The sequence below is a fragment of the Corynebacterium auris genome (assembly GCF_030408575.1).
Taxonomy (GTDB): domain Bacteria; phylum Actinomycetota; class Actinomycetes; order Mycobacteriales; family Mycobacteriaceae; genus Corynebacterium; species Corynebacterium auris.
In genome coordinates this window covers 1,645,471-1,869,761 of sequence record NZ_CP047047.1, presented here as the reverse complement: position 1 = coordinate 1,869,761, position 224,291 = coordinate 1,645,471, and the positions used below count along the sequence as shown (strand labels likewise).

The 224,291-nt window shown below is 67.7% G+C and carries 213 protein-coding genes, 9 tRNA genes, 1 other RNA gene, 4 pseudogenes and 2 other annotated features (1 of these 229 running past the window's edge); of the genes and pseudogenes, 141 read left to right on the top strand and 86 right to left on the bottom strand.

Translation table 11 applies throughout. The annotated features are described in order from the left end of the window. The 6 genes in view from CAURIS_RS08955 to rdgB are tightly spaced (at most 52 nt apart) and all read left to right on the top strand, a layout consistent with a single transcriptional unit that may run on beyond the window. On the top strand, positions 1 to 66 hold the 3' end of the coding sequence (locus tag CAURIS_RS08955; RefSeq protein WP_290341716.1) for a P1 family peptidase. It extends 906 nt beyond the left edge of the window; only the last 66 of its 972 coding nucleotides appear in the window; the start codon falls outside the window, past its left edge; it ends in the stop codon at positions 64 to 66. A 46-nt stretch (positions 67 to 112) separates the two neighbouring features. Further along, the gene (locus CAURIS_RS08950; protein WP_435384045.1) at positions 113 to 757 is read left to right on the top strand and encodes a rhomboid family intramembrane serine protease; all 645 of its coding nucleotides are present in this window, start codon (positions 113 to 115) and stop codon (positions 755 to 757) included. Positions 758 to 787: 30 nt separating this feature from the next. Then, positions 788 to 1,636, top strand: a complete 849-nt coding sequence (gene murI, locus CAURIS_RS08945) for a glutamate racemase (protein WP_435383999.1) — start codon at positions 788 to 790, stop codon at positions 1,634 to 1,636. 52 nt (positions 1,637 to 1,688) lie between these two features. Further along, the gene (locus tag CAURIS_RS08940; RefSeq protein ID WP_290341715.1) at positions 1,689 to 2,468 is read left to right on the top strand and encodes an MBL fold metallo-hydrolase; all 780 of its coding nucleotides are present in this window, start codon (positions 1,689 to 1,691) and stop codon (positions 2,466 to 2,468) included. Positions 2,469 to 2,483: 15 nt separating this feature from the next. Next, positions 2,484 to 3,218 (top strand): ribonuclease PH, encoded by a 735-nt coding sequence (gene rph, locus CAURIS_RS08935; RefSeq protein ID WP_290341714.1) that lies wholly within the window; start codon positions 2,484 to 2,486, stop codon positions 3,216 to 3,218. Further along, the gene (gene rdgB / locus CAURIS_RS08930; protein WP_290341713.1) at positions 3,212 to 3,808 is read left to right on the top strand and encodes an RdgB/HAM1 family non-canonical purine NTP pyrophosphatase; all 597 of its coding nucleotides are present in this window, start codon (positions 3,212 to 3,214) and stop codon (positions 3,806 to 3,808) included. The genes rph and rdgB overlap by 7 nt, the downstream gene beginning before the upstream one ends. Positions 3,809 to 3,845: 37 nt before the next feature. Here rdgB and CAURIS_RS08925 read toward each other — a convergent pair whose 3' ends face one another. Together CAURIS_RS08925 and CAURIS_RS08920 are read right to left on the bottom strand one after the other, a co-directional pair. Then, on the bottom strand, positions 3,846 to 4,208 hold the full coding sequence (locus CAURIS_RS08925; protein ID WP_290341712.1) for a DUF3817 domain-containing protein: 363 nt from the start codon (positions 4,206 to 4,208) through the stop codon (positions 3,846 to 3,848). Continuing rightward, entirely contained in the window at positions 4,205 to 4,675 is a 471-nt protein-coding gene (locus CAURIS_RS08920) for a hypothetical protein (protein ID WP_353959231.1), read from the bottom strand. Before CAURIS_RS08920 ends, CAURIS_RS08925 begins: the two co-directional genes overlap by 4 nt. 99 nt (positions 4,676 to 4,774) lie before the next feature. Between CAURIS_RS08920 and CAURIS_RS08915 the strand changes: the two genes are divergently transcribed. Then, a tRNA-Leu gene (locus tag CAURIS_RS08915) sits at positions 4,775 to 4,856 on the top strand. Positions 4,857 to 4,879: 23 nt separating this feature from the next. Here the strand turns inward: CAURIS_RS08915 and bcp are convergent. Further along, positions 4,880 to 5,356 (bottom strand): thioredoxin-dependent thiol peroxidase, encoded by a 477-nt coding sequence (gene bcp, locus CAURIS_RS08910; protein WP_290341710.1) that lies wholly within the window; start codon positions 5,354 to 5,356, stop codon positions 4,880 to 4,882. A 68-nt stretch (positions 5,357 to 5,424) separates the two neighbouring features. On the opposite strand from bcp, the gene CAURIS_RS08905 reads away from it, so the two are divergent. Then, positions 5,425 to 5,700, top strand: coding sequence for a DUF3618 domain-containing protein (locus CAURIS_RS08905; RefSeq protein ID WP_290341709.1), 276 nt, complete (start codon positions 5,425 to 5,427; stop codon positions 5,698 to 5,700). 50 nt (positions 5,701 to 5,750) lie between these two features. Here CAURIS_RS08905 and CAURIS_RS08900 read toward each other — a convergent pair whose 3' ends face one another. Together CAURIS_RS08900 and CAURIS_RS08895 are read right to left on the bottom strand one after the other, a co-directional pair. Beyond that, positions 5,751 to 6,314, bottom strand: coding sequence for a nicotinamidase (locus CAURIS_RS08900; RefSeq protein WP_290341708.1), 564 nt, complete (start codon positions 6,312 to 6,314; stop codon positions 5,751 to 5,753). Positions 6,315 to 6,395: 81 nt separating this feature from the next. After that, a tRNA-Lys gene (locus tag CAURIS_RS08895) sits at positions 6,396 to 6,468 on the bottom strand. 175 nt (positions 6,469 to 6,643) lie between these two features. Between CAURIS_RS08895 and CAURIS_RS08890 the strand changes: the two genes are divergently transcribed. The 6 genes from CAURIS_RS08890 to CAURIS_RS08865 all read left to right on the top strand — a co-directional run bounded on the left by CAURIS_RS08890 (position 6,644) and on the right by CAURIS_RS08865 (position 12,109). Next, the gene (locus CAURIS_RS08890) at positions 6,644 to 7,870 is read left to right on the top strand and encodes a L,D-transpeptidase (RefSeq protein WP_435383998.1); all 1,227 of its coding nucleotides are present in this window, start codon (positions 6,644 to 6,646) and stop codon (positions 7,868 to 7,870) included. A 149-nt stretch (positions 7,871 to 8,019) separates the two neighbouring features. Continuing rightward, the gene (locus CAURIS_RS08885; RefSeq protein WP_290341706.1) at positions 8,020 to 9,153 is read left to right on the top strand and encodes a metal ABC transporter substrate-binding protein; all 1,134 of its coding nucleotides are present in this window, start codon (positions 8,020 to 8,022) and stop codon (positions 9,151 to 9,153) included. 2 nt (positions 9,154 to 9,155) lie between these two features. Further along, positions 9,156 to 9,779: a metal ABC transporter ATP-binding protein gene (locus tag CAURIS_RS08880; RefSeq protein ID WP_290341705.1), complete on the top strand. Its 624-nt coding sequence runs from the start codon at positions 9,156 to 9,158 to the stop codon at positions 9,777 to 9,779. A gap of 5 nt (positions 9,780 to 9,784) precedes the next feature. Next, on the top strand, positions 9,785 to 10,615 hold the full coding sequence (locus CAURIS_RS08875) for a metal ABC transporter permease (protein ID WP_290343363.1): 831 nt from the start codon (positions 9,785 to 9,787) through the stop codon (positions 10,613 to 10,615). Further along, positions 10,588 to 11,430: a metal ABC transporter permease gene (locus CAURIS_RS08870; protein WP_290341704.1), complete on the top strand. Its 843-nt coding sequence runs from the start codon at positions 10,588 to 10,590 to the stop codon at positions 11,428 to 11,430. Before CAURIS_RS08875 ends, CAURIS_RS08870 begins: the two co-directional genes overlap by 28 nt. Positions 11,431 to 11,440: 10 nt before the next feature. After that, positions 11,441 to 12,109, top strand: a complete 669-nt coding sequence (locus tag CAURIS_RS08865; protein WP_290341703.1) for a metal-dependent transcriptional regulator — start codon at positions 11,441 to 11,443, stop codon at positions 12,107 to 12,109. A 256-nt stretch (positions 12,110 to 12,365) separates the two neighbouring features. On the opposite strand, the gene CAURIS_RS08860 is transcribed toward CAURIS_RS08865, so the two are convergent. The 10 genes from CAURIS_RS08860 to CAURIS_RS08815 form a co-directional block, all read right to left on the bottom strand. Further along, a tRNA-His gene (locus CAURIS_RS08860) sits at positions 12,366 to 12,438 on the bottom strand. A 49-nt stretch (positions 12,439 to 12,487) separates the two neighbouring features. Then, on the bottom strand, positions 12,488 to 13,117 hold the full coding sequence (gene orn / locus CAURIS_RS08855) for an oligoribonuclease (RefSeq protein WP_290341702.1): 630 nt from the start codon (positions 13,115 to 13,117) through the stop codon (positions 12,488 to 12,490). Next, positions 13,118 to 13,924, bottom strand: a complete 807-nt coding sequence (cmrA, locus tag CAURIS_RS08850; RefSeq protein ID WP_290341701.1) for a mycolate reductase — start codon at positions 13,922 to 13,924, stop codon at positions 13,118 to 13,120. 25 nt (positions 13,925 to 13,949) lie between these two features. Then, positions 13,950 to 15,011, bottom strand: coding sequence for an alcohol dehydrogenase catalytic domain-containing protein (locus CAURIS_RS08845; RefSeq protein WP_290341700.1), 1,062 nt, complete (start codon positions 15,009 to 15,011; stop codon positions 13,950 to 13,952). A gap of 385 nt (positions 15,012 to 15,396) precedes the next feature. Beyond that, on the bottom strand, positions 15,397 to 15,705 hold the full coding sequence (locus CAURIS_RS08840; RefSeq protein WP_290341699.1) for a transcriptional regulator: 309 nt from the start codon (positions 15,703 to 15,705) through the stop codon (positions 15,397 to 15,399). Between the two features lie 2 nt (positions 15,706 to 15,707). Then, positions 15,708 to 16,109 (bottom strand): hypothetical protein, encoded by a 402-nt coding sequence (locus CAURIS_RS08835; RefSeq protein WP_290341698.1) that lies wholly within the window; start codon positions 16,107 to 16,109, stop codon positions 15,708 to 15,710. Between the two features lie 20 nt (positions 16,110 to 16,129). Further along, entirely contained in the window at positions 16,130 to 17,491 is a 1,362-nt protein-coding gene (locus tag CAURIS_RS08830) for an MFS transporter (RefSeq protein ID WP_290341697.1), read from the bottom strand. 141 nt (positions 17,492 to 17,632) lie between these two features. Beyond that, complete coding sequence (locus CAURIS_RS08825) at positions 17,633 to 17,767, bottom strand: hypothetical protein (RefSeq protein WP_290341696.1); 135 nt, start codon at positions 17,765 to 17,767, stop codon at positions 17,633 to 17,635. Positions 17,768 to 17,769: 2 nt separating this feature from the next. Continuing rightward, positions 17,770 to 17,898, bottom strand: coding sequence for a hypothetical protein (locus CAURIS_RS08820; protein ID WP_290341695.1), 129 nt, complete (start codon positions 17,896 to 17,898; stop codon positions 17,770 to 17,772). A gap of 113 nt (positions 17,899 to 18,011) precedes the next feature. Next, a tRNA-Arg gene (locus CAURIS_RS08815) sits at positions 18,012 to 18,085 on the bottom strand. A gap of 113 nt (positions 18,086 to 18,198) precedes the next feature. Between CAURIS_RS08815 and CAURIS_RS08810 the strand changes: the two genes are divergently transcribed. The 5 genes from CAURIS_RS08810 to CAURIS_RS08790 all read left to right on the top strand — a co-directional run bounded on the left by CAURIS_RS08810 (position 18,199) and on the right by CAURIS_RS08790 (position 23,766). Beyond that, a complete protein-coding gene (locus CAURIS_RS08810; protein ID WP_290341694.1) occupies positions 18,199 to 20,208 on the top strand; it encodes a bifunctional copper resistance protein CopD/cytochrome c oxidase assembly protein in 2,010 nt (669 codons plus the stop codon). A 165-nt stretch (positions 20,209 to 20,373) separates the two neighbouring features. Continuing rightward, positions 20,374 to 20,946 carry a single-stranded DNA-binding protein gene (locus CAURIS_RS08805; RefSeq protein ID WP_290341693.1) on the top strand — a complete coding sequence of 191 codons (573 nt, stop codon included), beginning with the start codon at positions 20,374 to 20,376 and terminating at the stop codon, positions 20,944 to 20,946. A 66-nt stretch (positions 20,947 to 21,012) separates the two neighbouring features. Next, entirely contained in the window at positions 21,013 to 22,683 is a 1,671-nt protein-coding gene (gene ettA, locus CAURIS_RS08800) for an energy-dependent translational throttle protein EttA (RefSeq protein ID WP_290341692.1), read from the top strand. Positions 22,684 to 22,705: 22 nt separating this feature from the next. Next, positions 22,706 to 23,137, top strand: coding sequence for an acyl-CoA thioesterase (locus CAURIS_RS08795; protein ID WP_290341691.1), 432 nt, complete (start codon positions 22,706 to 22,708; stop codon positions 23,135 to 23,137). After that, on the top strand, positions 23,134 to 23,766 hold the full coding sequence (locus CAURIS_RS08790) for a DUF8185 domain-containing protein (RefSeq protein WP_290341690.1): 633 nt from the start codon (positions 23,134 to 23,136) through the stop codon (positions 23,764 to 23,766). The genes CAURIS_RS08795 and CAURIS_RS08790 overlap by 4 nt, the downstream gene beginning before the upstream one ends. Here CAURIS_RS08790 and CAURIS_RS08785 read toward each other — a convergent pair. From CAURIS_RS08785 to pepN, 4 genes are all read right to left on the bottom strand, one after another. Then, positions 23,763 to 25,070 carry a D-arabinono-1,4-lactone oxidase gene (locus CAURIS_RS08785; protein WP_290341689.1) on the bottom strand — a complete coding sequence of 436 codons (1,308 nt, stop codon included), beginning with the start codon at positions 25,068 to 25,070 and terminating at the stop codon, positions 23,763 to 23,765. The genes CAURIS_RS08790 and CAURIS_RS08785 overlap by 4 nt on opposite strands. Further along, positions 25,067 to 26,275 (bottom strand): alanine racemase, encoded by a 1,209-nt coding sequence (locus tag CAURIS_RS08780; protein ID WP_290341688.1) that lies wholly within the window; start codon positions 26,273 to 26,275, stop codon positions 25,067 to 25,069. Before CAURIS_RS08780 ends, CAURIS_RS08785 begins: the two co-directional genes overlap by 4 nt. Before the next feature lie 76 nt (positions 26,276 to 26,351). Beyond that, complete coding sequence (locus CAURIS_RS08775; RefSeq protein ID WP_290341686.1) at positions 26,352 to 26,735, bottom strand: globin; 384 nt, start codon at positions 26,733 to 26,735, stop codon at positions 26,352 to 26,354. Further along, positions 26,732 to 29,122: an aminopeptidase N gene (gene pepN, locus CAURIS_RS08770; RefSeq protein WP_290341685.1), complete on the bottom strand. Its 2,391-nt coding sequence runs from the start codon at positions 29,120 to 29,122 to the stop codon at positions 26,732 to 26,734. The genes CAURIS_RS08775 and pepN overlap by 4 nt, the downstream gene beginning before the upstream one ends. A gap of 53 nt (positions 29,123 to 29,175) precedes the next feature. Here pepN and CAURIS_RS08765 point away from each other — a divergent pair, with 53 nt between their 5' ends. After that, the gene (locus tag CAURIS_RS08765) at positions 29,176 to 29,790 is read left to right on the top strand and encodes a DsbA family protein (RefSeq protein ID WP_290341684.1); all 615 of its coding nucleotides are present in this window, start codon (positions 29,176 to 29,178) and stop codon (positions 29,788 to 29,790) included. Positions 29,791 to 29,824: 34 nt separating this feature from the next. Further along, a complete protein-coding gene (locus CAURIS_RS08760) occupies positions 29,825 to 30,298 on the top strand; it encodes a ribose-5-phosphate isomerase (protein ID WP_290341683.1) in 474 nt (157 codons plus the stop codon). Here the strand turns inward: CAURIS_RS08760 and CAURIS_RS08755 are convergent, their stop codons facing one another. From CAURIS_RS08755 to CAURIS_RS08745, 3 genes are read right to left on the bottom strand one after another with little or no spacing between them, the layout of a single operon-like run. Beyond that, on the bottom strand, positions 30,299 to 31,420 hold the full coding sequence (locus tag CAURIS_RS08755) for a glycosyltransferase (protein WP_290341682.1): 1,122 nt from the start codon (positions 31,418 to 31,420) through the stop codon (positions 30,299 to 30,301). It abuts the gene before it with no gap. Then, positions 31,384 to 32,262 carry a glycosyltransferase family protein gene (locus CAURIS_RS08750; protein WP_290341681.1) on the bottom strand — a complete coding sequence of 293 codons (879 nt, stop codon included), beginning with the start codon at positions 32,260 to 32,262 and terminating at the stop codon, positions 31,384 to 31,386. Before CAURIS_RS08750 ends, CAURIS_RS08755 begins: the two co-directional genes overlap by 37 nt. Next, positions 32,259 to 33,092 carry a WcbI family polysaccharide biosynthesis putative acetyltransferase gene (locus CAURIS_RS08745; RefSeq protein WP_290341680.1) on the bottom strand — a complete coding sequence of 278 codons (834 nt, stop codon included), beginning with the start codon at positions 33,090 to 33,092 and terminating at the stop codon, positions 32,259 to 32,261. Before CAURIS_RS08745 ends, CAURIS_RS08750 begins: the two co-directional genes overlap by 4 nt. A 67-nt stretch (positions 33,093 to 33,159) precedes the next feature. Between CAURIS_RS08745 and CAURIS_RS08740 the strand changes: the two genes are divergently transcribed. The 3 genes from CAURIS_RS08740 to CAURIS_RS08730 are packed head-to-tail and all read left to right on the top strand — an operon-like array spanning position 33,160 to position 37,000. Beyond that, entirely contained in the window at positions 33,160 to 34,134 is a 975-nt protein-coding gene (locus tag CAURIS_RS08740) for a glycosyltransferase (protein WP_290341679.1), read from the top strand. Then, positions 34,131 to 35,234 carry a glycosyltransferase gene (locus CAURIS_RS08735; RefSeq protein WP_290341678.1) on the top strand — a complete coding sequence of 368 codons (1,104 nt, stop codon included), beginning with the start codon at positions 34,131 to 34,133 and terminating at the stop codon, positions 35,232 to 35,234. Before CAURIS_RS08740 ends, CAURIS_RS08735 begins: the two co-directional genes overlap by 4 nt. Continuing rightward, positions 35,231 to 37,000 carry a glycosyltransferase gene (locus CAURIS_RS08730; RefSeq protein WP_290341677.1) on the top strand — a complete coding sequence of 590 codons (1,770 nt, stop codon included), beginning with the start codon at positions 35,231 to 35,233 and terminating at the stop codon, positions 36,998 to 37,000. The genes CAURIS_RS08735 and CAURIS_RS08730 overlap by 4 nt, the downstream gene beginning before the upstream one ends. Here CAURIS_RS08730 and CAURIS_RS08725 read toward each other — a convergent pair. The 7 genes from CAURIS_RS08725 to CAURIS_RS08695 all read right to left on the bottom strand — a co-directional run bounded on the left by CAURIS_RS08725 (position 36,985) and on the right by CAURIS_RS08695 (position 43,784). After that, positions 36,985 to 37,815 carry an aldo/keto reductase gene (locus tag CAURIS_RS08725; protein ID WP_290341676.1) on the bottom strand — a complete coding sequence of 277 codons (831 nt, stop codon included), beginning with the start codon at positions 37,813 to 37,815 and terminating at the stop codon, positions 36,985 to 36,987. The genes CAURIS_RS08730 and CAURIS_RS08725 overlap by 16 nt on opposite strands. Before the next feature lie 9 nt (positions 37,816 to 37,824). Beyond that, positions 37,825 to 39,186: a cytochrome b/b6 domain-containing protein gene (locus tag CAURIS_RS08720; protein WP_290341675.1), complete on the bottom strand. Its 1,362-nt coding sequence runs from the start codon at positions 39,184 to 39,186 to the stop codon at positions 37,825 to 37,827. Positions 39,187 to 39,208: 22 nt separating this feature from the next. Next, a complete protein-coding gene (locus tag CAURIS_RS08715; protein WP_290341674.1) occupies positions 39,209 to 40,159 on the bottom strand; it encodes an electron transfer flavoprotein subunit alpha/FixB family protein in 951 nt (316 codons plus the stop codon). 13 nt (positions 40,160 to 40,172) lie between these two features. After that, a complete protein-coding gene (locus CAURIS_RS08710; protein WP_290341673.1) occupies positions 40,173 to 40,946 on the bottom strand; it encodes an electron transfer flavoprotein subunit beta/FixA family protein in 774 nt (257 codons plus the stop codon). Between the two features lie 65 nt (positions 40,947 to 41,011). After that, a complete protein-coding gene (locus CAURIS_RS08705; RefSeq protein WP_290341672.1) occupies positions 41,012 to 41,812 on the bottom strand; it encodes an enoyl-CoA hydratase-related protein in 801 nt (266 codons plus the stop codon). A 2-nt stretch (positions 41,813 to 41,814) separates the two neighbouring features. Then, on the bottom strand, positions 41,815 to 42,765 hold the full coding sequence (locus CAURIS_RS08700; protein WP_290343362.1) for an NAD(P)H-dependent flavin oxidoreductase: 951 nt from the start codon (positions 42,763 to 42,765) through the stop codon (positions 41,815 to 41,817). A 245-nt stretch (positions 42,766 to 43,010) separates the two neighbouring features. Further along, the gene (locus CAURIS_RS08695; RefSeq protein WP_290341671.1) at positions 43,011 to 43,784 is read right to left on the bottom strand and encodes a DUF1542 domain-containing protein; all 774 of its coding nucleotides are present in this window, start codon (positions 43,782 to 43,784) and stop codon (positions 43,011 to 43,013) included. A gap of 143 nt (positions 43,785 to 43,927) precedes the next feature. Between CAURIS_RS08695 and CAURIS_RS08690 the strand changes: the two genes are divergently transcribed. The 7 genes from CAURIS_RS08690 (at position 43,928) to CAURIS_RS08660 (ending at position 49,742) form a co-directional block, all read left to right on the top strand. After that, positions 43,928 to 44,002: transfer RNA gene (locus tag CAURIS_RS08690), tRNA-Gly, on the top strand. A 189-nt stretch (positions 44,003 to 44,191) separates the two neighbouring features. Further along, a tRNA-Pro gene (locus CAURIS_RS08685) sits at positions 44,192 to 44,265 on the top strand. A 77-nt stretch (positions 44,266 to 44,342) separates the two neighbouring features. Next, on the top strand, positions 44,343 to 45,743 hold the full coding sequence (gene tig, locus CAURIS_RS08680; RefSeq protein ID WP_290341670.1) for a trigger factor: 1,401 nt from the start codon (positions 44,343 to 44,345) through the stop codon (positions 45,741 to 45,743). A 181-nt stretch (positions 45,744 to 45,924) separates the two neighbouring features. After that, the gene (locus CAURIS_RS08675; RefSeq protein WP_290341669.1) at positions 45,925 to 46,509 is read left to right on the top strand and encodes an ATP-dependent Clp protease proteolytic subunit; all 585 of its coding nucleotides are present in this window, start codon (positions 45,925 to 45,927) and stop codon (positions 46,507 to 46,509) included. 27 nt (positions 46,510 to 46,536) lie between these two features. Then, entirely contained in the window at positions 46,537 to 47,157 is a 621-nt protein-coding gene (locus tag CAURIS_RS08670) for an ATP-dependent Clp protease proteolytic subunit (RefSeq protein ID WP_290341668.1), read from the top strand. 69 nt (positions 47,158 to 47,226) lie between these two features. Further along, complete coding sequence (locus CAURIS_RS08665) at positions 47,227 to 48,450, top strand: YibE/F family protein (RefSeq protein WP_290341667.1); 1,224 nt, start codon at positions 47,227 to 47,229, stop codon at positions 48,448 to 48,450. 5 nt (positions 48,451 to 48,455) lie between these two features. Next, complete coding sequence (locus CAURIS_RS08660; RefSeq protein WP_290341666.1) at positions 48,456 to 49,742, top strand: hypothetical protein; 1,287 nt, start codon at positions 48,456 to 48,458, stop codon at positions 49,740 to 49,742. On the opposite strand, the gene CAURIS_RS08655 is transcribed toward CAURIS_RS08660, so the two are convergent. Together CAURIS_RS08655 and CAURIS_RS08650 are read right to left on the bottom strand one after the other, a co-directional pair. Continuing rightward, positions 49,699 to 50,049: a hypothetical protein gene (locus CAURIS_RS08655; protein ID WP_290341665.1), complete on the bottom strand. Its 351-nt coding sequence runs from the start codon at positions 50,047 to 50,049 to the stop codon at positions 49,699 to 49,701. The two genes, CAURIS_RS08660 and CAURIS_RS08655, sit on opposite strands and share 44 nt — an antisense overlap. 101 nt (positions 50,050 to 50,150) lie before the next feature. Beyond that, the gene (locus CAURIS_RS08650; protein WP_290341664.1) at positions 50,151 to 50,939 is read right to left on the bottom strand and encodes an alpha/beta fold hydrolase; all 789 of its coding nucleotides are present in this window, start codon (positions 50,937 to 50,939) and stop codon (positions 50,151 to 50,153) included. 181 nt (positions 50,940 to 51,120) lie between these two features. Here CAURIS_RS08650 and clpX point away from each other — a divergent pair, with 181 nt between their 5' ends. Continuing rightward, a complete protein-coding gene (gene clpX / locus CAURIS_RS08645; protein WP_290341663.1) occupies positions 51,121 to 52,398 on the top strand; it encodes an ATP-dependent Clp protease ATP-binding subunit ClpX in 1,278 nt (425 codons plus the stop codon). Positions 52,399 to 52,407: 9 nt separating this feature from the next. On the opposite strand, the gene CAURIS_RS08640 is transcribed toward clpX, so the two are convergent. After that, on the bottom strand, positions 52,408 to 53,133 hold the full coding sequence (locus CAURIS_RS08640) for a TetR/AcrR family transcriptional regulator (protein ID WP_290341662.1): 726 nt from the start codon (positions 53,131 to 53,133) through the stop codon (positions 52,408 to 52,410). Positions 53,134 to 53,426: 293 nt separating this feature from the next. Between CAURIS_RS08640 and CAURIS_RS08635 the strand changes: the two genes are divergently transcribed. The 8 genes from CAURIS_RS08635 (at position 53,427) to CAURIS_RS08600 (ending at position 65,398) form a co-directional block, all read left to right on the top strand. After that, positions 53,427 to 54,428: a malate dehydrogenase gene (locus tag CAURIS_RS08635; RefSeq protein WP_290341661.1), complete on the top strand. Its 1,002-nt coding sequence runs from the start codon at positions 53,427 to 53,429 to the stop codon at positions 54,426 to 54,428. A gap of 87 nt (positions 54,429 to 54,515) precedes the next feature. Then, complete coding sequence (locus tag CAURIS_RS08630; RefSeq protein ID WP_435384044.1) at positions 54,516 to 57,227, top strand: valine--tRNA ligase; 2,712 nt, start codon at positions 54,516 to 54,518, stop codon at positions 57,225 to 57,227. Beyond that, positions 57,228 to 58,688, top strand: a complete 1,461-nt coding sequence (folC, locus tag CAURIS_RS08625) for a bifunctional tetrahydrofolate synthase/dihydrofolate synthase (RefSeq protein ID WP_290341659.1) — start codon at positions 57,228 to 57,230, stop codon at positions 58,686 to 58,688. Further along, a complete protein-coding gene (locus CAURIS_RS08620) occupies positions 58,685 to 59,122 on the top strand; it encodes a DUF4233 domain-containing protein (RefSeq protein ID WP_290341658.1) in 438 nt (145 codons plus the stop codon). Before folC ends, CAURIS_RS08620 begins: the two co-directional genes overlap by 4 nt. Positions 59,123 to 59,367: 245 nt before the next feature. Further along, positions 59,368 to 60,519, top strand: a complete 1,152-nt coding sequence (locus CAURIS_RS08615) for an acetyl-CoA C-acyltransferase (protein WP_290341657.1) — start codon at positions 59,368 to 59,370, stop codon at positions 60,517 to 60,519. A 6-nt stretch (positions 60,520 to 60,525) separates the two neighbouring features. Beyond that, a complete protein-coding gene (locus CAURIS_RS08610) occupies positions 60,526 to 62,706 on the top strand; it encodes a 3-hydroxyacyl-CoA dehydrogenase/enoyl-CoA hydratase family protein (protein ID WP_290341656.1) in 2,181 nt (726 codons plus the stop codon). 1,076 nt (positions 62,707 to 63,782) lie between these two features. Then, positions 63,783 to 64,616, top strand: coding sequence for an ATP-binding cassette domain-containing protein (locus CAURIS_RS08605; RefSeq protein ID WP_290341654.1), 834 nt, complete (start codon positions 63,783 to 63,785; stop codon positions 64,614 to 64,616). Between the two features lie 5 nt (positions 64,617 to 64,621). Continuing rightward, a complete protein-coding gene (locus CAURIS_RS08600; protein WP_290341653.1) occupies positions 64,622 to 65,398 on the top strand; it encodes a hypothetical protein in 777 nt (258 codons plus the stop codon). A 194-nt stretch (positions 65,399 to 65,592) separates the two neighbouring features. Here the strand turns inward: CAURIS_RS08600 and CAURIS_RS08595 are convergent, their stop codons facing one another. The 3 genes from CAURIS_RS08595 to CAURIS_RS08585 form a co-directional block, all read right to left on the bottom strand. Then, on the bottom strand, positions 65,593 to 66,777 hold the full coding sequence (locus tag CAURIS_RS08595; RefSeq protein ID WP_290341652.1) for an acyl-CoA dehydrogenase family protein: 1,185 nt from the start codon (positions 66,775 to 66,777) through the stop codon (positions 65,593 to 65,595). Positions 66,778 to 66,807: 30 nt separating this feature from the next. Continuing rightward, positions 66,808 to 68,013: an acyl-CoA dehydrogenase family protein gene (locus CAURIS_RS08590; protein ID WP_290341651.1), complete on the bottom strand. Its 1,206-nt coding sequence runs from the start codon at positions 68,011 to 68,013 to the stop codon at positions 66,808 to 66,810. Positions 68,014 to 68,108: 95 nt separating this feature from the next. Beyond that, a complete protein-coding gene (locus tag CAURIS_RS08585; RefSeq protein ID WP_290341650.1) occupies positions 68,109 to 69,614 on the bottom strand; it encodes an AMP-binding protein in 1,506 nt (501 codons plus the stop codon). 140 nt (positions 69,615 to 69,754) lie between these two features. Between CAURIS_RS08585 and ndk the strand changes: the two genes are divergently transcribed. The 8 genes from ndk to proB all read left to right on the top strand — a co-directional run bounded on the left by ndk (position 69,755) and on the right by proB (position 79,134). Continuing rightward, a complete protein-coding gene (gene ndk, locus CAURIS_RS08580) occupies positions 69,755 to 70,165 on the top strand; it encodes a nucleoside-diphosphate kinase (RefSeq protein ID WP_290341649.1) in 411 nt (136 codons plus the stop codon). Between the two features lie 112 nt (positions 70,166 to 70,277). Further along, entirely contained in the window at positions 70,278 to 71,981 is a 1,704-nt protein-coding gene (locus tag CAURIS_RS08575) for an alkaline phosphatase D family protein (protein WP_290341648.1), read from the top strand. A gap of 90 nt (positions 71,982 to 72,071) precedes the next feature. After that, positions 72,072 to 72,656, top strand: coding sequence for a TetR/AcrR family transcriptional regulator (locus CAURIS_RS08570; protein ID WP_290341646.1), 585 nt, complete (start codon positions 72,072 to 72,074; stop codon positions 72,654 to 72,656). Positions 72,657 to 72,861: 205 nt separating this feature from the next. Beyond that, the gene (locus CAURIS_RS08565) at positions 72,862 to 75,453 is read left to right on the top strand and encodes a translation initiation factor IF-2 N-terminal domain-containing protein (protein ID WP_290341645.1); all 2,592 of its coding nucleotides are present in this window, start codon (positions 72,862 to 72,864) and stop codon (positions 75,451 to 75,453) included. Positions 75,454 to 75,680: 227 nt separating this feature from the next. After that, entirely contained in the window at positions 75,681 to 75,986 is a 306-nt protein-coding gene (rplU, locus tag CAURIS_RS08560) for a 50S ribosomal protein L21 (protein ID WP_290341644.1), read from the top strand. Positions 75,987 to 76,005: 19 nt separating this feature from the next. Further along, complete coding sequence (gene rpmA, locus CAURIS_RS08555; RefSeq protein ID WP_290341643.1) at positions 76,006 to 76,329, top strand: 50S ribosomal protein L27; 324 nt, start codon at positions 76,006 to 76,008, stop codon at positions 76,327 to 76,329. 138 nt (positions 76,330 to 76,467) lie between these two features. Next, positions 76,468 to 77,973, top strand: coding sequence for a GTPase ObgE (obgE, locus tag CAURIS_RS08550; RefSeq protein ID WP_290341642.1), 1,506 nt, complete (start codon positions 76,468 to 76,470; stop codon positions 77,971 to 77,973). Between the two features lie 27 nt (positions 77,974 to 78,000). Next, on the top strand, positions 78,001 to 79,134 hold the full coding sequence (proB, locus tag CAURIS_RS08545) for a glutamate 5-kinase (RefSeq protein WP_290341641.1): 1,134 nt from the start codon (positions 78,001 to 78,003) through the stop codon (positions 79,132 to 79,134). 29 nt (positions 79,135 to 79,163) lie between these two features. Here proB and CAURIS_RS08540 read toward each other — a convergent pair whose 3' ends face one another. Further along, positions 79,164 to 79,634, bottom strand: coding sequence for a hypothetical protein (locus CAURIS_RS08540; RefSeq protein ID WP_290341640.1), 471 nt, complete (start codon positions 79,632 to 79,634; stop codon positions 79,164 to 79,166). Positions 79,635 to 79,847: 213 nt separating this feature from the next. Continuing rightward, on the bottom strand, positions 79,848 to 80,396 hold the full coding sequence (locus CAURIS_RS08535) for an FcoT family thioesterase (RefSeq protein ID WP_290341639.1): 549 nt from the start codon (positions 80,394 to 80,396) through the stop codon (positions 79,848 to 79,850). 80 nt (positions 80,397 to 80,476) lie between these two features. On the opposite strand from CAURIS_RS08535, the gene CAURIS_RS08530 reads away from it, so the two are divergent. The 11 genes from CAURIS_RS08530 (at position 80,477) to CAURIS_RS08480 (ending at position 90,212) form a co-directional block, all read left to right on the top strand. Continuing rightward, complete coding sequence (locus CAURIS_RS08530) at positions 80,477 to 81,394, top strand: D-isomer specific 2-hydroxyacid dehydrogenase family protein (protein WP_290341638.1); 918 nt, start codon at positions 80,477 to 80,479, stop codon at positions 81,392 to 81,394. A 254-nt stretch (positions 81,395 to 81,648) separates the two neighbouring features. After that, entirely contained in the window at positions 81,649 to 82,941 is a 1,293-nt protein-coding gene (locus CAURIS_RS08525; protein WP_290341637.1) for a glutamate-5-semialdehyde dehydrogenase, read from the top strand. Between the two features lie 125 nt (positions 82,942 to 83,066). Then, a complete protein-coding gene (gene nadD / locus CAURIS_RS08520; RefSeq protein WP_290341636.1) occupies positions 83,067 to 83,684 on the top strand; it encodes a nicotinate-nucleotide adenylyltransferase in 618 nt (205 codons plus the stop codon). Between the two features lie 74 nt (positions 83,685 to 83,758). Next, positions 83,759 to 84,247: a ribosome silencing factor gene (gene rsfS / locus CAURIS_RS08515; RefSeq protein WP_290341635.1), complete on the top strand. Its 489-nt coding sequence runs from the start codon at positions 83,759 to 83,761 to the stop codon at positions 84,245 to 84,247. A gap of 50 nt (positions 84,248 to 84,297) precedes the next feature. Then, positions 84,298 to 84,963, top strand: coding sequence for a histidine phosphatase family protein (locus CAURIS_RS08510; RefSeq protein ID WP_290341634.1), 666 nt, complete (start codon positions 84,298 to 84,300; stop codon positions 84,961 to 84,963). Then, entirely contained in the window at positions 84,963 to 85,772 is an 810-nt protein-coding gene (locus tag CAURIS_RS08505; protein ID WP_290341633.1) for a DegV family protein, read from the top strand. Before CAURIS_RS08510 ends, CAURIS_RS08505 begins: the two co-directional genes overlap by 1 nt. Positions 85,773 to 85,921: 149 nt before the next feature. After that, on the top strand, positions 85,922 to 86,569 hold the full coding sequence (locus tag CAURIS_RS08500) for a ComEA family DNA-binding protein (RefSeq protein ID WP_290341632.1): 648 nt from the start codon (positions 85,922 to 85,924) through the stop codon (positions 86,567 to 86,569). Positions 86,570 to 86,571: 2 nt separating this feature from the next. Beyond that, positions 86,572 to 88,197 carry a ComEC/Rec2 family competence protein gene (locus tag CAURIS_RS08495; RefSeq protein ID WP_290341631.1) on the top strand — a complete coding sequence of 542 codons (1,626 nt, stop codon included), beginning with the start codon at positions 86,572 to 86,574 and terminating at the stop codon, positions 88,195 to 88,197. Further along, positions 88,197 to 89,135 (top strand): DNA polymerase III subunit delta, encoded by a 939-nt coding sequence (holA, locus tag CAURIS_RS08490; protein ID WP_290343361.1) that lies wholly within the window; start codon positions 88,197 to 88,199, stop codon positions 89,133 to 89,135. The genes CAURIS_RS08495 and holA overlap by 1 nt, the downstream gene beginning before the upstream one ends. A 22-nt stretch (positions 89,136 to 89,157) precedes the next feature. Beyond that, complete coding sequence (locus CAURIS_RS08485; protein WP_290341630.1) at positions 89,158 to 89,568, top strand: ankyrin repeat domain-containing protein; 411 nt, start codon at positions 89,158 to 89,160, stop codon at positions 89,566 to 89,568. After that, complete coding sequence (locus tag CAURIS_RS08480; RefSeq protein WP_353959230.1) at positions 89,565 to 90,212, top strand: LysE family translocator; 648 nt, start codon at positions 89,565 to 89,567, stop codon at positions 90,210 to 90,212. The genes CAURIS_RS08485 and CAURIS_RS08480 overlap by 4 nt, the downstream gene beginning before the upstream one ends. Before the next feature lie 76 nt (positions 90,213 to 90,288). Here CAURIS_RS08480 and rpsT read toward each other — a convergent pair whose 3' ends face one another. Continuing rightward, entirely contained in the window at positions 90,289 to 90,552 is a 264-nt protein-coding gene (rpsT, locus tag CAURIS_RS08475; protein ID WP_290341629.1) for a 30S ribosomal protein S20, read from the bottom strand. A gap of 200 nt (positions 90,553 to 90,752) precedes the next feature. Then, positions 90,753 to 91,250, bottom strand: coding sequence for a type II toxin-antitoxin system PemK/MazF family toxin (locus CAURIS_RS08470; protein WP_290341628.1), 498 nt, complete (start codon positions 91,248 to 91,250; stop codon positions 90,753 to 90,755). 139 nt (positions 91,251 to 91,389) lie between these two features. Here CAURIS_RS08470 and lepA point away from each other — a divergent pair, with 139 nt between their 5' ends. The 4 genes from lepA to CAURIS_RS08450 are packed head-to-tail and all read left to right on the top strand — an operon-like array spanning position 91,390 to position 95,925. Next, entirely contained in the window at positions 91,390 to 93,246 is a 1,857-nt protein-coding gene (lepA, locus tag CAURIS_RS08465; RefSeq protein ID WP_290341627.1) for a translation elongation factor 4, read from the top strand. A 5-nt stretch (positions 93,247 to 93,251) separates the two neighbouring features. Continuing rightward, the gene (locus tag CAURIS_RS08460; protein ID WP_290341626.1) at positions 93,252 to 94,424 is read left to right on the top strand and encodes an alpha/beta fold hydrolase; all 1,173 of its coding nucleotides are present in this window, start codon (positions 93,252 to 93,254) and stop codon (positions 94,422 to 94,424) included. Positions 94,425 to 94,467: 43 nt separating this feature from the next. Then, on the top strand, positions 94,468 to 94,605 hold the full coding sequence (locus CAURIS_RS08455; protein WP_290341625.1) for a hypothetical protein: 138 nt from the start codon (positions 94,468 to 94,470) through the stop codon (positions 94,603 to 94,605). Positions 94,606 to 94,650: 45 nt separating this feature from the next. Then, positions 94,651 to 95,925: an acid phosphatase gene (locus tag CAURIS_RS08450; RefSeq protein WP_290341624.1), complete on the top strand. Its 1,275-nt coding sequence runs from the start codon at positions 94,651 to 94,653 to the stop codon at positions 95,923 to 95,925. 11 nt (positions 95,926 to 95,936) lie between these two features. Here CAURIS_RS08450 and CAURIS_RS08445 read toward each other — a convergent pair whose 3' ends face one another. From CAURIS_RS08445 to CAURIS_RS08405, 9 genes are all read right to left on the bottom strand, one after another. After that, entirely contained in the window at positions 95,937 to 97,292 is a 1,356-nt protein-coding gene (locus CAURIS_RS08445) for an ATP-binding cassette domain-containing protein (protein ID WP_290341623.1), read from the bottom strand. Then, a complete protein-coding gene (locus CAURIS_RS08440; RefSeq protein WP_290341622.1) occupies positions 97,279 to 98,061 on the bottom strand; it encodes an ABC transporter permease in 783 nt (260 codons plus the stop codon). Before CAURIS_RS08440 ends, CAURIS_RS08445 begins: the two co-directional genes overlap by 14 nt. Continuing rightward, positions 98,058 to 98,981: an ABC transporter permease gene (locus CAURIS_RS08435; RefSeq protein ID WP_290341620.1), complete on the bottom strand. Its 924-nt coding sequence runs from the start codon at positions 98,979 to 98,981 to the stop codon at positions 98,058 to 98,060. Before CAURIS_RS08435 ends, CAURIS_RS08440 begins: the two co-directional genes overlap by 4 nt. Continuing rightward, positions 98,978 to 100,453, bottom strand: a complete 1,476-nt coding sequence (locus CAURIS_RS08430; RefSeq protein WP_290341619.1) for an ABC transporter substrate-binding protein — start codon at positions 100,451 to 100,453, stop codon at positions 98,978 to 98,980. The genes CAURIS_RS08435 and CAURIS_RS08430 overlap by 4 nt, the downstream gene beginning before the upstream one ends. Positions 100,454 to 100,502: 49 nt before the next feature. Next, positions 100,503 to 101,489, bottom strand: coding sequence for an LLM class flavin-dependent oxidoreductase (locus tag CAURIS_RS08425; protein ID WP_290341618.1), 987 nt, complete (start codon positions 101,487 to 101,489; stop codon positions 100,503 to 100,505). Positions 101,490 to 101,509: 20 nt separating this feature from the next. Beyond that, a complete protein-coding gene (gene brnQ, locus CAURIS_RS08420; protein ID WP_290341617.1) occupies positions 101,510 to 102,907 on the bottom strand; it encodes a branched-chain amino acid transport system II carrier protein in 1,398 nt (465 codons plus the stop codon). Positions 102,908 to 102,983: 76 nt separating this feature from the next. Next, the gene (locus CAURIS_RS08415) at positions 102,984 to 104,075 is read right to left on the bottom strand and encodes a phosphotransferase (RefSeq protein ID WP_290341616.1); all 1,092 of its coding nucleotides are present in this window, start codon (positions 104,073 to 104,075) and stop codon (positions 102,984 to 102,986) included. After that, positions 104,068 to 105,783, bottom strand: coding sequence for a maltose alpha-D-glucosyltransferase (gene treS, locus CAURIS_RS08410; RefSeq protein WP_290341615.1), 1,716 nt, complete (start codon positions 105,781 to 105,783; stop codon positions 104,068 to 104,070). The genes CAURIS_RS08415 and treS overlap by 8 nt, the downstream gene beginning before the upstream one ends. 295 nt (positions 105,784 to 106,078) lie before the next feature. After that, positions 106,079 to 107,941, bottom strand: a complete 1,863-nt coding sequence (locus tag CAURIS_RS08405) for an ABC transporter ATP-binding protein (RefSeq protein ID WP_290341614.1) — start codon at positions 107,939 to 107,941, stop codon at positions 106,079 to 106,081. An 85-nt stretch (positions 107,942 to 108,026) separates the two neighbouring features. Between CAURIS_RS08405 and CAURIS_RS08400 the strand changes: the two genes are divergently transcribed. Next, positions 108,027 to 108,581, top strand: a complete 555-nt coding sequence (locus CAURIS_RS08400) for a hypothetical protein (protein ID WP_290341613.1) — start codon at positions 108,027 to 108,029, stop codon at positions 108,579 to 108,581. Between the two features lie 20 nt (positions 108,582 to 108,601). On the opposite strand, the gene CAURIS_RS08395 is transcribed toward CAURIS_RS08400, so the two are convergent. Then, entirely contained in the window at positions 108,602 to 109,867 is a 1,266-nt protein-coding gene (locus CAURIS_RS08395; RefSeq protein WP_290341612.1) for a carboxylesterase family protein, read from the bottom strand. A gap of 42 nt (positions 109,868 to 109,909) precedes the next feature. Here CAURIS_RS08395 and CAURIS_RS08390 point away from each other — a divergent pair, with 42 nt between their 5' ends. From CAURIS_RS08390 to CAURIS_RS08380, 3 genes are all read left to right on the top strand, one after another. Further along, positions 109,910 to 111,868, top strand: coding sequence for a M3 family metallopeptidase (locus CAURIS_RS08390; protein ID WP_290341611.1), 1,959 nt, complete (start codon positions 109,910 to 109,912; stop codon positions 111,866 to 111,868). A 2-nt stretch (positions 111,869 to 111,870) separates the two neighbouring features. Continuing rightward, positions 111,871 to 112,059 (top strand): hypothetical protein, encoded by a 189-nt coding sequence (locus CAURIS_RS08385; protein WP_290341610.1) that lies wholly within the window; start codon positions 111,871 to 111,873, stop codon positions 112,057 to 112,059. 189 nt (positions 112,060 to 112,248) lie between these two features. Further along, a complete protein-coding gene (locus CAURIS_RS08380) occupies positions 112,249 to 112,389 on the top strand; it encodes a hypothetical protein (RefSeq protein WP_290341609.1) in 141 nt (46 codons plus the stop codon). On the opposite strand, the gene malQ is transcribed toward CAURIS_RS08380, so the two are convergent. Next, positions 112,386 to 114,491, bottom strand: coding sequence for a 4-alpha-glucanotransferase (malQ, locus tag CAURIS_RS08375; protein ID WP_290341607.1), 2,106 nt, complete (start codon positions 114,489 to 114,491; stop codon positions 112,386 to 112,388). The two genes, CAURIS_RS08380 and malQ, sit on opposite strands and share 4 nt — an antisense overlap. 70 nt (positions 114,492 to 114,561) lie before the next feature. On the opposite strand from malQ, the gene CAURIS_RS08370 reads away from it, so the two are divergent. From CAURIS_RS08370 to CAURIS_RS08275, 20 genes are all read left to right on the top strand, one after another. Then, complete coding sequence (locus CAURIS_RS08370) at positions 114,562 to 116,400, top strand: AMP-dependent synthetase/ligase (RefSeq protein WP_290341606.1); 1,839 nt, start codon at positions 114,562 to 114,564, stop codon at positions 116,398 to 116,400. A gap of 139 nt (positions 116,401 to 116,539) precedes the next feature. Further along, a complete protein-coding gene (locus tag CAURIS_RS08365) occupies positions 116,540 to 117,208 on the top strand; it encodes a hypothetical protein (protein WP_290341605.1) in 669 nt (222 codons plus the stop codon). A 21-nt stretch (positions 117,209 to 117,229) separates the two neighbouring features. Next, positions 117,230 to 118,342, top strand: coding sequence for a radical SAM family heme chaperone HemW (gene hemW, locus CAURIS_RS08360; protein ID WP_290341604.1), 1,113 nt, complete (start codon positions 117,230 to 117,232; stop codon positions 118,340 to 118,342). Positions 118,343 to 118,385: 43 nt separating this feature from the next. Beyond that, complete coding sequence (gene hrcA, locus CAURIS_RS08355) at positions 118,386 to 119,399, top strand: heat-inducible transcriptional repressor HrcA (RefSeq protein WP_290341603.1); 1,014 nt, start codon at positions 118,386 to 118,388, stop codon at positions 119,397 to 119,399. A 29-nt stretch (positions 119,400 to 119,428) separates the two neighbouring features. Continuing rightward, a complete protein-coding gene (gene dnaJ / locus CAURIS_RS08350; protein WP_290341602.1) occupies positions 119,429 to 120,571 on the top strand; it encodes a molecular chaperone DnaJ in 1,143 nt (380 codons plus the stop codon). Continuing rightward, positions 120,568 to 121,272, top strand: a complete 705-nt coding sequence (locus CAURIS_RS08345) for a 16S rRNA (uracil(1498)-N(3))-methyltransferase (protein WP_290341601.1) — start codon at positions 120,568 to 120,570, stop codon at positions 121,270 to 121,272. Before dnaJ ends, CAURIS_RS08345 begins: the two co-directional genes overlap by 4 nt. 11 nt (positions 121,273 to 121,283) lie before the next feature. Next, positions 121,284 to 122,294 carry a PhoH family protein gene (locus CAURIS_RS08340; RefSeq protein ID WP_290341600.1) on the top strand — a complete coding sequence of 337 codons (1,011 nt, stop codon included), beginning with the start codon at positions 121,284 to 121,286 and terminating at the stop codon, positions 122,292 to 122,294. Continuing rightward, positions 122,291 to 122,857, top strand: a complete 567-nt coding sequence (gene ybeY / locus CAURIS_RS08335) for an rRNA maturation RNase YbeY (RefSeq protein ID WP_290341599.1) — start codon at positions 122,291 to 122,293, stop codon at positions 122,855 to 122,857. The genes CAURIS_RS08340 and ybeY overlap by 4 nt, the downstream gene beginning before the upstream one ends. Continuing rightward, on the top strand, positions 122,858 to 124,177 hold the full coding sequence (locus CAURIS_RS08330) for a hemolysin family protein (protein WP_290341598.1): 1,320 nt from the start codon (positions 122,858 to 122,860) through the stop codon (positions 124,175 to 124,177). 84 nt (positions 124,178 to 124,261) lie between these two features. Beyond that, the gene (gene pdxY, locus CAURIS_RS08325) at positions 124,262 to 125,113 is read left to right on the top strand and encodes a pyridoxal kinase PdxY (RefSeq protein WP_290341597.1); all 852 of its coding nucleotides are present in this window, start codon (positions 124,262 to 124,264) and stop codon (positions 125,111 to 125,113) included. 163 nt (positions 125,114 to 125,276) lie between these two features. Then, positions 125,277 to 126,314, top strand: a complete 1,038-nt coding sequence (locus CAURIS_RS08320) for an ABC transporter permease (protein ID WP_290341596.1) — start codon at positions 125,277 to 125,279, stop codon at positions 126,312 to 126,314. 2 nt (positions 126,315 to 126,316) lie between these two features. Next, positions 126,317 to 127,147 (top strand): ABC transporter permease, encoded by an 831-nt coding sequence (locus CAURIS_RS08315; RefSeq protein ID WP_290341595.1) that lies wholly within the window; start codon positions 126,317 to 126,319, stop codon positions 127,145 to 127,147. A gap of 16 nt (positions 127,148 to 127,163) precedes the next feature. Further along, complete coding sequence (locus CAURIS_RS08310) at positions 127,164 to 128,828, top strand: dipeptide ABC transporter ATP-binding protein (RefSeq protein WP_290341594.1); 1,665 nt, start codon at positions 127,164 to 127,166, stop codon at positions 128,826 to 128,828. Next, positions 128,821 to 130,443 (top strand): ABC transporter substrate-binding protein, encoded by a 1,623-nt coding sequence (locus CAURIS_RS08305; protein WP_290341593.1) that lies wholly within the window; start codon positions 128,821 to 128,823, stop codon positions 130,441 to 130,443. Before CAURIS_RS08310 ends, CAURIS_RS08305 begins: the two co-directional genes overlap by 8 nt. Before the next feature lie 62 nt (positions 130,444 to 130,505). Further along, positions 130,506 to 131,840: an NtaA/DmoA family FMN-dependent monooxygenase gene (locus tag CAURIS_RS08300; protein WP_290341592.1), complete on the top strand. Its 1,335-nt coding sequence runs from the start codon at positions 130,506 to 130,508 to the stop codon at positions 131,838 to 131,840. 31 nt (positions 131,841 to 131,871) lie between these two features. Continuing rightward, complete coding sequence (locus CAURIS_RS08295) at positions 131,872 to 132,807, top strand: LLM class flavin-dependent oxidoreductase (protein ID WP_290341591.1); 936 nt, start codon at positions 131,872 to 131,874, stop codon at positions 132,805 to 132,807. A gap of 12 nt (positions 132,808 to 132,819) precedes the next feature. Further along, the gene (locus CAURIS_RS08290) at positions 132,820 to 134,715 is read left to right on the top strand and encodes an FAD/NAD(P)-binding protein (RefSeq protein ID WP_290341590.1); all 1,896 of its coding nucleotides are present in this window, start codon (positions 132,820 to 132,822) and stop codon (positions 134,713 to 134,715) included. A gap of 10 nt (positions 134,716 to 134,725) precedes the next feature. Next, a complete protein-coding gene (era, locus tag CAURIS_RS08285) occupies positions 134,726 to 135,664 on the top strand; it encodes a GTPase Era (protein WP_290341588.1) in 939 nt (312 codons plus the stop codon). A gap of 8 nt (positions 135,665 to 135,672) precedes the next feature. Beyond that, positions 135,673 to 136,392 carry a DNA repair protein RecO gene (gene recO, locus CAURIS_RS08280; protein WP_290341587.1) on the top strand — a complete coding sequence of 240 codons (720 nt, stop codon included), beginning with the start codon at positions 135,673 to 135,675 and terminating at the stop codon, positions 136,390 to 136,392. A 7-nt stretch (positions 136,393 to 136,399) separates the two neighbouring features. Further along, the gene (locus CAURIS_RS08275) at positions 136,400 to 137,131 is read left to right on the top strand and encodes an isoprenyl transferase (RefSeq protein WP_290341586.1); all 732 of its coding nucleotides are present in this window, start codon (positions 136,400 to 136,402) and stop codon (positions 137,129 to 137,131) included. Positions 137,132 to 137,140: 9 nt separating this feature from the next. On the opposite strand, the gene CAURIS_RS08270 is transcribed toward CAURIS_RS08275, so the two are convergent. From CAURIS_RS08270 to CAURIS_RS08260, 3 genes are read right to left on the bottom strand one after another with little or no spacing between them, the layout of a single operon-like run. Further along, positions 137,141 to 137,572: a Fur family transcriptional regulator gene (locus CAURIS_RS08270; protein ID WP_290341585.1), complete on the bottom strand. Its 432-nt coding sequence runs from the start codon at positions 137,570 to 137,572 to the stop codon at positions 137,141 to 137,143. Positions 137,573 to 137,583: 11 nt separating this feature from the next. Next, on the bottom strand, positions 137,584 to 137,772 hold the full coding sequence (locus tag CAURIS_RS08265; RefSeq protein WP_290341584.1) for a hypothetical protein: 189 nt from the start codon (positions 137,770 to 137,772) through the stop codon (positions 137,584 to 137,586). After that, the gene (locus CAURIS_RS08260) at positions 137,772 to 138,041 is read right to left on the bottom strand and encodes an ArsR/SmtB family transcription factor (RefSeq protein WP_290341582.1); all 270 of its coding nucleotides are present in this window, start codon (positions 138,039 to 138,041) and stop codon (positions 137,772 to 137,774) included. Before CAURIS_RS08260 ends, CAURIS_RS08265 begins: the two co-directional genes overlap by 1 nt. A gap of 244 nt (positions 138,042 to 138,285) precedes the next feature. Between CAURIS_RS08260 and CAURIS_RS08255 the strand changes: the two genes are divergently transcribed. The 3 genes from CAURIS_RS08255 to CAURIS_RS08245 are packed head-to-tail and all read left to right on the top strand — an operon-like array spanning position 138,286 to position 140,577. Continuing rightward, a complete protein-coding gene (locus CAURIS_RS08255; RefSeq protein WP_290341580.1) occupies positions 138,286 to 139,665 on the top strand; it encodes a glycine--tRNA ligase in 1,380 nt (459 codons plus the stop codon). Positions 139,666 to 139,669: 4 nt separating this feature from the next. Then, on the top strand, positions 139,670 to 140,179 hold the full coding sequence (locus tag CAURIS_RS08250; protein ID WP_290341578.1) for a hypothetical protein: 510 nt from the start codon (positions 139,670 to 139,672) through the stop codon (positions 140,177 to 140,179). Next, the gene (locus CAURIS_RS08245) at positions 140,176 to 140,577 is read left to right on the top strand and encodes a hypothetical protein (RefSeq protein ID WP_290341577.1); all 402 of its coding nucleotides are present in this window, start codon (positions 140,176 to 140,178) and stop codon (positions 140,575 to 140,577) included. The genes CAURIS_RS08250 and CAURIS_RS08245 overlap by 4 nt, the downstream gene beginning before the upstream one ends. Before the next feature lie 4 nt (positions 140,578 to 140,581). Here the strand turns inward: CAURIS_RS08245 and CAURIS_RS08240 are convergent, their stop codons facing one another. Next, complete coding sequence (locus CAURIS_RS08240; protein WP_290341574.1) at positions 140,582 to 142,582, bottom strand: TPM domain-containing protein; 2,001 nt, start codon at positions 142,580 to 142,582, stop codon at positions 140,582 to 140,584. Positions 142,583 to 142,638: 56 nt separating this feature from the next. Between CAURIS_RS08240 and CAURIS_RS08235 the strand changes: the two genes are divergently transcribed. Next, the gene (locus tag CAURIS_RS08235) at positions 142,639 to 143,937 is read left to right on the top strand and encodes a deoxyguanosinetriphosphate triphosphohydrolase (protein ID WP_290341573.1); all 1,299 of its coding nucleotides are present in this window, start codon (positions 142,639 to 142,641) and stop codon (positions 143,935 to 143,937) included. On the opposite strand, the gene CAURIS_RS08230 is transcribed toward CAURIS_RS08235, so the two are convergent. Then, positions 143,934 to 144,320, bottom strand: a complete 387-nt coding sequence (locus tag CAURIS_RS08230) for a guanyl-specific ribonuclease (RefSeq protein ID WP_290341572.1) — start codon at positions 144,318 to 144,320, stop codon at positions 143,934 to 143,936. The two genes, CAURIS_RS08235 and CAURIS_RS08230, sit on opposite strands and share 4 nt — an antisense overlap. Positions 144,321 to 144,376: 56 nt before the next feature. Here CAURIS_RS08230 and dnaG point away from each other — a divergent pair, with 56 nt between their 5' ends. Further along, on the top strand, positions 144,377 to 146,266 hold the full coding sequence (dnaG, locus tag CAURIS_RS08225; RefSeq protein WP_290341571.1) for a DNA primase: 1,890 nt from the start codon (positions 144,377 to 144,379) through the stop codon (positions 146,264 to 146,266). Between the two features lie 167 nt (positions 146,267 to 146,433). Here the strand turns inward: dnaG and CAURIS_RS08220 are convergent, their stop codons facing one another. Continuing rightward, on the bottom strand, positions 146,434 to 147,075 hold the full coding sequence (locus CAURIS_RS08220) for an 8-oxoguanine DNA glycosylase OGG fold protein (RefSeq protein WP_290341570.1): 642 nt from the start codon (positions 147,073 to 147,075) through the stop codon (positions 146,434 to 146,436). Between the two features lie 45 nt (positions 147,076 to 147,120). On the opposite strand from CAURIS_RS08220, the gene CAURIS_RS08215 reads away from it, so the two are divergent. Continuing rightward, on the top strand, positions 147,121 to 147,717 hold the full coding sequence (locus CAURIS_RS08215) for a MazG nucleotide pyrophosphohydrolase domain-containing protein (protein ID WP_290341569.1): 597 nt from the start codon (positions 147,121 to 147,123) through the stop codon (positions 147,715 to 147,717). On the opposite strand, the gene CAURIS_RS08210 is transcribed toward CAURIS_RS08215, so the two are convergent. The 4 genes from CAURIS_RS08210 to CAURIS_RS08195 all read right to left on the bottom strand — a co-directional run bounded on the left by CAURIS_RS08210 (position 147,714) and on the right by CAURIS_RS08195 (position 151,857). Continuing rightward, positions 147,714 to 148,124, bottom strand: coding sequence for a hypothetical protein (locus tag CAURIS_RS08210; protein WP_290341568.1), 411 nt, complete (start codon positions 148,122 to 148,124; stop codon positions 147,714 to 147,716). The genes CAURIS_RS08215 and CAURIS_RS08210 overlap by 4 nt on opposite strands. Positions 148,125 to 148,218: 94 nt before the next feature. Continuing rightward, positions 148,219 to 149,421: a thiolase family protein gene (locus CAURIS_RS08205; RefSeq protein WP_290341567.1), complete on the bottom strand. Its 1,203-nt coding sequence runs from the start codon at positions 149,419 to 149,421 to the stop codon at positions 148,219 to 148,221. Positions 149,422 to 149,433: 12 nt separating this feature from the next. After that, positions 149,434 to 150,660 (bottom strand): acyl-CoA dehydrogenase family protein, encoded by a 1,227-nt coding sequence (locus tag CAURIS_RS08200; protein WP_290341566.1) that lies wholly within the window; start codon positions 150,658 to 150,660, stop codon positions 149,434 to 149,436. 33 nt (positions 150,661 to 150,693) lie between these two features. Then, entirely contained in the window at positions 150,694 to 151,857 is a 1,164-nt protein-coding gene (locus tag CAURIS_RS08195) for a CaiB/BaiF CoA transferase family protein (RefSeq protein ID WP_290341565.1), read from the bottom strand. A gap of 136 nt (positions 151,858 to 151,993) precedes the next feature. Between CAURIS_RS08195 and CAURIS_RS08190 the strand changes: the two genes are divergently transcribed. The 3 genes from CAURIS_RS08190 to CAURIS_RS08180 all read left to right on the top strand — a co-directional run bounded on the left by CAURIS_RS08190 (position 151,994) and on the right by CAURIS_RS08180 (position 154,781). Then, the gene (locus tag CAURIS_RS08190) at positions 151,994 to 152,905 is read left to right on the top strand and encodes a LysR family transcriptional regulator (protein WP_290341563.1); all 912 of its coding nucleotides are present in this window, start codon (positions 151,994 to 151,996) and stop codon (positions 152,903 to 152,905) included. A 141-nt stretch (positions 152,906 to 153,046) separates the two neighbouring features. After that, positions 153,047 to 153,835, top strand: a complete 789-nt coding sequence (locus CAURIS_RS08185; RefSeq protein ID WP_290341562.1) for an enoyl-CoA hydratase/isomerase family protein — start codon at positions 153,047 to 153,049, stop codon at positions 153,833 to 153,835. Between the two features lie 49 nt (positions 153,836 to 153,884). Then, on the top strand, positions 153,885 to 154,781 hold the full coding sequence (locus CAURIS_RS08180; protein ID WP_290341560.1) for a 3-hydroxyacyl-CoA dehydrogenase family protein: 897 nt from the start codon (positions 153,885 to 153,887) through the stop codon (positions 154,779 to 154,781). 60 nt (positions 154,782 to 154,841) lie between these two features. Here CAURIS_RS08180 and CAURIS_RS08175 read toward each other — a convergent pair whose 3' ends face one another. Together CAURIS_RS08175 and CAURIS_RS08170 are read right to left on the bottom strand one after the other, a co-directional pair. Further along, positions 154,842 to 156,656, bottom strand: coding sequence for a flavin-containing monooxygenase (locus CAURIS_RS08175; RefSeq protein WP_290341559.1), 1,815 nt, complete (start codon positions 156,654 to 156,656; stop codon positions 154,842 to 154,844). Between the two features lie 51 nt (positions 156,657 to 156,707). Beyond that, positions 156,708 to 158,192: a carboxylesterase/lipase family protein gene (locus CAURIS_RS08170; RefSeq protein WP_290341558.1), complete on the bottom strand. Its 1,485-nt coding sequence runs from the start codon at positions 158,190 to 158,192 to the stop codon at positions 156,708 to 156,710. Between the two features lie 229 nt (positions 158,193 to 158,421). Between CAURIS_RS08170 and CAURIS_RS08165 the strand changes: the two genes are divergently transcribed. The 5 genes from CAURIS_RS08165 (at position 158,422) to CAURIS_RS08145 (ending at position 162,803) form a co-directional block, all read left to right on the top strand. Continuing rightward, positions 158,422 to 159,237 (top strand): lytic transglycosylase domain-containing protein, encoded by an 816-nt coding sequence (locus CAURIS_RS08165; RefSeq protein WP_435383997.1) that lies wholly within the window; start codon positions 158,422 to 158,424, stop codon positions 159,235 to 159,237. A gap of 84 nt (positions 159,238 to 159,321) precedes the next feature. Further along, positions 159,322 to 160,599: a phosphopyruvate hydratase gene (gene eno, locus CAURIS_RS08160; protein ID WP_290341557.1), complete on the top strand. Its 1,278-nt coding sequence runs from the start codon at positions 159,322 to 159,324 to the stop codon at positions 160,597 to 160,599. A 197-nt stretch (positions 160,600 to 160,796) separates the two neighbouring features. Further along, positions 160,797 to 161,288 carry a septum formation initiator family protein gene (locus tag CAURIS_RS08155; RefSeq protein WP_290341556.1) on the top strand — a complete coding sequence of 164 codons (492 nt, stop codon included), beginning with the start codon at positions 160,797 to 160,799 and terminating at the stop codon, positions 161,286 to 161,288. A gap of 40 nt (positions 161,289 to 161,328) precedes the next feature. Then, the gene (locus CAURIS_RS08150) at positions 161,329 to 161,874 is read left to right on the top strand and encodes a DUF501 domain-containing protein (RefSeq protein ID WP_290341555.1); all 546 of its coding nucleotides are present in this window, start codon (positions 161,329 to 161,331) and stop codon (positions 161,872 to 161,874) included. Further along, positions 161,871 to 162,803, top strand: a complete 933-nt coding sequence (locus tag CAURIS_RS08145; RefSeq protein ID WP_290341554.1) for a Ppx/GppA phosphatase family protein — start codon at positions 161,871 to 161,873, stop codon at positions 162,801 to 162,803. Before CAURIS_RS08150 ends, CAURIS_RS08145 begins: the two co-directional genes overlap by 4 nt. Here CAURIS_RS08145 and CAURIS_RS08140 read toward each other — a convergent pair. After that, positions 162,800 to 163,057 carry a hypothetical protein gene (locus CAURIS_RS08140; protein ID WP_290341553.1) on the bottom strand — a complete coding sequence of 86 codons (258 nt, stop codon included), beginning with the start codon at positions 163,055 to 163,057 and terminating at the stop codon, positions 162,800 to 162,802. The genes CAURIS_RS08145 and CAURIS_RS08140 overlap by 4 nt on opposite strands. Positions 163,058 to 163,110: 53 nt before the next feature. After that, positions 163,111 to 163,184: transfer RNA gene (locus CAURIS_RS08135), tRNA-Ile, on the bottom strand. Between the two features lie 172 nt (positions 163,185 to 163,356). On the opposite strand from CAURIS_RS08135, the gene CAURIS_RS08130 reads away from it, so the two are divergent. Beyond that, positions 163,357 to 163,429 (top strand) — tRNA-Asn (locus tag CAURIS_RS08130). Between the two features lie 214 nt (positions 163,430 to 163,643). Next, positions 163,644 to 164,180 (top strand): hypothetical protein, encoded by a 537-nt coding sequence (locus CAURIS_RS08125; protein ID WP_290341552.1) that lies wholly within the window; start codon positions 163,644 to 163,646, stop codon positions 164,178 to 164,180. Between the two features lie 511 nt (positions 164,181 to 164,691). On the opposite strand, the pseudogene CAURIS_RS08120 reads toward CAURIS_RS08125, so the two are convergent. Next, a pseudogene (locus CAURIS_RS08120) lies at positions 164,692 to 164,934 on the bottom strand (ATP-binding protein); the annotation flags it as partial. A 57-nt stretch (positions 164,935 to 164,991) separates the two neighbouring features. Between CAURIS_RS08120 and CAURIS_RS08115 the strand changes: the two are divergent. The 3 genes from CAURIS_RS08115 to CAURIS_RS08105 are packed head-to-tail and all read left to right on the top strand — an operon-like array spanning position 164,992 to position 167,709. Next, positions 164,992 to 166,341 (top strand): IS256 family transposase, encoded by a 1,350-nt coding sequence (locus CAURIS_RS08115; RefSeq protein ID WP_290341551.1) that lies wholly within the window; start codon positions 164,992 to 164,994, stop codon positions 166,339 to 166,341. 45 nt (positions 166,342 to 166,386) lie between these two features. Beyond that, the gene (locus tag CAURIS_RS08110; protein WP_290341550.1) at positions 166,387 to 166,947 is read left to right on the top strand and encodes a hypothetical protein; all 561 of its coding nucleotides are present in this window, start codon (positions 166,387 to 166,389) and stop codon (positions 166,945 to 166,947) included. Positions 166,948 to 166,950: 3 nt separating this feature from the next. After that, positions 166,951 to 167,709, top strand: a complete 759-nt coding sequence (locus tag CAURIS_RS08105; protein WP_290341549.1) for an ATP-binding protein — start codon at positions 166,951 to 166,953, stop codon at positions 167,707 to 167,709. Here CAURIS_RS08105 and CAURIS_RS11625 read toward each other — a convergent pair. Then, positions 167,635 to 167,841: pseudogene (locus tag CAURIS_RS11625) on the bottom strand (hypothetical protein); the annotation flags it as partial. The gene CAURIS_RS08105 and the pseudogene CAURIS_RS11625 sit on opposite strands and share 75 nt — an antisense overlap. A gap of 267 nt (positions 167,842 to 168,108) precedes the next feature. Then, complete coding sequence (locus tag CAURIS_RS08100; RefSeq protein ID WP_290341548.1) at positions 168,109 to 168,771, bottom strand: IS3 family transposase; 663 nt, start codon at positions 168,769 to 168,771, stop codon at positions 168,109 to 168,111. Beyond that, positions 168,370 to 168,499: a sequence feature (AL1L pseudoknot), on the bottom strand. It overlaps the preceding gene by 130 nt. Here CAURIS_RS08100 and CAURIS_RS08095 point away from each other — a divergent pair. Then, the gene (locus CAURIS_RS08095; RefSeq protein ID WP_353959229.1) at positions 168,671 to 169,042 is read left to right on the top strand and encodes an ATP-binding protein; all 372 of its coding nucleotides are present in this window, start codon (positions 168,671 to 168,673) and stop codon (positions 169,040 to 169,042) included. The two genes, CAURIS_RS08100 and CAURIS_RS08095, sit on opposite strands and share 101 nt — an antisense overlap. Positions 169,043 to 169,242: 200 nt before the next feature. Here CAURIS_RS08095 and CAURIS_RS08090 read toward each other — a convergent pair whose 3' ends face one another. Both CAURIS_RS08090 and CAURIS_RS08085 read right to left on the bottom strand, forming a co-directional pair. After that, entirely contained in the window at positions 169,243 to 171,063 is a 1,821-nt protein-coding gene (locus CAURIS_RS08090) for a DUF262 domain-containing protein (RefSeq protein WP_290341546.1), read from the bottom strand. A gap of 183 nt (positions 171,064 to 171,246) precedes the next feature. After that, entirely contained in the window at positions 171,247 to 172,014 is a 768-nt protein-coding gene (locus CAURIS_RS08085; protein ID WP_290341545.1) for an ATP-binding protein, read from the bottom strand. 536 nt (positions 172,015 to 172,550) lie between these two features. Further along, positions 172,551 to 172,679 (top strand) — a sequence feature (AL1L pseudoknot). A gap of 72 nt (positions 172,680 to 172,751) precedes the next feature. Between CAURIS_RS08085 and CAURIS_RS11620 the strand changes: the two genes are divergently transcribed. Then, positions 172,752 to 172,859, top strand: a complete 108-nt coding sequence (locus CAURIS_RS11620; protein WP_353959228.1) for a helix-turn-helix domain-containing protein — start codon at positions 172,752 to 172,754, stop codon at positions 172,857 to 172,859. A 206-nt stretch (positions 172,860 to 173,065) separates the two neighbouring features. Here CAURIS_RS11620 and CAURIS_RS08080 read toward each other — a convergent pair. Next, positions 173,066 to 174,326: pseudogene (locus CAURIS_RS08080) on the bottom strand (IS3 family transposase). Positions 174,327 to 174,744: 418 nt separating this feature from the next. Between CAURIS_RS08080 and CAURIS_RS11615 the strand changes: the two are divergent. Then, on the top strand, positions 174,745 to 174,942 hold the full coding sequence (locus CAURIS_RS11615; RefSeq protein WP_353959262.1) for an integrase core domain-containing protein: 198 nt from the start codon (positions 174,745 to 174,747) through the stop codon (positions 174,940 to 174,942). 138 nt (positions 174,943 to 175,080) lie between these two features. On the opposite strand, the pseudogene CAURIS_RS11700 reads toward CAURIS_RS11615, so the two are convergent. The 4 genes and pseudogenes from CAURIS_RS11700 to CAURIS_RS08060 all read right to left on the bottom strand — a co-directional run. After that, positions 175,081 to 175,191, bottom strand: a pseudogene (locus CAURIS_RS11700) (Mu transposase domain-containing protein); the annotation flags it as partial. 161 nt (positions 175,192 to 175,352) lie between these two features. Next, the gene (gene istA / locus CAURIS_RS08070; protein WP_290341542.1) at positions 175,353 to 176,138 is read right to left on the bottom strand and encodes an IS21 family transposase; all 786 of its coding nucleotides are present in this window, start codon (positions 176,136 to 176,138) and stop codon (positions 175,353 to 175,355) included. A 247-nt stretch (positions 176,139 to 176,385) separates the two neighbouring features. Then, positions 176,386 to 176,577: a hypothetical protein gene (locus CAURIS_RS08065; RefSeq protein ID WP_290341541.1), complete on the bottom strand. Its 192-nt coding sequence runs from the start codon at positions 176,575 to 176,577 to the stop codon at positions 176,386 to 176,388. A gap of 321 nt (positions 176,578 to 176,898) precedes the next feature. After that, positions 176,899 to 178,512, bottom strand: a complete 1,614-nt coding sequence (locus CAURIS_RS08060) for an AbgT family transporter (RefSeq protein WP_290341540.1) — start codon at positions 178,510 to 178,512, stop codon at positions 176,899 to 176,901. A gap of 153 nt (positions 178,513 to 178,665) precedes the next feature. On the opposite strand from CAURIS_RS08060, the gene CAURIS_RS08055 reads away from it, so the two are divergent. From CAURIS_RS08055 to CAURIS_RS08015, 9 genes are all read left to right on the top strand, one after another. Continuing rightward, a complete protein-coding gene (locus CAURIS_RS08055; protein ID WP_290341539.1) occupies positions 178,666 to 179,460 on the top strand; it encodes a TRIC cation channel family protein in 795 nt (264 codons plus the stop codon). 10 nt (positions 179,461 to 179,470) lie between these two features. Further along, positions 179,471 to 180,289, top strand: coding sequence for a serine hydrolase domain-containing protein (locus CAURIS_RS08050; protein WP_290341538.1), 819 nt, complete (start codon positions 179,471 to 179,473; stop codon positions 180,287 to 180,289). Positions 180,290 to 180,316: 27 nt separating this feature from the next. Continuing rightward, a complete protein-coding gene (uriT, locus tag CAURIS_RS08045) occupies positions 180,317 to 181,744 on the top strand; it encodes a uridine transporter UriT (protein WP_290341537.1) in 1,428 nt (475 codons plus the stop codon). Positions 181,745 to 181,748: 4 nt separating this feature from the next. Next, positions 181,749 to 182,690, top strand: a complete 942-nt coding sequence (gene uriH, locus CAURIS_RS08040) for a uridine-preferring nucleoside hydrolase UriH (protein WP_290341535.1) — start codon at positions 181,749 to 181,751, stop codon at positions 182,688 to 182,690. A gap of 10 nt (positions 182,691 to 182,700) precedes the next feature. Then, a complete protein-coding gene (locus CAURIS_RS08035; RefSeq protein WP_290341534.1) occupies positions 182,701 to 183,624 on the top strand; it encodes a DMT family transporter in 924 nt (307 codons plus the stop codon). A gap of 252 nt (positions 183,625 to 183,876) precedes the next feature. Further along, complete coding sequence (locus tag CAURIS_RS08030; RefSeq protein WP_290341533.1) at positions 183,877 to 184,197, top strand: hypothetical protein; 321 nt, start codon at positions 183,877 to 183,879, stop codon at positions 184,195 to 184,197. Next, positions 184,190 to 185,563 (top strand): NAD-dependent succinate-semialdehyde dehydrogenase, encoded by a 1,374-nt coding sequence (locus tag CAURIS_RS08025; protein ID WP_290341531.1) that lies wholly within the window; start codon positions 184,190 to 184,192, stop codon positions 185,561 to 185,563. The genes CAURIS_RS08030 and CAURIS_RS08025 overlap by 8 nt, the downstream gene beginning before the upstream one ends. Positions 185,564 to 185,669: 106 nt before the next feature. After that, on the top strand, positions 185,670 to 185,858 hold the full coding sequence (locus CAURIS_RS08020) for a hypothetical protein (RefSeq protein ID WP_290341530.1): 189 nt from the start codon (positions 185,670 to 185,672) through the stop codon (positions 185,856 to 185,858). A gap of 54 nt (positions 185,859 to 185,912) precedes the next feature. Continuing rightward, positions 185,913 to 187,847 (top strand): gamma-glutamyltransferase family protein, encoded by a 1,935-nt coding sequence (locus tag CAURIS_RS08015; RefSeq protein WP_290341529.1) that lies wholly within the window; start codon positions 185,913 to 185,915, stop codon positions 187,845 to 187,847. A 10-nt stretch (positions 187,848 to 187,857) separates the two neighbouring features. Here CAURIS_RS08015 and CAURIS_RS08010 read toward each other — a convergent pair whose 3' ends face one another. Then, positions 187,858 to 188,133, bottom strand: coding sequence for an acyl carrier protein (locus CAURIS_RS08010; RefSeq protein WP_290341528.1), 276 nt, complete (start codon positions 188,131 to 188,133; stop codon positions 187,858 to 187,860). A gap of 25 nt (positions 188,134 to 188,158) precedes the next feature. Here CAURIS_RS08010 and CAURIS_RS08005 point away from each other — a divergent pair, with 25 nt between their 5' ends. Next, positions 188,159 to 189,052 (top strand): alpha/beta fold hydrolase, encoded by an 894-nt coding sequence (locus CAURIS_RS08005; RefSeq protein WP_290341527.1) that lies wholly within the window; start codon positions 188,159 to 188,161, stop codon positions 189,050 to 189,052. Between the two features lie 27 nt (positions 189,053 to 189,079). Beyond that, on the top strand, positions 189,080 to 189,928 hold the full coding sequence (locus tag CAURIS_RS08000) for a putative endonuclease domain-containing protein (RefSeq protein ID WP_290341526.1): 849 nt from the start codon (positions 189,080 to 189,082) through the stop codon (positions 189,926 to 189,928). A gap of 368 nt (positions 189,929 to 190,296) precedes the next feature. On the opposite strand, the gene aceE is transcribed toward CAURIS_RS08000, so the two are convergent. After that, the gene (gene aceE, locus CAURIS_RS07995) at positions 190,297 to 193,074 is read right to left on the bottom strand and encodes a pyruvate dehydrogenase (acetyl-transferring), homodimeric type (RefSeq protein ID WP_435383996.1); all 2,778 of its coding nucleotides are present in this window, start codon (positions 193,072 to 193,074) and stop codon (positions 190,297 to 190,299) included. 100 nt (positions 193,075 to 193,174) lie between these two features. Between aceE and CAURIS_RS07990 the strand changes: the two genes are divergently transcribed. The 3 genes from CAURIS_RS07990 (at position 193,175) to CAURIS_RS07980 (ending at position 194,021) form a co-directional block, all read left to right on the top strand. Then, entirely contained in the window at positions 193,175 to 193,609 is a 435-nt protein-coding gene (locus tag CAURIS_RS07990) for a DUF3052 domain-containing protein (protein ID WP_290341524.1), read from the top strand. 47 nt (positions 193,610 to 193,656) lie between these two features. After that, positions 193,657 to 193,732: transfer RNA gene (locus CAURIS_RS07985), tRNA-Val, on the top strand. Then, a complete protein-coding gene (locus CAURIS_RS07980; protein WP_290341523.1) occupies positions 193,722 to 194,021 on the top strand; it encodes a hypothetical protein in 300 nt (99 codons plus the stop codon). Before CAURIS_RS07985 ends, CAURIS_RS07980 begins: the two co-directional genes overlap by 11 nt. Before the next feature lie 129 nt (positions 194,022 to 194,150). On the opposite strand, the gene CAURIS_RS07975 is transcribed toward CAURIS_RS07980, so the two are convergent. Together CAURIS_RS07975 and CAURIS_RS07970 are read right to left on the bottom strand one after the other, a co-directional pair. Next, positions 194,151 to 195,032 (bottom strand): SURF1 family cytochrome oxidase biogenesis protein, encoded by an 882-nt coding sequence (locus CAURIS_RS07975; protein WP_290343357.1) that lies wholly within the window; start codon positions 195,030 to 195,032, stop codon positions 194,151 to 194,153. 9 nt (positions 195,033 to 195,041) lie between these two features. Beyond that, on the bottom strand, positions 195,042 to 195,461 hold the full coding sequence (locus CAURIS_RS07970) for a low molecular weight protein-tyrosine-phosphatase (RefSeq protein WP_290343356.1): 420 nt from the start codon (positions 195,459 to 195,461) through the stop codon (positions 195,042 to 195,044). A 137-nt stretch (positions 195,462 to 195,598) separates the two neighbouring features. Between CAURIS_RS07970 and CAURIS_RS07965 the strand changes: the two genes are divergently transcribed. The 5 genes from CAURIS_RS07965 to CAURIS_RS07945 all read left to right on the top strand — a co-directional run bounded on the left by CAURIS_RS07965 (position 195,599) and on the right by CAURIS_RS07945 (position 200,452). Then, entirely contained in the window at positions 195,599 to 196,741 is a 1,143-nt protein-coding gene (locus CAURIS_RS07965; RefSeq protein WP_290341522.1) for a Nif3-like dinuclear metal center hexameric protein, read from the top strand. A gap of 23 nt (positions 196,742 to 196,764) precedes the next feature. Next, positions 196,765 to 197,451 (top strand): zinc ribbon domain-containing protein, encoded by a 687-nt coding sequence (locus CAURIS_RS07960; RefSeq protein ID WP_290341521.1) that lies wholly within the window; start codon positions 196,765 to 196,767, stop codon positions 197,449 to 197,451. Between the two features lie 6 nt (positions 197,452 to 197,457). Next, complete coding sequence (locus tag CAURIS_RS07955; protein WP_290341519.1) at positions 197,458 to 198,555, top strand: bifunctional RNase H/acid phosphatase; 1,098 nt, start codon at positions 197,458 to 197,460, stop codon at positions 198,553 to 198,555. 44 nt (positions 198,556 to 198,599) lie between these two features. Then, an RNA gene (gene rnpB / locus CAURIS_RS07950) (RNase P RNA component class A) lies at positions 198,600 to 199,010 on the top strand. Between the two features lie 50 nt (positions 199,011 to 199,060). Continuing rightward, entirely contained in the window at positions 199,061 to 200,452 is a 1,392-nt protein-coding gene (locus CAURIS_RS07945) for an RNB domain-containing ribonuclease (protein WP_290341518.1), read from the top strand. 5 nt (positions 200,453 to 200,457) lie between these two features. Here CAURIS_RS07945 and CAURIS_RS07940 read toward each other — a convergent pair whose 3' ends face one another. Beyond that, positions 200,458 to 201,669: a galactokinase family protein gene (locus CAURIS_RS07940; protein ID WP_290341517.1), complete on the bottom strand. Its 1,212-nt coding sequence runs from the start codon at positions 201,667 to 201,669 to the stop codon at positions 200,458 to 200,460. A gap of 123 nt (positions 201,670 to 201,792) precedes the next feature. Here CAURIS_RS07940 and CAURIS_RS07935 point away from each other — a divergent pair, with 123 nt between their 5' ends. Further along, complete coding sequence (locus CAURIS_RS07935) at positions 201,793 to 201,999, top strand: hypothetical protein (RefSeq protein WP_290341516.1); 207 nt, start codon at positions 201,793 to 201,795, stop codon at positions 201,997 to 201,999. Between the two features lie 3 nt (positions 202,000 to 202,002). On the opposite strand, the gene CAURIS_RS07930 is transcribed toward CAURIS_RS07935, so the two are convergent. Next, positions 202,003 to 203,595, bottom strand: coding sequence for a CYTH and CHAD domain-containing protein (locus CAURIS_RS07930; protein ID WP_290341515.1), 1,593 nt, complete (start codon positions 203,593 to 203,595; stop codon positions 202,003 to 202,005). A 125-nt stretch (positions 203,596 to 203,720) separates the two neighbouring features. Here CAURIS_RS07930 and glnA (CAURIS_RS07925) point away from each other — a divergent pair, with 125 nt between their 5' ends. The 3 genes from glnA (CAURIS_RS07925) to CAURIS_RS07915 all read left to right on the top strand — a co-directional run bounded on the left by glnA (CAURIS_RS07925) (position 203,721) and on the right by CAURIS_RS07915 (position 208,422). Further along, a complete protein-coding gene (gene glnA / locus CAURIS_RS07925; RefSeq protein ID WP_290341514.1) occupies positions 203,721 to 205,055 on the top strand; it encodes a type I glutamate--ammonia ligase in 1,335 nt (444 codons plus the stop codon). A gap of 2 nt (positions 205,056 to 205,057) precedes the next feature. Then, the gene (locus tag CAURIS_RS07920; protein WP_290341513.1) at positions 205,058 to 208,099 is read left to right on the top strand and encodes a bifunctional [glutamine synthetase] adenylyltransferase/[glutamine synthetase]-adenylyl-L-tyrosine phosphorylase; all 3,042 of its coding nucleotides are present in this window, start codon (positions 205,058 to 205,060) and stop codon (positions 208,097 to 208,099) included. 68 nt (positions 208,100 to 208,167) lie between these two features. After that, complete coding sequence (locus CAURIS_RS07915) at positions 208,168 to 208,422, top strand: hypothetical protein (protein ID WP_290341512.1); 255 nt, start codon at positions 208,168 to 208,170, stop codon at positions 208,420 to 208,422. A 13-nt stretch (positions 208,423 to 208,435) separates the two neighbouring features. Here CAURIS_RS07915 and CAURIS_RS07910 read toward each other — a convergent pair whose 3' ends face one another. After that, positions 208,436 to 209,737: an MFS transporter gene (locus CAURIS_RS07910; RefSeq protein ID WP_290341511.1), complete on the bottom strand. Its 1,302-nt coding sequence runs from the start codon at positions 209,735 to 209,737 to the stop codon at positions 208,436 to 208,438. Positions 209,738 to 209,796: 59 nt separating this feature from the next. Here CAURIS_RS07910 and thrC point away from each other — a divergent pair, with 59 nt between their 5' ends. From thrC to CAURIS_RS07895, 3 genes are read left to right on the top strand one after another with little or no spacing between them, the layout of a single operon-like run. Continuing rightward, positions 209,797 to 211,248 (top strand): threonine synthase, encoded by a 1,452-nt coding sequence (thrC, locus tag CAURIS_RS07905; RefSeq protein WP_290341510.1) that lies wholly within the window; start codon positions 209,797 to 209,799, stop codon positions 211,246 to 211,248. 16 nt (positions 211,249 to 211,264) lie between these two features. Further along, the gene (locus CAURIS_RS07900) at positions 211,265 to 211,408 is read left to right on the top strand and encodes a hypothetical protein (protein ID WP_290341509.1); all 144 of its coding nucleotides are present in this window, start codon (positions 211,265 to 211,267) and stop codon (positions 211,406 to 211,408) included. Further along, a complete protein-coding gene (locus CAURIS_RS07895; RefSeq protein WP_290341508.1) occupies positions 211,392 to 212,321 on the top strand; it encodes a trypsin-like serine protease in 930 nt (309 codons plus the stop codon). Before CAURIS_RS07900 ends, CAURIS_RS07895 begins: the two co-directional genes overlap by 17 nt. 13 nt (positions 212,322 to 212,334) lie before the next feature. Here the strand turns inward: CAURIS_RS07895 and CAURIS_RS07890 are convergent, their stop codons facing one another. After that, positions 212,335 to 213,108, bottom strand: a complete 774-nt coding sequence (locus tag CAURIS_RS07890) for a hypothetical protein (RefSeq protein ID WP_290341507.1) — start codon at positions 213,106 to 213,108, stop codon at positions 212,335 to 212,337. 90 nt (positions 213,109 to 213,198) lie between these two features. Between CAURIS_RS07890 and CAURIS_RS07885 the strand changes: the two genes are divergently transcribed. Both CAURIS_RS07885 and CAURIS_RS07880 read left to right on the top strand, forming a co-directional pair. After that, positions 213,199 to 213,723: an NUDIX hydrolase gene (locus tag CAURIS_RS07885; protein ID WP_290341506.1), complete on the top strand. Its 525-nt coding sequence runs from the start codon at positions 213,199 to 213,201 to the stop codon at positions 213,721 to 213,723. After that, positions 213,724 to 214,308: a glycoside hydrolase family 25 protein gene (locus CAURIS_RS07880; RefSeq protein WP_290341505.1), complete on the top strand. Its 585-nt coding sequence runs from the start codon at positions 213,724 to 213,726 to the stop codon at positions 214,306 to 214,308. It abuts the gene before it with no gap. 22 nt (positions 214,309 to 214,330) lie between these two features. Here CAURIS_RS07880 and CAURIS_RS07875 read toward each other — a convergent pair whose 3' ends face one another. The 3 genes from CAURIS_RS07875 to glnA (CAURIS_RS07865) form a co-directional block, all read right to left on the bottom strand. Further along, positions 214,331 to 214,858, bottom strand: coding sequence for a type II toxin-antitoxin system VapC family toxin (locus CAURIS_RS07875; protein WP_290341503.1), 528 nt, complete (start codon positions 214,856 to 214,858; stop codon positions 214,331 to 214,333). Further along, positions 214,848 to 215,639, bottom strand: coding sequence for a hypothetical protein (locus CAURIS_RS07870; protein ID WP_290341502.1), 792 nt, complete (start codon positions 215,637 to 215,639; stop codon positions 214,848 to 214,850). The genes CAURIS_RS07875 and CAURIS_RS07870 overlap by 11 nt, the downstream gene beginning before the upstream one ends. Before the next feature lie 285 nt (positions 215,640 to 215,924). Further along, positions 215,925 to 217,361 carry a type I glutamate--ammonia ligase gene (glnA, locus tag CAURIS_RS07865; protein WP_290341501.1) on the bottom strand — a complete coding sequence of 479 codons (1,437 nt, stop codon included), beginning with the start codon at positions 217,359 to 217,361 and terminating at the stop codon, positions 215,925 to 215,927. Positions 217,362 to 217,474: 113 nt separating this feature from the next. Between glnA (CAURIS_RS07865) and CAURIS_RS07860 the strand changes: the two genes are divergently transcribed. Beyond that, entirely contained in the window at positions 217,475 to 217,942 is a 468-nt protein-coding gene (locus CAURIS_RS07860; protein ID WP_290341500.1) for an RDD family protein, read from the top strand. Positions 217,943 to 217,948: 6 nt separating this feature from the next. Here the strand turns inward: CAURIS_RS07860 and CAURIS_RS07855 are convergent, their stop codons facing one another. Then, entirely contained in the window at positions 217,949 to 218,731 is a 783-nt protein-coding gene (locus tag CAURIS_RS07855) for a DUF4191 domain-containing protein (protein WP_290341499.1), read from the bottom strand. Positions 218,732 to 218,963: 232 nt separating this feature from the next. Between CAURIS_RS07855 and CAURIS_RS07850 the strand changes: the two genes are divergently transcribed. The 3 genes from CAURIS_RS07850 (at position 218,964) to CAURIS_RS07840 (ending at position 224,254) form a co-directional block, all read left to right on the top strand. Continuing rightward, complete coding sequence (locus CAURIS_RS07850; RefSeq protein WP_290341498.1) at positions 218,964 to 221,414, top strand: hypothetical protein; 2,451 nt, start codon at positions 218,964 to 218,966, stop codon at positions 221,412 to 221,414. 185 nt (positions 221,415 to 221,599) lie between these two features. Continuing rightward, the gene (locus CAURIS_RS07845) at positions 221,600 to 222,613 is read left to right on the top strand and encodes an ABC transporter substrate-binding protein (protein WP_290341497.1); all 1,014 of its coding nucleotides are present in this window, start codon (positions 221,600 to 221,602) and stop codon (positions 222,611 to 222,613) included. A 144-nt stretch (positions 222,614 to 222,757) separates the two neighbouring features. Then, positions 222,758 to 224,254: a hypothetical protein gene (locus CAURIS_RS07840; protein ID WP_290341496.1), complete on the top strand. Its 1,497-nt coding sequence runs from the start codon at positions 222,758 to 222,760 to the stop codon at positions 224,252 to 224,254. Positions 224,255 to 224,291: the final 37 nt, after the last annotated feature.

Here is a 224,291-nt window from a genome sequence, read left to right as displayed (position 1 = left end):
GTCGATGCCGTCGTGAGCGCGCGGCCCGGCTACGGGGTCCCGACATGGAGTGAGCTAACCCACTAAACTGCTCGGTGTGTCTTACTACCAGCCCCCACGGCAGTTCAACGGCCTGCAGCCCCTGTCCTCCGGTCAGGTGAAAAAGACGCGCGCGGAAAAACGCGGGACGGGCCTGCGCTACGCGGTGGGATACCTCGTGGTCATCTGGGCGGTCTTCCTGATCAACTTCGTGTTTTTCGGCGGCCTCCTCAACGCCTTCGGCATCCACCCGCTCGACATCACGGGGCTGCCCGGCATCCTCTTCGCCCCGCTGCTGCACGCGGATCTCAGCCACATCGTGTCCAACAGCGTGCCCGGGGCGATCTTCTGCTTCCTCATCGGCTACTCGGGGTCGAAGGTGTTCTGGGAGGTCACGGCGTTCGCCTGGATCATCGCGGGCGTGGGCACGTGGCTGTTCGGCGGGGTGGGCACTAACCACATCGGCGCCTCCAGCCTCGTCTACGGCTGGCTGACGTACCTGATTATCCGCGGCATCTTCAACCGCTCGCTGGCGCAGATCCTGCTCGGCGTGATCCTGGGCTTCTTCTACTCCGGCCTCATCTGGGGCGTCTTGCCCATCAACCCCGGGGTGAGCTGGCAGGGCCACCTCTTCGGTGCCATCGGCGGGCTAATCGCGGGCATGACGATTACCTCCGACGACCCGCCCGAGCTGGTCGCCCGCCGGCAAAGACGCCAGCTGGAACGGCGCGGGCGCTAGCGCGGGGCGGCCCGGAGTACCATCAGGCGCGTGTGTACTCCGCGTTCTGCTTCACCGGCCGCCGATACCCAGCCCGCCGCGGGGGATCCCCGCCCGATCGGGCTGTTTGACTCGGGGGTGGGCGGCCTGACGGTTGCCCGGGCGGTGATGGACCAGCTCAGCGAGGAATCCATCATCTACATCGGCGACACCGCCAACGGCCCCTACGGCCCGCAGCCCATCGCCGAGGTGCGCCGCCACGCGACGCGCATTGCCGACGACCTCGTCGAGCGCGGCTGCAAGATGCTCGTCATCGCCTGCAACACCGCCTCGGCGGCCTTCTTGCACGACGCGCGCGAGCGCTACAGCATCCCCGTCGTCGAGGTGATCAAACCGGCGGTGCGCCGCGCGATCGCCTCCACCCGCAACAAGCGTGTCGGCGTGATCGGCACCGTCGGCACGATTACCTCGGGCGCCTACCAGGACCTGTTCAACCTGGCGCCGGGTGTCGAGGTCACCGCGGCCGCCTGCCCCGCGTTCGTCGAGTTCGTGGAGCGCGGCGTGACCTCAGGGCGCCAGATCCTCGGGGTGGCGCAGGGCTACCTCGAGCCGCTGCAGGCCGCGGGGGTGGACACCCTGGTGCTGGGCTGCACCCACTACCCGCTGCTCTCGGGCGTGGTACAGCTGGCCATCGGCGACCACGTCACGCTCGTGTCCTCGGCGGAGGAGACCGCGAAGGACGTGCTGCGCGTGCTCACGGAAAGGGACATGCTCGCCCCCGCCGGCGCCACGCCGACGCGCGTGTTCGAATCCACCGGGGACCCGGAACTGTTCAACGCCCTGGCCGCGCGTTTCCTCGGGCCACAGGTGACGGCGGTGGGCAGCGCCGCCGCGGGCTGATGCGAAGGCGGGTTGGTTAGATTTCGCCCGTGTTTCGTGGCACAGTTGTGCCATGAGGTTGACCATTCTCGGGTGCTCCGGGAGCCTGGGCGCGCCGGGCAATCCCGGGTCTTCCTACCTGATTACGTCCCCTGAGCGCCCCGCCGCGCCGGGCATCCTGATGGACTTCGGGCCCGGCGCCCTCGCGGCTCTGCAGCCCGTGTTCGACCCGGCGAACGCGCACGTGATCTTCTCCCACCTGCACGCCGACCACTGCTCCGACATCCCTTCTTTGCTGGTGTGGCGCCGTTTCCACCCGACGGCGCCCTCGCCGAGGCGCCACATCATGGCCGGGCCCTCCTACGCGCCGCTGCACTTCGGGCGCATGGGCGCCGACGGCCCCGACGACGTCGACGACATCTCCGATACTTTCGACTTCCGCCCCTGGCAGCCGTGGGTTCCGCAGGAGATCGAGGGGGTCACGGTCACACCCATTCCGGTCCTGCACCCCGCCGCCGAATCCCACGGCCTGCGCGTCGCGTGCAATGACACGGGCCGGGTGCTCGCTTTCACGGGGGACTCGGGCATGACGCCATCGCTTCTCGACGTCGCCCGCGGCGCCGATCTTTTCCTCTGCGAGGCGGCCTGGGGGCCGAGCTCGGAGGGCAAGGCCCCCGGGATGCACCTGTCGGGCGAGGAGGCGGGGCGGATCGCCCGCGAGGCCGGGGTGGCCACGCTCGTGCTTGTCCACATCCAGCCGTGGACCGACCCGGAGGAAACGCGTGCCGCGGCGTGCCGGGAGTTTGACGGCGAAGTCATCGTCGGCCGGCCCGGGGCAGTGTTCGACCTGTAAGTTACGCTGGGAGGCATGACTGAATCTGCTTTCCGGCGCGCCGATGGGCGCGCCCTCGACGAGCTGCGCCCCGTCCGCATCACCCGCGGCTTCACCTCGAACCCGGCGGGCAGCGTCCTTGTGGAGTTCGGCAACACCCGCGTGATGTGCACCGCCTCGGTTGAGCTGGGGGTGCCGCGCTTTAAGAAGGACTCCGGCGAGGGCTGGCTCACCGCCGAATACGCGATGCTGCCCTCCGCCACGCACGAGCGCATGCCGCGCGAGTCGATGAAGGGGAAGGTCAAGGGCCGCACGCACGAGATTTCCCGCCTAGTGGGGCGCTCGCTGCGCGCGGCGGTGGACCTGTCGCAGCTGGGGGAGAACACCATCCAGCTCGACTGCGACGTGCTCCAGGCCGACGGCGGCACCCGCACAGCCTCCATCACGGGCGCCTACGTGGCGCTGGCGGATGCGATTAGCTTCCTGCAGGAGCGCGGGGTGGTGCCCGGCCAGCCGCTGCTTTCGCCGGTGGCGGCGGTGTCGGTAGGGCTGCTCGAGGGCAACGTTGCCCTCGACCTGCCCTACGAGGAAGATTCGCGCGCCGAGGTGGACCTGAACGTGGTCATGCAGGAGGGCGGCAAGTTCGTCGAGATCCAGGGCACCGGCGAGCACGGCCTGTTCGGTCGCGCCGAGCTGAACTCGATGCTCGACGTGGCCGGGGCGGGCTGCGCTCAGCTGATCGAGGCGCAGAAGGCGGCGCTGGGGTGGTAAAAGTCCTCGTCGCCTCCAACAACGCGAAGAAGCAGCGCGAGCTCGAGGCCGTGCTCGCTGACCTCGGGATCACCGGGGTAGAGGTGGTCTCGCTGCGCGATGTCGCCGCCTACCCGGAGCCTCGGGAAGACGGCCTCACCTTCGAGGACAACGCCCTCATCAAAGCCCGCGCTGGGGCGGGGGCAACCGGGTTGCCCTGCGTGGCGGACGATTCGGGGCTCGCCGTCACCGCCCTCAACGGCATGCCGGGCGTGCTCTCGGCGCGCTGGTCCGGGCGCCACGGCGACGACGAAGCGAACAACCGCCTCCTGCTCGCGCAAATGCAGGACATGGGGCTGCGCGACGCAGCCTTCGTCTCGTGCTGCGCCCTCGTGACCCCCACCGGCGACGAGTTCACGGCGACGGGCCGGTGGGAGGGGCAGCTCCTGCGCGCCCCACGCGGAGAGGGCGGCTTCGGCTACGACCCGATCTTCGAGCCCGCCGACACGCCCGGGCGCTCCTCAGCCGAGCTGGCGCCCGAGGAGAAGAACAGGCGCTCCCATCGCGGCGCCGCGCTGCGCGAGCTGGCGCCGATCATGGCGCGCCTGTGACGGGCTGCGGGCCCTGCTGTGGGCGCTGCTGTGGGCGCTAGCCCAGCTGGAACTGCTCGGTCACCTCGCGGCGGCGCTTCGACTCCACCCAGAAGGACAGGAACGGCACGACGCCGGAGATCGCGGTGACCACCCACGTTGCCGCGGGCCAGCGCGCCTTCAGGCCGAGGTTCATGGAGGTGATCAAAAACGCCATGTAGGCCAGCCCGTGTACGCGGCCGACCCAGAGCAGGGCAGAGACGTCCATGTCCAGCAGGTACTGCATGACCATGCGTAGGCAGAGCAGGAGAAGCAGAATGCCGGTGACCCACGCCGCGATGGAGAAGAGCGTCAGCGCCGTTTTGACGCGGCGCTGGCGCTCGGGGTGGATCTTCGGGGTCTGGGGGGAGGTGGTGCTCATGGCCTTCTCTCTTCAGGTCCGTCGCCCCGGCCGCGCCGCTGGACGTTCAGCGCGTTGAACTCGTCGACGTCGAGCGTGGGGCGGGCGGGGAGGAAATCGTCATCGATCGATGTGGAGGCAGTCTCGCGCCCGAAGCGCGCCTCGTCGGCTTCGTACAGCTCCTGCATGGACTCGCCGGAATTGTGGGCGTCGATCTTCTCGTTCTCCATCTTGATGCCCATGCGGTAGGCGTAGACGAAGAAGGCGCCGAAGATGGGCCACTGCAGCGCGTAGCCCAGGTTCTGGAACGTGCCGCTGCCGGACTGGAACCTGGTCCACTGCCACCAGGCGAGGAGAAAGGTGCAGATGACCGCGATAATCAGCAGCACGATGTGCCACGCGCGCACGCGAATGCGCTGGCGCTGCGGCGGTTGCGCTTCCGTGCCCGGGGTATCGGCGCCCGGGCTGGCATTCATCGGCTCCTTCACACCCGGGAAGTCTACCAACTCAAACAAAAGGTTGATAAACGCGCGGGATACGCGGTTTCTCGCCGTGCCGGGGCCCGTGTACAGTAAACGTGCTACCGAGCGCCCGTGGCGGAATTGGCAGACGCGCTGGATTTAGGTTCCAGTGTCTACGGACGTGCGAGTTCAAGTCTCGCCGGGCGCACACTCATTTCCCACCCCGGGGTATTACCCGATGGGCCAGTCCCGCAAGATGCGCCCGACGTGGCCCGAGGCGCGCACGTTATACTGCGCCTTTTCTACTGTGCCGTCCTCGCCGACGAGGAAGGTGGAGCGGATCACGCCCTGGACGGTCTTGCCGTAGTTCTTCTTCTCTCCGAAGGCGCCCCACTGCCGCATGACCTCCTTGGTGGGGTCCGATAGCAAGGTGATGGCGAGGTCGTGGTCGGCGCGGAACGCCGCCAGCTTCTCCGGAGTATCCGGGCTGATGCCAACGACGTCGATGTCGGCGTCGTTGAACTGGGCGAGGTTGTCGGAGAAGTCGCACGCCTCGGCGGTGCAGCCGGGAGTGTTGGCGCGGGGGTAGAAGTAGACGATCACCTTTTTGCCCGCGTAGTCCGCGAGCGAGACTGTCGCTCCGGTGTCGCTGGGCAGGGAAAAGGCGGGGGCGGTATCGCCCGTGTCCAAGCGGGTGTTCTCAGTCATACTTGCCCGTTTTACACTACTGTTGGCAAGGACACGTTTAAAGAAAGTCAATGTAGGAGTTCATTACCGTGGCACGAGACATCAACGATATCGAGCGCGACATCGAGCGCACCCGCGGACAGCTGGCCAGCACGCTCGACGAGATTGCGTTCCGCACCAGCCCCTCCACCCTCGCCGACAACGCGAAGGACCAGGCAGCAAACCTGCTCAAGCAGGACGGCGTGCAGAAGGCCCTGATCGGCGTCGGTGTAGGCATTGTGGCCGTGGTGGCCATTAAGTTCTTCAACGGGCGCAAGCGCAAGAAGGAGCTCAAGGAGCTCCAGGACCTGCTGGCGCGCCGCTAGGAGTACTACCCCGCACCTTCAGCCCCCGCTCGGGTTTCCCGGTCGGGGGCTTAGGTCAACTCGGCCCCGGCCTCCGCCATCTCCTCGAGGGCGCGCACGCCGTTGTGGTCGTCGACAGGCGAGCACATGTTGCGCAGAACGCGCACGGTAAAGCCCTCGCGCACGGCGTCGAGCACTGTGGCGCGCACGCAGTGGTCCGTGGCGATGCCGCAGACATCGAGGGAGTCGACGTCGTGGCGGCGCAGCCAATCGGCCAGCCCCACGCCCTCGGCCGAGGCCTCGAAGCCGGAGTAGGCGGCGGAGTATTCGCCTTTGCGGAAGAAGACGTCGATAAGCGATGTGTCGATGGTCCCCTTGATCTCGGCGCCGTGCGAATCTGCGACGCAGTGGACGGGCCAGGAGTCCTGGAAGTCGGGCGAGTCGGAAAAGTGCGAGCCCGGGTCGATGTGCCAGTCCTGGGTGGCCAGGATGTGGGAGTACTCGCGCGAGCGGCTGTCCGGGGTGGAGATGAGCTCGGCGATCTTGGCGGCCACTTCGTCGCCGCGGTCGGTGGCAAGCGCGCCGCCCGGGCAGAAATCGTTCTGGACATCTACGATAAGCAGTGCTGTCTTCATGTCGTGCCAGTCTAATGAAAGCGTGCGGGGGCGTGACAGGCGAAACCCCCGCCGGGAATGAACCCGACGGGGGTAGTGCGGTGCGCCACCAGGGACTCGAACCCCGAACCCACTGATTAAGAGTCAGTTGCTCTACCACTTGAGCTAGTAGCGCTTATGGTGTTATCCGTGCCGTGTGGGCAACGAAGAAGAATATAACACCACTCTCCGCGGGGCGTGAAATCGGCTGGTGGCGGCGTCTTTCTGGGGGGAATCGCCGCCGTGGTCGGAAACTAGGACTTAGTGCAGCGGCGCGATAAGATGGATTGGATGGTCCATCGGAGGGCCTGATGGGGTCCGGTAAGGGTGCAGTGAGGATACACACTTTGAAGAAGGCACGGGGCGCACGACGGGGTCTGGCCGCGGTTGCGCTTGTCGCAGGTTTGGCGCTGGCGGGGTGCTCGGCGGGTAACGCTGAGGTGGCCGACGGGGCAGAAACGTCGGCGCCCACGACGACGCAGACGCCCCAGCGGGAGGCGAAGCCGAGCGTGTCGGTCAGGGACGGCGCGACCGACGTCGCCCCGCTGGATCCGGTGGAGGTGAGCGCCGAGGCCGGGCTGAGCTCGCTCATGCTGACCAACGACGCCGGCAAGCGCGTGCAGGGTGAGTTCAACGAGGACATGACCCAGTGGCACACGACGGAGGAGCTCGGTTACGGGCGCACGTACACATTCACGGGGGCCGACAGGGCGGGTAACGCCATTGACACCACGTTCACCACGGTCACACCGGCGGTGCAGGCCTACGCCGCCCTCGGCCCGCTGGACGGCTCGACCGTTGGGGTGGGGCAGGCGGTGACGTTCCGCTTCTCCGCCGCTCCCGAGGACCGCGCCGCCGTGGAGGAACAGATCACGGTCACCACCTCGAACGACACGGAGGGCGACTTCTACTGGATCGACCCCTACGAGCTGCGCTGGCGCCCGAAGGACTACTGGGAGCCGGGCACGACCGTGAGCGTGACGGCTGACCTGTACGGCGCGGACCTCGGCGGCGGGGTCTACGGCGCGGAGGACGCGGAGACGAGCTTCACCATCGGCGACGAGGTGATCACGCACGTGGACAACGCGACGAAGACCCTGACGGTGACCCGCAACGGCGAAACGGTCCGGTCGTTTCCGATTTCGCTGGGTACCGACGGCATGTGGGACACCCCGAACGGCACCTACGTGGTCGGCGACCAGCACGACGCGCTGGTGATGGACTCGCGCTCCTTCGGTCTTGGCTTGGATTCCGGCGGTTACGTCACCCCGGTCAACAGCGCGACGCAGCTGTCCTACTCCGGTATCTACGTCCACTCGGCGCCGTGGGCGATGTGGGCGATGGGTGCGGCGAACCAGTCCCACGGCTGCATCAACGCCAGCCCGGAGGACGCCGGCTGGTTCATGCAGAACACGAAGCGGGGTGACCCCGTCGAAGTTGTCAATACTTACGGCGGCACGCTCAGCGGCACGGACGGCCTCGGCTACTGGAACATCCCGTGGGAGAAGTGGGAGGCCGGTAACCCCGAGCTGCCTTAGGGTGTCCGCGCCCGCCGCGGGCCTGCTCCCGCGTCCAGCGTAGTTCAACACGATGAACACTATAGTTCATAAATGCGCAGATGACGTGTTAGGGTGCCCCTGTACCTGTTAGCGGGGCAACGCGCCCCCGGCCCGAAAAGGAAACCCCCATGCGCACCACAACCCTGTGCACTGTCGTCGCCCTCGCGGGCGCGCTCGGAGCGTGCTCCGCGCCCGGCAACGACCCTGCCCGTACAGCCAACGCCTCAGGAGCGGACGGCAACGTCAAGGCCGTGGCCACTACCACGCAGATCTGCGACTACATCACCCGCATCGCCGAGGGCGCCCAGGGCGCCCAGCTGGTCAAGACCGACGCGCAGGGCGCGACGGAAACGACGGGCGAAGGCCCCGACACCCTCGAGCTCACCTGCTTGCTCGCCCCCAACGCCTCCGCCCACGACCACGAGATGACGAGCCGCCAGATGGAGGCGCTCGGCCAGGCCGACCTCCTCTTCGTCAACGGCGTCGACCTCGAGCACTTCCTCGACCAAGCGGTTGAGGCCTCGGGGTTTGCGGGAACGATGGCTGTGACCTCGGGCTTTCTCGGCTCCGGCGCGGCACTTAGTGAGGCGCCCGGCGGGGACCGCTACACCGTTGACGAGGGCGAGCACAGCGCGGACATCGCCCCCTGGCCCTTCGAGCCCGAACCTGGCGAGGAGGAGGAGTTCGCCCACGACCCGCACGTGTGGACCTCCCCGCGCGGCGCTACCGTGCAGGTGCGCAACATCGCAGCCAGCCTGGACAAAGCCGCCGGCACCTCGGGTACGTGGGGGCAACGCGCGGAGGGCTACCTGGAGCAGTTGAAAGACCTCGACGTCTGGGTGAGCCAGAGCATCTCCACCGTCCCGCGCGAGGACCGCGTGCTGTTTACCTCCCACGACGCGTTCGGCTACTTCGCCCGCGACTACGACGTCGACTTCATCGGCTCCGCCCTGTCCGACTTCAACGCGCAGCAGGACGCGACCGCCGAGCACATCCGCGAGGGCGTGGAGCAGGTGCGCGAGTCGAACGCGAAGGTCATCTTCGCGGAGAACTCCAACAACGCCAAGTCCATCGAGGCCATCGCGCGCGCCGCGGGCGTCGAGGTGGTCACGGGCGAGGACGCCCTGTACGGGGATTCCCTCGGGCCCGCGGGCACGCACGGGGAGACCTACGTCGGCTCCATCGTGCACAACGTGACCGCCCTCGTCACCGCCTGGGGCGGCGAGCCCGCCCCGCTGCCGGAGACACTGAGGGGCGCATAGCCGTGACGCTCGCTTACGTGGACGCAACCGTCGGCTACGGGCGCTCCCCGGTCGTGCGCGGTGTCACTTTCACGGTCGGCCCGGGCGAGGCTGTGGCTTTGCTTGGCGGAAACGGCGCGGGGAAATCCACGCTGCTGAAGGCCGCGCTCGGGCTGTCGGACGTGCTGAGAGGCGAGGTCAGGGTCGACGGGGAGGTGGGTTACGTGCCACAGCACTCGGACGCCGCGCCGGAGTTTCCCATCACCGCCGAGGCTGTGGTGGGTCTGGGCCTCGTGCCGCAGCTTTCCCCGTTCCAGCGCCTTGGCCGGTCGGGCAAGGCGCTGTGCCGGGAGGCGCTCGCCGGGGTGGGCTTGGCGGAGCGCGCCCGGGTGCGCTTCGGCGACATGAGCGGCGGGCAGCGCCAGCGAGTCTTGCTGGCGCGCGCCCTCGTGGCGCGCCCGAAGGCTGTGCTTCTCGACGAACCCTTCAACGGCCTCGACGCCCCCAGCCGCGACCGGCTCGTCGAGATCGTCCTCGAGCTCAAGGCGCAGGGCCTGGCGGTGCTGCTGACCACCCACGACCTGCGCCTGTCCGAGGACACCTGCGACCGGACCCTCACCGTCGCCGATGGGGGGATCCGCCGGTGAGCCTCATGGTCACCCCCTACCTACTGCGCCCGCTGATCATGCTCGTCGCCCTGGGCGCGTGCGCCGGGGCCGTGGGCACCTTAGTGAACCTGCGCCGCGCGGAGTTTTCGGCGGAGGCGATCTCGCACGCCGTGTTCCCCGGCATCGTCGTGGGCTTTATCGTCGCGGGCCTCGACGGCATCGTGCCCGGCGGCGCGGTTGTTGGCGCGGTCGCCGCGGCCGTGCTGACGGTTCTGGCGCGCCGGGGCGGGGCGCTGGAGGAGGCGGGCACCGCCATCGTGCTGGCCAGCTTCTACGCCGCCGGCATGGTGATCTCGCTGGCGCACTCGGACAAATCCGGCCAGCTCGAGGCCCTCATGTTCGGCCGGTTGCTTGAGCTTACCGACGCCCGCTTCACGCACGCGCTCATCGCCTGCGCGGTGGCCCTCGCGCTCGTCTGGTCGGCCTGGCCCAGGCAGGTAGCGGTCGCCTTCGACAGGACCGCCGCCCGCGCCGCGGGGATCAAAGTGGGGCGCCAGGACGCCCTGCTCAACGCGGCGGTTGCGGCCACGGTGGTGGCCGGCGCCTCGGCCGTCGGGGTGCTCTTGGTGGTGGGCTTCGTGGTCATCCCCGCCGCTGCCGCGCGGCTGGTGACCCCCTCGACGGAGGCGATGGCGGTGATGGCCAGCACCTTCGGGGTGTCCGCCGGGGTGGCGGGAATGTGGGTGGTGGCGCAGCCCATCGCGCGCCCGGTCTCGCCCCAGGCCTGCGTGGTCATGGTGCTGCTCGGCGGGTTCCTCCTCGTCGCTGCGCTGAGAGGGGGTGCGCGGTGGGTAACGCGGCAACCGGCACGGTGACGTGGTGGCAGCTCAACCAGCTCGCGGTGTGGGAGGTCGTGCTCGTCGGCGCAGCGACCGGTCTGATCGGCGCGTTGGCGCTCATGCACCGGCGGATCTTCTTCGCCGAGGCCGTCTCCCACGCCGCGTTCCCCGGCGCGGTGCTCGGCGTGGTGGCCGGGGCCGCGCTTGCACCCGGTCACGTCACTGAGCTGATCTTCGCCGGCGCGCTCGCCGGGTGCCTCGCGCTGGCGGCGGTGATGGCGGCGCTGGTGCGCCTGCCCGGCATTTCCAGTCAGGCGGCCGCGGGGATCGTGCTGTCCTCCGGGTTCGGCCTGGGCTACTTTGCGGCCACGTGGTTTGCGCCCCTGCCGGTGCGGGTGGAGTCCTTCCTCACCGGCTCGGTGCTCACGGCCAACGCCGCCGACGTGGCCGCCGCCGGCGTGGTGTTGGCGCTGGCGGCGGGGGCCTGCTGGTGGGCGGGTCCGCGGCTGGTGTCGCTGGGGTTTTCCGCGGCGCTCTTCCGGGCGTCGATAGGCGCTCACAGGCTCTACGACGCCCTCGTGCTCGTCCTCGTCTGCCTCGGCATCGTGGTGGCGATTCCGGCGGTGGGCACCATCGTCTCGATCGCGCTACTCGCGGCCCCGCCGGCGATCCTGCGGCCCTGGGTGCGCACCCCGGGCGCGCTGCTGTGGGGCTCGCCGCTGGTCGGCTTCGCCCTCGGGCTGTTGGGGCTGGCCAGCGCCCACTGGTGGGACCTATCGGCTGGGGGGATGATCGCGCTGTGGTCCGGAGTGGTGTACGTGGCCTCGCTGGGGGTGCGGCGGCTGACCTAGGATTTCTCCTATGGACGTTTCCGCGCTGCCCTTCAAGACACAGGACTACCTCAAGGTCGTCTTCGACCTCACCGAGCGCACCGGCGCGCCCGCCACGATGGGCGTCATCGCCGGGCGCATGGGCCAGCGCGCCTCCACCACCACCGAGGGCGTCAAGCGGCTGGCGGAGAAGGGGCTGCTCGCGCACGAGCCGTACTCCGGGATTTCGCTGACGGAGAAGGGCAGGGAGGTCGCGCTGGTCATGGTGCGCCGCCACCGGCTCATCGAGACCTACCTCGTCGAGCAGCTCGGCTACAGCTGGGATGAGGTCCACGAGGAAGCAGACCAGCTCGAGCACGCCGTCTCCGAGACCTTCATCGCGCGTATCGACGCCCTCCTCGGCCACCCCACCCGCGACCCGCACGGCGACCCCATCCCCACCGCCACCGGCGAGATCGAGGCGCTCCAGGTGCAAACGCTCGCCTCCCTGCCCGAGGACGCAACCGGCGTGGTCGAGCGCATCAACGACTCCGACGCCGAGCTGCTGCGCTACCTCGCCGAGGTGGGCATCCGCCCCGGCGTGGGCGTGCGGATGACCGGCACGCGCTTTGCCGGGATGAGGCTGGTGCGCGCCGGGGAACGCGAGGTGGCGCTGGCGGATGCGGCGCTCGAGGCCGTCGACGTCAGCGCCGGGGCGTAGGTTTCGAGGGGGCAAGGATTCTATGGGGGTACATCCCCAGGTTGCGTAGGCTTGACGCGTTGACGTCGACTACGGTTGACCTTAGCGAAAGTCTGGCAGCAAAACCCTTGGTCGTGGAGCTTCGAAATGCGTTGACGTCGACCACGGGTTAAACGACAAAAACACAAAACTTGTCGTTTAACCCGGTTTTGAACTGCGGTAACGCGGAAAGCGCGACGCCCCCCACCAACGAGATCGGTGAGGGGCGTGCCGTCGGGGTGGCTGACGGGGATCGAACCCGCGACACCCAGGATCACAACCTGGTGCTCTACCAGCTGAACTACAGCCACCATCGCTGCTTTTTGGCAGCGGACTCTACCTTAGTACGGCGGTGTATTTTTACAAAAACCGCTGGTAGGCGTCGGTCGCCTCCGCGGCGAAAGACCCGGCCTCCTCGGTGGTGGGGCCGGGCGCGGCGACGAAGACGGAACGCCGGTAGTAGTCGAGCTCGCGGATGGATTCTACGATGTCCGCCAGCGCCCGGTGCGCGAGGCCCTTCTTGGGCTGCTGGTAGTAAGCCTTGGGGAACCAGCGGCGCGCGAGCTCTTTGATGGTGGAGACGTCGATCATGCGGTAGTGCAGCGCCGCGTCGAGTGCCGGCATCTGGGCGCGGATGAAGGCGCGGTCGGTGGCGATCGAGTTGCCGGCCAGCGGCGCGGGATGGGCGGGATCGCAATGCTTCTCGACGAGCCCGAGCACCGCCTTCTCTGCCTCTTCGATTGTGGTGGTGGACGCCGTGATGTCGTCCAGCAGCCCGTTTTCTGAGTGCATGGCGGTGACGACGTCGTCCATCTCGGCCAGCTCCGCCTCGGTGGCGTGGACGACGAGGTCGACGCCCTCGTCGAGGATGTTCAGCTCGGCGTCGGTGACGAGAGCTGCGACCTCGACGATGACGTGGCGGGCCGGGTCGAGTCCGGTCATTTCCAGGTCGACCCAGACGATGCGGTCGTTCTTTGCGGGCACGTCCATTTATTCTTCTCCCATCTGCGCGTAGAACGTGCCCACGAGCGGGGCGATCACGCCGCGCGGGCCGTAGGTGGAAATAACGTCCATGGCCTTGGACAGGGGGCCGGGGACGACGCGGCGCTTGTTGCGTCGTAAAGCAGCGAGCGTGTCGCGCGAGCAGGACTCGTAGGTGGTCCAGAGGACGTCGGGGACCACCTTATCCACGATGGTCTGCTCCTCCTCGGGCACGTGCGCCTCGCGCACCGGGCCGGGCGCGAGGAGGGTGACGTGCACGCCGGTGTCCTTCAGCTCGTAGTGGAGGGCCTCGGTGAAGGTGTTCACGCCGGCCTTGGTGAAGACGTAGGTGGCGTTGTTCGGAATGGGGATATTGCCCGCGGCCGAACCCACGTTGCACAGCGCGCCCTCCCCGCGCGGCACCATCTGGTCGAGCACGGCCTTGGTGATGCGGAAGACCGCGGTGGCGTTCAGGTGGTACTGGTTCGTTTCGTAGTCCCAGTCCTGCTTCATGAAGGGGCCGAACGAGGCGATCCCGGCCGAGTTAATGCAGATGGAGATGGTGCGCTGCGCGATGTGGTCGAGGAGCGCCGTGACGTCGCGCTCCTTCGCCAAGTCCGCCGCAAAGACCTCGACGTCGACGCCGTGCTTAGCGCTCAGCTCCTCGGCGAGCTCCATGAGCACGCCCTCGCGCCGGGCGACGACGATGAGGTTATGCCCGGCCGCGGCCAGGTCGCGGGCGATGGCCTCGCCGATGCCCTGCGAGGCGCCCGTGACCAGCGCAAAGGAATCTATACGTGGGGAGGGGAAACTCATGTCCCCCAAGCGTACTAGCCGCCCCTTACTCGCCGTGCGGCACGATGACGGCGCGGCCGCTGACCTTGCCGTCGAGAAGCAGCTTGTAGGCCTCGAGGCCCTTCTCCAGCGGGAATGTGGTGTAGAGCGGCTCAATCTGGCCGCGGCGCAGCATCTCCACCAGCTCGAAGAGCTCGTCGCGCGAGCCCCAGTAGGTGCTGTACAGCCGGGCCTCGTAGGCGCTGGCGCGGAAGGACCAGTCCGCGGTGCTGCCGTTGCCCAGCCCCACGATGACCACCTCGGCGCCGACCCCAGCGCTGCGCAGAGCGGTGGTGACGGTGGAGGAGATCCCCACGAAATCGAAGACGGCGTCGACGCCGCGCCCGCCTGTGAGCTCGCGGATCTTCTCCACCTGCCCGTCGCCGACCGGGACGGTGGACGCGCCGAGATCAGCGGCGGACTTCAGGGCCTCGTCCTTCGCATCCGTGGCGATGATGGAAGCACCCGTGAGCGCCTTGAGGATCTGCACGGCGATGAGGCCCAAGCCGCCAAGGCCGATGACGAGCGCGGTCGTGCCGCCGCCGCCCAGGGCCGGGAGCGCCTTCTTGATCGCGTGGTACGGGGTTAGGCCGGCATCCGCGAGGGCGGAAGCGGCGATCGGGTCGACGTCGCCGAGCGGGATGAGGTTGCGGGCGGGCACCACCACGTACTCCGCCATGCCCCCGTCGCGGCCGAGGCCCATCCCGTTCGCGCCCGCCTCCTCGGGGTAGCGGCAGTAGGTCTCCGTGCCGCGGGCGCACATGTCGCAGCGGCCGCAGCCCGTCGGGCCGTAGACGAGGTATGCGTCGCCCTTCTCCAGCCCCGCGACGCCCTCGCCGACTTCCTCAACCCAGCCGGAGATCTCGTGGCCCAGCGTGTACTCCGGATCCAGCGCGGGAACCTGGCCTTCGTCGAACTCATCGAAGATAGCGACGTCCGAGTGGCACGCCCCCGAGCCCGCCACCTTCAGCAGGACCTCCCCGGAACCCGGGGAGGGCTTTGGTACATCCTTCAGCTCGGGGAAGGTGTGGTAGCCGACGTGCCTGATCGCCTTCATTGTCTCCGTCATGGTGCGCTCCTTTTCGTGCGTCTCGTGCGGTCATTCTCCTACCCCCTAGGGGTATGTCCCGCAGTGTACGGAAAACTGCGCGCGAGGCTCGTCCCGCTGGCTCTACTCGACGGTTGTGATGCGTGTCCTGGGGTTTTGCGCGGCGGAGTGCGCATCGGTCGAGTGGGCGGGGGCTCTACTCGACGGTTGTGATGCGTGTCCTGGGGTTTTGTGCGGCGGGGTGCGCATCGGTCGAGTGGGCGGGGGTTCTACTCGACGGCTGTGGTGCGCGTCCTGGGGTTTTGTGCGGCGGGGTGCGCATCGGTCGAGTGGGCGGGGGCTCTACTCGGCGGTTGTGGTGCGCGTCCTGGGGTTTTGTGTGGCGGGGTGCACATCGGTCGAGTGGTTAGTCCTGGATGAGGTCGTGGAGCGCCTCGAGGTGGTCCTCCAGAGCTTGTTTGCCCTGTTTGGTTAACGTGACCCACACAATGTCCTTTGCCCCGGTCGGGCCGTACTCGCTGAACCGGGTAATGTAGCCCGCCTGCTCGAGGGCGTCGAGCTGCGGGGTTAGGGCGGACGCGGGGACCTCTGTGAGCTCACTGAGGTGCGAGAGCCGCATTTCGTACTTCGTCTCGCCGTCTGTGGCGCCGGCGGCGTTGAGGGCGGCGCATATCTTCAGCCGGTTAAGGGGTCGGATGAAGGGGTCGAGAGCCACTCTTAGCGCTCCTCCCTGGCCGTGATCACGGCTAAGGACGCGGCGACAGCGACTCCGAGGGCGGCGGAGACGGCGGTGTTGCCCTCGGGAAGAACCGCCAGGACCGGGAAAATGATCAGGGTCGGGATGAGGGAGGACCAGCTGAAGGGGGGATCGGGCCGTACTTTTTGCTTAAGCGCGGGGCGCACGGCGGATGTGCCACGCAGGAGGAGCGCGACCAACACGAGGGAGGCGACGAGGAACGCCAGCGCCCAGCCATCGCGGCCCTGCATGAGGAAGAAAGCTGATGCGCCCATTGTCGCGCACGCCGCGGCAGCGGGGATTGAAAGCCGCTGCCCGCCGCGTGCCTTATTTTCGACGGCGGCAACCGCGGCGAGCGCTTCCCGTGCTTCCTGGCTTTCCATAAGGGAAAGCATAGGTCATGTTATTTGCCGTGCATCTCCCCGTGCTTGGTTTCCGGGGTCCAGAGGATGGCCGCCAGCGAGACGACGGTGACCGCGGCCAGGTAGATGCCGACTGCGTGCGGGCCGTAGTTGGCGTTGAGGGCGGTGGCGATGAAGGGGGCGATAGCGGCACCCAAGATGGAGGCGACGTTATAGGAGATGCCCGAGCCTGTGTACCGGACGTTGGAGGGGAACAGCTCCGGCAGGATGGCGGCCATGGGGCCGAAGATCAGGCCCATGAGGATCATGCCGATGAACAGGAACACGCCCAGCGAGACCATGGTGAAGCTCTCCGGGTCGAGCAGCCAACGGAAGGAGAGGCCGTAGATGATGATGGCGACCGAGGTGGTGGCCAAGACGGGGCGGCGCCCGTAGGCGTCGGCAAGCCTGCATGCGACGGGGATGCCGAACATGAAGCCGAAGATGCAGATGAGCTGCAGCTGCAGGAAGTCCACGTAGGGGATGCCCAGGCCCACGCCCTCCTCGGCGCTACCGATGCCGTAGGAGAGGAACCATGTGGTCACGAGGTAGAACAGCGTGTAGCAGCTGACCATGATGAACGTGCCCTGGATGAGCGGGCGCCACGCCTTGGCAAACACCGTGGACAGCGGCAGGGAAACCTTCTCGTCCTTGTCCAGCACATGCTGGAACACCGGCGTCTCCTCGATCTGCAGGCGCACCCACAGGCCGACGATCACCATGACGGCGGACATGAGGAAGGGGATGCGCCAGCCCCACGACATGAACGCGCCCTCGGGGTCGCCGCTTGTGTGGCCCAGCCAGGTGACAAGGATGAGGAAGAAGCCGTTGGCCAGCAGGAAGCCGAAGGGCGCGCCGAGCTGGGGCCACATCGCTGCCCAGGCGCGTCGCCCCTTCGCGGCGGTCTCCGTGGACAGCAGGGCCGCCCCCGACCACTCGCCGCCGAGGCCGAGACCCTGGCAGAAGCGCATCAGAGCCAGCAGGGCGGGCGCCCAAATGCCCACCTGGGCGTAGGTGGGCAGAAGGCCGATGATGAAGGTGGCGATGCCCATGGTCAGCAGGGCGCCGACCAGCGTGGCCTTGCGGCCGATGCGGTCGCCGAAGTGGCCGAAGATCACCGATCCGAGCGGGCGCGCGACGAAGGCTAGGCCGAAGGTGGCGAAGGACTGCAGCAGCGCGACGGTGGAGTTGTCCGATTCGGGGAAGAAAAGGAAGGGGAAAACCGCCACGGCCGCTGTGGCGTAGGCGTAGAAGTCGTAGAACTCGATTGTCGTGCCGATTGTGGAGGCGAAGCGCACACGGCGCCGCTCCTCAGGGCTGGTGTACTTCGGGGCAGCCGCCTGCGCCCGCACTGCTGTGGACACCGTTTCACGTCCTCTCTGCAAGAAAGCGTTTCATGTTACGGGACAATATTCTTGCATAGTGGGACAGAAATGTGAAAATGGGCCCACGCATGCGAAAACCCCGGCGCCGACGTCGGTCGGTGCCGGGGTGTGGGAGGGGGTCTACTCCTCTTCCGCCTCCGGGTTGGGATTTTCTTCCTCATCCTGGGCCAGCGAGTTCGAATCGCCCGGCTCGTTGCCGATGCGCGTCGTGCCGGCGTCGAGGATCTTGTCGAGCTCGGTGTTGGGTTCCGTCATGCTTACTCCTCCTCGCTGTCGTCGTCGCCGGACGCCTTGCTCTGGAAGTCGCCGTCGGCGTCCGGGTCGCCTAGGTCGTTGATGCTGTCCTCGCGGACGGGGGAGCGGTGGTCTTCATTCGGGTTCGTCATCACGGATGCCTCCTTCAAGCTATCCCGTTTCCTTCCCACACCAGCTTAGCGACGTTTCCCGCGCCGCCCCGGTGCCTGTTCACGAGCTGGGCTTCCGCGCACACAACAAAAAGCGCCCCCGGCAGGATTCGAACCCGCGACCAGCCGGGTAGAAACCGGATGCTCTAATCCACTGAGCTACGGAGGCGTGCGGCCCTGCACAGCATGCCGGGACAGCGCAAACAGTGTAGCGCACGTCGCCGGGCGCACCCGCTTCGCGCCAGTTATGCCGTCCTGTCCAACGAAAGTAGGGTAAAGAGCATGGCAGAAACGGTGACCAAGGCCCGCCCGAGCCGGGCGGTCCGCGCGGCGTGGCCCATTTATGCCGCCGGGCTCGTGATCGCCGCCGTGGTGGCGGGCTCGATCTCGGAGGTGTTTCTCTCCGAGTCCCTCGCTGCTCTGGGCATCCCTGACCCGGGGGTGGTGACCACCTTCGGGCTGCCCGCCCTGCGCGGCGCGGTGTGGGTGCTCACGGCGCTGGCCGCGGGGTCGTTCCTGTTCTCGGCCTTCCTCGTGCCGCCGCGCCGGGGCGGGGAGGACCTCAACGGGGCGCAGCTCACCGTCGACGGGCATATTGCGGCGCGAACGGCGGCGTGGGCGTCGTTAAGCGTTGCTCTTTGCTCGCTGGTGATGATCCCGCTTGTGCTTTCCGACGTCTCCGGCACCCCATTTGGCCAGGTCGTGCTCCAACCCGCGTCGTGGCAGCTGGCCCTGAGTCAGGTCGCGGACGCGGGCGTGTGGCTCACCGTCGCCGTCTTCGCCCTGGTGGTGGGTGTGGCGGGCCTGGTGTGGCACACCTGGTGGTCGCAGGTGGTGCTGTTTCTCGGCTCCGTGATCGTGGTCATGCCGCTGGGTCTGACCGGGCACTCGGCATCGGGCGGCAACCACGACCTGGGCACGAACTCGTACCTGTGGCACCTGGTGTTCCTGCTGGTGTGGGTCGGCGCGCTCATGGCGCTCGTCGCGCACGGGAGGCGGTTGGGCCCGGACCTGCCGCGCGCCGTGGAGCGCTACTCGCGCGTCGCTTTGTTCGCCTTTATCGCCATGGCCGCCTCGGGCGTGCTCAACGGCGCCCTGCGCGTGCGGCCCGAGGACCTGACCAGCTACAGCTACGGCTGGGTGCTCGTGGGCAAGTTCGTGGGCCTTCTCGCCCTCGGCCTGATCGGCTTCGCGCACCGCCAGCTCACGATCCCCCAGCTGCGCCGCGACCCGCGAGCTTTTACTCGCTTAGCGACGTCCGAAGTACTGCTTATGGCAGCCATCGCCGGCCTGGCCGTCACGCTCGGGCGGACCCCGCCGCCGCCCCCGCTCGACCCGAACCTGACGCAGATGCAGGTGCAGATGGGCTACAACCTGACCGAACCGCTCACCCCGTGGAACTGGCTCGGGCAGTGGCGCCCGGAGCTGATCTACAGCGTGATTGCCATTCTGCTGGCGGTTTACTACCTGCGCCTGACGCGCCGGGCGAGCGACTGGCCGGTCGGGCGCACCGTGTGGTGGCTTGTCGGCTGCGCCATCATTGTGGTCACGCTGTCCTCTGGCATCGGCATGCACATGCCGGCGTCGTACTCGGCGCACATGGTGGTGCACATGATCTTGTCCATGGGTGCCCCGGTGGCTCTCGTGCTCGGCGCGCCTTTGAGCCTGGTCAAGCGGGCCTACCCGGCCGGGGAGTTCAACCCGCGCCTGTGGGTGGAGTCCTTCGAGCGGTCCCGCTTTTTGCGGGTGATTACCTATCCGCCTGTCTCGCTGGCGCAGTTCGTGTTCTTCTTTTACATCATGTACATGATCATCCCGCTCTACGAGCTGATGATCTCGGAGCATGCCGGGCACGTCATCATGAACGGGATCTTCCTCGTCTCAGGCTACTTCTACTTCTGGGAGCTCATCGGGCCCGACCACATCCCCGGCCGGGCCGAGGCCAAGGTGCGTCTGGCCTGGCTGTGGGTCTCCATGCCCATCCACCTGTTCATGGGCGTCTACCTCATGCAGCTCAACATCGTCATGGGGGAGGACTTCTACCGCTCGCTGGCGCTGCCCTGGGACCCGGACCTGCTCGCCGACCAGAAGGTCGGCGGCGGTATCGCCTGGGCGGCGGGCTCCTTCCCGCTGGTCGTGGTGTTCGGCTTCCTGTTCTGGGACTGGCTGGCGGAGGATAAGGCCGAGACGCGCGAAAGCGACCGCCGCGCCGAGGAGGACGATGACGAGGAGTGGCGGCGCTACAACGACATGCTCGCCCTTTACTCGCGCACCGGCGGGCAAGGCAAGTAAAACGCAAAGATTTTTTCGCCTGTGGACAACTTGTGGCGTTGTCCACAGGTTTTTTCGGCCCCGCTACCGCTTTGTGCACGGGTGGGCCACGCTGGAGGTGTCGCGGGAAGCGCCCCGCGGCACACCCGAACACATGGAAGCTAGACACTTAAGGGGGGCTTTTCCATGACCCAAATGCCGATCACCATCAGCGGCAACCTCGCGGCCGAACCCGAGTTTCGCCGCTTTGAGTCCAGCGGCGCGCAGCTGTGCAAGCTGCGGGTCGCCACCTCGCGGCGCTACCCGACGGGGGACAGAGACGAAAAGAACAACACCATCTGGCAGGACACCGACAACCTCTACATCGACGTCGAGTGCTGGGGCCAGCTCGCCGTCAACGCCAAGGCCTCGCTGCGCCGCGGATTCCCCGTCGTGGTCACCGGCTACCTGGTCACCGACGTGTGGGACAAGGAGGTCACAGACTCCACCGGGGCGACGACAACGAGCCCGCGCTACAGCACCAAAATCAAAGCGGGCAAGGTCGCCTTCGAGCTGAGCAACTTCCAGGTCTCCTCGGTGCGCACGAACGCGGCGGGCAACACCCTCCAGGGCCAGCAGCCGGTGGAGGTCAAGACCGCCGAGGAGCTTGCGGACGCGTCCACGGAGGAGCGCGTCAGCGCCGAGGACGGCGCCCTGCCGGGGCGCAACGGTGCAGCTCAAGGGCTTAGTGGGGGAAGCGAGGGGGCGCCGCCGTTCTAGGAATCGCCCCTCGGGTGGGTGATGTACCCTAAGTGGAGGATTCTTTCGACACAAAGGGGATGACACGTGGCTGAGTTCATCTACACGATGAAAAACGTTCGCAGGGCCATCGGTGACAAAGTTATTTTGGACAACGTCACCATGGCCTTCTACCCGGGCGCCAAGATTGGTGTCGTGGGCCCCAACGGCGCCGGCAAGTCGTCGTTGCTCAAGATCATGGCGGGCATTGACCAGCCCAACAACGGCGAGGCCTTCCTGGACCCGGGGGCGAGCGTCGGCATCCTGCTGCAGGAGCCGCCGCTCAACGAGGAGAAGACCGTCCGCGAAAACGTGGAGGAGGGGCTCGGCGAGATCTTTGAGAAGAAGCAGCGCTTCGAGGAGATCGCCGAGGAGATGGCCACCAACTACTCCGACGAGCTGATGGAGGAGATGGGCAAGCTCCAGGAGGAGCTCGACGCCGCCGACGCCTGGGAGGTCGACTCCAAGATTGAGCAGGCGATGGACGCGCTGCGGTGCCCGCCCGCGGACGAGCCGGTCACCCACCTGTCCGGGGGCGAGCGCCGCCGCGTCGCGCTGGCGAAGCTGCTGCTGCAGGAACCCGACCTGCTGCTTCTCGACGAGCCCACCAACCACCTCGACGCCGAGTCCGTCCTCTGGCTCGAGCGCCACCTGCAGGACTACAAGGGTGCCGTGCTGGCCATTACGCACGACCGCTACTTCCTCGACAACGTCGCGGAGTGGATCTGCGAGGTCGACCGCGGCAAGCTCTACCCCTACGAGGGAAACTACTCGACCTACCTGGAGAAGAAGGCCGAGCGCCTCGAGGTGGCGGGCAAGAAGGACCAGAAGCTGCAGAAGCGCCTGAAGAACGAGCTGGAGTGGGTGCGTTCCTCGCCGAAGGCCCGCCAGGCGAAGAACAAGGCGCGCCTGGAGCGCTACGAGGAGATGGCGGCCGAGGCGGAGCAGTACCGCAAGCTCGACTTCGAGGAGATCCAGATCCCGACGCCGCCGCGCCTGGGCAACAAGGTCGTCGAGGTCGACGACCTGGACAAGGGCTTCGACGGGCGGGTGTTGATCAAGGACCTCTCCTTCACGCTGCCGCGCAACGGCATCGTCGGCGTCATCGGGCCAAACGGCGTGGGCAAGTCCACCCTGTTCAAGACAATTGTCGGCCTGGAGGAGCCGGACGACGGCACGGTGAGCATCGGCGAGACCGTCCAGCTCAGCTACGTGGACCAGAACCGCGAGAACATCGACCCGGAAAAGACGGTCTGGGAGGTCGTCTCCGATGGCCTGGACTACATTCACGTGGGCCAGAACGAGATGCCCTCGCGCGCCTACCTGTCCGCCTTCGGCTTCAAGGGCCCGGACCAGCAGAAGCCGTCGAAGGTGCTCTCCGGCGGTGAGCGCAACCGCCTCAACCTGGCGCTGACTCTGAAGCAGGGCGGCAACCTGATCCTGCTCGACGAGCCGACGAACGACCTCGACGTGGAGACCCTCGGATCGCTGGAAAACGCGCTGCAGAAATTCCCGGGCTGCGCCGTGGTCATCTCCCACGACCGCTGGTTCCTGGACCGCACCTGCACCCACATCCTCGCCTGGGAAGGCAACGTGGAGGAGGGCAAGTGGTTCTGGTTCGAGGGTAACTTCGGGGACTACGAGAAGAACAAGGTTGAGCGACTCGGCGAGGAGGCGGCGAAGCCCTCCCGCGTCACCCACCGCAGGCTGACCCGCTAGGGCCGAACAAGGAGAACACCACATGAGCGACACCGCCGCGTCGAGCAACCTCACCGACGAAGTCACTATCCCCGTGCGCTGGAACGATGTGGACCGCTTCGGCCACATCAACAACATCACCTACATCGAGTACACGCAGGAGGCGCGCATCGCCTTCAGCCAGAAGAACTTCGGGGCCGGTTCCGGCCTGCCCGTGTTCGTGCGCCACATCGAGGCCGACTACCTGCGCCCGGTCATGCCGGATACCACCGAGGTGACGGTGCGCACCGAGGTCATCTCGGTGGGTAACACCTCCTTCACCACCCGCCAGGACATCTTGGACCGCCACGGCAGCGTCTGCTGCAGCGTGACCAGCGTGCTCGTGGTGGTGGATACTTCCACCGCCACCCCGCGCGCGATCACGAAGCGCGAGCTGGGCATCCTCACCCGATCAGGGGGCGAAGACACCGAGTGAGAAAAGAAACGCTCCGCGTCTACCGCGGCGGGGCGGGGCTGACCGCGCTGGTGGGACGGGCCACGGGCCTCGACGCCGCCGCCTCGGCCCGATTCTCGGTGCTGGACGGCATGCTCGTCGACGTCTTCGTCACCACCCCCTTCGACTGCGTCGCGTCGCGGCGCGTCGAAGCGCTCGCCTCCCGCGATGGCGCCGTCGTCGCGGCCTCCGACCTCCTCGAGGCGCTCAATAGCAACCGGGAGGAAGTGGGAACCCCGCGCGACCCGAACTGGCCCGGCGCCCTGCCGCCGAAAGAGGGCTTCGTGGAGCGCGACACCGTCCCGGTCGGGGTGGTGCGCCAGCTGGCGGACGAGGGCCGCGCCCTGACCAGGCAGTTTTCCGGCCCGCTCGGCCCGCCGGCCTCCTTGCTCAACCAGGTGGTGCTGACGGCGGACGCCGGCTCGCCGGACCCGGTTGAGATCCCCATGCGCATGATCTTCACGTGCACCTCGCTCGGTCTCATCCCCGGCTTCGCCGCGCCCGTCGAGGTGCCCCGCCACCTGCGCGTGGCCACGGCGGGGCGCTGGGTGCGCGTCGACGCCCCCTTCGGCAGCGTCTACCACGCCACCTCGCTCGGCCTTTTCACCTAGCCGAACAGGCGGCGCAGGTAGGCGGAGCTGAACCGGCCCTGCGGGTCCATCTCCGCGCGCAGGGCGCAGAACTCGTCGAAACGCGGGTAGAGCTCCGCGAAGTCCTCCCGTCCCAGCGTGTGCATCTTGCCCCAGTGCGGCCGGCCGCCCGCGGCGCGGAAGATCGGCTCCAGGGCGGGGAAGTAGTCTGCGGGGTTCGTCGCCTTGGGCACGTGGAAGGCGATGTACATGGATTCGCGCCCGGTGGACGTCGATAAGGCGACGTCGTCCGCCGCCGTCGAGCGGAGCTCGAGCGGGAAGGGCACGCGCCAGTCCCGGCGGTCGATCTCCGCGCGGATCTCGCGCACGACGTCGGGGCCCGCCTCGAGCGGGACGGCGTACTCCATCTCGTGGAAGCGCACGCGCCGGGGGGTGGAAAAAACCTCGTGGGCGGGGGAACGGTAGCTCGCGGCCCCCATCGCCCCGACCGCGATGCCGTTGAGGAAAGGGGTGGTGGCCGGCGCGATCCGAGAGACCAGGAGCGAGGCCGCGAACGCCCCGTTGCCCACCAGCTCCTCCTCGACGAAGCGGGTGAGGCGGCTGCGCCCCTTCTGCGTCCGGTCGGGTTCCAGGCGCGTGTTGTTTTTCACCATCGCGCGGTCGGTGTGCGGGAACCAGAAGGCCTCGAAGTGGTCGACGGTGCGGGTGCGCTCCTCCCACGTGTTCAGCAGGTCGTCGAGGTCGGCCGTGCCCTCCACGGCGTGCAGGTCGAAGGCGTCGACGCACTGCATCTCCACCTCGACGACGACGCCGAGGGAACCGAGCGACACCGTGACCAGGCGCAGCGCGTCCGGGTCGGCGTCGAGGGAATATTCCCGGAGCTCACCGTTGGCGTCGACAAGCGAAAGCGCGGTGACGGTCCCGGCGAAGCCCGGCCACTCGACGCCGGTGCCGTGGGTGGAGGTGGAGATCACCCCGGCCAGGGACTGGACGTCGATGTCGCCCTGGTTGGCCAGGGCCAGGCCGAAGGGGGCGAGCAGGCGGGGGACGTCGCGAAGCCGCGTGCCCGCGAAGAAGCGCACGCGTTTCGACGCCCGATCCACCCCGACCAGGCCAGAAAGCTTGTCCAGGCTGAGCATGTGCTGCTCGCCCGCCGCGCACGGGGTGAAGGAGTGCCCGCCCCCGACGGGGCGGATGGACTGGCCCGCGGGCAGGTCACGCAGCAGCCCGCAGACCTCCGCGACGGTGGCGGGGTGGTGGAAAGCAACGGGCTTGGTGGCGACGGAGCCCGACCAGTTGGTGAAAGTAGTGCGCGTACGGCTCATCGCAGTGTCCATCCTTTTCCTCGGTAGGTGTCCCAGCGCTCGTGCGATCCGTCGGCGTGAACGGCGACGAGGCCCTCGACGTGTTCTGTCATTTCCCCGGCCTTCGCGTGGCGGAACCAGACCAGCTCCCCGATCCGCAGCGCCGGGGCGCCCGACGGCAGCTTCAGCGGGGTCTGCACCTCGCCGGCGCCCTCCATGGCGGAAAAGCTCAGCCCCGGCGGGTACACGGGGGAGGGCACGCGGTCCGAGGCCGGGGGCCCGGAGGCGATCCAGCCGCCGGAGTTCACCGTCGCCCAGCCGGGCGCGGGCACGCGCGAGACCTGACAGACGAAGAACGCCGCCGGCACGTGGTCGATGTCCGTGAACTCGTCGAAGATGACGGGGGTGTAGAAGCCGGAGCCGGCGGCGAGCTCGGTGAGGGAGTCGTCGCGGGCGCTGACGTCCAGAGAGCCGGTGCCGCCGCCGTTGACGAACTCCAGGTCCGCGACCTCGCGGGCGGCGGCGACGCACTCCGAGCGGCGCGGGGTCAGCTGCTGCATCGAGCGGCCCCGAATCCAGCGCTTGACCGCACCCACCACGCCGGGCTCGCCGTCGGCGACGGAGGCGACCTGCCCCTCGTAGCCCATCAGGCCCACCAGCCTGAGCTGGGGGCGCCGCGCGATCTCCAGCGCCAGATCCCGGGTCTGCTCGGGCGTGCGGATCGGGGAGCGGCGCGAGCCCACCACCGCGCCGGGCAGGTGCAGGGCGCAGTCAATGTCAATGGCCACGCGCACCGGCGCGCCCGCGTCGGCGACGGAGCCGATCAGGTCGAGGTGGTCCGTCGAGTCGACCATCAGGGTGATCCTCTCGCGCAGGCGCTTCTCCCCGGCGATCTGGGCGATTGCGGGCTTGTTCACGCTGGGGTACGCGACGAGGATGTCGCTGAACCCCTCGCCGACCAGCAAGATCGCCTCCGGGGCGCTGTAGGACAGGATGCCGCGGAAGCCCTCGTGGCTCAGCGCGCGGCGCAGCGCGTCCGTGCTGCGCAGCGACTTCGACGCCACGCGGATCGGCACCCCGAGGGTGCGGGCGGCCATCCTCCGCGCGTTGTGGTCGAAGGCGGAGACGTCGAGTACGCCGTAGGGCGCGGTGAGCTCTCCGGCGGCGATGAGCTGGGGGATCGTGTCCAGAAGGACGCGGGCTGGTGTTGTCCGAGCAGTAGACATGGGGTACAGGTTAGTAGCGTTGAACTACGTTGCGGGGGCTTTTCCCGCCCCTTTTCCCGCGTGTTTCCCCGCAGGGCTAGGCCGTGTTGATCATCATGTAGGCCACGCGCTGCATGTGGTTCCACAGCTGCGCGCGCTCGGCGGGGCCGAGCTCCGCCTCCTCGAACTGGTCAAGGGAGCGCCCCATGAGCTCCAGCCACCGCTCCGCCTCGGCCATCCCGATGGAAAAGGGGAAGTGCCGCTTGCGCAGCATGGGACGGCCCCGCTGCTCCTGGAAGGTGTGGGGCCCGCCCCAGTACTGCACGAGGAACCAGCGGAGGCGGTCCTCGGCGCCGGCCCAGTCGTCCGCGGGGTACATCGGCCCGATCAGATCGTCGGTTTTGACCTGCTGGTAGAACCCGTGGACGAGGCGGCGGAAGAAGTCCTCGCCGAGCTGCTCGTAGAGGCTCGGCGGCGTCATCGCGTCTCCGCGGCGGCGTCGACGGCCCGGTTGCGCAGGGCCCGTGCCACGCGGTCCTGGCCTTCGGACACGATGCGGCGCAGCCCACCGGGGATGTCGCGGGCGAGCAGCGCCTCGGCCTGGTCGAGGGCGTCCTGGCTGATGTCCCAGGCGGGGTAGAGCCCCTCCAGGGTGCGCTGCGCCATCTCGTTGGTGAGCTTGTCCCACAGCGTCTCCGCCACCGCGAAGTACTCGCCGGTGAACTCCTCGAGTCCGGTTCGGGTGAAGGTCAGCCCGTCCATGAGGTGCCGGGCTTCGAGGTTGGAGCGCTCGCCGCCGACGACCTCGTCCCACGCCCATCGCTTATCGACGCTCGCCCGCGCGCGCAGCCGGTACAGCGCGGCCTCAGCGGAGGAGTCCTGCACCGCGTCGGCGGCGGAGAGGCCCTCCGCGCCGTTGGCGATGAGGCTGGTCAAGGCGAGCCAGCGTACCTCCTTGTTGGTGGAGTCAGCGGTCAGCCCGCGCAGGTAGTCGACGCTCGCGCTGTTAGGCGTGAGGCGGGCGAGCGCGCGGTCGAAGATGACGGCGGGGGCGGTGCCGCGGAACGCCTCGTTGAGCAGGGTCATGCCCTCGTCCTGCCAGGCGGGGTCCGCGTACTGCTTCACGGCGAGGGTGGCCTGGGAGAGAAGGCGCTCCTGTACGGAGGGCTGGTCCTCGACGGAGCCGAAGCGGGCCACCAGCCGCACGAACTCGCGGGCGGGCAGCTGGCCGTCGCGCACGGATTCCCAGATGCTGGACCAGCACAGGGTGCGCGCCAGGGGGTCCTCGATGGCGCCGAGGTTGTCCAGCACGAAACGCTGGTGATCGGGTGTGAGGCCCAAGAGGCAGTAGGTGAGGTCGCGGTCGTTGACGAGGGCCAAGTCGTGGCCAATCCCGGCGAGCTCGGGGATCTCGGTGCGCTCGCCCTCGATGTCGACCTCGAGGGAGTGGGTGCGCGTGACGCGGCCGTCGATAAGCGAATAAAGGCCCACGCCGACGCGGTGGGTGCGCAGGACGGCGGAGTCCTGGACCACCGTGAAGCTCTCGGGGGTGATCTCGGGGCGAAGGCGCGAAACTCCGGTGGTGCGCAGCCACTGCTCGGACCAGTCGGACAGGTCGCGGCCGGAGGACTTCTCCAGCGCGGAGAGCAGGTCCGCGAACGTGGCGTTGGCGAAGGCGTGGTTGCGGAAGTGCTCGCGCACCCCTGCGAAGAACTCGTCGCGGCCCACGTAAGCCTGCAGCTGCTTGAGCACGGAGGCGCCCTTGGCGTAGGTGATGCCGTCGAAGTTCTGCTCCGCCGTCTCGATGTCGGGCGCGTCGGCGGCGATCGGGTGCGTCGAGGGCAGCTGGTCCTGGGAGTAGGCCCAGGCCTTCTCCACGGCCGCGAAGGTGACCCACGCGTTCGCGTACTCGCCGATCTCCGTTTGCGCGATGGCAGCCGACCAGGTGGCGAAGGACTCGTTGAGCCACAGGTCGTCCCACCACTGCATGGTCACGAGGTCGCCGAACCACATGTGCGCCATTTCGTGCAGGATGGTGTCGTTGCGCCGCTCCACGCGGTGCGGGGTGGGCTCGGACGTGAATACGTACTCGTCGCGGAAGGTCACCGCCCCCGCGTTTTCCATCGCGCCCATGTTGTACTCGGGGCAGAAGATCTGGTCGTACTTGCCAAAGGGGTAGGGCAGGCCGAAGTTGGCGTGGTAGTAGGCGAAGCCCTCCTTCGTCTGGCGGAACAGGCGCTCGGCGTCGAGGTGCTCGATGAGCGAGGCGCGCGCGTACAGGCCCAGCTCGATCCGCTTCTGGCCGTCCTCGAAGACGTCGGTGACGTGCTCGTACTCGCCGGCGCAGATGGCGATGAGGTACGTCGACAGCGTGTAGTCGATCTCGCAGGACCAGGTGTTGCCCTCGCGGGTGGCCTTCTCGTTGAGCACCACCACGTAGTCCTCCGGCGCCGTGACGGACACCGAGTACGTGGCCTTGATGTCCGGCTGGTCGAAGCAGGCGAAGACCTTCATCGCCATCGCGGGCTCGAACTGGGTGTACAGGTACTCCTTGTTGTCCGCCGGGTCGACGAAGCGGTGCAGGCCCTCGCCGGTGCGGCTGTAGGTGACCGTCGCGTCGACCACCAGCTCGTGTTCGCCCGCCGTCAGGTCGAGCCCGCGCCCCTCGAGGGGGGCACCGTCGAGGGTGGCCTCGAAGCTGTCGGCGACGAGGTCGAAGAAGGTGCGCCCCTCCTTCGAGGTGAAGTTCACCGTGGTACGGGAGGTAAAGGTCTCCGCGGCGGTGACGTCGACCTCGATGGTGTAGTGGACGTCCTTGATCAGGTCCGCGCGTTCGCGCGCGTCGGTACGCTTCAGATTTGTTTTCATGCCCTCCAATCTACTCGGCCTACTCGGTGCGAAATTTAGTTAGTGTGGGGTGCATGAGCGAAAAAGTTACTTTTTGGTTTGACGCTGCCTGCCCCTTCTGCTGGCAGACCTCCCGCTGGATTAAGGAAGTAGAAAAGGTCCGCGACATCGAGGTCGAGTGGATTCCGATGTCGCTGTCCGTCCTCAACGAGGGCGCGGACATTCCCGAGGAGTACGCGAAGGCGATGGAGGCCAACTGGGGCCCCGCCCGCGTGTTTGCGAAGGTGAAGCAGGAAAAGCCCGAGGCCGTCGACGAGCTGTACACCATCATGGGCACCGCGATCCACCCCGGTGGCAACGGCGCCCGCAAGGGCTACGGCGCCTACGACGACATCATCGCCACCGCGCTCGACGAGGCCGGCCTGCCCGCGACCTACGCCGAGGTGGCCAATAACGAGGAGGCCGACGACCTGCTGCGCGGCTACCACGCCACCGCCATGGACGCGGTCGGCGATGAGGTGGGCACCCCCGTGATCAAGCTGGGGGACGCCGCCTTCTTCGGCCCCGTGATCACGCGCGTTCCCACCGGGGAGGAGGCGGGCAAGCTTTTCGACGCCTCCGTGGGCGTGGCCAGCTACCCCTACTTCTTCGAGCTGAAGCGCTCGCGCACCGAAGCCCCGCAGGTCTAGGGCCGCACAGGTTGAGGGCGCTACAGTAGGGCGCATGCGTATTTACCTTGGAGCGGACCACGCCGGATTCGAGCGCAAGAACCAGATCGCCGACCACCTGACGGCTCAGGGCCACGAGGTGGTCGACTGCGGCGCCTTCGAGTACGACGCCGCCGACGATTACCCGGCATTTTGCATCGCGGCGGCGGAAAAAACCGTCGCCGACCCGGGCTCCCTCGGCATTGTTCTGGGCGGCTCCGGCAACGGCGAGCAGATCGCCGCGAACAAGGTCCCAGGGGCGCGCTGCGCCCTCGCGTGGTCGGAAGAAACCGCGCGTCTCGCCCGCGAGCACAACAACGCGCAGCTCATCGGAATTGGCGGGCGCATGCACTCCGAACAGGAGGCGCTTCGCATCGTGGATGCCTTCGTTTCCCAGCCGTGGAGCGGGGAAGAGCGCCACCAGCGTCGCATTGATATCCTCGCCCGCTACGAGGAGACCGGCACGGCCCCGCAGGTTCCGGGAGCCTAGCTACCACCCGCCGAACAGGCGCTCGAGACGCTGCGGGGCCTCCAGGAGCTTCAGCCCGAGCAGCTCGCCGCGGGTGCGTTCGGCGGGCTGCGTCAGCGCCCGCGCCCTCGCGGTCACCACGCGCGTGCCGTCGGCGCACACGAGGTGCCGGTCGGTGACGCGGCGGTAGAACGTCTCGGGCTCAGACAGGGCCCACGGTCGGCGCAGCTCCACGCGGATCCTCTCGCCGCGCGGCGGGCCCGCGCTCACGCGCGCGTCTGAGGAAAACAGCTCGGGCACCTCGGGGACGTACACGTGGGCGTCGGCAAGCAGCCACGAGGCGATGACGGCCTCGCTGACCCCGGGCTCGTGGAACCCTGGCGCGACGACGGCCACGTCCGCAGCGTCGAAGGCGACGCCCCGCGGCCGCGCGATGGGGTGGGTGATGCGGTGGGCGAGCGCGACAGACTCCGCGTTCTTGACCTGCCACGCGTCGTCGCCGCGGGCGCCGTAGTCGGGTTCCGGGTGCACGGCGCGGGCCGCGGGCTCGTGGACGAACTGCGCGCCGGCGTTCCAGGTGCGCCACCCGAACTCCCAGTCCTCGCCGCCGTAGCCGACGAGGCTGGCGTCGAAGCCGCCGACGTGCCGAAAGAAGCGCGCCGAGCACGTCAGCACCGCCGAAATGATGTAGCGCCACGAGGTGGAATCGGCGCGCGAGAGATCCCCGGTGCGCGACCACGCCTGCCTGAGCCAGCCCGGTTCCTCCCGCTCGGGCCCGGTCAGGCGGCTGCCCACCACCAGCGCGCGGCGGTTGCGCTGGATGTGCGGCACCACCGCCCGCAGGTAGCCGGGCTCGGGCAGCGTGTCGCCGTCGAGGAAGGCCAGCACCTCGCCCGTGGCGGCGCGCGCGCCCAGGTTGCGCGCCGCCGCCGCGCGGAAGCCCCGGTCCTCCTGGGCCACAACCGTGACCCCCGCGGGGGCGGGCAGCTGCTCGGAGCCGTCGTCGGCGACGACGATCTCCACCGCACCCTCGTAGTCCTGCGCCCGCACCGCCGCGATCACGCGGGCGAGCATCCCGTGGTTGTTGTAGTGCGGGATGATCACGCTCACATCAGGCCACACGCCGCCCACTCCCTTAGCCACGCTGCGGCGACCTCGGCCCACCCGTAGGCGGGCGGGTCCACCGCGCGTGGCTCGAACGCGTCCACGGCCCCGCGCCACGCCCCGTTTGGCACGAGCGTGATCCGGCCCGGCAGCCAGCGGTCGATCTCGCGCGTGTAGGCCGAGTCGCTGGCCAGCACCGTGCGCCCGGCGCCGAGCCACGTCATGAGCGAGCCGGAGGCGGAGAAGTGGCGGTGGGCGCACACCGGGACCTGCGTGCGGCCGATCTCCCGGGCGAGCTGCTCGTCGCTGAGCCACCCGGTGATGTCGGCGTCGCGCGAAAGGCCCGCCGCCCACTCTTCGTGGCCCGGTGAGACGGCGCCCAGAAAGCGCAGCCGGTAGCCGCTGCCGCGCAGCGCGGCGATGAGGTCCTCGTGGCCCTTGCCGGGATAGAGGAAGCCCAGGATGCCCACGGTGCCCGGCTCCGGGTCGAAGGCGGCGCGGATCCGGGGGATGGGCAGGCGGATCACGGAGACCGGTGTGTCAAAGAAGGAGGCCTCGTGCTCCGAGTTGACCACCGCGAGGGTCGCGGCGGCGGCGAGGCGCCGGTAGGCGGGTGCGCGCCGGGCGAAGCGGGCCGCGCCCTCCTCCGGCTGGGGGACGTCGTGCAGGCTGAGAGAGAAATCCCGGCCGCCGAGGGCGCTGAGAAGGGCGTCGACGGCGGCGCCGGGGGTGGGGCCGAATAGGTGATCGGTGAAGGTGACGTGGACCGGCCCCGCCGGCAGCTGGTCGAGGCCGCACGTGGCGGCGCCGACCTCGCGGGCGAGGCGGGAGGCGTAGGCGGTGACCCCGTGGCCGGGCGGGCCGACGATGAGGTGTTTCATGCGCTCAGCCCCAGCGTGGCCAGGCGCTCAGCGTGGCGGCGTAGCCCGTGCGCGACGAGGCGGGGGCGGGCGCGGTAAAACTCCAGCTGGCGTGCGGCGATGTCCTCGCCCGGGCGGGGCTGCCAGCCCTCTCTACCGGCGACGCGCACGCCGAGGGCATCGGCGGCGGCCGGATCGACGGGGGCGTCGAGGCCGCCGAGCATTTCGTAGTCCGGCGGCGTCACCCGGCCGCCCAGGCCCAGCTCGGCGAGCACGGCGTCGGCGGCGACCGCGAGGGTGGCGTTGTCGGGGTGGTTCACGGTGTGCCACACCGGGGCGCTGTCTAGGTGGGGGGAGACCTCCACAGTGCCGTGGTGCTTCTCGCGGGCGCGCATCTGGCCGACGGACAGCGCTGCGGCGCGGCGCAGCGCCGAGGCGGAGGGGGTGACGCAGACAGGCGCGTCGAGCCCGCGCGCGGCGGCGGCGAGGAGGCGCAGGTCGTGGTAGGGAACGACCGGGGGGTTGAGCGAGGGATCGTCCGGATCGCGGATGATCGCCTGGTACGGCATGAGGCCGTCGTAACGCAGGACGGGCACGAGCACGTGCCGGGCGCCGCGCGGCAGCAGTGAGCGCATCTGCGCGGCGCCGACGGGCAGGCCGCGGTAGCCCTCGCGGATCGGCTGGCTGACTAGGACGTCGGTGCGCGAAAGGAGCTCGGTGAACCAGCCCATGTCCGCCGCGGTGAGCTCGTGCACGGGCGTGATGCGCTGCGAGTCGAAGTGGCCGGTGCTCATCAGCAGCTTGCGCGTCGACTCCGCCTGGCAGTTTCCCACGACAGTCAGGGTGGTCATGGGGGCCAATCTAGCAACCGCCCCAGCCCCCCGAACGGTCGGATGCGGAAATGTTTATATTGGTGTGGTGGTTTCCCGGGAGAAGCAGGAGAAGAACGTGCGGGTGCTGGCGGTGCCGGCCGAGCACCCGTACACGCGCGCGGTGCGTCCCGCCAACGTGGAGTACCTGCCCGACCCGGACATCGACGGCCACTGGTGGCCCCACCCGGCCCTCGAGGCGTCCTTTTGGCGCCGTCCCGTCGACGCCGACCTTCTACATATCCACTTCGGCTTCGAGCACCGCAGCCCGGCGCAGATCGCCGAGCTCCTCCGCGCCGTCCCGATCCCCTTGGTCGTTACCGTCCACGACCTCGAGAACCCGCACCTGAACTCCGCGGCGCAGCAGGCCGAGCACCGCGAGCGCCTGCGCCTGCTCGTCGGCGCCGCGGACGCGGTGATCACCCTCACCGACTGCGCCGCGCGGCAGCTGCGCGGGGAGTACGGGGTGGAAAACGTCCACGTCATCGCGCACCCTGACCTCGTGCCCGCAGGCACGCGCGCGAGCCACGGGGGCGGGGCCGGGGTGTTTGTGAAATCCCTGCGCGCCAACGTCGTCGCAGACCCCGGCTTCTACCGCGAGGTGGCCCGCCGCGTCCCGCTGCGCGTGTGGGTGCACGACGTGGACAAGACGCGCGAGCTTTGCGACGCCCTGTCCGGCGCCCCGGGAATCAACCTGATCACCCACGACAGGATGGACGATGCCGCCCTCCACCGCGCCGTCGGGTCCCTCGACGCGTGCCTGCTGCCCTACACGCGCGGGACCCATTCCGGTTGGCTGGAGATGTGCCGCGGCCTGGGCACCAGCGTTGCCGCCCCGGCCATCGGCTGCTACGCCGACCAGGCGGACGTGGCCGGGGCGCTTGAAACCTACGCGGTGGGTGACGGCGCGGCGGCGGGGGAAGCCGTCGAAAAGCTACTTGCTCGTGGCCCCGTGCCTTACGGCGGCGGGAGCCGTGATGCTGCCGCCGCGCACGCCGCGGTGTACCGCGAGGTCCTGCGATGACGGCGACGCTGTCCGCCGGCGCAGCCACCGCCAGCGGGGGAGGGCTGCGCGTCGCCTTCGTCGCCCCGGCCCGCTACCCCGTGCGCGAGCCCTTCGCCGGCGGGCTCGAGGCGTTTTGCCATACCATCGTCGAGGCGCTGCGCGGGGCCGGCCACCACGTCGACTTCTACGCAGCCCGCGGCTCCGACGGCAACGTCGAGGCCTTCGAACTGCCGGGCGTGGACTGGGGAGCCGACGCCGACAAGGCCACGGACACGACCTACCCGCCGGGCGCGCAGGAGCGCGAAAACGCCGCGTTCGCGCGGCTGCGCCGGCACCTCGTGGACGCCCGCTACGACGTCGTGCACAACAACAGCCTCAACCCGTACATGTTCGCCGGCGCCCACAGCCCGGAGCCGCTGCCCATGGTGACCACCCTGCATACACCCGAGCTCCCCGAGCTGAAACAGGCGATCCTGGCGGCGGGGACGCTGGCCGGCCGGTTCGCCGCCGTCAGCCCCACCACGGCGCGGATGTGGACGATCCCGCACCACATCAGCGTCATCCCCAACGGCGTCAACGTCCACGCGTGGCGCCCCGGGCCCGGCGGCGGCCCGGCTGTGTGGTTCGGCAGGCTCGTGCCCGAAAAGGGCGCCCACCTCGCCATGGAGGCATGCCGCCAGCTCGGGCTGCCGCTGCTGGTGGCCGGGCGCGCCGGGGATCACGCCTACTTCCGGCGCGAGATCGCCCCGCGCCTTGACGCCCACCACGCCCGCTGGCTCGGCGAACTGCCCCATTCACGGCTGCGTGCGCTCGTCGGCAGCTGCGCCGTCAGCCTCGCCACGCCACGCTGGGAGGAGCCCTTCGGGCTGGTGGCCTTCGAGTCCATGGCCTGCGGCACGCCCGTCGCGGCCTTCGCGCGCGGCGGCATGGGCGAGCTTCTGCGCGGGGGGCCGGCCGCGCTGGCCGAGCCCGACGACGTGGGCTCGCTCGCCCAGGCCGTGCGCGCGGCGCTGCACATCAGCCGCGCCGAGGTGCGCGACTGGGTGGTGAAGAACTACAGCCTGAACCGCACCGCGCGGCGCTACGTCTCGCTCTACAGGGAGGTAGCTCTCAGATGACACGCCCCATCGGCATCTACGCCCACCACCACGGCTCGGGCCACATGCACCGCTGCCGCGAAATCCAGCGCGAGCTCGCGCAGCTCGGGCACAAGGCGGTGATTGTGTCCACACACCCGGACGCCGACGTGCTGTTGCCCGACGACGCCGGCGCCGCCGCCCCCGGCCGGAGCATGACCGCAGGCGGCACCCTCCACTACGCGCCCGCTGGGGGTCGCGGCCTGCGCGAACGCGCAGCGGAGCTGACGCGCTGGATCCGGGACAATGACCCGGCGGCCTTCTACGTCGACGTGTCGGTGGAGGTCGCGCTGATCGTCCGCCTCGCCGGCGTGCCCGTAGTCACCCTCGCTATGCCCGGGGTGCGCGACGACCCCGCCCACCAGCTCGCCTACCGGCAGGCCGAGGCCATCGTGGCGGCGTGGCCCTCGTGGGTGCCGCTGCCGCCCCAGCTGCACGCCCACGCCGCGCGCGTGCACCCGGTCGGGGGGATCTCCCGGCTGCGCGCTGCCCCCGGGATAAGCCGGGACCCGAAGAGCGTAGTGGTCATGGCGGGACAGGGCGGGTCAACCTGGGAGGAGGCGGATTGGGACGAGGTAGAGCGCGCCTGCCCCGACTACCGCTTCACCTTCCTCACCGGGGAAAACCGCGTGTCCGACCCGACGGCAGCGCTCGCCGGGGCTGGCGTCGCCGTCATCGCGGCGGGCCAAAACTCCGTGGCCGACGTCGCCGCCGTGGGCACACCGGCCGTCGTCCTGCCGCAGCCGCGGCCCTTCGCCGAGCAGCACGCCACCGCGCTCGTGCTGGGCGATGCCGGCCTCGCCGCCGTCGCCGACGAGTTCCCAGACCCGCAGCACTGGCCGCGCCTGCTGCACGCGGCGGCGAGGGCAGGGGCCGACTGGTCGCGCTGGGAAACGGAGGGCGCCGCGCGCCGGGCAGCGGAGGTTATCGTGGCCGCGGCCACCCGGACCGCCCCGCCAGAGGTAGCGGTGCTGTCCCTGTCCGACGCCAACCGCGCGGCGCACCTGGCCAACCAGGTCAACCTTTTGCCCCAGGGGGTCAGCCACATCACCGCTGCCCTCGACCGCCCCGAGGCGTTGGCGCGGGCGGTGCCCGCCAGCCACGTCGTCGGGGCGCCCGGGCGCAACCTCGCGGCCGCGCGCAACCTCGCCGCCCGTACCGCGATCAGCCGCGGCGCCGAGGTACTGATCTTCCTCGACGCCGACTGCGTCGCCTCCGCCGACTTGGTCACCTACTACCTGGAGGCGCTGGGACGCCACCCTGACGCCGTCGTCGCGGGACCCGTGACCTACATGGCGCCCGGCGAGCTGCGCACCACGAACCCCGACCCGCACCCCGCGCGGCCCAATCCGCCCGCCGGGCAGACCCTCCCCGCGCGGGACTACGACCTGTTCTGGTCCCTCTCCTTCGCCACCACCGCCGCGACCTGGGGGCGCATCGAGGAGCTCTTCGGCGGCTTCGACGAAGGCTTTTCGGGCTACGGCGGCGAGGACACCGACTTCGCGCGCAACCTACGCGCGCACGGCATCGGCCTGTACTGGGTGGGCGGGGCGCACGCCTACCACCAGTGGCACGAGGTGTCCGCCCCGCCGTGGGAGCACCTCGATGACATCCTGGCCAACAGCGCCCGCTTCCACTCCAAGTGGGGGCAGTGGCCGATGGAGGGCTGGTTGCGCGCCTTCGCCGATGCCGGGGCCATCGAGCTTATCGACGGCACATGGTGCCGCCCCGGTCACTCCTCCTCGTAGCGGGCGGGGTGCGGGCCCTTCCGCCCGGCGGCCCCCTGGTCGAGCGCGTTGAGCCGCTCCATCTCCTGCTGCGTCAGCTCGATGTCGAGCGAGGCGAGGTTCTCGCGCATCCGCTCGGGCCGGGACGTCTTGGGGAAGACGATGACGTTGTTGTTCACGTGCCAGCGCAGCACCACCTGCGCCGGGCTGACCCCGTGCGCCCGGGCGATGTCGGCGACCTCGCTCAGCTCCGCCGGGTTGTAGTAGCCGCCGCCGAGCGGGCCCCATCCCTCGATGGCGATGCCCCGGGCTCTCATGGCGTTGCGCTCCGCCCAGTTCTGGAACAACGGGTGCAGCTCCACCTGGTTCACGGCCGGCGCCACGCCCGTCTCGGCCTCGAGCCGGTCCAGGTGCTCCAGCTCGAAGTTGGACACGCCGATGGAGGTGGCCAGCCCTTCGGCACGCAGCTGGACGAGGGACTCCCACGCCTCGACGTAGCGGTCCTGCGCGGGCCGGGGCCAGTGAATGAGGTAGAGGTCCACCCGGTCCAGCTGGAGCTTGTCCAAAGAGCGCGCGAGGGCACCGGGGGCGTCGCGGTGACTGTCGTTCCACAGCTTCGTGGTCACGTACAGCTCCTCGCGCTTCACACCGGTGGCGGCGAGGGCGCGGCCGACGCCTTCTTCGTTGTGGTAGATGTGCGCAGTGTCGAAGTGGCGGTAGCCGGCCTCGAGGGCGGCCTCCACGCTGCGTTGAGCCTCGGCGGGGTCGACCCGGCACAGGCCGTAGCCGAGTTGGGGGATCGATGTGGCGTCGTTAAGCGAAATGCGGGGTACCATGCGACCACGTTAGCGGTTGGACACCGTGCCCGTCAGGCGCGCGAGCGGGGCGGCGACGGCAGGGCGGGCGGCCCACAGGCCGAGGCCGATGACCGCCACGGCGAGGAGAAAAACCAGCGTGCCGGTCCAGTCGGTGGCGTAGGTGGCCGGGTCGACGTCCCCGCGGGCGGCGAACATCGCGTTGAGGTTGCGGCGCAGGCCGGTCGCGGCCACCAGGGCGACGTGGACGATGATGAAGGCCACGAAGAAGAGCATCGTGGGAAAGTGCAGCGACCGCGCGGTCCGGAGCGAAATGAACGTCCAGTTCTTCGGCCACCAGGGGCTCATGCGCAGGCCGGAGAGGGCGGCGATGGGGCTGGCGATGAAGACGACGGTGAAGTAGGTCAGCTCCTGCAGCGCGTTGTAGTGCACCCACGCGTTTTCCACCGGCCAGTCGAGGGAGAGGAACTGCAGGCCGGCGGAGACGGCGTTGGGGATGACCTCCCAGCTCGTTGGCACCACGCGCATCCATTGGCCGGTGGAAAACAGCAGGATGTAGAAGATCGCGCCGAGGGTGAGCCAGGCGATGTCCAGCATGAGGTGCATCCACAGCGTCAGCGAGATCTTCGCCCGCGGGTTGCGCTTCGGCGCCCAGTAGGCCGCCGGCCTTCGCTCGCGGCGCACCCGCAGGCCGGTGGTGATGATGAGCGCCATGAGGAACATGTTGAAAAAGTGCGCCCAGTTCAGCCACGCGGGCAGTCCCACGGGAGCGTTGTCGGGCAGCGGTTGCACGCCGTCGTAGCGCGCGAGGAACTGCGCGCCGGCCTCCGAGCCCACGAAGAAGCGGGCGAGGACGGCGGCCAAGCCGAACGCGAAGACGAGGGCCGCGAAGCCGCCGATCCACCGCGCGGCGCGCGAGCCTTCGCGGAAGGCAGCTCGCTTAGCGACGCCCTCCGCCCGCGTCGACGCAGCTGCCGGCTGCTTTTCCGTCGGCTGCGGTTCCTCCGGGGTGTCCACGAGGGCCGGTGCCGGTGCTTCGTCCTGTACCGGTGGTGCCGGTACGAGCGCTTCGGCGGCCGGGGGGAAGGGGCGCCCGCCGGGCACGCGGGGCAGCCCGCGGCGCAGCGCGACGGCGACAAGGTCGTCTGCTTCCTGTACCGGTGCTTCGTCCTGTACCGGTGGTGCCGGTACGAGCGCTTCGGCGGCCGGGGGGAAGGGGTGCCCGCCGGGCACGCGGGGCAGCCCGCGGCGCAGCGCGACGGCGACAAGGTCGTCTGCTTCCGGCTCGGCGGTGTGAACAGCCGGGCCGTCAAGCTCGACGGTTGTGCCGGCGGGGGGCCAGGCCTGCCCGCCGACGAGGCGGGGGAGACCGCGACGGAGAGTGACCTGCACGTCAGGTAAGTCCTTTGCGTAACTAGCGGGAGTCGGTTTTGCGGGAATCCAGCTCGGCGATGAGCTGGGGGACGAAGTCGAAGATGTCGCCGACGACTCCGAAGTCCGCGATTTCGAAGATCGGGGCGTCGGGGTCGTTGTTCACGGCGACGATGGTGTCGGCAGTTTGCATGCCCACCAGGTGCTGCACGGCGCCCGAGATGCCGAGGCCGATGTAGAGCTTGGGGCTGACCAACACGCCGGTCTGGCCGATCTGCGCCTCGTAGGGCACCTGGCCTTCGTCGACGGCGGAGCGGGTGGCGCCCACCGCGGCGCCGAGGCTGTCGGCGAGGCCGCCGACGAGCTCCTCGAAGGTGTCGGCGTCGCCGAGGGAGACTCCGCCGGCGACGACCTTGTCGGCGGTGGCCAGGTCGGGGCGCGGCGAGGTGCGCTCAATCGGCGTCACCTTCGTCACGGTGGGGGCACGTCGGCCGCTGTCTGCCACGGCGAGTTCCTCCACGGACAGCGCAGCGGGGTCGACGGCCTCCGCGCGGGCGTCGACGGAACCAGCGCGGAGGGTCACCACGGGCGCGGAGTGGGTTGCGGCGGCGACACTGGTGTAGGCCCCGCCGTAGTTCGAGTGGTCCGTCACCACGCCCTCGGCGTCGCGGCGTAGGCCGACCGCGTCGGTCAGCAGCGCCTTGCGGCGGCGGACGGCGAAGCGTGCGGCGGCGTCGCGCCCGGTCACCGTGTGGGACAGGACAACGGCAGCTGGGTAGATGTGGTCGAAGGCCGCCTCGATGGCGTCGACAAGCCCGGTGCCCTCGTCAGCCACGAGGACGCGCGCCGCGCCAAGCTGGCCGAGCTCGGCGGCGCTGCCCTGTGAGGTGGTCAGCGCGACGGGCGTGCCGATGGCACTGGCGGCGCCGATCAGCTCGGCAGCCGCGTGCGCTGGTTCGGCGACGACGAGGACGTAGGTGCTGGGGTTAGTCATGCGTCGCTCCTTACTAGATGAGGCCCTTGGCCTGCAGGAAGTCCGCGAGCTTGCCCGCGGCCTCGGACGTGCCGTCGATGATTTCGCCGCGTTCGCGGGCAGGGCGGCGGTCAATGCTTACCATGATGGACCGCGCCCGCGACCAGTCCTCGGCGTCGACGCCGAGGTCGGCGAGGGTGAGGGTATTCAGCTCTTTCTTCTTCGCCGCCATGAGCCCCTTGAAGTTGGGGAAGCGGGCGTCGGGGAACTCGTCGGAGACCGCGACGACCGCGGGAAGCGCGGCCTCCAGCTCGACGATGGTGCCGTCCCCGGCCTGGGTGGCGCGCACCGTGGAGCCCTCGATCTCGAGGTCGGTGAGGTTGGTCAGAGCCGGGTAGTCGAGCAGCTCGCCGATCAGCGAGGCCATCACCCCGCCGCCCCCGTCGGAGGAGACGCTGCCCGCAACGACCAGGTCGTAGCCGTTCGCGCGGATCGCCGCCGCCAAAGCCTCGGCGGTCAGCGTCACGTCGGCGCCGATCAAGGCGTCGTCGGAGATGATGTGAGCCTCTGCTGCACCCATCGCGATGGCCTTGCGCACGCTGTCCGCCACGGACTCCGGGCCGACGCTGATGACCTCGACGGTCGAGCCCTCGTTCTTCTCCGCGATGCGCAGCGCAGCCTCGACGGCGCGCTCGCCGACCTCGTCCGCAACGACGTCCCCGGAGCGCACGGTGAGACCGGTCTCCAGGTTCATCTCGCGGTCGCTGTAGGTATCCGGGACTTCCTTCAGCAGCACGGCTATGCGCATCGCGGTTCCTTTCGCATTCGCTTGACGACGCCGACCAAGTCTACCGCCACCCCCGGACACCGCCCCTAATCGGGGAAGCGCGCTGTGCGACGCTCGCGGAAGGCGGACACCCCTTCCTTGTGCTCGGCGGTGCCCAGCAGGCGGGTTTGGATCTGCGCTTCACAGGCCAGCGCATCAGGCAGCGCGCTGAGGCTGGCCCGGTTCACCGCGGCCTTCGCCCGCCCGAGAGCCTCACGCGGTGAGCTGTGGAAACCGAGCGCTATCTCACGCGCCCGCTTGAGAGCGACGGGTGCGGTTTCCGCGACAAGGCCGAAGGCGCGGGCGTCCTCGGCGGGGATGCGCGTGTGCAGAAGCGTCATCGCCATCGCCCGGTGGCGGCCGATCGAGGCGGCCAGGGTGGCCGCCGCCCCGCCGTCGGGGATGAGCCCGATCGCGGTGAATGGAATGGTGAAAAACGCCTTCTCCCCGGCGACGATGATGTCGGCGAGGAAGGCCACCGAGGCGCCGATGCCGGCGCACGCGCCCTCCACCGCGGCGATGACGGGCACGGGGGAGCGCGTAATGGCGGTGGCCATGTAGGCGATCTCGTCCATCGTCTCCACCACGCCCATCTCGACCGGGGCGCCGGGGTCCGAGAACGAGTCGATGTCCATGCCGGAGCTAAAGGCGGTGTCGTCGCCGGTAATGATGACGGCGCGGATCGCGGCGTCATTGCCCGCCGCGCGAATGAGGTCCCCGATCGCCTTGTACGATTCCGGCTCGAGCGCGCCCCGTTTGGCGGGGTTGACGATTGTGATGGTCAGCGTCGATTCCTCGACCGCGGCGGAGATGACGCCGCGGGCGAACCGGGTGAGCGAGGCGTTCATGCTTAGCGCCCCACGAACCCGGCGAGGCGGCCTTGGATGATCTCCACGGCCTCGTCGACTATGCGGGGCACAAGCTCCGCGCAGGTCGGGATGTCCTGAATCAGCCCCTGGCACTGGCCGACGGTCCAGATCCCGGCCTCGACGTCGCCCGTCTCGTAGACCTGGCGCCCGCGGGCGCCGGCGACGAGGTCGCGGATCTCGGGGAAGGTCGCCCCTTGGTTGAGCTTGTCCACTACCTCCCGTGAGACTGCGTTGGTGGCCACGCGGGAGGTGTTGTTGAGGGTGCGCAGGATGAGCTCCGTGTCGCGCTCGGAACGAGCAACAATCTCCTCCTTGACCTTCTGGTGCACCGGCGCTTCCTGGGTGCACAAAAAGCGCGTGCCCATGTTCACTCCCTCGGCGCCCAGCGCTAGGGCGGCGGCCAAGCCGCGCCCGTCGGCGATGCCGCCCGAGGCGACGAAGGGCACGTTCAGGTGGTCGGCCGCGGCCGGCATGAGGATCAGGCCCGGCACGTCGTCCTCGCCGGGGTGCCCGGCGCACTCGAAGCCGTCGATGGAGAGAATGTCCACGCCCTTGTTCTGGGCGCTGATGGCGTGCCGCACGGAGGTGCACTTGTGGATTACGGTCACGCCCGCGTCCTTGAGGGTGGGGACGAAGTCTGCGGGGTTCGCCCCGGCCGTCTCCACAATCGTGATGCCCTTCTCCAGGGCAACGCGCAGGTATTCGGCGTACGGCGGCGGGGTGATCGTGGGCAGGATGGTCAGGTTCACGCCGAAGGGCTTGTCCGTCATCTCGCGCGTACGGTCGATTTCCTTGCCCAGGTCCTCCGGGGTCGGCTGGGTCAGAGAGGTGAGGATTCCCAGGCCGCCCGCGTTGGACACGGCGGAGGCGAGCTCCGCCTTGCCCACCCACTGCATGCCGCCTTGGATGATGGGGTGCTCGATGCCGAGCATTTCAGTGATGCGCGTTGCCAGGTGTGCCACGGGAGTGCCTTTCGGTCGGGGAAGCTGGGGCTTAGCGATACCTCAGCGTATCCCCGCGGATGTGACGCGCACAACTGCTTTCCGTTGCTGAGTTGTCAGTTACACCCGTCCCGGGCGCGCCTTGTGCTCACAGGCGCGAAAGGTCCGCGGGCGCCTCAGCGCGGGGCGCTCTCCCGAGGAGGGCCAGTTTCGCGCTGAGGTCGCTGCCGCGACGCCTAGAAGTCGAAGCCGCCGAAGTCGAAGCCGTCGCCGAACAGGCCGCCGCCATCGCCCATGTCTCCGGCGTCGCCCATGTCGCCCACCTCGCCGGTGTCCGCCGCGGTGTCGAACTCGGCACCGCCCATGTCACCGGCGGCGAACTCCTCGGCGGACGGGGTGCCGGCCATGCCGGCGAACAGGGCAGAGTAGAACATCATGGAGCTGGCGGCCCACATGCCGGTCATCATCGCCGGGGCCCACCACGCCGTGGAGTACCAGCCGGCCGGGACGGGTCGGCCGGCGACCGTGCCGCCCGGGTAGTAGTGCGGGGTCTGCTCGCTGGCGTGCGGGGAGGCGGTGACGGTCGAGCCGTCCTCCTGGCGCACCGTGCGCTCCTCCGTGACGCGGCCGGCGCGGCGCTGGCCCTCCAGCTCGGGAAGCGCGGGCCCGGCGGGCATGTCCATGAGCTCGCGGGCGGCGTTGACGTAATGCAGGCCTTCGAGTGCGGCCTCGCGCGCCAGCTGGGCCTGGCGCGGGGTGCGCGCCTCGGACAGGGCGGAGGAGGCGGCGTTGAAGCGCTCGCTGGCGTCCGCCATCGCCTGGGAGGAGGCGGTGTCGTTGCCGCTCAGGGAGAGCACCTGGGAGCCCAGGCGGTCGGTCCAGTGCTTGGCCTCCGCGAGCGCGTCGTCAAGGTCCTGCTGCTCCAGCTGCTTGCGGCTGGAAGTGTCTCGGTTGCTCACGAGGAACCAGATGAGGGCTGCTATGGCGAGGAGTAAGAGGAGAGTGGCCACGAAAAACTACACACCTTTCTATAGAGCGTTCTCATTGGCACAACGTGCCGGGGCGGCGGATAGTTCCGCAGGCAGAAAGGTTTTGGTCAAGCCCGGCCGGTGCGCTAAGCTCGAATGAGCGCTTGGGGGTGACCCGGGCGCGTGGGAACGTCGTATAGTGGCTAATACCTCAGCCTTCCAAGCTGAAGACGCGGGTTCGATTCCCGTCGTTCCCTCCACAACGATCTTCCAATGAACATCGGCCCCGCCGACGTGGATCTGCGCGTGTTTTCGAGCAGGCTCCCCGCCGCCGGGGCCGTGTGTCATTTCGGGGAGCGGACGGGCAACGCCACCCCGTGAAATCGCAGGGAAACTGACCACGGTACAATCGTCTCGCGGTAAGCCACAAGGGCTTGCCACCCGGTATCCGGGGCGTGGCGCAGCTTGGTAGCGCACCTGCTTTGGGAGCAGGGGGTCGCAGGTTCAAATCCTGTCGCCCCGACAAGGGGCGGGCCGCTAGCGAGAGTTGGCCCGCTGCTAGAGAAGACGTATATACCCCGACGACTACAGGAGAAATCCGTGAAGACTTCCGTCGATAAGCTCAGCGAAACCCGCGTGAAGCTTACTGTCAACGTTCCGTTCGACGAGCTTGGCAACGAAATTGACCAGGCGTACGCGGCCATCGCCCAGCAGGTCACCATCCCGGGTTTCCGCCGCGGCAAGGCCCCGCGGCAGCTTATCGACGCCCGATTCGGCCGTGGCCCCATCCTTGAGCAGGTGGTCAACGACATGCTGCCCTCCCGCTACGAGCAGGCCGTTCTCGAAAACGAGCTGAACCCCATCGGTCAGCCGGAGGTCGACGTGACCAAGATCGAGGACAAGGACTTCGTCGAGTTCACCGCCGAGGTCGATGTGCGTCCCGAGATCGAGGTGCCTGACTTTAGCGCGATCTCCGTGACCGTCCCGGCGATCTCCGTGACCGACGAGGACGTCGACGCGGATCTGGAGGACCTGCGCGCCCGCTTCGTTGAGCTGCAGGCCACCGAGCGCGAGCTCAAGAACGACGACGTCGCAGTGATCGACGCCGAGGTCGAGGTCGACGGTGAGCGCGTCGACGAGGCCTCTGTCAGCGAGCTGTCCTACACCGTCGGCGCAGACGACCTCATCCCCGGCCTCGACAACGCGCTGACCGGCCTGAAGGCCGGCGAGGACGCCGAGTTCACCACCACCTTGGCCCAGGAGGAGTACAAGGACAAGGACGCAACCGTCAAGGTGCACGTCCAGCAGACCAAGGAGCGCGTCCTGCCCGAGCTCGACGACGACTTTGCGCAGCTGGCCTCCGAGTTTGACACCATCGACGAGCTGCGCGACTCCTCCCGCGAGCAGCTCGAGGAGACGAAGAAGGCGCAGCAGGCCGCGGACATCCGCGACGAGGTGCTCAAGGCCGCGCTGGCCACCACCGAGTTCGCCCTGCCGGAGTCTGTGGTGGAGGAGCAGGTGCACAACCGCCTCCACCAGCTGCTGGGCCAGCTCGCCCACGACGAGGCCACCCTCGCCCGGTTCCTCGAGATGCAGGGCACCACCCGCGAGGAGTTCGACAAGGAGTCCCGCGAACAGGCCGAGGAGTCCGTGCGCACCCAGCTGTTCCTGGATGCCCTCGCCGAGCAGGAAGAAGTGGAGGTCTCCCAGCAGGAGCTGACCGACCACATCCTGTTCACCGCGCAGTCCTACGGCATGGACCCGAACCAGTTCGTCGCGCAGCTGCAGCAGTCCGGGCAGATCGCCAACCTCTTCTCGGACGTGCGCCGCGGCAAGGCGCTTGCGGCCGCCATCTCCCGCACCTCCGTGACGGACGACAACGGAGCGACAGTCGACCCGAACGAGTACTTCGGTGAGATCGACGAGGACGAGGAAGCGGCCACATCCAACAATGAGCCGGCCGACAACGAGGCGGCCGACAGCGAGGCTGGCGAGAACTAACCCGCCCAGCCAGGCCCGCCCGGGGTGCGCCCCGGGCGGGCCTTTTTGGCGTCGATAAGCGAGCGCAAAAAGCGCGCCTCAAAGCGCAAGTACGCTGCTAGCGAACACGAGCCATCGTGTCCGCCGCGCCGAGTAGGGTAGTGGCATTGACCAGAAAACCGATTCATTGAAGGAGCCCACAATGACTTCCCCGCAAGCCGGATTCAATCTCGGTGACTCCGTCTACGAGCGACTTCTGCGCGAACGGATTATCTTCCTGGGCCAGCAGGTCGACGACGAGATCGCCAACAAGCTGTGTGCCCAGATCCTCCTGCTGTCCGCCGAGGATCCGACGCGCGACATCGCCCTTTACATCAACTCGCCCGGTGGTTCCGTGACCGCCGGCATGGCCATCTACGACACGATGAAGTACTCGCCGTGCGACATCGCCACCTACGGCATGGGCCTGGCCGCCTCGATGGGGCAGTTCCTGCTCTCGGGCGGCACCAAGGGCAAGCGCTTCGCGCTGCCGCACGCGCGCATCATGATGCACCAGCCCTCCGCCGGCGTCGGCGGCACGGCGGCGGACATCGCGATCCAGGCCGAGCAGTTCGCGCAGACCAAGCGCGAGATGGCGGAGCTCATCGCGGAGCACACCGGCCAGACCTTCGAGCAGATCACCAAGGACTCCGACCGAGACCGCTGGTTTACCGCTCAGGAGGCCAAGGAATACGGCATCGTCGACCACGTCATCGAGCGCGCGCAGGGCGCGATCTCGAACCAGTAAGAAACGAGAAGAGGAGAATACCTGCACATGTCTTCCAACATGCCCACCTCCCGCTACGTCCTGCCGCAGTTTCTGGAGGAGACCTCCTTCGGCACGAAGCAGATCGACCCGTACGGCAAGCTGTTCGAGGAGCGCATCGTCTTCCTCGGCACGCAGGTCGATGACACCTCGGCCAACGACGTCATGGCGCAGCTGCTGGTGCTGGAGTCCCAGGATCCGGACCGCGACATCACCATGTACATCAACTCGCCGGGCGGTTCCTTCACCGCGCTGATGGCCATCTACGACACGATGCAATACGTCCGCCCCGATGTGCAGACCGTCTGCCTCGGCCAGGCCGCTTCCGCCGCCGCCGTGATCCTGGCCGCCGGCGCGCCCGGTAAGCGCGCGATGCTGCCGAACTCGCGCGTGCTCATCCACCAGCCCGCCACCCAGGGCACCCAGGGGCAGGTCTCCGACCTGGAGATCCAGGCCGCCGAGATCGAGCGCATGCGCCGCCTCATGGAGACGACGCTGGCGCACCACACCGGCCGCACGGCGGAACAAATCCGCATTGACACCGACCGCGACAAGATCCTCACCGCCTCCGAGGCCGTCGACTACGGCCTAGTGGACCAGGTTTTCGACTACCGCAAGCTCAACGCATAGCGGTGCATACCCCCTCGGCTACTATTGCAATTTGTTATCAAAAGAAGGTCGTAGCAACGAGGAGGTACGATGGGCCGCCACCACGCCAGCCGCTCCGAGCCCGCAGGAAATAGCAGCGCAGCGCGCAAGGCACTGGCGGGCGCCTTGGCGGCGGCTCTGGTGCTCACACTCCTCGGCCTCGTGCTTTTGTGGCCGCGCGGCGAGGCGCCCGAGCCCGAGCCGGGCTTCCGGGAATCGCAGGCGGTGGCGGCCGAGGCGTTCGAGGGCGAGGTGCAGTCGGTCTTTGACACGGGCTGCGAGGCCGCCGCAACGGGCAGGGTTTTCGATGACACCTCCGCCCCGGGTATGCCGCCGGGCGAGGAGTGCACCACCTCCGTGGTGCGCATCCTCGAAGGCCCCGACGCTACGTTGAACACCCTGCTGCAGACCACAGGCAGGCCGGACGAGCCCGACCTCGAGGAGGGCCAGCGCGTGTTGCTGACCCGCAGCGACCACGCCGACGGAGCGGCCCACTATTCCTTCCTCGACATGGAGCGCACCGTTCCTCTGGCCGCCTGGCTGGCGTTGGCGGCCCTCGCCGTCATCGTCATCGGCGGCTGGCGCGGCGTGCGCGCCCTCGTAGGCCTCGCATTCACGCTGCTGCTGCTCTTCTTTTTCCTGGTCCCGGCCCTGCTGCGGGGTGGGCCGCCCGTCACTCTTGCGGTCGTCTCGGGCGCGGCGATCCTCTTCCCGGTGCTGTTCCTCGTCCACGGCTGGAACTGGAAGGCGGCCTCCGCGCTCGGCGGGACGCTCGTGGCCCTTGTCGCCGCGGCCGGTTTGGCGCGCGCGGCGATCGGCACGACGCAGGTGCGCGGGCTCGGCGAGGACTCGAACCTCCTCATCCAGCTCTACCTGCCCGGCGTGAGCGTGGCCGGGCTCATGCTCGCCGGCTTCATCATCGGCACGCTCGGCGCGTTGAACGACGCCACCGTGGCGCAATCCTCAACCGTCGCCGAGCTGGCCGAGGCCAACCCGGCGGCCCGCCCGTTTCAGTTGTTCACCTCCGCTATGCGCGTGGGCCGCGACCACATCGCCTCGATGGTCTACACGCTGGTGCTGGCCTACGTCGGCGCGGCCCTGCCGATGACGCTGCTGCTCGCCGTAGTGGACCGGCCCCTGGGGCAGGTCCTGACCTCCGACGTGGTGGCCACGGAGCTGCTGCGCTCCGCCGTCGGCGCGATGGGCCTGGCGCTCGCGGTGCCCGCCACCACGGTCATCGCCGCCTCGACGGCGGGCCGCGCGCGGGTACGCTAGCACCCATGCTGCTCGTTTCCAGCTCCCAAACTATCCTCAACGCTGGCGTGCCGCCTCGTCTCACGGAGGAGATCGTCTCTGTGGTGGAGGAGGTGGCGGACAACACCGGCGCCGCCCTCGTCGCGGTGGGGGACTCGCCCTACCGCGCGGCTGTGCTCCGGGCCGCAGAGGAGCTGGCCGGGGGCGGCCGGGAGGTCGACATCCTCGGCGACGGCGCCCGCACGCTTGACGACGTCCCCGCCGACCCCCACCACGCCATCATCGTCGAGGCCCTCGGCGCCACTGAGCTGCCCGACGCCCTGATCGACTACCTGGACCGCTCCCGCGCCCGCTCCACGGTTGTGTCGGTGGGCACCCCGGCTGGGATCGCCGCCGACAGCCACATCGATGCGGGATTCCGCGTGGTGCGGGAAAGGGGCAGCCACCCCGCCCACGGTGATTACGCCCACGTGCGCAAACCCGCCTTTGTCCGTGCCGACGTCACCGTTGCCCCGCACGGGCTGAACGCGGCCCACGCGCTGCACCCCGCCTGCGGCCAGGTCATCGTGGTCCGGGGAGAGGGCAGTCTCTCCCCGGACCTGTTGGGCCAGTACGCCCGCTACAACGCGGGTGCGAACCCCCTGCGCCGGCCGCTCGCGGCGGTGCACGGGCCGCGCACCGTCGAGCCGGAGGCTTCGGTGCGCATCGACGGCGTCGGGGCGGCGGCCCGGCTCCGCGCGGAGGCCGCCCTGCGCGCCGGCGCCGGGGCGGTACGCGCGGGCGTCGACCACCCCGGGGTCGAGCCTTTCGGCGATGCCCGCGTTCGGGTCAGCGGCGACGAGATCGTGGGGTCCTTCGGGCGGGTTCTGCTCGTGGACGGCCTGACCCGGGAGGAGGCCCTGCGCCGTGCGAGGGACGAGAAGGCCGTGATCGTGGTGCCGGGGGAGAGGGCGCTGGTGGTCCAGCCGCTGCGGAAACAGAGCGGAGAGGAACCGGCGGGGATCTGGACGGTTCACGACGCCGGGGTGCCGTGGGTCGACACCCCGGGCGGCCGGGACGTCCTCATCGGGCTCATCGCCGCCTCTCTGGCCCAGATGGAGGTCTCCATGGAGAGGTTCCTCGCCGACCGCCCACGCGTGGTGCCGGAGGACCCCTCCCCGGGCTACGCCCCGGACGAGGCTGTCGGCCTCTACGCCCTGGCCGTGGGTATCGCGGCCGACGGCGCCCCCACCACCGCGGAGGAGATTCTGCGGGCGGTTCCCCTGGCGTTCAGGGAGGGCAATGCGCGCTGGGAGACGTGGGCGGGCGCTTAGCTCTCGGCTGGCTCGGAGGGGCAGAGGTCCAGGTCATTGCGCACCGCTTCGGGGGCGCCCCGGAGGTCCGCCTCGTTGAAGCAGACCTCGCCAGACTCGGTTTCCCGGCGGGGGTGATGCTCACCCAGTTGGTGCCCGGCGCCTGAGCCGCCTCCTTCGGCTCCTGGGCGGGTGCGGCCGCGGCGGCGGAGGTGGGGAAGGAAACGACCGGCTCGGCGATCGCGGCGTCGTCCCCGGAACCGGTGGAGCAGCCCGCGAGGGCGAGGCAGAGCACGGCGACGGCGGCGAGGGCGGCGGATGGGCGCACGGAAGATCCTTTCTTGGGGGCGCGGCCCGGCTCGCCGCGCTCTCATTTCGCGGGCGCTCAGGCCCGCAAGCACGCTAGGGGAGTGTGCAAGCTGTCCGCCGTCAGCGGGCCAGGAACGGCAGAAGCGCGGCGTTGACGTCGGCGGGGTTCTCCAGGGCCACCTGGTGCGAGCCAGGCGTCACGACGACCGACCCCACGCTCCCGGCCACCCCGCGCGCGATCTCGTCAAGCTTCTCCGGGCCGGTGGAGGGGTCGTCGGCCCCGGCGATGGTGAGCACGGGGCAGGTGATCTCTCCGAGACGGGGGGCGAAGTCCCAGCCGGCGAGGGCGTCGCCGTTCTGGGCGAACCCCTCGGGGTCGATGCCCAGGATCATGCCGCGGACTTGGTCGACCTCCCCGGGGTGGTCAGCGCGGAAGGAGTCGGTGAACCAGTTGGCCACCATGCCGTCGGCAAGCGCCCCCATGCCCCGCTCCCTCGCAATGGCGGTGCGCTCGCGCCAGCGCTCCTCCCCGCCGAGGAAGGGGGCGGTGGCGCAGATGACCGCGCGCTCGACGCGCGGGGAGGTCGCGGCGAGGTACTGGGCCAGCGCGCCGCCGAGGGAGAGCCCGACCACCGCGAAGCGATCCACACCCAGGGTGTCGAGGGTGGCGAGCACGTTCGCGGCTAGGTCCGCGACGGTCGTCTCCCCGGGCGCGGCATCCGAGCGCGGGGAGCCGCCGTGGCCGAGGTGGTCGAGGGCGATGACGCGGTGCTGCGCGGCGAGCTCGGGGATCTGCTTCGCCCAGGTTGCATGGGTGGTGCCGATCGAGCTGAGCAGCACCACCGTGCTCGGCGCGCCCGGGTCGCCGGCCTCGGAGGCGTGCAGGATCGTCGGGTTCTGTGTCGTCATTGTCCGGAGCTCCTTAGCGTGTCGGTGTGGTAGATATTCGGTATTCGGGGTCGGGGCCGCGATGAAGTATTCTGAGACATCACGCCCGTGGGTCCCATTGTGGCGAAGGCACCTGTCGGGCGCTGCCGCTAGAATCCCCACAGAAATGCCGAGAACGTAGAAGCTGGAGTACAACACTTACATGGCAGTCACTCAAGACACCTCCGACCTGCTCAAGTGCTCGTTCTGCGGGAAGAGCCAGAAGCAGGTGCGCAAGCTCATCGCCGGAGGCGGTGTGTACATTTGCGACGAGTGCATTGAGCTGTGCAACGAAATCATCGAGGAGGAGCTCGCCGGGGCCGAGGGGACGAACGCGAACCCCGAGGACCGCCTGCCGCGGCCCTCGGAGATCACCGCCTTCCTCGACCAGTACGTCATCGGCCAAGACGCGGCGAAGCGGACCCTGGCCGTAGCGGTGTACAACCACTACAAGCGCATCAGGGCGGAAGCCTACGCGGGGGCGGGCCGCAAGCGCGAGGAGGAGGTGGAGATCGCCAAATCCAACATCCTTTTGCTCGGGCCGACCGGCTCCGGCAAGACCTACCTCGCCCAGACTCTGGCGCGCATGCTCAACGTGCCCTTCGCCATTGCCGACGCCACCAGCCTCACCGAGGCCGGATACGTCGGCGAGGACGTGGAGAACATTCTGCTCAAGCTGCTCCAGGCGGCGGACTTCGACGTCAATCGGGCCCAACACGGCATTATCTACGTCGACGAGGTGGACAAGATCTCCCGCAAGTCGGAGAACCCCTCCATCACGCGCGACGTCTCAGGCGAGGGCGTCCAGCAGGCGCTTTTGAAGATCGTGGAGGGCACCGTCGCCTCGGTGCCCCCGCAGGGCGGGCGTAAGCACCCGAACCAGGAGTTCATCCAGCTGGACACCACGAACATCCTCTTCATCGTTGCCGGCGCCTTCGCCGGGCTGGACAAGGTCGTGGCCGAGCGTGTGGGCAAAAAGGGCATCGGCTTCGGCGCGGAGATTGACTCCAAGGCCAAGCGCGACGAGGCGAAGCTGCTCGCAGAGGTGCAGCCGGGCGATCTGGTCAAGTTCGGCCTCATCCCCGAGTTCATCGGTCGCCTACCCATCATCGCCACCGTCGAGGACCTTGACCGCGAGGCCCTCGTCCGGGTGCTCAAGGAGCCGAAGAACTCGCTGCTGAAGCAGTACACGCGGCTGTTCGCCATGGACGGCGCGCAGCTGACGATGAGCGACGGCGCCCTGGGGTTCATCGCCGACAAGGCCGCCGAGCGCAAGACCGGCGCGCGCGGTCTGCGCGCGATCATGGAGGAGCTGCTCGTGCCCATCATGTACGACCTGCCCGACCGCGAGGACGTTGCCGAGGTCATCATCACCGAGGACGTCGCGCGCGGCGAGGCCGAGCCGGAGTACGTGGTGAAGAAGGAGCCGAAGTCGGCCTAGCGCGTGCGGCTAGTAGATATCCCCGCCGAGGTCGTAGACCTCCTCGGCGGGGTTTTCTGTCGCGTCGGGGGCCGCGGTCGGCTCAACGTAGCTGCCGTAGCCGGAGCTCGGCAGGTTGGAGGTGAGGAAGGCCAGAACCGTGTCGATGGCCATGCGCCGCAGCCCCTCCGCGTTGCGCTGGGTGGACAGGTCGAGGCCGAGGAGGCCGCGCATGGTGGCGGCGTTGCTCTCGCGGAACATGCACAGCGAGCACACCAACACGATGATGTCGTCAGCGGAGACGCCCGGGCGAAACGCGCCCGAGTCCTGGCCCAGCAGGAGGATGCGTTCGACGTGGAGGAGGACGTCGGAAAGCTCCCGCAGCTTCTGGTCGTCCCCCTCGTCGAGGACAGGTTCGAGGTTTTCGCGTAGCACGAGGCGCGCGGCGGCGGGGTGGCGCTGGAAACTGTGGAACAGGGCGTCGACGAAGCGGCGCATCCCCTCGGCGGGGATGGTGTACGAGCGGGCCAGCACCTCCTGCGGCGGAACGAGCAGGTGGATCGCGTGGAGGAAGGCCGCCTCGTAGAGGCCGCGCTTGTCGCCGAAGTGGTAGTGGAGCATGCGCTTGGACATCCCCGTGGCGTCCGCGAGGTCGGTGAGCTTCGCGGCGCAGAAGCCGTCGCGCGCGAAGACCTCCAGGGCGGCGGTGACGGCGGAGAGATCCGCGGGGGTCTCACCGGGGGGAGTGTCGGCCAACTGGGCTCCTTACGTAACAGTGCGGCAGGGACACACGCCGGGGCGGCGCGGCACCCCACCAATGGTGCACGAAACCGGCGGCCGCGACGGCGCAAAACGTGCCGCCGCCCCCATGTGAGGGTGTTTCGATGTCTGGGCCGTGCCCCCGGAACGCCACTGGGGCCGCGTATCGGGGGTGGCATAGGCACATTCGGGGGTGAGATGTGACCTTATTCACTCGTTCAAATCGCCTGAGACTCTATACTCCGATAGAAAAGCGAGATAGAAACGCCCCACAGAACGGAGGAAAACTCATGGAAAGCCTGAACGCCGAATCGACGGCTGCCGTGAAGGTGGCGGTCAGCGGTGCCGCCGGAAACATCGCCTACTCCCTCCTCTGGCGCCTCGCCGCGGGCGACGTCTTCGGCCCGGAACGCGCCATCGACCTGCGGCTCCTGGAGACCCCGGAGCGCGTCCGCGCCGCGGAGGGCGTGGCCATGGAGCTCGCGGATTCTGCCTTCCCGCTTCTGGCGTCCGTTACCGTCACAGACGACCAGGCCCGCGCCTTTAACGGCGTCGACGCGGCTTTCCTCGTCGGTTCGCGGCCGCGTACCCAGGGGCAGTCGCGCGCCGACATGCTCGAGGCAAACGGGCGCATCTTCATTGGCCAGGGGCGCGCGCTGAACGAGGGCGCCGCCGAGGGTGTGCGCGTGCTCGTCGTGGGCAACCCCGCCAACACCAACGCCTACATCGCCGCGAAGGCGGCCCCGGACATCCCCCCTTCCTCCTTCAACGCGCTGATGCGCCTGGATCACAACCGGGCGCTGTCTATGCTGGCGGCGAAGCTCGCTGTGCCCGCCACGCAGATCGAGGGGCTCGTCGTGTGGGGCAACCACTCCGACACGCAGTTCCCCGACATCGAGTTCCTCAACGTCGGCGGTAAGTCCGTCAGCGGGGACATCGACCGGGCTTGGTACGAAAACGAGCTCATCCCCCGCGTGGCGCAGCGTGGCGGGGAGATCATCGAGGTGAGAGGGCAGTCGTCCGCGGCCTCCGCGGCCTCTGCCGCGGTTGATCACATGCGCGACTGGGTCCATGGCACCAACGGCCGCTGGGTCACCGTGGCCCAGCCCTCCACCGGGGACTACGGCGTGGACGAGGGGCTCGTCTTCGGCTTCCCCACCACCGGCGTCAACGGCAGCGCGTCCATCGTGCCCGGGCTGGACCTCAACGAGTTCCAGCGCGCCCGGATCGCCGCGAACGTCGAGGCCCTGCGGCAGGAAGCCGCCATCGCGGACCGGCTCTTCGACTCGTGACCCCGGCAGTCTGAACTGCGGTTTCCGCTCCGGTATCGCGCGCTCGCGGGCTGCCCGGGGCGGGGAGTGTCCGACCCCGGCGCTATGATGAGGCGAGTGACTGACCAGACCGAGGGGAAGAATGTGACAGGTACAAACCGGGCAGATGCGCTGCCGAAGTCCTGGGAGCCGCAGGCCGTGGAGGCTGAGCTTTACCAGCGCTGGGTGGACGCGGGGTACTTCACGGCCGATCCCGCCAGCGCGAAACCGGCGTACTCGATCGTTCTGCCGCCCCCGAACGTGACGGGCCAGCTGCACATGGGCCACGCGCTCGACCACACCCTCATGGACTCCCTGGCGCGCCGCAAGCGGATGCAGGGTTACGAGGTGTTGTGGCTGCCGGGGATGGACCACGCGGGCATCGCCACCCAGACCAAGGTGGAGGCGAAGCTGAAGGCCGAGGAGGGCAAGGACCGCTACGACTACGGCCGTGAGGAGTTCATCGACCGCGTCTGGGAGTGGAAGGAAAACTACGGGGGCACCATCACCGGCCAGATGCGCGCCATCGGAGATTCCGTCGACTGGTCGCGCGAGCGCTTCACGCTCGACGAGGGGCTGTCGCGCGCGGTGCAGACGATTTTCAAGCAGCTTTTCGACGCCGGGCTGATCTACCGGGACTACCGGCTGGTCAACTGGTCGCCGGTGCTCGAGACGGCGGTGTCCGACATCGAGGTCGTGTATAAGGACGTCGAGGGCGAGTTCGTTTCCATCCGCTACGGCTCGCTCAACGACGATGAGCCGCACCTCGTCGTGGCCACCACCCGAGTTGAGACAATGCTTGGCGACGTCGCCATCGCCGTCCACCCCGACGACGAGCGCTACGCCCACCTGGTGGGACAGACCTTCGAGCACCCGCTGCGCGAGGACCTGACGCTCACGGTCATCGCCGACGACTACGTGGACATGGAGCTGGGCACCGGCGCGGTGAAGATCACCCCGGCGCACGACCCGAACGACTACGAGATGGGCCTGCGCCACGACCTGGATATGCCCATCATCATGGACGAGAAGGGGCGCATCGCCGACACCGGCACCCGCTTCGACGGCATGAGCCGCGAGGACGCGCGCGTCGCGGTGCGCGAGGCGCTGGCGAAGCAGGGGCGCATTGTCAAGGAGGTGCGCCCCTACGTCCACTCGGTGGGCCACTCCGAGCGCTCCGGCGAACCGATTGAACCGCGCCTGTCGCTGCAGTGGTTTGTCAAGGTCGACGAGCTCGCCCGCATGTCCGCGGAGGCCGTGCGCAGGGGCGACACGGTGATCCACCCGCAGTCGATGGAGAAGCGCTACTTCGACTGGGTGGACAACATGCACGACTGGACCATCTCGCGCCAGCTGTGGTGGGGCCACCGCATCCCGATCTGGTACGGCCCCGACGGCGAGGTCGTCTGCGTCGGCCCCGACGAAACCCCGCCGGCCGGCTACACCCAGGACCCCGACGTGCTGGACACCTGGTTCTCCTCCGCGCTGTGGCCCTTTTCCACGATGGGCTGGCCGGAGCGCACGCCCGAGCTGGAGAAGTTCTACCCCACCTCGGTCCTGGTCACCGCCTACGACATCCTGTTCTTCTGGGTCGCGCGCATGATGATGTTCGGAACCTTCGCCGGCACCCAAACCCCCGAGGTGCTGGGCCAGGGAACAGAGGGTCGCCCCCAGGTGCCGTTCACGGACCTGTACCTGCACGGCCTGGTCCGCGACGAGAAGGGCCGGAAGATGTCGAAGTCGCTGGGCAACGGCATCGACCCGATGGACTGGGTGGGCCGCTTCGGCGCCGACGCGCTGCGTTTCGCGCTCGCCCGCGGCGCCAACCCGGGCGTGGACCTGCCGATCGGCGAGGACCACGCGCAGTCCGCGCGCAACTTCGCCACCAAGCTCTACAACGCCACGAAGTTCGCCCTGCTCAACGGCGCCCGCGTCGGCGAGCTGCCCGTCCGCGAGACGCTGACTGACGCCGACCGCTGGATCCTCGACCGCCTGGAGGAGGTCCGCGCCGAGGTGGACGCGCTGCTCGACGACTACCAGTTTGCCAAGGCCAACGAGGAGCTCTACCACTTCGCCTGGGACGAGCTGTGCGACTGGTACCTTGAGATCGCCAAGACCCAGATCCCCGGCGAGGGCGCCGAGGCGACGCAGCTCGTGCTCGGGCGCGTCCTCGACGTGGTGCTGCGCCTTTTGCACCCGACGATGCCCTTCGTCACCGAGGTGCTGTGGACCGCGCTCACGGAACAGCAAACGGTGACGCTCGCGCCGTGGCCGGGCGCCGAAGACACCAACGGCGACGCTGCGGTGGACCGCGACGCGCGACGCCGCATCGAGGACTCCATCCGGCTCATCACCGAGCTGCGCCGCTTCCGCTCCGACCAGGGCGTCAAGCCCAGCCAGAAGGTTCCCGCCCGGCTCGACTTCGCGGCGGCGGGCCTCGCGGAGCAGGAGAAGCTCATCCGCTCGATCGCGCGGGTCGAGGAGCCCGGGGCGGACTTCGCGGCGTCGGCAAGCATTGAAGTCCGCCTGAGCGAGGCGACGGTCGACGTGGCGCTGGACACCTCGGGCACCGTCGACGTCGCCGCGGAGCGCAAGCGCCTGGACAAGGAGCTCGCCGCGGCGCACAAGGAACTGGAGACGACAGGAAAGAAGCTCGCCAACGAATCCTTCCTGGCCAAGGCGCCGGAGGACGTCGTGGAGAAGATCCGCACGCGGCGCGCCGTGGCGCAGGAGGAGATCGAGCGCGTCACCGCCCGCCTCGCCGTGCTGCCGGAGGCGTAGATGGACAACGAAAAGGACACGTACGACATCTCGCTCGAGGACACCGGTCTGCGGCTCAACCTCGGTACGGAAGAAGAGGACACCGCCCTAAAGCGGCCGGTCAGCGAGGCTGACCGCGCGGCCCTTGCGCGGGTCGAAGCTGAGCTCGCCGAGCGCTGGCCCGAAACGGAGATCGACCCGACGCTCGAGCGCGTCGCGATGGTCATGGATATCCTCGGCGAGCCGCAAAAGGCCTACAAAGTCATCCACGTGGCCGGCACCAACGGGAAGACCTCCACGGTGCGGATGGCGGAGTCGCTGCTGCGCGAGCTCGGCCACCGCGTGGGCCGCACGACCAGCCCCCACCTGCAATCCATCACCGAGCGCATCGCCGTCGACGGTACCCCGCTGCACCCGTCCGACTTCGTGCGTATCTACGAGGAGATCAAGCCCGCCGTGGAGATGGTCGACGAGCGCTGCGGGCAGAAGCTCAGCTTCTTCGAGTACATCACCTGCATGGCGTTCGCGGCCTTCGCCGATGCGCCTATCGACGTCGCAGTCGTTGAAGTCGGAATGGGCGGGCGCTGGGACGCCACCAACGTGGTCGACGCCGACGTGGACGTGATTACGCCCGTCGGCCTCGACCACACGGAGTACCTGGGCGACACGCTCGCGGAGATCGCGGGCGAGAAAGCCGGCATAATCCGCAGCGCGGACGCCGTGGCCATCGTCGGCGAGCAGGACCCGGAGGCGATGAACGTCATCCTGGAACGCAGCGTCGAGGTCGGTTGCGCGGTGGCCCGGTCGGGTATGGAGTTCGGCGTCGAAGCGGCCGGGGTGGCCGTCGGCGGGCAGACCCTCACACTGCGCGGGCTGTCGGGGGAGTACAGCGATATTTTCCTGCCGCTGTCCGGGCCTCACCAGGCCCACAACGCCGCCGTTGCGCTGGCGGCGGTGGAGGCGTTTTCCGGGGCGGGCCGTGAGCGCCAGCTTGACGCCGACGCTGTGCGCCGCGGCTTCGCCGCCACCACCTCGCCCGGCCGCCTCGAGCGCGTGCGCGCCACGCCCACGACATTTATCGACGCCACCCACAACCCCCACGGCGCGCGGGCGCTCGCCCGCGCCCTGACCCACGACTTCGACTTCACGCGCCTCATCGGCGTGCTCGGCGTGCTGGGAGACAAGGACGCGCGCGGTATCTTCACCGCGCTCGAGCCCGCGCTCACGGAGGTAGTGATTACCCAAAACTCCTCCCCGCGCGCCCGCGACGCCTACGAGCTGGCGGAGCTCGCCCGCGAGGTGTTCGGCGACGAGCGCGTCCACGTAGTGGAGAACCTGCCCGGCGCCTACGAGCTGGCCGTCGAACTGGCGGAGGAAGCGCTCGCTGAGGTGGGGGTGCAGTCGGGCTCCGGGATTGTCATCACCGGGTCGGTGGTCACGGCCGGCGAGGCCCGCGCGATGTTTGGGAAGGAGCCCGCATGAGCACGAAACGCGAACAACCCTTAAGCCCCCTCGGTATGGGCAACAAACCGGTCAAAGACCCAATGGCGGCGCTCAGCGGGGTGCTCTCCGGCACCCTGGTCATGGAGGCCATCACGGTTCTGCTCATCCTCCTGGTGCTGCTGAAGGTCGACGGGGGAGAGTACTGGACCACCTTCAACTGGGTCTACATCACCACGATCGGGCTGGCTCACCTCGCGCTGGCGTTCGTGCAGAAGCGCCCGTGGGCGCTGTGGGCGGATCTAGCTCTGCAGATACCCCTGATCTTCGGGTTCTTCGTCCACTGGTCGGTCACCGTGGTGGGCGTCGTGTTCGGCATCGTGTGGTTTTTCATCGTGAAGCTGCGCTCGGAGATGCTGCAGCGAATGCGCCACGGCTACCTGGTCACGCAGCACCTCGGAGCTGACGAGGGTTAGGCGCATCGCGCCGCGACGTTGTGAGCGCGCCGGGGTGAGTGGTGCGTTGCGGTCGACCGTGATCGACCCCAGCGTGCATCTCCCGAAGGCCGCCACCTGCACGTGCCCCGGAGCGGCGGCAAGACGCTTAGCAGGAGTGAAGCGTTTGCCCAGTTCAGGCAAAAGATCCAAACGTTCCACTGGTGATGTGATCCGCGTTATACTCGGGTGGACTTGTTGTTCCATACCACTTACAGAGGGGTTACATGTCTGAACAGATCTACATCACGCAGGCCAAGCGCACGCCGATTGGCACCTTCGGCGGGTCGCTGTCGAAGATCTCGACGGTCGACCTCGGCGCGCACATCGCCCGGGCCGTGATCGATGAGTCCGGCGTCTCCGCCGAGGAGTACGACTCCTCAGTGTGGGCCAATGTGGTTACCACCGGCCCGCGTGACCTCTACACCTCGCGCGCGGTTGCGCTCGAGGCCGGGCTGCCGCAGGGCTCGCACGCCTACGGCGTCAACCGCCTCTGCGGCTCCGGGGTCCAGGCCGCGGTCAGCGCGGCCCAGCAGCTGATCACCGGTGACGCGAACCTCTCGCTCGTCGGCGGCGTCGAGGTGATGAGCCAGGCGCCGTATTCGGTCGAGGGCATGCGCCAGGGCCGCAAGATGGGCGACGGCAAGCTCGTCGACTGGCTCTCGGGTGCGCTGACCGACCCGATGGGCCACGGAATCATGGGGATCACCGCCGAAAACGTCGCGGCGAAGTACAACATCTCCCGCGAGCGCCAGGACGAGTTCGCGCTGCAGTCGCAGGAACGCGCAGCCGCAGCCATCGCGGGCGGGAAGTTCGCCAGCCAGATCGTGCCGGTGGGGGACTTCACCACGGACGAGCACCCGCGGCAGACGAGCTTGGAGAAGCTGGCGGGCCTGCGGCCGTCGTTTAGCAAGGAAGGCTCCGTCACGCCGGGTAACGCATCGGGCATTAACGACGCCTCCGCGGCCCTGGTGATGACGCACGAGTCCGGCCTGAAGCGCTACGGGCAGGAGCCGCTGGCGAAGGTCGTCTCCTGGGGCGTGGCCGGCTGCGACCCGAAGTACATGGGTCTCGGCCCGACCGTCGCGGTGCCGCGCGCGCTGGACAAGGCAGGGCTGACTCTGGCGGACATCTCGCTGATCGAGTCCAACGAGGCTTTCGCCGCCCAGGCCATTGCCGTCAGCGACGAGCTCGGCTTCGACAACGAGAAGACGAACATCCACGGCGGCGCGATCGCGCTGGGCCACCCGATTGGCGCGACCGGTGTCATCCTCATCACCAAACTCATCCACGCCCTGCGCGATGCCGGCGGCGGCCTCGGCCTCGTCACCGCCTGCATCGGCGGCGGCCAGGGTATCGCTCTCGTTCTGGAGGTTTAAGCACGAATGGCTACAGAGATCACGACCGCAGCAGTCCTCGGCGCAGGCTCGATGGGCGCGGGGATCGCCGCGCTCATGGCCAACGCCGGCATCCGGGTCCACCTGCTTGACCTGCCCTCCGACGGCGAGGACCGCGACGAGCGCGCGCGCCGGGGCATCGAAACCCAGGTCGAGCGCCGCGGGTTCCAGCGCCCCGAGTACGCCGAGCGCGTCACCCCGGGTAACACGGAGGATCACCTCGACCGGCTCGCGGAGGCCGACTGGATCGTCGAGGCCGTCTTCGAGGACATCAACGTCAAGCGCGACACCTTCGCGAAGGTCGACGCCCACCGCCGGCCGGGCACCCCGGTCAGCTCGAACACCTCCACCATCCCGCTGGAGACACTCCTCGCTGAGGCCAGCGAGGACTTCCGGGGCGACTTCGCCATCACCCACTTCTTCAACCCGCCGCGCGTCATGCGCCTCGTCGAGCTGGTCCAGGGCCCGGACACCCGCCCCGAGGTGGGCAAGAAGCTGCGCCAGGTGCTCGAGCGTGACCTGGGCAAGGTCGTCGTGGACTGCCGCGACACCCCCGGCTTCATCGCCAACCGCATCGGCTCCTTCTGGATGGGCGTCGGCGCGCAGGTCGCCTTCGACCAGGGCATCGCCCCGGAGCAGGCGGACGTCGCCTTCGGCCGTCCGTTCGGCGTGCCGCGCACCGGTATCTTCGGCCTTTTCGACTACGTGGGCCTGCAGGTCGCGCCGCACATCTGGGGCTCGCTCTTGGGCGCCCTGCCCGCCGAGGACGCGATGCAAAACTACGGGGTGACGGAGTCCCCGCAGTTCAAGGAGCTGCTGGAGAAGGGCTTTACCGGGCGCACCGCCGAGTCCGGCTTCTACCGCGGCCGCGACGAGGTCTACGACTTCGAGGCGCACGACTACCGCCCGAAGCGCAGCTACGAGGTGCCCAAGTCCGCCCGCGAGCTCATCGAGTCCGGCACCCCCGAAGGCAACTATGCGCGCGAGGTCTTCCGCATCACCTTGCAGTACTGCTGCGACACCGCCGCCGAGATCGCCGCGACGGTCGACCAGATCGACATCGCCATGGAGCTCGGCTACGGCTGGAAGAAGGGCCCCTTCGCCCTCGCCGATTCCATCGGGCTCGACGTCGTCGCATCGCTTTACGACGCCCCGCCAGCCCTCCTCGACTCCGCCCGCGCCGCCGGCGGCTTCTACGCCGGGGGCAAGGTGCTGGGCACGGACGGCCAGCTCACCGACCGCCCCGCGCGCGAGGGCGTGGTCCGGGTCGCCGAGCTCGTCGCCGGCGCCGAGGTCGTCGCGAGCAACGCCGGCGCGACGGTATACAAGCTTGACGACGGCGTGGGGGTGTTCACCTACAGCACCCCGATGAACTCCTCGACGGACGACGTCACCGAGCTGTTCACCCACGCGGGTGAGTGGGACCTGAGCGCCCTCGTCATCGCCAACGACGAGGAGCGCGCCTTCTCCGCTGGGGCGAACCTGCCCCGCCTGGCGGAGCTGTCCGGCCCCGACGGGGACGAGCAGGCGCGCAAGACCACCATCCGCCAGGGCATCGACGGGCTGCACGCCCTGCGCCGTGCCCCCTATCCGGTGGTCGGCGCCGTGCGTGGCGTGGCGCTCGGCGGTGGCCTTGAGCTGTTGCTGCACACCGACGCCTCCGTCATCCACGCCGAGACCCGCGTGGGCTTCCCGGAACGCTCGGTGGGCCTTTTCCCCGCCTGGTCGGGACCGGTGCGCCTGCTTGAGCGCCTGCTGGCGCTCGGCGTGCCCGACGCCCACAAGGTCGCCTACGACGCCCTGCTCAACGTCCGCCCCGTCCCGGCCGTCAACGTCGACTTCTGGCGTGACGGTGACCGGCTGATCATGAGCCCGGACCACGTCGTCGAGCAGGCCCTCGAGCTGGCCCGTGAGCTGGCGCCCGGCTACACCGCCCCAGAGGACGCCGAGCTGCCTTTGACCTCGCAGGCCCTGGAATACACCGAGGGCTCGGAGACGGACAAGGCGATCGGCGCGGCGCTGGCCGCCGTGCTCACCGGCGAGGGGACCGCCACGGAGGCCGAGCTGGCCGAGCGCCAGGTCAACGCCGCCTCCGACGTGCTGGCCCGCCAGGAGAACTCGGACCGCGCCGCACACATGGCGAAGACCCGCAAGCCGCTGAACAACTAGCGCGCGACGCACAAGGGCCCGGGCGGTGCTGGGTCGTCGTCGCCGCTGGCCTTGGCGGGACACCGCGCCAGGATGAGTGCACCTTGATTGCATCCGCCCGGGTTCAGGCGTGCAAGCCGCAATCGCTTTGGCCAAAGAACCGGCGGTCAACGGTCAAGACTGTCGGCGGCGATGGAGCCACGGTGCGGGCGAGGACCGAGCGGTCGAACTTACCCATCAGCACCGACCCTGAACTCGGCGGTGTCTGGCCTGTCCGGGGTGACGTTGCGCTCACACATGTTGTCCGCACCATGGCTCAGCGCTGCGGCGGATCGCGGCCCAAAGATCCGTTTCGCACACGTGGTTGAAAATGCGCCTGGGGTTGACCACTCGGCCTTGGTGCCGCAGGTCAACGCAGGATTCGCCGGTAGCCGTAGGGATGCTTGTCGCGCTCGCCAAGCCGTTTCTGGTCGTAGGAGAATGTCGGCTGGGCATGCCCGCCGCGTCCACGCGGTCCTCCGGGCGGTGCTGCGACATGGGGATGGCGCTCGTCTGGCTATCTAGGCGCGTCCATGATTCTTCACGTCCCGCAACTTTCTTGGGTACGCGTTTTCCGCTTCCCGGCGGCGCAGCGTCCCCCTCCGTGAGCACCTTCGGTTTTCACGCGTCATCTCCACGTCTGCGCCCCGCGCGAGAGTCCGACCCTGCTCGCACTGATGCCGAATGAGAGAACCGTGCTCACCATGAAAAATGCTCCCCGCTAGCCGGTAACTGATTTTTCGGCCCAACTAACGGGAGCAGTTTAATCCTCTACAAGCCTATATAGGCTGGGCCGTTCTGGCCGGTCTACGGGTATGTGCCGGCTCGTTCCATGCTTTTAACGATTATTGGAAAGAGTGCACTGAGTATCTGCGTGGTGCGAGGGTAAGGTGGAATCGTGAAGGACCTCGTCTTTCAATCGAACCTGAAGAAGGCGACCGGTATCCCGAGCGCGACCGAAGATGAACTAATGCAGCGCCTTCATCCGGCAACTCGCTCAGGAAGCAGTTGACGGAATGGAAAAAGAATAGGGGCGATTAGTCATGAACGGGAGAATAGTGACGTCAGATCTCAGCGTCGGGTGGTCGAATGATTCAACGGTGTTGAGAGATATCTCGCTCGATATGGGCGTCGGGGTTCACTGCGTCGTCGGCCCAAACGGAAGTGGAAAGACGACGCTCATGCGGACACTGGCGGGGATCATTCCGGCTTTGGGCGGGGATCTTCAGGTCACGGGGACCGTCGGCTATATGTCGCATCGGCCGGGAATCTACTCCCAGCTATCTGTCGAGGAGAACCTACGTCAATGGGCGGGAATCCTGAGCCCGTCAGACCCGTCGAGTTTCGAGGTTCTTATCGAGGAATTCCGTCTCGATGACATCCGTGGACAATCGGCTTCCGAGCTGTCCCAAGGGCAACGTCAGAGATTAGGGCTGGCCCGTGCATTTCTGGGCGATCCCGATGTCATTTTCATTGACGAGCCGACGGCCGGTATGGATCCGAGCATGAAGCAGGTCGCCCACAGTGCAATTGGGGCAGCCGGAGAGCACTCGTGCGTGGTTATGAGTTCGCACGATGTACTGGAGGTTTCGGGCATCGCGACAGATATCGTGCACATTTCCGCCTCCGCACAGGTTACGCTGGATTCCGCCGCGAACGTGGCTGCCTCGCAGCGGCGGGCCATCCGCCTCGCCGTAGACGCGTCGCAGTCGAGTACCGCAATGGATCTTCTCGCTGGCGCCAACCCGTCTCTGGGCTCGTCGGGGTGGATTACTGTCGAACTGTCACCTGAGTTTTCACTTTCTAAAATTGTCGCCCAGCTGGAGTCGAATGACGTATCGATCAAAGCTATCGATGACCTCGAAGGCCTCCGAGGATATTACAAGGAGTAAAGCGCGTGCTGACGTATTTCTACCTCGATAAGTCGTGGCGGGAGCAGAAGAAACCTTTGATTATTGTTCCGCTCATCGCCTTTGTTGTTGCGATCGCGCTGGCTGCGACTGTGTATATTTTCCCTGACGCGCTCACGGGGCCGACCCTGAGCGCAATCCGCGAGGAAGCGCAATCGGCAGGGTCTGGAGCTGACCCCGAAAGTGCGCTGATAATCGGGGCGATAGTCAGTCAGGCTCCGCTCCTGGCGGCCCTGTTCGCCGCGCTAGTGGGCGCAAACATATCGATTGGCATGACGGACATTGAAGTGCGCTCGGGTGCATTGGAGGTCGTTCTAAGCCGCGGCTACCGCATGGCGGGAATTGTCCGGTCCCTCGCGATAGTGGCGGGGTTGCTGGGGTTGTTGTCCACAGCGGTTATCGTGGTCGGACTGTTCGCAGCTTCGTGGGGGGCTCTCTCGCAGCTCGACTTTTCGGGACAGCTTCCCTGGCGCGTTCTCGTCTTGCCATGGCCCTGCCTGGCCATGGGTATCGCGTGTGGCTTGGCAATTCAGCTACTGCTTCCGAATCTGTCCCGGGTGAGGGCTGGAACGAGTGGCAACATCGCCCAACTCCTAGCGCTGTTGCCAACGCTGATCATCTTTCTCCTGTTCACGTTTTCTGCCGAAGCGGCGTCTAATCCGGCAGTCACCTGGATAGTTTCAATCGCCTTCACCGTCATCGCATTGGTTCTCATGTTTTTCGTTGCCCGCGCAGTGGACATCGCCAAGCTTCTGAAACAGTAGTGAGCGCGCCCGCCAGGCAGGCGTCGTCGCTCGTTGTACTGATCGGGGAAGGTGGTGAACCGGGTGATCGGCGCGGCGCTGGCCGAGCGCCAGGCCAGGGCCGCTTCCGGCGAGCTGGCCCGCCAGGAGAGCGCGGACCCCGCAGCACACATGGATCGAGAGCCGCAAGCCGCTGAAACTACTAGCGGGCCCCTTTAGCGGTAGGCGCTGACCCCGGTGATCGTCTTGCCCACGATGAGGGACTGGATGGTGTCGGTGCCCTCGTAGGTGTGGAGGGACTCCAGGTCCGCCATGTGGCGCATCACGTCGTTTTCCAGCAGGATGCCCACGCCGCCGAACATGTCGCGGGCGTTGGCGGCGACGCGGCGGGCGGCGCGGGTGGAGAACACCTTGGCCAGTGCGGCCTGCTTTTCCGAAAGCTCGCCGGATTCCTCCAGCTGCAGCAGGCGCTTGCAGTACAGTGCCACGGCTGTGACGTCCATGAGCATGTCGGCCAGGCGCTGCTGGATAATCTGGTTCTTGATCAGGGGGCGGCCGAACTGGACGCGCTCGGAGGCGTACGTCAATGCCTTTTCGTAGCAGTCGATGGCGATGCCGAGGGCCGTCCAGGCCACCCCGATGCGGGTGCCGCCCAAGATGCGCGCCGTGTCGCGGAAGGAGTTCGCACCGGGGAGGCGGCGGGAGTCGGGGACGCGGACGTCGTTAAGCCTGATGTGCGCCTGCGGGATGCCGCGCAACGAGGCCTTGCCGGTGATCGTCTCGGCGTGGTATCCGGGCGCATCCTGGTCAACGATGAAGCCGCCGACTTCGCCGTCGTCCATGCGCGCCCAGACGACCGAGATGTGGCCGACGGAGCCGTGGCCGATCCACTTCTTTTCGCCGTTGATCACCCACTCGTCGCCCTCCCGGGTGGCGGAGGTTTCCAGGCCGATGGAATCCGAGCCGTGGTCGGGCTCGGTCAGGGCGAAGGCGCCGCGAATTTCCATGCGCGACATCGGGCCGAGGAACTCTTTCTTCTGCTCCTCGGAGCCGCACAGATTGATCGCCTGCATGGCAAGCCCCGCCTGCACGATGACGGCGGTGGCGGTGGAGGCGTCGCAACGCGCGAGCTCCATGGCCACGAGCCGGTTGGCGCGGATGGACATCTCGGGCTCGCCCTCGATATCAATGCCGTCGCGGACGAGGCCGCGGCGGGCGGCCTCCTCGATGGCCGCGATGTTGTACTCGGCCTTCTCCCAGGCCTCGTTGATGTGGGGCCGCGCCCACGCGCAGTAGTCGCGGGCCTTCGCCCACCACTCGAGGTCGGCGCCGTCGACGTCGGCGAAGACCTGGTAGTAGTCGGCCCGGGAAGCGAGAAGATCCGCCGCGGTGTCGGTCATGGAGTTCCTTTCTGGGGGGGGTAGGGGCGGCTAGCTGGTGAAGGCGCCCACACCCGTGATGGACTTGCCCACGATGAGCGACTGCATGGTGTCGGTGCCCTCGTAGGTGTGCAGGGTCTCTGCGTCGGCGAAGTGGCGGATGACGTCGTTTTCCAGCAGGATGCCCACGCCGCCGAACATGTCGCGGGCGTTGGCGGCGACGCGGCGGGCGGCGCGGGTGGAGAACACCTTGGCCAGTGCGGCCTGCTGCTCGGTGACGGTGCCGGCCTCCTCGAGCTCGAGGAGGCGCTTGCAGTACAGTCCCTGGGCGGTGACGTCCATGAGCATGTCGGCCAGGCGCTGCTGGATGATCTGGTTCTTGATCAGGGGGCGGCCGAACTGGACGCGCTCGGAGGCGTACTTGAGGGCCTTTTCGTAGCAGTCGACGGACAGGCCGAAAGCGCTCCATGCCACGCCGATGCGCGTGGCCATGAGCACCTTCGCGGTGTCGCGGAAGGAGGCGCAGCCCGGCAGGCGGCGGTCCTCGCTGACGCGGACGTTGTTCAGCCTGATGTGGGCCTGCGGGATGCCGCGCAGCGCCGCCTTGCCGGTGATGGTCTCGGCGGAGTAGCCCTCCTGGTCCTGGTCGACGATGAAGGCGCCGACCTTGCCGTCATCCATCCGGGTGTAGACCACGGCGATGTGGCCGACGGAGCCGTGGCCGATCCACTTCTTTTCGCCGTTGATCACCCACTCGTCGCCCTCCCGGGTGGCGGAGGTTTCCAGGCCGATGGAATCCGAGCCGTGGTCGGGCTCGGTCAGGGCGAAGGCCCCGCGGATCTCCAGCCGGGACATGGGCTTGAGGTAGCGCGCCTTCTGCTCCTCGGAGCCGAGGGAGGCGATGGACTGCATGGCCAGGCCAGCCTGGACTCCGAGGGCGGTGGCGGTGGAGGCGTCGAGGCGGGAGAGCTCGAGGCCGATAAGCCGCTTGGCCCGGACGGACATCTCGGGCTCGCCCTCGATGTCGATGCCGTCGCGCACGAGCCCGCGGCGGGCGGCCTCCTCGATGCCGGCGATGTTGTACTCGGCCTTCTCCCACGCGTCATTGACCTGCGGGCGGATCCACTCAGCGAAGTCGCGGGCCTTGTTCCACCACTCGAGGTCGGCGCCGTCGACGTCGGCGAAGAGCCCGTAGTAGTCCGTGCGGGGGTCGAGCGGGATGCCCTGGAATTCCTTGAACTCAGGTGTGTCGGCCATGGTGTCCCTCCAAAGGTGTTAGATGAGCCGTTTCCTACAGTTATTGTGACGCAAGCCCCATTTAAACGCAACGAATTCGTAGCGTTTGGTGGGTGCTAGGGGATTTCCCGCAGCTCGCGGCGCAGGATCTTACCGGTGGGGTTCTTCGGGATCTCGGGAAGAAACTCGACCGCGCGGACCTTCTTGTACGGGGTGACGCGCTCGGCGACCCAGTCGATGAGGTCCTCGGCGGTGACGTTGGCGCCCGCGCGCTTGACCACGAAGGCGCGCGGGATCTCCAGGCCGTCGCGCTCTTTGCCCACCACGCCCACGTCGGCAACGTCGGGGTGGGTGAGCAAGAGCGCCTCGAGCTCCGCCGGCGCGACCTGGTAGCCCTTGTACTTGATCACTTCCTTGGCTCGGTCGATGATGCGCAGGCCGCCGTCCTCGAGAACGCGGGCGATGTCGCCGGTGCGCAGCCAGCCGCCCTCGATGAGCGTTGTCGCCGTCGCCTCCTCGTTGTTGAGGTAGCCCTTCATCACCTGCGGGCCGCGGACGAGCACCTCGCCCTCCTCGCCCTCTGGCACGTCCTCGAGGGTGTCGATGTTGACGATGCGCAGCTCGGTGTCGGCCACGGGCTTGCCGACGGTCGAGTGGTCCGCGTCCCCGTGCAGGTTCAGCGTGACCAGCGGGGACGCCTCGGTCATGCCCCAGCCCTGCACCATCTTGGTGTCCAGGCGGTCTTCGACGGCGCGCATGATGGGGGCGTCGATAGGCGCGGCTGCCGTGACCATGAGCGCGGAGGCGCTGAACCATGCCGGGTCGATGGAGGGGGCTTTCGCCATCGCGATGGCCATGGGCGGGGCGATGAAGGTCAGCTCGATGTCGTGTTCGCCGTGCGAGCGCAGGAAGAGCTCGAGGTCGAACTTCGGCATGGTGAACAGGTGCTGGCGGCGGCACAGTGGGGCGAGCATGAGCACGGTCAGGCCGTAGATGTGGGAAAACGGCAGGACGCTGAGCGTGGGCGCGTGTTCGCTGACGCCGCAGCGCTCGAGCATGTCGACGACCTGCACCATGTTCGAGGTGAGGTTCCGGTGGGTCAGCTGGACGCCCTTGGGCAGGCCCGTCGTGCCGGAGGAGAACGGGACGGCGGCGACCGCGTCGGGGTCGATGGTGATGTCGGGGGCCGCGTGTCCCTGCTTCTGGATGGAGTTGAGCTCCATGGAGAAGATCTGGGGGATGTCCTCGAGGTTGGTCGGGCCGATGAAGAGCTTGGACTCGGAGGCCTCCACGATGTGCTCCACGTCGGCCTGGTTCATCAGCATTCCGACGGGGTTGACGGTGGCGCCGGCGCGCCAGATGCCGAAGAGGCCGGCAACGAAGTTGATGGAGTTGGGTACCTGCAGCGTGACCACGTCGCCTTGGCCGATGCCTCGGGAGGCGAGCTCGCCGGCGATGGACTCCGCGTACTGCTTGAGTTCCCCGTAGGTGGCGGTGACGCCGGTGGTTAGCTCCGTGATGGCGGGCAGGGAGGCGTCGGCCTCGGAGAGGTCGCCGAAGGCCAGGCTGAACACATCGGTGCTGGGGTAGTTCAGGCTGGGGTAGGGGCTCGAGTAGATCATGACGTCCTTTCGGTGTGTGGCGCATATCGCAGCGGTGCGACATATGTAAGGCACATTACTCCCCGTTCGGTGCTGCGCGTGCGGAATCGGGCCGCGGCGTGGGCGGCCAACGCGCGGGCAGTGCCGTAACATGGGCGACCATGACTGAACGCACTCTTATCCTCATCAAGCCGGACGGCGTGGCTAACGGCCACGTCGGCGAGATCATCTCCCGCATCGAACGCAAGGGCCTGCGCCTGGTGGAGCTGGACCTGCGTACCGCGGACCGCGAGACCGCCGAGGCGCACTACGCGGAGCACAAGGACAAGCCCTTCTTCGGAGAGCTCGTGGACTTCATCACCTCCGCCCCGCTCATCGCGGGCATCGTCGAGGGGGAATCCGCCATCGCCGCGTGGCGCCAGCTCGCCGGCGGTACCCACCCGGTGGAAAAGGCCACCCCGGGCACCATCCGCGGCGACTTCGCGCTGACGGTCAACGAGAACGTCGTCCACGGCTCCGACTCGCCGGAGTCCGCCGAGCGCGAGATCGCGATCTGGTTCCCCAACAAGTAGTCCCCTTTCATGGACGGGCCCTTTTGAACGCCGGGTGAAACCGGGGTGAATAATCGGTCAACCGGCTGCGGAGCGGTTGCGGGCAGGGCGCAAGGGCGGAGAATAAAGGGACGTGTCGTCTACCTTCTTTTCCCGTTTTTCCCTTCCCCGTCGTAACTTCCTCGTTGGCTCGGGTGTGGCCGCCGCAAGCGTCGCGGTCGGCCCCAGCGCCGCGGCCCAGTCCTCCGGCTCCTCGGGGCCCGTCACGGGGGCACGCCCGCTGCCCGGGGCCCCCGAATCGCAGTACTCTCACTTCATGCACGGCGTCGCCTCGGGCGACCCGACGCCCGAGTCCGTCATCCTCTGGACCCGCGTCACCGTCAGCCCCGACGCGCTTCCGGGCACGGGCATCGGCCCGGACGTGCCCGTGAGCTGGGAGGTCGCCACCACCCCGAAGTTCACCGAAATCGTCCGCAGCGGCGAGGTCACCGCCTCCGCCGCTTCCGATCACACGGTGCACGTCGACCCGCACGGCCTCGCGCCGGCGACGGTGTACTACTACCGCTTCGCCTACAACGGCGTGTACTCCCCGATGGGCCGCACGAAGACAGCCCCCGCGTACGACGCCGAGCTGGATCAGCTCTCCTTCGCCGTCGCGTCCTGCGCGAACTGGGAGTCCGGCTACTTCGCCGCCTACCGGGACATGGCCGAGCGCGGCGAGCGCGGCGAGTTCGACGCCGTGGTCTTCCTCGGCGATTACATCTACGAGTACCCCGTCGGCGAGTATGCCGGCAAGAGCGGCGTGGCGCGCCCCCACTCCCCGGCGCACGAGACCATCACGCTGGCGGATTACCGCACCCGCCACGGGCGCTACCGCCAGGACCTCAACCTGCAGCGCGCCCACGCGTCCGCCCCCTGGATCGTGGTGTGGGACGACCACGAGACGGCCAACGACGCCTGGCGCGAGGGCGCGGAGAACCACACCGAGGGTGCCGAGGGCAGCTTCATCGCGCGCCGCGACGCCGGCCAGCAGGCCTACTTTGAGTGGCTTCCGGTGCGCGCGACCCGCCCGTCCGAGGGCGGCCACATCTACCGCAGCCTGCAGTTCGGCAACCTGGTCAACCTGACGATGATGGACCTGCGCACCTACCGCGACGAGCCGCCCTCACCGGTCAATGCCTACGAGGAGGGCCGCACGATGCTGGGCGCGGAGCAGTTCGAGTGGCTCGCCGCCTCCGTGCGTTCCTCGACGGCGAAGTGGAACGTGATGGGCAACTCCGTCATGGTCTCGCCGATGGTGCTCGGCCGTATGCCGGAGACGAGCTCGAACGCGGTGATCGCCAACCAGATGCTGGGGCGCTTTTCCAAGCTCGTCACGGGCGTGCCGCTGAACCCGGACCAGTGGGACGGCTACGCCTCCGCCAGGGCGCAGCTTTTCGACGTCCTCGCGGGCGAGGACGCCAACGTCCTCTTCCTCACCGGCGACATCCACAGCGAGTGGGCCAACTCTGTCGTCCACAACGGCCGCGAGCTGGGGTGCGAGCTGGTGACGTCGTCGATTAGCGCGCCCAACGTGGACGAGTGGATCACGGAGACTGTGCACATCTACACCCCGCAGCGAAACCCGATTACGCGCCTGGCCGAGGACTTCGTGCGAGGGCAGAACCCGTGGGTTAAGCACGTCGACCTCGACTCGCACGGCTACGCCGTCGCCCGCATCCGGCCGCAGGAGGTGGCGATGGAGTACTACCGCGTCTCGGATGTGGAGCACCCCGAGGCAGCCGTGGGGTTGGCTTTGAGCAAGCTGTGGCGTGTGGGCGCCGGCTTCGTGTCCTAGCGGCCCCCCGCGCGCCTCGCTGCCGGTACCCCCAATTAGTTTCTTACGCACCGAACGTATAAGTTTGGGTGCATAAGAAAGGGGTTGGATGTGAGCAACGATATCCGCGGCGCCGAACAGGCACGGGCAGTGAGCAAGCGCAAGGCGATCCTCGACGCGGCTACCTCGCTTATGGTCGCCGGTGGCCTGCGCCGCGTGACACACCGGCAGGTTGCGGCGCAAGCCAACGTACCTGTCGGGTCCGTTGGCTACTACTACTCCAGCCGCGAGCAGCTCATCGAGGTCTGCTTCGCCCAGATCCACGAGCGCCGCCTCGACGTTGCCCGCCGGATCCTCGCCGAGGCCGCGCCCGGGCGCAGCGCTGCCGAGGTCGCGGACGACGTCATCGCGATCGCCACAGCGGGCGACCCCGAGGGGGTGCCCGGCCTGATCTATTCCGTCGTCGACGCGCAGCGCGAGCTCGAGGGCCCGCGCCGGGCGCGCGTCGGAGAGCACGTGCGCAAGGCGCTTGAGCTTATCGACGACCTCCTCGAGCGCTCCGGCTTTTCCACCATCACCGCCCGGGACGCCACCTTCGCGCTCATCGGCGCGGGCGTGCTCGCGGACCCGGAGCGCGAAAACCTCCACGGCAGCGCCCGTTCCGCCGTGATCGCCGCGCTCACGCCCGCGCTCTAGCGGCGCGCTGGCACGCACTGTGTAACAATGAAGGGCACGTTTTGCGCGCCGGCGCCCGGTGGCGTCGGCGGCTGCGAAACGGGGAAGCTTTCATATGTACGCCCCCGCGGCGGGGGTGCCGCGCGGCGGCGGCGAGTGGGCCTGAACGGCACTCGGCCAGCGCCCGGTCCTTATCCTCCGCGGGCGATCACACAGGAGAATGTTCGTGGCATCGAAGGATAACTCAACAAAGAAGCGAACGAGCGCTGCCCGCGACTTTGACCGCTCGCAGCTGTCCGAGAAGACCCGCGTGTTTCAGCTGGCCAAGCAGCTCGGGCTGCCCTCGAAGGACCTCGTGGTCGCGCTCAACGAGCTCGGCCTGGTCAAGGTCGCCCAGTCCACCCTGACGAAGGCCGAGGCCGAGCAGCTTCTCGACGCCCTCGCGGCCGATACCGGCGAAGACGACGAGAAGATCCGCCGCCGCGTGCGCAAGGACGTGGAAAACGAGATCAACCAGATCGAGGAGAAGGTCGACGCCGAGCTCGCCTCCGAGGAGCCGCTGACCAACGTCGAACCGGAGGTGACCCCCGCGCCGGAGGCAACCGAGTCTTCCGCCCACGCCCCGCTGTTCAAGCCCCCCGCCCGCGCCGAGCGCCGCCGCGCGAGCCGGCCCGCGGACGAGAGCGTGGCGCAGAAGGAGGCGGAGCAGGAAGAAAAGGCGGAGGAGGTCGACGTCATCGACGAGCCCCGGGGCATCAAGGGCTCCGCGCGGCTCGAGGCGCAGCGCCGCCGCCGCTCGGAGCGGCGCGAGGAGGGGCGCAAGCGCAGCCGCATCGTCTCGCAGGCGGAGTTCCTCGCGCGCCGCGAGTCCGTGACCCGCACGATGGTCGTGCGCGAGCGCGACCGCCGCGACGGGCAGGGGCGCATTACCCAGGTGGGTGTGCTCGAGGACGGGCTGCTCGTCGAGCACTTTGTCACCTCGGAGCAGCACGCCTCGCTGATCGGCAACATCTACCTCGGCCGCGTGCAGAACGTCCTGCCGAGCATGGAGGCCGCCTTCATCGACATCGGCCAGGGCCGCAACGGCGTGCTCTACGCCGGGGAGGTGGACTGGAAGGCCGCGGGCCTCGGCGGGCGCTCGCGGCGCATCGAGCAGGCGTTGAAGTCGGGCGACCAGGTTGTGGTCCAGGTGACGAAGGACCCCGTCGGGCACAAGGGCGCGCGCCTGAGCACCCAGATTTCGCTTGCCGGCCGCTACCTCGTCTACGTCCCCGGCGGGCGCAGCGCCGGGATCTCGCGTAAGTTGCCCGCACCGGAGCGCAAGCGCCTCAAAGAGATTCTCGGCAGGGTGGTGCCCGGCAAGGGCGGGGCGATCATCCGCACTGCCGCCGAGAACGTGCCCGAGGAGGCGATCGCCGCCGACGTGAGCCGGCTGCACTCGCAGTGGGAGGAGATCCAGGACACCGCGGAGAAGGAGAAGAAGTCCAAGGGGGCGAAGCCCGTCACCCTCTACGAGGAGCCGAACCTCCTGGTTAAGGTGGTCCGCGACCTGTTCAACGACGACTTCACCGAGCTCGTCGTGGACGGCAAGCGCCCCTGGAACGTCGTCCATGCCTACGTCAGCTCCGTTGCCCCCGACCTCCAGGACCGGCTGGTGAAGTACAACCGCGGCGAGCACGACGGCGCCGACGCCTTTGAGGCCTACCGCATCGACGAGCAGATCCAGAAGGCCCTGTCGCGCACCGTGTGGCTGCCTTCCGGGGGCACGCTGGTGATTGACAAGACGGAGGCGATGACCGTCATCGACGTCAACACCGGAAAGTTCACCGGCTCCGGCGGCTCGCTCGAGGAGACCGTCACCCGCAACAACCTGGAGGCCGCCGAAGAAATCGTGCGCCAGATGAGGCTGCGCGACCTGGGCGGGATGATCATCGTCGACTTCATCGACATGATCCTGCCCGAAAACCAGGAGCTGGTCCTGCGCCGTCTGAAGGAGGCGCTCGGGCGCGACCGCACCCGCCACCAGGTCTCGGAGGTCACCTCCCTCGGCCTGGTGCAGATGACGCGCAAGCGCCTCGGCACCGGCTTGCTCGAGACCTTCTCCACTCCCTGCGAGACCTGCGGCGGCCGGGGCCTGCTGCTCAGCGAGGACCCCGTCGACGAGGCACCGCGCCCCGACGAAACGGACGCCAAGGAGAAGGAGCGCACAGCGCCCTCCAGCGACGACGCGCTGCGCGAGCTCGCCGATTCCGTGGTGAGCAGCGGCGAGAAGGAGCGCGAGAGCGACGCGGAGGAGGCGGCCGAGTCCGCCCCCAACCGCGGCAGGCGCCGCGGGCGCCGAGGAGGCGGGCGCGGCCGCGGGCGCGAGAACGGCCCGGCCAAGGACAGCCCAGAAAAGGACAGCCCAGAAAAGGACAGCCCCGAAAAGGCCAACGCAGAGAAGCAGCGCACCGGGACGAACGGCTCCGCGGCCTACGAGGAGGCCGTCAAGGAGTTCGAGTCCTCCCCGCGGCGCAAGCGGCGCACCCGGGGCAACTCCCGCTCCGACCACGCGCCGCGCCCGGAGGACTTCGCCGAGAGCGCTTCCGAGGCCGAGGCCCAGCCTGCGGCGGAGGAGAAGAAGAATCCGCAGCGGCGTGGCCGCCGCCGCGCGGTGCGGCGCGCCAGCAGCACCGCTGGCCAGTCGAAGCCGACCCCCGAACGCAGCCAGGGCAGCTCCAAGGCGAAGGAAAAGAACAAGAAGGGCAAGGAATCCGCGGCCCCGGCTGCCTCCCGGGGCAGGGGCCGGCGCCGGGCGACGCGGAGGCGGACGTCGTAAAGCAATCGCGTGGTGGCGTCTCGTGCTGCGGGCTGGCGCTATTTGCTGTTGGCCGAGGTGGCGTAGTAGTCTTTGACAGTCGCTGTTTCGAGGTGCGGGTGCCTCGCTGCCCAAGCATGCGGGCGCGGTGCCGGAAGAAGGCCTCGGAACGCTTTGAGAAAACACTGTTCCACACGCTTTCCGTAGCATGCCGGAGGCGTACGAGTAGAGATAAGGGGTAACCCTCTATGTACGCGATCGTCAAGACCGGCGGCAAGCAGTACAAGGTTGCCGAGGGCGACCTGGTCAAGGTCGAGAAGCTCGAGGGTGAAGCTGGCGCCAAGGTTGCGCTCACCCCGGTCCTTCTCGTCGATGGCGCAGATGTCACCTCCGGCGCGGACGCACTGTCCAAGGTCAACGTGGAGGCCGAGATCGTCGAGCACGGCAAGGGCAAGAAGATCGACATCCTCAAGTACAAGAACAAGACCGGCTACAAGGTTCGCCAGGGCCACCGCCAGCCGCTGACCACCATCAAGATCACCGGAATCAAGTAAGTCTTAAGGAGAAAAAGACATGGCACACAAGAAGGGCGCATCCAGCTCCTCGAACGGTCGTGACTCTGAGTCCAAGCGCCTCGGTGTGAAGCGCTTCGGTGGCCAGCAGGTCAAGGCCGGCGAGATCCTCGTCCGCCAGCGCGGCACCAAGTTCCACCCCGGCGAGAACGTCGGCCGCGGCGGCGACGACACCCTCTTCGCTCTTGCGGCGGGCTCCGTCCAGTTCGGCATTAAGCGCAACCGTCGCATCGTCAACATCGTCCCCGCCGACGGCGCAGGCGTGTCCGCGGAGGTCCTCGAGGCCGCCGAGGCCGCGGGCGTTGTCGAGGAGGCGACGGCCTAAGCCGTGGCCCATTAGGAGGCGCCGGGGACCCGACAGGTCCGCGGCGCCTTTTTCCGTCCTAGCCCCCGCCGGTAGGGTGGGAGGCCATCAACCCCGCGCGCCGAGGTGGCGCGCGACACGAAAAGAAAGGCGTGCCCCATGGCCCAGTTCGTCGACCGCGCCGTCCTGCACCTGCAGGCCGGCGACGGCGGGCACGGCTGCGTGTCCGTGCACCGAGAGAAGTTCAAGCCGTTGGGCGGGCCCGACGGCGGCAACGGCGGGCACGGCGGCGACATCATCTTCGAGGTCTCGCCGCAGGTGCACACGCTGCTCGACTTCCAGTTTCGGCCCCACCTCAAGGCCAGGCGCGGCAACAACGGCGAGGGAGATCACCGCAACGGCGCGCGCGGGGAGGACCTCGTGCTCCAGGTGCCCGTGGGCACCGTAGTGCGCAGCGCCGACGGGGAAATCCTCGCGGACCTCACCGTGCCCGGCACCCGCTTCATCGCCGCGGAGGGCGGCTACGGCGGATTGGGTAACGCCGCCTTGGCCACCGCGAAGCGCAAGGCCCCCGGCTTTGCCTTGAAGGGCGAGCCGGGCGCGGCGCACGACCTTATCTTGGAGCTGAAGTCCATGGCGGACGTCGGCCTCGTCGGCTTCCCCTCGGCGGGCAAATCCTCGCTGATCTCGGTGCTTTCGGCCGCGAAGCCCAAGATCGCCGACTACCCGTTTACCACGCTGCAGCCGAACCTCGGCGTGGTCAACGTGGAGCACGACACCTTCACCATCGCCGACGTGCCCGGCCTGATCCCCGGCGCCAGCCAAGGCAAGGGCCTCGGCCTAGACTTTCTGCGCCACATCGAGCGCACCGCCGTCCTGGCGCACGTGGTGGACGTGGCCACCATGGAGCCCGGCCGCGACCCGCTCAGCGACATCGACGCGATGGAGGCCGAGCTGGACGAGTACGCCGCCGCGCTCGACGCCGACACCGGCCTGGGTGATCTGCGCGAGCGGCCCCGGATCATCGTGCTGAACAAGATGGACGTGCCAGAGGCCCGCGAGCTGGCGGACTTCCTCGAGGCCGACATCGCGGCGAAGTACGGGTGGCCGGTGCACAAGGTCTCCACAGCCACCCGCGAGGGGCTCAACGAGCTGAAGTGGGCGCTGTGGGAGATCGTGCGCCGCGCGCGCCGGTCCCGCCCCCGCTCCGAGGTGGCGGCGGCGCCGCAGGTCATCCGCCCCCGCGCGGTGGAGACCTCCCGCTCCGGCGGCATTGAGGTCGCCGCCGATCCCGATCTGCCGGGCGGGTGGATCGTCACCGGTGAGAAGGCCGAGCGCTGGATTCGCCAAACCGACTTTGAAAACGACGAGGCCGTCGGCTACCTCTCGGACCGGCTGAACAGGGCCGGGGTGGAGGACCAGCTGCGCAAGCTGGGCGCCGACGAGGGCGACACCGTCACCATCGGCGAGATTTCCTTCGACTGGGAGCCCTCGATCGGCGGCGACCCGACGCTCGCCGGGCGCGGCCAGGACGCCCGCCTCGGCGGCACCACCCGCGCGTCCGCCGCAGAGCGCAAGCGCGCCTCGCAGGCACGCCGCGGGCTCATCGACGAGTACGACTTCGGCGACGGCCAGGAGGCGGACCGCGAGCGCTGGCAGGGCTAGGATTTCGCCCCGCTAGACTTACACCCCATGACGCAGGAGATGACCCAGGAGAAGCTTCGCTCGCACATCGCCACCGCCCGCCGGGTGGTGGTCAAGATCGGAACGTCCTCCCTGGTCAACCCCGATTCCTCCGTCAGCCGGGAGAAGATCGACCGCATCGTCGACGCCCTTGAGGCGCGCATGAGCGCCGGCAGCGACGTCATCGTCGTCTCCTCCGGCGCGATCTCAGCGGGCGTGGCCCCGCTGGGCCTCAATGCTCGCCCCCGCGACCTGGCCACCAAGCAGGCCGCCGCCGCCGTGGGGCAGGTGCACCTGGCGCAGACGTGGGGCGCCTCCTTCGCCCGCTACGGCCGCACCATCGGCCAGGTGCTGCTCACCCAGGCGGACGCCGGGCGGCGGGAGCGGGCGCGCAACGCGCAGCGCACCATCGACCGCCTGCGCCAGCTGGGCACCGTGCCCATCGTCAACGAAAACGACACGGTGGCCACCTCGGAGATGCGCTTCGGCGACAACGACCGCCTCTCCGCCATCGTCTCCACCCTCGTGGGTGCCGACGCGCTCGTTTTGCTGTCCGACGTCGACGGCCTCTACGACCGCCCCCCGGCCGACCCCGCGGCCCGCTTCATCCCCGAGGTGCGCTCCGGCAACGACCTCGCCGACATCGCCGCCGGCGACGGCGGGCGCTTCGGCACCGGGGGCATGGCCGCGAAGGTCTCCGCCGCGCGCCTGGCCACCCGTGGGGGAGTGCCCGTCCTGCTCACCTCCGCCGAGCGGATCGGTGCGGCGCTCGACACCGCGCAGGTGGGCACCGTCTTTCACACCCGGCCGTCGTCTCGCCTGTCCGCCTGGAAGTTCTGGGCGCTCTACGCGGCCGACGCCGAGGGGGTGCTCCGCCTCGACGCCGGCGCCGTGAGCGCCGTGACCAGCGGCGGGACCTCCCTACTGGCCGTCGGGATCACGGAGATCGAGGGGGACTTCCACCGCGGCGACATCGTGGAGATCCTGGGCCCCAACGGAGAGGCCGTGGGCCGCGGCGAGGTGGCCTACGACGCCACCGAGCTGCAGCTCATGCTGGGCAAGCACACCGCAGAGCTCGAGCTGAGCCAGCGCCGCCCGGTCGTCCACGCGGACTACCTGTCCAACTACGCGTCTAGGCTTTAGCCTGGGCTTCGGCTGCCTAACGCTGCTGTTCAGTCGAGCGCGCCGTCGGCGTGGCGCTTCAGCATTTCCACTGCGGTCGCCGCGTTTTGGCAGCTGACCTGCAGGATCTTTCCGTTGCTTTTTGTGATCTGTATCCCCGCGCCGGATCGGGCAATGAGCCCTGCACCCGCTGCGCCAAGGCGCCACCCCCAGCCGCCCCACTCCCACGGAGTGACGTCCACCTCCTTCACCTCTCGCATCTTTGTGTATGGGATGGTTGAGCGCGGGACCCGGATCGGCGACCAGTAACTAAACCCGTGCGTATCCACCTGCAGGGTCCACGACCACGAGGTGAGCACCGCGAAGACGGTCAGTACAGCAACGAGAGAAGACACCCAGATGTTTAAAATCAGGGGCAGCGCCAGAACAGTCGCAACCGTGATGATGAGGACGACTTTGACAGGCTTGTTCATCGGCTCGGTTGTCTTCCACACCGGTGGGCTGTCCTGAGGCGCGCGCATCTGCTTTTCCCCTTGTGAGACATGTGCAAACAATGATTTTAATAGCATGCTATACGGGCGAAAACACACGTTTGCGCAGGTCGTCAGGTGCAGCCGTCATCGCGCGGAGTCGCCCGGAGAGTGCGGGCCGCTGGTTCGCCGGACGACAACTCAGCAGCGTTCGGCAGGGCCGCGGCCAGGGCGGCTCCGCGCGGGCCGAGCCGGCAAAAAGTTTTACCGCTCGGCGAGGTAGTCGAGGTTGGCCTGGGGGACGTCGGTAAGCGCGAGGCGAACCTCGCCGGAGGCCTTGCCCCCGTTGGAGTCCTCGAAAGCGATGGCGGTGTGGAGCTTGAGCATGCGCTTTTCCAGCCGCGACAGGTCGGCGCCCACGACCTCGAACTCGGCGGTGAAATCCTGCGGGTCGATGGGGCGCGAGTAGTGCCCGCTGTTGTCCTGGATGAGGATGTTGGGCAGCTGCCGCTCGAGGTAGTCATCCATCGTCCAGCCGGTCAGCAGCGGGTACTTTCCACTGTCGACAGCGGCGGCGAGCGCCACGTACATGATCTGGTTGTAGCAGATCTGGAACTCAACGGCGTTGAAGTGCCCCGTCGCATCGATGTAGCAGGGCTCGGGGATGCTAAACGACGCCCGAGCTCGCAGCCTTTCCCCCTCGGGGATCTCCACGCTGGCATTGTTCAGGTACACGGTGTCGGTTCCCTTGTAGGGGTGGAGGACGGTGGAGTGGAGGTCGTCCCCGGCGGTGACGCTGATTGTGGTGGTCATAAGTGAGCCTTTCTACTGTGATATATGCCTTCAATTGCATGGTAGGTGCGTCCGCACACTCGCGGCTACATTGGGAGGGCATGAAGTTTGCCTTTCTGCCCAAGCCCTGGGACCAGCCCGTCGCCGAACTTGAGGCGGCCGGGCACGTCCACGTCGCGCTCGAGGACAACCCCGACATGCTGCTGTTTCGGGGCGGGCCCGAGCACTTCCCCGAGCACCTGCCGGACAGCGTCAAGGTGGTGCAGGTGTGCTACGCGGGCGTCGAGGCCCTCGTGGAGGCGGGCACGCTCACGGCGCACGACGTCCGCTGGGCCAACGCCGCCGGGCTATACGACGACACCGTCGCCGAGTCCGCCCTCGCCCTGCTGCTGGCCGTCCTGCACCGGCACAAGGCGGTAAGCCGCGAGTGGAACAACCTGGAGCTCTTCGGCAGCACCGAGTACCTTTTCGACGCCAAAAAGCTCGCCCTGATCGGCGCCGGCGGCATCGGCGCCACGCTGATCTCCTACCTCGAGCCCTTCGGTGTGGAGGTCACGGCAGTCAACCGCTCCGGCCGACCCGTCAACGCGGCGGCGCGCACCCTGGCCATGTCCGACCCGGACTTCCCCGCAGTGTGGGCCGAGGCCGACATCTTCGTCTTGTTGGCGCCGTTGACCGAACAGACCCGCCACCTCGTCGACGGGCAGGCGCTGGCCCGGATGAAGAAAAACGCCGTGGTCATCAACGTCGGGCGCGGCCCGCTGGTGGACACCGAGGCGCTGGCAGACGCGCTGGAAGAAGGCCGGATCGCCGGCGCGGGCCTCGACGTCACGGAGCCGGAGCCCTTGCCCGCCGACCACCGGCTGTGGGACCTCGAGAATTGCGTAATCACCCCGCACACCGCCAACATCCCGCGCTACATGAAGGCCCGCGTGGGCGGGCTTGCACTGGAGAACTGGCGCCTTTTTGCCGCCGGCGAACGGATGCGCACCGAGGTCGAGGTGGAGCGGGGGTACTAGCGGCGCACCGTGCGTTGTTGCGCTGGCGCGTGGGGTGTGTTGAGCCTGGCCGCAGCGGGATGTGAGGTGTTGTGGTCGACCGTGGTCGACCGCAGCGTCAACCGGGGCGCGTTTTCCCAGTTGACCCCAGGGCCCTGAGCGCTGTGGTCGACCGCAACGCAATCCGGGGCGCAGGGCGCCACCGTGCCGCGCTCAGAGGTGACCCCCAAAACCCGCCGGGGAACCGAAACGCACGCCCCGGCTAAGCTGACGGCATGACTGATGCGACAGTGAGCCCGGACCGAGCGGCGGAGCGCGAGGAGGTGCTGGCCAAGGCGCGTGCCGCGAAAAAGGTGGCGCCTGTGGTGGCCGCGCTGGGCGCCCCGGCGAAGAACGCGCTGCTGCTGGCGGCGGCGGACGCGCTGGTCGAGCGCGCGGCGGAGATCCTCGCGGCGAACTCGGGCGACGTTGAGGCTGGGCGGGCCGCGGGGATCGGCGAAGCGCTCGTGGATCGGCTCGCGCTCGACGAGTCCCGCGTCGCGGGCATTGCGGGCGGTTTGCGCCAGGTGGCGGGGCTTCCGGACCCGGTGGGCCAGGTGCTGCGCGGGCACACGATGGACAACGGCATCCGGATGCGCCAGGTGCGCGTCCCGCTAGGCGTGATGGGCATGGTCTACGAGGCGCGCCCGAACGTCACCGTCGACGCTTTCGGCCTGGCGCTGAAGTCGGGCAACGTCGCACTCTTGCGCGGCTCCAAGTCCGCGCGGCGCTCGAACGAGGCGCTGGTCGCGGTGCTGCAGGATGTGGCCGAGCAGCACGGGCTGCCGCGCGAGATCGTGCAGCTGGTGCCGTGTGCGAGCCACGATTCGGTGCGCGACCTCATCACCGCACGCGGGCTTGTCGACGTCATCATTCCGCGCGGCAGCTCACGCCTCATCGAGTCGGTGGTCACCGGCGCGACGGTGCCCGCGATCGAGACGGGAAGCGGCAACTGCCACTTCTACATCGACGCGGCCGCCGACCTGGATTCGGCGATCGGGATGCTGCTCAACGGCAAGACTCGGCGCTGTTCGGTGTGCAACGCGACCGAGACGGCGCTTCTCGACGCTGCCCTCGCCGCCCCCGACAAACTCCGCATTGTCCGGGCCCTGCAGGAGGCGGGGGTGACGGTCCACGGGGACGTCGATAAGCTTGCTGCCTTCGGTGCGGAGAACGTGGTCCCGGCGACGGAGGCTGACTGGGCCGAGGAATACCTCTCTCTCGACATCGCCGTCGCCGAGGTCGACGGGGTCGAGGGAGCCATCGACCACATCGCGCGGTATTCCACGGGCCACACGGAGGCGATCGCCTCGCGGGACGCGGCGACCCTGGCGCGCTTCGCGGCGGCCGTGGACTCGGCGGCGGTGATGCTGAACGCCTCGACAGCCTTCACGGACGGCGAGCAGTACGGCTTCGGCGCGGAGATCGGCATTTCCACGCAGAAGCTGCACGCGCGCGGGCCCATGGGGCTGCCCGAGCTGACCAGCACGAAGTGGATCCTGGAGGGGGAGGGGCAGACGCGCCCCTGACGTGCATCTGGCTATTTGCAGGCCCGTCGCAGCGGGGCACGACGCGCTCGGGCGTTTCGCCGGCCAGGTGCGCTACAGCTGAGCCCCGGCAACCAGTGCCGATAGAGCCGATACACTCGTAGCTCATGGAAGACTCAGGCTCACCCCGCCGGCGCCGGATCGGCGTGATGGGCGGAACCTTCGACCCGATCCACCACGGCCACCTCGTCGCGGCGAGTGAGGTCGCGGACCACTTCGACCTCGAGGAGGTCCTTTTCGTCCCGACGGGCCAGCCGTGGCAGAAGGCGGACCGGCACGTCACCGACTCCGAGGATCGCTACCTGATGACGGTGATTGCCACGGCGTCCAACCCGCGCTTCAACGTCTCGCGCGTGGACATCGACAGGGCGGGGCGAACCTACACCATCGACACCCTCACGGACCTGCGGCAGCTGTACCCGGACGCGGACCTCTACTTCATCACCGGCGCCGATGCGCTCGGCTCGATCATGTCCTGGCACCACTGGGACAAGATGTTCGAGCTGGCCGAGTTCGTCGGGGTGACCCGCCCGGGCTACGAGCTGCGCGAGGACATGCTGCCCAACGAGCACCAGGAAAGGGTGCACCTCATGGAGATCCCCGCCATGGCGATTTCCTCCACGGATTGCCGCGAGCGGGCCAGCGAGGGCAGGCCGGTGTGGTACCTCGTGCCGGACGGGGTGGTGCAGTACATCGCAAAAAATAACCTCTATACCCGCTCATAACTGGCTAAACATGGCACCGACATGCGAGAATATCCGCAGCGACGGACAACTTTGGATATAAGGAACTGCGACATTTGACTGCTTTGCACACCTCCCGTGAACAGGCCGCCGTGGCCGCCCGAGCCGCTGATGAGAAGCTCGGCCGCAATATCGGCGTCATCGACGTCTCCGACGTTTTGGCCATCACCGACATCTTCGTCATCGTTTCCGCCGACAACGAGCGCCAGGTGGCGGCGATCACGGAGGAGGTCGAGGACGAGATGACGGCCGCCGGCCTTGAGCCGAAGCGCCGCGAGGGCAACCGCGAGATGAGGTGGGTGCTGTTGGACTACGGCTCCATCGTCGTCCACATCCAGCGCGACGCCGAGCGCGACTTTTACGGCCTGGACCGCCTCTACGCCGACTGTCCCGTCATCGAGGTCGAGGGGGTCGAGCCCTACCAGCGCCCCGACTCCTTCGACGAGGGCGCTGACGGCGCCGCGACCCGCCGGGTCGACGACATCGAGGACCTCCCGCTCGCTGGGGAGGGCCCCGGCCCCGGCGACGACGAGTACCTGTACTAGGACCGCAGGCTCCGCGAGGCGCCGAAAAGACGCGACGGCTAAGAGGAACGATGAGCAGACGACTAATCATGCTGCGGCACGGGCAGACCGAGTACAACGCCGCCCGGCGTATGCAGGGCCAGCTGGATACCGTGCTCTCGGCGGCGGGCGTTGAGCAGGCGCGTACCGCCGCGCAGCAGCTGAAGGGCGCCGGGATCACCCGGATCGTCTCCTCCGACCTGACCCGGGCGCGCCACACCGCCGAGATCGTCGCGGCCGCGCTGGGCGTGGACGTCACCGAGGACCCGCGGCTGCGCGAAACACACCTGGGGCAGTGGCAGGGCTTAACGCACGAGGAGGTCGACAACGCGCACCGAGGGGCCCGCGCCCACTGGCGCAATAACCCATCCTGGGCGCCGCCGGGCGGCGAGAGCCGCCTCGAGGTGGCCCGCCGCGCCCGGCCCGTCGTCGACGAGCTGATCGCCTCCTACCCGCAGTGGCAGGACAACGCCGTGCTGCTCGTGGCGCACGGCGGGACGATCTCGGCGCTGACCTCGAACCTCCTCGGCTTCGGGGAGGGCCAATACCCGCTACTGAAAGGGCTGGAGAACGTGGCCACCTCTCGCGTGCGCGCCCTGCCGCGCTACACCGAGGGCGGCGACCCGGACTACGACCCCGCGGACCCGGCGCAGGTGGCGTGGTACCTCGACGCGTGGAACCAGGGGGTCAGCGAGTAATGGCCGTACGCATCGTTGTGGACTCCGCCGCGGGGGTCCCCCCGCAGATCGCGGAGCAGTTGGGGATTACCGTCGCGCCGCTGCATGTCACGGAGGAGGACGAGGGATCCGTCACCAGCGCCCTGTCCGCCATCGAGCTTGCCGCAGTCTATGCGCGCCAGCTCGAGCGCGGCGGTGACGAGGGCGTGGTGGCGCTGCATATTTCCAAGAACCTCTCCTCGACCTGGTCGGCGGCGGTTTCCGCTTCGGCCGTTTTCCCGGGCACGGTTCGCGTCGTGGAGACGGGGACGGCGGGGATGGCGATCGCCGCGGCCGCGATGGCGGCGGGCTCGCTGGCGCGCAACGGCGCGAGCCTCGACGAGTGCGAGGAGATGGCGAAGGCGACGATCGCCCGGTCGCAGACATGGCTCTACCTCCACCAGCTCGAGGGGCTGCGCAAGAGCGGCCGCTTGTCGACGGGCACCGCTGTGCTGTCCGCGGCGCTGCTAGCCACGAAACCGATCCTGCGCGTCCGGGAGGGCAAGCTGGAACTCGCCGGCAAGACCCGCACGCAAACGAAGGCCTTTTCCAAGCTCACCGAGCTGGTGCTGGAGCGAGCGGGGGAGGAGCCCGTCTTCGCCGCGGTCCAGCACGCCGAGGCCGAGGAGGCGGCCGAGGCCCTGGCGGGCACCCTGCGCGAGGTGCTTCCCGAAGGATCGAAGATCATGGTGGAGCCGCTCGTCGAGGTCGTCGCCGTTCATACCGGTCCCGGGGCGGTGGGCCTGTCCGTGGTGTTCTCCGAGGACAGCGCGGAGGGCGCCGAGGACTAGGCGCCAGGGCTTAACGAAACCAACGCCAGGGGCCGCGGCTTCGGCGTTGTGCATAACTCGTGGGGTTGAGTGACGGGTCAACGCACTTATCCACACACCGCGCTCGGACGCTGGATGGGACCGGCAGCGGGGCCCTAACGTCCTGGGGTATGAGCGCCAACACTGCCTCCCGGGCAGCCGCCCGGTTGAAGGACCTCACCCGCCCGACGGGGGAGGAAGATGTCATGCACGTCGACTACCCCGCCCCGCGCCTGAACGTTCAGCCGCGCCAGGCCGTCGTCCTGGTCGCGCTCGTGCTCGCCGCCGTGGCGGCGTGGCTCGTGCTGCGCCCCGCCCCTCCCGAGGCCGAGGCGGGGTGGGAAGCGCCAGCCGCGACGACAACCGCGCCGGCCCAGGTCGTGGTTTCCGTGGTCGGCGCCGTGGACAAGCCGGGCCTTGTGACCTTGCAGGAGGGGGCCCGCGTCGCCGACGCGCTGGCCGCTGCAGTACCCAGGCCTGAGGCCGACCTTGTGAGCCTGAACCAGGCGCAGCTGCTTGTCGACGGCCAGCAGCTGCACGTCCTCGCCGTCGGGGAAGCGCCGCCGGCTGCCTCCGCCCCACAGAGCGGACTGATCTCCCTTAACACGGCCGGGGCGCAGGAGCTCGAGGAGCTGCCCGGGGTGGGGGCCGCCACAGCCCAGGCGATCATCGCCCACAGGGAGGCGAACGGACCCTTCGCCAGCGTGGACGCGCTCTTGGACGTGAAGGGCATCGGCCCGGCGAAGTTCGAGGCGTTAAAAGACCTGGTCTCGGTGTAGCCGTGCAGGAGCTGCGACTCGTGCCGGCGGCCGCGGTTGTGTGGGCGGCGGCCCTGGCAACACTGGTCGTTTCCGGCTGGGCGGGGGCGGTGGTCGCGGCCGGGGCCGCTGGGGCGGCTCTGGCAGTGCGCGCGTGGGGCCAGGCTGTGCTTGTCGGCGGACTAGGCGCAGCCTCCGCCGCCGTGGCGTGGGTGCGTCTGCGCATCGCCCGCTCCGCCGAGTTCGCGGGCGAGCTGACCGGCCGGGTCGCGCAGCCCCCGCGCGCGCTCGCCGGGGGCGGGCACCTCGTGCGCGTCCAGGTGCCGGGCTACCCTGGCCAGATCCCGGTGTTCACCCGCGAGCTGCCGGAGGGCATCGTCGCAGGTACCACGGTGAGGGCCGTCGGCAGCGTTTCGGAGAGCAACCGGCCGGGCACGGTGCAGGTGACGCTCAGCGGAAGCGTCGACGTGGTGGCCCCGCCACAGGGGATGGCCGCGCTCGCCGCACACGTGCGCGCCACCTTCACCGACACCGTCGCCGCGCACGTGGCGCCCGGGGCGCGGGGCGTGATCCCAGGGATGGTGCTGGGGGAGACCTCCCTGCAGACCCCGGCGGATGCACAGGCCTTCATCGACAGCGGTTTGTCCCACCTGAGCGTGGTCTCCGGAAGCAACGTCGCCATCGTCACCACCGCCGCCGTCCTGGTCGCCGCAGCGCTGGGCCTCGGCTTGCGCGCCCGGATCGCCCTGGCGGGTGTGGCGCTGATGAGCTTCGCTGCGCTGGTCGGGCCTGAGCCGAGCGTGCTGCGCGCCTCGGTCACGGGGCTGGTGGCGCTGGTTGCCGTCGTGTCCTCCTCCATCGCCGAGCCGCTGCACGCGCTAAGCCTGGCGGTGGTGGGGCTCATCCTCGTGGACTCCAACCTCGCCGTCAGCTACGGCTTTGCCCTGTCGGTTGCCGCCACTGCCGGGATCGTCGCGCTCAGCCCACTGATCTACCGGGCGCTCGCGCCGCTGCGCTGGCCGGACATCCTGACCAGGGCGGTGGCGGTCGCGCTCGCCGCCGACGTCGCCACCGCGCCGCTCGTCGCACTCATGGCCGGGCGGGTGTCCCTCGTGGCGGTCGCCGCAAACATCCTCGTCGCCCCGGTCGTCGCCCCCATCACCGTCCTCGGCCTCGCGGCAGCGCTCATCAGCCTCCTCCCCGGGGGCATGGAGGTTCCGCTGCTCTGGGTCGTGGAGCCGCTCGCGTGGTGGGTGCACACGGTGGCCACGGCTGCGGCGAGCGTGCCTGGCGCCACGGCCACCGCCCAGCCGCTAGAAGTCCTTGTGGCGTACGGGTGGGTACTGGCGGGCCTGTGCGCCGGCAGGCCCGGCGTGACCCTCGCAATCGCCGGCTCCCTGTGCTGTCTCGCCCTCATCGCGCCCGCGCTCACCGCGCCCGCCGTGGCGCCACCGGACAAGGCGGCGACGCACGTCGTCAACACCGAGGAGGACGTGGAACCGGTCCCCGCCGGCACCGAGCTCGTCGTGGTGCTGGAGACGGGCAGCCCGCTGGACCGCCCTGTGAGAACGACCGGGGGGATCCCGGTGCTCTACCCCAATCGCGGCGGCCCCACGCAGCGCGGGCTAAGGGGGTGGAAGCCGATATGATGGGCCGCATGCTCAACCCCGTCCACCTCGTCCTTGGTGAGGACGAGTTCCTCGCCGAGCGGGCCACCGCCGCCATTATCGACGCCGCCGGCCCAGCCGCGGAGCTGACCACGCTGCGCGCCGGAACCGTCACCGAAGGCGAGCTGCTCATGGCCACGAGCCCCTCGCTGTTCGCCGAGGAGCGCATCGTGGTGGTCGAGCACACGGAGCAGGCGGGAAAGGAACCGACGGAGCTGATTCTCCGCGCGGCCGCGGACCCCGCGCCGGGGCTCACGCTCGTGATCAAACACACCGGGGGCGGGCGGCAAAAGGCGATGGTGTCCAAGTTCTCCAAGGTGGCCGAGGTGCACAAGGTCGATCCGCTGCGCGACAAAGAGCGCCACACGTGGGTGACTAACGAGTTCCGCCGTAACGGAGTGCGCCCCACCCCCGACGTCGTCGCGGCGCTGCTCGAATCGGTGGGCTCCGACCTGCGCGAGCTTGCCTCGGCGGTGGACCAGCTCGTCTCCGACACGCAGGGCGAGATCACGGTGGCCAGCGTGCGCGCCTACTACACCGGGGTGGCGGAGGTATCGAGCTTCGATATAGCGGAGCAGGCGGTGGCGGGGCGCGTCGACAAGGCCCTCGCCTCCACGCGCCGGGCGCTGCAGCTCGGGATGAGCCCGGTGGCGATCGCCGCGGCGCTGGCGCTGAAGGTCGGCGACATTGCGCGGCTCTACAACACGAGGGGCAACCCCAACGAGCTGGCGCGAACGCTTGGGATGCACCCCTTCGCGGCGAAGAAGGCGATGCAGGCTGCGCGCGGCTGGTCGGGGGAGGCCGTCTCCGAGGCGGTGATCCTCATCGCGGACCTCGACGCCGAAGTGAAGGGCCAGGGCGGCGACGAGTTCTTCGCGCTGGAAAACGCGGTGCGCCGGATCGCCGAGCTCGCCCGCTAGGGTGCGTGCTAGATTGTCATGCGTGAATGAACACGAAGGTCAGGGCACTGGAGACGTTTCGGAGGAGATCCAGGAGTTCGCGGCGAAGCTGTTTAACTTCGCGCGTAACGGGGACCTGGCACTGCTGGAGTACGTCGATCACGGGGTCAACGTCGACCTCGCCAACCAGGACGGCAACACGCTGCTCATGCTCGCCTGCTACGCGGGCCACGAGGAGCTCGTGCGGGGTCTGGTGGAGCGCGGGGCGGACGTAGACAAGCTCAACGGGCACGAGCTGTCCCCGCTGGCGGGGGTGATCTTCAAGAAGGAAGACGCGATCGTGGAGCTGCTGCTCGAGGCGGGGGCGGACCCGCGGGCGGGGCACCCGGACGCGATCGCCACCGCCAGGACGTTCGGCCGCGACGACCTCGCGGAAAAGATGGAAGCTCGGTGATCGCGCCGGGCGATCTCGCTGCGATCGTCGGCCTCAACCTCGTCGGGGCGGCCGCGCCCGGCCCGGACATCGTCCTGCTGACAAGGACGGCCACCCGCTCCCGCAGGCACGCGTGGGCCACCTTGGCCGGGACGCAAACGGGCGTGCTGTTGTGGGTGAGCCTGACCGTGGTGGGGGCCGCCGCCGTGCTCACGGCGTTTCCGCGCGCGCTGAACTTCGTGCAGCTGGTGGGCGGGGCCTTCCTCATCTACATGGGGTTGAGCAACGCCCTGTCTGGGTGGCGCGAGCGCAACACGCCGCCGGGCGGGCTCGAGGAGGCCGAGGGGAGGCTGGGGTCGCTGACGGCCAGCTACCTGCGCGGGCTGTCGACCAACCTGGCGAACCCGAAGATCGTGCTCGCCCTGTCGGCGATGATCGCGCCCCTCTTGCCGCCGCGGCCCTCCACCCTGAGCGCCGTGGTGGTCATCGTGGCGCTGTGGCTGAGCTCGATGGCGCTGATGGCGGTTGTCGCGCAGGTGGTGTCCACGGAGAAGGTGCGGCGCAAGCTGCTCGCGGCCGGCCCGCGCATCGACATCGCGGCGGGCGTGTTCTTCCTCGTGGTCGGGGTGGTACTCGCCGTGCGCGGGGCGGCGGGGATGGCCTGAGGCAGCCTGATAGCTCGCACGAAAAAGCCCGCCCCGGCAGGAGAAGCTCTGCGTGGGGCGGGCGCGGCAGTGGCACTTAGGCCATCTTGTTCAAGGCGTGGGCCATGTTGGACTTCTTGTTGGCCGCGTTGTTGCGGTGGAAGACGCCCTTGCTCACGGACTTGTCCAGCTTGCGGGAAGCGACGCGCAGCTGCGCCTCGGCGGCAGCCTTGTCGCCGGACTCCACGGCCTCGCGGAACTTGCGGATCTCCGTGCGCACGGCGGAGCGGATGGACTTGTTGCGCTGGCGGCGCTTCTCGTTGGTGAGAACGCGCTTCTTCTGCTGCTTGATGTTTGCCATGTGGTACACCTCTTGGTTTCGGTCGAATCTGATGCGCAGTCGACCCGGGAGGGGTTCTCGCGCCGCCCTTTAAGAAAACGCGGGCCCAAGGTCCTGCTCGCGTAGCGCGGCGCACCCGTGACGTTCCCGGATGCGGACAACCCGTGCAGAATAGCAGGGCGCGGGGTGGGAGGCCAAACCGCACCTAAACCTAGGCTTGCTCACACCCAGTCGAAGCGGTCGCGCAGCCGGTTGGCAATGCGCTCGAAGCGGCGCGGCGGGATGTAAGTGCCGCGCCGGTGCACCTCCGATTCGGGGACCATGAGCGTCTTGTCTAGGCGCACCCAGCAGGGTTCGCCGGTGTCCTCCCATTCGCCGGAGCCGATGCCCAGCCAGTGCTCGTCGTCGCGGTGCTTTTCCTCCGGGGAGATGAGCAGGCCGAGCACGTCTCGGTGCTCGCGGCCGATGACCACCAGGGAGCGCTCCTGCGGCGGGTTGGAGGGCACGGTGACCCAGACGATCTCGCCGGGTTCGGCCTGCCCGTCCATGTCCGGGGCGTAGTAGATGTTGCGGGCGACCTTGGCGGTGGGTTTGACAAGAAGGCGCGAGGCGATCTTGTGCGCGGTGTCGCGGGGCGAGGAACCCAGCCGCTCGTTGAGAAGTGCCAGGCTCTGGTCGAGCGCGCTGGAGTGGTTGCGCTTCGACCGATGGAAAATCATGTGGTGTCCTTGGGGCAGGGGGGGATAGGGGGCGTGTATTTCGTCCACACTACGAGGTGGAACGCGCGTTCACAACTGGTTCTGGCGTGGAATCGGCGTGTTTTGTTTGCCCACGTGGGGCGGTAGAGTGGGCGGAACTATGGCTGCGCAGACGACGAATTTCGCGGAGCAGACGTTCACGGACCCTTCGGCCATCCGGAACTTCTGCATCATCGCCCACATCGACCACGGCAAATCCACCCTCGCCGACCGGATTCTCCAGCTTTCCAACGTGGTGAACGCGCGCGAGATGCGCGATCAGTACCTGGACAACATGGACATCGAGCGCGAGCGCGGCATTACCATCAAGGCTCAGAACGTGCGCCTGCCGTGGACTCCGGCATCGGGCGAGTTCGCCGGCCAGCAGACGATCCTGCAGATGATCGACACTCCCGGCCACGTCGATTTCTCTTACGAGGTCTCGCGCGCGCTCGAGGCGTGCGAGGGCGCCATCTTGCTTGTCGACGCAGCCCAGGGCATCGAAGCCCAGACCCTGGCCAACCTGTACATGGCCATGGACAAGGATCTCGAGATCATCCCGGTGCTCAACAAGATCGACCTGCCGGCGGCCGACCCCGACAAGTACGCCCTCGAGCTGGCCAACATCATCGGCGTCGAGCCGGAGGAGGTGCTACGCGTGTCCGGCAAGACGGGCGAGGGCGTGCCGCAGCTTCTCGACAAGCTCGTCGAGCTCGTCCCGCCGCCCACGTCCGAGTTCGGGGCCGACGCCCCGGCCCGCGCACTCATTTTCGACTCGGTCTACGACACCTACCGCGGCGTGGTCACTTACGTGCGCATGATGGACGGCACACTCGAGCCGAACCAGCAGGTGCAGATGATGAACACGGGCGTGCGCCACGAGATCCTCGAGATCGGCGTGGTCTCGCCCACGATGAAGAAGACGAAGGGCCTGGGCCCAGGCGAGGTGGGCTACCTCATCACCGGCGTCAAAGACGTGCGCGAGACGCGAGTGGGCGACACGGTCACGTGGGCGTCGAAAGGCGCGGACGAGCCTCTGGCGGGCTTCGAGGACGTCAAGCCGATGGTCTACTCGGGCCTGTTCCCCGTCAGCCAGGAGGACTTTCCGGCCCTGCGCGAGTCGCTGGAGAAGCTCCAGCTTAACGACGCCTCCCTGACGTGGGAGCCCGAAACCTCCGTGGCCCTGGGCTTCGGCTTCCGCTGCGGCTTCCTCGGCCTGCTCCACATGGAGATCACCCGCGACCGCCTCGAGCGAGAGTTCGGCCTCGACCTGATCTCCACCGCGCCGTCGGTGACCTACCGCGTCGTGGCGGAGGACGGCACCGAACAGTACGTGCACAACCCCTCGGACTGGCCGGGCGGGAAGCTGCAGGCGGTCTACGAACCGGTCGTGAACATGACCATCATCGTGCCGCAGGAGTTCGTGGGCGCGACGATGGAGCTGTGCCAGTCCAAGCGCGGCGCGATGAAGAACATGGAGTACCTCTCCGAGGACCGCGTGGAGCTGCGCTACATCATGCCGCTCGGCGAGATCATCTTCGACTTCTTCGACATGCTCAAGTCCCGCACGAAAGGCTACGCCTCGCTCAACTACGAGGAGGCCGGCGAGCAGGAGGCCGACCTGGTCAAGGTGGACATCCTGCTGCAGGGCGACCCCGTTGACGCGTTTTCCGCCATCGTGCACAAGGACTCGGCGCAGTGGTACGGCAACAAGATGACGAAGAAGCTCAAGGAGCTCATCCCGCGCCAGCAGTTCGAGGTGCCCGTGCAGGCGGCGATCGGATCGAAGATCATCGCCCGCGAGAACATCCGCGCGCTGCGCAAGGACGTCCTGTCGAAGTGCTACGGCGGCGACATCTCGCGCAAGCGCAAGCTGCTGGAAAAGCAGAAGGCGGGCAAGAAGCGCATGAAGTCCATCGGCTCGGTCACGGTGCCGCAGGAGGCCTTCGTCGCGGCGTTGTCGACCGACGAGGAGTAGGCGCCATGAAGATTCAGCGCGACGGGTTCACCGTCTTCGCCCGCGTGCTTGGCGACGCCACCAAGCCCGCCCTCCTGTTCCTCCAAGGCGGCCCCGGCAACCCCGCGCCCCGCGAGCGCTACGAGTGGATCACGCACGCGCTCACCCGCTACCGGGTCGTGCTGCTGGACCAGCGCGGCACCGGCAACTCCACCCGCATCGACCGCGCCGTGCCCTCGCTCATCAGCGCGGACGTGCTTGCGCGCCTGCGCGCCGACTCCATCGTCGCCGACGCCGAGGCGGTGCGGGCCGAGCTGGGCATCGAGCGCTGGGACGTGCTGGGCCAGTCCTTCGGGGGGTTCTGCCTGGCGCACTACCTGTGCGCGCACCCGGATAGCGTGGGCAACGCTTTCTTCACCGGCGGGCTGCCCACCCTCACGCGCGGGGCGGAAGATGTCTACCGCGCCACTTTTGCCAAGCTCAAGGCCCGGCACCTGAGGTTCTACCGGGAGGTACCGTTTGCCGAACGGCGCGTGCGCGAGGTGTGCCGCCACCTGGACAACTCGGAGGAGACGGTGCCCACCGGAGAGAGGCTGAGCTCCCGGCGCTTCCGCACCATCGGCGCGGCCCTCGGGCAGGAGGGAGGCTTCGAGGCTCTCGCCGCGCTGCTGGAGGAGCCCTTCCACCCCGGCGGGGCGCTGCGCACCGACTTCCTCGCCGAGGTGGGCCAGCGCGTCTCCTTCGAGCGTGACCCTCTCTACGCCGCGATCCACGAGACCATCTACGGCGGCACCGTCGCGGGCGCGACGAACTGGGCGGCCGAGCGGGTTGCGCAGACGCTGCCGGGCTTCGCCCCGGACGCCGACCCCTCGGACGAGGAGTTCTACCTCACCGGCGAACACGTCTTTCCTTTTCAGTTCGCCGAGGACCCGGCGCTTCGCCCCTTCGCGCAGGCGGCCGACGCCCTGGCCGCCAAAGAGGACTGGGGCAACCTCTACGCGGGCGCGGCGCGTTTCGGCAACGCTTACGCGGTGGTCTACACCGACGACGTCTACGTCCCGCGCGAGCTCTCGCTCGAGACCGCCGAGGTCTTCGGCGCGCGGGTCTATGAGACGAGCGAATGGCAGCACGACGGGCTGCGCCGCCACGGCAAAGAGGTGCTCGAGGCTCTGTTTGGCATGGCTGAGCAGCGCAGATAACGATAAATCACATGCCTGTCACGGTGGGGTTATGATGACAGGCATGCAGGCACCTTTCCCTCGCGAGCAGGCCCAGCTGAGCCCCGCGGAAGTGAGCGAATTTGACCAGCTGACGAGTGTTTTCGAAAGGGACGAAGAACACCTCCTCAACCCCGCCCTGATGTTCTACGTCACCCGCTGAGCCGCTCGCGCTGCCAAGAGGCTGTGAGCGGGTTAGGATACGGGCGTGAAAAAGACTGCCTCCGCCCTTATTGCCCTGGTGAGCTCCGCCGCGCTCGCGGCCCCCGCCCTCGCCCAGCCCCTCGACCACGTCAACGTGCAGCTGCCGGAGGAAGCGCCCATCTCCCTGCCGCAGCTGCGCAGCCAGATCAGTGGTTCCTCCACCGGCGCCGTCCCGGTGCAGCACCCGGGCGCGCCCGTGCCGGTGCCCTTTACCCCGGACTACCTCGCCGGCTTCATCTCGGACATCTCCTCCTACAACCACGGCATTTACGCCCAGGTCAACGGCCTGTTCCCGCACGTGCGCGACAACGAGCCGGAGGCGATGGCCGCGAACCTGGAGACGGTTGTGCGCATCAACAACACCGCCACCCCGGAGCAGATCCGCCAGGCGCAGGTGGACGCCGTCGTCTCGGAGGGAGGCCTCGTCTCCGCGCTCTCGTTCGCCCTCGGCGAGGAGTTCGGCGCAGCCCTGCGCGCCTCGCTGGCCGAGGGGCGCCTGCCCAAGACCTCGTACCTGCTGGATAACGGCTACCTTTCGCGCGCGGGCGGGCTTGCTTCCTCGACGCTGATTGAGAAGCAGATTTTCAACTTCCCGCGCCCGCACGTCGTCGCGCCGGAGCGCATTAAGCGCTACAACACCCCGGAGACAGGCGACCTGTACCTGAGCTCCAACTCCTTCCCCTCCGGCCACACCAACCAGGCGGCCTGGGTGAGCGCCCTTCTTGCCTACATGGTCCCCGAGCTCGCCCCGCAGCTGCTCTACCGGGGTGCGTCCTCCGGCCACTCCCGCATCGTCCTCGGCGTGCACTACCCGCTCGACGTGATCGGCGGGCGCATGTCCGGCTACGCCGCCGCGGCGGACCGCCTCAACGACCCGAAGATGCGCGACGCGCTCAACCAGGCGGCCGCCGAGCTACGCGCCGAGATCGAGTGGCGCACCGGCAAGCCCATCGCGCAGCTCGTCGCCAACGACACTCCCTTTGCCACCGACGCCCAGGCCGTCGCCGGCATGAGCGAGTGGATGGGCTACGGCCTGCCCACCGTCTACGTGCCCGACGCGCCCATGATCGTGCCGCAGGCCGCCCCGGTGCTGCTGGAGTCGCGCTTCCCCGAGCTGACCTGGGAGCAGCGCGCGGAGGTGCTGCGGCGCACCGCCGCCCCGGCCGGCAACCCGCTCGACTGGCAGGCGGAGGGCGGCTCCTGGCAGCGCATCAACCTCGTCGCCGCGACGGCCGCGCAGGTGACCGTCAACCCTGACGGCTCGCTGACGATCAACTAGCGGTCAACCAGCTAGGGCAGGCGGGCGTCGAGAAGCGAGCGCGTGTACGGGTGCTCCGGCGCCGCCCAGATGTCTTCGGTGGGGCCCTGTTCGACGATGCGCCCTTCGTGCATGACGGCGACGGTAGGGCACAGCTCGCGCACGACTCCCAGGTCGTGGGAGACGAACACGAGGGTGTTGTCGGCCACGACCTCGTCGATGAGCTCGAGCACCTGGGAGCGGAGGGTGACGTCGAGGGCGGAGACGGGCTCGTCGGCAAGCATGATCGTGGGCCGGGGCGCGGCCGCGCGGGCGATGGAAACCCGCTGGCGCTGCCCGCCCGAGAACTCGCGCGGCAGGCGCGCCCCCGCGCCCGCGAGGCCGACCTGCGCGAGCACCTGCTCCGCGCGTTGCTCGGTGGCGCCCGTCTCCGTGATGGAGGCGGCCACGGGCAGGCGCGGGTCGAGGGAGGAGTAGGGGTCCTGGAAGACCATCTGGAGGCTGCCCTCGACGCGCACGCGGCCGCTATCGGGGGAGGAAAGGCCGGCGATGACGCGCAGCAGGGAGGTCTTGCCGGAGCCGGAGCCGCCGACGATACCGAGGCGCTCGCCGCGGCGCACCTGCAGCGAGACCCCGTCGAGGGCGCGGGTGGCCCCGCGCGAGAGCGAGACCTCCTCGAGCGCGATCACGGGCTCGCCGAGCGCGCGCGGCGGCGCGGGGGCACCGGGGCGGGAGGCCGCAACAAGGGCGCGGGCGTAGGGGGAGTCGGGGGCGACGGTGCGACCGTCCTTGAACACCACAACGCGCTCGGCCATGCGGCGCACCACCGCGACATCGTGGGAGATGAACAGGAGGGACATCCCGCGGGATTCCACGAGCCCGTCAATCAGGTCGAGCACCTGGCGCTGCACCGTGACGTCGAGGGCGGTGGTGGGTTCGTCGCAGATGAGGACGTCCGGGTCGGAGGCGAGCGCCGCGGCGATGAGCACGCGCTGGCGCTGCCCGCCGGAGAGCTCGTGCGGGTAGGCCTCCGGCCTGTCCACCCCCACCTCCGCGAGCAGCTGTCGGGCCCGCGCGCGGTCGCGGCTGACCTGGCGGCCCACGCGCATAAGCGGGTCGAGGGCGCTGAGCGGTTCCTGGAAGACCATGGCCACCGTGCGCCCGCGCACGCGGCGGCGCACGCGGTCGGGGGTGCCCACCATCTCGGTGCCCGCCACGGTGATGGAGCCGGACTGAGGCAGGGTGTCCACCAGCCCCATGATGGACAGCGCGGTTAAAGATTTGCCCGAGCCGGACTCGCCGATGATGCCCACGCGCTCGCCGCGGGCGACGTCGAGGGAGACGGAGTCGAGGATGCCGGGGATGGTGAGGCCTTTAACGCTGATCACGCCCGCCCCCGATCAAATTGACGCCCAGTACTGTCACGGCGATCGCCAGGCCCGGCCACAGTGCCAGGTGCGGGTCGGTAGCCAGGTAGGGCTGGCTGGCCTGCAGCATGCGCCCCCACGAGGCGTAGGGTGCGGGGGCGCCCAGGCCGAGAAAGGATAGCCCCGACTCCGCGAGGATCGCCAGCGCCAGCGCGACGGAGACCTGCACCCCGACGAGCGGGGCGATGTTCGGCCACACGTGGCGGGCCGCGATGCGCGGGCCGGGCACGCGCGAGAGGCGGGCGGCGAGGATGTAGTCCTGGCTCATGACCTGCAGCGTCGCCGCGCGCGCGACGCGGGCGAAGCCGGGGATCCCCGCCAGCCCGATGGCGAGCACGACCACCCAGATGCCCGCCCCGAACACGGCGGTGAACACGATGGCGAGCAGCAGCGCGGGGAAGGCCAGGGCGAGGTCGTTGAGGCGCATGACGGCGGATTCGACGAAGCCGCGGCGCATCCCCGCCCAGACCCCCAGCGGCACGCCCGCCACGGCGGAGGCCGCCACCGCGCCGAGGGCGGCGAAAAGCGTCACGCGGGCGCCCGCCATGATGCGCGAGGCGATGTCGCGGCCGAACTGGTCGGTGCCCAAAAGGTGCGCCCAGCTCGGGCCCTCGAGGCGGGCGGCGGGTTCGGCCCGGAGGGGGTCGTAGGGCGTCCACACCAGCGAGAGCAGCGCGAGCGCGGCCACCGCGGCGACGATGCAGATTCCGGCGATGCGCTGGCGGCTCACGCGGGCCTCCTCACCCGCGGGTCGATCACCGCGTACGCGAGGTCCACCAGCAGGTTCACCGCCAGGGTGAAGGCGACCAGCAGCATCATCACGGACTGCACGGTGGTCAGGTCGCGGTTGGCCACGGCCCCCAGCAGCATCGTGCCCAGCCCGGGGATGGTGAACACGCGCTCGATCACCACGGCCCCGACGACCAGGGTGGACAGCTGCACCCCGGTGACGGTGACGACGGGCAGCGCCGCGTTCTTCATCGCCCGCGTGAAAAGCACGTTGCTTATCGACGCCCCCTTCGCCCGCGCCGTACGCACGTAGTCCCTGCCCATCTCGGCGCGCACGGCGCTGCGCACGTAGCGGGTCAGTATCGCCGCCTGCACCAGCGACAGCGCGGCCACCGGCAGTACGAGGTGAGCGGGGCTGCCCCACCCGTTGGCGGGCAGCCAGCCGAGGTGCACCGAAAACACCGCGACGGCGAGGATGCCCACCAAAAAGCTGGGGGTGACGATGCCGAGCTGGGTCAGCGCCCCCACCGCCGCCGCGTCGGGGGTGCCCTCCCGGCGCGCGAGGTAGATCCCGAGGGGCACCGCGAGAGCGAGAGAGACGGCCATGGCCAGAATCGTCAGGGTGAGCGAGACACCCGCGCGCTGCACCACCTGCGGGGTGATGTCGGTGGCGCTGGCCATGGACACACCGAAGTCGCCCGTCAGCAGCCCCCCGACCCAGTCGAGGTACTGGATAACAAGCGGCCGGTCGGTGCCGAGCGCGGCCGAAAGCTGCGCCACGGCCTCCTCGGTGGCGACGACCCCGAGGGCGATGCGCGCCGGGTCCCCGGGCACCGCCCGCAGCAGGAGGAAGATAATCACGCTGGCGATAAACAGCAGCGCGAGGAAGCGCGCCGCGCTGCGCGCGAGGCGATACGTCACGGGGCCTCCTTCGAGATGCGCGCGAGCGGCAGCGAGTCCGTGACCACGTTCGGGTTCACCCCGCCGACCCCGGGGGCGAGCAGCACGATGTTCGGGGCGTTGACGAGGGTCAGCGCGGCCGCGTCCGCCATGATCTGGTCCACGGCGGCGCGCATGTTCTCCTCCTGCGCGCCGACCTCGGCGGCGGCGAGGAACTCGCGGGCGCGTGGGGAATCGTAGCCCAGGTAGTAGTCGGGGCTGCCGAAGAGCATGGGCACGTCGCGCGGCTCCACGTGCGCGACGAGGGAGGCCTGGTAGTCGTGGCCGTGGAGCACCTGGTTGAGCCACACCGCCGGGAACTCGACAGTTTCGAGCTGGACGTCGAAGCCGACGTCGCGAAGCTGCGAAAAGATCAGCTCCGCGGCGGCTTGCGCGTAGGGCAGGCTGGGCACGGTGATGGTCACCTGCGGGCGGCGCCCGGCGAGGAGTTCGCGGGCGCGCGCCGGGTCGAAGGGGTAGTAGTCGCGGCCTGTGAACCAGGGATCCGTCGGGGGCACGGGGGCGCCGCCGGTGTCGGCGGCCATGCCGTTGTAGACCACCTGGTTGAGCGCGGCCCGGTCGATGGCGTGGGCTGCGGCGCGGCGCACGGCCGGGTCGTCGAAGGGGGCGGCGCGGTTGTTCATGCTGAACAGTACCTCCCCGTTGGTCGTGCCCACCTCCACACCGATGTCGTCGGGCAGGGCGCCGATAAGCTCGGGGGCCTGCATCGACCAGACCACGTCGACGTCGCCGACGCGCAGGGCGTTGACGGCGGAGACCGGGTCGGGGAAGTAGCGGATTGCGGCGTCGCGCACGGCCTGCGCGCCCCAGTAGTCGGGGCGGGCGGCGTAGGTGATGGACTCGCCGGGGGTAAAAGAGCTCACGGTGTAGGGCCCGGTGCCCAGCGGGTCGGTGGCCAGGCGCTCGACGGAGGCCGGCGCCATCATCGCGCCCGTCAGGGTGCCCATGGACCACAGCCAGTTCGTCGACGGCGCGTGCAGCTCCACGCGCAGCGTGCGCGGGTCGAGCGCCTCGGCGGAGGCCACCGGGTCCATTTGGGCCTTCAGGGCGTTGACCCAGTGGTCCTGGACGTAGGCGATGCTGAAGGCGGCGGTTGAGGCGTCGAAAAGCGTGCCGTCGCTGAAGCGCACGCCCTCGCGCAGGTGGAAGGTGTAGACGGTGCCGGAATCGTCGACCTCCCAGCTCTCGGCGAGGAGGGGCTGGAGGGTGCCGGAGTCGTCGACGCGCACGAGGGTTTCGTAGACGTTGCCCATGAGGGCCTGCGGGGCGGCGGCGCCGGAGACGGTGGTGAAGTCGAGGCCCGCCGGCGGGGCGGAGGCGGCGACGACGAGCTCGTCGTGGTGCGCTACCGGGGCCACAGGCGCGGCGGCGCAGGCTGCGAGCGGGGCGCACGCTGCGGCCGCGACAAGCGCGCCGACTCGGTGGGGTGTCATGGGTGAATACGCTACACAACACCCCCGACATCCCCCGCCACAGCTGCTTTTACAGCCCCCAGGCGTCGGCGAGGATCTCCATCCCGCGCAGCGACTCACCGGAGCTGCCGGCCTGCACGGACACCATGAGCTCGTCGGCCTTAGCGTGCTCGGTGAACCACGTCAGGTAGTCGCGCACCTGCTCGCCGGTGCCGGCGGCGGTGTAGCGCAGCATGCCGGTGATCTGTCGGCCCTGCGGCGAGTCGACGACGGCGTCGAGTTGGTCGTCGTTAAGCACCTGCCCCCGGCGCCCCATGAGGGCGCGCACCCGGTTGCGGTGCACGATGTGCGTCTGGCGCGCCGCGTCGTCCTCGCTGTCGGCGGCGGTGACGTTGACGGCCGCGATGACGTAGGGCTCGGGGTAGCGCTCGGAGGGGGTGTAGTTCTCGCGGTAATAGGTCGTCGCCTGCTCCAGGTGCTGCGGCGCGAAGTGGGAGGCGAAGGAGTAGGGCAGGCCCATCTGGGCGGCGAGGGAGGCGCCGAACATGGAGGAGCCGAGGATGTAAAGCGGCACGTTCGTGCCCACGCCCGGGAAGGCGGTGACGCCCGGGATGGGCGAGTCGGAGGACAGCCAGGCCTGCAGCTCGGCCACGTCGGAGGGGAAGCGCTCGGCGGACAGCGGGTCGCGGCGCAGCGCGCGGCCGAGCGTCTGCTGGTCGGTGCCGGGGGCGCGGCCCAGGCCCAGGTCAATGCGGTCCGGGTAGAGCTCGGCGAGCATGCCGAACTGCTCGGCGATGACGTACGGCGAGTGGTTCGGGAGCATCACCCCGCCGGCGCCGAGCCGGATCGAGTTGGTGCGCGCCCCGATGTGGGAGATGAGGACGGCGGGCGAGGAGGAGACAATCGTGGTCATGTTGTGGTGCTCGGAGTACCACACGCGCGCAAACCCCAGCTCCTCCGCCTTTTGCGCGAAAGCCACGGAGCGTTCCATGGATTCGGCGGCGGATTCGCCGGGGTAGACCGTGCAAAAATCAAGGAGGGAAAGTGGGGTATTCATACCCCCACGCTACGCCTCTGTTAGGAAGCGGTGATGACCTCCCCGTCCACGGTCTCGTTCGTGCCAATCTCCATCGGTGCGCGCGGGCGCGCCAGGTCGATGACGATGCCCACGAGGAACGTGACACCCACGGGCAGGACCCAGCCGAGGCCCTCCTCCTGCAGCGGAGCCCACTCCACCAGCGGGGCGAGAGCCTCGGCGCCCCAGCCAAGCGAGATGAAGGTCTCGAGGGCGGACCAGATGACGGCGACCCAGATGGGCAGGAAGAAAGCCCAGGTGAAGCGGGTGCGGGCGCGGAACGCGGGCTCGATCAGCGTGACCAGGATCAGAGCGATGGCCGGCGGGTAGAGGAACTCGATGACCGGCGCGGCGATGGAGATGACGAAGTCGAGGCCCTGGGTGGCGATGACCATCGACGTCACGGCGAAGATGCTGGCCCAGGTGTGGTAGGAACCCGCGAACTGCTCAGAGAAGTACTCGCCGGTGGCGGTGATCAGGCCGACGGCCGTGGTCAGGCAGGCGAGGAGGACAACGAGGGAGAAGACCGCCTGGCCGGCGTCGCCCATGGTCAGGTTGGAGGCGTCGGCAAGGAGCTCCGCGCCGTTGTCGTACTGCTCCGCGTTCGGGATGACGCGGCCGATGGAGCCCAGCCCCAGGTAGATCAGGGCCAGCATGACGCCCGCGCCGACGCCGGCGAGGATGGTGCCGTTGACCACGGCCCTGCCCTCGGAGAAACCGCGGTAGCGCAGGGTGGAGATCACCACGATCGAGAAGGCGAGCGCGGCGATGGAGTCCATGGTGAGGTAGCCCTCGAGGAGGCCGGAGGTGAACGCGCCGTCAGCGTAGACGTCGGTGGGCTCGGAGGGGGCGGACTCCCACTGGGTCAGGGCCACGGCGATCATGATGACCAGCAGGATGATCAGCGCCGGGGTGAGGAACTTACCCAGGGTCTGCATGATGGTGTTCGGGTTCCACGACAGCGCCAGGGCGATACCGAAGAAGACGATGTTGAACACGGCCGAGGCGAACAGCCCCTCGATGCCGAACAGCGGGGTGACGGCCGTTTCAAAGGTCACGGCGCCGGTGCGCGGCAGCGCGTAGAAGGCGCCGATGGACAGGTACGCCAGCACGGGGAAGACAACGCCGAAGACGACGCCCGCGCGCTGCGCGAGGTCGCGCACGTTGCTGCCCGACAGGGCGATGGCGATCACGGCGAGCACCGGCAGCAACGCGCCGGTGCCCAGGAAGCCGAGGATGGCGGGCCAGAAGTTGTCGCCGGCCTGGACGGCGAGCAGGGGCGGGAAGATGAGGTTGCCCGCGCCGAAGAACATGGAAAACAGAGCCAGGGCGGTGACGACAATGGCGGTGGGGGAGCCGCCTTTCGCGCCCGCGGCGGTGCTCGCAGCGGTGGAAGCCATGGAAAACCCTCCTTAAGTGACATGGAACTCACCTAGAGTAGCGTGTCACGCGGGTAAAAATCCAACTTTTTGGAATCTAACGTCCCGCCGCGTGGGACGCCAGCTCCTCGATCGCCCGCAGCGGGATCTCCACCCAGTCCGGCCGGTTGTTCGCCTCGTACACCACCTCATAGGCGGCCTTGTCCGCCACGTAGGCCGCGAGGATCGGCCCCGCCTCAACGCCGTAACCGGCAAGAAGCTTATCGACGCCCCCCTGCTCCCACTCCTTATCCTTCCCGCCCACCGCGGCGGCGTAGCCGAAGGAGCGCACCATCCCGGCGACGTCGCGCAGCGGGTGGTCGGGCGCGCGGCGCTGCGACAGCGGGCGCGCCGGCTCGCCCTCGAAGTCGATGAGGAACCAGCGCTCGCCTGCTTTAAGGGTCTGCCCCAGGTGCAGGTCCCCGTGGATGCGCTGGACAGCGGCCCCCTCGTCGGGGATGCGCGCGTAAAGTTCGCGCAGGTCCTTTTCGTACGGGGCGAGGACGTTGGCCTGCGGCAGCAGCTCGTCGAGGTGCGCGTTAAGGCCCGTGCGCAGCTCGGAGCCTGCGACGGTGCGGGTGCCGAAGGCGCTGGCGAGTGCGTCGTGCACCGTGCGCACCGCCGCGCCCAGCTGCGTCGGGTCGCCGAGCTTGCCGGAGGTGGCCAGCTCAAACCCGTCGGCCCCGCCGACGATGAGTTCTTGCTGCATGGCCAGCGTCGCTCCGCCGCGCGTGACGTGCCCGCGCACGCCCGCCACGTTCGGGCACTGCGCGATGGCGGTGAGCAGCTCCACGTCCGGGTTGACGCCCTGCTCGAGGCGGCGGAACACCTTGAGCACCCACTTTTCGTCGACGACGAGGGAGGTGTTCGACTGTTCTGCGCCGAGGGGGCGCGCCACGGACCCGCCCACCGTTCCGTTCACCTCGCCGAAGCGGGAGACGTGATCCAGGTAGGCCTGCGCCCCGGCGTCGGTGCCTAGGGCGTCGGCGTCGCCGCCGAGAAGCACCTGGTAGGCGTCGGTCACGCCGCCGTGGCTGACGTCGAGGATGCGCCACTCAAACCCGCCGACCTCCTCGCGCGCGGCCACCTCCACGGAGTCGACCGGCTCCGACTTCGCCCCGTAGAAGCGCTCCTGGCTGATATCAAACATGCTCGCGCTCCCGGGAGGAGATGTCGAACCAGAAGAAACCGTGCGGGGCGAGGGTGACCAGCCACGGCAGCTCACCGATGGCGGGGAACTCGACCCCGCCCGACAGCTCCAGCGGCACCACCCCGTTGTACTGGCCCAGCTGCATCTCCACCGGCTGCGGGCGCGAGCTCATGTTGTGCACGCACAGGATCCGCTCGTCGCCGTACTCGCGGATGAACGCTAAAACCTGCTCGTTGCCGTGCTCCACCTCGGCGTAGGAGCCACGGCCGAAGGCCTGATACTGCTTGCGGATGTGCACGCGCTCGCGCACCCAGTGCAGCAGGGAGTTGTCCCGGTTCATCTGCGACTCGACGTTGACGATGTGGAAGCCGTACTGGTCGTTGCGGATCGGCGGCAGGTAGAGCCGCTCCGGGTCGGCCTTGGAAAAGCCGCCGTTGCGGTCGTTGGACCACTGCATCGGCGTGCGCACCCCGTCGCGGTCCGTCAGCCAAATGTTGTCGCCCATCCCGATCTCGTCGCCGTAGTACAAAAAGGGCGAGCCCGGCAGGGACAACAGCAGTGCGTGCGCCAACTCGAGCCGGTCGCGGTGCCCGCCCAGCAGCGGCGCTAGGCGGCGCCGGATGCCCACGTTGGCGCGCATGCGCGGGTCCGTGGCGTAGTTTTTGTACATGTAGTCGCGCTCGTCCTCCGTGACCATCTCGAGGGTGAGCTCATCGTGGTTACGCAGGAAAATGCCCCACTGCGCCGTCTCCGGGATGTCCGGGGTGGTGCGCAGGATATCGATGATCGGCTGCGCATTTTCCTGGTGGATACCCATGAAAATGCGCGGCATGACGGGGAAGTGGAACGCCATCTGGCACTCGTCCCCCTCGCCCTCGCCGAAGTAGGCCACGACCTCGTTCGGCAACTGGTTCGCTTCCGCCAGGAGGAAGCGGCCGGGATACTCGTCGTCGAAAAGCGCGCGGACCCGCTTGATGAACTGGTGGGTCTCCGGCAAGTTTTCCGAGTTCGTGCCCTCGCGCTCGAAAAGGTAGGGGATGGCGTCGAGGCGGATGCCGTCCATGCCGAGCTCGAGCCAGAAACGTATGACGTCCAGGATCTCCTCCTGCACAGCCGGGTTGTCGTAGTTCAGGTCCGGCTGGTGGGAGAAGAAGCGGTGCCAGAAATACTGCTTGCGCACCGGGTCGAAGGTCCAGTTTGATTCCTCGGTGTCAATGAAGATGATGCGCGAGCCCTCGTACTTCGTCGGGTCGTCCGACCACACGTAGTAATCGCCGTAGGGCCCCTCCGGATCCTGGCGCGACTCGCGGAACCACGCGTGCTGGTCCGAGGTGTGGTTGATGGGGAAGTCCGTAATCACGCGAATGCCGCGCTTGTGGGCCGAGTCGACGAGGTTGACGAAGTCTTCCACCGTGCCGAACTCCGGCAGCACCTTGCGGAAATCCCGGATGTCGTAACCGCCATCTTTCAGCGGGGAATCATAAAACGGCGGCAGCCACAGGCAGTCCACCCCCAGCCACTGCAAGTAATCGAGCTTCTCCTCGACGCCCTTCAGCGTGCCCGAGCCGGTCGCGTCCGGGTCATAAAAAGCGCGCACGAGGACCTCATAGAAAACAGCGTCCTTGTACCACTCGGGGTCGGGGCGCTGCCAGGGTTCTTCGACGGGGGCGGGGAGCTTGAAATCAGATGCCTGGGGGGTTTGGTCCATGCTGCCCCAGAGTAGCGGCGAAATGTAGGGCGGGCCGCGCGGGTTGGGGGTGCGTCGGGGTTGGCTGTGGTGGCTGTGCGGTGCGCTGGGGTCGACCGCGGCCGACCGCAACGAAAAGTGGGGCGGAAAACCCCTGGTGGCCCGGTGGCAGGGTGCGCTGGGGTCGACCACGGTCGACCGCAACGAAAAGTGGGGCGGAAAACCCCTGGTGGCCGGGTGGCAGGGTGCGCTGGGGTCGACCACGGTCGACCGCAGCGAAAGGCGGGGTGGAAAACCCCAGGGGGAAGGTGCTTCGTCAGCTCTCTAAAACGTCGTCGCCATCGGCGCGGAAGCCGTAGGCTTTGAGCCGCTCGCGGTCCACGGCGCTCGACGACGCGGTCAGGGAGAGCAGCTCGGCGTAGATTCCGCCGGAGGCGGCCAGCTGGGCAGGTGAGCCGATTTCGTCGATGCGGCCGTCGCGAAGCGTGATGATGGTGTCCGCGTCCGCGATGGTGGACAGGCGGTGGGCGATCATGATGGTGGTGCGGTCCTTCATCAGCTCGTCGAGTCCGGCCTGGACGGCGCGCTCGGCCTTCGTGTCCAGCGCCGAGGTCGCCTCGTCGAGGATCAGGATGGGGGCGTCCTTGAGCATGGCGCGGGCCACGGCGATGCGCTGGCGCTGCCCGCCGGACAGGCGCAGGCCGCGCTCGCCGATGACGGTGTCGTAGCCCTGCGCGAACCGGGTGATGAACTCGTGGGCGTTGGCGCGCTTGGCCACCTCGATGACCTCGTCCTCCGTTGCGCCCGGTGAGCCGTAGGCGATGTTGGAGAAGATGGAACCGGAAAACAGCGCTGGCTCCTGGAAGACGACGCCAGTGGTGGCCCGCAGCGTCTCGGCGTCGAGTTCGGCGACGTCGCGCCCGCACACGACGAGCCGGCCCTGCTCGACGGGGTAGAGGCCGAGCAGGAGGTTGACCACCGTCGACTTGCCGCCCCCGGACTCCCCGACCAGGGCGATCTTCTCGCCGGCGCGGGCGGTAAAACTGATGTCCCGGAGTACGGGTTCGCCGGGAGCGTAGGCGAAGGTGACACGGTCGAAGGCGATGACGGGCTCGCGGACCGGCAGCGGGGAGTGCGCGGTGGGGGTGAGTGCGGGGGCGTCGCTGGCGCCGGTTGCCGCGACGAGCTGCTGGTTGGCGGTGGGCTCCACGGGCTCGTCCATGACGGCGAAGTAGTCGCGGGAGCCGGCGACGGCGCGTTGGGCGGAGTCGACGATCCAGCTCATCATCTCAACCGGCTGGCGCGCCATGGTGACCATCTGCAGGAGCATGACCATTTCGCCGATGGTGAACTGGCCGGTCAGCGTGCGCAGAAAAACGATGAGGTAGATGCCCAGGAAAATTACCGTCATGGCTACGCCGCGGATCGTGTCCATCGAGTGCCACCAGCGCGATTGCGGCCTGGTCAGGTCGACGGTTTCGGCGTAGTGGCGCCCGAAGGTGTCCAGCTCGCGCAGTTCGGCGACGAAGGACTTGGTCACCTTGATCTGGCCGACGACTTCGGCGAAGCGCCCGTTTGCGTCGTCGACACGCGCGTTCTTCGCTTGCTCGAAGCCCTGCCAGTGCCGGGAGGTGAGCGCGGTGAGCCAGGTGTAGAGCGGGAAGAGGATGGCCAGCAGGATAGTCAGCGGCCAGTAGTAGTAGGCCGTGATGGCGAGGATCGCCGCGACCTGCAGCAGCATGGGCAGGAAGTTGTTGGAAAAGGACTGGATGAACTGCGTGACGTTCGCGATGGACCGGTCCAGGCGCGCGATGATTGTGCCGGTGACCTGGGCGTCGAAGTAGCGCTGCGGCAACGACAGGAGCTTGGCGAAGTAGCGCGTGGACAGGATCTGGCGCATCCGGGCGACCATGACGTCACCGAGGTAACCCGACACGTTGCGCAGCGCCGCCGCGCCCGCCTGGACGGCGAAGAGGGCGACGGCCAGCCACGCGATGGTGCGGGTGGGGGCGGGCGGTGGGGCGTCGGAAAGCGTTGCGACGATGGTGTCGGTCGCTTCGCGGATGATGAACGGGGTGGCCAGTCCGAGGGCCGCGACAGCGCTGGAGATCACCACAACAGCCAGGTAGAAAGGCCACAGCGCCGACGCGCTGCGGACCACGCGCGTTAAAGACTGCATAATTGCCCGATGCTAGTCGGGCTGTACAGTAGAGGAGAATTGCTCCAAACGCGCTGTACATCACAGAAATGGGGAACCCCCGGCTATGACTTCACGCCTGAACCGCCACGCCGCGGCGGCCACCGTCGCCGCTTTGACCGCGCTGAGCCTGTCGGCCTGCGGGGCGGAGGACAACACCTCACCGGCCGCCGACGCGGAGATCGAGGTGAGCACGCCGACCGCGGCGCCTGAGGAAGACTTCGAGGTCAACGACGCCAACAACATCACCACCGACGAGATCTCCGGCGAGAAGGTCGAGGACCCGGGCATGGAGGTGTCCTACACGTGGCAGGGGACAAACGTGGCCAACAACGGCGGCAGCATCGTCATTGTCGCGGTGACGAACGAGTCGGACGTCCCCATGCCGGCGGACGCCCTCGGCCAGCCGACGCTGTCCTACACCACCGACGGGACCAACAAACAGGAGGCCCAGCCGCTCGACGCGCAGCAGTCGGGCGTGGACATCGTGGGGCTGGACCTGCCGCTCGGGCCGGGGGCGACCGCGAACCTGAAGTACCCGTTCGACGTGCCCACCGGCAACCTCTGGGACGCCGAGTTCACCATTGGCAACGTCACCTTCGAGGGCAACCTCAACAACTAGGACAATCTAGCTCGGACAACTTACGCGGTGCGGAACGCCTCCCGCATGTAGCCGAGCGGGTCGTGGACGATGTCGCGGCCCGGGCCGTCGATCTCCGCGCGCAGCACCTGGCGCTTCGGGCCGTACTCGGGCCAGCCGGGGCGGGCGCCGCCGCAGTAGGCCAGCAGCCAGTCGTTGAGGCGGGTTCCTGGGGTGAACAGGGTCTCCAGCTCGCCGGAGTGGCGCAGCGGGCCGTACGCCGAGACGAGCTCGGCTTGCCAGATCGGGCCGGGCGCGCGCTCGGAGACGGCGTCGACCCAGCGGCGGATCAGGCTGTCGCTGAAAAAGCGGCTGCTCAGGCGGCGCGGGCTGAGCGAGCGGGCGGCGTCGATGTAGGCGCGGTAGCGCGACAGCGGCAGCCCCATCCGCGCGCCCAGCCCGCGCAGCGTGAGCTCGCCGAAGCCCCTGTCGTCGAGGCCCGCGCCGAGGGCGTACATCTCCTCGCGCGTGGAGGTGACCACGATGTCCACCTCGGCCAGCTCCTCCGGCTCCAGCGGTGCCGGGCCGAGGGCCATGTCCGTTATGTAAAAGGTGCGCAGGCGGCGGTAGCCGCGCTCGATGCGGGTCGCGGCGGCGTTGTTAAGCGCCGCGCGCGTGAGGGGCTTTCCCAGCGCCGCGCGCAGCACGGGTTTGCGCTTCTCGTAGGTCATGCGGGGAAAGGCGGGCGAGAGGGCAAGCACGCGCCGGAAACCGCCGCGGAAGTGGTCGCGGCGCGCCAGCCACAGCGTCAACGCCGCCCCGGCGGACTGGCCCACGAGGGTGACGTTGGTGGGGTCGCCGCCGAAGGCCTCGATGTTGCGCTGGACCCATTCGAGGGCGAGCTGGCAGTCGTGGGCGGCGCGGAAGTGGCTGGGCGCGTCGTCGGGGAAGCGGGCCAGGCCGGGCAGGCGCAGCCGGTAGCCCACCTGCACCTGGATCACCCCGTTGCGGCTGAAGCCCGCGGCGCCGGTGCGCGGGTCGGCGTGGGTGCCCTCCTCAAAGCGCCCGCCGTGGATGAACACCATGACGGGCAGGTCGGCCCCGGGCCGCGTGGCGGCGGGGGTGGTCACCGAGAGGGCGGTGGTATCGGGGCGCGGGGTTGTGGCGTCGATAAGCGTGCTCGGCGACGCGGGCAGTGCGTCGTTGAAGGGCGCGGAAATGCGCGAGTACGGAATGGAGTGGAAGCGGTCGACGCCCTCCTCGCCGTGGCGCGCGCCGCGGACCGTGCCGGCGGGGCAGGTGACCTCGACTGTTTCGGTCTGGCTCATGGCGGACAAGTCTAGTCCGGCGGCGGCGTAGGATGAGGCCCCATGAGTACCAACCCCCTGCTGAGCCCGTCGACGCTGCCTTATGACCTGCCGGATTTCCGCGCGATCCGCCTAGAGCACGTGGAGCCGGCGCTGGAGGAGGCGCTCGAGCGCCACCGCGCGCAGCTCGCGCAGATCCTCGCGGAGGAGCAACCCACGTGGGAGAACACGGTGGAGGCGCTTGAGCTGTCGGGGGCGGACCTGGAGCGCGTGACGGCGTGGTTTTTCAACCTGCAGGGCACGGACACCACGCCAGAGTTCGACGAGGTGGCCGACCGCATCGCGCCGCAGCTGTCGGCGCACACGGACGCGATCTTCCAGAACACCGAGCTCTACGAGCGCCTGCGCAACATCGAGGTGCCCGAGGACACCGAGTCGCAGCGCCTGCATGACAAACTGCTGCGCACCTTCGTGCGCCGCGGCGCCGCCCTCGGCGAGGAGGGCAAACAGAGGCTCGCCGAGATCAATCAGCGCCTCAGCGAGTTGTCCGAGCGCTTCGGCCGCAACCTTCTGGCCGACACGCGCGCGCTCGCGGTGCGCTTCCGGCGCGAGGACCTCGAGGGCCTGAGCGAGGCGCAGATCGACGCGCTGCGCACGGACGAGGGCGACTACCTCGTGCCCATCGAGCTTCCCACCACGCAGTCTTTGCAGGCGGAGCTTGCCCGCCCTGAGTCGCGCCGCAGGCTTTTCGACGCCTCCCTTGCGCGCGGGAGGAGCTCAAACCCGGAGCTGGTGAGGGAATCGGCCCGGCTGCGCCGGGAGCGCGCCAGGCTGCTCGGCTTTGACACCCACGCGGATTACGTCATCGCCGAGGAGACCGCGGGCACGGCGCACGCGGCGCGCCAGCTTATTTCCGACCTCGCCCCGGCCGCCGCCGCGAACGCGGAGGCCGAGCGCAAGCTGGCCGGGGAGCTGGCGGGCCACGACCTCGACGGCGCTGACTGGCCCTACTGGCAGGCGCGGCGCCGCGCGGAGGAGCTCGGCGTCGACGAGTCCGAGCTGCGCGCCTACTTCCCGCTCGAGCGCGTGCTCCGCGACGGCGTCTTCTACGCCGCCCACCTCCTCTACGGCATCACCGTGGAACGTCGCGAGGACCTGCACGGCTACCGTGACGACGTCGCGGTGTGGGAGGTGCGCGAAGAGGACGGGACCGGCATCGGCCTGTTGCTCACCGACTACCGCGCGCGCGAATCCAAGCGCGGGGGCGCGTGGATGAGCTCGTTTGTGGACCAGTCCCGGCTGCGGGGCACGAAGGCCGTGGTGGTCAACGTGATGTCACTGACCTCGCAGCTGCTCACCATCGATGAGGTCACGACCGTCTTCCACGAGTTCGGCCACGCCCTGCACGGCCTGCTCTCTCACGTCTACTACCCGTCCCTGTCCGGCACCAACGTGCCCAGGGACTGGGTGGAGTTTCCCTCCCAGATCAACGAGAACTACGCCTTCGCCCCGGAGATCGCGCGCAACTACGCCCGCCACGTCGACACCGGGGAGGTCATCCCCGACGACCTGCTCGCCGCGGTGCGTGCATCCCGCCAGTTCGGGCAGGGCTTCGACACCGCCGAGTACCTGGCGGCGAGCGCCATCGACCTCGCGTGGCACAGCCTGAGCGAAGAGGTGCCGGAGGACATCGAGGCCTTCGAGGCTGCCACGCTCGCCGAGTACGGCCTCGACGTCGAGGGCCTCGAGCCGCGCTACCGCTCCACCTGGTTCAACCACATCTTCGCCGGCGGCTACTCGGCGGGCTACTACTCCTACCTGTGGGCCGAGGCGCTCGACGCGGACGGTTACGAGCTGATTGAAAAGGAGGGGATCAACCGCGCAACCGGACAGAAGTTCCGCGACACCATCCTGAGCAGGGGCGCCTCCGTCGACTACGCCGAGGCCTACCGGGCGTTCCGGGGCCGAGACAAGGACACCCGCCCGCTTCTCGTGCGCCGCGGCCTGGCGGGGAGTGTGTAGGAGTGCTGGACATCTTCGGTCTCAGCCCGTGGCTGCAGCTGCCGCTCATCCTCCTCGTTGCCCTGCCCGCGGCCGGCGTGATCGCGGCGCTGGTGATGCGCTTGGTGGACTGGCTCGCCGGGCTGTGGGCGCGCGGGTCCTCCTCCGCGAGTGCAACAACCGGCGAGTCCACACCGCCACCGACGGCCTAGCGTTTCGCAGCGCCGCGGGCAATCGGGGCAGGTCGGGCTCCCACGTCGGCTGGTGGCTGGCGGCGCTGCGGGGCGCGGTCTCTCACTGTTGCGCCACCGCGCCGAGCCGCCTGCCCCACTACCGGAGGATTCCCCGTTTCCGCGCCACCGTTTCAGGCTTCCCGGAAAGTGCAGATAGAGTGGGGGACCATGGCTAACCCCGAAGAGCTGCGCCGGCAGGATCAGCAGTTGCCGCGCGCGAAGCGGAAGTACCCGAAGTCGCGCGTGACCCAGGTGATGTGGATCATGCTGGGGCTGGTGGTCCTCGCCGGGCTGGTCAGTCTGCTCTAGCCCTGCGGGCGCCGCGAGGCACGGGCGACGCGTTGGAACAGCGGCAGGCTAGCCAGCTCCTCGAGCAGGACGGGCTGGCCGTCGGCGTCGCTGAGCGGGATGCACCAGTTGGGGTACTGGGTGGAGTTGGTGCCCGGCTGGTTCTGGATCCGGGCGTCGCCGACCATATCCACCAGGTTGGTGCAGGTCAGCGCCGAGGGGGTGCCCGCGATGAAGCGCGTCAGCCCCACCACGAGGTCCTCGGTCGTCTCCGCGTTGTCCTCCAGGGCGCCCGCCTCGCGCGCGGTGTCGAGCACCGCGGCGTGCCAGGCCGCGTCGGCGGCATCGAGCTCCTCGACGCTTTCGGCCACGAGGCCCAGCTCGACGCGCAGCCTGTTGTGGGCGCCGCGCAGGTAACCGGCCGTCGGCGGCAGGTCGTGGGTGCCCACCGAGGACAGCGCCAGGTGTCGATACTGGTTCTGCGGCAGCGGCGAGTTGTCCGGGGGAGCGGACTCGAACCACACGACGCTCGTGCCCAAAAGGCCCTTCTCCCGCAGGACGTCTTGGACCCAGGGCTCGAAGGTTCCCATGTCCTCGCCGACGACGACGGCCCCGGCCCGCTCCGCCTCGAGGGCGAGCACGCCGAGCATGGCCTCGTGGTCGTAGTTCATGTACGCGCCCTCGGCGGGCACCCCGGTGCGCGGGATCCAGAACAGGCGGAACATGCCCAGGATGTGGTCCACGCGCACCCCTCCGGAGTGCCGCAAAACCGTGCGCAGCAGGTCGCGCCAGGGAGCGTAGCCGGCCGCGGAGAGCGCGTGCGGGTTCCACGGTGGCTGGGACCAGTCCTGGCCGGTCTGCGTGAACTGGTCGGGCGGGGCTCCCACGGAGGCGTCGGCCACGAGGACGCCGGCAAGCGTCGCGGCGTCGGCGCCCCCCGGGTGGACCCCGACGGCGAGGTCGGTGACGATGCCGATGCGCATGCCCGCCGCGACGGCGCGCTCTTGGGCTGTGCGGCGCTGCTCGTCGGCGAGGAACTGCAGCCACATGTAGAAGCGCGCGAGCTCCGCGACCTCGTCCTCGTCGGCGTGCCGGCCGTGCGACGGGGGGTGGCCTGCCGCCGCCAGTCGCGCGCACCACAGCCCGAAGTCGCGCAGGCCCTCGCCCTCGGCGGCGGCGAAGGCGTCGAAGGCGGCGCGCCGGTCCTGATCTTCCTCGGCGTGGAAGTACAGCTCGTGCAGCGCGGCGAGCTTGGCGGCGTATATGCGGTTGCGCTCGATGGGGGCGGGACTGCGGTTGGTGGCCTTGAGAGGGGCGGCGAGCGCCGTGATCTCCTCACGCGTCGAGGCGTCGAGGCGCTCCCACTCCGGGACGGCCTCGACGGCGATGTACAGCGGGTTGATGAAGCGGCGGGAGCTGGGCAGGTAGGGCGAGTCCTCGACAGGCGGGACGGGTTCGGCGGCGTGGACCGGGTTGATCAGCAGGTAGTCGGCCCCCTCGGCCGCCACCGTCTCGGCGAGCGCGGCGAGGTCCGCAAAGTCCCCGATGCCCCAGGAGTTTTCCGAGCGCACGGAGTACAGCTGCGCCATGACCCCAAAGGCGGGGTCGGAGACGAACTCCTGGTTCGTGCGCAGCTGCGCGGGCACAATGATGAGCGTGCACTGCGCGGCGAGATCGTCGGACTCCAGGTGCAGGGTGTGCCAGCCCAGCGGCAGGTCGCCGGGCACATGGAAGGTAGCTTCCCCCCAGGTCACGCCGTCGACGGTGGTGGGCGGCGTCCAGTTTTCGTCCTGGTAGGCCTCGCGCCGGGTGCCGTCTTCCAGTGCGATCCACACGCGCGCCGGGTGACCCTCGTGGACGTGGACGGGGAAGCTGCGCTCCTGGCCCTCCACGGCGACGAGGCTGGGCGGCAGCGGGGCTGTGGCCAGGCGCGCGCGGTGGGCGTCGATTAGCCCCTGCAGCTCCTCGTCGCTCGGATCCTCGCTAAGCGGCAGGCCGAGGGCCCGCAGCAGGTACAGCAGCGAGGACTGCGGGGGCTGCGTCAGCTGCCCGTTCGCGGAGCGGTAGTGCAGGCCGAAGCCGTAGGAGGTGGCCAGGGTGTTGAGCAGATCCGCGTTCGTCACAAGACGCCATTGTGCCAAAAGTGGCGGCCGCGGGCGCGCCGGGCGCGTTGTGAGGAGTACCCTGCATTTTATGGTTTCCGAGATCTACACCACACCCGCCGGGTTCACCCTGAGCCCCTCGTACACCTGTGTGACCCAGCTGATCGAGCTGTGCACCGAGAGCCCGCACATCGTTTTGTTCGCGCGCCCGCAGAACTACTACTGGGTCAACGTGAGCGCCGGCGAGTTCCTGGAGGAGGTCTACGCTCTGGCGAAGGGGCTGGTGGCCAACGGTCTCGAGGCCGGCGACAGGGTGGCCCTGCTGTCGAACACGCGCTACGAGTGGCAGCTCGCGGACTTCGCCATCTGGGTCGCGGGCGGTGTGACCGTCCCGATCTACCCCTCCAGCTCCCCGCACCAGATCCAGTGGATCCTGGAGGATTCCGGCGCGGAGCTCGCCATCGTGGAGACGGTGGAAAACACCAAGGACCTCGCGAACTACCTCCTCCAGGAGGACGGCACGCCGCGTCTGGCCGACTCCTCCTCGCGGCTGCGCAAGATCTACGAGATCAACTCGGGCGGGCTGTCGCGGCTGCGCAACGAGGGAAAGGACGTCGAGCAATCGCTTATCGACGCCCGCGCCGCCGCCCTCACCCACGACGACCTCGCCTCCATCGTCTACACCTCGGGCACCACCGGCCGCCCCAAGGGCGTCGAGCTGACCCACGGCAACTGGCTCTACCAGATCACCGGCCTGGCCACGAACCCGATCGGCGAGGTGGCCAAGCCGGGCAATCGCGTGGTCACCTTCCTGCCGCTGGCCCACGTCCTGCAGCGCGCCGTCGCGGTGGCGCTGACCATCTACGGCACGACACAGACCCACTGGGCGGACACTTCCTCCATCGCGGTCGAGCTGCAGCGCGCGCGGCCGAACGTGGTGCTCGGCGTGCCGCGCGTGTTCGAGAAGGTGCGCAACGCCGCCTACAACAAGGCCGCGGACGGCTCCGCGCTGGGCAAGCGGATTTTCCTCGCGGCGGAGGCCGCCGCGATCGAGTACTCCAAGGCCCTCGACACGGAGGCCGGGCCGACGCGCGTGCAGAAGGCGAAAAACAAGCTCTTCGACCGGCTCGTCTACAGCAAGCTGAAGCAGGCGGTCGGCGGTGCCGTAGAGTACGGCATCACCGGCGGCTCCGCGATGAGCCCCGAGCTCAGCCACTTCTTCCGCGGCGCCGGTATCCCGATCTACGAGGGCTACGGCCTGACCGAATCCACCGCCGCGGCCTGCGTGAACAACAAGGTTGAGCAGCGCATCGGCACCGTGGGCAGGCCCGTGAACTCCTACGAGGCGCGCATTAACGACGAGGGCGAAATCGAGTTTCGCGGCCCCGGCATCTTCCGCGCCTACTGGAACAACCCGGAGGCCACCGCCGAGGCGAAGACTGACGGCTGGTTCAACACCGGCGACCTGGGTGAGATCGACGAGGACGGCTACGTGCGCATCACCGGCCGCAAGAAGGACCTCATCGTCACCGCCGGCGGCAAGAACGTCTCACCGGGCCCGCTGGAGGAGATCATCCGCCAGGACCCGCTGGTGTCCAATGCGCTCGTCGTCGGCGATGGCAAGCCCTTCATCGGTCTGCTTGTCACCCTCGACCCCGACGAGCTCAAGCGCTGGATGGCTGCCCGCAACATCCCCGAGTCCACCCCGATGAAGGAGCTGTCGCAGAACGCGGAGCTGCGCGCGGAGATCCAGGACGCGGTCAACGTGGCCAACGCGACGGTCAGCCACGCCGAGGCGATCAAGAAGTTCCGCATCCTCGACCGCGACCTCAGCGAGCAGGACGACGAGATGACGCCGACGATGAAGGTCAAGCGCAACGTCGTTTTCCAGCGCTTCGCCGACGACATCAACGAGCTCTACGTGCGCTAGGCGGCTTTACCAGGGGTGGGTGCCACCGCACCCGCCGCCACCCCCGTCCGGCGCGCCGCGCTCCCTGTCGTCTCTCAGTGGCCTAACATCTTTTCCAGTTTCCCGAAGGCCGGGCGGATTCTCGTGAAGGGGGCGTGCAGTGCACAAGACCGCAGCTACGTTGCGCCACCGTGAGTTGACCCAGGAGATCTACAACATCGGTGACGAGGTCGCCGAGTACGTGGAGCATATCGCCGAGGCCGTTGCGGACTACGACGGCGAGCTGACCGACGACTGCCTGGCGGAGTTCTGCGAGATCGTCGACGACGCCCGCCAGGACGCCCGCCGCATCGTCGGCGAGCTGATCGGCCTGCGCCAGGCGCTGACCACGGGGATGCGCGCCGGCGTCCTGTCGGCGAGCGCCAGCCCGGAGGAAAAGGTGCCGGAGCCGGACGTGTTGGACGCGGCGGGCCTCGAGGACATCTTCCCGCTGCAGGCGCCGTTTTCGGTGCGGGCCATGCACGACGCGCTGACCGGGCGCACGGAACTTGTGGTGCAGCACCTCACCGAGATCGTGGACTTCACGCTGGAGCAAACCGAGATGGTGGCGCGCGAGCTGGGGGCCGTCTCTTTGCCGCACCTGTACGCGCGGGTCGGGGACCTCGTGGAGGCCGCGGTGGAGGGCTGGATGGAGACGGTGTGCGTGGACCACCCGGCTTTCACGCGGACGATGCGGGGGGTGAATCCGCCCGAGTTCCTCGCCGAGAGGGCGCGTATCGACGCCATCGTGGCGAAGGTGGCAGCCAAGAGGTCTCGGCGCGGCGCGTAGCGCCTACTAGGATGGGCGCCTATGGCATTCGGCGTTTACATCCACGTGCCCTTCTGCGCCACCCGCTGCGGGTACTGCGACTTCAACACCTACACCCCGTCGGAGACTGCCAGCTCGTTCGAGACCTACCTGGGGGCGCTCGACAAGGAGCTGGAGTTGGCTTCGCCCCGGGCACAGCCGGCGCAGACCGTGTTCATCGGCGGCGGCACCCCCTCCCTGCTGGGCGCCGAGGGGCTGGGGCGGATCCTGCGCATGGTGCGCCGCCACATCGGGCTTGCGCCGGGGGCGGAGGTAACCACCGAGTCGAACCCGGAGTCCACGAGCCCGGAGTACTTCGCAGGCCTGCTGGAGGCGGGGTTTACCCGCGTTTCGCTGGGGATGCAGTCGGCCTCCACCCCCGTGCTGCGGGTGCTGGACCGCCAGCACACCCCGGGGCGCGCGGTGGCGGCGGCGAAGGAGGCGCGAGCCGCCGGGTTTGAGCACGTCAACTTGGACATGATCTACGGCACGCCGACCGAGACGGACGACGACGTGCGCGCCACCCTCGACGCGATCCTGGGCGCCGGGGTGGACCACGTCTCCGCGTACTCGCTGATCGTCGAGGACGGCACGGCGATGGCCCGCAAGATCAGGCGGGGCGAGCTGCCGGCGCCCAGCGAGGACGCCTACGCGGACCGCTACGAGATGATCGCGGCGGCCCTGGAGGAGGCGGGATACGCCTGGTACGAGGTGTCCAACTGGGCCAAGCCCGGCGGCGAGTGCCGCCACAACCTGCTCTACTGGACGGGCGGGCAGTGGTGGGGCGCTGGCCCCGGGGCGCACGGCTTCGTCGACGGAGTGAGGTTTTACAACGTCAAGCGCCCGGAGCGCTACGCGGACATGCTGGCCCAGGGGCAGCTGCCCGTCGACGGCCACGAGGTCATCGGGGAGGAGGAACGCCACTTCGAGGCGATCATGCTCGGGCTGCGGCTGCGCGAGGGGGTGCCGCGCGAGTGGATTCGCGGGGGCGGCTGGGGGGCCGTCGAGAAGCATGCGAAGGCGGGCCTTGTGAGCGTGGGCGAACGGGTGGCGGTGACCGGGCGCGGGCGGCTTCTGGCGGACGGCATTATCACGGATATTCTGGCCGCGGAGTAGGCGGGGGTAGAGTGTCTTAGCAGACGAGGAAGGAGAGTGCCAGATGGGCGGTGCGGACGATCGCAGGCAGGCGGTCCTGCGCGCCATTGTCGCGGACTACATTGCGCTGCAGGAACCCGTCGGCTCCAAATCCCTCGTGGAGCGCCACAGCATCCCGGTCAGCCCGGCCACGATCCGCAACGACATGGCGGTGCTGGAGCGGCAGGGGCTTATCGCGCAGCCGCACTCGAGCTCGGGGCGCGTGCCCACGGAGAAGGGCTACCGCGCGTTCGTCGACGCGCTTCACGACGTCAAACCCCTGTCCACCCCCGAACGCCACGCCATACTCGACTTTCTGGAAAACGGGGTCAACCTCGAGGACGTCCTGCGCCGCTCGGTGCAGCTTTTGGCGCGGGTGACCAACCAGGCCGCGGTGGTGCAGTTGCCCACCCTGGACGTCACGCGCGTGAAGCACTGCGAGGTGGTGGCGCTGACGCCGACCCGGCTCCTGCTCGTGCTCATCTCGGATTCGGGCCGCGTGGACCAGCGCAACGTCGAGCTGGGCGCTGCCGTGAGCGAGGGCGAGGTGCACCGGTTGCGCGACACGCTCAACGGGGTGCTCGTGGGCGAGACGATGGCGGACGCCGCCTCCTCGCTGTCCACCTTGGCTTCGACGGCGCCGCCGGAGATCTCCGAGGCAGTGGAGCGGGCGACCGCGGTGCTCATTGACACGCTGGTGGATACGCCCTCGGATCGGCTGCTCATCGCGGGCGCGTCCAACCTCACCCAGGTCTCGGGAGACCTCCAGGGGGTGATCAGCGCGCTGGAGGAGCAGGTCGTCGTGCTCAAGCTGCTCGCCAGCGCCCAGGAGCTCGAGCGGGTCTCGGTGCGCATCGGCCGGGAGAACGAGGACGAGGAATTTTCCCGGGCCGCGATTGTTACTACAGCGTACGGTTCCGACGGCGAGGCGCTCGGCGGGCTGGGAGTGGTCGGCCCGACCCACATGGACTACCCCGGTACGATTCAGAAAGTTGCCACCGTCGCGCGCTACATCAGCCGCGTTCTGCGGGGCGAATAGTTTTTCATCGAAAGGATCTGGACACAACAGTGGCTCGTGACTACTACGGCATTCTCGGCGTCGACCGCGAGGCAACCGAGCAGGAGATCAAGAAGGCCTACCGCAAGCTCGCCCGCAAGTACCACCCGGACGTGAACCCGTCGGAGGAGGCCGCCGAGAAGTTCGCCGAGATCTCGCTTGCCCAGGAGGTGCTCCTCGATCCCTCCAAGCGCCGGATTGTCGACCGCGGCGGGGACCCCATGGAACAGGGCGCAGGGGCCGGGGCCCAGGGCGGTTTCGGCGGTTTCGGCGACATTTTCGAGGCCTTCTTCGGCGGTGCGGCCGGCGCCGGGCGCGAGCCGCGATCGCGCGTGCAGCCGGGCAACGACGCTTTGCTGCGCACCGCCATCACCCTCGAGGAGGCCTTCTCCGGGGCGAAAAAAGAGGTCACCGTGGATACCGCGGTTCTGTGCGAAAACTGCCAGGGCTCCGGCTCGGAGTCGAAGTCCGCCCCCGTCACCTGCGACCACTGCCAGGGCACGGGCACGGTGCAGGAGGTTCAGCAGTCCTTCCTGGGCAACGTCATGACCACGCGGGACTGCCCGAAGTGCCGCGGCTTCGGCGAAATCATCCCGGACCCCTGCAAGCAGTGCGCCGGCGACGGCCGGGTGCGCGCCGCCCGCGACCTGACGGTCAACATCCCGGCGGGTATCGCCTCCGGCATGCGCATCCGCATGGCGGGCCAGGGCGAGGTGGGCCACGGCGGCGGGCCCGCAGGCGACCTCTACGTGGAGGTGCAAACAACCCCGCACCCCGTCTTCGTCCGCGAGGGCGACGACCTCCACCTGCGCGTCACCGTCCCGATGTACGACGCCGCCCTGGGCACCTCCCTGAGCGTGGACAACCTGGCCGGCGAGCAGACCACGGTGGAGATCCCGGCCGGCACCCAGCCGGAGGAGCGCCTCGTCCTCAGCGGCGAGGGTATGCCGCGCCTGCGCGCCCAGGGCGCGGGCGACATGATCGCCCACGTGCGCGTCGCCGTGCCCACCGAGCTCAGCAGCGACCAGCGCGAGCAGCTCGAGGCGCTGCGCGACGGCCACGACGCCAGCCCGGCCGTCGCCACGGACTCGGCGGCCCGCGGCTCCGGCGAGGATTCCTTCTTCTCCCGCGTGCGCGACCGCTTCCGCCGATGAGCCTGCCGTACTTCCTTGCCCCCGATCCTGCCTCCGGCCGCCTCGGCGGGGCGGAGGGACGCCACGCCGTCACCGTCAAGCGCGTGCAGCCGGGCGAGCGCGTCGTGCTTACCGACGGCCGTGGCACCGCCGCCACCGTGGAGGTCACCTCGGTTTCCGGCAAGGACGAGCTGCGCGGCGAGGTCCTCGCCGTGGACCGGGTGGCGCCGCCGCGCCCGCGCGTGACCGTGGTGCAGGCGATCCCGAAGGGCGAGCGCGCCGAGCTCGCCGTCGACCTCGCCGTGCAGGGCGGCGCCGACGCGATCGTGCCGTGGATCTCGCACCGCACTGTGGCGCGCTGGCCGGCCACCAAGCAGGACAAGCAGGTGGAAAAGTGGCGCTCGGCGGCGCAGGCGGCGGCGAAGCAGTCGCGCCGGGCGTGGGTGCCCGAGGTCAGCTCCCCGGTGACCACCAACCAGCTGGCCGGCGTGCTCGGGGGCAAGCAGGTGCTGGTGCTGCACGAATCGGCCGCGACCGCCCTGCGCGAGGTCGTCTTCGGTCCGGAGGTCGCCCTGGTGGTCGGCCCGGAGGGCGGGATCGGCGCCGAGGAGCTCGAACTCATCGGCGGCACAGCAGTCAAGCTGGGCCCGGAAGTGCTGCGCACGGCGACGGCGGCTCTCGCGGCGCTGAGCGCCATCGGTGTGCTCACAGCCCGCTGGTAATGTGAGGGGCCATGGAAGAACTGCTGACGCGCAGGGTCGACCTCGACTCCGCGTACGCTCAATCGGTCCTGGGCATTAACGACGGCAACCTGCGCGTGCTCAACCAGCAGCTCGGCGCGAGCCTGCACGCGCGCGGTTCGCGGGTGACCATCAGGGGCGCCGCCGCCGATGTCGCCCACGCCACGCGCGCGCTCGAGGAGCTCGAATCGATGGCGCGGCGCGGGGTGCCGATCAGCCCGGACACCGTCGTCCATGCCACCCGGATCATGGAGACGGAGGCGCCGGAGTCGGTGGCCGAGATGCTCGGAGCGGAGATCGTGGCCCGCCGCGGCAAGGTGATCCGCCCGAAGACGGCGGGGCAGCGCCGCTACGTGGACGCGATTGACGAGAACACGATCACCTTCGGCATCGGGCCCGCGGGCTCGGGCAAAACCTACCTCGCCGTGGCGAAGGCGGTGCAGGCGCTGCAGGCCAAAGAGGTCAAGCGCATCATCCTCACCCGCCCCGCCGTCGAGGCGGGGGAGAAGCTGGGCTTTCTGCCCGGCACCCTGAACGACAAGATTGACCCGTACCTGCGCCCGCTGTACGACGCCCTGCGGGACATGCTGGACCCCGAGATGATCCCCAAGCTCATGGACGCCGGGATTATCGAGGTCGCCCCGCTCGCCTACATGCGCGGGCGCACGCTCAACGATGCCTTCGTCATCCTCGACGAGGCGCAAAACACCACCGGCAGCCAGATGAAGATGTTCCTTACCCGCCTCGGCTTCGGCTCAAAGATGGTGGTCACCGGTGACATCTCCCAGGTCGACCTGCCCAGCGGCACGGTTTCAGGCCTGCGCGTGGCGCGGCGTATCCTCGGCGCCATCGAGGGCATCCACTTTGAGGAGCTGCGCGCCGAGGACGTCGTGCGCCACCACCTGATCTCCGCGATCGTCGCGGCCTACGACAAGCACGACGCGCAGAACGCGGCGCGCTACGAAAGAAAGCAGTCGCAGCGCGAGGAGGGCGTGTACGAATGAGCATCGAGGTTTTGAACGAGTCCGGCGAGTCCGACGTTAACGAGCAAATGCTTGTCGACGTCTGTTCTTTCGCCCTGACAGCCATGGACGTCCACCCCGACACCGAGGCCACCATCACGCTCGTCGACGAGCCGACCATGGCCGACCTCCACGTGCGCTGGATGGACCTGGAGGGCCCGACCGACGTGATGAGCTTCCCCATGGACGAGCTCACCCCCGGCAGCGGGCGCCCCGACGCGACCTCTCCGGGCGTCGCTCTGCTCGGCGATATCGTGCTCTGCCCGGCCTTCGACCGCAAGCAGGCGGAGATGGCGGGGCACGACCTAGGCCACGAGCTCGCACTGCTGACGGTCCACGGCGTGCTGCACCTGCTGGGCTACGACCACATCGCTCCCGACGACGAGCGCGAGATGTTCGCCCTGCAAAACGAGATCCTCGCCGAGTGGTACGACGACCTCGCGGCCCGCGGCGTGGAGTACCAGCCGAAGCCCGCGGGCACCCACGCCTTCCCCTCCGCCGCCGACCGCGAGGAACTGGACAGGAAGATGAGGGAGCAGCGCTAAGTGGAGGTCACCATCGCCTACGGCATCGTGGCGGTTGTCGCGCTGCTGCTGTCAGGCCTGCTCGGCTCGATCGAGGCGGCGCTGACGCCGATCTCGCGCGTGCGCGTGGAGACGATGCACAAGGACGACGTCCCCGGCGCGAAGGCGCTGCTGCGCGTTCTTGAGCACCGCGCGAGCCACATCAACATGCTGGTCATGTTCGCCACCGTGCTCGACGTCACCGCCGCGGTCTTCGCCGCGATGCTGTGCATGGACGTGATCTCCTCGGACGCGTGGGCGATCACGACGGCGATCCTCGCGGTCACCCTGGCGCAGTTCAGCATTATCGGCGTCTTCGCCCGCACGGCGGGGCGGCGCAACCCCTACATGATTTCGCTGCGCTCCGCGCAGTGGCTCGTGGTGTTCAACCGGGTTTTCGGCCCCGTGGCGCGGCTGCTGATCCGGGTGGGCAACATCTTCCACCCGGGCCGCGACTTCCGCGACGGGCCGTATAGCACCGAGGTGGAGCTGCGCGAGATGGTCGACATCGCCCAGGAACAGGGCGTGGTGGAGACCACCGAGCACCGCATGATCCAGAACATCTTCGACCTGGCGGAAACCTATGCCCGGCAGGTGATGGTCCCGCGCCCGGAGATGATCTGGATCGAGGGGGAAAAGACGGTGCGGCAGACGGTGCGCCTCATGGTGCGCTCCGGCCACTCGCGTGTGCCCGTCATCGGCGAAAACGTCGACGAGATCATCGGCGTGGCCTACCTGAAGGACATGTTCGCCGAAAATGGCGACCCCATCGACCCCAGCGCGCAGATCTCCACGGTCATGCGCGAGCCGCTGTTCATCCCCGATTCGAAGCCCCTCGACGTGCTGCTGCAGGAGATGCAGCGGATCAACACCCACATCGCGGTGCTGATCGATGAATACGGGGCGGTGGCGGGCCTGCTCACCATGGAAGACCTGCTCGAGGAGATCGTCGGCGAGATCACCGACGAGTACGACGAGGACGAGGAGGCCCCCATCGAGGCCGTGGGCCCGCGCCTCTACCGCGCCCAGGCCCGCCTGCCGCTCGATGACTTGGTGGACTATCTCTCCGACGACATCGGCTACGAGCTTGAGTTCGACGAGGAGGTCACCGACTCCGTCGACACCGTCGCCGGCCTGCTCTCCTTCGAGCTCGGCCGCGTGCCGCTGCCCGGGTCCACGGTGTGGCTGTCGGACCTGCGCTTCACAGCCGAGGGCGGGCGCGACCGCCGCGGGCGCGTGAAGGTGCGCACGGTCCTTGTCGAGCTCCCCGAGGTCGTCGACGAGTACCAGGCGGAGCAGTAGGGGAGCGGGGGAATCGGTTTTTCTCCTTTACAGCCCGCCCCCGACGGTTGGGCTGTGTGGGGTGGGCGGGCACAATAGGTAGCTATGAACATTCTCTCAATCCAATCGGCGGTGGCGTACGGTCACGTCGGCAACTCAGCTGCAGTCTTTCCCCTTCAGCGCATCGGGCACGAGGTGTGGCCCGTGTACACCGTGAACTTCTCCAACCACACCGGCTACGGGCGCTGGCAGGGCCCGCTCATTCCGGCCTCCGAGGTTGCCGCGATCATCGACGGCATGGATGAGCTCGGCGTCCTCGGCCGGGTCGACGCGGTCCTGTCCGGCTACCAGGGCGGCGACGACATCGGAGAGGTCATCGTGGAGACGGTCTCCCGCGTGAAGGCGAAGAACCCCAACGCGGTCTACGCCTGCGACCCGGTGATGGGTAACGCGAAGTCCCAGTGCTACGTGTCCGACAACATCCCGCCCCTGCTGCGCGACAAGGTGGTGCCTGCGGCGGACATCATCACCCCGAACCAGTTCGAGCTCGGCTACCTCACCGGCCGCGAGGCTACAGACCTGGCCTCGACGCTCGCCGCCGTGGAGGCCGCGAAGGAGATCGGCCCGAAGACGGTGTTGGTGACCTCGGTGGAGCGCCCGGAGGCGGACGCGGAGCAGAGCATCGAGATGATCGTCTCGGATGAGAAGGGTGCCTGGATCGTGCAGACCCCCCGCCTGCCGATTAAGTGCAACGGCTCCGGCGACGTCGCTGCCGCCCTCTTTACCGGCCACTACCTGCGCTCGGGTGACGCCAAGGAGGCGCTGGAGCACACCGCGTCCTCCGTGTTCGGTCTGCTGCAGGAGACCTTCCGGGCTGACTCGCGCGAGCTCCTCGTCGTGGAGGCGCAGGAGCACTTCGCTCAGCCTGCGCTGGAGTTCACCGCGGAACAGCTGTAGCGCAGCCGACAGGCTGTAAGCGGACCGCATGGTCTATACATTACTGCTTTATGCGCCACAACCAGCGTGGATGGCATTAATTCACGGCGCATAAAAGCTTAGCCAAGATAAAACCGATCTGTCTACTATCTCGTGGAACCATGACACGTACACGAGGTAGAAGATGACAACGCTGGAGTTAGGCAACGACGCGGCCCGGCAGGCGCAGAGCGCCGGGTCCGCGCGCACCACTAAGAATTCGCCCGGCCGGCGTATCGTCAGCCGGATCGTGCAGGCGATCTTCGTCGTCTGGGCCGCGTACACGGCGGCGTTCTTCCTTCTCAATGCTCTGCCCGGCGATCCCGTGCTGCTTATCCTCGGGCCGGACGCCGCGACCTTGCCCCAGGAAGAGATCGACGCGTTCGCCGCCGAGCGCGGCCTGGACCGCCCCCTTATCGTCCAGTACTTCGTCGCACTGGGGGGCCTTCTCACCGGTGATCTGGGAGTTTCCTACCAGATGGGGCAGGAGGTGACCACCATCATCGGCGAGGCCATCGTCCCCACGCTGCGCCTCGCCGCGGTGGCGGTGGTGTTTTCCCTCATCGGCGGCGTCGCCCTGGCCTTCGCCGCGAGCTACTGGCGCGTGCCGTGGATCCGCCAGCCGCTGTTGGCGCTGCCCTCACTGGCGTACTCCATTCCGTCCTTCTGGCTCGGGCTCGTCTTCATCCAAATCTTCGCGTTCGAGCTGCAGATTCTGCCCGCGTTTTCCGACGGCAACTTCAGGTCCCTCATCCTCCCGGCGCTGCCGTTGGCCGTGTCCACGGGCGCGATGATCGCCCAGGTGTTCACGCTTAGCCTCGACGAGGAGCTGGCCTCGCCCTACACCACCACCGCCCGGGCGAAGGGGGCGGGCCGAGGCCGCATCCTCTTCCTCCACGCCACGCGCAACGCCGCGGGCCCGGTGCTGACCATGGCCGGCCTGCTGCTGGGCAACCTCGTCACCGGCGCGGTGGTGACGGAAACCGTCTTCTCCCGCGCGGGCTTCGGCCGGCTCATCGTCACGGCCGTGACCAACCAGGACATCCCCGTGGTGCTCGGCGCGGTCCTCGTGGTCTCGCTCGCGTACTCGGTCATCAACGCGTTGGTGGACCTGGCGTACCCGCTCATTGACCCGCGGCAGCGCACGGCGCGCTCCGTTCGGACCCGACAGGAAGGGGAATAGACATGTCTACCTCGGTGGCGCCAAAGAAGGGCGTCGGCAAGCGAATCGAGTTCGAACCCACGGCCGTGCTGGCCCTGATCTGGGTGGCCCTCATCCTGGTGTGGGCGATCGTGCCCGGGGTCTTTGCCACCTCGCACCCGCTGGAAGGTGACGTGTTCGAGCGGCTCCAGCCGCCGAGCGCGCAGCACTGGTTCGGCACCGATCAGGTCGGCCGCGACGTCTACTCCCGCGTGGTGCACGGCACGCAGCTGACACTGCAGTCCGTCGGGCTGGCCCTGCTGCTCGCCCTCGTCGTGGGTGTCGCCATCGGCGCGGTGGCCGGATACGTCGGCGGGAAGACGGACTCGGTATTCATGCGGGTCATTGACGTGATCCTGTCCATTCCCTCGCTGCTGCTGTCGCTGACCGTCATCGTCGCCGTCGGCTTCGGCACGGCGAACGTTGCGCTCGCCATCGGCATCGGCTGCATCGCGCCGATTGCGCGAGTGACGCGCGCTGAGGTTAAGAGCATTCGCAACCGCGCCTACATCGAGGCGGCGCGCGCGGCGGGCAACAGCGAGATCGACATCGTGGTGCGCCACGTCGTGCCCAACGCCGTCGGCCCGGTCTTCGCCCTGGCGGTCCTGGAGTGCGGCACGGCGATCCTCATGATCAGCACGTTCAGCTTCCTCGGCTACGGCACTCCGCCGCCCGCGCCGGAGTGGGGAGCGTTGGTCGCGGAGGGCCGGGACTTCCTCGCGGGCTACCCGTGGATCTCCACGATCCCGGGCCTCATCATTGCCATCACAGTCATTGCCATCAACCGGATTTCGCAGTTGCTGCGCACCCCCTAGAAGGAATGTGAAAGACATGAGCACTACACCTTTGCTGCAGGTCAGCGGGCTATCCATCGCCTACGTCAACCGCAAGGGCGCGGTCCACGCCGTCAACGACGTCTCGTTCGAGCTCCACGCGGGCGAGACCGTCGCGCTGGTGGGGGAGTCGGGATCCGGCAAGTCCACTCTCGCGCGTGCGCTCGTTGGGCTTCTCGACGCCCGCGGCGGCCGCACCCGTGCGGAGAAGGTCGGCTCCATCACCATCGCGCGCGACGGCGAACCGGTGGACATCGCCGAGATGGACGAAAAGGACCTGCGCGGCGTCCGCGGCCGCCACATCGGCTACGTGCCCCAGGACCCGGGCGTGTCCCTCAACCCCTCCCACCGCGTCGGCGACCAGGTCGCGGAGGCCATCACCCTGCACGAAGGAGCCGGTGGCCGCGGCGGCCGGAACCTCACGGAGAGGGTCACCGAGCTACTCCACGCGGTCGGTATCCAGGATCCCGCGGGCGCGGCTGACGCCTACCCGCACGAACTGTCCGGCGGGCAGCGCCAGCGCGTGCTCTTCGCCATCGGCATCGCCGCCGGCCCGCGCGTGCTGGTGGCGGACGAGCCGACCAGCGCCCTCGACGTCACCGTGCAAAAGCGCGTGCTGGACACGATGGAACAGCTCGCCCGCGACAACCAGCTGGCCACTCTGATGATTACCCACGACCTCGGCGTCGCCGCAGAGCGGGCCCAGCGGATCCTGGTCATGTCGGAAGGGCGCCTCGTCGAGCACGGCCCGACCAGCGAGATCGTCTCCAACCCGCAGCACCCCTACACAAAGACCCTGCTCGCCAGCGTCGTGGGTACCAGCGGCGCCCGCCGCGCCGGGGCGCGCGCGGAGCGCAGCGACCTCGGGCAGAAACCTGCAGCACTGGAGCTCGACGGCATTGTCAAGGCCTTCGGAGCGAACTCCGCCCCGGTGGTGAAGGGCATTTCGCTGTCCATCCCGCAGGGCGAGACCTACGGGCTGATCGGCGAGAGCGGGTCGGGCAAGACCACGCTCGGGCGCATCGCGCTGCGCCTCGAGGAGCCCACCGAGGGCAAAGTCCTTCTGGGCGGGGAGGACATCACGCAGCTGCGCGGCAAGGGGCTGCGGGAAAAGCGCAGGCAGCTCCAGTACGTGCAGCAAAACCCCTACGGCAGCTTTAACCCGAAGCTCACCATCGCCGACGCGATCGCGGACCCGCTGCGGGCCCAGGGCATAGGCACGAAAAAGCAACGCCGCGAGAAGGTCCTCCGTGCGCTCGAGCAGGTGCGCCTGCCTCAGCGGGCGGCGGCGGCGCGCGTCACCGAGCTCAGCGGCGGGCAGCTCCAGCGTGTCGCCATCGCCCGCGCGCTCGTCGTCGAGCCGACGGTCATCATCGCCGACGAGCCGGTCAGCGCCCTCGACGTGTCCGTCCAGGCGACCGTCCTCGACCTCTTGATCGACCTCCAGGGCGAAACCGGGGTGGCCATGTTGTTCATCTCCCACGACCTGGCGGTGGTGCGCGACATCGCCCACACGGTCGGCGTGATCGACCGCGGCCGGATCGTGGAGGAAAACGAGACAACGGAGCTGTTCACCCGTCCCCGGCACGAGGTGACCCAGACTTTGCTGAGTGCCACGCCCTCGCTCGGCCGCCAGAACGTGGAGGTGAAGATCGGTGCGTAACCCATCCCTGCTGAAGACCATCGCCCTGCTCATTGTTGGGGCCCTCGCGGCGACCGGCCTGACCGCCTGCGGCGGCAACGCCGGTTCGACGGAACGCGACGCGCCGTTCGTCATCGCGCTGGGCCACGACCCGGTGAGCCTCAGCCCCGGCGGCCGCGGGGCGGGAAACGACATGTGGAACCTCACCCGCCAGATGTACGATTCGCTCGTTTACACCAACCCGGAAACGGGTGAAATCGAACCGTGGCTGGCGGAATCCTTCGAGGTCAATGAGGACGCCACGGCGTACACCTTCCACCTGCGCACGGACGTGACCTTCTCGGACGGCGAGCCGCTTAACGCCGAGGTGGTCAAGGCCAACTTCGACGACATCAAGGCCGCGGGCCCGGCCGCGAACGCCGTGGCGGAGATGGGAAACTACGCCGGGACTGACGTCGTCGACGAGTACACCGCGGTCGTGCGTTTCCAGGAACCCCAGGTCGGTTTCCTCCCGTTCGTCTCGGGTGTGACGATGGGCCTGGTCTCGCCCGAGACGCTGAAAATCCCCTTCGAGCAGCGTGCGACCGGTGAGGGTGTTTACGGCTCTGGTGCCTACGTGCTCGAGGAGCACAAAAAGGACTCCCACGTGATCATGAGCCGCCGGGAGGGCTACAACTGGGCGCCGGAGCACCTGAAACGGGCACAGGTCCCCGAGCACCGTGCGCAGCGGTTGGTGTTCGCCGTTGTCCCGGAGGCGGGCAACCGCGTCGGCGGGATCGTCAGCGGCGAGTTCAACGCCGCCTCGGTGGTGCCGCACGACGAAGCGGTGGTCGAGCAAGAGGGCCACTACCTCGTATCCCGTACGAACCCCGGCGTGGCCTACGGCGTTTACCCCAACGACCAGAGCGAGCTTCTGCAGGACCGCGCGGTGCGCCTCGCCGTGGCCCACACCGTGGACCGCCCGGAGATCATCGAGGGATCGTTGAGTCCGCGCTTCAACGCGGCCACTAGCCCGCTATCTGCGACAACGCCGAACTACTACGATGTCACAGATACCCTCCCGGACCACGACCTTGACGAGGCCAAGAAGCTTCTCGACGACGCCGGGTGGCTGCCCGGGCCCGACGGGATCCGCGAAAAGGACGGCACGCGCCTCGTGCTGCGCATCGCGTACCCGCCGATCTTCCCGCCCACGCGCGCCGTGGTGACCCTTCTGCAGCAGCAGCTCGCCGAGGTGGGCATCGGCGCGGAGTTGAGCTCGGGCGGCTCCGCCGAGTTCATGGCGATCATTTCCTCGAACAACTTTGACCTGTCGCTGGTGAACTACTCCTACATGGACGGCGGGGTCCTGCGTGTTTTCTTCGGTGAGACAGGTTCGAAGGGCAACTACCCGGTCCCGGTGCCGGAGCTGCAGGAAAAGCTCATATTGCAGGGGCGGATCACTGACCCCACCGAGCGCGCCAAAGTTCTGCACGAGCTGCAGCAGGACCTCGTGCGCGACGGCTGGGTCATCCCGATCTTCGAGCTCACCTCCACGTTCGGCGTCCGCGATGACTCCTACGGCGTGACCATGGCTGCCGACTCGCGCCTCGACGTCCTGCTCAACGCCGGCTGGGACAGCAGCAGACAGGACTGAGCCTGGGACTGAGCCTGAACCGCACCCGCAGACGACACACAACCCAAAGGAGAGAAAAACCAATGACCACCGACACCACCCGCAAGGTCCACCTCGCGGCCCACTTCCCGGGAGTGAACAACACGACGGTGTGGGCGCACCCCGATTCCGGCAGCCACATCGAGTTCGATTCCTTCCGCCGCTTCGCCCAAACCGCGGAGCGTGGGCTGTTCGACTTCTTCTTCCTCGCGGAAGGCCTGCGCCTGCGCGAGGACAAGGGCCAGGTCGACGTCCTCGATGTCGCCGGGCGCCCGAACACGGTGACGGCGCTCGCCGCGCTATCGGCGGTGACCAGGCACATCGGGCTGGTTGGCACACTGAGCACCACCTTCAACGAGCCCTACGAGCTGGCCCGCCAGCTCGCTAGCGTAGACGTGCTTTCCGGCGGGCGCGCCGCCTGGAACGCCGTGACCACCCCCGATTCCTTTACCGGCGCGAATTTCCGCCGCGGCGGGTTCCTTGCCTACCCTGACCGCTACCGGCGCGCCGTGGACTTCATCGCCTCGGCCCGCGAGCTGTGGGATGCAGGCCCGCGCGGCGCGGTGACGCACGCGAGCGACTTCTTCGATTTCACCTCCCCCGGCGGGGTCCCGGCGCCGGTCCAGGGACACCCGGTGGTGTTTCAGGCGGGCGACTCGCCGGCGGGGCGCGATTTCGCGGCCGGCTCCGCTGAGGTTGTGTTCACCCTACACAACGGCCTGGAATCGGGGAAGGAGTTCTACGCGGACCTGCACGAGCGGCTGCGCCGTTTCGGCCGCAGCGACGATTCGCTGAAGATCTTCCCGGGTATCTCCTACTTCATCGGCGACACCCCCGAAGAGGCGCAGGAGCACCGCCTGGACATCGAGTACCAGCAGGTCAGCGGGGCCGGGGCCATCGCTTTCGTGGAAAGGGTGTGGAACCGCGACCTCAGCAGCTACGACCCGGACGGCCCGCTGCCGGACGTCGACCCGGTGGTGGAGGACCCCGATAACCCGGCCTCCCAGGGGCGCGAGGTGCGCTACAACAAGGACGCCCTAAAGACGGTGGCGGCGTGGCGCGAGCTCGCCCAGGCCGAGAACCTGAGCATCCGCGACCTCGTGGTGCGCGTGACCCGGCGGGCGGCGCTGGTGGGCACGCCTGCCGAGATCGCCGAGGACCTCATCCACCGCGTGCAGAACTTCGCCGCCGACGGCTACATCCTCGTCCCGCCGATCACCCCGGGCGGCCTGGACGAGTTCGTCGACCGCGTCGTGCCCGAGCTGCAGGAGCGCGGCGCCTACCCCGAGCGCTACGAGGGCGCCACGCTGCGCGACAACCTGGGTCTGCCCGCCGCCCGCCCGGCCGCGGACTGGGCCGCCGCGCGGGACAACGCCTAAACGCCGGGCACCACACAGAAAGGAGAACACCATGACGCTACCCACCACCGCCCGTCCGTCCGACTTCATCATTTCCGTGGGGCTTTCCGTCGGCGCCCCTGTGGACGTCGACAAGCTCGTGCGGCTTCTCGACGCCTCCGGGATCGACCTGGTCACACTCGCCGATACCTACGTCAACGCCGCGCCCGAGGTGCCCGTCGACGCCTCCACCCTGGCCGCCTACCTCGGCGCGCGCACCCGGCAGATTGGCATCGTGCCGGAGATTTCCACGACGCACACCGAGCCCTTCCACCTGGCCACGGCGACGGCCTCGCTCGACTACGTCGCCCGGGCCCGCGCCGGGTGGCTGGCCGCGCCCTCGGTCAGTGATACGGACGCCGCCGCGACAGGCAGGCGCCCCGCCGCCGCGCCGGAGGCGGCCTGGGCGGAGACGACGCAGGTCATCGACGTCGTGCGCCGAATCTGGACCTCCTGGGACGCCGACGCGGAGATCCGCGACGCCCGCACCGGCCGCTTCCTCGACCTCGACCGCGTGCACTACGTCGACGCCACCCTCACGGACAGCGTGGGCGAGGAGTACACCATCAAGGGCCCCTCGATCACCCCGCAGCCGCCGCAGGGGACCCTGCCGGTCTTTGTCCGGGCGACGGGCACCGCCGCGAGCGAGGACGCCGAAAGGCTCGCCGACGTGGTTCTGCTCTCCGGCCCCGACGCCGTCGAGCGGGCGGGGGAGGGGAGCGCTCTACCGGTGGTGGAAGTACCCGCCGGCGCCGCGGACGTGGGTGGCTGGCTCGACGAGCAGCTCACCCGCGCCCGCGAGAGCGCCCTCCGCGGCCTGCACGTGGAGATTGCCGACAACGACGCCGCCGCCGTGAAGGCCCTGGCCGCGCTCGTGCGCGACAGCAACGGGCGCTTCGGCCACCACGCGGGCTCGCGGTCCCTGCGCGCGCGCCTGGGGCTGGCGTAGATGGGGGACGCGATGAGAGTCGTCTTCGTCGGCGGCGGGCCGCGCACGACGGGGATCCTGCTGCGCCTGGCCGCAAACGCCACGGCGCTGGGCGAGGGCGCGCCCGAGCTGGACATCCACGTCATTGACCCGTATCCCCCCGGCGGCGGGCGCATCTGGCGCCGCGACCAGTCGCCCCTTCTGTGGATGAACTCCGAGGCGCAGGACGTGACCATCTACGCCGACGAGACGGTGGAGATGGAGGGCCCTGTCGTGCCCGGGCCGAGCCTGGAGGAGTTTGTCACGCAGGCGGGCGCCGCCGAAGACACAAAGGCCAACGGCAAGGTCTTCGCCAGCCGCCGCGTCATGTCCGCCTACCTGGAGGAAGCCTTCCACCGCGCCGAGCGCGAGCTCGCCCGCGCCGGGTCGCGGGTGAGCGTGCACCGCGCCGAGGCGGTCGACGCCTCAGGCGCCGGCGCCGAGCAGGCGGTCGAGCTTTCCGACGGCACCCGCATCACCGACATCGACTTCCTCGTGCTCTGCCTCGGCCACGTCGACATCGAGCCGGAGGAGGGGCCGCGCTCGCTCGCGGCCCAGGCCCGGGAGCACGGCCTGACCTACGTCGCGCCCGGCTTCACCGCGGACATTGACCTCAGCGTGGTCGCGCCGGGCGAGTCCGCCATCGTGCGGGGGTTCGGCCTGGCCTTCATCGACGCGATGGTGCTGCTCGCAGAGGGGCGGGGCGGCCGCTACGTGGCGGACCCCGACGCCCCCGGCGGGTTCGCCTACGAGCCCAGCGGGCGCGAGCCGATCCTCTGGGTCGGCTCCGGGCGCGGCACCACCCATCTGCCCAAGCTGACCTATACCTACGAGGGGGAGCTCCCCCGGGCCCGCCACCTCGACGCCGCCTCGCTCAACGCCGTGCGCGGGGACAGGCCGCTGGACTACCACGCGGACGTCGTGCCGCTCATCGAGTGGAACCTGCGCTACGCCTTCGACCGGCACCTGTTCCAGGCCCACCCGGAGCGCGTCGCGGTGTCCTGGGAAGTCCACGAGCAGCAGCTGAACACGCTGCTGCCGGAAGAGCTCGGGGGCCGAGGCGCGCCGGAGCTTCCCGCCGATTACCTCGCCCGCGCCTTCCCGGACCCGGCGCACCGGTGGGACTACGCGGACCTCGTCGACCCCCTGGACCGCCACTTCGCGGACCGCGCCAGCGCCGAGGAGGCGGTGGAGCACACGATCGCTACCCGCCTGGAGCGCGTGTTCGACGACTCCAACTCCGAGGACGCCGCCGTACTGTCGATGATCCTGCAGATCTACGTCCGCGCCTACGAGCTCGAGGCGATCGGGGAGTTCAACTCCCCGCGCAACCGTGAGAGCCTGCGCCGCCACCTGTTCCGGCTCTTTTCCTACGTGGCCAGCGGCCCGCCGCCGCAGCGGGTCGCACAGCTGCTCGCCCTGCACCGCGCGGGCCTGGTGCGCTTCCTCGGCCCGCGTCTGAGCGTGAGCGCGGGCCCCGAGGGCTTTGCGGCTTCGTCGCCGCGCGTCGACGCACCGCCCGTTATCGCCCGCACGCTTATCGACGCCTTCCTCGCCGACGCCTCCCCCCGCCGCGTCGCCGCCCCGCTTTTGCAGCGCCTGCTGCGCCGCGGCGAGCTCACGGTGACCCAGCCCCACGAGGTCTCCTTCGCCGTCGACGCCGCCGGGCACCCCATCCCGGAGGCGCCGGGCGAGGTGGACCCGCACCGCTTCCTGCTCGGCCCGCTGGTGGTGGGCGGCGGGGCGGAAACGCCTTTCGCGCGGCCGCGCTCCAACGCGCTGGGTTTCCGCAAGGCGGACGCGGTTGCCCGCGAGATCCTCGGCTTCCGGAGGGCGCTCGCGGGGGCGTCGCAAAGCGGCGGTGCCCGAAAAGCGGGGGTGGGGAAGTAGACTCTCCGCCATGAGCACCCTTCCCGGCCCGAGCGAATTCACGGCGACGCCCGAGGGCTTCCGCAGCGGCTTCGTCAGCTTCGTCGGGCGGCCCAACACGGGCAAGTCCACGCTGACGAACGCGCTGGTGGGGGAGAAGATCGCCATCATGGCGGACCAGCCGGAGACGACGCGGCACCCGATCCGCGGCATCGTGAACACCGACGCCGCGCAGCTGGTCCTGGTCGACACCCCCGGCATCCACCGCCCGCGCACCCTGCTCGGCGAGCGGCTCAACGACGTGGTCAAGGACACCTTCCAGGACGTCGACCTGATCGGCCTGACCGTTCCCGCCGACGAGAAGATCGGCCCCGGTGATCGCTACATCTACGAACAGATCCGCGAGACCAAGCCGGGCACCCCGATCGTGGGCATCGTGACCAAGCTGGACAGGGCCACGAAAGACCAGGTCGGCGAGCGTCTCCTCGAGCTGCACGCGCTGCTCGGCCCCGACAGCGAGGTCGTCCCCGTCTCCGCCACCGAACGCGTCCAGCTGGACGTGCTTATCGACGTCCTGACGGACCACCTCCCTCCCGGCCCCCGCTTCTACCCCGAGGGCCACATCACCGACGAGGACACCGAAACGCGCATCGCCGAGCTCATCCGGGAGGAGGCGCTGCGCGGCCTGCGCGACGAGCTGCCCCACTCCGTCGCCGTCCAGATCGACGAGATGCACCCCGACCCGGAGCGCGACAACCGCACCATGATCTACGCGGTGATGTACCTCGAGCGCCCGGGCCAAAAGCGCATCATCGAGGGCCCCGGCGGGCGCCGCCTCGCCGGGATCGTGCACCGCGCCCGCGCCCAGATCATGGAGCTTGTCGGCCACAACGTCTACCTCGACCTGCGCATCAAGGTGCTGAAGAACTGGCAGCAGGACCCGAAGCACCTCGGGCGGCTGGGCTTCTAGGAGCGCCCGTGGCCCGCAGAGCTAGCTACCGCGACCGCGCCTTTGTCGTGCGCACCTATGACTTCGGCGAGGCCGATCGCGTCGTCGTCCTGCTCACCCGCAGCCACGGCCTCGTGCGCTCCGTGGCCAAGGGGGTGCGCAAGACCAAGTCGCGCTTCGGCTCGCGCATCCAGCCCTTCGTGGACATCGACGTCCAGCTCTACCCGGGCGCCAACCTGGCCACCATCACCCAGGCGGACACGGTGAGCTACTACGGCGCCGGGATCATCGAGGACTTCGAGCGCTACACTGCCGCCTGCGCCGTGTTGGAGACGGCCGAAAAGCTCAGCTACGCCGACCTGCCCGACGCCTCGCTTTTCGACGCCACCGCCGCCGCCCTCCACACCCTCCAGGGCGCCGACCACCCCACCCTCGCCCTCGACGCCTTCATCCTCCGCGCGACCGACAACGCCGGCTGGGGGCTGTCGCTCTACGACTGCGCCAACTGCGGCGCCCCCGGCCCTCACAGCGCCTTCAGCCCCCAGCTCGGCGGGGCCGTGTGCGGCGCCTGCCGCCCGCCGGGGGCGATGAACGTCGACCCCGAGGTGCTGCACACCATGTGGCTGATCCAGCACGACCGCCCCGCAACCGCGGAGCACGCCGAGAAGGTCCACCGCGCGACCACCGCCCACCTGCAGTGGCACCTTGAGGCGGGGGTGCGCAGCCTGAAGATCATGGAGCAGGCATAATAGGACGATGATCGACTTCAGCCCCGAGTTCATCCCCCGCCACATCGCCCTCGTGATGGACGGCAACGGACGCTGGGCCGCCGAACGCGGCATGAAGCGCACGGAGGGGCACAAGCGGGGCGAGGGGGTGCTCATGGACTGCGTCAACGCCTGCATCGAGATGGGTGGGGTGGAGTGGCTCTCCGCCTACGGGTTCTCCACGGAAAACTGGCGCCGCGAGGCCGAGGAGGTCCGCTTCCTCATGGGCTTTTCCCGCGACGTCATGCGCCGCCGCCGCGACGAGCTCCACGAAAAGAACGTCCGCATCGTCTGGGCCGGGCGCCGGCCCCGCCTGTGGCGCAGCGTCATCCGCGAGCTCGAGGCCGCAGAGGAGCTCACCCGCAACAACACCGGGCTGACCCTGGCAATGTGCGTCAACTACGGTGGCCGCGCCGAAATCGTCGACGGGGTCCGCGAGATTGTCCGGGCCGCGCGCGCCGGCCGCCTCGACCCCCGCGACATCACCGAGGAGAGCCTGCCCCAGTGGTTCTACCGCCCGGACATGCCCGACGTCGACCTTTTCCTGCGCCCCAGCGGCGAGCAGCGCACCTCCAACTTCCTCCTCTGGCAGTCCGCCTACGCCGAGATGGTTTACCAAGACAAGCTCTTCCCGGACCTGACCAAGCAGGACATTTATGACGCGGTGTTGGAGTACGCCAAGCGCGACCGCCGCTTCGGGGCAGCGGTGGAGAAGAACTAGCGCCGAGGCCTACCTGGCCTGCTGGCAGGCGCGGCACACGCCGTAAACCTCGGCGTCGTGGCCGATCAGCTCGTAGCCGAAGCGGTCGGCGACGAGCTGCGCCCACTTCTCCACGGGGCCGCCCTCGATTTCCTCGCTGCGCCCGCAGATGGAGCACACCAAGTGGTGGTGGTGCTCGTCGGTGAGGCAGTGGCGGTAGAGGGTTTCGCCGTCCGCGTTGTGGAGGACGTCGACGGCGCCGACGTCGTTGAGCGACTGGAGCGTGCGGTAGACGGTGGTCAGGCCGACCTTGTCGCCGCGCGCCTCGAGCTCGTCGTGGATGAAGCGGGCGGAGATGAACTTGTCCACGTCCTGGAGGACGCGCACCACGGCTTCACGCTGGCGCGTGTTGCGCACGCCAAGTTTCGGCTGCTTGGGTTTCGTCGCGCGATTGGTGGGCATAACGCCCTAGTTTAGTCGCGTTTGGGTTTCGGCGTGCTCGGCAGGAGGCCGGGGTCTGCTTCCGGCCGGTTCGCCTGGGGCGGCTCCATGATTGCGGCCGCGGCAGCGGCGCCGGAGGTGTCACTGTCGGGCAGGGGGGTGGTGGAGGGGCGTCGGGAAGCGAGGTCGACGACGTCGCCGCCGCGGGTGGCCATGTTCATCAGGCAGCGCACACCCTGCGCGACCTCGGGTAGGCGAGGGAATAGAGGACCTCGCGGCCGCGGCGCACCGAGGTGACCAAGTCGGCGCGCTTGAGCACGCGCAGGTGCTGGCTGATGAGGGGCTGGGACTTGCCGAGCTCGCTGACCAGCTCGTGTACGACGTGCTCACCGGTGGCCAAAAGCAGCAGGATCTGCAGGCGGAGGGGTGAGTCCATGGCGTTGGCGACCCGGGCGGCGTGTTCGACGTCGCCAAGCGAGTAGCTGTCCATGATCGTCATCCTCGTTTCTGGGGCTTACCGGGCCGGTTCCTGTGAAAAAGGGTTCTTTTCTCAGGTTCACCATCTATATTACCGTGGGTTTCAGCGCCATTATACGTGTGTCCCATTTCGCCGCGTGTAGGGTCCACCTCAGGCTTCGCGGGGTGCCCCTGCGGAACTCCGCCGGGGTGAAACCCGCTACACTGGGCGGGCACTGTTTCGTGTCCCATGTTCAAGCGCCCAGTGAGGAGTAAAAGTGGCCTCCACCATTGATACTGTCGTTAACCTGTGCAAGCGTCGCGGCTTGGTGTATCCCGCAGGAGAGATCTATGGCGGTACCCGCTCCGCGTGGGATTACGGCCCGCTTGGTGTGGAGCTGAAGGAGAACATCAAGCGCCAGTGGTGGAAGCACATGGTGCAGATGCGCCGGGACACCGTCGGCGTGGACACGTCGATCATTCTCCCGCGCCAGGTGTGGGTCGCTTCCGGTCACGTCGAGGTCTTCACCGACCCGCTCGTGGAATCGCTCTACACCCACAAGCGCTACCGCGCCGACCACCTCATCGAGGCCTACGAAGAAAAGCACGGGCACCCGCCGGCCAACGGGCTCGCCGACATCAATGACCCGGAGACCGGCCAGCCGGGCAAGTGGACCGAGCCGCGCGCGTTTTCGGGCCTAATGAAGACGTACCTCGGCCCGGTCGACGACGAAGAGGGCCTGCACTACCTGCGCCCGGAGACCGCCCAGGGGATCTTCGTCAACTTCAAAAACGTCATGACCTCGGCGCGCATGAAGCCGCCGTTCGGCATCGCCAACATCGGTAAGTCGTTCCGCAACGAGATCACGCCCGGCAACTTCATCTTCCGTACCCGAGAGTTCGAGCAGATGGAGATGGAGTTCTTCGTCAAACCCGGCGAGGACGAAGAGTGGCACCAGTACTGGATTGACAACCGCTACCAGTGGTACGTGGACCTGGGCATCAACCCCGAGAACCTGCGCCTCTACGAGCACCCGCAGGAGAAGCTGTCCCACTACTCCAAGCGCACCGTGGACGTCGAGTACGCCTACAACTTCCAGGGCTCGAAGTGGGGCGAGCTCGAGGGCGTGGCCAACCGCACCGACTACGACCTGAAGACCCACGCGGAGGCATCCGGAGAGGACCTGTCCTACTTTGACCAGGAGGCCAACGAGCGCTGGATCCCCTACTGCATCGAACCAGCCGCGGGCCTCGGCCGCGCCGTGATGGCCTTCCTCATCGACGCCTACCACGAGGAAGAGGTCCCCAACGCCAAGGGCGGCACCGACACCCGCGTCGTGCTCAAGCTGGACCGCCGCCTCGCCCCGGTGAAGGTGGCCGTCCTCCCGCTGTCGAAGAAGCCGGAGCTGGCGGGCCCGGCCGAGGAGCTCGCGGAGAGGCTGAGCCAGCACTGGAACACCGACTACGACACCTCCGGCGCCATCGGCAGGCGCTACCGCCGCCAAGACGAGACCGGCACCCCGTTCTGCGTCACCTACGACTTCGACTCCCTCGAGGACGGTGCCGTGACCGTCCGCGAGCGCGACACGATGGAGCAGGAGCGCGTGAAGATCGACGAGCTCGAGGCGTACCTCGCGGCGCGGCTCATCGGGGCGTAGCCGGATGCACTACGTCAGCTGGGACCGCAGCGACCGCGAGAACCTCAAGCTTCTGGCCGAGGACGGCCCGGAGGTCCTCGCGGTATTCACGGACGAGCACGCCGCCGTCGGCGGCGAGAAGTGGGACCTCGTGGCCTCCCCGGAGTCGGGGGCGGTGGCCACCCGCGCGGGCGCCGATATCGTCCGGGCGACAGGCTCGCTGAAGCGCGACAAGGAGATCCCCGTCAGCGTGGAGGGCCGCGGCTACACGCTCGTGGCCGAGACATCCAAGAACTGGATCGTCGACGACGCCGCAGGGGAGAAGGTCGGCCAGTTCACCCAGGACCACAACGGCGTGCGCAGGGCCATCCTCGAGTTCGAGGGCGAGACAACCCTGCCCGCCACCGACGTGGTGGCGCTCGCGTGGATTTCGCGCGAGGTGCTGGAGACGAAGAAGATGGTCAACTCGAACGTGTTGATCGCCCTGCTCGTCTTCCTCTCGATTTTCGTTGTCGTCGTCTTCCTCATGCAATGATGCGCTGGCAGGGCACTTCGCTTATCGACGCCCCCACCCCCGCCTCCTTCGCCGACGGGGTGCTGGAGTTCGGCGAGCACCGCCTGCGCTTTGTCTCGCAAGACCCCGTCGACGTTCGGGCGGTTGACCAGGACGGTCGGCCCTACCGCCTGCGCAAGGCGGGCCTGACCGTCTCCCGCTACGAGGCTGTGTGCGACACGCGCGCCTACACAGCCCGCCGCAGAGTAGGCAAGCGCCGCGAGATCGTGCGCGCCGACGGCAGTGTCGCCGCGACAACCCAGGCCCGCGCCGACGGCGCGCTCGAGGTTGCCCCCGCCGGCGAGCTCACGCTCGACCTGGTGTTCATCTCCTGGGCCCTCACCTACGTGGACGCGTCGGCGCGGCGCACGCTGTACTAGCCGCCTAGAACATCCCGCCGCGGGCGGAGGGGCCGCCGCCCGAGAAGCCCCCGCCCCCGCCGCCGCCGAAACCGCCTCCTCCGCCGCCGCCGTTGTTGCCGCCGAACAGGATGGAGCCCCAGATCACCGCGCTGGCGATGTCACCGGCCGTGGACTGAGCCCGCTGGCGGCGGTACTGGGCGATGTCGTCGTTGGCGGCGCCGGCGGCGCGGCGCGCGGTTTCGGCGGCTTCGCGCCCCAGCCCGATCGCGGTGCGGGTGTCCGTGGTGCGCAGGTTGCGCGCGTGGTTGAACTGGCGCTTCGCCTCCGCGAGCAGGGTGCGGGCGTGGGAGCCGATGATCCGGCCCCGGGAGTTAATTAGGTCCTCGGCGCTTTGGATCTGCGCCGCGGCGACGCGCAGCTGCTGGTCCAAGACCTGGAGCTGGCGCTTTTGGTCGGAGGCCGCGCCGCGGGCCTTGTCGATTTCCTCGTCGACGCGCGCGTCCAGGTCGGTGAGCTCGGTGTAGAGCGAAAGCGGGTCCGTTTCCGCGCGGTTGCCCACGGCGCTCAGCTGCGCGCGGGCCTCGGCGGCCACGGCGTCGAGGGCGGCGACGTCGACCTTCGCGCCGTGCTGTTTGGTGCCTTTGAGCTGCTCAATCTCGCGCAGCTCCTCCTCGATCTCCTGGATGAGAGCCGGGATGTTGGCCTGGGAGTCCCGAATGTTCTCCTCGGCGTGCTCGATGGCGGTGAGGTTGGTGTCGGAGACTTCGACGGCGTGGGAGGCGGAGGCGAGCAGGTCGACGAGAGCGCCCTGGCGCCCGGCGGGTTGCGCGGCCGCTGAACGGGCTTCGTCGAGGAGCCGCTCCGCCTCGTCGAGGGAGGCGGAGGCGACCTCGACGTTGTCCTCCAGGGACTGCAGCATCTGTTCGGAGTGGCGCTCGCGGAGGGCGTCGAGAAGCGATTGCGCGGGTTCGAGGCGGGCCCGGATGTCCACCGTGCGCTGGGTGACCTTGTCCACCTCGGCCGACGCGTTGATGAGCACGCCGCGCATCTCGTTGAACTCGGCGCTGCGGGTGCGCAGGGCCTCGCCGGCCTGGCCGCAGGAGGAGATGATGTCGATGAGCATGGCGCGCTTTTCGGGCTGGGTCTCGGGGATGGCGTCGTTGAGCCTCTGATGCAGGCCGAAGGCGCGCTCGAGCGTCGAGGTGGCCGTGTTCATGGCGGAGGTGAACGGGCGGACGCGCTCCGCTCCGAACTCGGCGGTGGCCACGGCGAGTTCCTCCTTGCCCTGGCGGATGGATTCGTCGGTCTGCACAAGCGCGTCGCGGGAGAGCTGCTCCAACGTCGGCGTGGGCAGGTTGCTCAGCGCGTCGGTGTCGCCGGGTTCAAGCGCCCTGGCCGCCTCCAGCTGTTCCTCCTGCGTCTTCTTGCTCTTACGACGCGTGGCGGCCCATACCCCGCCGCCGGCGAGCGCGGCGACCCCCACGCCGCCGAGCGCCCAGCCGACGTTGGCGGCGGTGGAGCCACCCGCGGCGGCCTCGATCGCGGCAAGCGCGGCGCCCGCCCAGTTTTCGCCGGTGAGCTCAGAGTAGGCGGCGTCGTACATCGCGTCGATGTCTCCCTGGCTCCACATGCTGCCCCCGGCCACTGCGAAGCTGCGCTCGGTGGGGGAGATGGCCAGCACGGCGACATTGGAGCCGGAGGCGTCGACGCTGGCCTGCGCCCACTCCTCCGCGGTCATGCCGCCGAAGGAGTCGAGGTAGGCGACGCGGACGGCCAGTTGATCGTTTTGCGCGAACTCCTGGATGGCGCCCTCGATCTCGGCTGCCTCCCCGCCGGAGAGCACGCCCGCTTCGTCCGTGACGGGCTGCGCAAGCGGGCCGGGCGCGGTCGCCGTCGCTTGGGCGTGGACCTGGGTGTCCGGCGTCGTGCCTGCCGGGGCGGCGATCGCCGCGGGGGAGACCGCGAGGGCGCAGCCCGCGAAAAGCGGGGCGGCGGAAAGGAGGCGAAGGTGTCGCTTTTTCATGGTGACTAGGGTAGTCGCTTCCCCGACACTGAGCCCGCGCCATCTACGCTGGGTGTGTGTTCACCTATTCCGCCTTCGATACCGAGCGCCGCGCGCCGGAGGGGCCGAAGGGCTCGCAGATCGTCGAGAGCTTCGAGGAGCGCGGCGCCTTTTCCCGCGACCGCGCCCGGGTCCTGCACTCGGCGGCGCTGCGCCGCCTGGCCGACAAGACACAGGTGGTGGGCCCGCGCGACGGCGACACCCCGCGCACGCGCCTGACGCACTCGCTCGAGGTGGCGCAGATCTCGCGCGGTATCGGCGAGGCGCTCGGCCTCGACCCCGACCTGTGCGAAATGGCGGGGCTCACCCACGACATCGGGCACCCGCCCTACGGCCACAACGGCGAAAATGCGCTTAACGACGTCTCCACGGGCGGTTTCGAAGGCAACGCCCAGACGCTTCGGATCCTCACCCGCCTGGAGCCCAAGGTGCTCGTCGGGGAGAACTCGCTCGGGCTCAACCTCACCCGCGCCTCCCTCGACGCGGCCTGCAAGTACCCGCTCACGCGCACGAACCCGGACGGCTCCACCAACCGCAAGTACGGCGCCTACGACGAGGACGGAGCCGTGCTTGAGTGGCTGCGCCGCGGCCACACCGACGCCGCCCCGCCGATGGAGGCGCAGGTGATGGACTGCTCGGACGACATCGCCTATTCCGTGCACGACGTCGAAGACGGGATCGTCTCCGGCCGGGTCACGCTCAAGGTGCTGTGGGACCTGGTGGAACTGGCGGCGCTGGCGGAAAAGGGGGCCAACGCCTTCGGCGGTAGCGCCGACGAGCTCATTGAGGCCGCCGCCCGGCTGCGGGCGCTGCCCTCCATCGCCGCGGCCGCGGACTTCGATTACACCCTCGCCTCCTGGGCCGGCCTGAAGCGGCTGACCTCGGAGCTGGTGGGGCGCTACGTTGGGGCCGTGGCCACCGCCACGCTGCGCGACGAGGCCAATCACCCCGACGCCCTGCGCAGCGAGGACAACCCGGAGGGGGCGCTGGGCCGGCAGCACGGGCGCCTCGTCATCCCGGCGGACGCCGAAGCGGAGGTGCGCCTGCTGAAGACGGTGGCGGTGCTCTACGTCATGGACATGCCCGCCCACCAGCGCCGCCAGGAGCGACAGCGCGACCGCATCTTCCGGGTTTACGAGTACATGCTCGCCGGCGCCCCCGGCACCCTGGACACCGTGTTCCAGCAGTGGTGGGCGGCGGCCGCCACCGACGCCGAGCGCGAGCGCGTGGTGGTGGACCAGATCGCGTCTATGACGGAATCGCGCCTCGAGCGCGCCGCGAAGAAGTCGGCCGGGGTCGCCGGTTTCATGGCCTAGGGCGCTTCGGAGGGCTTTCCGGGCGGGTTGACCTCGCAGAAGCTTTCGTAGTGGTCGGCGGTGTAGTACCACTCGTCGACAATGCCGTCGGCGCCGCCCCCGGTGACGATGCGCCGCGCCCCGCGGTGGTTTAACCCGGGCGTGTCCACGGTGTATTCGCGGTAGTAGCCCGGTTCTTCGTCGGGAAGCACGGCCTCGTAGTTGCCGAAGTGCGTGTCGTCTTCGGCGTACAGGTAGAGTCCGCCCTCCTCCACCGTGCTGATGGTCTCCCACGCCTCGCTGGGAAGCGTGCCACACGTGGATACTTCGTTGGGCTCGCAGGCGACGAGGGTCGGCGGCAGCAGGGCGGCGGCGAGCACGCCGAGCGGGAAGCGGGACAGCATGCGCAGCATTGTTCCACAACGGGCGGCGGAATTGACCGCGCGGCTACGATGTAGCCATGGCTAGGGGCAGAATTCCGGATAGTGATATCCAGGCTATCCGCGAGCGCGCGCCGATCGAGGACATCGTCGGCGAGTACGTGCAGCTCAAACCCGCCGGCCACGACTCGCTCAAGGGCTTGAGCCCCTTCAAGGACGAAAAGACACCCTCCTTCCACGTCAGGCCCGCACGCGGGTACTACCACTGCTTTTCGACGGGCAAGGGTGGCGACGTCTTCTCCTTCCTCATGGAAATGGAGCAGCTGAGCTTCCCCGAGGCCGTGGAGGCGGTGGCCGAGCAGATCGGCTACCACATCAACTACCAGGGCGGATCTACCGGAGCGCGCGACGTCAAACCCGGCACCCGCGCCCGGCTCCTGGCGGCCAACAAAGCCGCGCACGAGTTTTACCGCGAGCAGTTGGAGGCCCCCGAGGCGGACAAGGCCCGCACTTTCCTTCTCGACCGCGGCTTTGACAAAGACACCATCCACCACTTCGAGTGCGGCTACGCCCCCGACGGCTGGGACACGCTGACCAAGCACCTGCTGCGCAAGGGATTCTCCGTCGAGGAGCTGCAGGAGGCTGGCCTGAGCAGCATGGGCCGGCGCGGGCCCATCGACAAGTTCCGCCGCCGCCTGCTGTGGCCCATCAAGGACGTGGCGGGCAACGTCATCGGTTTCGGGGCGCGCAAGCTCCACGAGGACGACCCGATGGGCAAGTACATGAACACCCAGGACACGATGCTCTACCACAAGAGCAAGGTGCTGTTCGGCCTGGACCTCGCCAAAAAGCACATCGCCCAGGGCCACCAGGCCGTGATTGTGGAGGGCTACACCGACGTCATGGCCATGCACGCCGCCGGGGTGAAAACAGCGGTCGCCTCCTGCGGCACCGCCTTCGGCGCGGAGCACCTAGCCATCATCCGCCGACTCATGCTCGACGACAACTTCTTCCGCGGCGAGCTGATCTACACCTTCGACGGCGACGAGGCGGGCCAGAAGGCGGCCCTGCGCGCCTTCGAGGGAGACCAGCAGTTCACCGGGCAGTCCTTCGTCTCCGTGGCTCCCGAGGGCATGGACCCATGCGACCTGCGCCAAGCGAAGGGCGACGCGGCGGTACGCGACCTCGTGGCCTCCCGCGTGCCCATGTTCGAGTTCGTCATCGAGTCTCTCCTCAGCGATTACTCCCTCGACACAGCCGAAGGCCGCCTGCAGGCCCTCCGGCGCACCGTCCCCGTCGTCGCCGGGATTTCCGACCGGGTCCTGCAAACGGAGTACGCGCGCCGCCTGGCCGGCTGGGTCGGCTGGCCGAACCCGGACGAGGTGCTCGCGCAGGTGCGCGCAGAGGCAAAGCGGCCGAGTGCACCGAAGCGCGCGCTGCGCCGGGGGGCGCGAGAGGAGCCGGTCAACGCGAACGAGCCCGTGCTGGTCCTGCCCAACCCGGCCGACCCGCTGCTATGGCCGCAGCGCGAAGCGCTGAAGATCGCCCTGCAGCACCCCCGCGCGGCGGGGGACTACTTCGACGGCATTAACCCGGATGCCTTCACCAACCCCGCCTACCGCCAAGTGCGCGACGCGATCACTGCAGCCGGAGGGGCAGCGAACGCCCCCGAGGGGGCCGCGTGGCTTCCCCAGGTAGCTGAGGGGATGGCAGGCGTGGCCGGCCGTAACTTCGTTTCTGAGCTGGCGCTGGAAGACATCCACGCCGACGACATCGTCTCCTACGCGGACTCGGTGCTCTCCAGACTGCAGGAGACGCGGGTTGGCGACCAGATCGCGCAGCTGAAAGCCCAGCTACAGCGCATGCGCCCGAGCGACGACGAAGTTGCCTACAACGCCTTGTTCTCCGACCTCATCGCGCTGGAGCAGGCGCGCCGGGAGCTCAACGACAGGGCGTTTCGCGGTGCCTAGATGTGCGTGATGGTCGACCGCTGCGAAATCCGGGGCGCATAACCCCTGGTCGCCTGACCCTGCAGAGCGTTGGGGTCGACCACAGCGAAATCCGGGAAGCGTATCCCCGGACCACCGTGCCAATCAAAAACGCCCCGGCAACGACCGGGGCGCGCAGCTCAAGACGCCTACGCCTGGTCGGCGAACTGGCGCACGGCCCACTCGACGGCGTCGAGGGGTAGCTCGGCGTCGTACTCGTCGCGCGCGGCGCGCAGGCGCGTGAGGTACTCGCCGTACTCCTCGCCGCTCCAGTCGTGGTCGGCCGGCAGGCCGGCGATGGCTGCGCGGTTGGAGCAGATGATGACGGGCTTGTCGTCCTCGGCACCTTGCGGCCCGGCGAGGAAGTAAGCCACGAGGGAGGCGTACTTCGGGGGCAGGCCTGTGGCGGTTAGCGCGGTGTACTGGCCCACAGGGTCTTTGCCCTCGAGGCTGCGGATGGCCTGAATGAGCGCGTTGGCCTTGCCCTTGTTACGCAGGAACTGCTGCAGGGGGAGGACCTGCGGGGATTGGCCTGCGCCGTAGGCTAAGGCGGCGCCGAGGAAGTCGATGATTTCGCCGCGCTGGTGGCCGGAGTCGGCGACGGCGCCGGCGAAGAGGAAGACCTCGGCGCGGGTGAGGGTGGCGGTGGCGTCGTCGCGGAAGGGCGGGACGCGGCGCAGGTGGTGGGGCCAGCCGGTCTTCCAGCGGCGCGGGGAGAACGTCACGGAGTGGTTCATGGCGTCGTTGGCCGTGGGGGAGATCGCCTTGAGAGCGTCGAGGATCTGGTTCATGCGTTCCATTGTGGCAGAAGGGACCGCCCCAATAGGATTGGGCGCATGACCATCCTTGTGCTCGATCCGCGCTGGCCCGACATGATCCCGCTGGGGGTCGTCTCCCGCATCAGGGGGCCGGTGGAGTACACCTCGGAGGTCCCGGTGTCGGTGCGGTGGGCGCTGGCGGATGTGGCCGCCGGGGAGTCGGGCGGGTGGCTGGTGACGACGGATGCGCGTGATCCGGACGTCGTGAAGCGAGCTCGCGGCGAGGAGCTTGTCGCGGTGCCAAGCCTTGAAGACCCGGTCGCTGAGGCCGTGGGGACGATGCGCCGCGCGCGTGAGCGGGGCGAGTGGGAGCGTGCGATGACGCACGAGTCGCTGCTTTCCTACCTCGAGGAGGAGGCCCGAGAATTCGCGGCGGCCGTGCGCGGGGGCGACGACGCGGAGATACGCAAGGAGCTTAGCGACGTCTTCCTGCAGGTGCTTTTCCACTCCGAGCTCGCCCGCGAGCGCGGCGCCTTCGACTTCACGGACGTGGCCGCTGCTTTTGTGGACAAGATGAAATCCCGCGCCCCCTACCTCTTCGATGGGAGCGCGGGACTGGTCGGCCTGGAGGAGCAGGAGCGCCTCTGGGCGGAGGGCAAGCGCCGCGAGGCTTAGCGGAGCGCGGGTACCAGGTCGCGGATCTGCGGCAGGCCCGCCTGGGACGACAGCTGGGAGCTGAGCTTCAGTGCCTGGTCAATGGGGGTTTCGGGGTCGGGCTTGACCACGCCGCACTCGAGGGCGCGGTCGCCTACGGCGCTGATGGTGCCGGAGGCGGCAAGCCGCAGGGCGGAGTCGTCGCCGATGGCCTTGTTCAGGCTGGCGACGAGGCCGGAGCGGGTGGTGTCTGCGGTGACGAAACCGGTGGCGCGGAGGGCGGTGCCCAGGACATTGCAGTCGGCGGTGGCAACGTTGCCGTTGATGGTCTTGAGAAGCTCGAAGTAGGTGGGCTGGGCCTGGGCGGGGGCGGCCAGGGCCGCCGCGGCGACAAGGCCGGCGGCGAGAGTAGGGGCGATACGACGCATGGGCAGGTCCTTTTCTGTCTCAAACGACTGGGTCGCCAGAAACTCTAGCGCACCAATGTGACGCATGGTGCGCAATTGCGCCCCCAATTTTGCCCTACACCGCCTCCAGTGCCAGTGACTGGCCTTGCCCCACACCGATGCACAGCGTGGCCAGCCCGCGGGTGGCCTTCTCCTTCTCCATCCGGTTGAGCAGCGTCACGGTGATGCGGCACCCGGAGGAACCCAGCGGGTGCCCCAGCGCGATGGCGCCACCCCACGCGTTGACGCGGGCCTGGTCCAGGCCGAGGTCGCGGATGCAGGCCAGCGACTGCGAGGCGAAAGCCTCGTTGAGCTCGATCGCGTCGACGCTATCGACGTCCCAGCCGATCCTGTCGAAGAGCTTGCGCGTCGCAGGCACCGGGCCCAGGCCCATGATGTGGGGCTCGAGGCCGGCGGCGGCGGAGCCGACGACGCGGGCGCGCGGGGTCAGGCTGTACTTCTTCAGCGCGGCTTCGGAGCAGACGATGACGGCGGAGGCGCCGTCGTTAAGCGCCGAGGAGTTGCCGGCGGTGACCACGGTGCCGCCCTTGACCACCGGGCGCAGGGTGGCCAGCACCTCGGCGGTCGTGTTCGGGCGGATGGGCTCGTCGCGGGTGACCACGATGTCCTCGGCCTTGCGCTGCGGCACGGTGATCGGGATGATCTCGCTGGCGAACAGCCCCTCCTCGGTGGCTGCGTGGGCGCGGCGCTGCGACTCCACTGCGAAGGCGTCTGCGTCTTCGCGCGAGATGTTCTTCACCCGCGCGACCTCCTCCGCGGTCTCCGGCATGGAGTAGGTGAGCTTGTCTTGCGCGGCGAAGGTGGGGTTGGTGAAGCGCCAGCCGATGGAGGTGTCAAAGATCGCGCCGGGGGAGGCGAACGCCTTCTTCGGTTTTTCCATCACCCACGGTGCGCGCGACATGGACTCGACGCCGCCGGCCACGACGATGTCGGCCTCGCCGGACTTGACTAGGGCGGAGGCGACGGTGATCGCGTTGAGGCCTGAGGCGCACAGGCGGTTGACGGTGAAGGCGGGGACTGTCTCGGGGAACCCGGCGAGCAGCCAGGCCATGCGCGCGACATTGCGGTTGTCCTCGCCTGCGCCGTTCGCGTTGCCCAGGATCACCTCGTCGACGTCGGCCGGGTCGATGCCGACGTCGGTCACCACGGCCTTGATGGCTGTCGCGGCGAGGTCATCGGGGCGGATGCCGGAGAGGAACCCGCCGTACTTGCCCACGGGGGTGCGCAGGCCGGAGACGAGGTAGGCGTCGTTGGTCATGGTTGTTTTCCTTTACTTGTCGCTCGTGCGGGACTTCTTGGCGGTGAAGGCGGAGATTCCGGTGATTTCGCGGCCGACGATGAGCGCCTGCACGGAGTCGGTGCCCTCGTAGGTGGACACGACCTCCATGTCGGTCAGGTGGCGCGCCACGTGGTTTTCCAGCAGCAGGCCGTTGCCGCCCATCATGTCGCGCGCCTCGCGGCAGATCGCGAGGGCCTTGCGCGAGGTGGTCATCTTCACCAGGGAGGCCATCGGCCCGGTAAAGGTGCCCTCCTCCTGCAGCTGCGCCATCCGGTGGGCGAGCAGTTGCAGCTGGATGACGTCGGACAGCATCGTGGCGAGCTTTTCCTGGACGAGCTGGAAGGCGGCGAGCGGGGAGCCGAACTGCTCGCGCTGCAGGGCGTAGGAGCGGGCGATTTCGAAGCCCGCCATGGCGTGGCCCACGGCCTCGTAGGAGGCGCCGCCGCGGGTGGCGGCCAGCACCTTGTTGACATCCTTGAAGGAATTGCAGTTCTGCAGCCGGTTGGCCTCCGGAACGCGCAGGTCGGTGATGACGATGTCGCCCTGCAGGATGGCGCGCTTGCCGATCTTGCCCGTGATGACCTCGGGGGCGTAGCCCACCGGGTACTCGCCGTCGACCTTTTCCACGACGAAGGCCTTGACCTGGCCGTCCGCCTCGTCGCGGGCGTAGACGACGATGACGTCGCCCGCGTGCCCGTTGCCGATCCAGCGCTTGTGGCCGTTGAGCACCCAGGTGTCGCCCTCGCGGCGCGCCGAGGTTTCCAGCGAGACGGAGTCGGAGCCGTGGTCGGGCTCCGTCAAGGCGAAGGCCCCGGTCTTTTCGAGCTTGGCCATGGAGGGCAGCCAGCGTTCGCGCTGCTCCTCGCTGCCGAGGATGTAGATCGAGCCCATGCACAGGTTCGAGTGGACTCCGAAGAAGGTGTTGACGGAGCCGTCGATGCGCCCCATTTCGCGCGCGACCAGCCCGGCCTGCTGGCGGGACAACCCGGGGCAGCCGTAGCCCTGGATGAAGGTGCCCACGATGCCGAGCTCGGCCAGGGCGGGGAGGATCTCGGTGGGGAACTCGGCGCGCTCCCAGTAGTCGTTGATGATGGGCAGGACGTGCTTTTCGCCGAAGTCGCGGACGCGGTCACGGATGGCCTTGTCCTCTTCGCTCAGGGTGGCGTCGAGCGCGAAGAAGTCGGAGCGCTCGAGTCCGGTCGTGGTGTAGGCGGTCATGTGGGTGATCCCTTTCTTGGGCTGTGTCGGTTCTTAGGCTGTCTCGCCCAGCCAGCGCCGCACGTATTCCGCGTCGGCGTTGAGCGCCGGCGGGGAGGTTCGGCAGGCGGCGGGGGTCCGGCTGAGTGTGATGGGGTTGGCTACGGTGGGGTATTGGTCGTCATCGTCGGCGACCCAGATTGGGTTGAGGCCGAGCGCTTCGGCGTACCGCACGCCGCCGCCGACAGTGAGAATGGGCGCGCAGCACACGCCGGCGGCGCTGAGCACCTCGAGCCAGGCGTCGACGCCGCGCTCGGCGAGGCGGCCCTCGATGGCGGTGCGCAGCGGAGTGCGGTGCTTGTTGCGCAGCTCCATGGAGGCAAAGCGCTGGCCGGCGACGAGCTCCGGCAGGCCGATCGTCGTCATGAGCGTGGCAAACTGGTCGTCGTTACCGCAGCAGATGACCACCTGCCCGTCGCCCGCCCGGAAGGGCCCGTAGGGGAAGAGGCTGGGGTGCTCGTTGCCCATCCGGTACGGCTCGTGGCCGCCGGCGGTGAAGGCGACGGTCTGGTTCACCATCGCGGACAGGGCCGAGGAGAGGAGGTTGACCTCGACGCTTTGCGCGGTGCCGGTGGCGGAGCGCTCCTGCAGCGCCGCGAGGATGCCCACGGCGGCGTGGAGGCCGGTGAAGATGTCGAAGAGGGCGAAGCCGCCGCGCTGGGGGTGGCCGTCCGCGTCGCCGGTGACGTGCATGAAACCGCTGAGCGCCTGGACCAACAGGTCGTAGCCCGGCAGCGTCGCCCCGCCCTTTGTGCCGAAGCCGGTGATGGAGGCGTGGATGAGGTCCGGCCAGCGCTCGGCTGTCTGCGAGCGGTCGAGGCCGAAGCGCATCAGGCCGCCGGGCTTGAAGTTCTCCACCAGAACGTCGGCCCGGTCGATGATGGCGTAGGCGGTGCGCAGGTCCTCGTCGTTTTTCAAATCGAGCGCGATCGAGCGCTTGTTGCGGTTGATGGACAGGAAGTAGGTGCTCTGCCCGTCGATGGAGGGCGGCATCCACTGCCGGGTGTCGTCCCCGCGGGGGGATTCGATCTTGATCACGGTGGCGCCCAGGTCCGCGAGCAGCATCGTGCAGTACGGCCCGGCGAGGACCCGAGAGAAGTCCGCGACGACGACGCCGCTGAGCGGGCCGCGCGCCTCCTCGAGTTCGGTATGCTCCATGTCACTTCCTTGTGCTTGTGTTGTTTCGGTAATAAAATCACGGTTAATTTGTGCAGTCCAATACTTAATTAGGTGCTTATTCATATCCCCCGACGATTAATTGGACGGGTCAATCGGGCAAGGGAGGGCCGTTGCCGTGGAGGTACAAGAAGCCAGGGCGTTCCTGGTGCTCGCAGAGGAGCTTCACTTCGGCCGCGCAGCGGACAGGCTGAACATGGCGCAGCCGCCTCTGAGCAGGGCGATCCGCCAGCTTGAGCGGCGCTTGAAGGTCAAGCTGTTCGACCGCAGCACGAGGCGCGTAGAGCTAACCACCGCCGGGGCCGCGCTTGTCGAGCCCGCCCGCAAGCTCGTGGAGGCCTCGGAGGCGGCGGTGCGCGCGGCGCGCGACGCGGCCTCGGGCACGACCGGAGTGGTCCGCCTGGGCTTCGCCAGCGCGTCCGTGCGCGGCGTCGTCTCCCAGCTCGTGCGCTCCACGCAGGACAGATTGCCCAGCGTCACCCTCGAACTGCACTCCGCGCTGCTGTCCGTCAATGGCCTGGACAAGGTTTTGTCCGGGGAGATCGACTGCATGATCGGCCGCTGGAACACCCTGCCGGCGGAGGTGGATTCGAGGGAGCTGTTCCGGGAGGAGATCGTCGCCGTCGTCCCGGAGACGCACCCGCTGGCGGTGCAGGGGCGGGCGTCGATAAGCATGGCTGACCTCGCGAACGAGGAGTGGATCGTACTGCAGGGCGGCCCCGGCGCGGCGCTGCAGACGCGGGTGTCCACGCTGGCGCGCCGGGCGGGCTTTGTTCCCTCGGTGCGCTCCACGGTGCCCGATTCGTGGACCCAGCTCGTGCTCGTCGCCTCCGGCGTGGGGGTGGCGCTGACTCTCGACAGCGTGCGTGACAACTCGAACCGCGAGTACCTGCACTACATGACGCTGAAAGACGAGGACCGCTACGTCGACGTTCAGCTCGTGTGGAAAAAGGACAACGACAACCCGGCCTTCCAGAAGCTCATGGTCTGCCTCGAGAGCATTTTCCCTCTCTCGTGCAGCGCGAACTAGCGCGTCTCGACGCCCCCATTGATACGCACCTGGTACGAGTCGCCGGAAGTGCCTCCGAGTTGGCTCGGCGTGTCGGGGCCGAACCCTAGGCTGGTGCTATTGCCCACCAACCCACATCAAGACCACAGAAGGGGAGACCACGTGGAGTACTCAACGGTTCTACGACGCGATAACGAGGCCGTGGCCACCCTGACGGTCAACCGCCCGGAGAAGATGAACGCGGCCAGCCGGCAGGTGCTCGACGAGCTCAACAGCCACCTGGACGAGCTGGAGCGCGATGCCGCAGTCGATGTTCTCATCATCACCGGCGCGGGGGAGAAGGCCTTCGTGGCGGGGGCCGATATCAACGAGCTCGCTAAGCGACGCCCCCTCGACGGCCTGGAGGCCTACATGCAGCGCACCTACGGCCGGATCGCGCACTTTCCCAAGCCCGTCATCGCGGCCGTCAACGGCTACGCCCTGGGCGGCGGCTGCGAGCTCGCCCTCGCCTGCGACATCCGCGTGGCCTCCGACAACGCCGTCTTCGGCCTGCCGGAGACCGGGCTGGGTATCCTCCCCGGCGCCGGCGGAACGCAGCGCCTGGTCGAGGCGGTCGGCCGCGGCCCGGCGATCGACATGATCATCACCGGCCGTCGCATCAGCGCCGCCGAGGCGCTCCAGTGGGGGCTGGTGACCTACGTGACGGACGCCGAGTCCCTGCTGCCGCAGGCCGCCAAGATCGCCGAGCGCATCCGCCGCAAAGGCCCGACCGCCGTCGCGCTCGTGCGCCAGGTCGTCGCCCACAGCGCGGCGGCGAGCGAGGAAACCGGGATGTTCGTCGAGCGCCTTGCCCAGTCGCTGCTGTACGCCACCGCCGAAAAGAACGAGGGCGTGGAGGCCTCCCTGTCCAAGCGCCACCCCGACTTCGCCGCGTTCAAGGGCCAGAGCTAACACACCGAAGCCGCAAAAAGTAAAGCCACAAGAAGCACAAGGAGCACTCATGGCAGCAATCAGCAACGTCACCGTCATCGGGTCCGGCACGATGGGCTCGCAGATCGGCCTCGTGGCCGCCCTCGCGGGGTACGTCACCACCATCGTCGACGTCTCCGAAGAGGCCCTGACCAAGGCCGAGCAGCAACTGCGCAGCCGCATGGAGCGCGACGTGGAGAAGGGCCGGCGCACCCAGGAGGACGTCGACGCAGCCTTCGCCCGCCTGGGCTTTACCACCGACCAGGCCGCGGCCGTCGCCGACACCGACATCGTCATCGAGGCCGCCGTGGAGAACATCGAGGTCAAGCGCACCATTCTCGCCGAGCTCGATGCGCAGGCGCCCGAGCACGCGATCCTGGCCACGAACTCCTCCAACATCGTCTCCTCCCGCCTCGCGGACGCGACCGGCCGGCCCGAGAAAGTCTGCAACATGCACTTCTTCAACCCCGTGCTGGTGATGAAGGCCTGCGAGGTAGTCGGCCACGAGGGCACCAGCGAGGAGACCCTCGCGGCGGTGGAGGAGCTCGCGGTGGCGATGGGCAAGGACGTCATCCGCGTGCGCCGGGAGATCCCCGGCTTCGTGGCCAACCGCCTCCTCAACGCGCTGCGCACCGAGGCGCTGAAGCTCTACGAGGAGGGCTACGCCTCCTTCGCTGACATCGACACCGCCGCACGCTCCGCGCTGCGCCACCCGATGGGCCCCTTCGAGCTCATGGATCTCGTCGGCATCGATGTCGCCTACCTCATCCGCAAGGCGGAGTACGAGCAGACCGGCGACGAGTCCTCCCTGCCCGCGCCCGCCATGGAAAAGATGTACAACACCGGCAACTACGGCAAGAAGACCGGCAAGGGCTGGTACGAGTACGACGAGCAGGGGCGCAAGGGTCGCCCGAACCCCGACTTCTAAGCGCGCCACAGACGAACGCCCCGCCACGGTGAAGCACCGGGCGGGGCGTCGTTTAGCGTGCTAGTTAAAGCTCAGGCCGGTGAACTCGCCGTCGGCGCGCCACGAGCGCACGTGGTTGAAGAAGGCCTTCTTGCCGGCCGGGAAGCCCACCGAGCGGCGCTCCGCCATGCCGATCTCTCGCTTGCCCTCGCCGTTGAGGTAGCCGGGGGTGCACTCCGGGTCGTCGGCCACCGTGCCGTTTTCCACGAGGTGGTCCACCCACGCGTCCTCCGCCTCCTGCGTCGGCTCGAAGGACTCGGCACCGGAGTCCAGGGTGTGGTCGATCACTGCGCGCAGCACCCGGGCGCCGTCCGCGAAGTTCTGCGGCACGTTGGAGACGAGGAACGCCGCCTGCACGGACTGCTGGAAGAACATGTTGGGGAAGTCGTGGGTGAAGTAGCCCATGTAGGTGAGCATCCCGTCGTTCCACTTGTCGCGCAGCTTCAGGCCGTCGCGGCCCACGACGTCGAAGAACGCGTCCTTGGAGGCGTTGCGATTGTAGAGGAAGCCCGTGGAGTAGATGATCATGTCCACCGGGTACTCCTTGCCCTGCACCACGACCCCGTTCTCGGTGACGCGCTCGACGCCCTTGCCGTCGGTGTCCACCAGCTCGACGTTGTCGCGGTTGAAGGTCTGGAGGTACTCGTCGTGGAAGCCGGGGCGCTTGCACCACGCCCGGTACCAGGCCTTGAGGCCGTCGGCGGTGGCCTTGTCGTTGACCTCCACGTCAGTCCTGTCGCGGATGGACTGCTGGACCTCGTCGTCCCACTGGTACAGCACGGAGCGGAACTTCTCGGGGGTCAGGTCGCCCTCGATGGATTCGAGCCGGTGCGCCAGCTTACGCCCGTTCATGGTCCAGCCGTCGCTGAGCAGGTCCACGGTGTCCGAAGACGGGTAGTTGCCCACCTTGTATTCCTCGACGAAGTCGAGGAAGTTGTCGTAGATCTTCTGCTGCCAGCCCTCCTGGGAGGTCAGCTCGTCCCACCACTCGTAGTCCGTCGGGCCGTTGCCGCGCACGTCCACCGAGGTCGGGGTGCGCTGGATCACCAGCAGCTTCTTGGCCGTCTTGGCCAGCTCGGGCACCACCTGGATCGCGGTTGCGCCCGTGCCGATGATTGCCACGGTCTTGTCGCTCAACTTGTCCATCTCGGCGCCGTCGGGGGAGCCGCCGGTGGCGTCGTAGTCCCAGCGGGCGGTGTGGAACCACTGGCCTTTGTAGTCCTTCATGCCGGGGAAGGAGGGCAGGCGCGGGACGTTGAGCGAGCCGATGCCGAGGCTGACGAACTGCGAGGTGAAGTTGTCGCCGCGATTGGTGGTAATGCGCCAGCGCTTGATGTCCTCCTCCCACGTCAGGCCGGTGACGCGGGTGTGGAAGTACGCGTCCTTGTACAGGTCGAAGTGGCGGCCGATGCGCTGCGCGTGAGCGTAGATCTCGGGGCCGTGGGCGTAGCGCTCCGTCGGCTTGTGGCCGGTCTCCTCGAGCAGCGGCATGTACACCACGGAGGCGGTATCGCACATGACGCCGGGGTAGCGGTTCCAGTACCACACGCCGCCGAAGTCGCCCGCCTGGTCAAGGATGCGCAGCTTGCGGTTGGACTTGCGCAGCTCGGCGGCCGTCATGAGCCCGGCCCAGCCGCCGCCGAGGAGCGTTACCTCTACGTCGTCGTGAAGCGGCTCGCGCGGGGTGACCTCCTTGTACGGGTCGAGCTCGTCCGGGTCGATGATGCTCTCGATGCGAACGTAGTCCTCTTCCTTCGACTTGCGCGCGGCGCGGCGCTTGTCGCGCTCCTCGTCGTACTTGCGCTGCAGATCCTTGTTGGGCACGGTCGTGGTCATGGTGTTTTCCTGCTTTCTGCTCTGATTTGTAGGTGGGATCGGCGGCGCGGTCTAGCGCTGCCCCTCCCAGGTGGTGAAGGTGGATTCGTCGAGGTCCGTCTCGACGCGGAGGCCGTCGGCGTCGAGCACCCCCGTCGTCGTTGCGCCCGCCCCGAAGTAGGGGTCCCAGCCCGGGTTGAAGGTGGTGATGAAGGACACCCAGGCGCCGTGCGCGGCCGCGGTGAGCGCGCCGGGCAGGTCCTCGCCCACGGTGGTGCGGGCCGCGTCCGTGTCCACGGAGTTGAACACGAAGGGCAGTTCGAGCATGTGGTGCGAGCCCAGCGCCCCGCCGAAAGCGGGGGAGGGCCAGACGAACTTGTAGCGGAAGGTGGGCGCCGAGCTCGCTTGTCGACGCCGCAAGAACTCGCGCAACGGCAACTGGAACTTCCACAGATCCATGAATGTGGTCAGGCGGCTCCCCGGGTGCGGGTCCGCCCCGTCGCTGACGAGGTCGACCACCGCCTGCGGGTCGCGCGCCCCGCCCGCGCGCACGGCGGCGGCGAGCACCTCGGGCGTGGCGGATTCGTAGAGGCCGAGGCCGGTGACGAACATGGAGCCTTCGTCCTGGTTGGTGCCAATGAGGACGGGCACGTCGGCGCCCTCCCCGCGCGCGAGGACCTCCAGCGGGTGCTCGGGCAGCACATCGCCGTCGATGCTGGGCTGCCACGCCATGCTCGTGCCCGCCAGGTCCGCGTAGGTCTCGGTGTCCGTGGACGCCGCGATCTCCGCCTCAACCTCGGCCGAGACGCGAAGGATCTCGTCCTCGGACACCTCGCCGAGCGCCTCCGCGGTGGGCTCGACGCCAAGACGCTGCGCGAACAGGCGGCCGACGGCCAGTGCACCTTCCCGAGCGACGACGTTGTGCGCGGCGCCCGATTCCAGGATGGCCCCGTGGAACAGGCCACGTGCCGCGGGGGAGACAAGCAGCGCGGCAACGCTCATCGCGCCGGCGGACTCACCGCCGATGACCACGTGGTCCGGGTCCCCGCCGAAGTTGGTGATGTTGTCGCGCACCCAGGTCAGGGCCGCGATCTGGTCGCGGAGCATGTTGTTCGACGTGCCGTCGGCAAGCTGGATCCCGCCCTCGGCGCCGAGCCTGTAGTTCAGCGTCACGGTGACGACGCCGTTGGCCGCAAAAGACGCGCCGTCGAGAACCTCGGTGGCGCCCGATCCGTTGCGGAAGGCCCCGCCGTGGATGAACACGTAGACCGGCGCCCGGCCCGTGGAGTCCGGCGTCCAAATGTTGAGGTTGAGCCGGTCCTCGCCCCCGTACAGCGGGTTGTCGATCATGGCCAGCGCCGCCTGCGGGTACTGGTTCTGCGCCGCGGTCGGCCCGTAGGAGCGGGCGTCGAAGCCCTCCGGAAGCGCGACGGGTTCCGGCGGGAGGAAGCGCCGCGCGCCGACGGGCGGCTTCGCGTACGGGATTCCGTAGAAGGCTGTGACGGCCCGGCCCGACGTGCGGGGGCCGGTGACGTCGACGCCGCTGATGGTTACCATTGGTTTCTTCTCTACTTCTCCGAACGTGTTGAGTACTGCACCCCGGCAAGGGCTGACGCCCCGCCTGTGGGTTACCCCGCACCGTAACGCGTCATGTGACCCACGTCTCTCATTGTCGGAAAATTAGTGCGATTCATTCCAAGTTTGCGGGCGAGTGTTTCGTTCGAGGAATGAAACAACAAGGTAGCGGTTCGTGGACGGGGTGCCGGGGCCGGTACACTACGCCCCCATGACCCCACCCCGACACGGACGCAACCCCATCTCCGCGGGCTGCGGCTGCGCCGGCGTCGTCGGCGTGGTCATGGCCATCGTGGTGATCATCGCCCTGACCGGCCTGCTGTTTTCCATCTTCGAATCCCCAACCCCCGGCGCGAACCGCCAGCCGATTCCCGCGGATGTCCCGCCCGCTGTGGCGACACCGCCGCCGCCTATCGACGTCCACGCGCCCGGCCGCACCGCCGACCAGCTCGCTGACTGGGCGGCGCCGATCTCCCAGGCCACCGGCATGGACCCCCAGGCCGTCCGCGCCTACGGCAACGCCGCCCTCATCGCCGCGGAGGCCTGGCCCGCGTGCAACCTGAGCTGGAACACGCTGGCCGGCATCGGCTGGGTGGAGACCCGCCACGGCACCTACACGGGCCGCACCTTCGAGCCGGGCAGGCTCGACGACAACGGCTACGCCACGCCTGCCATCGTTGGCCCCGCCCTGGATGGCTCGACCGGCTTCGCCCGCATCGAGGACACGGACGGGGGTGAGCTCGACGGCGATACCGAGTTCGACCGAGCCGTCGGACCCATGCAGTTCATTCCTGGTTCGTGGCGCATCCACGGCCGCGACGCGAACGGCGACGGCCACGCGGACCCGCAGCAGATCGACGACGCCGCCTTGGGCGCCGCGAGCCTTTTGTGCTCGAACGGCCGCGACCTGGCCACTCCGGAGGGGTGGCAGGAAGCCGTGCTGTCCTACAACAACTCCTCGGAGTACGTGGTGAAGGTGCGCAACGCCGCGGCGAACTACGCGGTGAACCAGTCCGCCACGCGGTGAGGGGGAGACGCGCGCGGGGTGTTTCTGCAAGAATAGGGCGCTGGACAAACCCTGTGTTTTCTCAGCCCCGAAGGAGTGTGCCCTGTGGCCGACATCATTCACGTTTTCGCCCGCGAGATCATGGATTCCCGCGGCAACCCCACCGTCGAAGCGGAGGTTTTCCTCGACGACGGTTCGCACGGCCGTGCCGGTGTCCCCTCCGGCGCGTCGACGGGCCAGCACGAGGCGCATGAGCTTCGCGACGAAGACGAGCGCTACGGCGGCAAGGGCGTGCTTAAGGCCGTGGAAAACGTCAACGAGGAGATCGCCGACGCGCTGGTCGGCGTCGAGGCCGATGACCAGCGCCTCGTCGACCTCGCGATGATCGAGCTCGACGGCACCGATAACAAGTCCCGCCTCGGCGCCAACGCCATCCTCGGCGTCTCCATGGCCGTCGCCCGTGCCGCCGCGGAAGCCGCTGACCTGCCGCTCTACCGCTACATCGGCGGCCCGAACGCCCACGTCCTGCCGGTGCCGATGATGAATATCCTCAACGGTGGCGCGCACTCCGACTCGGGAGTCGATGTCCAGGAGTTCATGATTGCCCCCCTCGGCGCCGCGACCTTCGCGGAGGCCCTGCGCATGGGCGCCGAGGTCTACCACGCGCTGAAGTCCGTGATCAAGGCAAAGGGCCTGTCCACCGGCCTCGGCGACGAGGGCGGCTTCGCCCCCTCCGTGGGGTCTACCGCGGAAGCCTTGGACCTGATCGTTGAGGCCGTGGAGAAGGCCGGCTACGCGCTGGGCTCCGACATCGCACTGGCCCTCGACGTCGCCTCCTCCGAGTTCTACGAAAACGGCACCTACAACTTCGAGGGAGGCCAGCACAGCTCCGAGGAGATGATCCAGGTCTACGCAGACCTCGTGGAGAAGTACCCGATCGTCTCCATCGAGGACCCGCTCGACGAGGACGACTGGGACGGCTACGTCACCCTCACCGAAAAGCTCGGCGACAAGGTGCAGATCGTCGGTGACGACTTCTTTGTCACCAACCCGCAGCGCCTGGCCCAGGGCATCGAGCGGCGCGCAGCCAACGCGCTGCTGGTCAAGGTCAACCAGATCGGCACCCTGTCCGAGACCTTCGACGCCGTCGACCTCGCGCACCGCAACGGCTACCGCACCATGATGTCCCACCGCTCCGGCGAGACGGAAGACACCACCATCGCTGACCTCGCGGTCGCCCTTGGCTGCGGCCAGATCAAGACCGGCGCGCCCGCCCGCTCCGAGCGCGTGGCCAAGTACAACCGGCTCCTGCGCATCGAGCAGCAGCTTGGCGACGCCGCCGTGTACGCCGGACGCGCCGCCTTCCCGCGCTTCACCAAGTAAGCGCGGGCCCGGCCCCTGCTGCGCCAAACCCCGACTTCCACATCCCGACTTCTCGCCATTGCCCTTGCAGCGCCTGCGCCGTGATGGCGAACAATCGGGGTGTGGAAGTCGGGGTTTGCTGTAGCTCCCCCTCAGCCCGCGTGCGGAGCGGCGGCTCCCCGCCGCAGACCGAGGACCGGCTAGACTCTGAACTCACTATGACCTCACGCGCCACAGGACATCAGCCACGCCGCCGCCCGCGTCGCAAAGCGACCCAGGTGCCGGTGACCTCCCGCGACCAGGCGCGTGAGGGGAAGAAAAGGGCGCGGAAGGCTCCTGTCCAGGGCGGCATCACGGGCCTGCTGGTGATCATCGCGGTCGTGCTCCTGGTGCTCGCTGCGGTGGTGGTGCCCCTGCGTAACTACTACGAGGGGCGCAGCGAGATCGCGCGCCTGGAGGCGTCGATAAGCGAGCTGGAGCGCGAAAAGGAGGCGCTCGAGGGCGACATTGCGCGCTACCGCGACGAGGAGTTCATCAAGCAGGAAGCGCGCCGGCGTCTCGGGATGATTGAGCCGGGGGAGACCGCGTGGCGGGTGATCGACCCGCGGATGTCTCACGGCGAGTCGATCACCACCGACGAGACCCCCGATACGCGGCCGTGGCCGCGCGTGCTGCTGGACAGTCTCCGGGAGGCGCCCGAGGAACAGTAGCGGCGCTCGGCCCGCCCCGCGCGCGAGTAACATCGCGACCATGACTGTCGCTCAGGAAGACATCGCCACCGTCACAGAGCAGCTCGGCCGCACCCCGCGCGGGGTGCTCGCCGTCGCCTACCGCACCCCCGACGGCGAGCCGGCCGTTGTTACCACCGCGCCCAAGCTCGACGACGGCACCCCGTTCCCCACCCTCTACTACCTCACAGACCCCCGCCTCACCGCCGAGGCCAGCCGTTTGGAGGTGGCCCAGGTGATGAAGTGGATGGAGGCCCGCCTGGCCGTCGACGAGGCGCTGCGGCAGGACTACCGCAACGCCCACGAGCACTACCTGGCTACCCGCAACGCGATCGAGGACCTGGGCACCGACTTCTCCGGCGGGGGCATGCCGGAGCGGGTGAAGTGCCTGCACGTGCTCATCGCCTACGCGCTCGCCGAAGGCCCGCAGCACTTTCGCCTGGGCACGGAGGCGGTGGCGCTGGCCGCGGAGCACGGCGGGTTGCGCGGCAGCGCAATCCCGGAACAGTGGCCCACTCTCGAGGAACTGGGCATCACGCTCGACGAGGCAGGGGAGGGGCTGGCATGACACAGAACCTGCGCCTCGCGGGCGTCGACTGCGGCACGAACTCCATTCGCCTGCTCATCAGCGAGGTCGCCCCGGACGGCACGCTGAAAGAGCTCACCCGGAAGAACACGATCGTCCGCTTGGGCCAGGGCGTCGACGAGACGGGCAGGCTGCACCCCGACGCGATTGAGCGCACGCGCGTGGCGCTGGCTGCCTACGTCGACGACATGCTGGACGCCGGTGTCACCCGCGTGCGGATGGTCGCTACCTCCGCCACCCGGGACGCCAGCAACAAGAAGGACTTCTTCGGCATGACGCGCGCGCTGCTCGGGCAGGTCGAGCTGGGCAAGCACGCGGACGTGATCAGCGGCGAGGAGGAGGCGGCCCTGTCGTACGCCGGGGCGACCGCGGACCTCGACGCCAGCCGCGGCCCGTTCTGCGTCATCGACCTGGGCGGCGGGTCGACGGAATTCGTCACCCCGGCCGGGGCCGTTTCCACCCAGATGGGCTGCGTGCGCCTCACCGAGCGCTTCATGCGTTCCGACCCGCCCACGGCGGAGGAGACCGACGCGGCCCGCGAGTACGTCCGCGGCGCCCTCGCTGACGTTGCGCCCCTCTTCGAGGGCGTGCGCACCTTCGTCGGCTGCGCCGGCACCTTCACCACGCTCTCCGCGCTCACCCAGGGCCTAGCCACCTACGACCCCGCCCGTATCCACCTTTCGCAGTTGCTTATCGACGACCTCGTGGCCACCACCACAGCCCTTCGCGCCCAGACGTCCGCGCAGCGCCGCGAGAACCCTGTGGTCCACCCCGGGCGCGCCGACGTGATCGCCGCGGGATCCGTGGTTGTCGAGGAAGTCCTCGCGCTCGCCCGCGAGCAGGCAGGGGTAGACAGCGTGGTGATCAGCGAAAAGGACATCCTCGACGGGATCGTGGCCAGCCTGCTTTAGTCCTCGTCGGGCTCCAAGATCTGGTCCCCGGTCTGGGTTGTGCCCTTGCCGCGCTTGAGGTCTTTCACCTCGCGCATACGCGGCTCCGGGTCGAGCTTGTTGGCGATGGCCTTGCGCCCGGAACGCACCACCTGCTGCGTGACGGGGGAGTTGACGACGGCGCGGGTCGCGTCGACGATCTGGTGATAGCGCTTCCTGCCCGCCTTCGTGCCGAACACGTACCCGGCGGCTGCGCCGACAACGAACTGAATCATGCGGACTATCCTACCTAAGGCAGCCCACAGCGGCGCTGCGGGCAAGCGTGGTGTGGGGCCAGCGGGGCTCGAACCCGCGACCAGCGGATTATGAGTCCGCGGCTCTAACCGACTGAGCTATAGCCCCCAATCAAAGTACACCGATTCTAGCGCCCCCACGCGCCTGCCGGATAACCGGGGTCGCCTTCTGTCGGGACTGCCCGGGGTGCCGCTAAAAGTGCAGCTCACGGAGCGATTTGGCGGTTTTAAGGGGGCGTGGCTATAGTTACTCAACGTTGCAAGCGATTGCGGCGAAATATTCCTCCATAGCTCAGTTGGCAGAGCATTCGACTGTTAATCGAAGGGTCACTGGTTCGAGCCCAGTTGGAGGAGCAGAACATGGCAGCCCCCACTCGTAAGAGTGGGGGCTCTAGTTTTATGCAGGACAGCTTGGCCGCGTCGATTCTGACTGGAGCGAAGAGCGCGGCCGACCTGCGGAACCGGAGCGCGATAGAGGAACCAGCCTGTGAGCGAGCCGATATGTTGTCGGAGGCGTCTCGTTCGGCTAGCTTTTAGGGGATCCCCACAGCTGCCGGGAAGGAAAACCATGAGCAATGAGCAGCGCCCCGCGACGCCTCAGGAGCCGGGCAATCCGAATGAGAACTTCGGCACCGAGAACCCCTCGTTTGGGGTGAACAACTACATCGCCGCGCCGGTGCCCGTCGGCAATTACGGGCCGGTGGCGGAACGCGACTACAAGGGCCGTACAGCCAAAACGGTGCGCACGCGTAAGACGCTGTCGTGGGTGGGCATCGCTATTGGGGCGATCCTCATAGTGGGTTCGCCGGGAAGCCCGGGCGGATTCGCCGGAGTTGTGGGCTCGATCGCGGTGGGCGCGGCGATATTGCTACCGGGGGTGTGGTGGCTGCGGTGCGAGCGCGAGGATCGAAAGGCGCTCGTGGAGTGGGGAGAGCGCGCCAGGAGGAACAAGGAGCTCAAGGCAATGCTCGGGGACGGCTACGACGTGGTGGCAAATGGCATGGGCGAGGAGGCACAGCCGACGCCAATGGACCGTAGGTGGGGCATCATCGCCGCCATCTCGTTGGTGTTGTTCTTTCTCGGGGGAGCGGTGACGCCCGTATAGAAGGGCTCACTGCTGGCTCGGCGGGTCAAGGGGGGGGCGTTTTTCTGATGGCGCCGCAGGAAGATCGGGGGCCGATGCCACCGCCTAAAGCTGCGTCACTTACCCCGTCAAAGCTCGGCGGGAGCACCGTTCCGGCGATATGTTCCCCGTTAACTTTACAGAACCGTAGCGTGTGCTGTTATTGCCCTTTTCGTCGCCCGGCCCCTACACCGAGGAGAGCTTGTGCCAGTTAAACGCGTCTCCCGCGCCGTCTTCGCTTTTCTTGCGGTTTCGGCTGTACTTGTATGTGTCCTCTTGATTGCTCGCCCAGCCCTGTTTGACACTGGTAAGCAGTCCATTTCTTCGGATTCCCTCGGGGCAACCTTTCGTGACATCGCCGAGTTAAATGCTGAGTGCGCGTAGTTGGTAGGGGTATTCCGAAACGGTGGTAGGGCTGGATTCCGGGTAGTTGGTAGGGCCCCGCGACGGCTTGGGGCTGCAGTTCGTCGCGGGGCCTGTTGATGGTGGTGTGTTACTCGGTTTCTGGTTGGGTGGCTAGGAAGTGGCGCATGTCGTATTCACCGAGTTCGACGCGTTGGCCGGTGTTGAGTCTGCTCACGAGGGAGTCAGCTGCTACTGGGTCGGGAAGTTTTTGTACCCAATATGCGGCAGTGGTTTGGGAAACGATGATCGTCGGCAGCCTGCCATCGCGGTCGAATATGATCTTCGTTAGGTCTTCTTGCCCGCGTTGGTTGATTCCAATGGTCAGGAAATCAGAGGGTGTCAGGTGTTTTGTGTGTGAGGCTCTGATCCAGAAGGAGTTTCACTGATAATGACTACCGTGTCACCGAAGAAAGGCCATGACCCGAGCAGGGTCAACGAGATCAGCGCGAAGCTGATGGAAAACCCGGAAATCGCCGCACTGATCGGCGAGCTATCGACCTCCGTCGACGATGCCAGCGACCTGGTCAAAGGTCTATTGCAAGCCTCGATCAACGCAGGTCTGCAGGCGGAGATGGACGCCCATTTGGGGTACGGACACTCCGATCGCGCGGCCAAAGCCCAGGTAAACCCCTCAAACGGTGGCAATCACCGCAACGGGTCGTACACCAAAACTGTGGGCACCGGCTACGGCCCGGTGGATATCACAGTGCCTCGGGATAGAGCGGGCACGTTTCACCCGGTCATGGTGCCGAAAGGGGCACGCCGACTGACCGAGCTCGACGACATGATCGTCTCGCTCTACGCCGGCGGAATGACGGTACGCGATATCCAGCACCACCTGGCATCGACCCTGGGGGTGGACATCAGCCCGGATACCATCAGCACCATCACCGATGCGGTCCTCGATGAGGTGATGGTGTGGCAAAACCGTCAGCTCGACGAGTTCTACCCGGTCATTTTTCTCGACGCGCTACGGGTGAAAATCCGCGACGGTCACCGGGTGGTCAATAAAGCCTGCTACATGGCTGTTGGCATCGACATAGACGGGACCAAACACATCCTGGGCCTGTGGATCGCCGATAATGAAGGGGCTGCATTCTGGGCATCCGTGTGCGCGGACCTGGCGAACCGTGGAGTCAATGACGTGTTCATCGTCTGCTGCGACGGGCTCAAAGGCCTGCCCGAGGCCGTAGAAGCGACCTGGCCGAACTCGATGGTACAAACCTGCATCGTGCACCTGATCCGGGCCGCCAACAGGTGGGTGTCCTATAAGGACCGCAAACCCGTATCCAGCGCACTGCGCAAGGTCTACACCGCACCGAACGAGGACGCCGCTTGCGCCGCACTCGATGCCTTCGAAGCCTCGGAACTGGGTAAGAAGTACCCCCAGTCGGTGAAAGTCTGGCGCGACGCATGGGAGAGATTTATACCGTTTCTGCAGTTCCCGCCTGCAGCTCGCCGGGTGCTCTACACCACCAATGCCATCGAGTCGCTTAACGCTGAGCTGCGGAAAGCGACCCGCAACCGCGGCCAATTCCCCACGGATGCTGCGGCGTTGAAAACGCTGTGGTTGATGGTCTGCAACATCGAAGACAAACGCGCCGCCCAACGCGCGAAAAAAGCGAAGCGGGCAATCGACTGCAACGGCTATATTGAAGGGGCGAAAACCACCGGATGGAAACAAGCCATCAACCAACTATCCGTGGCCTACCCAGACCGGTTCGCCAACTACCTGTAAACCAAGCCCCCACACACAAACAAACCGACACTCTCGGGCCGCACCGTGGATGTGCGTATCACCGGTGACAGTCTCGCCGTCTTCGACGCCGGGCAGCGTGTGGCCACCCACCAACTCGCACGTGCCCGCGGGGTGTATGTCACCGACACCGACCACATCCCGGCGAACATGGGTGACACCCGTGGGTTGTGGACAAGCGAGTACTTCCTGCGCGAAGCCGCCAAAATCGGGCCGGCCACCCGCCAGGTGATTGCCGAGCTCATCGAAGCCAAAGCGATCCCTGCCCAGGCGTACCAAGCGTGCCGCAACGTGTTCAACATGGGCAAACACACCAACAAACCAATCCTCGAAGAAGCCTGCAGGCGGTTGGTGTCCACCGACGGCGCCAGGCGTGCTGTGTCGTATACCGCGGTGAAAAACATGATGGCCGCCGTGCGCAAAGACACCTCCACACGGCCTACAGGCACTGACCTTTCAACCGATCTGCCAACAAGCAGACCCACCCAAGACGTACCTGCGCCGACAGCGCGTGACACACGCGGCGCCTACCTCGGTGGTGCTGCCCAGTTCAGCCTCGAAAACCTCACCAAGAAGGGATCTGCATAACCCATGCCCCACCCACAACCAGCATCAGCATCTGCCCGCTTCCTCGACGAATCAGTCCTGCCGGTCTTTACCGACCTGCGCATGACCGCCTTCGGACAAAGCGTCATCGACATCGCCGCCGATCCCGCATTCGACGACTGGAGCTTCTCCGACAAAGTGCTCTACGCACTCGACAAAGAGGTAGCGGCCAAGCGTGAGAGGCGAGTCAACAAACTGCTCAAAGCATCCCGATCGCCAAATCCCGATGCTTGTATCGAAGACATCACCTACACGCCCGGCCGCACCATCAACAAAGAGCAAATCACCCGACTCGCTCACTGCCGATGGTGCCAAAGCGCACAAAACATTGTCATCCTGGGCAAATCCTCCGTCGGCAAGACCTACCTCGCCCAAGCACTGCTCACCGCGGCGTGCCGAAACGACTACTCCGCACGCTTCTTCCGCACCGACACACTCTCCAACCACCTCGCCGTGCTCAAACACGACGACCCAGCCCGCATCACATTCCTCGAAGACCTCCACCACACAGACGTGTTAGTCCTCGACGACTTCCTGTCAAGCCCCGAGTTTTGTAGAGGGTCCTATTGTTGTCGATTAGGCCGCTTGGGTGTTCGCGGCGGTGTATTCCTGATGGGCCTGGCGGGGCGGGCGGTATCCCAGCGCCGAGTGCAAGCGGCGGTTGTTGTACCAGCCGACCAATGTCGACGTCGCGACGAGAACATCTCGCAGCCCCGGCCAGGGGCCGGGTCCTATGGTCGATGAGTTCAGCTTTGAACACTGAAGTTCAGCGCTTCTGCCATCGCGTTGTCTCAGGAGTCTGCCCCGCGAGCCAACCGAAGCGATAACCTGCGACTTGGCCAAGGTCTCTCCGTAGACGACCGACCTGTACTGCACGCCCCTATCTAAAGTGATGGATCAGCCCGGAGACATCTTCACCGGCGCGCAAGCGCGCTGACAAGGCCATGTCGAGTGCGTCTTTAGCCAGTGACGTGCGCATGTGGTTGGTGATCTGCCAGCCAACAATCTCGCAGGGTATACGCGTCGAGAACGAACGAGGCATACACCCACCCGACACGCGTGGGGATGTATGTGATATCCGCGACCCACAGCCGGTTCGGCGCATCGACACAAAAGTCGCGCTCGACCAAGTCGGATGGGCAGTTATCGGGGGCAGCGCTCACGGGTGGAAGGCCTTTTCTTCCGGCGCCGGATACCACGGATGCCTTCGAGTGCCATGAGGCGCTCAACGGTGCACCGGGCGACGTGACCGAAGTCGCCTCGGCGGTTGATCTCGGCCCATAGTTTGCGCGCTCCATAGCAGGAGTAGTTGTCGTCATAGATGGCATGCAAAGTGTTGCGTAGTTGTCGGTCGCGGATAGATCGAGATGATTCAGGCCGGGATTTGTAGGCGTAGTAGGTGCTCAGGGCGATTTTCGCGTCGGTTGCCGCCAAGGCGCGAATAATCGGCTCGACCCCGAACTCCTCCCGGTTGTCGTCGATGAACCGGACGACTACGTGTGTGGGCGGTCGAGCTCCGCCGCGAAAAAAAGCTGATGCTCTTTTCAAAATCTCGTTGGCGCGCTTCGCTTCAATCAATTCAGCTCGCAGTCTGCGGTTTTCTGCTGCAAGATCCACCGATTCAGCCGGGGTTGTCGCGCCGGATTGTTTATGAGCGCGGACCCAGCCGCGCAGAGTTTCCTTGCTCATTCCGAGCTCGACAGCGATGCGGGATATCGCACCACGAGACGTGTCAGGGTCAGCTTGCGCGTGCAGCACCAGTTCGATGGCGCGCTGCCTCAACTCAGGCGAGTACTTCGAGGGCATGTGTAGGGCTCCTTTTCCAAATTCCTACCCTCCATTAAACCCGGGGCGAACCATCCTGACCACCCCAATCGATGCCGCTACCGCACACCAACTGCTCAACATCCTCGCAGAGCGCGAACCCCGCGGATCCACCATCGTGACATCCCAGTTCACACCCGACGAGTGGTACAAATCCATCCCGGATGCCGTCATCGCCGAATCCATCCTCAACCGACTCGTCGCCGGCGCCGAAATCATCACACTCGACGGCACCAACATGCGACTGGCCTAATAACCCCACCGAAACCCCAAAACGCCCGGGTGTTACTCGATACTCACCCGGGCGTTACCCGATACTCACCACACCGTTACTAAACATGTGGTCCTAACATTCGACGTTTGAGTCGTATTTCAGAATTCCATGAAACCATAGAATAAGGGGCGTATACAGCGCGAGGAGATTAGTAGCACACGGAAAGCTGCGCCAATCTGCTATCGAAGTTCAGCTTTCCAATCCTTACTACCGCTTGAGTCGAAATCCCTAATGAACTCTACGATTTGGGCTGCACCGACCTTTTCCAGATGAGAACCATGTCTCACGAAGAAAGTGCCGTCGATTTGAATCGGCTCTTTTATCTTGGGGAACCGCACTGCGACGATATCTTTCCCCTTGTAGTCGAATATCTCCACAATTACGTTTCTTAGCTGTGGCGCATTTGCTTTGCTCGCGAGCTTGCTGAAAGCGTTTTGGATTCTCACTTGGTAGTCCTCGATCGCAAGATTGTGATGATCAAGTTCCCAGCGGATTCCTGGAATATAAAAACCATTGACCCGTATGCAATGATAACCCCGCTCCTCTATACGCGAGGCAACTGCACTATCGTCGGTAACCCCTAAATAAATGGAGCCGGCGCCGCTGGGGTGTGTATTTGCGATAGCAGTGGCGATTTTTGGAAGTTTATCTAGAAGTTTTGAGTTTAATTTCCCATTTTCGAGATTGGTTATCCCCAGCTTCAATTCGAATGCTGACGATTCGGTCTTAGATCGCATTAGGTTTCCCTCGAAATTGAGAAGCCGCAAACTTGTCTCCTCAGCTAATTCTGTGCTCCCCAACGTGAAATACGGTTCGATGTGCGCTGTTACCTGCTTGTAGATACGATCTTTATCTTTGATCGCAAGCGTTCCGCCCCCCTTTGGAACGTCGATCTTAGTCTGATCCCAAAAGTTATCCATCGCGCGAAGGAGTCCTTCGCGGTCAGCGACTACGCTATTTTTGTCAACCGTCTGTTTGTAAAGGGGGACAAAAATTAGCTGGAAATAGCGTCCTGTCAATTTCGAGCGGGTGCCGGGTGAGGTTAAATCTCTCCAGCTTTTACCGCTTTCCTCAAGCAGCTCTTTGATTACTTCAAAAGTGAGCAGGAAATTTGTGACGATTTGTTCGGCGCCGAGATTGACTATCGAATTGGAGATTTGTTGATGCAGCGTATTCGCATTTTTTTCTCTATTGATGCCATAAGACAGGTCGCGTTGCCTCGCCTCGGTAGCCACCTGCCGCGAGCTTAGAACGTCCAACAGTATGTCGAGAATGAGCTCTTCGTCCTTTGATTCGCGAATCGCGTCGACGTCTAAAATGCCGTTCGCTACCCAGAAAATGTTCGAGACAGGGACCCCTCGGCCGTCCGGAGAGCCTTCGGTGATACTTATTTCCCCCATTTTGGAAAGTGGAACTAGGTCGGAGAAGCTGACGTCACCCCTAATCTCGGAAGCTATCCGACGTACTAGCGAGGGTAGCTCGCCCGTCGCCCCGGCTTGTCGGATGTCTTGACGGCTTAGGTGCCTACCAGAAGAGTTTATCCTTCGGAAGACTTCCTCGACTTCACCATCATCACTCGTTGTGTAAATGGAAACAGGAAGTTCGTAATTGAATACATTGCGGCATTCCTCTTCGGAAAGAACCGGGTATCCTTGCTGAATTTCTCCACTGTCCAAGAGAGCCTTGGTGTCACCGAGACGCTTCAAATCGAAGTACTTGCCATCGAGGGGGAATTCGTTTCTAAGAAAGCCTATAATTGCGTTCAGCCTTTGGAGCCCGTCGACGATTTCATATTTGCCGCTTGGATCCTTTGCTAGCAAAATCAGTGGAATCGGTAGCTCGTTCACAATCGAGTTGATTAAATACTCTTTTTCCCTCAGCGTCCAAACTAGTTTCCGCTGGTAATGGCGGTTGACCTCAAACTTGTCATCCAAAAAGTCTCGGAAGATAGACTGTACGGTAGTTCCTTTGACGGAAAGATCGAGGTTATTGGAGGGCATTTTATACGTCGCTTCCTGTCGATTCACTGGCCTAAGGCATAGGCTGCTTTCCTGCCTTAGTTATACTGATGATACAGCATACTACGGTTGTTCAGAAGACCGAAATGGTAGCGGTGTGGTGAGTATCTGGTAGCGCCTGAGTGGGTACCCGGTAGCGGTATCTCACTCAGGCGTTGCCGGTTGTTATGCGTTGGTGGTCAGGCGCATGTTTGGTCCTTCGAGTGTGATGATTTCGGCGCCGGAGACGAGTCGGTTGAGGATTGACTCGGAGATCACGGCGTCGGGGATGGACTTGTACCACTCGTGTGGGGTGAACTGTGAGGTCACAACGGTTGAGACTTTGCGTTCCCGCCCGGCGAGGATATTGAGTAGTTGGTGCGCGGTCGCGGCGTCAACAGGTGTGGTGAGAAAGTCATCCAGGACCAGGACGTCGACGTCGTGGAGTTGCTGGATGAACTTCAGCCGTGTGGGGTTATCGGGTTGGAGGACTGCCAGTTCGGCGGCGAGCATGTCGGTGCGGTAGAACCGTGCGGAGTAGTCGTTGCGGCATGCTGCGGTGATGAGTGCTTGGGCGAGGTAGGTTTTACCAACTGAGGATTTGCCCAGGATGACGATGTTTTGGCCCAGGTGGCACCATTGTCCGTGAGCGAGTCTGCTGACTTGCTCGGGGTTGATGTTGCGGTCAGGCGTGCACACCACGTTTTCAAGGCAAGCATCAAGGTTTGGCGATCGGGATGCTTTAAGCAGTTTGCTGATGCGTCGTTCACGCCTGGCTGCAACTTCTTTATCGAGTGCGTAAAGCACCTTTTGGGAAAACGTCCACGTGTCGAAGGCGGGATCGTTGGCGATATCGATGACGCTTCTGCCGAAGGCAGTCATCCGCAGTGCGGTGAAGTCGGCCAGGACGGATTCGTCAAGGAAGCGATCTGTTGGCGGGGTTGGTGAGGACATGGGTTTTAGTTTCCTTTCTTAGCGAGGTTGTCCATGCTGAACTGGTCTGCACCGCCAAGGAACGCGCCGGTGGTGTCCCGGTCAGCGGCTACAGGCCGGGCGGGTTGGTTGGTTGTGGTGCTGCGCGGGGGCTGGTCAAACCCGCGTGGTCGGGTTGCGTGTTCCTTGCGGACAGCGGCCATCATGTTTCTGACTGCGGTATATGACACTGGTTCGCCCCGGGTTTAATGGAGGGTAGGGATGTGGAAAAGGAGCCCTACACATGCCCTCGAAGTACACTCCTTAAGTTGAAGCAGCGCGCCATCGAACTGGTGCTGCACGCGCAAGCTGACCCTGCTACGTCTCGTGGTGCGATATCCCGCATCGCTGTCGAGCTCGGAATCAGTCAAGGAAACTCTGCGCGGCTGGGTCCGCGCTCATAAACAATCCGGCGCGACAACCCCGGCTGAATCGGTGGATCTTGCAGCAGAAAACCGCAGACTGCGGGCTGAACTGATTGAAGCGAAGCGCGCCAACGAGATTTTGAAAAGAGCATCAGCTTTTTTCGCGGCGGAGTGTGAGCGCCCACACACGTAGTCGTCCGGTTCATCGACGACAACCGGGAGGAATTCGGGGTCGAGCCGATTATTCGCGCCCTTTCAGCAACCAACGCGAGAATCGCCCTGAGCACCTACTACGCCTACAAATCCCGGCCTGAATCATCTCGATCTATCCGCGACCGACAACTACGCAAAGCGTTGCGTGCTATCTACGACGACAACTACTCCTGCTATGGAGCGCGCACACTATGGGCTGAGATCAATCGCCAAGGCGATGTCGGTCACGTCGCCCGGTGCACCGCCTAGCGCCTCATGGCGCTCGAAGGCATCCGTGGTATCCGGCGCCGGAGGAAAAGGCCTTCCACCCGTGAGCGCTGCCCCCGATAACTGCCCGTTCGACCTGGTGAAACGCGACTTTTGTGTCGATGCGCCGAACCGGCTGTGGGTTGCGGACATCACATACATCCCCACGCGTGTCTGAACTGGCCCCCGAAAGTTGGACTGGTTTAATTCTAGGCGGTTAGGGTTTCAAGGGTCTGATCCCGGTATTGCATCGGGGTCAGGCCCTTGAGTCGTTGTTGGAGGCGTTGCGTGTTGTACCACTGGATGTACTCGTCGACCGCGGCGGTGAATTGCTCAATGTTGTCGAAGACTTCTCCGTGGAACATTTCGGTTTTCAGGTGGCCGAAGAAGTTCTCCATGACTGCGTTGTCGTAGCAATTGCCTTTGCGTGACATTGACTGGACTCCATGGTGCTGGCTAATCAGGGTGCGCCAGGATGAGTGCTGGTATTGGAATCCTTGATCGGTGTGGATCATCCAGCCCGGCTCTGGAGCACACGCTTCGATCGCCTGCGCCAACGAGGCCGAGGTCAAGGCTGTGGTTGGCGATGTGGCCACTGTGTGGGCGACGATTACGCGGTCGAACAGGTCCATCACCGGTGAGAGATACACCTTGCGGCCGGCGACCTTGAACTCGGTGACGTCGCTGACGAAAACAGAGTTGGGTTTATCCGGGGTGAAGTTGCGCTCGAGTGTGTTCTCGGCGATGTGACTGGTGGTGCCTGTGTAGGAGATGTAGGGCCTGCGCTGGCGGATCTTGGCTTTCAAGCCCATCTCGCGCATGAGCTTTAAGACAAGTTTGTGGTTGACTATCCAGCCCTGGTTCCGAAGGTCGAGCAGTACCCGCCGGTAGCCGTAGCGGTGTTTGTTGCGCTTAAAACTGTCCCGGATCGCCTGTTTGAGCTCGGCATGTTTATCCGGTGCGGTGAGTCGTTTCTGGTGGTAGAAGAATGTCGAGCGTGCCATGCCGGCCGCATCCAGGAGGTACTCCAAGCGGTGGTGTGACTTGAGGATGACGATCGCCTGGGCTTTTAGGCGTGTCCCTGGTTCCTCAAGTCCCGCAATTTTTTTAAGTAGGCGTTTTCCGCTTCCAGCCGTTCAACCTGGCGGCGAAGCTTTTCTTCCTCAGAAAGCACCTTCGGTTTGCCTGAACCTTTCGGCCTGCCCTTCGGCTTCGGGCGCAGAGCCTCGTCGCCGCCTTTGCGCCACTTCATCACCCAGTCCTTGACGAGTTGGTCGGATGAAAGATTGAACTCTCGGGCAAGATCCATCTTCGACTCACCGGCAAGATGACGTTCCACAACCTCCTTCTTCGTCTCGAAGGAGTAGCGCTGCTTGTTCGGTTTCTCCACGAGACATAGCCTGCCACGCAGTTGGAAACGGCGATAGAGGCAGCGCGCTGCATCCCTCGAGACACCGACAACACGAGCAGCGGCTCTGGAACCCATTCCCTGCTCGAAAAGGTCGACTAACTGCTCACGCTGAACTTCACTCAGCGAACTACGTGCTCTCAAAGAACATGCTCCCCACTAGTTGTTAGCAACTGATTTCTCAGTCCAACTAATGGGGAGCAGTTCAGTCGGGTGGGTGTATGCCTCGTTCGTCCTCGACGCGTATACCCTGCGAGATTGTTGGCTGGCAGATCACCAACCACATGCGAGCATCACTGGCTAAAGACGCACTCGACATGGCCTTGTCAGCGCGCTTGCGCGCCGGTGAAGATGTCTCCGGGCTGATCCATCACTTTAGACAGGGGCGTGCAGTACAGGTCGGTTGTCTACGGAGAGACCTTGGCTCAGTCGCAGGTTATCGCCTCGGTTGGCTCGCGGGGAGACTCCTACGACAACGCGATGGCAGAAGCGCTGAACTCCGTATTCAAAGCTGAACTCATCGACCGAAGGGCCTGGCCGGGGCTGCGAGATGTTCTCGTCGCGACGTCGATATGGGTCGGCTGGTACAACAACCGTCGTGTGCACTCGGCGCTGGGGTACCGCCCACCCCGCCAGGCCCATCAGGAATACACCACCGCGAACACCCAAGCGGCCTAATCGACAACAATAGGACCCTCTACAAAACTCGGGGCTTGACAAAGGCAAAACACTCAGTGGGTTGATCACCGTTGCCTCTGTGGTGCCGAAGACTCGTGGCAGTGCGACGATGCGTCGGGCGTTGTCGTCTAAGACGGTGACGGTGTCATGCGATAGCTCCACCGTGACTTGCCTTCCCGCCCAGGCAGGGCCCACAAGGTAGCGATTGCCGCCGACTGTGACGACCCCGGTCTTATCGGTGCGGCGCACTTCGAAGCGCACCGGGTTAAACCTCACCGACGGGCACGCTTTGAGCGCTTGCTGATCCTGTTGTAATAGCTCCGCGATCGTGGCCGACTTTTTGTAGTGGATCTGGTCGGCAAACGCGGCGCACCCGGAGCTGAGATAGTCGTTTAGCTCCGCCAGGCTGGCTACTTCAGGCACAGGCACACACAGGTTGCGCCGGATGAAGCCGACCGCGTTTTCCACGTTGCCTTTCTCATGGCCCGAGTACGGGTTGCAGTAGCGAGCCTTCGTCCGATAGTGCGCCTGTGAGCGCGGCGAAGAGTTCGGATTCCACCACGGTGGTGACCCAAGCGGCGCCCAATGGCGGTGGCGTTGTCGAAGACCATCTCTCTCGGCACCCCGCCGGCGGTGTCGATGACGTCCAAAAGGCCGGTGATAACGCACTCAGCGGTCTCTCCGGCGAACGCCCTGCAAAACCGCATATTCGAGTACGGAAACGTCACCACCAAAAGGTGCACCACCTTAGCAGTTCCCGCCATAACGACCTCGGCTTGGCCGAAATCGACCTGGATGACCCCAGGTGACCATTCCAACTCCATGAACCCATCCCCTGGGGATGTGTGGTCCTGTTTCCACTGCTTGACGTAGCGCTGAACCGGGGAATACGAGCCGGTATATCCGTGCTCGTCGACGAGGCGGTCGCAAATGCGTCGCGCGGTGTGGCGCTGCTTTCGCGGCATGCGCTGATCATTTTCAAGCCAACCATCAATCACGGCGCACAGCGTCTCACCCAGCACGATCGAGCCGGGTTTACGCACCGTCACCGGCGGGGTGGGGCTGAAATCTTCCTGATTGACGTACTTATCGACCGTGGCCCGCGCCACGTTTACCGCTTTGGCAATCGCTCGTCTGGACATTCCCTCGTCATCGAGCTGCCTGATAGTTTCGATCGTGGTCATGCTGATCGTCATCTACTTTCTGGTCCTTTCCTGAAAAATCCACGTCCCAGACCTCGCGAATAAACGAAGGCGGGACATTTCTCAGGAACAGAAACCTACTGGGGGATGGTTATCGGCATGGCCCTTTCTCTATCCAAAAAAGGGGCCACACCAGTCACAGCCACATGGAGAAGTGGCCTAATTTTGCGCGCTGAAACGGACCAAAACAGGCCGCCAACACGGCCTACTTCCCAAGCCGAGCCGGACCAACTACATCAGATCAGACACAGCATTCGGGCTGGGCGGCGCGTGCGCGCTCGTTGACACAGATGGTCACGCCGTCCTCGACGGTGTAGTGCTCGCAGCGCAACGCGGCGTCCTGGTTGTTGAAGGCGTGGCTGGCGTGGGCGGCAGGCGCGGCCGCCGCGGCGGCTGCGAGAAGGGCGGCGGGAATGACGGTGGATCGGCGCATGAGGTCCTCCTGCGTAGACGTGGTGAGTTGGGTGCGCTGGCTAGTGTAATAAGTTGTGTGATGAATATGAGGAAAGTATCAGTTAGTCGTTTCTTTTGTGCGGCCAGTGGGTGAGGACGGCCGCGAGCCGGCGCGGCACCCGAGTTCGGTAACGTCAGGGGACACGCGCCGCGCTGAGGCGGAGCGAAACTGGTTCTGTACCTCCGTGCCACCGAGGCACACAGAGGCGCACAGAGACGCGAAAAGGCGCACGGGCGAGAACGCCCGGGACGGGGAATGCCCGGATGTTTCTCGCCCGCGCGCCCTGGGGGCGTCGCCAAGCTAGACCTCGTAGTGCATCGGGGAACCGGGGCCGAGAGGGATGCCCAGGAAGTACCAGATGACGAAGAAGATGAACCAGCCGATGACCATGGTCAGCGAGTAGGGCAGGGCGAGTGACATGAGGGTGCCCACGCCCGCCTTCTTGTAGTAGCGCTGCAGGAAGGTCAGGGCCACAGCAAAGTAGGGCGACATCGGGGTGATGATGTTGGTGGGGGAGTCACCAATGCGGAAGAGCATCTGGGTGACCTCGGGGGCGATGCCGACGTACATCATCATGGGCACGACCACCGGCGCCATGAGCGCCCACTGGGCGGAGCCGGAGGTCAGGAACAGGTTGATCAGCGCAACCATGAGCACGAAGCCGGCGAAGAGCAAGACAACCGGCAGGTCCCAACGCTGCAGAAGCTCCGAGCCGCGGATCGCAATCCACGTGCCCAGGTTCGACCACTCGAACCAGGCAAGGAACTGGGAGACGGCGAAAAAGAGCACCAGCATGGGCAACAGGGTCTTCAGACCGGTCGCCATCATGTCCGGGATGTCGCCGGCGCTCGAGATCGTCTTGGCAATGAGGCCGTAGGTCAGGCCGCACAGGAAGAAGCCCAGCGCGATGGGCACAGCGATGTCCGTGATCAGCGGGGACTCCATGAAGCCCTCCTCCGGCGTCGACAGCGGCGAGGCCGGGACGAACAAGAGCAGGAAGAACACCGCGAGGAAAGCGAGGAACACCAGGCCGGTGGCTTTGAGCGCCTTGGACTCGGTGGGGGAAAGCTCGAGCTGGTCGTCGTCGGCGTCGTCTGGGCTATCGCTCTCGGTGGCGTTGGAGAAGGAGAGCTCGTCTTCGTCGATCGCGTCGTGGTCGACGATCTGGCGGGCCTTCTTATCCACGAAGAACTCGGTGATCGCGGTGATCAGCAGAGACAAAACGATCGCCGAGGGGATGACGAAGAAGATGTTCGCTAGGGGGGAGACGGTGTATTCCTCGTCGACAAGCTGGGCGGCGGAGGTGGAAATGCCGGCGAGCAGCAGGTCCGTGATGTTGAGGATGAGGGAGGCGTTGAAGCCCGCCGAGCTGGCGGCGAAGGCTACCATCGCGCCGACGATGGGGGAGCGGCCGACGGCGTAGAAGGCCATCGCACCCAGCGGGATGATGATGACGTAGATGGCGTCGGAGGCCACGGAGCCGGTCACGCCGGCAAGGGCGACCATGAAGGTGAGGATTTTCGGGCTGACCTTTGCCACCATGGCGCGGACCAGAGCTGACAGCATCCCGGTTTGTTCGGCGACTGCGACGCCGAGCATGACGGAGAGGATGACGCCGAGCGGCGGGAAGGAGATGAAGTTCTCCACCGCGTCCGTCACCATGCGGGAGATGTTGTCGGCGGTGAGCAGGGACTCGACCTCGACGGTCTCGCCCGAGCTCGGGTCTTCAGCGGACATGCCGGCGAGCGAGCCGATCCAGGAAACGACCGCGACGACGGCCGCGAGGATGACGAAAAGCCAGAACGGGTTCGGTAGTTTGTTGCCGATCTTTTCAACGGCCCCGAGGAAACCCGTGGAGTTGTTCTGCTCCTCCGTGCTGTCTTCCGGGGGACGGGTAGACGTGGATTCGGCCATAGTCTCTTTCCTAATCGTCGATCTCAAGCCCTTGACCGCCCGAAACGCGAAGGAATCGCGCGGGCGGCGCGCGTATTGTTGACTTTTACCCTAGATATCTTAAAGGCCTTATGGGCGATGCGGCGGTATGTTCGGAAAATCGGCCGCGCTGCCGTGAGTACACTCGCCGCGGTGGAGACGACCGAGATGACCTACCGCGTACTCGAACTCATCGGTGTTTACCTGACCAGCCTTGTCGCGGGCACCGTCGCGCGGAGGATGAACTTCGACATAGTTGGTTTCGCCCTTCTGGCCCTCATTTCTTCGCTCGCGGGAGGGGCGGCGCGCGACGTTCTCATCGATACGGGCCAGGTCGCGGCGCTGGCGAACCCCGAGTACATCTGGGTAGCGCTGGCGGGCGCCGCCACGGCCTTCGTCACCCGGCTCCGCGGGCTGGCGTGGACGATGTTTCAGTACCACGCGGACATGGCCACCGTCGGCGTGTGGGCCGTAACGGGCTCCTCGAAGGCGCTGCTCGCCGGGGTCTCCCCGCTGGGTTGCGTGCTCATGGGGCTGCTCACGGCGACAGGCGGCACAGTAGTGCGCGACATCATGATCGGGCGCGTCCCGGCTCTGCTGAAGAACCAGCAGGTCATGGCCATCCCCGCCGTCGTCGCGTCCGTGCTCACGGTGGTCGGCTTCCGGCTTGGCCAGTACGACCTCGCGATGATCGGCAGCCCGATTATCGCGTTCGCCATCGCCATCCTGATCTACTGGGCGGGCTGGTACGTCCCCACCCGCCAGGATTTCGCCCCCGTCAACGACATCGCTCGGCGCGTGCGGCGTTCGTTCAGCGGCGCGGAGAACTCGGCGCGCCGCGTCGCCCGCGACGTCGAGCCGGGCCGGGTCCGGCGGTGGCGCCACAACAAAATGCGCCAGGCCGAAGAACACGACGAGGGCGCCAGCTAGCATCGGCAGCATGGACCTGAATCCCCACCTCAGCGCGTGGCCCACCGAGAACGTCTCCGCCGCGCTCGTCGGCCAGACCGAGGCGAGCTACGGCAACGAAGCCCGCGTCTACGAGCTCGCCAGCGTGACTAAGCTGCTCTCCGCCTACGCCGTCCTCCTCGCGGTCGAGGAGGGGGCATTTTCGCTTGACGACGCCCTCGGCCCGCGCCCCTCCACCATCCGCCACCTTTTGGCCCACGCCAGCGGCGTCGGCTTCGACAGCCGCGAGCCCCAGAAGCCGGTGGGGGAGCGGCGCATCTACTCCTCGGCCGGCTTCGAGATCCTCGCCGAGCACCTCGAGGGGGAAACGGGCATGGCCTTCGGCGAGTACGCCCGCGAGGGGATCTTCGCCCCGCTGGGGATGGACACCGCGGAGATTTATGGTTCGGCCGGCCACGGAGGCCGGGCGTCGTTAAGCGATATGCGTGCCTTCGCCGCCGAGCTTGTGCGGCCTAGCCTCCTGGCGGAGGAAACCGTGCGGGAGGCGATGAGCGTCCAGTTCGGCGAGCTGCGCGGGGTGGTGCCCGGCTACGGGATGCACAAGCCCTGCCCGTGGGGGCTCGGCTTCGAGGTCAGGGGCGAGAAGTCGCCGCACTGGACCGGCGGGAATATGCCCGCGGCAACCGTCGGCCACTTCGGCATGTCGGGCACCTACCTGTGGGTGGTGCCCTCCTGGGTGGACGACGCGCGCGCCGGCACCGCCATGGTGGCGCTGACGGACCGGGAGTTCGGCGACTGGGCGAAGCCGTTGTGGCAGGAGACGAACGCGGAGATCTTCGAGGCGCTCTAGGTCGAAGGCGGGTTGTACTATCCAGCTATGACAACGATCCCCGCCGCAGGCGAAAAGCTGCCCCTGCGCCAGGTGTGGCCGCTCATGCTGGCCCTGCTTTCCGCCGTCTTCGCGTTCCAGCTCAACGCCTCCATGCTCGCCCCCGCGCTTGCCACGATGGAGCTCGAGCTGGACGCCACCACTGCCGAGATCGGCCTGACGCAGACGGCGTTTTTCACAGCCGCGGCGCTGTTTTCCCTGTTCATGCCGCGCTGGGGGGATCTGGTGGGCCGGCGCAAGGTGCTGGTGGGCATGATGGCGCTCACTGCGGTCGGCTCGGTCGTGGCCGCGCTGGCGCCGAACGTCACGGTCCTGTTCGTTGGCCGCGTCATCCAGGGCGTGTCCGGGCCCACCGTCGCGCTGACCTCGGTGATGCTGCGGCAGGCTGTTCGCGAGGAGAAGCAGTTTGCGCTACTCATCGGCGTGCTCACCTCTATCAATGGCGGCATCGCAGGGCTCGACGCCCTCCTCGGCGGCTGGCTCACCGACGCCTTCGGCTTCCGGGCGGTGTTCTGGTTCATCGGGGCGGTGGCTCTTCTCGCGGCCGTGTGCACGCGCTTCGGGCTGGCGGAAAACAGCGCGGAAACGACCCAGCCGATGGACTGGAAGGGCGTGGTGCCGCTCGTCGTGGCCATCGGCGTCATCCTCACGGCGCTCAACGAGGCCGGCCAGCTCCAGGCGGCGAACTGGTTCCTCGTCGCGGTCCTCGTGCTCGTCGGTGCGGCGGCGCTTGTGGTCTTCTGGCGCGTCGAGGCCGCCAGCGCCCACCCGCTCGTCTCCACCGCTCTTCTTCGGCAGCGCCGCACCTGGGGCCTTTTGTGCACGACGACTCTGACCATGACCGGCATCTTCGCGGTGATGAACGGGCTTGTTCCCAACCTCGCGCAGGACGCGGTCAACGGCCCGGGCCTGTCCGCGGCAGAGGTGTCGTGGTGGACGCTGACCCCCTACGCGCTCGCCGGCCTCGTCTTCGGGCCGCTCTCCGGCTACCTGGCGGGGCGCATCGGGTACACGGCCATGCTGAAGATCGGTATCGCCGGGGCCGTGGTGTCCGTGCTGTTCGGCATCCTCGTGGTGGATAACCCAACGCCAGCGTTGCTGCTGGCCGTCTCCCTCGCAGCCGGCGTGACCTACGCCGGCATCGCCAACATCATGCTCGGCTCGCTCGGCGTCGTGCTCGCCCCGAAGGCCAACCAGGGCTACCTGCCCGGCATGAACGCCGGGGCGTTCAACCTCGGCGCGGGAATCTCGTTTACCGTCATCTTCGCCGCCGCGACGACCTTCCAGGCCGCCGACGGCGGCTACCGCGCGGGTATGGTGACCGGCCTGGTTCTGCTCCTCGGCGCCTTCGCCGCGTCCTTTATCATCCCGCGTCCGGAGACTATCCCCGACACCCTCGCCGCCGAGGGGCGCTAAGCACATGCACCACGTCATCATTGACTGCGATCCCGGCCACGACGACGCCGTCGCCCTTCTGCTCGCCGCGGGCCACCCCGCCATCGACCTGCTCGGGGTGACCACCGTCGGCGGCAACCACACCCTGGAGAAGGTCACGCGCAACGCGAGCCAGGTGCTCACCATCGCGGGGCGTAGCGACGCCCCCCTCCACGCCGGGGCCACCCGCCCCCTTCTGCGGGCCCCCGAAACTGCGGAGGCCATCCACGGCGACACCGGAATGACCGTGCCCGGCTACGCACTGCCCGAGCCGGCCGTGCCGGTGCGCGAGGGACATGCGGTGGACTTCATCATCGAGACGATCATGTCGCGCGAGCCCGGCACGGTCACGCTCGTTCCCACCGGGCCGCTGACGAACATCGCGCTGGCGGTGCGGCTGGAGCCGCGCATCGTCGGGCGGGTGCGCGAGGTCGTGCTTATGGGCGGCGCCTACGGCACCGGAAACCGGACGGCGTCCGCCGAGTTCAACATCGCCGCCGACCCCGAGGCCGCGCAGATCGTTTTCCGCGAGGAATGGCCGGTGACCATGATCGGGCTGGACCTGACGCACCAGGCGCTGGCCACGCCCGAGGTGGAAAAGCGCTTTGCCGCCCTCGGCACCGCCGCGGGGGACTTCCTCGTGGCGCTCATCGGGGCGTTTCGGGCCAACTACCGCGACGCGCAGGGTTTTACCGACCCGCCGGTGCACGACCCGTGCTGCCTGGCGTACCTCATCGACCCCGCGGTGGTGAACACCGTGCGGGTCCCCGTGGACGTCGAAACGCGCGGCGACCTCACCGCGGGCCGCACTGTCGCCGACCTCCGCGCACCCGCGCCCGCGGACTGCCACACACAGGTGGCCACGACGCTCGACGCCGCGCGCTTCTGGGACCTCGTCGTTGAGGCCGTTCGCGCGCTGGGGGAGTAACCTCCGCTGCATGCTCGCCCTGCTCGTCGCCATCACCGTCGGCGCTATCATCCCCATCCAGTCCGCCGCGAACACGCGGCTGAGGCTGAGCGTAGGCGACAAGCCGCTGGTCTCCGCGTTGATTTCCTTCAGCCTGGCGCTGGCCGTGAGCATCGTGGCCACGACGGCGCTGCAGGGCAACCCCATCCCGGATCTCGCCGCGGCCTCCGGCGCCGGCTGGTGGGTCTGGCTCGGCGGCGTGATGGGGGTGTGCTTCATCGTGGGCAACATCCTGCTCTTCCCGCGCATCGGCGCCGTGCAGACGATGGTTTTGCCCATCCTCGGCCAGCTCGTGATGGGGCTCCTCGTGGACCGGTTCGGCCTGTTCGGCGCCCCGGTCCACGAGGTCGGGCCTGGCCGCCTCCTCGGCGCGCTCGTGGTCTTATCCGGCATCGCGCTCGTGCTGAACCTCGGGCGCAATCACAGCCCCGACCGCGAGCAGGCCGCGGGCCCGGAGGTGTGGGCCTGGCGCGCGGTCGGCGTGGCTATCGGCATGGGGTCTGCGACGCAAACAACGGTCAACGGTGTCCTGGGCACCATGGTCGGTTCCTCCCTGCACGCCGCCGAGGTCAACCTGTTCATCGGGGCGGCGCTCCTGCTCCTTATCGCGCTGCTCACGAGCCCGCGTCAGCTCGTGCGCCGCCCGTCGCCCGGGCCGTGGTGGATGTGGCTCGGCGGCGTCGTCGGGGCCACCTTCGTCATCGCGGGGGCGACGCTGGCGCCGATCCTGGGCACCGCGACCACCGTCATCGGCTTGAACGCCGGCACGATCCTCGGCGGGCAGGTCATGGAGTCCGTCGGCGCGTTCGGAGCGCGCAAGCGCCCCCTGGACGCCCGGCGCGTGGCGGGCCTGGTGCTGGTGTTCGTCGGGGTGCTGATGGTGCGGCTGCTGTAGGGCGCTGCCCGCGGGGGTCCCTCAACCTCAACCCGAACTTGATTAAACAGGGGGATCAAGTGCGGCTTGAGGGTTGTCGCTGTGGTGTGAGTGAAGCAAGATCGTCTACGAGTCAAGCAACGCTCACTGAGGTCGTTGGGGAAGACGAACCTCGTCTCGCACCGCGCTCGCCCGAGCCGCCCGGCTAGTCACCGGGGAGGGCCGAAGGCAAGCGCGGCGCGCCGCGTACTGATACATCAGGAAGGTCCCCGCATGACAACAACCCTGGCCGCCCCCGCCACCGTCACGGCTGTGTTCAGCGTCGATGGCATGCCCGCTGGCGCGCGGTGGGACGTCGAGAAGCTCTTGTGTTCCCTGCCTGCGGCTCCCGTCGTTGAGCCGCTGATCGACGAGTGGGACACCGCGTGGTGCACCCGCTGGCGGCGCACGCCCGAGGGCTACTCCTGCAGCGAGGTTCTCCACGCCCCGCAGGCGGAGCTGCGCGAGTTCGAGCGGGCGCTCAACGTATTAGCAGGCGAGCATGGGTTCGTGGCGAGCGTTGAAATGCGTCCCTACGATGGGGAGCATGTCTGATAGCTACCGCGTTCAAAACCCTGTAAACAACCAGGTCATTGAGACCTTCGACTTCATTACCGACGAGCAGCTTGAAACCGCGCTCGCCACCGCCCACGAGGCGTTCGGCTCTTGGCGCGACGAAAGCTACGAAAGCCGCGGCGAGGTTCTGCGCAAGGTCGCCTCGCTTTTCGACGCCAACCGCGACCGCCTCGCCGCCATCATCACCCAGGAGATGGGCAAGCCCCTGAACCAGAGCCAGTCCGAGATCGACGACGTCGTGGACATCTTCACCTACTACGCCGACCACGGCGCGGAACTGGGCGCTGACGAGCCCATCGACCACGAGGGGGGCGACGCCGTCCTGCGCCGCGTGCCGCTCGGCGTCATCGTCGGCGTCATGCCGTGGAACTTCCCCTACTACCAGGTTGCGCGCTTCGCCGCGCCGAACATCATGGCGGGCAACACCGTGCTGCTCAAGCACGCCGAGATTTGCCCGCGCTCCTCCCAGGCCATCCAGGAGATCTTCGAGGAGGCGGGCGCCCCGCAGGGCGTGTTCACCAATATTTACGCAGACCACGACCAGATTGCGACCCTCATCGCCGATAAGCGCGTGCAGGGCGTCAGCCTCACCGGATCCGAGCGCGCCGGGCGCGCCGTCGCGGCCACCGCCGGCGAGAACCTGAAGAAGGCCGTCCTCGAGCTCGGCGGTACCGACGCCTACATCGTCCTCGACGCCGCGGACATCGAGGAGGCAGCTCAGACCGCCTGGAAGAAGCGCATCGCCAACACCGGCCAGGCCTGCACCTCCAACAAGCGCATCATCGTCATGGACGACATCTACGACGACTTCGTCGCCGCCATGGTCCGCATCGCGGAGTCCTTCACCGAGGGCGACCCGACCAACCCGGGCAAGGGCCAGTACTACCCGCTGTCCTCCCGCGGGGCTGCGGAGAAGCTCGACCAGCAGGTCAAGGATGCCGTCGCAGCCGGGGCCACCCTGCACACCGGCGGCGAGCTGACCGGCGAGGGCGCGTACTTCACCCCCGCCGTGCTCACCGACGTGCCGGTCGGCTCCGAGTCCTTCTACGAGGAGTTCTTCGGCCCCGTCGCCGAGATCTACAAAGTCAGCTCCGACGAGGAAGCCATCGCGCTGGCCAACGACTCGGAGTACGGCCTCGGCGGCGCCGTCTTCTCCTCCGACGTCGAGCGCGCCCGCCGCGTGGCTAACCGCGTCGAGACGGGCATGATCCACATCAACATCCCGCAGGCGGGCGGCGCCGAGCTGCCCTTCGGCGGCGTCAAAAACTCGGGCTTCGGCCGCGAGCTAGGCCCCTTGGGGATGGACGAGTTCGTGAACAAGCAGCGCTTCTACGTGGCGGAGTAGCTGGCCCCGCGACACACCCCCGGTGCTGGCGGCCGCTCTGCTGCTCAGCCCGGGGGTGTGCGGCGCCCTCGTTGCATACGTGCTCGCCTACGTGGTCGCCGCGGCGGTGAAACGTACAGGCGGTGTAGTGCTGCGCGCGGCGATCCTGGCCCTGCCCCCGGCGATGTTGGTGGTGGCTGCTGTGCTGCAGGTCGGGGCCGTCCACCGTGTCCTACTTTGGGCCGTCGCGGGTTACGCGCTCGCGTGCGCCGTGCTCGGTGTCATGGAGTCGCTGCTTAGACTCCGCAGCACCTGAACGTAAACGCCTGTATCGCGGCATCGGGTGTGGCAACATTCGGTTATGAGACCCATGTCACGCCCCCTCCTCGTTCCGGTCGCCGCTGCGGGCCTCGCGCTCTCCGCCTGTGCGCCCGCCTCCGAGACGCCAGCCCTCTCCACCCCCGAAGCGTCGGATGTCAGCACGCTCGACGTCTCCAACTGCGAACCCGCTGACGGTGTGTCCGGCCACGTCGCCGGCGAGGAGACCACCGGCCAGGCGGGCGAGCGTGACATCGGCGTGGCGCCCGAGATCGGAACCGGGTTTCGCAGCGGGATGCAGGAGGTCCGGGCCCAGAACTTCGCCGTGACCACAGCGAACCCCGTGGCCACGAAAGCCGCCTGCGAGGTGCTGCGCGGCGGCGGCAACGCGGCCGACGCGGTGGTGACAGCCCAGTTCGTGCTGGGGCTGGTTGAGCCGCAGTCCTCGGGGATCGGCGGGGGAGGCTACATTCTCTACAGCGACGCGGCCTCGGGGCGTCGAGTAGCGATCGATGGCCGTGAGGTCGCCCCGCTCGCCGCCGACGAGAACTACCTCATCCACGTTTCCGATGCCGACCCGACGCCCCCGCTTCCCGACGCCCGCAGCTCCGGCCGTTCCATCGGAGTGCCGGGCATCGTCGCGGCGCTCGCCGAGCTGCACAGACAGTTCGGCTCGGACGACTGGGCCGCCGACATCCAACCGGCGATCAACCTGGCGCAGCAGGGCTTCGAGGTTTCCCCGCGCTTGGCGGCCTCGATCGAAGACTCTGCAGCGCAGCTCGCGGCCAGCCCGAACGCCGCCACCTATTTCCTCGACGCCGACGGCCAGCCCCTCGCGGCGGGGACGAGGCTGACAAACCCTGAGTATGCAGCAACGCTCGCCGCGATCGCCGAGGACGCGAACAACTTCTACACCGGAGCCATCGCGGCCGACATCGCCTCCGAGGCGACCCGCGCCGGGGAGGGGCTCACCCCCTCGCTCATGACCACCGCGGACATCGCCGGGTACACGCCCGAGGTACGCGAGGCGCTCTGCGTGCCGTACAAGGGCCGTGAGGTGTGCGGAATGCCGCCCTCGTCGAGCGGAGGCGTGGCCGTGCTGGAAACGCTGCGGCTGCTCGAAGGCTATGATCTCGCGCAATACGCCCCCGACAACCCCGGCCCGGACGGGGCGCTGTCGGACGTGGAGGCGATCCACCTCGTCGCCGAGGCCGAGCGCCTGGCCTACGCCGACCGCGACGCCTACGTCGCCGACCCCGCGTTCGTATCCATTCCGGGTGGGTCCGGCGCCCTGCTCGCCGATTCCTACACCTCCCAGCGCGCCGGGCTGATCGACCCCGCAAGGTCGTTGGGTACGGCCACCCCCGGCGTGCTCGAGCAGCCGGTCGGCGTAGGTGCCGACCTCCCAGAGCACGGAACCACCCACGTCAACGTCATCGACGCGCAGGGCAACGCCGCCTCCTTCACCTCAAGCGTTGAGGCGGCCTTCGGCTCTTTCCATTTCACGCGCGGCTTCGTGCTCAACAACCAGCTCACCGACTTCTCCGCCGAGCCCCTCGACGCATCCGGCCAACCCGCCGCGAACCGCGTCGAACCCGCCAAACGCCCGCGCTCCTCGATGGCGCCCTTCCTTGTCTTCGGCCCGGACGGGGCGGTGGAGATGGCGCTCGGCTCGCCGGGAGGATCGCTGATCATCCAGTACGTGCTGAAGACCTTCCTGGGCATCACGGAGTGGGGCCTCAACCCGCAGCAGGCCGTCTCCGCGCCCAACTTCGGCGCCCGCAACACCCCGCAAACAGGCATCGGTGGCGAGCACCCGCTGGTCAAGGACGGCGGCGCGGCCGGAGTAGTCGACGAGCTATCCGCGCTGGGCCACGAGGTCGTCACCGACGAAATGGTCAGCGGGCTGTCCGTCCTGATGCGGCGTGACGGCGGCATCGTCGGCGGCGCCGACCCGCGGCGCGAGGGGATTGTGCTGGGAGGGTGAGGGGGCGTCGTTAAGCGAGCCACTCCACGAGCTCGCCCACCGTCGTCTCGGGAGTGTAGGCGGATTCGTCTGCGCGTACGCCGAACTCCTCCTCGGCGCGGACGGCGAGCTCGATCCGGTCCAACGAGGACACCCCAAGCTCGTCGAGGGTCGCGTCGGGGGTGACCTCCGCGTCGGTGAATCGCCCGATGAGCTCCGCGAGGCGCCCAGCGACCGAGGTGTCCGCCGCCGGCTCCTCGTGCGTGAGGTTGAGCGCGTCAAAGTTAAGTCGTTGGGAGAGCTCCATGCGCCCACTATATACACTGGGCACCATGTCTCCGCCGCGCTCGCCACTGCGCTACGACCGCACTGGCACTACGCCGCACGACGGCCTCGACATCCGCTGGTACGAGCGCGGCCCAGAAGAGGCCGAGATCACCGTGCTCTACGTTCACGGATTCAACATCTCCTCCGCCGAGTTTGTCCTGCAGGTCGAGGCGCTTTCTGCGCTGCCGGTTCGCCAGCTGCTCGTGGACCTGCGCGGACACGGCGGAACCGGCCCCGCCCCGCCGCACATGTGCCAGGTCGACGACGCCGCCGACGATATTTTCGCCGTTCTCTGCGACCGCGGGGTGACCGGCCCCCTCATCGTCGTGGGTCACTCGCTGGGCGGGCCTGTATCGCTGTCGTTGATGCGTCGCTACGCGCACGAGCTCGACCTCGCGGGCGCCGTGCTCATCTCTACGGCCGTCGAGCCCTTCGCCGAGCAGGGCATGCCCCAGGTCCTCGCGGGGTGGGTCGGCTCCCTGCACGAGGGGCTGTACGAGGCATCCCCCCGCCTCATGAAGCGCCTCCTCGCCCTGGGCACCCGGCTGCTCGTGCCCGTGCTCGCCTGCGGCTTCTACTTCCGGCCCGTCGGCTACGCGGTGGTGAAGTTCCACGCCGCTATGATCCAGCGAACGCCCCTGGACACCTATGCCGGCTACTTCGACGATCTCCTCGAACATTCCGAGCTGGAGGCCGCCGACGTCCTGGCGACGATCCCCGGCTACATTCTCGTCGGCTCCCACGACGCCGTCGCCCCGATCTCGCAGTCCACGAAGCTGCACGAAATCTGGCCCCGCGCCTACCTCCAGATCCTGCCCGAAAGCGGGCACATGCCGCCTTTCGACGCCCCCGGCGCCGTCTCCACCGCCATCGAGCGCCTCGTCCGCGACGTCGGGTGAGGGGGTTGTCGTTTACTGTGGACTTCCGTGGGGGAGTTGGAGTTTATTCGGGGGATCGGGTCGGCGACCCGCACTGCGGTCATCACGGGGCCGGCCGCCGCTAAGCTGCGGGGGCTTAAGACGCTTGACCGCGTCGACACGGTGGACCTGCTGCTGCCGGGCGACATGCGTGCGCCCAAGGCATCGACCTGGCCGGACGGCGTGGTGTACCGCAGCGGCGCCCTGCTGCCCGAGCACGTCGTGATGGAGCAGGGCCTGCGGGTGGCCAGCACGATTCAGACGGTCCTTGACACCTGTAGGTACCACAGTCCCCTGGCCTCGCTCGTCGTCCTTGAATCGGCCCGTTTTCGCCGCCCAGACGTGACCTGCGCGGACCTTCTTTCGCTCGCCGCTACCTTGCCTCGCTCCCACGGGCTGCGCAACCTGCGCCGGGTCATTCGATACTCCGCAGCGACGTCCCAATCAGCGCTGGAGACCGTGGGCCGCTACTGCCTCATCGAGGCGCAGGTCCCCGGCCTGGCCTCCATCCGGGGCCAAGCGCCGTTCGAGTACTACGACATCGCCGGAAACCCCTTGACAGGCAGAATCGACCTCCTGCTGAACGGGTTCATCGCCGTGGAGCTCGACGGGCGCAGCAAGTACACGTCGGAAATCGTCACCGCCGACGAGCGCATCCGCGAAAAGCAGCTGCTCAGCCACGGCTACCTGGTCATTCGCGCTAATTGGCGACAGGTGTGGAGCGGGGCTCTCGCCCTCCAAGTCGCCCACGCCATTCGCCGCGTGCGCTTCCTCGGCGACGACCCCTACAGCGGCAACGTCCCCGCACCACTCAACGACGGGGAGCTCGCCCGCCGTCGCGCCTTGTACCGCCGCTAAGCGCGGTGCTACTCGACGGTTCGTGGCCGCGTCCTGGGGTTTTGCGCTCGTGGGTGCGTATCGGTCGAGTAGGTGGTGGTGCTACTCGACGGTTCGTGGCCGCGTCCTGGGGTTTTGTGCTCGTGGGTGCGTATCGGTCGAGTAGGTGGTGGTGCTACTCGACGGTTCGTGCTCGCGTCCTGGGGTTTTGTGCCCGTGGGTGCGTATCGGTCGAGTAGGCGGTGGTGCTACTCGACGGTTCGTGCTCGCGTCCTGGGGTTTTGCGCCTGTGGGTGCGTATCGGTCGAGTAGGTGGTGGAAAGTCGAGAGGCGCCCAGACAAGGGAAAGCGCCCCGCCGCAGGAAGCAGGGGGCGCTTGACCTCGGGGGTTACTCGCCTGCGCCGCCGTTGGGGTTGGTGGCGGTCGGATCGTCGATGGAGAGGTCCTTGGCTGCATCGGCGGCGACCGTCATGTCGATTTTGCCCTCGTTGGCTAGGCCTAGGAGGGCGGCGACCACCATGGATTCAGCGTCGATGTTGAAGTAGCGGCGGGCCGCTTCGCGGGTGTCGGAGAAACCGAAGCCGTCGGCGCCGAGCACGATGTATTGGCCCGGAACGTAGGGGCGGATCTGCTCGTGCAGGTCGGTGGCGAAGTCGGAGGTGGCGACATACGGGCCGGAGGTCTGCTTGAGCTGGGTGGTGGCGAAGGGCTCGCGGACGTCGGCGCCCGGGTTCTGCAGCTTCTCCTTGTTCAGCGCCGCCCCGTCGCGGGCGAGCTCGACCCAGGAGGTGACGGAGTAGATCGAGGCGCCGACGTTGTAGTCCTCCTCGAGGATCTCCTTGGCGCGCAGCGCGTGGCGCATGCCCGTGCCGGAGGCGAGGAGGGAGACCTGCAGGTCCTTGTCCTCGCCGCGCTGGTAGAGGTAGATGCCGCGGTGCAGGCCCTCGACGTCGAGGTCGGCGGGGCGCTCGGGCTGATGGGTGGGCTCGTTGTAGACGGTGATGTAGTACATCACGTTTTCGCCGCCGTCGGGGCCGTACATGCGCTCGATGCCTTTGGTAATCAGGTAGGGCATTTCGTAGGCGAAGGAGGGGTCGTAGGTGACCACGGCCGGGTTGGTGGAGGCGAGGATCGGGGAGTGACCGTCCATGTGCTGGAGGCCCTCGCCGAAGAGGGTGGTGCGCCCGGCGGTGGCGCCGATGATGAAGCCGCGGGCCATCTGGTCGCCGGCGGCCCAGAAGTTGTCGCCGGTGCGCTGGAACCCGAACATCGAGTAGAAGATGTACATCGGGATCATCGGTTCGCCGTGCGTCGCGTAGCTCGTGCCTGCGGCGATGAAGGAGGCGGAAGAGCCGTCCTCGTTGATGCCCTCGTGGAGGATCTGCCCGTCGGTGGCCTCGCGGTAGGACAGCTGTAGGTCGTGGTCCACGGGGGTGTAGTTCTGGCCCACCGGGTTGTAGATCTTCAAGGTCGGGAACCAGGAGTCGAGGCCGAAGGTGCGGGCCTCGTCGGGGATGATGGGCACGACGCGCTTGCCGATCTCCTTGTCGCGCATGAGGGCGCGGAAGGTGCGCACGAGCGCCATCGTGGTGGCCACCTCCTGCTTGCCGGAATCTTTGAAGTTGGCCTTGAAGGTCTTTTCGAAGTCGGGAAGCTCCAGCGGGGTGAAGGAGTTGCGGCGCTCGGGAAGGTAGCCGCCGAGTTCCTTACGGCGCTGCTGGAGGTACTTGATCTCTTCTGCGTCCTCGCCCGGGTGGTAGTAGGGCGGGTTGTACGGGTCGCGCTCGAGCTCTTCGTCGGAGATGGGGATTTCCTGCTTGTCACGGAAAAGCTTGAGGTCGTCGAGGGTGAGGTTCTTCATCTGGTGGGTCGCGTTGCGGCCCTCGAAGTTGTGGCCGAGGCCGTAACCCTTGACGGTGTGGGCGAGGATGACGGTGGGCTTGCCCTTGGTCTCCAGCGCGCGCTTGTAGGCAGCGTAGACCTTGCGGTAGTCGTGGCCGCCGCGGCGCAGCGCCCAGATTTCCTCGTCGCTCATGTCCTCGACGAGCTTGAGGGTGCGCGGGTCGCGGCCGAAGAAGTGCTCGCGCACGTAGGCGCCGTCGTTGGCCTTGAAGGTCTGGTAGTCGCCGTCCTTGGTGGTGTTCATGATGTGGACGAGGGCGCCTTCCTCGTCCTTGTCCAGAAGGGCGTCCCATTCGCGGCCCCATACCACCTTGATGACGTTCCAGCCGGCGCCGATGAAGAAGGCCTCGAGCTCCTGGATGATCTGGCCGTTGCCGCGGACGGGGCCGTCGAGGCGCTGGAGGTTGCAGTTGATGACAAAGGTGAGGTTGTCGAGGCCGTAGAGGGACGCCATGTGAATCAGGCCGCGGGACTCGGGCTCGTCCATCTCGCCGTCGCCGAGGAACGCCCAAACGTGCTGCTTGTCGGTGTCCTTGATGCCGCGGTTCTGCAGGTACTTGTTGAAGCGCGCCTGGTAGATGGCGTTCATCGGGCCGAGGCCCATGGACACGGTGGGGAACTCCCAGAAGGAGGGCATGCCGTGCGGGTGCGGGTAGGAGGGCAGGCCTCCCTGCGGGCGGGAGTGCTCCTGGCGGAAGCCGTCGAGGTCGTCTTCGGTCAGTCGGCCCTCGAGGAAGGCGCGGGCGTACATGCCGGGGGACGCGTGGCCCTGGAAGAAGACGTGGTCGCCGCCCTGCTCGGCGTCCTTGCCGTGGAAGAAGTGGTTGAAGCCGACTTCGTAAAGGGCGGCGGCGGAGGCGTAGGTGGAGATGTGGCCGCCGACCTTGACGCCGGGGCGCTGCGCGCGGTGGACCATGATGGCGGCGTTCCAGCGCATCCAGCGGCGGTAGCGCTTCTCAATCTTCTCGTCGCCCGGGAACTCGGGTTCCATCGAGGTGGGGATGGTGTTGACGAAGTCCGTGGAGGAAAGCGCGGGCAGTGGGACGCGCTTGGCGGAAGCACGTTCGATGAGCCGGAGCATGAGGTAGCGGGCACGCTCGGGGGAGGAGGAGTCGAGCAGCCCGTCGAAGGAATCCATCCATTCCCGGGTTTCTTCCGGGTCCTGATCGTGCAGGTAGGAGGCCACCCCCTCGCGGATCGAGGGGATGTTGGATTCGCGGTCGTTGCCGTATGGGTCCTTCTCGGCGAGGTCGAAGTCAGCCACGGTGGAGCCTCCGTAATTAGGGGTTTTTACCTTTCACTGCCGAGAATACCCCGCGCGCGACGCGGTCGGCGGGTTATCATCTTCGGGTATCACGTACCTGATGTTTACCAAGGAGGACAAACACGTGGGCGCCGCTGGTGTCGACAGCTACGTAGACCGTCTGCGAATTCGCCGAGACTGCATCGTTCAGGAGATCGGGTGGGACGAGGACGCGGATTCTAGCATTTCAGAGGCCATCGAGGACGTCATCGGGCAGCCGCTTCTCGACGAAGACACGGACGAGCTTTGCGACGTCGTCCTCCTGTGGTTCCGCACCGGCGACGGCGACCTTGTGGACGCGTTGATGGACGCTGGGCGAAACCTCAGCGAAGGAGGCCGCATCTGGCTGCTCACCCCCTCGGCCACGAAGTCGGACGCGGTTGAGCCCGGCGACATCTCGGAGTCGGCACAGCTGGCGGGCTTTGTGCAGACGAGGGCCGACCGCCTCGGCGAGTGGCAGGGCTCCTGCCTCACCGCGGCCGGCGCGAAAAAGTAGCCGGGTTTGGTGCCCCGCAGGTGCCCCGTGGTAGGGTTTCGGGGCGCGCGCCGTTAGCTCAGCTGGAAGAGCAACTGGTTTACACCCAGTAGGTCGGCGGTTCGAACCCGTCATGGCGCACCATTTTTTTCGCCCATGCTTCGACCTGGGCGACGTCGGGGGCGGCGGCGAGGTCGTAGCTGACGTCCACGACGTCCCACTGCCCGATGCGCAACCGGGCGGAGCCGGCGTGGCGAGAGCCGGGGTCGGGGACAACCACGAACTCGCTGAGCTCAGTGCCGTGGAGGGCGCAGGCTGCGGCGGAGAGGGCCTCGAGCGAGACGCCCGTGAGCATGGGGGCACCGTCGGGGTCGAACTGCGCTGCCAGCGCGCTGATGGGGAAGTCGCGGAACGCGGCGGGGTCGTCGCTTAGGGCGTCCTCGAAGTCCGCTGTTTCGATGTCGGGGGCGGGGGTGATCCCTGCGTCGCGCAGCGCGGCGAGGCAGGAGCTGAGAAGGGCGTGGTCGGACGGGGAAAACATAGGCACCTCGTGGCGGGTGGGCTAGCGTTCTTCCTGCCTATCGTAGGACGCGGCCCAGGGGTTGCGCTTGGCGGAGCCGTACCGGGGGCGGGCAGGCGCGGGCTCGGAAGGAGCGGGCTCGGAGGGCGTGTCGGCGAGGGGGGCGTCGGCAAGCAGTGCCTCCTGCTCCTCCCGGAAGCGGCGCCTTTCGCGCGTTTCGGCCCAGATGAAGTAGATGAGCCCGGCGGGGGCGAGGATGCCGAAGGCGATCCACTGCAGGCCGTAGGAGAGGTGGTTGCCGGTGTCGAGCTGCGGCAGCGGGATGGCCTGCAGCTCGCCGGGCTCGCCGGCGGCGAGCTGCACGTAGGGGCTGGCGAGGGGCTGGCCGGTCAGCTCGGAGACCTGCCCGGTGCTGATTGAGTAGACCATGTCGTAGCCCTGGTCGTGCATCGGGGGAGTCGGGTGGACGCCCTCGTCGGCGCGCACAAAGCCGGTCGCGGTGAGGCGGCCGGTGGGGGCGGAGCTGAACTCCGGGACCTCGGTGCCGCCGTCGCTGGCGGGTACCCACCCGCGATTGACCAGGACCGTCTCGCCGCTGTCGAGGGCGAAGGGGGTGAGCACCTGGAAAGCCGGGGTGCGGTCGACGGGGCGCAGGCGCAAAAGGACCTCGTCCTCGGGTAGGTAGCGGCCGGTGAGGTAGACGCGGGTCCACTCCTCGGCGCTCGCGTCGAAGGGGATCGGGTCGTTGTCAAAGGCGTGTTCGATGTGCTCGTTGCGCTCCACCAGGGCCTCGTTCTTGCCCAGCTGCCAGGGCGCGAGGAAGGTGAAGGCAAAGTAGGAAAACGCCGCGATGAGCAGGGCGGCGATCACCCAGCCGGGGGTGAGGAACGTCTTCCACCAGGGTTTTTCGTTCGTCGTCGCCATCACACCTGCCTACTCTACGCGGGCACGCACCCAATCGATAATGCCGTCGGCCGCCGCCTCAATTTGCTCGCGGGTGGTGCGAAAGCCCGCCTGGCCGCCGTAGTAGGGGTCCTCGACCCCGGCGCCCTCCGGGGCCTGCGGATCGAAGGAACGCAGGAGGCGGATCTTCTCCTCGGGCACCCCGCGCGCGACGAGCTCGGAGACGTGGCGCTGCTCGAGGGCGACGATGAGGTCCGCGTCCTGCTGCGCCTGCCCGAACTGTTGGGCGCGGTGGCGGGAGCCGTCGTAGCCGTTTTCGGCGAGCTCGTAGACGGCGCGCTCGTCGGCGCGGGAGCCCACGTGCCAGCCGCCGGTGCCGGAGGAGGTAACTACCGTGGAGCCGCCCAGCCCCGCCTCTTTCAGCTTGGCGCGGACGATGACCTCCGCCATGGGGGAGCGGCAGATGTTCCCGGTGCAGACGAACTCAATGTGCAGCGGAGCGGTGTCCACGTAAAAAGCCTCCTCAGTCAATCTCTCCCCAACTCTAGCGGGACCCCGATGTCGGGTGCCTTTGTAGGGTAGGAGCCATGACTACTCAGCCCGTGACAGTCGCCGACGTCGTTGCCACGCTCGATGCCGCCTACCCGCCAGCGCTCGCCGAGAGCTGGGACAAGGTGGGCCTGATCTGCGGCGACCCGGCAGCCCCGGTGGAAAAGGTCGCCTTCGCCCTGGACTGCACCATGGAGGTGGCGCGCCGGGCGGTTGAGCGCAAAGCGGACATGCTCGTCGTGCACCACCCGCTGCTTTTGCGCGGGGTGTCCTCGGTGGCCGCCAACACGCCGAAGGGGCGGATCGTGCACCACCTGATCGCAGGCGGCTGCGCCCTGTTCGCGGCGCACACCAACGCGGACTCGGCCCGCCCGGGGGTCTCCGACAAGCTCGCCGAGCTCGTGGGGATCGTCCCGGGGCGCCCGATCGTGCCCGTCACGCTGGACGGGGTGGACAAGTGGGGCGTGCAGGTCCCGGCGGCGCACTCCGCCGAACTCAAGAAGGCGCTTTTCGCGGCGGGGGCAGGGCGCATCGGCAACTACGCCGAATGCGCCTTCGAATGGCCGGGCACCGGCGGGTTCACCCCGCTCGACGGCGCCGACCCCACCGACGGCACCGTCGGTGAGCACCACTCCGCGCCCGAGACCCGCGTCGAGTTCGTCGCACCCACCAGGCTTCGCCGCACGCTTATCGACGCCCTCCGGGCCGCCCACCCCTACGAGGAGCCGGCCTTCGACGTCGTCGCCATGCCGGACACCTCCGACCTGTCCACGGCGACCGGGCTGGGCCGCATCGGCGAGCTCCCGCGGCCGATGACCTTGCGCGAGTTCACCCAGCAGGTTGCCGACGCCCTGCCGGAGACGGCGTGGGGGGTGCGCGCCGCGGGAGACCCGGAGCGCATTGTCCGCACGGTGGCGGTGTCCTCGGGTGCCGGGGACGGGTTCCTGGGGGACGTCGCGAAGCTCGGCGTCGATGTCTACGTGACCTCGGACCTGCGCCACCACCCGGTCGACGAGCACCTGGCCGCGGGCGGCCCGGCGGTGGTGGACACGGCCCACTGGGCCAGCGAGTTCCCGTGGACGCAGCAGGCGGAAGGTATCGTGAAACGCCTGAGCGTGGACACCGAGATCCTCCGCATCCGCACGGACCCCTGGACCCTGTCCGCCCACCCCAGTCGCTAGAAAACCGATCTGAAGGAGCCAACGTGAACCTCTCACCCGAGCTGCAGCCGGTGCTTCTGGAGCTCGCCGCCGCCGACCGCCACGCCGCGCACCCCGCAGCCGCCTCGCCGGAGCAGAAGGAGCTCGACGCGCTGCTGCAGGAGCGCGAGCGGGTCGCGTCCGCCGCCGCGGCGGCCCAGCTCGCCGTCGACGACATGGAACTGGAGATCCTGCGCATCCAGGAGGACGAGCGCAAGCTGAAAAAGCGGGAGCTCGACGACAAGCGCCAGCTGGGCGCCGAGACGGATCCGGATCGCCGCCGTGATCTGGAACACGACCGCTACGCGGCGAAGTCGCGCATCGCGGACCTGCTCTCAGAGCTCAAGGAGGCCCACAACGAGATCGCGGCGCTGCGCAACAACCGCGATAACCACGGCGCGCGCCTCGACGAGGCGGACCGGAAGGTGGCCGCGGCCCGCCGCGCCGTCGAGGCGCTTCCCGAGCCCGTCGCCGCCGACCCCGGCGCGCTGCGCGATCAGCTGCCCGCCGACGTCCTTGCGCTGTACGACGACGTGGGGGCCGCGTCCTTTAACGGGCGCACCTGCCATTCCTGCTTCCTCCAGCTGCCGCCCGCCGAGCGTGCCGAGGCCATGGGCGTGCCCGCCGATGAGCTTCCCACCTGCCCCAACTGCGGCGCCCTGCTCGTGCGCGTCGCCCCGAACGAGGGGTAGGACGCCATGAAGGTCACGGTCTACACCGACGGCGGCTCCCGCGGAAACCCCGGTGTCGCAGGCTCCGGCTCCGTCGTCTACGGCCCGCAGGGCGAAACGCTGGCGGAGATCGCGTACGTGGTGGGGCAGAAGTCCTCCAATAACGTCGCCGAATACACCGGCCTGTTGCGCGGCCTGGAGGCCGCCGCCGAAGCGGGGGCGAGCGAGGTTGAGGTCTACATGGACTCCAAGCTCGTCGTCGAGCAGATGAGCGGGCGCTGGAAGATCAAGCACCCCGACATGCAAAAGCTCGCGCTCGAGGCCCGCGCGCTCGCCGAGCGTTTCGACGCTGTCACGTACACCTGGGTCCCCCGCGCGAAGAACAAGAAGGCCGACGAGCTGTCCAACGTGGCCATGGACGCGGCGGCCAAGGGCGCCCCGGTGGGCGTCGTGGGTGCGCCTTCTTCGGGCCACGTCGTGGCGGGCCCGGCCCACTGGTCCGGCTGCGAGGACCCGTGCACGCGCTTCGTGCTGCTGCGCCACGGGCAGACGGAGCACTCGGTCAACCACTGCTACAGCGGTTCCTCGGACCCGCAGCTGACCGAGGTGGGCCGCGAGCAGGCGCGCCGGGCTGCGGCTGCGGTAGCGCGGCTGGGAGGCATCGATGTGGTGGTTTCCTCGCCCTCCTCGCGCGCCCGGGATACGGCGCGAGCCTGCGCCGACGCGCTCGGCATCGACGAGGTTCAGGTGGCGCAGGGCTTCCGCGAGATGGATTTCGGGGCCTTCGAGGGGCTCACGCGCGAGCAAGCGATGGAGAGCCACGGCGCCGAGTTCGCGCAGTGGGAGGCCTCCGCGAGCACCCCGCCGCCGGGCGGGGAGTCGCTGACGCAGCTGCACCGCCGCGTCACCCGGGCGCGGCTGAGACTGCAGGAGGAGTACGAGGGAAAGACCATCCTCGTGGTTACCCACATGGCGCCGATCAAGTCGGTGGTGCGGCAGGCTCTCGGCGCCGGCGTTGAGGTGTTCCGCCACGTCTTCCTCGACCTGGCGTCCGTTTCCGTCGCCGAGTTTTACGGTGATTACGGCGTGGTGCGGTGCGTCAACGACGTCTCCCACCACGGCTGATTCCCTTCTCCGGCGGGGCGGGCGTAAGCTTAGGTCCCAGCGAACGAGTCGGCCGGGTGACCGCGGCTTCCCGTACCGCCGCTTCGAGCGGGTCGGGCGGGGGTCGAGGAAAGTCCGGACTCCACAGGGCACGGTGGTTGCTAACAGCAACCCGGAGCGATCCGCGGGAAAGTGCAACAGAAAGTAGACCGCCTGTCTTTCGTGGGCAGGTAAGGGTGAAAGGGTGCGGTAAGAGCGCACCGGCGTGTGTGGTGACACGCGCGGCCAGGTAAACCCCACCGGGAGCAAGGCAAGAGCCCCCGCCGCCGCGGCGGGGGTCGTCGGACGCGACGTGATGTCGGAGGCTGCCCGCCCAGTCCGAAGGTAGCTGCTTGAGGCGCCCAGCAATGGGTGGCCCAGATGGATGGTCGCCGCCCCTCGGGGCACAGAATCCGGCTTACAGGTCGGCTCGTTCGCCCCTTTTTTGCGCGGCGCGGGGCGGGCGATTCTGTCACAATGGCTGGTTATGAAGCTGTATGCCGCCCCGCTGAATTTCCGCGCCATCGCCCGTGAGTTCGGCGTTCCCACGGATTTCTCCCCCGCAGTCCACGCCGAGGCGGCCCAGCTCACCGACCGCTTTGCGGGGCAGCGCCGCGACGCCCGTGATATCGCCTTCGTCACCATCGATCCGGCCGGGTCGAAGGACCTCGACCAGGCGGTATACATCGAGCGCTCGGGGTCCGGCTACACCGTCTATTACGCCATCGCGGACGTCGCGGCGTTCGTTGAGCCCGCCAGCGCGACGAAGGAGGAGTCCTTCGAGCGCGGCCAGACGGTCTACCTGCCCGATGAGCCAGCCCGCCTGCACCCGGAGGAGCTCAGCGAGGACGCCGCTTCGCTGCTTCCCGACGTCGATAGGCCCGCGGCCCTGTGGACCTTCCGCCTCGACGAGCGGGCCGAGGTGACGGACGCTCGCGTCGAGCGCGCGCTGGTGCACAGCGTCGCGCGCCTGGATTACGACAGCGTGCAGGAGGACTTCGACGCTGGCCGCCCCCACCCCTCCATCGAGCTTTTGCCCGAGGTGGGCAAGCTGCGGCAGGCGAGCTCGCTGCGGCGGCAGGCGATCAACCTGCGGGTGCCCTCGGTGCGCGTGGTGGAAAACGAGGAGGGCCACTTCGAGCTCGTCATCGAGCCGCGCCACCCCGTCATGGACTACAACTCGGAGATTTCGCTGCTTACCGGCATGGTGGCGGGACAGATGATGGTCGAGGCCGGCAAGGGTTTTCTGCGCACCCTGGGGCCCGCCCCGACCGGGGCCGAGGACGACTTCATGCAGGAGATCCGCAACCTCGGGTTCGCCCCGGGCCCCGATATCGGCCAGTTCCTCGCCACCGTTGACGCGGACACCCCGCGCGGGATGGCCGTCATGCGGGAAGCACAGAAATTGTTGCGTGGCTCGGGCTACGTCAACCTGGAGGAAAAGGAGCCCGAGGTACACGCCGGGATCGGCGGTTACTACAGCCACGTCACCGCGCCGCTGCGCCGGCTCATCGACCGGTACGCCACCGAGGTCTGCTTGTCCATCTGCGCTGGAACGGACGTGCCGGAGTGGGTCACAGCCGAAAGCAATCGCGTGGTGAAGACCATGGGGCGCACCTCCCAGCTGGCCAACACAGTGGACAAGGCCTGCCTGAACCTCACGGAGGCCACCGTGCTGCGCCCGTGGTTGGGCCACAACTTCGATGCCGTCGTGCTCCACTCGGACCAGCAGGCGGATCAGGCGCGCATCTTCGTGGTGGACCCGCCCGTGCTGGCCCCGTGCCTCGGCCACCCCGACGAGGGCAGGGAGACTGCCGTCTCGCTCATCCGCGCCGACATCGACAACCGGGAGGTTGCCTTCGCCTGGCCAGCTGATTAGCGGCGCTAGCTGGAGATATCCTCCACGCGGGCGACCTCGCCGGGCAGTACCTCAACGACCTCGTAGTCGCGCGCGGTGGAGGCAAGGAACGCCTCGGCTGCGCGCAGCGGCACGAAGGCGAGCGCGGCGGGGGAGTTGCCCGCGGCGGCGGGGCGGGCCGAGCGGGCGCCGCGGCTGAGCAGGTCACTGACCAGGGCGTCGGGGGTGTCCAGGTCGTGTTGCTCGGAGGCCGAGTTGAGCAGGGTGAACAGTTCGTTGTCGCGGCGCGAGCGCAGCGCCTTGGCGGTGGCGAGGGAGCGCAGCGTCTCCGTTTCGCAGAAGCGCACCCAGGAGCGTGCGACCTCCGGGGCGGGGGCGGAATCAGGGCCGGTGACCTGGCGGCGGGCCTCCACCCACTCGACGACGCGCTCGGCGGCGTTGGGCAGCTGGCGCAGGGAATCGACACCGAAGTTCGCGCAGGCGGCGTCGATGAAGGCGCGCCGCTCGGCGATGCGCTGCGTCTGCCTGTCGTAGGGCTCGCCCCAGGATTCCGTCACGGCGAAGATCCGCACCCCCAAACGCGCGGGGTGGGGGGCCTGGGTGACGGAGCCGTCGGCGTAGTCGACCACGGAGATCGTCCCGCTCTTGCCGCGCAGCGCCGCGGTGTGGCGGGCGCGCAGCACGGCGAGCGGGGAGTTGAGCGTGACGTTGTGGGAGCAGATTTCGGCGAGGCGGGCGCGCAGGGGGGCTTCGTCGATCTCCGGGTCATCGCCCGCGAGGGCGAGCGCCAGGGCGGCGTCGCCCGCGTAGAGCGAACCCAGGCCGGCACCGGGGAGGATGTCGGTGACCAGGGAAATATCCAGGCCGCGAGTGTCGCGGGAGATCACCTGGCGGGAAATGAGCAGAGAAACCAGGCCGATGACGCGCCGGGTCAGCCTGTCCAGGGAGCCTTCCTCCTGCAGGGCGTCTAGCGAGCCGGTGGAGGAGATGCTGTAGCCGTCCGGGCCGCGCAGCTCGATGCGGATCGTCTCGTCGGTGCGGGGCGAAACGGCGGCGGCGGCGCGCAGGGACGTCAGCCCCAGCAGCGTCACCCCGCCGAAGTGGTCCACGTTTTCGCCGATGAGCACCCACGTCCCGGGCGCGGAGGCGCACCGCGATGGGCTGCGGCCGGTGACCTCGCGGTGCAGGTCGCAGGCGCGTTTGGCGGGGGAGGTCTCGTCGGCGGCCCACACGGCCATGATGAACACGTCCTTTCGGGGTGGGGTGCTGCGCGGCGCGGATGCGCCATAGCCCTCCAGACTACCAACGCCGAGGGTAGGGTGGGCGGCACCTGAAAGCAGGCCGAGGAAAGGAGAGGCGCCATGTCCGACGAGCAGTTTTACTACAACCCCGCCACCGGGGAGATCACCGAGGGCAAGGTTGATGGATGGGGCGACCGCATGGGGCCCTACGCCACGCGCGAGGAGGCGGCTGCGGCGCTCAAGATCGCGGCGCAGCGCAACAAGGATGCTGACGCGCGCGAGGAGGCCGACGAGAACTGGGGCAAGCCCGCCTCGTGGGAGAAGTAGCCGCTAAGGCTTGATCTTGGAGAAGGCCTTGGCCACCTCCGAGACCGTCTTCTCGTAGCCCTCGAGCGCCCGCGCGCCGCGGTCCATTTCCCGCTGGTAGAGCAGCCCGTAGGCGAAGGTGTCCTCACCGCGCTCGCGGGCCGCGGCGGCGAGGCGCTCGATACGGTCGCGGGAGGTCACCGCGTCCTGGAAGTCCCCGAGCTGCGACTGCAGCGCCTTGCATGCCTTGGTCAGGCGGCGGGCCTTGAGCCCAGCGCCCTCCGCCGCAACCGAGGCGTAGCGCAGCTTCTTCGCGGCCTTGCGCACGTCGTGGACGTAGTCCTCGCGCTCGTGCAGGTCCAGGCTCGTGTCGTTGTAGTGCTCGAGGACCTTCTTGTGGCGCTTCTTCACCTTTTTGAAGCCCCGCTCGAGGTGCTCGTAGAGGATCTCGCGGGACTCGCCGCCCTCGGGCGCGTCCTCGGCCGCATGCGTGGCGACGGGCGGGTGCGCGAGCAGGGCATCGATCTCGTCGAGCAGGCGCAAAAAGCGCGGGGAGTCGAGCATTTCCACGATGTCCTCGTGGGCCCGGCGGTACTCGGCCCGCATGTCCTCGGCGATGTGGGCGGCCGCGGTGGCGTCGACAAGCCCGCTCTCGTCGCTGTCGACGAGGGCGAGGAGGCGTTCCTCGACAACCTCGGCGTCTCGCGCGACGCCCAAGACCGCGGCGGTCTCCTTCAGTTCGTCCTCGAGGTGAGAAAGTTGCTCGCCCTCGAGGATTCCCTCGAAGGTTTCGAGCAGGGAGCGCATCTCGCGAGTGGATACGCGCAGCTGATGGACGGAATCCCATTCGTCGGCGCGGACGCGCGGCTCCCAGCTCACGATGGAGTCGCGCTGGGTGCGCAGTGCGCTCACCACCGCAGCTGCCGGCGAGTCGGGGTCGAGCTCGGGCGCGCGAAGGTGCGGCGGCAGGGGGGCGGACTCGGCGGAGGAGCCGAGGGCCGTGGCCAGCTTGGAGGGTGAATCGGACTTGCGCGCCCCCGCGGCGATGAGGAAGGAGGTTGCCCGCGACAGCAGCGCCTCGCCCTCCTCTGTGCCGGCGGTGAACTCGGACAGCTCGAGTTCCCACTCGCGCCAGGAGGTCCGCTCGCCGCCGGGCAGCAGAGACCACGCCGTGACGTGGTCGTCGCAGAACTCGGCGACCTTCTCGCCGGTCGGCGAACCAAGGGCGGATTCGACGCGGTAGTTATCCACCTGGGCAATCGGGGAAAGCTCTGCGGTGCGCACGATGGCGCGCACGTTGGCCAGCAGCTCCTCGGGGATCTGGGTCGGCTCCTGCAGCGGGGCGCGCAGCTCGCGGCGGGCCGAACCGGCGGGCAGCTTGAGGTGCCAGCCGTCGTCCGCGCCCCCGGTGCGGCGGCGCAGCGTGATCTTTGCCCTCGTGAGGCGCAGGTCGGGGGTGTCGAAGTAGATGGCGGACAGGTGGTGCTCCACGCTGTCGAGGACGCTTTCTACTCCCGGCAGCTCCGTGAGGTCGGGGACAGCGGTTGCCTCGTCGACGGCCAGCTTGGCCTCCACCTCGAGTACGTCGCGGGGGGTGTCGTGATTGTTCTCGGACACGTGGTGCTCGCCCTTTCTCGTTCCAGCATCGCGCGTGGGGTGCGCCGTTTTGGCCTAGATGCGCGCCATTCTACCCGTCGTTAAGCAAGCCGGCGTAAGCGTTGGAGCCGGTAAGGTGAAAGCCTATGAGTAGCCAACAGGAAAACGTTCTGCGCAAGGTCAGCGAGCAGGATATCGGGTTTATCCGGCTGTGGTTTACCGACCTGTTCGGCTCGTTGAAGACGGTGATGATGTCGCCCGCCGAGCTGGAGGCGGCTTTCGCGGAGGGCGTCGGCTTTGACGGCTCCTCCATCGAGGGGTTTTCCCGCGTCTCCGAGTCGGATACGCTGCTGCGCCCCGACCCCTCGACCTACCAGGCCCTGCCCTTCGACGAGGAGGAGGGGCTGCAGACCGCGCGGATGTTCTGCGACATCACCATGCCTGACGGCGACCCGCTCTACGCGGACCCCCGGCAGATCCTGCGCCGCCAGGTGGAGAAGGCGAAAAACCTCGGCTTCGACTTCGTGGCCAGCCCGGAGATCGAGTTTTACCTGGTCAAAACCGGTGACGGGATGCAGGAGCCGCGCCCGGCGGACAAGGGCGGCTACTTCGACCAGGCCAAGCGCAACGAGGCGCCGAAGTTTCGCCGCCAGACCATCTCGGCGCTGGAGTACATGGGTATCGTCACCGAGTTCTCCCACCACGAAGCCAGCCCTGGCCAGCAGGAGATCGACCTGCGGCACACGAACGCGCTGACCATGGCGGACAACGTGGTCACCTTCAAGTACATCGTGAAGACGATCGCGGAGGCCTCCGGGGTGCACGCGACGTTCATGCCTAAGCCGTTTAAGGATATGGACGGCTCCGCGATGCACACGCACTTTTCCCTGTTCGAGGGGGAGACCAACGCCTTCCACGACCCGGACGACGAGATCTCGCTGTCCGCGACGGGGCGCCAGTTCATCGCGGGCATCATCGAACACGCGAACGAGATCTCCGCGGTGACGAACCAGTGGGTCAACTCCTACAAGCGCCTCCAGTTCGGTTCCGAGGCCCCCACCGCCGCGACCTGGGGCATTTCGAACCGCTCCGCCATGGTGCGGGTGCCCACCTACCGCCTGCATAAGGCGGATTCGCGCCGCATCGAGGTGCGTTCGCCGGATTCCGCCTGCAACCCCTACCTCGCTTTCGCCGCGGTCCTCGCCGCGGGGCTGAAGGGCATCGAGGAGGGCTACGACCTCGACGAGCCGGCGCGCGACGACGTCTGGTCGCTGACCCGCCGCGAACGCCGCGCGATGGGGTACCGCGACCTGCCCACCTCGCTGGATCAGGCGCTGCGCCACCTCGAACGCTCCGAGTTCATGGCCGACGTCCTGGGCGAGCAGGTCTTCGACTTCTACCTGCGCTCGAAGTGGGACGAGTGGCACAGCTACACCTCCCAGGTCACCTCCTGGGAGGTCGAGAACGGATTGGACCTGTAAAGATGAGCGCGCGCAGAAACACCCGTTCGCTCGCGGCCCTGGGGCTGACGGGCCCGCGAGCGGCCGAGGACATCACCGCCCTCGACTGGCAGGACACGGAACTTGTCGACGTCCTCGGCGACGCCGCGGACCCGAACCTCGCCTTAAACACCGCGGTGCGCCTCGCCGAGGCGCTCGGCGAGGACTACGAGGAGCTGCGCGAGCAGCTCATGAGCGATACCACCTTGCGCACCCGGCTCATCGCCCTGCTCGGCGCCTCCACCGCCCTGTCGGACCACCTGGTCGCCCACCCCGAGCAGTGGCGCAGCCTGGCGGGCGAGGTGCCCACGGACAAGGAGCTGCGCGAGACGATGCTCGCGGCGGTGGGCGCGGAGGAGGTCCCGGACGCGCCGGGGCTGTGCCGCGCGCAGGAGGAGTACTCCTCGCCGGGCACGGCGCGCGCGGCCCTGCGCGATACCTACCGCAGTCTGATCATGCGCATCGCGGCCGCCGACCTCGCCGGGACATTTCCCGGCGCGGACGCGGAGGAACAGCTCGGCTACGCCCGGGTGACGGCGGCGCTAACGGCGTGCGCGGACGCGGCGCTGTCCGCCGCCCTGGCCGTGGCCGTGCGCCGGGTCTACGGCGAGGAGCAGCCCGACGCCCGCCTGGCGGTGCTGGCGCTGGGCAAGTGCGGGGCGCGGGAGCTCAACTACATCTCCGACGTCGATGTCATCTTCGTCGCCGAGCCGGCCGACGCGAAGGCGACCCGCCTGGCCAGCGAGCTCATGCGCATCGGCACGGAGTGCTTCTTCGAGGTGGACGCGAACCTGCGCCCCGAGGGCAAGTCCGGCGCGCTCGTGCGCACGCTGGACAGCCACGTCGCCTACTACAAGCGGTGGGCGCAGACGTGGGAGTTCCAGGCGCTGCTCAAGGCCCGGCCCATGACCGGCGACATGGAGCTGGGTGAGCAGTACGTTGCCGCGCTCGAGCCGCTGGTGTGGGAGGCCTCGCAGCGCGAGTCCTTCGTGGAGGATGTCCAGGCCATGCGTCGGCGCGTGCTGGAAAACGTGCCCGAGGACATGCGGGAGCTGGAGCTGAAGCTGGGCCGCGGGGGCCTGCGCGACGTGGAGTTCGCCGTCCAGCTGCTCCAGCTCGTCCACGGGCGCGCCGACACGAACCTGCGCGCCCGGAACACGGTGGCGGCCCTCGAAGCGCTCTCGGACGGCGGCTACGTCGGACGCGAGGACGCCCGCCAGCTCATCGACGCCTACGGTTTCCTGCGGCTGCTCGAACACCGCCTGCAGCTGCAGCGCTTCAAGCGCACGCACACCTTGCCCCCGCGCGAGGAGAAGAAGGCGCGGCGCTGGCTGGCGCGCGCCTCCGGGTTCACTTCGAACGCGCGGGCGAGCGCCGCCGAGCAGCTCGACGCGACGCTGCGCAAGTATCGCCGCAGCGTGTCCACGCTCCACGAAAAGCTCTTCTACCGGCCGCTGCTCAACGCCGTTGTCAGCATGAGCGTGGGCGAGGTCGCCCTGTCCGCCGACGCGGTCAAGGACCAGCTGAAGGCGCTGGGCTACCGGCACCCCGCGCGGGCCTACGAGCACCTCGCCTTCCTGGTCAAGGGCTCCTCGCGCCGGGCGAAGCTGCAGGCTATCTTGCTGCCCGGCCTGATGCACTGGCTCGGGGACACCGCGGACCCGGGCGCGGGCCTGCTCAACTACCGCAAGCTATCCGAAGCCGCGGAGGAAAAGAGCTGGTTCCTGCGCATGCTGCGCGACGAAGGCGTCGTGGGGCAGCGCCTCATGCACATCCTGGGCAACTCCCCCTACGCTTCCGACCTCATCATTTCCGCCCCCGAGGTAGTCCAGCTGCTCGGCGACGGGGCGACGGGGCCGAAGCTGCTCGACGCCGCCCCCGACCAGGCCTACAACGCCATCATCGCCGCGACCCGCCGCTACAAAGACCCGGACCGGGCCGTGGCCGCGGCACGCAGCCTGCGTCGGGCGGACCTCGCCCGCATCGCCGCCGCCGATCTGCTCGGGCTCATGGGCGTGCGCGAAGTGTGCGACGAGCTGACCTGGGTGTGGAAGGGCGTTCTCGAGGCGGCGCTGCGCGCCGAGGTGCGCGCGGACCTGGCCGCGAGCGGGCAGGAGGAGCCGCAGGCGCGCATCAGCGTCATCGGCATGGGCCGGCTCGGCGGGGCGGAGCTGGGCTACGGCTCGGACGCGGATGTCATGATCGTCGCGGAGCCCGTCGCCGGCGTCGGGGAATCCGACGCGGTCGCCTGGGCCGGCAAGATCGTCGATTCCATGCGCTCGCGCCTGTCCAAACCCTCCGGCGACCCGCCGCTCGAGGTCGACTTGGGCCTGCGCCCGGAGGGCAGATCCGGCGCGGTGGCCCGCACCGTCGCCTCTTACCAGCGCTATTACACCGAGTGGGGCGAGGTGTGGGAGAAGCAGGCGCTGCAGCGCGCCACCGTCATCGCCGGCGACGAAGAGGTGGGAACCAGCTTCCTCCACGCGATCGACCCCCTGCGCTACCCGAAGGACGGGGCGAGCGAAAAGGACATCCGGGAGGTCCGCCGGATCAAGGCCCGCGTGGACGACGAGCGCCTGCCGCGCGGAGCCGACAAGCACACCCACACCAAACTGGGCCGCGGTGCGCTTGCCGACGTCGAATGGACCGTCCAGCTCATCACCATGATGCACGCCCACACCCTTCCCGGTCTGCACAACACCTCCACCCTCGAGGTGCTCGACTACCTCGTGGACCTCGGGGACGCGGACGTGCTCTCGGCGACGAACGCGCGCATCCTGCGCGAGGCGTGGCTGCGCGCGACCAAGGCGCGCAACGCGCTCGTGCTCGTCACAGGTAAGCGCACCGACCAGCTGCCCGCCCCCGGCCCCCAGCTCGCGCAGGTCGCTGGTTCCGCCGGCTACGCCCCGGAGGAACAGCAGGAGTTCCTGGAGGATTACCTGCGCGCCACGCGCCGGGCGCACGCCGTAATCGAGGAGGTGTTCTGGGGGGAGGTGCCCTCCCGCGAGTTCGACGGGCAGTTCTAAAGGTTGAGGCGGAAAATCAGGGTCGTCCCCGATACGCAGCGGCGGCGGGCGCCGCTAGTGTCGGGGGCATGGCTATGAACTTGAGTGTTGACCTGGAAAATGCGACCTTCGCGGACCTGCAGGCGCTGGTGGAGGCGGCGCGGGTTGCGGGCGTCGACAAGCGTGCTCCCCTTGTGCTCGACAGCGGGACCCTGCATGTGACGGTGGAGCCCGCGGCGGCTCCGCCGGCGAGTACCGCGCAGCAGCTGCCACAGATCGGGGACGCGGCGATCCGCAGCGTCGTGGATATCCTCACGGGACGCCAGGAGCCGCCGCGGCACTAGCTCGCTGGGGCGTCTATCCTTCGGCGACGAAGCGCACGCCGCGCTCGCGCCTGCGCCGCACGACGGCGCGCCGGAAGACGAGCAGCCCGACGACGAGTACCGCCCAGATGGCGAAGACGGCGACCCACGCGAAGCGGAAATCCCCCCACGTGTAGTCGCCGGCGGGCGCGGAGTGATCGAGGAGCAGGCCGACGATCTGCGAGGACGCCATCGCGGAGACGAAGCCTCCCATGTTGCCCAGGCCGGTGCCCGTGGCCACCATCGTGCGGGGCATTTCCTCGCGCACGGTGTCGAAGCCGAAGTTCGACGTCGGCGTGGCCAGGCCCATGAGCACCATGAGTACGCAGAGGAAGGCGTAGCCGCGCGGTTCCGGCGAGGCGAAGAAGGCGACCCACACCGCGCAGTGCACCGCGGCGATGGCGAGCGCGGCGAGGTCGCGGCGCACGCCGGTACGCGCGGACAACGGCCCGAGCAGCGGCGCGGCGGCCATGGTGGAGAAGGTGTAGAGCGTCAGCGCAGCGCCCGCCTGGGCGGGGGAGAGCCCCATGCCGAGGGTGGCTAGGGGCACGCCCCACAACAGCGTGAAGTTGAGCATGAAGAACATGGAAAAACCGTGGATGCAGAAGGCCTCCCAGCACAGCGGGGAGCGCAGCACGGTGCGAAGGACCTCTCTGACGGGGATGCGCTCCGCTTTTTTCCTCGTGCGCTTCTCCCGTGGGCCCGCGGTGTCCGGCGAGTCCGCGACAGCTATGCCGGCGAGGATGCCCACGAGCACACCGACGGCGCCGAGCGAGACAAACGCGACAGTCCAGCCCTGCGCGTGCAAAAGTGCCAGGAAGGGCACGGCGGAAAGGAACTGGCCGAGCTGACCCAGAGACGCGGTGAGCTGGGTAAACAGCGGCGTATGCCGGAGCGGGAACCAGAAGGGCAGCACGCGCAGGGCGGAGAGGAAGGCGGTGGAGTCGCCGGCGCCGATGAGGACGCGGGCGGCGATGGCCACCGGGTAGGACTCGGTGAGGCCGAGCAGGACCTGGCCGGCGGCCATGACGAGTGCGCCCGCGACGAGCAGCACGCGCGGGCCGTAGCGGTCGATGAGGATGCCTACCGGGATTTGGGCTAAGGCGTACACGCCGACCTGGACGGAGGTGAACACGGCGATGCGGGAAGCGTCGACCTCGAAGCGCTCGATCGCCTCAACCCCCGCGACGCCGAAGGAGGTGCGACCGAGGATGGCAACCACGTAGACGAGGACGGCTCCCGCCCACACGGTCACGGCCTTCGCGGTGAGGCGCTCGCGGGGGTTGGGGGAGGTCATATCGATACAAGGTAAACCACTGCTGTCACCTCCGGCGCATACACCGTAGACTGTCAGAGGTGGATTACATTTCGACGCGCGATGCGGCCGCTCGACCGGCCACGTTCACCGACATCCTGCTCGGCGGTCTCGCCCCCGACGGCGGGCTTTACCTGCCCGCGGTCTACCCGCGCATCACGCCCAAGCTTCTCGACGCCTGGCGCGGCCTTCTCGCCGAGAAGGGCTACGCCGCCCTCGCCGCCGAGGTGATCAAGCTTTTCGTCGACGACATCCCCGCGGCGCAGATCGATAAGATCGCGGCCCGCGCGTACCGCACCCCGGCCTTTTCCACCGAGGAGATCGTGCCCGTGAGCGCCCTCGGGGACGAGCTTTACCTGGCGCACCTGTCCGAGGGCCCCACGGCCGCCTTCAAGGACATGGCGATGCAGCTGCTCGGCGAGCTGTTTGAGTACGAGCTGGGCCGCCGCGGCGAGGAGATCAACATCCTGGGCGCTACCTCCGGCGACACGGGCTCCTCCGCCGAGTACGCGATGCGCGGGCGCGACAACATCCGCGTCTTCATGCTCACCCCCGCCGGGCGCATGACCCCCTTCCAGCAGGCGCAGATGTTCGGCCTGGACGAGCCGAACGTGTTCAACATCGCGCTCGACGGCGTCTTCGACGACTGCCAGGATGTGGTCAAGGAGGTCAGCGCGGACGCGGCGTTCAAGGCGAAGTACAGCATCGGCGCGGTCAACTCGATCAACTGGGCGCGCCTTTTGGCCCAGGTTGTCTACTACATTTCCACCTACCTGCGGGTGACGGAGGACAACTCTGAGCGCCTTTCCTTCTGCGTGCCCACCGGCAACTTCGGCGACATCTGCGCCGGGCACGTGGCCAAGCAGATGGGCCTTCCGGTGGACAAGCTGATCGTGGCGACGAACGAAAACGACGTGCTGCACGAGTTCTTCACCACCGGTCACTACCGGCCCCGCTCGGCGGCCGAGACCCTGGCCACCTCCTCGCCCTCGATGGATATCTCCCGCGCCTCCAACTTCGAGCGTTTCGTCTTCGACGTCCTCGGCCGCGACGCCCACCTGACGGCCGACCTGTTCGCCGTCAAGGCCAAAAACGGCGGCTTTTCCCTCGAAGAGGAGGCCGAGCCGGGCACCCTCGAGCGCATCCGCGAGGAGTTCGGCTTCCTTTCTGGCTCCTCCGCTCACGCCGACCGCGTGGCTACGATCGCCGACGTCGAGCGCGCCTACGGCGTGGTCATCGACCCGCACACAGCGGACGGCGTGCACGTGGCCCGCTCCGTGGCGCAGCAGGTGGAAAGCCCCATCGTCGTGCTGGAGACCGCGCTGCCGGTGAAGTTCGCCGACACCATCCGCGAGGCCCTCGGCCGCGACCCGGAGGTCCCCGAGCGCTTCGCCGCGGTGCTCGACGCGCAGCGCCACGTCACTGACCTGCCCAACGACGCCGACGCCGTGAAGGACTTCATTGCCACCACGATCAACTCCACCACGGTATAGCGAGGGGGTGACACAGATGGCGCAGGAACAGTTCGCGGGCCCCGACTACTACACCGAGTTCGACCCCGAAAAGTTCCTCCGCGACCTTGCCGCGGGCAAGAAGGCGGAGGGCCAGGAAGAGACCACCGAGCAAGGCGGACCGGGTGAGCACGCCGACTAAGAGCACAAACGGCCCGTGGTACGCCGCGATCGTGGTCGCGGCCGTATCCGTGGCTCTGATCGTGTGGGGCGGTCTGGTCACCTCCCAGGTGCCCACCGCCACGCAGGAGGAGCGCCAGGCCAGGGAAGAGGTACAAACCCCGGCCGAGGCCCCGCCGCCCCCGCCCCCGGAGGAGCAGGCCAACGTCGTCCGCGTCCCCGAGCTGGCGCTGTGGGCGCCCGGAACCTTAATCCAGAGCACCGACCACTACCCGCAGGCCGGCGAGTCCTTCACCGCGCAGTCCTGCACCGTCGCGTTCAGCTTCTCCAACGCGCAGGGCCGCAACTTCGCCGTCACGGCGGGGCACTGCGGGCGCGAGGGGGACCTCGTCTGGCCGACGAACGCCACGACGGCGCTGGATTACGCCACGGAGGCCGGGCGCTTCATCTACTCCGGCCTCTACAGCCCGGGCGCGCCCAACATCGACGTCGGCATCATCGAGATCACCGACCCGGAGCGCTACATGGACCTGGTGGGCGCCCCCATCGAGACCGGCATTGCGGAGGACATCCCCGCCCCGCTGGAGACGGTGTGCAAGACGGGCGGCACCACCGGGTACACGTGCGGGCCGTTCGAGGAGACCGGGCGGGTTCAGATCATCACCACGGACACCGACGAGGAGCGCGAGACCCGCGGCGACATCGCCGCTGTGTGTGCGCAGAGGGGAGACTCCGGCGGCCCGGTCTTCCGCGATGTCAACGGCCGCGCGACGATCATCGGCGTCGTCTCTGGCACCGAGGCCGGCCGCTCTGAGGAGGCCTGCTACGAGGGGATGGAGAACCCGCGGCGCATGTCCTACTCCAGCGTGGAGCAGACCATGCAGGTCGTCGAGTCGGTGGTGCCCGACGCGCAGTGGGTCTTCCAGCAGTGGTGAGAGTCCGGCGCGCTCACTCCAGCGCCGGGGTAGGCACTTCGTGCTCCTGCTTAAACCTCTCCCCGGTGGGCGCGGTGTGCTCCCACACCCCCTTGCGGGTGCGCTCGAAGACCTGCATCGTCTCCGGGCCGTAGGCTATGAACGTGAGCCGGTCCACCCCCTCGAGTCGCCGCGACTGGCGCCACGTGGAGGTCAACGAGTCGAGGTCTTCCTGCGTGTCCTCCATCCACGTGAACCACACGGAGTGCTCGTGCAGGCGGCCGGGGTGGAAGTAGAAGGAGACGTGCTCGGCGCCGTTGCGCAGCGCATCGTCGATGTAGCCCTGGATCGTCTGCTCGGGCAGCGAGGAGTAGCAAAAACCCCAAAAGTTGATGCGCATGTTGTCCTGCGTGCGCAGCGTCATGTTGTCCACGCAGTTTTGCTGCAGCAGCCGCGAGAGGTGGCCGGCGAATTCCACGGTGTCCGCCTCCGCTTGCTCCGTCACGGTGCCGGTGAGGGTGACACCCGTGGGGGTGCGGGCGGTGGAGGGTTCGGCAATGTAGGCGGCGCGCACGCTGGCATCGACGTTGTCCTGGCTGGTCTGGGCAGGGATCCTCGGGCGCTGGGGCCGCTCCACAACCGCGGGTGGCTCCTCGGCGCCCGACTCGTAGCTGACCAGGAGCACGCCCATGACGACGACGCCGACGAGAAGCGCGCCGTAGCCGGCCGTGAATAGTGGCCCCGGGACGCGCCGAACGAGCGGGCGCTTCTGCTGCGCGTCCGGGGAGGGGGTGTGGGCCGTGCTCATGATGCCTAGGAGTCTAGCCCACCTACACTGGGTAACCGCGGAGGCGACCGCCGTACCCGTGTGACTTTGTTGTTCCCAGAAAGGTGATGCATGCCGATCCCCGAGTTCATCGTCGAGACGCGAAAGAAAATCGGAACGGACCTGATGTGGGTGCCGGCCGTCGCGGCGATCGTGCTGCGCGACGCGCAGTCCGAATCCGCCTGGGCAGTGCCGGAGGTGCTGCTGGTCAAGCGCGCGGACAACGGTGCCTGGACCCCGGTTACGGGGATCGCGGACCCGGGGGAGGAGCCCCACGATGCGGCCGTGCGCGAGGTGGCCGAGGAGACGGGGCTGGCCGCCCGCCCGGTGGCGCTGCTCGGCGTCGGCGCGGTCGGGCCCGTCACCCACGCCAACGGGGACCGCGCGACATACATGTCGGTGCAGCTTCGCCTCGAGCCGGAGGACCCGACTGCGGTGCCGCGCGCGGCCGACGACGAGAACACCGATGCCGGGTGGTTCCCGATCTCCCAGATGCCCGTCGAGGACCCGAAGTGGCGCCTCGCCATCGCCGACGCCGCCTCCCAGCGCCGCCACCCGGGCGCCTTCGAGCCGCGCCTGGGCCTGAAGAAGCGCTAGATGCGCTTCGGCATCGACGTCTCCGAGCACCAGGACGGGCTGTCCCTGGTGCGCGCCGCGGCCGAGGGCATCGAGTTCGCCATCCTGCGCACGACGGACGGGACCTACCGCGACCGCTGCTTCGCCTCCCACCTCGCCGACGCCCGCGCCGCCGGCCTGGAGGTCAGCGCCTACCACTACCTGCGCAGCCTCTCCGAGGGCACGAGCGTCGCCGAGCAGGTCGAGGCCAGCCTCGAGGTCATGGACGGCGCCGACCTACCCATGTGGCTCGACTGCGAGACGCCCGCGGGGCTTTCGCTTCACGACGTCCACCTGGCCCACACCCTTTTCACCCAGCGCGGTGTCACCGTGGCGGGCATTTACACGTACCCGCGCTGGTGGCGCTGGCGCATGCTCGGCGCCGACACGCGGCGGTTCGGGGCGCTCTGGCTCGGCGCCCACGGCGCGAACCCCCGCGGCGCGCCGCGCGAGGTTTTCCCGGGGGGCTGGCCGCGGGGCGTCGGCAAGCAAAGGCCCGCCGTGTGGCAGTTTTCCTCGCGGGGAAGCGTGGCCGGTTTTTCGGTGGACGTCAACGCAGCGCAGTAGCGGGGATGTTTGGTTGCTGGCGCTACTTAGGTAACTCGGCATCCCCGCCCGGTTCATCGGGAATGACGAACCCCTTCTGCTCACCAGGGAAGAAAGAGAGTTCCGGTGGAGGGCTAATTTTGATCTCGGGAATTGAGGGCGAGTGTTTGATGAGCCCCTTGTCAGTCGTGAACAAGTACTCGCAGCCAGACTCGACCGCACAAGCAAGGACCGTTGCGTCAGGTGGTGTGATGAGAAACTTCGTGCAGTAGTCGCGGGCGAGGAGCATGACCCTTCGATTTACTTCCATCCAGAGAACGTCCGCGTTATCGAAAAAATCGCGCGCGGCTTGGACTTCCTCGCTGTTGATGGGGCCAACCGTTGCTCCCTGTCGCATCCCGTGGCCGCCGACGCCTTCGATGCCTACCAGCGTTGATAAAATCACGTCGAATCCGTCGTATCGGAGCACGGCTTCGGTACGATCGTTGAGGTTTTCGTCCTCGTCGAGGAACAGGCTAATAAAGAGATTCGAGTCAATCGCGACACGAACGGGTTTTTCCCTACGAGCCATAGGTGCTCGGTTCCTCGGCGCGAAGTTCATGCATTATGTCTCGCGCCGTCACGCCCTTGTCTTTTAGCCGCCTCCAGATTCCGCGGCCCGATACAGGGGTGGGGATGGAAGGCATTGCTTCGACGCTTTTGGCGTCTACCTCTTCTGGGGCATTGGATTCAGGGTGCCGCTTCAACACCCCAGAGACCTCGACCACGCGCCGGAGATTCTGCCGAATGGCCGCGTCGAGGTCTTCGTCGAAAGTTACCCGAACGTTTTGATGAGTGATGTGGTCTCGCAGCGTCGCACTGAGCCCTTGAGCGCTGTCTTGGTAGCTGTGGAGCTTGCCCACCACGGATCCGATTGAGGTGGGGGCCTTCTTCATTGCTTCTTGGATGGACGCGTCGAGGGCAGAATCCAATGGCAATGCCCGCTCGGTGTTACGCCCCAGGATCTCGGCTGAGGCGACGCCGCTGCGACGTGAGAGTCTCGCCAGCTCACGCAGTAAGGTTGCCTGCTTCGAGGACCAATTCACAGGAAGAACCTGGCGGTTGCGAACCAATTCAATGCCGTAGAGGATCGAATCTTCGGCTTCAGGTGTGGCTATAACGCCAGTAACAGTGCTGCCGGTTCTCAGCGATGCCATTTTGACCGGACCCCCGTTCGGAGTAAAACTGCCCACGAGCTTCCTGAGCAGATCGAGCCCATCGGCGACAGTTTTGGCGTCGATTCCGCTCAGCTCGCCGTTGAGCTTTAGCTCAATGACATTGAGCGCTCCGTTCGTTGGGTTTTCGTCGTTCATAGTCACCTCCTAGGGGTGGCGCGGCGTTGTATGGCATGAGTCTATCCGCCAGAACGGCATCACAACGCCACCGACTCGAACACATGGCGTCACGCCACGCGGCGTAGTGCAGGAAAGTGAGGAACCACGGTCAGTGCCGCGTGGTTGCCGTGGGCGTCTTCCCATCGAAAAATGGCCGAGCGGCACACGACAGGCTAAGGGCTAAACGTAAGCGAAAACGGCCCGAAAAAAGGCACGGTCCCCGAGAATCCGCGTAGATTCTCGGGGCCGAAAGTGCCGAAGCGCCTAGCAGTCGAAGTACATCTCGAACTCGAGCGGGGTCGGGCGCAGGCGCGCCGGGGTGATCTCCCGGTCGTACTTCAGGCGGATGTAGGTCTGGATGAGGTCGTCGGTGAACACGTCTCCCTCGGTGAGGAACTCGTGGTCTTTCTCCAGCGCGGTGAGCGCCGCCTCGAGCGAGGTCGGGGCCTGCGGGATGTCCTTGGCCTCCTCCGGCGGCAGCTCGTAGAGGTCCTTGTCCACCGGGGCGTGCGGCTCGATGCGGTTCTTGATGCCGTCGATGCCGGCCATCATCATCGCCGCGAAGCCGAAGTACGGGTTGCCCGAGGGGTCCGGGGCGCGGAACTCGATGCGCTTGGCCTTCGGGTTCGTGCCGGTGATGGGGATGCGGATTGCGGCGGAGCGGTTGCGCTGGGAGTACACGAGGTTGATCGGGGCCTCGAAGCCCGGCACGAGGCGGTGGTAGGAGTTCAGCGTGGGGTTGGTGAACGCGAGCACGGCGCCGGCGTGCTCGAGGATGCCGCCGATGTAGTAACGCGCGATGTCGGACAGGCCGCCGTAGCCGGACTCGTCGTAGAAGAGCGGCTCCCCGTCCTTCCACAGCGACTGGTGGGCGTGCATGCCGGAGCCGTTGTCACCGGTCAACGGCTTCGGCATGAAGGTCGCGGTCTTGCCGAACTGGGTGGCGGTGTTCTTGATGATGTACTTGAAGTCCTGCAGGTCGTCCGCGGCGTGGAGCAGGGTGTTGAAGCGGTAGTTGATCTCCTGCTGGCCGCCGTTACCCACCTCGCGGTGGAAGCGCTCGATCTCGAAACCCGCCTTGGCCAGGTTCAGCGCCATGGCGTCGCGGACGTCCACCGTCTTGTCATACGGCGGGACCGGGAAGTAGCCGCCCTTGACGCGGTTCTTGTAGCCGAGGTTGGGGGAGCCGTCGAGCTCGGTTTCGCGGCCGCGGTTCCACCAGCCCTCCTCGGACTCGATGTCGTAGAAGGCCTTGTGCTCATCGACCTGGTAGCGGATGCCGTCGAAAAGATAGAACTCCGCCTCCGCGCCGAAGGAACAGGTGTCGGCGATGCCGGTGGACGCGAGGTACTCCTCGGCCTTGCGGGCGGTGTTGCGGGGGTCGCGCGAGAAGGGCTCGCGGGTGAAGGGGTCGTTGACGAAGAACTTGATGTTCAGCGTCTTCGCCTCGCGGAACAGGTCCAGCTTGGCGGTGGCCAGGTCCGGCATGAGGGTCATGTCGGATTCCTCGATCGTGGTGAAGCCGAGGATCGAGGAGCCGTCGAAGGCGAGGCCCTCTTCCATCACGTCAGCGTCGAACATCGAGGCCGGGATGGAGAAGTGGTGTTCGGTGCCGGGGACGTCGGTAAAGCGGACGTCGATAAACTCCACCCCTTCATCCTGGATGAACTTTTGTACCTGGTCGATATCGTCAAAGGCCACAGTGTTACTCCCTTGTGTCTGTATTGCGCTATTGAATGTGACCAGTCTACAGACGCCGCTTGACAAGGCCGGAAAAATAGGGCGGGAATATTTCCGGATAGTAGGGTAAAACCATGGCACAAAGCGAGGACAAGAGGCAGAACGCGCCCATCCAGGTCACAGAGGAGGACTTCTACGGGCGGTACCCCGGCGAAAAACTTGGCCTGCCGGAAGAAGGCCCAGGCGCCCAGGCCTCCGTCGCTAGGCGGATCGGCGCGGTGGCGATTGACTGGGTGATCTGCTGGGCTGCCGCCGGCCTCATCACGGCCAATACCTCCGCCCTCGGGGACACGGCGACGGCGACGCTTCTTCTGTGGGTCGTGCTTGGCATCCTCTCCGGCTGGCTGCTGGCGCGCACGCCAGGCATGGCGGTGCTTGGCATGGGTGTCGCGCGTCTCGACGACCCCACCAAGCGCGTCGGCTTCCTCCGAGCGGTGCTGCGCACCGTCTTCACGATGTTCGTGCTGCCTGCCGCGCTTGTCGACGCGAACGGGCGCGGCATGCACGACCGCGCCACGGGCACGACCGTGATCCGCGCCTGACGCGCTCTATTTGCCCTTGCGCTCCTGCATGCGGCGCATACGCCGGTTCATGCCAGCCATGGACTGCGCCCCCTGCGGCAGCGGACCGCCCGGCAGCCCGGCCGGGTGGCCACCGGAGCGCGTCTCCATGGCCTCAAGCTTGGCGGACATGGAGTACACCTCGTCCTTGCGGTAGTTCTTAGGCAGCTTGAGCAGGGTCTTCTGCAGATCGCGAACCTGGGTGTCGCCCTCGCCGTCGCCGACGTAGAACTCGTAGACGGGAACGCCCGCGAGCAACCGGTCGACGCGCTTGGATTCGCGCTCCATGAGCTTGCGCAGCCGCCCCCGGTTTCCCTCGCCGACGAGGACGACGCCGGGGTTGCCCACCACGCGGTGCACCACGTCCATTTGGGGTGTTGCGGCGACGGAGACCTTGGTCACCCACGCGATGCCGACGGTGCTGCGCATGTTCTCCAAAGTCCACGCGGCGGCGCCGGGCTGGTTGCCCACCTCGTCGTACATCGACTTCTCAAGCCGGCGGCTGAACACCCACATCGCGACGACGGCGCCGACGAGCAGGCCGAGCACGAGCATGAACCACTGGCCGCCCCAGAGGAGGCCGAGCAGGAAAAACACCAGGCCCATCCCCACAACGCTCAAAAGCATTAGGGGAATGAGCTTCTTGTCGCGTTTACGCTGCAGGTTAAACGCCTGCCACACCTGGTTGGTCGTATTTTTCCGCTGAGCGCGTTTCGCGGCGCGCAGCTCTTTCTTCGTGGAGCCACCCGCGCTGTCCTTGGAATTCGCCATGTTTTCCACTCTAAGTGACGTGGTGGAGCCGAACCAACCGAGACACTTCGCACTTTTAAGGCGCCATGATCTCGCGAACTACCCCATATGGGGGTGTATTTTCCAGGCATTACCCAACTTTTGACGGATTTGTAATCGCCCCTGGAGTTACTTCAAAGTGAAGGCTAACATTACCAATGCAAGGCTGAACTAACTAAGGCAGACCTTACTTCCTCTACCTCGAAGGGTTCCCATGACTCGTTCCTCTCACGCGCTGGCGGGCCGCCGCGCGATTGCCGCGTTTGTTTCCGCCGGCATCCTCGTCACCGGTGTGCAGGTGGCGACCACTACGACCGTCACTGCGGCTCCCATCGCAGCGACGACCACCGTCTCCGGCGAATACGTCGCTGCCCCCGAGGCGCAGACCCCGCCCTCGGATGTGCTGGATAAACTGAAGCTCAAACCTAGGGGTGGTGTGGCTGGCAATGGCCAGGGCACGCTGACGGCCTCCAAGGGCGAACCGGGCGGCTTGATCGCGGTTCACGGCAAGGGCTACTTCGACCGAACGTCCGACGGAACCTACGCCGCGATGAGCTTCAAACTGAATGATGCGCAAGACCCCAACCTTGCGTTCGGCGACCAAACAGGGGCCACCAGCCAAAACGTGGTTGGCGGGGTCGTAACCTTCGAGCACAAGGGCGGCGAGGTCGACTACTTGCCCGGCAAAGACGGGACGTTCGACGCCACGCTCCGCCTGCCCGAAAACCTTGCACCGGGCTGGTATTGGGTGCGCAACCTGGCTGGAACCGACGACGGCAAGGAATCCCTCGGCAAGTACGCCTGGTTCGAGGTCGTCGCCAAGGGGACGCTGAAGCCGCAGGAAGCGACTCCGACGACCCCGGCACAGCAGGATGGCTCCCAGGCGGCGGCATCGGTCACCCGCAATGGCACATCCCAGACGGTTAAGGTCACGGCATCGGGCTTCACCCCGTCCACCAAGGTGACCGCCACCATCGACGGGAAGGCCGTCGAGCTGAAGAATGCCACGGCGGACGACAAGGGCGCGCTCACCTCCGACGTCACTGTCACCGATGGCCTGTTCCCGGCGGGTGTGGCCAAGACCATCGCGCTTACCGACGGCACTCACACCGCGACGGCCCCTGCCACCGGGCTTGCCTCTGCCACGTTCGCTAACGGCGTGCGCGGCACGTACGCGCTCCTCGGGTCGACCCAGGACGTGACGGTGTCCAACCTTTCGGCAGACACCAAGGTCACCGAGGTGAAGGCAGGGGATACGAGCCTGTGGTCCGGGACGGCTTCCGCCGCGGATGGGAAAGCCACCCTCGCGGGCGTCAAGATTCCCAACGACACGAAGCTACTTAACTCCGCGATCTCCGTGACCTACTCCGTCAACGGAACGAGCTTCACGGAAGAGACGGGCTACTCGATCCGCCAGTCCAACGAAATTTCCGGCACAGAGAACTTCGACATCACCACCACGGATGTCAAGTCTGGCCTGTATCAGACCGTTTACTCCGCGAAGGAAAACGCTATCTTCGTGTCCCGCGCTGTCGGGCGTCCTCCGATCACCGATTCCTCTTTGATCAAGTTGGATGCAGACACGCTTGAGGTGAAGAAAGAGGCCGATGCGGCAGGCGTTGAAGGGTCCACCACGGGCGAAAAGGTCGCAGCCTACGGGCTCGGGCTTGACGACGAGCTGGGTTACGTCTGGGTGACAAATACCCGCCAGAACACGGTGTCCGTCTACGAAGCAGACGATTTGAGCTTGGTCAAGGTCTTCGACGCTGGCTCAGCCAACCATGCGCGCGATATCGTCGTAGACCCTGCGACCCATAAGGCGTATGTCTCGATCGCGGCGGGCAACAGCTACCGTCTCGAGGTCTTTGACGGCACCACCCTGACCCATGAGAACCCAATTGAGATTGCAGACTTTGGCAACACCATGTCTTTGCACCTCAACGAGGAGACCTGTGAGCTGTTCACCATCTCCCTGACGCAGCCGAAGGCGGCGAAGATCGATCTTCGCGACGGCAACAAGACCACCGTCTACGACCTGCCCGCCGACAAGGTCAGCCGCGCCTCGGGTGTGACATTCGATCCGAAGGAACGCAACCTCTACATTGCGTCGCAGGGCACGGGGAACACCCTGATCTACAACGTCGACGAGAAGAAGGTCGTCGGCGACGTGGCCACGGGCGCGGGCTCGATCAATGCCGCGTTCGATCCGAAGACTCGTCAGGTGTTTGTGTCCAACTTCAACACGAACACCATCTCCGTCATCAGCGCCGATAGCCACGCGCTAGTGGGACAGGCACCGGGCGGTAACTCCGTCAACCACGTTGATCCGGGCGCCCCGGGCGTGGTCTACGCGGTGAATAAGTCGGGGACCGTGTCGGACTCCTCGGCCACGGACAAGAACACCATCTCCCGCATTGCCGCCAAGGGTGCGGGCTCCACCGCGCCTGGCACGACGACACCCGGAACGACCACCCCGGGCACGACGACACCCGGAACGACCACCCCGGTGACCACCACGCCGGCTGCACCGACGACGACTGCGCCGTCGCAAAGCTCTGGCTCGAAGCCCGACGGTTTCTTCTCCCTGATCCGCACCGTCTTCAGCAGTGTGGACTCGACGATCTCCAGCATCGTCAAGGCGATCCTGTCGATCTTCGGCCTGTAGCCACAGGGGCACGGCCGCCCGCCGGTCACCGACCTCCGGTGTCTGGCGGGGGTGGTGAAACTGCCCTGCGCGCGGAGCCACGACGTCCGCGGGCAGGTCCGTGTTCATCGCCGGTGAACCCGGCGAGCCCTCATTTCCATCCACTTCCATCGTTTGCCGGCCTGGGCCGGGAAAGGACAGTACACGTGAGCACTTCTCGGCGCCATTTTTTGAAATTCGCAACACTGATCACCGCCGGCGCCCTCGGGCTGGCCGGCTGCAGCAGCACGGAGGGAGCAAGCGCCTCGTCACCCTCTGGGGGGTCGAGCGCGACCCGCGAGGTGAAAGACGTCAACGACAAGTCTGTCACGGTGCCCGAGGATCCTCAGCGTGTCGTCGCGCTATCGGAGCCTACCGTCGACGGTTTGCTTGCTCTCGGGGTGACCCCGGTAGGCATCGTCGCGGGACGCGGTCAAAGCGGAGCCCCCGCATATCTGCAGGACAAAGCGGGCTCTATCGACGTGATGGGCAGCGTCGGGCAGCCTAACTTCGAGGCGATCGGTGCGGCGAACCCGGACCTCATTCTTATCGACGGCACCTCCGTGAACAACAACCCGCCCGTTATTGAAGCCCTCGAGCACATCGCCCCCGTCGTCTACACGGGCTACGCCGGTGGAGATTGGAAGCGCAACTTCACCTTGGTCGCTGATGCGGTGAACAAGAAGAGCGAGGGCGAGAAGATCATCTCGGACTACGAGAAAAAAGCCGATGGGTTGGCCGGAAAGTTGGATAAATACAGTGGTTCCACGTTTTCGATCGTGCGTTGGGAAGGATCATCGCCGTCCCTCATCCTCAAAGAACAGCCTGCGGGAAGGGCGTTGACGGATGTCGGACTGAAGCGCCCCGCAAGCCAGGACCGCGAAGGACCAGGGCACTCGGTTCCCGTCTCCAGCGAAAACATGGCCGACATCGATGCCGACTTCATGTTCTTTGGCACCCTTGGCGGGTCCAGCGTGAACAACAAAAATGCGGGCGGGCAGACCGGTGTTGATGCATCTCGCGCCGCGGTGTCCTCCGCAGAGCAGATTGCCGGCTTTACCAACCTCACGGCCTACCGGGAAAAGCACATCATTCCTGTCGACGGCACCGTGTGGATGTCCACCGGCGGGCCATTGCTGATGAACCGCATTCTCGACGACATTCAGTCGACCCTTCTCTAGCTTTTCGCCCGGTTGAAAGGACGCCTTCTCATGACCCGCCCACGGAAAGTTTCTGCCGCAGCGGCCGCGGCTCTCACGGTTGCGACCTCGCCCCTTTTCGCTGCGCCTGCCCTCGCAGCCGAGACGACCGGCTGTCAGCCCTCAGTGGACAAGCCGACCTACCAAGTTGCAGAAACGTCGAGCGCCGACGGCACCCTGCACGTCACAGGCAAAGGCTGGTGTACAGCGGGAAAGGACTCCGCGTGGGTCATCGGTGTGAAAATCGACGAGGGAAAAATCTCCCGCCTGAACGACAACCTTCACACGAACCGAACGATCTGGGAGATCATCCGGCCGGATCCGAAGACTGGTGACTTTGACATCAACATGGTCTTGCCGGACGGTACGACTTCGGAACCACGGGGTTCACAACCCGCTTTGGGTATGGGTGCTCACACGCTGCGATTCCTTACTGGAACCCTCCAAACGGGCGATCCGACCGGCTCAGTGCCGCCCAAGACCCGACAAGACACCACCTTCGTCATCGGTAACTACGCACCGAACGGCGTCCCCGATCCGATCAACGTCCAAGACGATCTCACGGGCGAACCCGGTCTCACAGTCGAGGACACGGGAAGCGATCTCGTCGTCACCAACCCCGGGGCAGAAGAAGGACACTGGGCGTACTTCAACGCCTACACCGCTGACGGATCTGAACGGCCTGTCTGGGGAACGACCTGGTACCAAGCCGATGCTCAAGGTAGGTACACCATTCCGAAGAAGTCCGCGCTTCCCAGCGGGCCCGTTGTGATTACGGCGCAAGATGGCAGCCGGGGCAACGTCGGCAAGCTGCTGGGCTGGGGGCGGATCACCCTGACGGACGAGTCATCGGACACCGATGGTGCTTCCGGCATCATCTCGGCCCTAGGTGACTTCGAGAGCCAGGTCAAATCCCTCGACAAGGCGGTCACGTCAGCGAAGGCGGCCGTGAGCACCACTGCGACTATGACCGCTGCGTCGGCGACATCCACAACTGGAGCCAAACGCACGACGACGCTGTATCGCTCTCCAGCGGCGGCTGCGACGCAGGCGAAGGCCGCAGAACCCGTCGCTGCGGGGTCGGGTAAGACAGCTTCCTCGGCGGGATCGTCGACGGGGGCCGCGGGGGCGTCGACAAGCTCGAATGCTCCGGGGAAGCCTGACTTCACGCCTTCTGCACCGGTGGATTCGGCGGACAAGCTGACCAACTCCAATACGGGTGGTGTCAAAGGGACGCTGAGTGGCGGCGTGCTCACGCTGACCGTGCCGAAGGCCGACGCCAACAGCTGGGCATTCGTGCACGTGTACAGCCCGGATCCGAAGGAACTCGGTTGGGTTCAGCTCAACGCAGAGAAGCAAATTGCTGTCGACGTCTCCGCGCTCGGGGAGGGCGTGCACAAGTTCTCGATGACGAGTGCTTCGAAGCAGCTCATTGGATGGAGCGGCGTGGACTTCGGTACCGCCAGCGAGGCGGAAGAAGCAAACGTGCTGCCCACGGCGTACGAAGCGCAGTCCGCGAGCGTGATGCGCGGCGGCGATTGGGCGCTCATCGTGATGTCGCTGGCACTTGTCGCGGTAGGCGGCCTTGGTACCTATGCGTGGAAGCGCACCCGCAATCTCTAGCCCCACTATCTAAGGACTCAAGAGAATGAAACTTTCT

Bases quoted from the DNA above. Each gene is read 5' to 3' on its own strand.
- CAURIS_RS08500 (WP_290341632.1), top strand. From the start codon at position 85,922: ATGAGCGCCAACACTGCCTCCCGGGCAGCCGCCCGGTTGAAGGACCTC.
- cmrA (WP_290341701.1), bottom strand. From the start codon at position 13,924: ATGAGTTTCCCCTCCCCACGTATAGATTCCTTTGCGCTGGTCACGGGC.
- CAURIS_RS08890 (WP_435383998.1), top strand. From the start codon at position 6,644: ATGGGGTCCGGTAAGGGTGCAGTGAGGATACACACTTTGAAGAAGGCA.
- CAURIS_RS08925 (WP_290341712.1), bottom strand. From the start codon at position 4,208: ATGAGCACCACCTCCCCCCAGACCCCGAAGATCCACCCCGAGCGCCAG.
- CAURIS_RS08320 (WP_290341596.1), top strand. From the start codon at position 125,277: ATGACAACGCTGGAGTTAGGCAACGACGCGGCCCGGCAGGCGCAGAGC.
- CAURIS_RS08460 (WP_290341626.1), top strand. From the start codon at position 93,252: ATGAAGATTCAGCGCGACGGGTTCACCGTCTTCGCCCGCGTGCTTGGC.
- CAURIS_RS08270 (WP_290341585.1), bottom strand. From the start codon at position 137,572: ATGCCCACCAATCGCGCGACGAAACCCAAGCAGCCGAAACTTGGCGTG.
- CAURIS_RS07920 (WP_290341513.1), top strand. From the start codon at position 205,058: ATGAGCGCGCGCAGAAACACCCGTTCGCTCGCGGCCCTGGGGCTGACG.
- CAURIS_RS07850 (WP_290341498.1), top strand. From the start codon at position 218,964: ATGACTCGTTCCTCTCACGCGCTGGCGGGCCGCCGCGCGATTGCCGCG.
- CAURIS_RS08010 (WP_290341528.1), bottom strand. From the start codon at position 188,133: ATGGAGCTCTCCCAACGACTTAACTTTGACGCGCTCAACCTCACGCAC.
- CAURIS_RS08660 (WP_290341666.1), top strand. From the start codon at position 48,456: ATGCTGCTCGTTTCCAGCTCCCAAACTATCCTCAACGCTGGCGTGCCG.
- CAURIS_RS08845 (WP_290341700.1), bottom strand. From the start codon at position 15,011: ATGACGGAGACAATGAAGGCGATCAGGCACGTCGGCTACCACACCTTC.
- CAURIS_RS08300 (WP_290341592.1), top strand. From the start codon at position 130,506: ATGACCACCGACACCACCCGCAAGGTCCACCTCGCGGCCCACTTCCCG.
- pdxY (WP_290341597.1), top strand. From the start codon at position 124,262: ATGAACATTCTCTCAATCCAATCGGCGGTGGCGTACGGTCACGTCGGC.
- CAURIS_RS08380 (WP_290341609.1), top strand. From the start codon at position 112,249: ATGGCTAACCCCGAAGAGCTGCGCCGGCAGGATCAGCAGTTGCCGCGC.
- CAURIS_RS08820 (WP_290341695.1), bottom strand. From the start codon at position 17,898: ATGACGAACCCGAATGAAGACCACCGCTCCCCCGTCCGCGAGGACAGC.
- CAURIS_RS08260 (WP_290341582.1), bottom strand. From the start codon at position 138,041: ATGGACAGCTACTCGCTTGGCGACGTCGAACACGCCGCCCGGGTCGCC.
- ndk (WP_290341649.1), top strand. From the start codon at position 69,755: ATGACTGAACGCACTCTTATCCTCATCAAGCCGGACGGCGTGGCTAAC.
- CAURIS_RS07980 (WP_290341523.1), top strand. From the start codon at position 193,722: ATGGCGCACCATTTTTTTCGCCCATGCTTCGACCTGGGCGACGTCGGG.
- bcp (WP_290341710.1), bottom strand. From the start codon at position 5,356: ATGACTGAGAACACCCGCTTGGACACGGGCGATACCGCCCCCGCCTTT.
- uriH (WP_290341535.1), top strand. From the start codon at position 181,749: ATGCACCACGTCATCATTGACTGCGATCCCGGCCACGACGACGCCGTC.
- CAURIS_RS07955 (WP_290341519.1), top strand. From the start codon at position 197,458: ATGAAGGTCACGGTCTACACCGACGGCGGCTCCCGCGGAAACCCCGGT.
- CAURIS_RS07880 (WP_290341505.1), top strand. From the start codon at position 213,724: ATGCGCTTCGGCATCGACGTCTCCGAGCACCAGGACGGGCTGTCCCTG.
- CAURIS_RS08885 (WP_290341706.1), top strand. From the start codon at position 8,020: ATGCGCACCACAACCCTGTGCACTGTCGTCGCCCTCGCGGGCGCGCTC.
- CAURIS_RS08245 (WP_290341577.1), top strand. From the start codon at position 140,176: ATGATGCGCTGGCAGGGCACTTCGCTTATCGACGCCCCCACCCCCGCC.
- nadD (WP_290341636.1), top strand. From the start codon at position 83,067: ATGGAAGACTCAGGCTCACCCCGCCGGCGCCGGATCGGCGTGATGGGC.
- CAURIS_RS08540 (WP_290341640.1), bottom strand. From the start codon at position 79,634: ATGCGCGCGCCTCAGGACAGCCCACCGGTGTGGAAGACAACCGAGCCG.
- CAURIS_RS08715 (WP_290341674.1), bottom strand. From the start codon at position 40,159: ATGACTAACCCCAGCACCTACGTCCTCGTCGTCGCCGAACCAGCGCAC.
- CAURIS_RS08585 (WP_290341650.1), bottom strand. From the start codon at position 69,614: ATGATCTACTCGAGCCCCTACCCCAGCCTGAACTACCCCAGCACCGAT.
- CAURIS_RS07910 (WP_290341511.1), bottom strand. From the start codon at position 209,737: ATGACCTCCCCCAACCCCCGCGAGCGCCTCACCGCGAAGGCCGTGACC.
- CAURIS_RS08810 (WP_290341694.1), top strand. From the start codon at position 18,199: ATGGCAGAAACGGTGACCAAGGCCCGCCCGAGCCGGGCGGTCCGCGCG.
- uriT (WP_290341537.1), top strand. From the start codon at position 180,317: ATGACAACGATCCCCGCCGCAGGCGAAAAGCTGCCCCTGCGCCAGGTG.
- CAURIS_RS08835 (WP_290341698.1), bottom strand. From the start codon at position 16,109: ATGGAAAGCCAGGAAGCACGGGAAGCGCTCGCCGCGGTTGCCGCCGTC.
- CAURIS_RS08205 (WP_290341567.1), bottom strand. From the start codon at position 149,421: ATGACCAACGACGCCTACCTCGTCTCCGGCCTGCGCACCCCCGTGGGC.
- glnA (WP_290341514.1), top strand. From the start codon at position 203,721: ATGAGTAGCCAACAGGAAAACGTTCTGCGCAAGGTCAGCGAGCAGGAT.
- CAURIS_RS08125 (WP_290341552.1), top strand. From the start codon at position 163,644: ATGAGCAATGAGCAGCGCCCCGCGACGCCTCAGGAGCCGGGCAATCCG.
- CAURIS_RS08050 (WP_290341538.1), top strand. From the start codon at position 179,471: ATGGACCTGAATCCCCACCTCAGCGCGTGGCCCACCGAGAACGTCTCC.
- CAURIS_RS07870 (WP_290341502.1), bottom strand. From the start codon at position 215,639: ATGAACGACGAAAACCCAACGAACGGAGCGCTCAATGTCATTGAGCTA.
- CAURIS_RS08065 (WP_290341541.1), bottom strand. From the start codon at position 176,577: ATGCGCCGATCCACCGTCATTCCCGCCGCCCTTCTCGCAGCCGCCGCG.
- CAURIS_RS08595 (WP_290341652.1), bottom strand. From the start codon at position 66,777: ATGACCGACACCGCGGCGGATCTTCTCGCTTCCCGGGCCGACTACTAC.
- CAURIS_RS07940 (WP_290341517.1), bottom strand. From the start codon at position 201,669: ATGGCCGTGTGGGCCGCCGACGAGACCTCCCCCGCCAAACGCGCCTGC.
- CAURIS_RS08610 (WP_290341656.1), top strand. From the start codon at position 60,526: ATGGCTACAGAGATCACGACCGCAGCAGTCCTCGGCGCAGGCTCGATG.
- CAURIS_RS08760 (WP_290341683.1), top strand. From the start codon at position 29,825: ATGCGTATTTACCTTGGAGCGGACCACGCCGGATTCGAGCGCAAGAAC.
- CAURIS_RS08005 (WP_290341527.1), top strand. From the start codon at position 188,159: ATGTCTCCGCCGCGCTCGCCACTGCGCTACGACCGCACTGGCACTACG.
- hrcA (WP_290341603.1), top strand. From the start codon at position 118,386: ATGGGCGGTGCGGACGATCGCAGGCAGGCGGTCCTGCGCGCCATTGTC.
- CAURIS_RS08900 (WP_290341708.1), bottom strand. From the start codon at position 6,314: ATGAAGACAGCACTGCTTATCGTAGATGTCCAGAACGATTTCTGCCCG.
- CAURIS_RS08670 (WP_290341668.1), top strand. From the start codon at position 46,537: ATGTCTTCCAACATGCCCACCTCCCGCTACGTCCTGCCGCAGTTTCTG.
- CAURIS_RS08780 (WP_290341688.1), bottom strand. From the start codon at position 26,275: ATGTCTACTGCTCGGACAACACCAGCCCGCGTCCTTCTGGACACGATC.
- CAURIS_RS08115 (WP_290341551.1), top strand. From the start codon at position 164,992: ATGACTACCGTGTCACCGAAGAAAGGCCATGACCCGAGCAGGGTCAAC.
- brnQ (WP_290341617.1), bottom strand. From the start codon at position 102,907: ATGGCTTCCACCGCTGCGAGCACCGCCGCGGGCGCGAAAGGCGGCTCC.
- holA (WP_290343361.1), top strand. From the start codon at position 88,197: ATGGGCCGCATGCTCAACCCCGTCCACCTCGTCCTTGGTGAGGACGAG.
- orn (WP_290341702.1), bottom strand. From the start codon at position 13,117: ATGGACGTGCCCGCAAAGAACGACCGCATCGTCTGGGTCGACCTGGAA.
- CAURIS_RS08455 (WP_290341625.1), top strand. From the start codon at position 94,468: ATGCAGGCACCTTTCCCTCGCGAGCAGGCCCAGCTGAGCCCCGCGGAA.
- CAURIS_RS07935 (WP_290341516.1), top strand. From the start codon at position 201,793: ATGTCCGACGAGCAGTTTTACTACAACCCCGCCACCGGGGAGATCACC.
- CAURIS_RS08675 (WP_290341669.1), top strand. From the start codon at position 45,925: ATGACTTCCCCGCAAGCCGGATTCAATCTCGGTGACTCCGTCTACGAG.
- lepA (WP_290341627.1), top strand. From the start codon at position 91,390: ATGGCTGCGCAGACGACGAATTTCGCGGAGCAGACGTTCACGGACCCT.
- CAURIS_RS08250 (WP_290341578.1), top strand. From the start codon at position 139,670: ATGCACTACGTCAGCTGGGACCGCAGCGACCGCGAGAACCTCAAGCTT.
- CAURIS_RS08275 (WP_290341586.1), top strand. From the start codon at position 136,400: ATGATCGACTTCAGCCCCGAGTTCATCCCCCGCCACATCGCCCTCGTG.
- CAURIS_RS08085 (WP_290341545.1), bottom strand. From the start codon at position 172,014: ATGTCCTCACCAACCCCGCCAACAGATCGCTTCCTTGACGAATCCGTC.
- CAURIS_RS08060 (WP_290341540.1), bottom strand. From the start codon at position 178,512: ATGGCCGAATCCACGTCTACCCGTCCCCCGGAAGACAGCACGGAGGAG.
- rpmA (WP_290341643.1), top strand. From the start codon at position 76,006: ATGGCACACAAGAAGGGCGCATCCAGCTCCTCGAACGGTCGTGACTCT.
- CAURIS_RS08730 (WP_290341677.1), top strand. From the start codon at position 35,231: ATGACACGCCCCATCGGCATCTACGCCCACCACCACGGCTCGGGCCAC.
- CAURIS_RS08200 (WP_290341566.1), bottom strand. From the start codon at position 150,660: ATGACCGCCTACACCACGACCGGACTCGAGCGCTCCGACTTCTTCGCG.
- CAURIS_RS08340 (WP_290341600.1), top strand. From the start codon at position 121,284: ATGGAAGAACTGCTGACGCGCAGGGTCGACCTCGACTCCGCGTACGCT.
- rph (WP_290341714.1), top strand. From the start codon at position 2,484: ATGACTGAATCTGCTTTCCGGCGCGCCGATGGGCGCGCCCTCGACGAG.
- CAURIS_RS08750 (WP_290341681.1), bottom strand. From the start codon at position 32,262: ATGAAACACCTCATCGTCGGCCCGCCCGGCCACGGGGTCACCGCCTAC.
- ybeY (WP_290341599.1), top strand. From the start codon at position 122,291: ATGAGCATCGAGGTTTTGAACGAGTCCGGCGAGTCCGACGTTAACGAG.
- CAURIS_RS08525 (WP_290341637.1), top strand. From the start codon at position 81,649: ATGACTGATGCGACAGTGAGCCCGGACCGAGCGGCGGAGCGCGAGGAG.
- CAURIS_RS08635 (WP_290341661.1), top strand. From the start codon at position 53,427: ATGGAAAGCCTGAACGCCGAATCGACGGCTGCCGTGAAGGTGGCGGTC.
- CAURIS_RS08105 (WP_290341549.1), top strand. From the start codon at position 166,951: ATGCCCCACCCACAACCAGCATCAGCATCTGCCCGCTTCCTCGACGAA.
- CAURIS_RS07855 (WP_290341499.1), bottom strand. From the start codon at position 218,731: ATGGCGAATTCCAAGGACAGCGCGGGTGGCTCCACGAAGAAAGAGCTG.
- CAURIS_RS08590 (WP_290341651.1), bottom strand. From the start codon at position 68,013: ATGGCCGACACACCTGAGTTCAAGGAATTCCAGGGCATCCCGCTCGAC.
- CAURIS_RS08100 (WP_290341548.1), bottom strand. From the start codon at position 168,771: ATGCCCTCGAAGTACTCGCCTGAGTTGAGGCAGCGCGCCATCGAACTG.
- CAURIS_RS08370 (WP_290341606.1), top strand. From the start codon at position 114,562: ATGGTTTCCGAGATCTACACCACACCCGCCGGGTTCACCCTGAGCCCC.
- CAURIS_RS08875 (WP_290343363.1), top strand. From the start codon at position 9,785: ATGGTCACCCCCTACCTACTGCGCCCGCTGATCATGCTCGTCGCCCTG.
- CAURIS_RS08765 (WP_290341684.1), top strand. From the start codon at position 29,176: ATGAGCGAAAAAGTTACTTTTTGGTTTGACGCTGCCTGCCCCTTCTGC.
- CAURIS_RS08825 (WP_290341696.1), bottom strand. From the start codon at position 17,767: ATGACGGAACCCAACACCGAGCTCGACAAGATCCTCGACGCCGGCACG.
- CAURIS_RS08745 (WP_290341680.1), bottom strand. From the start codon at position 33,092: ATGACCACCCTGACTGTCGTGGGAAACTGCCAGGCGGAGTCGACGCGC.
- CAURIS_RS08195 (WP_290341565.1), bottom strand. From the start codon at position 151,857: ATGGAGCATACCGAACTCGAGGAGGCGCGCGGCCCGCTCAGCGGCGTC.
- CAURIS_RS08390 (WP_290341611.1), top strand. From the start codon at position 109,910: ATGAGTACCAACCCCCTGCTGAGCCCGTCGACGCTGCCTTATGACCTG.
- CAURIS_RS07890 (WP_290341507.1), bottom strand. From the start codon at position 213,108: ATGAGCACGGCCCACACCCCCTCCCCGGACGCGCAGCAGAAGCGCCCG.
- CAURIS_RS07965 (WP_290341522.1), top strand. From the start codon at position 195,599: ATGACTACTCAGCCCGTGACAGTCGCCGACGTCGTTGCCACGCTCGAT.
- CAURIS_RS08025 (WP_290341531.1), top strand. From the start codon at position 184,190: ATGTCTGATAGCTACCGCGTTCAAAACCCTGTAAACAACCAGGTCATT.
- CAURIS_RS08035 (WP_290341534.1), top strand. From the start codon at position 182,701: ATGCTCGCCCTGCTCGTCGCCATCACCGTCGGCGCTATCATCCCCATC.
- CAURIS_RS08710 (WP_290341673.1), bottom strand. From the start codon at position 40,946: ATGCGCATAGCCGTGCTGCTGAAGGAAGTCCCGGATACCTACAGCGAC.
- CAURIS_RS08230 (WP_290341572.1), bottom strand. From the start codon at position 144,320: ATGCTGTCCCGCTTCCCGCTCGGCGTGCTCGCCGCCGCCCTGCTGCCG.
- CAURIS_RS08290 (WP_290341590.1), top strand. From the start codon at position 132,820: ATGAGAGTCGTCTTCGTCGGCGGCGGGCCGCGCACGACGGGGATCCTG.
- CAURIS_RS08725 (WP_290341676.1), bottom strand. From the start codon at position 37,815: ATGGTACCCCGCATTTCGCTTAACGACGCCACATCGATCCCCCAACTC.
- CAURIS_RS08090 (WP_290341546.1), bottom strand. From the start codon at position 171,063: ATGCCCTCCAATAACCTCGATCTTTCCGTCAAAGGAACTACCGTACAG.
- CAURIS_RS07945 (WP_290341518.1), top strand. From the start codon at position 199,061: ATGAAGCTGTATGCCGCCCCGCTGAATTTCCGCGCCATCGCCCGTGAG.
- CAURIS_RS08505 (WP_290341633.1), top strand. From the start codon at position 84,963: ATGGCCGTACGCATCGTTGTGGACTCCGCCGCGGGGGTCCCCCCGCAG.
- folC (WP_290341659.1), top strand. From the start codon at position 57,228: ATGGACAACGAAAAGGACACGTACGACATCTCGCTCGAGGACACCGGT.
- CAURIS_RS08145 (WP_290341554.1), top strand. From the start codon at position 161,871: ATGACACAGAACCTGCGCCTCGCGGGCGTCGACTGCGGCACGAACTCC.
- CAURIS_RS08165 (WP_435383997.1), top strand. From the start codon at position 158,422: ATGACCCCACCCCGACACGGACGCAACCCCATCTCCGCGGGCTGCGGC.
- CAURIS_RS08215 (WP_290341569.1), top strand. From the start codon at position 147,121: ATGACCATCCTTGTGCTCGATCCGCGCTGGCCCGACATGATCCCGCTG.
- CAURIS_RS07875 (WP_290341503.1), bottom strand. From the start codon at position 214,858: ATGGCTCGTAGGGAAAAACCCGTTCGTGTCGCGATTGACTCGAATCTC.
- treS (WP_290341615.1), bottom strand. From the start codon at position 105,783: ATGGACCAAACCCCCCAGGCATCTGATTTCAAGCTCCCCGCCCCCGTC.
- CAURIS_RS08805 (WP_290341693.1), top strand. From the start codon at position 20,374: ATGACCCAAATGCCGATCACCATCAGCGGCAACCTCGCGGCCGAACCC.
- CAURIS_RS07990 (WP_290341524.1), top strand. From the start codon at position 193,175: ATGTTTACCAAGGAGGACAAACACGTGGGCGCCGCTGGTGTCGACAGC.
- CAURIS_RS08785 (WP_290341689.1), bottom strand. From the start codon at position 25,070: ATGAGCCGTACGCGCACTACTTTCACCAACTGGTCGGGCTCCGTCGCC.
- CAURIS_RS08735 (WP_290341678.1), top strand. From the start codon at position 34,131: ATGACGGCGACGCTGTCCGCCGGCGCAGCCACCGCCAGCGGGGGAGGG.
- CAURIS_RS08180 (WP_290341560.1), top strand. From the start codon at position 153,885: ATGGCAGCAATCAGCAACGTCACCGTCATCGGGTCCGGCACGATGGGC.
- CAURIS_RS08405 (WP_290341614.1), bottom strand. From the start codon at position 107,941: ATGCAGTCTTTAACGCGCGTGGTCCGCAGCGCGTCGGCGCTGTGGCCT.
- CAURIS_RS07970 (WP_290343356.1), bottom strand. From the start codon at position 195,461: ATGGCGGAGGTCATCGTCCGCGCCAAGCTGAAAGAGGCGGGGCTGGGC.
- CAURIS_RS08030 (WP_290341533.1), top strand. From the start codon at position 183,877: ATGACAACAACCCTGGCCGCCCCCGCCACCGTCACGGCTGTGTTCAGC.
- CAURIS_RS08620 (WP_290341658.1), top strand. From the start codon at position 58,685: ATGAGCACGAAACGCGAACAACCCTTAAGCCCCCTCGGTATGGGCAAC.
- CAURIS_RS08665 (WP_290341667.1), top strand. From the start codon at position 47,227: ATGGGCCGCCACCACGCCAGCCGCTCCGAGCCCGCAGGAAATAGCAGC.
- CAURIS_RS08265 (WP_290341584.1), bottom strand. From the start codon at position 137,772: ATGAACATGGCCACCCGCGGCGGCGACGTCGTCGACCTCGCTTCCCGA.
- CAURIS_RS08170 (WP_290341558.1), bottom strand. From the start codon at position 158,192: ATGGTAACCATCAGCGGCGTCGACGTCACCGGCCCCCGCACGTCGGGC.
- CAURIS_RS08315 (WP_290341595.1), top strand. From the start codon at position 126,317: ATGTCTACCTCGGTGGCGCCAAAGAAGGGCGTCGGCAAGCGAATCGAG.
- CAURIS_RS08395 (WP_290341612.1), bottom strand. From the start codon at position 109,867: ATGAGCCAGACCGAAACAGTCGAGGTCACCTGCCCCGCCGGCACGGTC.
- CAURIS_RS08220 (WP_290341570.1), bottom strand. From the start codon at position 147,075: ATGAACCAGATCCTCGACGCTCTCAAGGCGATCTCCCCCACGGCCAAC.
- CAURIS_RS08530 (WP_290341638.1), top strand. From the start codon at position 80,477: ATGAAGTTTGCCTTTCTGCCCAAGCCCTGGGACCAGCCCGTCGCCGAA.
- CAURIS_RS08705 (WP_290341672.1), bottom strand. From the start codon at position 41,812: ATGAACGCCTCGCTCACCCGGTTCGCCCGCGGCGTCATCTCCGCCGCG.
- CAURIS_RS08795 (WP_290341691.1), top strand. From the start codon at position 22,706: ATGAGCGACACCGCCGCGTCGAGCAACCTCACCGACGAAGTCACTATC.
- CAURIS_RS08295 (WP_290341591.1), top strand. From the start codon at position 131,872: ATGACGCTACCCACCACCGCCCGTCCGTCCGACTTCATCATTTCCGTG.
- rplU (WP_290341644.1), top strand. From the start codon at position 75,681: ATGTACGCGATCGTCAAGACCGGCGGCAAGCAGTACAAGGTTGCCGAG.
- CAURIS_RS08415 (WP_290341616.1), bottom strand. From the start codon at position 104,075: ATGTTTGATATCAGCCAGGAGCGCTTCTACGGGGCGAAGTCGGAGCCG.
- CAURIS_RS08240 (WP_290341574.1), bottom strand. From the start codon at position 142,582: ATGAAAAAGCGACACCTTCGCCTCCTTTCCGCCGCCCCGCTTTTCGCG.
- CAURIS_RS08345 (WP_290341601.1), top strand. From the start codon at position 120,568: ATGAGCCTGCCGTACTTCCTTGCCCCCGATCCTGCCTCCGGCCGCCTC.
- rpsT (WP_290341629.1), bottom strand. From the start codon at position 90,552: ATGGCAAACATCAAGCAGCAGAAGAAGCGCGTTCTCACCAACGAGAAG.
- obgE (WP_290341642.1), top strand. From the start codon at position 76,468: ATGGCCCAGTTCGTCGACCGCGCCGTCCTGCACCTGCAGGCCGGCGAC.
- CAURIS_RS07900 (WP_290341509.1), top strand. From the start codon at position 211,265: ATGGCGCAGGAACAGTTCGCGGGCCCCGACTACTACACCGAGTTCGAC.
- CAURIS_RS08630 (WP_435384044.1), top strand. From the start codon at position 54,516: ATGAGGCGAGTGACTGACCAGACCGAGGGGAAGAATGTGACAGGTACA.
- CAURIS_RS08015 (WP_290341529.1), top strand. From the start codon at position 185,913: ATGTCACGCCCCCTCCTCGTTCCGGTCGCCGCTGCGGGCCTCGCGCTC.
- CAURIS_RS08425 (WP_290341618.1), bottom strand. From the start codon at position 101,489: ATGAATACCCCACTTTCCCTCCTTGATTTTTGCACGGTCTACCCCGGC.
- CAURIS_RS08430 (WP_290341619.1), bottom strand. From the start codon at position 100,453: ATGACACCCCACCGAGTCGGCGCGCTTGTCGCGGCCGCAGCGTGCGCC.
- CAURIS_RS08155 (WP_290341556.1), top strand. From the start codon at position 160,797: ATGACCTCACGCGCCACAGGACATCAGCCACGCCGCCGCCCGCGTCGC.
- CAURIS_RS08310 (WP_290341594.1), top strand. From the start codon at position 127,164: ATGAGCACTACACCTTTGCTGCAGGTCAGCGGGCTATCCATCGCCTAC.
- CAURIS_RS08535 (WP_290341639.1), bottom strand. From the start codon at position 80,396: ATGACCACCACAATCAGCGTCACCGCCGGGGACGACCTCCACTCCACC.
- CAURIS_RS08615 (WP_290341657.1), top strand. From the start codon at position 59,368: ATGTCTGAACAGATCTACATCACGCAGGCCAAGCGCACGCCGATTGGC.
- CAURIS_RS08150 (WP_290341555.1), top strand. From the start codon at position 161,329: ATGACTGTCGCTCAGGAAGACATCGCCACCGTCACAGAGCAGCTCGGC.
- CAURIS_RS08865 (WP_290341703.1), top strand. From the start codon at position 11,441: ATGGACGTTTCCGCGCTGCCCTTCAAGACACAGGACTACCTCAAGGTC.
- dnaG (WP_290341571.1), top strand. From the start codon at position 144,377: ATGGCTAGGGGCAGAATTCCGGATAGTGATATCCAGGCTATCCGCGAG.
- CAURIS_RS07975 (WP_290343357.1), bottom strand. From the start codon at position 195,032: ATGGCGACGACGAACGAAAAACCCTGGTGGAAGACGTTCCTCACCCCC.
- CAURIS_RS07915 (WP_290341512.1), top strand. From the start codon at position 208,168: ATGGCTATGAACTTGAGTGTTGACCTGGAAAATGCGACCTTCGCGGAC.
- CAURIS_RS08175 (WP_290341559.1), bottom strand. From the start codon at position 156,656: ATGACCACGACCGTGCCCAACAAGGATCTGCAGCGCAAGTACGACGAG.
- hemW (WP_290341604.1), top strand. From the start codon at position 117,230: ATGGCATTCGGCGTTTACATCCACGTGCCCTTCTGCGCCACCCGCTGC.
- CAURIS_RS08095 (WP_353959229.1), top strand. From the start codon at position 168,671: ATGCGGGATATCGCACCACGAGACGTGTCAGGGTCAGCTTGCGCGTGC.
- proB (WP_290341641.1), top strand. From the start codon at position 78,001: ATGACGCAGGAGATGACCCAGGAGAAGCTTCGCTCGCACATCGCCACC.
- era (WP_290341588.1), top strand. From the start codon at position 134,726: ATGAGCACCCTTCCCGGCCCGAGCGAATTCACGGCGACGCCCGAGGGC.
- clpX (WP_290341663.1), top strand. From the start codon at position 51,121: ATGGCAGTCACTCAAGACACCTCCGACCTGCTCAAGTGCTCGTTCTGC.
- CAURIS_RS08400 (WP_290341613.1), top strand. From the start codon at position 108,027: ATGACTTCACGCCTGAACCGCCACGCCGCGGCGGCCACCGTCGCCGCT.
- pepN (WP_290341685.1), bottom strand. From the start codon at position 29,122: ATGAAAACAAATCTGAAGCGTACCGACGCGCGCGAACGCGCGGACCTG.
- CAURIS_RS08775 (WP_290341686.1), bottom strand. From the start codon at position 26,735: ATGACGCCGCCGAGCCTCTACGAGCAGCTCGGCGAGGACTTCTTCCGC.
- CAURIS_RS08700 (WP_290343362.1), bottom strand. From the start codon at position 42,765: ATGCTCGGCATCGAGCACCCCATCATCCAAGGCGGCATGCAGTGGGTG.
- CAURIS_RS08470 (WP_290341628.1), bottom strand. From the start codon at position 91,250: ATGATTTTCCATCGGTCGAAGCGCAACCACTCCAGCGCGCTCGACCAG.
- CAURIS_RS08940 (WP_290341715.1), top strand. From the start codon at position 1,689: ATGAGGTTGACCATTCTCGGGTGCTCCGGGAGCCTGGGCGCGCCGGGC.
- CAURIS_RS08140 (WP_290341553.1), bottom strand. From the start codon at position 163,057: ATGATTCAGTTCGTTGTCGGCGCAGCCGCCGGGTACGTGTTCGGCACG.
- CAURIS_RS08210 (WP_290341568.1), bottom strand. From the start codon at position 148,124: ATGCGTCGTATCGCCCCTACTCTCGCCGCCGGCCTTGTCGCCGCGGCG.
- CAURIS_RS07885 (WP_290341506.1), top strand. From the start codon at position 213,199: ATGCCGATCCCCGAGTTCATCGTCGAGACGCGAAAGAAAATCGGAACG.
- istA (WP_290341542.1), bottom strand. From the start codon at position 176,138: ATGACGATCAGCATGACCACGATCGAAACTATCAGGCAGCTCGATGAC.
- CAURIS_RS08510 (WP_290341634.1), top strand. From the start codon at position 84,298: ATGAGCAGACGACTAATCATGCTGCGGCACGGGCAGACCGAGTACAAC.
- CAURIS_RS08650 (WP_290341664.1), bottom strand. From the start codon at position 50,939: ATGACGACACAGAACCCGACGATCCTGCACGCCTCCGAGGCCGGCGAC.
- CAURIS_RS11615 (WP_353959262.1), top strand. From the start codon at position 174,745: ATGGCAGAAGCGCTGAACTCCGTATTCAAAGCTGAACTCATCGACCGA.
- CAURIS_RS07860 (WP_290341500.1), top strand. From the start codon at position 217,475: ATGGCACAAAGCGAGGACAAGAGGCAGAACGCGCCCATCCAGGTCACA.